Here is a 230,686-nt window from a genome sequence, read left to right on the forward strand (position 1 = left end):
AAAAGGGTGGTCAAGCTTCCAAGTGATGACTTTGTCTTCTTGTTCATTATAGAATGTTATAGTAGAATCAAGAATATTTAAGCTAATAATAAGAGCGTTTTCTGTTTTAATAGCAGGTTGTTGCTCTGAAGAACAACCAACAAATAAACATAATATGATGATAATTAAAATCGTTTTTTTCATGCATTAACACGCACCTTTTCGGCATTCTCCTCTAACCAATCATTATAACCAAAGATTGTGAAAAAAGTTTGAAAACCTTGCTTGTTTATTTTAGATTTCACATTTTAAACACAAGTTGTTGTTATATTATGAAGAGAATCAGAAGGAGGGCAACGATATGAAAAAATGGCTTACGTTGACGATTACATGTTTAGCATTTTTTGTAATGGTCGCTTGTGGAAATAATGAACAAGAAGAAACAAAATCTGAATCGACAATACAAATGATTGAAACGGAGATCAACTTTCCGGAAAAAATCAATGTAAATGAAGAGGTAACAATATCAGCTACAGTGACTCAAGGAGAAGAAGCAATTGAGGATGCAGATGATGTGATTTTTGAAATTTGGCTTGGAGAAGAAAAAGCAAACTCTAATAAAGTGGAGGCAACTCACCAAGGTAAAGGGGTCTATTCTATTGACTACACCTTTACAGAAGCAGGTGAATATAACGTTCAAGCTCATACACAAGCGCGAGAAATGCATGTCATGCCAACAGAAGTCGTTCAAGTGGGAGAAATGGGAATGGGCAATAGTGGGGTCGCGAAGGGTGAACATGATCATCTTGGAGCAACAATGATCCATTTTATGGCGCCTGATTCTATTCAAGCAGATGAAGAAACTGAAATTATGGCTCATATAGAAAAAGATGGACAACCGATTGAGGAAGCAAATGTTCAGTTTGAAATCAGTCAATCTGGAAGTGACGACACGAAATTAGTAGAAGCAGAAGAAATAGAACCAGGGAAATATAGTGCACCTTATATATTTGATAAAGGAATGCATATGGTCAAGATTACCGTTAAAACAGACGATCTTGATGAAACAACAGAAGAAATGGTGATGGTGGAATAATATTAACCAAACCATTTATAAGGTAAATGTAAGGGATGTATGAAAAGTAATTTTTTAGACAAAATCATGATAAAAGAAAAACCCAAAAATGCTGTTATATCGACATTTTTGGGTTTTTAATTCATCCTCATTTACTATGAACATGGACTTTCTGTACAGTCCCTTACTAATGAAGGGTTTTATTTGTTTGAGCGTTTGGCATTTGTGGAGTTCCTTGGGCTTTTTGGAAACCATTCACCATGTATTGCATGTCTTTTTGTGAAAGCTGTGGCACTTGATAGTAACGGTTTTTATTTTGGTAAAGGAAAATCTCGTAAGCCATCTCAATATAGTTTGGAACAAGGGCTGCTAGCACGCGGCGAACAACAGGGTTCGTCGTTTCAACAGAAGTCATAGCTAATAGTGAAGAATTTGCTTTAATGAGCCCAAGCATATGACCGGATATGCCTCCATCCTTCACATCGGATAAAGATTGATTTGGCTTTTTAGGCTGAGTTGGCTGAACTCCATAGACGACGTCATTGCTTTCTTTCATCATATACGTAGATGTTTTTTGGTTTGGTTCTTGTCCAGTTTGAAAACATTCAACAATAATGTTGTATTGGTCTGTGATGTATTGATATTGTCTGTCTAAAATATCTAACAAAACAGAATCTGTTACGTATTGACGGAAGATCATATACGAATCAAGAATGTTGACAATTCCAGCTAGCATTTCATGTAAGTCATACACTTCATGTCCGCCATGATTCATTACATGCTGTTGATTTGGAATCGACGTTTGATTTCCTTGAGTTTGATTGGTTGCTTGTTTATTCATGTTCATCAAGATCAAGTTCCCTCCACCAAATGAATTGTGAAGTATTCCTTCACATTCAATTAGTTTGTCTTTATTCTTACTATCCATGTAGAGAACTTTTTGTTATTTATTTGCAGATATAATGAAACGGTGTTGCCTCACTTCAATATATCCAGTGGATTGGATTCTTTGATCAATCATGTTTAATTCATCCATATAATCTATTGGATCAAAGTTGATAATCTGCCATGGGATCGCCTTTAAATAATAAAGAATGGCCCCAACATCATAAAAGCGTTGTTCTGGAAACTCCTCTTTACAAAAGGTAACCGATAATCCTGCATTTTTTAGATCTTTTACTGCATTAGACAAATTCCAATTCAGATACTCTCCATTGACGGGAACACCAAACAACTTGTTAAGATCGGCACAATCGGCCCCCCCTACTTGTTGAGTGATGAATGTACCGTTATTCGTTAAAATTCTCTTTACCTCATTTACATTATAAGACTCATGACGATTAATAACTAAATCAAAGGAACTAGAAGCAAAAGGTAGGTTATGATCTCCCTGAATTTCTTTCACTTTAACACCTAAAGGCTCCAGTCTTTGTTTGGCAATTTGAACATTAGGTTTATATTGCTCAGTAGCTGCAATCTTTTTTGGGAAAGGCTGTAGAGTACTTAGTAATTCGCCCCCACCCGTTCCCATGTCTAACATGGAATTAGATCTTTGCATATAAGGAAGCACACTACTCCCATATGACCAAGACAGCATTTCTTCTTGCATTCTTCCACTATTTAAAAGACAAGAAAAGTCCCAACCAGAAAAATCTAAATTTGATAAGCGTACATATTCTTTAACATCCATTATTTGTCCTCCTCATTTTTTAATTTGAATTTTTTTAAAACGAAAGGAGGACCTCTAGCGTAAGGTTGTTATGTTTCATGCTCCATTATAAATTCACTCTTTCTCTTTTGCTTTTTAGTTAAGATTGGTTGTTTAAATTTGATATAATGATGATGAACTCTTTTTATGGAGTATATCATATAATTTTACAAAGGTGTGAAATAATTGGGGAAGTTTATTTCTTGGTTACTAATTATCACGGGTGGGGTTTTATTAGCATTTGGTGGATGGAAAATATACGACACTAATCAACAGACGACCCATTCTTTAGCAGAAGCGAAAGAAATTGTTGGTAATCAATTAGAAACAACAGATGAAGAAAAAAAGGTGGAAGCTGAAAAATTCACTCCTGGTGTAGGAGATGTCATTGGTGTTTTAGAATTACCAACGATTGATGCTGAATTGCCCATTGTTGAAGGGACAGACCCAGATGATTTAGAGAAAGGGGTCGGACATTATAAAGGGAGCTATTATCCAGATGAAACGGGACAGATCGTCTTATCAGGTCATCGTGATACCGTGTTTCGTAAGGCGGGGGATTTAAAAATAGGCGATCAAATTAAGGTTCAAATGCCTTACGGTGAATATACGTATGAAATCTTGGATACAAAAATTGTCGATAAAGATGATACTAGCATCATTACACTCCAAAGTGAAAAGGAAGAGTTACTAATAACAACTTGTTATCCGTTTAGTTATGTAGGAGATGCTCCGGAAAGATATATTATTTATGCCGAAAAAATAGAGGGCTAAATTCTAGTCCTCTATTCTTTTTAAATCATCAGGTACAGGAGTATTTATAATTAATTTTTGCTTTGTAATCGGGTGAACGAATTCAATTTTATAAGCGTGAAGAGCTTGTCTACTTATTCGTTCTGTTCCTCCTCCATATAAAGTATCGCCCATGATAGGATAACCAATATGACTTAAATGAACGCGAATTTGATGTGTTCTTCCAGTGTCAAGCTGTAAGTTTACTATTGAAAAATGCCTCTTATCATTGTACTTGTATAGCTCATAATGAGTAACGGCTTTTTGCCCATTTTTAGATACGCGTTGTCTGTTGGAAGAATAACGATCTTTTCCGATCGGTTCGTTAATAGTCCCTTTAATTGGCGAAATCTTTCCATTTACATAAGCTGTATACGTCCGTTTAATTTTTCTTTCCGTTAACATTTGGTCCAAAAGCTGATGACAGTATGCGTGTTTAGCGAAAAGGATGGCTCCTGATGTGTTTTCATCTAAACGGTGGATATGACGGACTTTTCTCTTTAACCCCTTATGTTGGTAATAAAAAGAAACTGCATTGGCTAACGTATCCTTTTCGTCAGGATGATTTGGATGTGTTTTTATATAAGCGGGTTTATTAATAATGATAAGGTGTTCATCTTCAAATAACACATCAATCTTTTTATCGTAAGGCTCTAATTCACTTTCTTCTTCTTCTATTATTTCGATGGATACCTTGTCTCCTTTTTTTAGGGGCTTTCCCCAATTTGGGAGAGAACCATTTAAAAACACTTTCTTCTCAATACGCCATTGATAGGCCAGTTTTTTTGAAACTTTTAATTTCTTCTTGAGAGCGTCTTGTACAAGTAAACCTTCCCAGTCTTCGGGAGTGAAAAACTCCATTCGATCAGTATTTTTTATCAAATTGATCACCATAATTTCTTCAATTTTCTTTAACTCATGAATCTATTCTATTATATGAAACACTTACCTGTAAAATTTGAATAAAACGTATGCTATTGTATGAATGAATGAGAAAAAAGGGTGGTTATAAAAATGAAAATAGTTGTTTCTTCTACTGAAGAACAAGAGAAGTATATGGATGAATTAGTCGGTAAAATGTATAAAGAAGTGTTTCCAAAATTTTTTTCAGAAGAAAAGATTGAACAGTTCAAAAACATGGAAATATTGATTCCAACCGATCAAGATCGATATCATAATAGTACATTGCAAGATTGTTTTCATATTATTTCTTCGTTACAAGCGTTGTTGGCTATTATTGAAGATAATAACCCATTACAATATAAAGAGAAGTTTGACCAGAACGTGAAAAAGTTACAAGAGTACGGTTATCAATTTCCGTTATCCATTAACGAAATAGTCTCTATAAATGAAGGTTCGATAAAAACATCTTGTCATTAAAAATGGTGAGGACTTCTTTGCTTGAGAAGTCCTTTCTATTGTTATAATAGATAGAGAAAGTATTTGGTGAAAAGGCGCAATCGATTGCATATAGGGGAGGGCTATTTATGAAATCAAACTGGTGGAAAGACGCTGTCGTTTATCAAATTTATCCACGAAGCTTTAACGATTCAAATGGAGATGGGATTGGTGATCTTCAAGGAATTATCGAGAAACTGAATTACATAAAGAAACTCGGTGTAGACATTATTTGGCTATCTCCTGTTTATGAATCTCCGAATGATGACAATGGTTATGATATTAGTGATTATCGGAAGATTATGAATGAATTTGGTACTATGCGAGATTGGGAAGAGATGCTAGCTGAAATTCATAAAAGAGACATGAAACTAATGATGGATCTTGTCGTCAATCATACGTCAGATGAGCATCACTGGTTTCAAGAAGCAAGAAAAAGTAAAGACAATCCTTACCGAGACTATTATATTTGGAGGCCAGGGAAAGAGGGGAGAGAACCGAACAATTGGGAATCGGTTTTTGGTGGATCAGTTTGGCAATATGATTCGCTAACAAGTGAATACTATTTACATATCTTCTCGAGAAAACAACCTGATTTGAATTGGGAAAACGAAAAGGTTAGACAAGAGGTTTATGAAATGATGAAGTTTTGGTTAGATAAAGGTGTCAATGGGTTTAGAATGGATGTCATCAATTTTATTTCAAAAATTGAAGGATTACCAGATGCACCGAATCCAGAAAACAAACAGTATGTTTCTGGAGAGAAGTTTTTTATCAATGGACCGAAAATTCACGATTATTTACAAGAGTTACACAAAGAAGTATTAGCTAACTATGAAGTTGTAACAGTAGGAGAAATGCCCGGTGCGACAGTTGAAGATGCTTTGCTTTATACAGCAGAGGACCGAAAGGAAGTCGATATGATCTTTACTTTCGAACATATGGATTTAGATAAACAGAAAGATGGAAGTAAATGGGATATCAAACCATTAAAGCTTACTGATCTAAAAGAAAATTTATCAAAATGGCAAAAGGGGTTGCAAAATAAAGGTTGGAACAGTCTATATTGGAATAACCATGACCAACCAAGGGTTGTTTCTCGGTTTGGTAATGACAAGGAATACCGCATGGAATCGGCGAAGATGCTTGCCACTTGCCTTCATATGATGAAGGGTACACCTTATATTTATCAAGGTGAAGAAATCGGCATGACGAATGTGGCGTTTCATTCGATTGATGAGTACAAAGATATTGAGACCTTGAATATGTATAACGAAGCTGTACGAATAAATCATCCTCAACAAGTCATGGAATCTATTTATGCCAAAGGAAGAGATAATGCAAGAACGCCTATGCAATGGGATGATAGCAAAAATGCAGGCTTTACGACAGGTGAGCCTTGGTTGAAAGTAAATCCTAACTATAAAGAAGTAAACGTCGAAACAGCTTTAAAGGATCCCAATTCAATCTTTTATTATTATCAAAAATTAATTTCACTTCGAAAAGAACATGAGATTATCGTTCATGGTGATTTTAGCCTTTTATATGAATATGATGAACAAATTTTTTCTTATACAAGAACCTATCAAAATGAAATGCTTATCGTGATGGCAAATTTTTCGGATGGGGAAACCTTATTTGAATTACCGAATACGATCATTTATGAAACAAAACAACTTCTTATTCATAACTATGATGTCCGTGAAGAAGAAAAAATAGAAGTTTGTATTTTAAGACCTTGGGAAGCTAGAGTGTATAAACTGATCAATTAAAAAATTTTTAGTAAAAATTCACTTTCTGAACAAACTAAAGTTGAAAGGAGAGTGAATAGCGATGAGTAACATTCGAGAAATTATGTCCAGTAACGTCGCTTGTGTTTCTTCCCAGCAATCCTTGCAAGAAGCTGCCGAATTAATGATTCAATATAATGTAGGTTCTGTCCCTGTTGTGGATAACGGGAAATTATGTGGAATCATAACAGATCGAGACATTACCACAAGGGCAACAGCAAAAGGGAAGCTTGGGAATACACCGGTAAGTGAAATTATGTCAACCAATTTAGTGTCAGGGAATCCAAATATGAGCACTGAAGAGGCTTCGCAATTAATGGCTCAAAACCAAATTCGTAGGTTGCCAGTTGTTGAAAATGATCAAATAGTCGGGATGGTCGCACTAGGAGATTTAGCAACTTCACAATATTCTAACGAGGCGGCTGGACAAGCATTATCGAACATATCGCAAAATAATTATACAACACAGTAAACATAATATAGGGCGTTCAATAAGTTGTTTTTGACTTTTGAGCGTCCTTTAATTATTAAAAATGGTGTTGTTTATTAATAAAAAAGCTTTCCAATAGTATTAGGAAATTATAAAATAATATGATAAGACTACTATATTTATTCATTGACTTTGCCCTTATTTGGTTTATTTTTCTTGTTTAGCTAGTGCTTTCATCCACTTTTATGGTGGGTTGCGGTTTTTTAAGAAATTTCAAGGAGGAACTATTTTGAGTTTTGATGGACAAACGGTTTTACCTGCAATTCGTACAATGAAGCAGTTCGATCATTTTCTTAGAGGCCCATTAAAATATGGTGTATTGCTCGATAGTCATTTAGGACACCTTAAAGGAATTGTTGCAGCCAGTAAAAAGGGTGATAAGCAATTACTTATTCATCTAGATTTAATTAACGGGTTAAAACATGATGAGCATGGCTGCAGAATTTATTTGTCAAGAGATTAAACCAGCAGGGGTGATTTCGACTAGATCCAGTGTTGTTAGTAAAGTAAAACAAAAAGGGCTTATCTCTGTTCAACGGCTGTTTTTATTAGATGCAATGGCACTAGAAAAGAGTAAAGAAGTTATTCAAAAACATAAGCCAGATTTTATCGAATTACTCCCTGGACTCGTTCCTTCTATGATTCAAGAGGTGAAAAAAGATACAGGGACACCTATTTTAACAGGGGGATTAATTCGTACGGAACAAGATGTAAATAATGCGCTTGAAGCAGGGGCTACAGCTATAACGACTTCAAGGGAAGAACTGTGGAATTTAGCTAAAATAAACAAAAGAGGTTGACAGATTGGATAATAGGATGATATTCTCTTAATAAGTTAATAAATGTGGCGGAGATGAGGAGAACCACGGCAGTCGATTCCTAAAACAGGTATCGTTCTTGTTGTGGTTCTTTTTGATTTTCTAATAAAGCGCTTTCATCAATGCTGTGTTTTGACAACTATAGGAGGGGATTATATGACACCATTTTTAGGGGAATTAGTAGGAACAATGCTTTTAATAATTTTTGGAGCTGGGGTTGTTGCAGGTGTAAGCTTAAAAAAATCTCTAGCTGAAGGATCTGGATGGATTGTAATTACATTTGGATGGGGATTTGCAGTTGCCTTTGCTGTATATGCAGTTGGAAGCATTAGTGGGGCTCACATTAATCCTGCTGTAACAATCGGTTTAGCAGTGAGTGGAAGTTTTCCGTGGGCAGATGTCCCATCTTATATTTTAGCGCAAATGATCGGCGCATTTCTAGGGGCTGCTTGTATTTATCTTCATTATTATCCTCATTGGAAGGAAACGGATGATCCAGGTGCTAAGTTAGGTGTATTTTCAACTGGACCTGCGATTCCAAACTTATTTGGGAACTTTTTTAGTGAAGTCTTTGGAACATTTATATTAGTGGTAAGTTTATTATATATAGGGGCAAATGAATTTACAGAAGGACTTAACCCGTTAATTGTCGGATTTTTGATTGTCGCGATTGGTTTGTCTTTAGGGGGGACAACAGGTTATGCAATCAATCCTGCGAGGGATCTAGGACCTAGAATTGCTCACTTTTTCTTACCGATTCCTGGTAAGGGTGCTTCCAATTGGTCATATGCATGGATTCCAGTCATCGCTCCAATCATTGGTGGTGGATATGCCGCATATTTCTATAAGTTTATTTTCTTAGGAGAAGGACAAAGTCAATTTTTTATTGTAAGCGCTATTTTAATAGCCTTATTGATTGGTATATTTGCAGTTTCAAAACAAACTCATGCTAAAATGACACAGAAACAAGTTGCTTAAAGTTTAGACGACAGCAACTATAAAAAATAACTCGGGGGTATGAAAAATGGAAAAATACATCTTATCTTTAGACCAAGGAACAACTAGTTCAAGAGCAATATTATTTAATAAAGCTGGAGAGATTGTTCATACATCTCAAAAGGAATTCACGCAAATATTTCCTAACCCAGGTTGGGTAGAACACAATGCGAATGAAATATGGGGATCTGTATTAGCTGTAATTGCAGGTGTGTTATCAGAATCGGGAGTAAAGCCTGAGCAAATAGCTGGCATTGGTATTACAAACCAAAGAGAAACGACGGTTGTTTGGGACAAGAACACAAGTGAACCTGTATACAATGCAGTTGTGTGGCAATCAAGACAGACTGCGGATATTTGTCACGAGCTGAAAGAAAAAGGATATGAAAAAATTGTTAGAGATAAAACAGGTTTACTTATTGATGCCTATTTCTCTGGAACGAAAGTAAAATGGATTTTAGACAATGTTGAAGGGGCAAGGGAAAAAGCTGAGAATGGAGATCTATTATTCGGCACAATTGATACGTGGCTTATTTGGAAGCTTTCAGGTGGTAAAGCTCATGTTACGGATTACTCCAATGCTTCTAGAACATTAATGTACAACATTTATGACTTGCAATGGGATGAAGAGCTTCTAGAAATGCTTGATGTACCAGCTTCTATGCTACCAGAAGTAAAACCATCTTCTGAAATCTATGCTCATACGATTGACTATCACTTCTTTGGAAAAGAAATACCAATTGCTGGGGTAGCGGGTGATCAGCAAGCGGCTCTGTTTGGTAATGCTTGTTATGAAAAAGGAATGGCTAAAAACACGTATGGTACAGGTTGTTTCATGTTGATGAATACCGGTGAAGAAGCAATTAAATCAGAGCACGGTTTATTAACGACCATTGCTTGGGGAATTGATGGAAAAGTTGAGTATGCCTTAGAAGGAAGTATCTTCGTTGCTGGCTCTGCTATCCAATGGCTAAGAGATGGAATGCGTATGTTGAAAGATGCGAAAGAAAGTGAAACGTATGCTGAAAGAGTTGAATCTACTGATGGGGTTTATGTAGTTCCAGCGTTTGTAGGTCTTGGAACACCTTATTGGGATAGTGAAGTTAGAGGATCAGTATTTGGTTTGACACGTGGAACGACAAAAGAACATTTTGTCCGTGCGACGCTTGAGTCATTAGCTTATCAAACGAAAGACGTTCTTGGTGCAATGGAGGCAGATTCCAATATTTCCTTAAAAACATTGCGTGTCGATGGTGGAGCCGTTAAAAATAATGTCCTCATGCAATTCCAAAGCGATATTTTAGGCACAGATGTTGAACGCCCTGTGGTTAATGAAACAACGGCTCTAGGTGCCGCTTATTTAGCTGGTAGCTGTTGGTTATTGGGAAAATAGAGAGGAAATCTCACAGCAATGGAATCTTGATAAGTCATTCCAACCTAAAATGGCTGAAGAGAAAAAAGAAGAGCTTTATAGCGGTTGGAAAAAAGCTGTAGAAGCAACGATGGTGTTTAAATAAGCTAATCACTTTCTTTAATCAAAGTATTATGATATAATATAATTAAGTTAATAATAATGGTTGGAGATTAGGAGAGACCATGAATTGAAGGAAGTAGCATTCCTTTGATTTGTGGTCTCTTTTTTCATGGTTTAAGGTAAAATTACCCAACTGCAAGAAATGAAATGGGGGGATGAAAAATGGCACGCGAGTTTTCAAGTTTAAAACGTGATGAATATAAAAAGGAAATGAGCTCTAAAACCTATGATGTGTTAGTCATTGGTGGAGGTATTACAGGTTGTGGGATTGCACTAGATGCAACAACGAGGGGAATGGATGTCGCTTTAGTTGAGATGCAGGATTTCGGAGCAGGTACCTCTAGTCGTTCAACGAAACTGGTTCATGGGGGCTTACGCTATTTGAAACAATTTGAAGTGAAAATGGTAGCTGAAGTTGGAAAAGAAAGAGCAATCGTTTATGAAAATGGTCCTCACGTAACAACGCCTGAATGGATGCTACTTCCTTTTCATAAGGGAGGGACTTTTGGAAAGTTTTCAACGTCCATCGGACTTCGTCTTTATGACTTTTTAGCTTCTGTTAAAAAAGATGAAAGAAGAACGATGCATTCTAGAGAAGAAACACTTGCAATGGAGCCTTTAGTTAAACAAGAGGACCTTAAAGGCGGCGGTTATTACGTCGAATATCGAACAGATGATGCTCGTTTAACAATTGAAGTGATGAAGGAAGCTCATAAATTCGGCGCAGATGCGCTTAACTATGCTCAAGTAGAGAAACTTATTTATAAAGACGGTAAAGTGGTCGGTGCAACAGTATTAGACCGCTTAACAAATAAAACGTTTGATATTTATGCGAAGAAAATTATTAACGCAACAGGTCCATGGGTAGATACATTACGAGAAAAAGATAACTCGAAAAAAGGAAAACAGCTTCATCTAACAAAAGGGATTCATTTAGTATTTGACCAATCTGTTTTTCCATTGAAACAAGCAATCTATTTTGACACTCCTGATGGAAGAATGGTGTTTGCTATTCCGCGTGAAGGTAAGGCATACGTTGGAACAACAGATACCGTTTATAAAGGTGATATCGCCAATCCTAAAATGACAATAGAAGACCGTGATTACGTGTTGAATGCGATTAAATATATGTTCCCTTCAGTAAAAGTAACAGCGGACGATGTTGAATCAAGTTGGGCAGGACTTAGACCTCTTATTCATGAAGAAGGTAAAGATCCTTCTGAAATTTCACGCAAAGATGAAATATGGACTTCTGAATCAGGTTTAATCACGATTGCTGGGGGAAAATTAACAGGATACCGTAAAATGTCTGAACAAGTCGTCGACAAAGTCGTGGACGTCTTTAAAAGAGAAGGAGAAAAAGATTACGGAAAAACGAAAACGAAGCACATGCCAATTTCTGGTGGGCATGTTAATGGATCTAAAAATCTCCCTCAATATGTTTTAGACAAAACAGAAGCAGGGATGAAAATAGGTTTGAATAAAGAGGAAGCACAAAAATTAGCCAATCATTACGGTTCTAATGTAGATAAAGTGTTTGAACTCGTATTGGAGTTGAAAGAGCAAGAAGAGAAATATCAACTTCCGGTTTCTATTTTGGCACAGGTTGAATATGGGATTAGATATGAACATGTTGCTATCCCTATTGATTTCTTTATTAGAAGAACTGGAGCCCTATTTTTCGATATTCATTGGGTGCATAAATGGAAAGATCGAGTATTAAAATATATGTCTGATCGCTTAAACTGGACATCTGCCCAATTTGAGATGTATAAGAGTGAGTTGGAACAAGCATTGCATGATGCAGTGACACCGGTTTCCAAGGCTAAAGATCTGGGAGCATAGAAAAAAGTGTTGTAATTTCTAGTGGTTACATTCTCGTTGAGTGTAACCACTTTTTCTTATTCGGTTTTAATAGGGAGTCAATATTTTCGATCAACTTGATTTTTAGATGCATATAATTTACTATTTATAGAATAATAGAAAAATATTCAATAGTAATGATTACATAAAAATAGATCTCTCTGTTTGACAGAAACAAACAGAGAGATAGATGCTCTCTATAAAATCACTTCATATATATATCTACTAACTCATAACATCTCTCTTTTGTTAATTTAGCCTTCGTGTTTAACAGTTGAAATGTTTCCAACGATCCTCCTTGATAAACTGAAGCCTCTTCTTCTGCGATTGCATCCCTTTCATTTATCCAATTTAATTGCTCTTCTCTTAGCTTTCTAAATTCATTATTTGTCAACTGACCTTTTAGCACACCATAAATCTCGTTTAATGCATCGTCCCACATTTGATGTATGTCCGCTTGTAATTCATTCATTTCGGTTTGTGTTTCACTTTTTTGAAGTTTAGATTCTAGTACCCTTACACTGTTTTCGACCTCATCTAGCTTGTCATTATATATTTTTTTTGTACTTTCAATCTGTTCATTGCTTTCTTCAGATTGATTACTAGTCTGTTTATTTTCGTCTTCAACTTTATCATTATTATTAGAAGAACTGGATGTCTCATCTTGTCCTTCTCTGTCCTTCTTTTGTTCTTGGCTACTATTTTCTGCTTCTTCTACACTAGTATTATGGTCAGTAGCATCGTTTTTCGCTTGTTCACTAGATTCATCGTTACTGCAACTCACTAAAAAGAAAATGGAAATAAAGAGTATTAAGCAATTTTTCAAGATTTTCAGCTCCTCAAATTTTTATATGTTCTTTACGTTATGCTTTTGATTACAAATTGTTCGTAGTAGTTTTCTGAAAATGAAAAAAGATCACACTAGGTCAATTTTTTGACGTAGTATAATCTTTTGAAGTTCTGTTCTCACTTGTTTCTAGTCTTTAGAAACAAAGCTTGCAATTATTCGCAGTATATCTAAGAACAAATTAATAAAATCAATATATAAGTTTAATACGGCTGCTGGAACATCCTTTTCATCCACTAGGTGATTTTTCATCATCGAAACATCATAAAGCACATAACCAGAGAAAAGAAGGACACCTACCCATGCCATAGCAAGATGAAAGGTTTCAGATTTAATAAAGAAAACGCCAATAATGCTCAATACAATTAAAGAAATTAAACCGATGAATAACATTCCACCTAAAAATGAGAAATCTCTCTTCGTTGTATAGGCGTATATAAATAACGACCCAAAGACAAATGCCGTAACACCGAAAGCGGTAAGAACAACATTAGCTCCTACAGTGGATAAATAATAACCAACCGTAGGGTAAATGGATAGACCCATAAGGAATGTGAAAATAAATAAGAAAGGCAGAGGGATTCGAAAACCAAACGGTCCAGCACTTTTCCTTTTAATAATGGCCGTAATAATTAAGATAACGATAATGATAACACCAATCCCACTGGCTAGTGCAGCTGGTACATAAAGCATACCTATCACCATACCAAGGAAACTTACTAATAATGTCATGAAAAAAGTAGGGAGTACTTTTTGTGTAATTAAATTTTGTTCGTGCAACTGAAAGGCCCTCCAATGATTAAGTTAAAATAATGTTACATGTGTCTATCATACATGACAAAGACATCTCTTTGCTATGTAATTTGTTGTATAGCATCTATATTATTACAAAAACAACTGTCAGAGAAAATCAAATTTCTTTTAAAGGTGCCGCTCCAAAAGAGACACTAAATCTCTTACACCAGATTGAAACAGATTGATATTTGGTTAAGTCTATATCATCAGGAATTTGATAATTTTGATTCCCTTTATTCCCTTTTAATTTTCCTAGATTGATGAAATTGTCATCTTTAATTTGATCGTCACTTGTAACATCCTCAGTTGCGACTAAGTATACAAAAACATCAGGTCCATCAGAAGTACTAAAGTCCGTTAAACGTAAGATTTTTTCCCCACTCGCTAATTGATGTATAGTAGCCGTACCTTCTGCTTTTTTTGATCCGTCGTGAAATTCACCACTATAAAGCTGTTCATCTTCTTTTTCTTGTTGATGATCTTCCTCATTTTTTTCTGTTTGATTACGATCAGTGGACTCATTGCTTTCTTCTTCTTGAGCAGTCTCGCTAATCGGAAACTCTTCATCCACTTCTCGATCTAAAAAAGCTCGTTCCGGTCTAAATATAGCCCATGCAGCAAGTAACATGATGATTAAAGCGGTGGATAAATAAAACAGAGACTTCTTTTTCATACTAAACCACTCCCCATTTCCTTTTCTTTATAATACAATACTGAACAGCGTTCTTTCATTAAAAAATGTTCAACGGTAACTTTTTCTACATCAAAAGTCGTAGAAGAAAATCATGCCATTGTTGAACGATATATATGTTTATTCTTGATATACTATGATTAATGAGGTTGTTCAAAAAGATCTATGATGAACACATCTCCGATATGGAGGTTGAACTTAGTTTCCACTGGACTGCAAGGGGACAGAGGTGAATTATGGAAAAAGATGAAAAAAGAGTGGAAGAGCTTTTAATGTTAAAAACAATAGCTGAAACATTAAACATGGGAAACGACCTAGAATCAATGCTTGATGAAGTTATGAAGAAGCTGTTACAAGTAACAGGATTAACGACAGGATGGATCTTTTTAATTAATGATAAAGGAAACTACGAGTTAAAAGCGGAACAATCCTTACCTGAAGGGTTATGTTATGAAAATAAAAAGCCGATGTGTGAAGGTGATTGTTGGTGTTTAGAACGTTATCGTGATGGGCGATTGAATCGAGCGACGAACATTATCAATTGTAAACGAATTGATGATGCCATTGAATATGGTTGGGGGGATACTGAAAATTTCACCCATCATGCCACCGTTCCTTTAAAGGCAGGAGACGAAAGTGTAGGGCTTTTAAATATAGGCTCACCTTTTAAAACCCATTTTACTGAAGAAGAGCTCTTTTTATTAGAAAATGTTGCGTTTCAAATTGGAGCAGCTATAAAGAGAGTTCAGTTATCTGAAAATGAGCAAAAGCTAGCGTTACTTGCAGAAAGGAATCGCTTAGCACAAGACTTGCATGATTCGGTTAACCAGCTGCTATTTTCCTTATCACTAACCGCACGTACAACGAAAGAACTAACTTCTGAGCCCCGTGTACTTGACATGTTATCTATGATGCAAGAATTATCACAAGAAGCATTAATGGAGATGAAAGCGTTAATATGGCAACTTCGACCTAATGGATTAGAAAAAGGGATTGGCTATGCCCTTACTCGTTATTGTGATGTCATAGGATTGAAATTATTCAAGCAAATTCAAGGTGTTGGACGATTGCCTCATGAAGTGGAAGAAACGTTATGGAGAATTGGTCAAGAGGCATTAAATAATTGTAAAAAACATGCTCAAATTGATGAAGTTGAATTATCGATTAAAAAGAAATTGAATCAAGTTGACATGATGATTAAGGATCAAGGAATTGGCTTCATGTATGATTCAGCTCCAAATCTTCCTTCTGTAGGACTTGCAAGTATGAAGGAACGAGCGGAAAAGCTTAGTGGAACCTTCCAATTAGAAAGTCAAAACAATAGAGGAACCACAATTACGGTTTCGATTCCAATTAGGTAGGTGGTTATATGATTAAGGTATTGATTGTGGATGACCATCATATGGTTCGAAAAGGACTTACGATGTTTTTAAGCACACAAAAAGACATAGACATTGTTGGTGAAGCTGTTAATGGTGAAGAAGCAATTGAGAAAGCAATGAATTTACAACCTGATGTGATCCTAATGGATCTAATTATGCCAATAATTAATGGAGCAGAGGCGACGAAGGTCATTAAAGAGAAAATCAGCGAGGTCCATATCATTATGCTAACGAGTTTTGCTGATGAAGATCATGTCATTCCTGCTTTAGAAGCGGGGGCATCTGGGTATCAGTTAAAGGATATAGAGCCAGACGAGCTTGTTCTAACGATTCGAAACGTTATGAATGGAAATCATCAGCTTCATCCTAAAGTAACCAGTCATGTGATGACACATTTATCAGGGAATCGAAACAAACAAGAATCTTTATTACAAACGCTAACCAATCGTGAGACAGAAGTATTAAAAGAAATCGCTAGGGGAAAGTCCAATAAAGAAATTGCTCACACTTTGTATATAACAGAAAAAACCGTCAAAACACATGTGTCAAATATTTTAGCAAAGCTTGAGCTTTCTGATCGTACACAGGCTGCCTTATTAGCTGTTAAAGAAAAATTAGTATGAATATAAATTTTGAAAGGAATGATAAGAATGAAATTAGTAGTAATTAGTGGAACACCTCGTAAACATGGGAGAACAAGAATTGCCTCGCAATATATTGCGAAAGAGCATGATATGGATTTGATTGATTTAAGTGAATTTGGTCTTCCTTTATATACTGGGGAGCAAGATCAATCGGACAACACACAAGTGAAAGAATGGAAAGAAACCATTTTAAATGCGGATGGCGTGGTGATTTTATCCCCAGAATATCATAGTGGGATGAGTGGAGTGTTAAAAAATGCGATAGATTTTTTAAGTAATGAACAATTTTCTCATAAGCCTATTGCTTTACTAGCTGTTGCTGGGGGAGGAAAAGGAGGAATGAACGCCCTAAATAATATGAGGACGGTCATGAGAGGCGTTTATGCAAACGTCATTCCGAAGCAGCTTATATTAGACCCGAGCGATTTTGACTATGATAATGACTCCGTTACAGAAGACTCTAAAACCTTAATAAATTCTTTAGTAGAAGAATTTTTAGTCTATGTAAAATCATTTTCTCAACTAAGGAAGCAACTTTAACATGATTAAGGGGTTATATGAAGCACATCTTCCGGTTTCTGACCTAGAAAAATCAATCCAGTTTTATAAAAGTCTTGATTTGGAATTAGCCTCAATCTTTTAAATCATAAAATAGATCAAATAAAGTGTTTTTATTACACCTTTATGTATTGGGGAGGAAGTCCAATAATAGGACTTCCTTATTATGTGATATAAACATAATCATCCGATTCTTCATTTAATTTTAGTTCTAGAACATTGAGCGCATTGTCTACGTATTGAAGAAGCCCATTTAATTTGCCCTCAACATTTGTATAGTTGGAATCAAAATTATAGGCGTGTAAAAAGTGTTCAATTCTTTTTGCTAATAGATCGTCATCTGTCCTGACCATTAATATCAATAAATTTTCCCATTGCGAGCGATGTGTATAGTACAAAGCTCTGTCATAATCAGTACTTTTCATCTTTCATTCCTCCCTTATCAAAGGGTATGATTAGTGTGTGGATTTAGTGATTGTTTAACCTCTGCAAATGGTGGAATGAAAGGTATTTGACCATGAGAGAGGACGTCTTATCATCATCGTTAGCCTAAGGACGCAACTGAACTTAGATCATGGACTTACAAAAACCTCAGCTTTTGTATTCAGCGTTCTTCTTCCCCTAATTTTATATCACGCACTATGAAAGAACCTCCCTTATTAATTTTTCACTTGTTATAATATCCGCTAGTGTATAACGGGATAAAACCGTTAAATAGGCTTGTAATGCTTCATTCAAAATATGTTTTAATCCGCAAACGGAAGTGATTTTACATGAATTGTTTTGTTCGTCAAAACATTCCACCATCAAGAAATCTTCTTCTGTTTGCTTTACTACTTCTCCTATATTTATTTCTTTTGGATTTTTCGCGAGTTTAATTCCACCATTTCTTCCTCGAATGGTTTCAATATATCCAAGCTTTCCTAATTGGTAAGTAACTTTCATTAAGTGGTTTTTTGAGATGGAGTAGCTATCTGCTATTTCTTTAATTTGACTTAAACGACCAGGTTCTACAGTCGCCAAATAGATCAATACACGTAAAGAATAATCCGTATAATTCGTTAGTCGCATTTTTAATTCTCCTTCGATTTGATGCAATGGTTAAAAGGTGAGAATGGAATAGTGAAGATGATTTATAGTAGTTTGCGTTTTTCTTCATTATACGTGTCTATTTCGTGAAGGAAAAGTGACAATAATTTTAAAGATGTATTTTAAATATTGTTTTTAGTGAAGGTCACGAGTATATTAAAGATGTATATAAAATATATCTTTAATGAATCGAGAAAAGGAGTGTTGGAAATGCTAGATAAAAAAACAATAGATATTATTAAATCAACTGCACCAGTTCTTAAAGAAAGAGGGACAGAAATTACCTCTCATATGTATCAAAGGATGTTTAAAAATTACCCAGAGTTATTAAATATTTTTAATCATGCTAATCAAATGAAAGGAAGGCAACAAACAGCGCTAGCCAATGCGTTATTTGAAGCGGGTACCCATATAGAAAACTTAGAAGAAATCATACCTCTTGTTGAACAAATTGCTCATAAACATCGTAGTCTAGGGGTAAAAGCAGAACAATATCCTGTTGTCGGTGAGAATTTAATTGCTGCTATGAGGGAAGTTCTTAAAGAAGAACCAGAAGAAATATTTGAAGCTTGGGGAAAAGCTTATCAAGTGATCGCAGACGCTTTTATTAATGTTGAAAAGACGTTTTATGAAAAGGCTGAAAAACAGGAAAATGGTTGGCGCGATTTTGAAGAGTTTGTTATTTGTAAAAAAGAGAAAAAGAAAGTATGTCAATTACCTCTTTTTACTTAAAAAGAAAAGATGGAAAGCCACTACCGAAATTTATAGCTGGACAGTATATTACCGTCAAGTTAAAGGCTCAAGGGGAAGATTATTGGCTTAATCGACAGTATAGTTTATCAAGTAAATATGAATCAAGTATGTATCGCATCTCAGTAAAACGTGAAAAAGAATCAGAAAAGCCGATGGGGAAAGTTTCAAACTATCTACATGATGAAATGGAGGAAGGGGATACTTTATTAGTGTCACCTCCAGCAGGAGAGTTTGTACTCAATGAAAATCAATCTAAACCAATTGTATTTTTAAGCGGGGGTGTAGGAGTAACACCGATGATGAGCATGCTTCATACAATTGTAGAAAAGGAAGAAGACGTCCCTGTCACTTTTATACATGCAACAAGGTCCGTAGAGGATCATGCCTTTAAGGAAGAATTAGATACTCTCAAGCAACAAAATACGCAATTGAAGACATGGATTGCTTATGAAAAAGGAAATCAAGGAGACGTTGAAGGCTATATAACAAAAGACATGTTAGCTGATTTAGTCGATCAAAATTCGATTGTTTATTTATGTGGTCCTGTTTCCTTTATGAAAATAATGATTGATTACTTACAATCGCTTGGGCTAAGTTCGGAACAAATTAAATACGAGTTTTTCGGTCCTTCCTTACAATTGCAAAAATAAGACTTTTTATTGTACAAAATTAACTTTCATCCAATATAATAAAAGGAGAGTGATAGTAAGGGAGGCTGGTTTGATGTCAAAACTATATGAGATCGAAGTAGAAAAACCAAATGGTGAAACGGTCGCTATGTCCGATTATAAAGGAAACGTTTTGTTAATCGTCAATACCGCATCGAAATGCGGATTCGCACCGCAGTTTGCTGAGCTCCAAAAACTTTACGAAAAATATAAAGAAAATAATTTTACCGTCTTAGGGTTTCCAAGCGATCAGTTTCTTAATCAGGAATTTGATTCAACAGAAGAAACGATGGAATTTTGTCAGATGAATTATGGAGTGAACTTCCCAATGTTCAAGAAGATGGACGTAAAAGGAAAAGATAAGCACTTATTGTTTGAATATTTAACGGAGAATTCAAAAGGGCTTTTATCTAAAGAGATTAAATGGAATTTTACGAAATTTTTAGTGAATGAATCAGGAGAAGTTATTGGCAGGTATGCTCCTAAAACAAACCCGAAAGACATAGAGAAGGATATTCAGGCACAGTTAGCATAAGAAAAATTTTTGAGAGTGACCCCTTAAGGTTCACTCTCTTTTTTACAGAGTAAGAAAGTATATAAATAGGTCATTATTTAGCTTGCGGTTTTAATTCTTGTCTAGCTCCATTGCCCAGCAACTCGTAAGTTTTTCGACGCACAGGAAGTGCTAGCATCATCGTTGTCCACAGGACGTGGACGTCTTTAGATGATGTTCCATTTGTCTATGATAAGTCAACATCGAAGCCTACGGCTTTTCGTGTTTCCTTTATCTCATACGGAGTGCTCAAGCCCCTTCGTTGCTAAACGGGCGCTTGCGCTTTTCTTACATGATTTAAGTGTTTCTCTCATACATTTGTGATAACCATGTTAGGAGGGGAAATCAATGAATGAAGAGGATGCACAAGCATTGGAATACGCCATTGATGAAATAACCGAAATAGCGAAAGGTTTTGGACTCGATTTTTATCCGATGAGGTATGAAGTTTGTCCAGCTGATATTATTTATACTTTTGGAGCTTATGGAATGCCTACAAGATTTTCACATTGGAGTTTTGGGAAGCAATTTTTTAAAATGAAGCTTCATTATGATCTTGGATTAAGCAAAATTTATGAGCTTGTTATTAATTCCAATCCTTGTTATGCTTTCTTACTCGATACAAATTCTTTTGTTCAAAATAAATTAATTGTCTCACACGTATTAGCGCATTGTGACTTCTTTAAAAATAATGTTCGTTTTTCAAATACAAAGAGAGATATGGTAGAAAGTATGGCAGCAACTGCGCAAAGAATCAGTCAATATGAGCATGAACATGGAAAAAAAGAGGTGGAAAATTTTCTGGATGCCGTCTTGTCTATTCAAGAGCATATTGATCCTTCTTTAGTGAGGCCGAAGCTTAACTGGTCATTAGATGATATCGAGGAAGAAGAGGAAGAAGGAAAAAGAAGTGAATACGATGATTTATGGGGGCTAGATGAAAAAACGAAACCAAAGGAAAAGAAGAAGAAAAGAAAAAAACTCCCACCAAGATCTGAAAAAGACCTCCTCTTGTTTATTGAACAATATAGCCGTGAATTAGACGATTGGCAACGTGATATTTTAACCATGTTAAGAGAGGAAATGCTCTACTTCTGGCCACAACTCGAAACTAAAATCATGAACGAAGGCTGGGCAAGTTATTGGCACCAACGAATCATGAGGGAGCTTGATTTAACAACGGATGAGGCAATTGAGTATGCGAAACTCAATGCCGGAGTTGTTCAGCCAGGCACAACGCAAATCAACCCTTATTATTTAGGAATCAAAATATTTGAAGATATCGAAGAACGATATAACGATCCAACCGAAGAAATGAAAAAGCGAGGCGTTGAGCCAAATTCAGGTCGAGAGAAAATGTTTGAAGTACGTGAAATTGAGTCCGACATTTCGTTTATTCGTAACTATTTAACAAAAGACCTAGTCTTTCGCGAAGATATGTATTTATTTCAAAAACAAGGAAGGGACTATAAAATTGTTGATAAAGAATGGGAAAATGTTAGAGACCAACTTATCAACATGCGTGTCAATGGCGGATTTCCTTATTTAACGGTTGAAGATGGAGATTACATGAAGAAAAATGAGCTCTACTTAAAACATTGGTATGAAGAGATAGAACTGGATATTAAGTACCTTGAGAAGGTTCTACCCTATATCTATCAGCTATGGGGGAGAAACGTTCATCTAGAAACGATTATCGAGGGAAAAGACCTGTTATATACGTACGATGGAGACAGTATTACGAAAAAGTATTTATAAGGATTGTTACTAAAGTAAAGGGAAACCGATTTATATAAGGTTTCTCTTTACTTTTTTACAGAGTAAGAAAGTATATAAATAGGTCCTTATTTGGATGGTGCTTTTATTTTTGTCTAGCTCCAGCGCCCAGCGACTGGTGATGCTTTCGAAGCACACGACGTGCTAGCATCATCGTTGCCCACAGGACGTGGGCGCCTTTAGATGATCTTCCATTTCTCTACGATAAGTCAACAGAGACGCCTCCAGGAGGGAGGTGGATCTACGTTGCCACAGGACGTGGCTGAACTTAGTAGATCCTCCGCTTTCAGGCTTTTAGTGTTTCCTTTATCTCATGCGGCGATGAACAGGAGGTTCTAGCGTCAACGTTAGTTCGCGCGTCGTGACTGTACTTAGTTGACGTTCCTTTGCACCTGCGTCGCTAGACGGACGCTTGCGCTTTTCTTAAAAAGTTTTAATATTTAACAATAGTGGAGATACCAAATTCGGATAAATAATTCTTATGACTCAACTCTTCCACCCATTTTTTAGGATTTAACCGATAAGTTCCATCTTAAGGAAGTTTAATCGCATGTGTTTTTTGACATATTTAACAATAAAGGGTATAATTTTAGAAATTTTATATTATTAAGCGTTGATGAGAAGAGTAGTTAAGGATCGAATGTTTACAGAAAGCTCCCACTTGCTGAAAAGGAGTAATATTCGTCTTAATGAATAAAGCCTCGGAGCTTCTTACCAAGCTAATGAATATTAGGGATAGTAAGACGGATTCTTCCGATATAAAGATAGGGTATGAATGTACCTGAAGAGGTTGGTATGGCGACATATCGATAAACTGAGGTGGTACCACGACGATATTATAACTCTCGTCCTCAAGAATTATTTCTTGGAGGTGAGAGTTTTTTTGTTGGAAAAGTTTTATTTGAAATTAACTCTAGGAGGAAGATAAAAGATGAATCCATTACTATTAGATGTACCATTGCAGATAGAAACAGAGAGACTTATTCTCAGAGCACCAAACCAAACTGGGGACGGGAAAATTGTAAACGAAGCAATTAATGATTCGTTTGAGGAATTAAAAGCTTGGCTACCGTTTGCTCAAGAACTTCCTACTGTTGAAGAAACGGAGATTAACTTGAGAAATGCTCATATAAATTTCCTAAAAAGAGAAAGTTTTCGTTACCTAATCTTTCATAAATCTACCCACGATTTCATTGGAACCACTAGCTACCAGGGGATAGACTGGAACATTCCGAAATGCGAAATTGGCTACTGGATTAATTCAAAATTTAGTGGCTATGGGTATATGACAGAATCAGTAAAGGAGTTAACGAACTTTGGACTAAATTTCATTAGATTTAAAAGAATTGAAATTCGATGTGAATCAACAAATCAAAGAAGTCGTGCCATTCCTGAAAAACTTAATTTTCAACTTGAAGGAATATTTAGAAACGATGATTTATCGGCTGACGGCAACAAGTTAACGGATACTTGTATATATTCGGTCATTAGTAGTTGACACTCCACACGTCTAAAGGCGTGAGATTCATGCTACCAAAGGCGAAGTCCATTTCTGGTATCGCTGACGTGCAAGAATGCGGTGTGCCATTACCACTCTAAAGTAGAAAGATGTTTCAACTGGTTGTTGAATTTTAATATATGTTTGTGTTTTACTTACTCAATGTTTTAAGTTAAGGAGGATGGAGAAATGTGGGAGACGCTTCCAAAATGGTTTTGGGTAATATATTACTTGTTTTTATTAACAACATTGGGGACAGCTTTTTTTACTCTTGGAATTAGAAAAATAAAAAGCTTGTCGTTTATATTGAGTGGTTTGTCTGTAATTGCTATTTTATTCACGTTAATAATTCCAATTATAAGTTTGATAGCTAGTATAGGGAGAAAAGAAGGAATGAATGAATTTGAACATTTAGTAAGTCAATTACAACAAGGGGCTGCCTGGTCTATTTTTGTAACGATTGGGTACTTGTTTTTATTATTCTGGTGGCTAATATTCTTATTTAACATTATGGGAGGCAATATTTTTGCTCTAAAGAAAAACAATAAAGTAGGTTGATCTTTTAAAAATAATTTGGATGACTAACAATGAAAGGAACGTTTTTATACTTCAAATAGAAAGTTCAGCTTAAAGTTATTTAGGAAAGAGTGATAGAATGAATTGTTATCAAAAATTGTCATAGGTAATTCTTTTTGGACTCCCGTGTTTCTTTTTAATGCTTACATTTATTACTGGAGAATGAGGCCGGTTTAACGGGTTACTTAACTTCCAAAAAATATAGAAATCAAGGGGAGGGAAAAATGAAGAAGAAAATCAAATAGAGATAGCTCGCCACTTATTAAATTTGTAAATATAAACTAATTGTTTAAGCATGTGGTCAAATGAATGAAATCAATTTTTTAGTGAATAGAAAATGTTAATTAGAGTGAGTGTAAAGATATCTTTACACTCACTCTAATTTTTTGGTAATATAAAGTGTAAAGATACCTTTACTTTATTTGGAGGTTTAATTAATGGCAGTTGTCAATCATATTCGAGAAATCCGTAAAAGAAAGGGTATCTCTCAAATTAAAATGGCTGAGGACTTACAAGTCACTCGTCAAACAATAAATGCAATTGAAAAAAACAAGTATAATCCTAGTCTAGAGTTGGCACTGAAAATAATTGCCTATTTCGATATGCCAATTGATGAAATCTTTATTTTGGAGGAGGACGACAAATGAGAGAAGAAAACAGAAAAAATATCAGTAAAACTATAGAAAAATGGACACCTTTCTTTATCATAGCTTGTACTTTTTTAGGGTCTATTCTTGGTTCATTTCTTGTTTACTTTGTTGAAGGATATTTTCCGTATGAAGTAGTTGTAAGTGGTTTAGTAGCAATCACTATTTTGACAGTTATACAAGTGATTAAGCAGCAAAGAAAAAAAGATAATTTACCTGAAACAGATGAACGAGTCACCTACAATATATTTCGTTTTTTTGCATTCACTTCACATATGTTTCTTGCTATTTTATTAATTGCTTTAGCCGTTTTTACGCTAATTGGAAACGAGTCAATATCTATGCTTTATTTATGGATTTTTTTCTTCTCCTATATCTGGATTGCAGGCATTGGTGCTCTAATCATTAAAAGAAGGTAATCAAATTTAAATTTACAAATGAGTTCGTTTATACATGGTGTCGTTTTTCCGCTATTAGTCATTGTTTTCTGTACAAAGTTGAGATTTCCTAACTTTAAACAACCAGTATTTAGCATCAGGAATATTATGTCTTGTAATCGGATTTTTTGATAAGAGTAGGTTCTTCTATGTTGAGATCTTAAAGGGAAGATTATAAGTAGTTTAATGAATCGTTGATCAATCATAGCAATTGAGTTTACATGGAATTGATGAAATACTTTAGTCTCATCGCTGAGAAACTATACAATTGTTCGATTAAATCAAAATAATAAGGTATCTTCAATTGTACTTGAAAATTATCTGTTACATCGGATTTGAAATGGACGGTGTATCGGATATTTTTTCTTCCTCAATCATTAAGATATTTTTTATTTTCTTCCTTGTTTATTTTTTGATAAGTAGTACCCTATGCTGGTATGCTTTGTCTTCCAGTTAATGAAATGTAGTGATATCATTCCTACCAATATGCCTTCATAGAAGATTCCTGTGTTAAAACCGTTATTATCAGCGAATTGTTTTAACCATAAGGGAATAATAGTTTCACTGTAATCATTTTTAGATTTTATGTTATTAACCATCCAAGCCACTCTTTAATATAGTCTCTATTAGAGGTTGTTCAAAAAGTCCTACGATGGCCTGGATGGCCTAGCATCATCGTTTGCCACAGGACATGGCTGTTCTTAGATGATGTTCCGGAATAGTCGGTTAAATAACTTTGTTGGTTTGCTTTTCTGCTCCTCATGTACTAAGTACGTACACTGCGAGTGCTCAAAGCTACACCGCCTCGTTCTTCAGAATCCTTTTTTCCCTCCTTTTTGAACACGTACTATTAGCATCAACTAAGGAAAAGACTTCCTCGGCGTGATGTGGTTGTAATAACCCGATACTGATTTGCTCATTTACTTTAAATGTGAACACAAAATCTTCCTCCACTCATTTTGATATATACATATTATACTATAAAAAGTAAATAAATCCTGGTATTCTTTAGATAGATAAAATTTTCTGAATAGAGTTTTTAAAATAAGAGACAACTTATTTGAAATTTCTAGTTCAGCAATTTTCTCGCTTTGTAAAAAGTGATGGTAAGCTAATAAAAGATCAATGAATTTTAGGAGGAGTTAGTATGATATGGTTAGCATTAGGAATTGTAATAGCAGGATATTTAATTGGGGATGGATTAAAAAATTTCAATAATCCAGACTCAAAAAGTATTTTAGAATCATTAGATGAAAATGATGACCACGAACTAATCAAAGAGAGTGATGTTCACCATTTTATTGGAATTACTAAAGAAGATGCAAGACATTTGATTTCCGAGCACCCTAGTATTCCACATATTGTAATTAATGATAAGGTGTACTATCAAAAAGCCAAACTGCGTGAATGGTTAATGAAAATAGGTGATTGACAAAATATTGAGACAATAATGTGTTTTTTTACTATTGAGGGACATGTTAAACAGGCAGTGTTACTCTGTCCGTTTACATTCCAATGATTTCCAATCTGACTTAACTATCAATCTATTGGTTCTTTGACAAACCTAACCTACAATATTTGAAGGTAGAATGATAATGGATATGATTACACAATTAGAGAAAGGGAAGTACAAGTAAAAAGGTGTTTGATTATAAAATTTTTAATGACCATCCTAATCAAGGTTTACAGTCTAAAATATGTTATAATTCTGATCGGCTTTGAGGGTAGTAGTTCATTATCCCCTTGAGAAAGGGGGGGATTATATGGCAATATTTGAAACCCTGATGGCTAAAATCGCTTTTGGATCACTCATTGTAGCAATATTGTCTTTTGAAAACAAAAAATAACCACCCTCAAGCAAGGATCCAAACTTTAAGTGGTGGTTATTTTCTAATAGACAAAATCAGAACTATAGTCCTTACAGCGTCTATTGTATATTGACTTAAAGGATTTTTGATCGTTAAATAATTCTCATAATAGAGAGCGAAAATCTTCTATCCATCATGAAATCATTATAAGTTGATCCACATTATTTTCATTTTCCCCTTTCTACATCTCCACATTAATTACTTTATCAATACAAGGCATTTATCACAATATAATTAGCTTTATTTGCTCTTTTGTTTCAAATCTAACCCATTTAACGATATTTAGTTTTATTTCTATAAAAATCTATTCTACAGGTACTTCTATAAATTTAGTTGATTTTAATAAGTTTGAGTTATTATCGTTAGTAAATTCTACCTTTACTAAATATTCAGTTCCATATGTTGCCTGATATTCGCCAGTCCCTTCAAAATGAACGGTCTCTTTTTCATTGTCTAAACTTAAACTATTCGGGAAGGAATAGCCATAGTTAAGGCTATTTTCAAACATTTCATAGATATTTTTTATTTTAAGTTCTGTTCCTTTCTTGTCATAAGTCACTTTACCTGAAAAGTCAGCCTCTAACATTAATCGACCATTGGCTTTAATTGTTTTTAAATAAACACTTACTTTAGCTGTTGTATTGGCAGGTATTGTAATCGATTGTTCAGGTGCAGTATAAGATACAGATGTAGATTCTTTATTCGTTGATGTTTCACTGAAGGAAATTTCTGTTGTAATGGATGAACTAAATTTAAGAATCTCCGCAGGTTCAAAAGATGCACTGATAGAAGTAGATGTCTTTATACCATTCGTGATAGAAGTCGCTAAACTTTCAGTGATGGACTTAGTAAAGGATTGACTGTTCATCGTTTGGCTTGTATTTGTTGAGTTTTCTAAGGTTGCGTTCCCTATATAGATTGTTTCACCATCACCAATAGTAGGTTCGTCAATTTCTGTTACCAAAACATTTGATACAGTTAATGAGCTGGAATCAAGCCCATTTACATCTAATTCTAACCCTATTTTATTCCATGGTGAACTTTGTGATAATGAAAGGCTGGCCGCAGTAATAATTTCGTTATCTAGGTCAACATAGGTTGAAGTTGAATTATTATCGGTCTTCAGTAAGTTATAGTCCGAACTTAATTTTTTAGGAGATAGTATATTGTTTTGATTACTTTGCTGTTCTTGGTTATTGCAACTGCATAAAGCCATTAAGATTAAACATGAGATGACTATTTTTCTTTTTTTCATGGATGAATGGCCTCCCTTAAGAGGATAAGTTTTATTGAAAAGAAATTGTTTATTATTCTTTATAAAAGGTTTCAAGATCATCCATGTATATTTTGGGAGTGGTCTTTACATGATTAAGTATAAAGAAGTGCTCAAAACAACAATTCCCCTCCAGTTGTTCAAGCTAGAGGGGAGGAAGTGATTAAATGACAATTCTATTCAATACAAAACCGATTGACGATATTATGATATGCTGCTTTAGTTATATTGTGACGACCATAAAGAAAAATCTACTTTCACCTATTTCTCGTTCTCTCTACATGTGCTGTTCTTTGTATGCGGTATTTCATGTTCTCTTTCAATTTGAATGGTCACATGGTCAATGTGAAACTGTTCCTTAATCAAGGCTGTTGCTTCTTTTAATATTTGGGAAGAATCTTTTTCTTGATTAATGACAAGGTGACAAGTTAAAACTGGAAATGATGATGAAATCGACCATATGTGCAAGTCATGAATATCGATAACGCCATCTATTATTCTTAACTGTTGCTTCACTTCTTGATCGTTATATTGCTTCGGTTTTCCCTCCATCAAGATATGGAAAGAATCTTTTGTTACACGGACACCGCTAATAAGAACGAGAACAGAAACGATAATACTTGCGATGGGATCAGCCGTATACCAGCCAAAGAAGATAATGAACAGTCCTGCGATAATGGCACCTACGGACCCTAATAAATCACTTAAAACATGTAAAAAGGCACTTTTAATATTTAAGTTATCATTGTCTCCTCTCATTAAAATGAAGGCGGCTGCAATATTGACGATTAACCCGATTGATGCGATGAACAGCATTTTTCCACTAACCTCTTGTGGTGTAATAAAGCGCTGAATGGCTTCAAATGAAATATAAACAGCAATTAAAATTAAAGTTAATCCGTTAATAAAAGCGGCAATAATCTCAAAACGTTTGTATCCATATGTCTTTGTGGATGAATTCTTTCTTTCACCCATCTTTAATGCCACTAGACTTAAACCTAATGCACCGGCATCACTTAACATATGTCCCGCATCCGATAAAAGGGCTAAACTATTGGTTAACAAACCACCAATGACTTCGATTACCATATAGGTGGATATAAGGATGAAGCTTAGAAACAGTGCGCGTTTATTTGCATTATGGTGTGAATGATGTTGATGATCGTGAGAGTGTGCCATAGAGAACATCTCCTTTAATATATGATTATATATTCATATATTAATACTTATGTAGTTAAATTTCAAGTAGTAAAAGAAGAAATATCCATAAAAATAGGGTAACCATGAATAATAATGATTACCCTTTCGTTTAAAAATATTTTAGTTGAGGTTTTATCCAATTATTAGCTAAATGGTCGCTTGCGATCTTCTTAAAAGGTAGGAATGTATAAACTTTGTTCTTTATAAGAAGGTGCTTAGATCGTTGTCTAGCTCCATCGCCAAGCAACTCGTAAGTTTGTTGACGCACAGGAAGTGTTAGCATCATCGTTGCCCACAGGACGTGTGCGCCTTTAGATGATGTTCCATTTCTCTATGAGAAGTCAACGTCGTTTCGTGTTTCCTTATCTCATACGGCGGTGAACAGGAGGTTTTAGCATTAACGTTAGTCACAGGACGTGACTGCTCTTAGTTGACGTTCCTTTTCACCTCCGTCGCTAACGTGCCTATGCGCTTTTCTTATAAATCATCAAATCCATTGTCAGCATGATTAACTTTTGTATACTGGCGGGATTTTTGTTCAAAGAAATCAGATTTTCCTAGGTCAACCTCTTCGTATGCCTTGATCCACTTTAATGGATTCGTCCGATACCCTTCAAATGGTCTTTCAAACCCTAGTTGATTACTTCTGACATTGGCATAAAACTTAATATAGTCCTCTAGATCCTGTAAATAAAGGCCTTCAACTTCATTTCCTATTATGGTTCGTGCCCCATTCAATTTCTAGCCTCAGCTGCCTCTTTAAAGGTTTCTATCACAAAGCGATTTAATTCAGGTGTGTCGTATTGGGGATATTGTGCTAGAACTTCCTTAAATATTTTCACAAACAAATCGACGTGGATTTGTTCATCACGATTAATATAGTTAATCATTGTACTAGATGCCACCATTTTTTGATTTCTAGCTAAGTTATAAAAGAAGGCGAACCCTGAATAAAAGAATAACCCTTCTAAGATGACGTCATAAACGATTGATTTTAGTAAGTTTTCTATTGTCGCTTCTTCAGCAAATGCTTTGTAACCATTTGTGATAAAGTCGTTTCTTTTTTGTAAAGTAGGCTCATGGCGCCAATAATCAAACACTTCATCTTGTGTTTTTTTTGAGACAATGCTCGATAAGACATAGGAGTAAGAATGATTATGAATGACTTCCTGTTGAGCTAAAATAATCATTAAAGCATTAATACTCGAATCCGTAATATATTCTGCCACGCGTCCTGCATAATCCGTTTGGATGCTGTCTAATAAAGCGAGCAAACCAATGATTTTTAAAAAGGCGTCTTGTTCTTTCTCTGTTAGCTCATTGAATTGTTTTATGTCATGAGACATATTGATTTCAAATGGCGTCCAAAAATTAGCCAACATTTTTTTGTATTTTGGATAGGCCCATGAGTAGGCCACATCGTCCCAGTTTAAAACGTTGGAACACTCTCCATTAATAATGGCTGTTGAACGGTTAGGAGCCTGTTTATCCATGATGGCTCTCGTTATTAATGTCATCGTTTTCCCCTCCATTAACTAGCACATGAATCGCATTCTTCAATTAAATTTGAAGTCGAACGTACATAATAGGTTGTTTTTAAGTCTTGCTTCCATGCTTCTAAGTGTAAATCTAACAATTCTTTTGCTTTGATTGTGTTTAAAACGTAAAAGTTAAATGAAATAGATTGATCAATATGCTTTTGTCTTGCTGCATTTTGTTTAATACTCCACTGTTGGTCTATAAAATAAGCAGATTTATAGTACCAAGTTGTTTCATGATTTAAATCTGGAGCAGTGACAGGAATTTTATAATCTTTCTTTTCTTCTGAGTAAACCTTTTGGAAAATAGGATCAATGCTTGCCGTACTGCCCGCAATGATTGATGTTGAAGCATTCGGTGCAACGGCCATCAAATACCCATTGCGGATTCCTGTTTGTTTGATCGTATCCTGTAACCGTGTCCACTCTTCGGATTGATAATTTCTTTTAGTAAAGTAGTCGCCCGTTTGCCAATCAGATCCTGAAAAAGAAGGATAAGCACCTTTTTCTCTCGCAAGCTCACTACTTGCTTGAATTGTTAAGTAAGAAATTTTCTCATATAAATCATTGGCATACTCAACAGCATCGTCACTCTCCCACTTAATTGCTTGTAAGGAGAGAAGATGGTGCCAACCAAATGTTCCTAAACCGATTGCTCGATAGTTTTGGTTAGTGATTTTTGCCTGCAAAACAGGAATAGAGTTTAGGTCAATCACGTTATCAAGCATGCGAACTTGAATCGGAATTAACCGTTCTAACACATTTCCTGTTACAGCTCTTGCAAGATTGATACTTGACAAGTTGCACACCACAAAATCCCCAGGTGTTTTGACTGTAATGATTTTGCCATCTTCTGTATATTGTTCTTCGACAAGAGTAGCGCTTTGATTTTGAGTTATTTCTGTACATAAATTACTGCAATAAATCATTCCTTGATGACTATTTGGATTTTTTCGGTTCACTTCATCTCGATAAAACATGTAGGGGGTTCCTGCTTCAAGCTGACTAATCATGATTCGTTTCATAATATCAATAGCTGGAACCTTCTCTTTAGCTAAAAGAGGCTGATTGACACATTGCCAATATTTTTCTCGGAAACGACCACTTCCTTTTGACTCATCGAAATAGTCTTCTAAGCTAAACCCCATCACTTTACGGACTTCATGTGGGTCAAATAAATACCAATCGCCTCGCTCTTGCACAAGCTCCATAAATAAATCAGGAAGACACACTCCAGTGAATAAGTCATGTGTTCTTAATCTTTCATCTCCATTATTTAGCTTAGCGTCTAAAAAGGAGAAGATGTCTTTATGCCAAACGTCTAAATAAACGGCAATAGCTCCTTTTCTTTGTCCTAACTGGTCGACACTTACGGCTGTGTTATTGAGCTGCTTCATCCAAGGGATGATTCCAGAGGATACTCCTTTGAATCCTTTAATATCACTGCCTCGACTTCTAATTTTCCCTAAATAAACGCCGATCCCACCACCAGATTTAGATAGGTTTGCAATATCTGTGTTACTATCAAAGATACTTTGTAAACTATCATCAACTGTATCTATGAAGCAGCTAGAAAGCTGTCCATACGATTTACCTGCGTTTGTTAATGTAGGAGTAGCCACTGTCATATAAAGATTACTTAATGCCCAATAAGCTTCTTTTACTAGCTCAAGACGCTTGTCTTTCTTTTCTTCTTGCATGAGAGTTAAGGCAATAATTAAAAAGCGCTCTTGAGGAAGCTCGTAAATTCGTTTATCATAGTCTTTTGATAAATACCGATCTGCTAATGTACGAAGTCCTATGTATGTGAAGAGGTTATCTTTTTCTGAATCTATGTAATTTGATGCGATTTCTAGTTCTTTTTCTGTATATGACTGCAGTAGATTGAGACTATAGATCCCTTCGTTTGTTAAGTGTTTAATTAATTGAACAAAATTTTCATAAGGCTCTTCATTTTTCCTGTTATTTTTAGCGTGATAATATAATTGCTCTTTATAAATGGATGCACAAACATAAGTCCATTCCGGTTCATTTTCGTTAATTCTAGCTAAACCTTCTAATATTAAGAGGTTCATTAGTTTATCGATAGTTTTGATTTCTTGGTAGTTTATCGTTTGTTCAACTCTTTCTTTAAATCCTTCAAAAGAAAGAGTAGAAAACTGATTTTGAAGGTTTTCTATGTAGTCTGATAATAATAATAAATCTACTCCGTATTCTGTGATGATCGTGTGAAGTTCCGTATTTTTATTGACCGTTAGCATCCAAGGTCCCCCTCTTATTGGTTTAATAGGCAAAAAAATAAACTCAATCACTTGAGTATATCTTCCGATGTATAAATACAACTATATATTGTGTTGTTTTTTTATATTTAAACTATATATAGTATTTATTCTATATCTATCATAATGAAATTAAAGGGTAATTTCAACATAAATATTTTTTTAAAAAAGAAGGACTTTGCTTAACCCCTTGTCGTTATTTACATCGACAATTGTGAAATTTTTTTGTGGTCAGTTCTTTAAAAATAATACTATTGACAAAAGAAGAGATTGAGAAAAAGGTTTTAGATGTATTCATTGACTTTTAGTCCTAAAAAAGGAACAACAATAATGATTGTAGAATATGTGAGGAGAGAAATGGAGTTGAGACCAATGCTAGATTTAAATAATACATTATTAAGTGCGTTAGGAATAGAAATGATTACGATAGAAAAAGATTATGTGAAAGCGACAATGCCTGTAGATGAACGAACGGTACAACCTTTTGGTATCCTTCATGGCGGAGCATCGGTTGCGTTAGCAGAGTCGGTTGCAAGCATCGGTGCATTTGCAAATATTGACCCTGAAAAGCAAATTTGCGTAGGATTAGAGATTAACGCCAATCATATTAAGTCAGCAAGAGAAGGCTTTGTGACCGCGATTGGAAAACCAATTCATAGCGGAAAAACAACAATGGTATGGGAAATTAAGATTCATGATGAAAAGGAAAATTTAATCTGTATTTCTCGCTGTACCATTGCCATCGTTGATAAGAAAGGGTAATAAAAAAGGAAGATACGGTTGAGTATCTTCCTTTTTTACAGAGTAAGAAAGTATAAAAATCTGTCCTTATTCGGATGGTGCTTTCATCGTTGTCTAGCTCCAGCGCCCAGTAACTCGTAAGTTTTTCGACGCCCAGGAAGTGCTAGCATCATCGTTGTCCACAGGACGTGGACGTCTTTAGATGATGTTCCATTTCTCTATGATAAGTCAACATCGAAGCCTGCGGCTATTCGTGTTTCCTTTATCTCATACGGAGTACTCAAGCCCCTTCGTTGCTAAACGGGCGCATGCGCCTTTCTTATAATCAGTTCACTTTTTTTGATAACAGTACAAATAGTAATGTGATAAGAGGCGAGATGTAAAGAAAGATAGCGTATGGTAAATAATCTACTACGCTCACTCCTAGAGTTGAAGAAAGAAACGCACCACTCACGCCCCAAGGAATAAGGGGATTGATCAGTGTTCCTGCATCTTCTAAAGAACGTGATAAATCTTTCCTTGATAGTTTTAAATCGTCATATAGCTTTTCAAACGACTGTCCAGGAATTAAGATCGACAAGTATTGTTCTCCTGTAACAAGGTTAATTCCCAATGATGATAACATAGTTGAAGTAATCGCTCTACTTCTCGTCTTTATCCCTTTCTTCATTCCATTTAACAGGGCATCAATAATGCCTACCTTTTGCAATAAACCTCCTAAGGCAAAAGCGATTAAGATTAAAGAAATTGACCACATCATCGGTTGGAGTCCGCCTTTGTTTAACATAGAATTCACTTGTTCAAATTCAAAACTAAAGGAAGGTCCACTTTGGATTGCTGCAAACCATTCGGTCAATGTAGTATCTTGAATGAAAAGAGCGATAACCATCGAAAGTAGAATTCCAGCTACGAACGTAGGAATTACCGGGTATCGATAAATGGCGAGACCAATGACTAACAGAGGAGGTAAGATTGTGATCCAATGAATAGTCATTCCTTCTAGTAAGGTTTGTTTCATTGTTGAAATGGTTTCACTAGTACCAATATCAACAGAGTGAAAGGTTGATAAAATATAAAAGAATATAAAGGTTATGACAATAGCTGGAATGGTTGTTTTTAGCATATGTTTTATATGATCAAAAATATTGACTGAAGCAACGGCTGATGCAAAATTCGTTGTATCAGACATGGGTGACATCTTGTCTCCAAAAACACTCCGCATATAATTGCACCGGCTGCATACTCTAATGGGATTCCTGCGATTTGCATAGTACCAATTAATGCTACACCTACTGTACTGACAGTTGTAAACGTACTACCAATCAAAGTAGAGATAAGTAAACAACATAATAGAGAGCTAACGAGTAAGTATTCTGGTCGAATAATCGTTAAAGCCCACACAGTTATTGTTGGGATGGTTCCGCTCATCATCCATGCGGCAATTAACATCCCGATTAAAGCAAAGATGATAACGGGTTTCGCACTTCCATGTAAACCTTTTAAAATTCCTTCCTCTAAATCATTCCACTTAATCCCCTTTATTCTCGAAAGAAAAGCAATCAATACAATTGAAATTAATAAGGGAATATGAGGATGAGCCTCTAAATAGAATAAACTAACAAAAATAATGATAAATAGGGCAATAATAGCGGCAATGGATTGAGAAAATGTCCATTCTTTTTTTAACATAATCATTCTCCTTTCTTACTTAAACGCTTTTTAGCTTTTATGCACAAAAGCATAAAAATATTCTACTCGTCTTTATATAGGCCTGTCAATAAAATTCTATGAAACTATTTTCTTTTTTAATCGTATATAATTAAAGAAATGGGAAATCCATTTGAAAGGAACGATTACATTGGCGAAACTGAATTATGTTTTATTAATAGCAGCGATTATTTTCCAAGTCATTGGCTATGTTACGATCGGCTTTCATGTATTCTTTGGATTTGGCATGCTAGGTATTTCGTTTTTATTGTTTTTGTTCTTATTTATATTAATGATTGTTGAAAGACTAAAGGAAAAAGAGGAGGACGATGAAAATGATTATCGTGACTACTGATTTTGTAACTGGAAAAGAAATAAAAGAGGTTAAAGGGTTTGTTCGAGGGAGTACGGTTCAATCAAAGAACGTAGGTAGAGACATAATGGCTAGTTTAAAAACCATTGTTGGTGGAGAGATTAAAGAATATACAGCCATGTTGGAAGAGGCACGTCAAAAGGCAATCGGTCGTATGGTTGAAGATGCGAAAGAAAAGGGTGCGAATGCCATTATTTGTATGAGATTAGAGACATCTGCGGTTATGACAAATGCCTCTGAAATCATCGCATATGGAACAGCTGTTTATGTCGAGTAAAGAAAGGGAGGGTCAAACATGATCTGGCTTCTATTTTTAGTTCCAATAGGCATCCTTTTTATCATAGCTCTTTTTATTGATTACAGGAACAAAGGGGAAAAGCAGGACATGGAAAGATTTTCAAACGTTGAAGGGAAACAACCGATAGAAGTTTCTCATGAACATGATCAACAGCAACCCTTTTTGTGAGATAAAGAGAAGAATAATGGAAAAAGTAATTGACAAATAAAAGGGTTGGGTGTAGTATTACAAGGTATTAAACAGAATTTTTTGGAAGGAGTGACGAAAATGATTTTACTAGCTGGAAAACAAAACAATCAAAATCAAATATATTTTCGTGACCGCTCCTTAATTACGGTATAATTTCTTTTATAGTCAAATAATTATAGGCATAGGTCACACATTTTAACAGGTGATGTATGTCTTTTTCTATTTAGTAGAGCATTCCATAACAGCTGTGGTGTGCTCTTTTTTGTTAGTTGATTAAAGGGAAATTCCCCTTTTTCAAAATAAAGAGTAAAAAATAAAGGAGAGAATATGGATGCTTAAAAACAATGAAATCAAAGAAATTCCGAATCAGGATTTTGAAAACGGCTAGTGAGATAAAAACAAAATAGAAAGGTTGGATTCATTTGTTTTCAGTTTTAGGGAAATTAATGTGGTTTTTTAAAGATGAATGGAAACGGTATACGATAGCTATTTCATTATTATTAGTTACGAATATCTTGGAGGTGTTGCCTCCTAAATTGTTAGGGAACGTCATTGATGATATTGCCATTGGTCAAATGACGCTATCTTCCTTAATTCAAGCTGTTGTGGCTTTGTTATCGATCACAATTGTGACGTATATTATGGTTTATTTTTGGATGTATCAACTTTTCGGAGGTTCTCATTCAATCGAAAAGATCTTACGTTCTAAATTGATGGGTCAGTTTTTAAAAATGACGCCTTCGTTTTTCGAGAAAAATCGAACAGGCGATTTAATGGCTAGAGCCACAAACGATTTAAAGGCAATCAGTTTAACCGTTGGTTTTGGTATTTTAACGTTTGTGGATTCAAGTATGTATATGTTAACGATTTTGTTAACGATGGCTATTTGGATAAATTGGAAATTAACTTTGGTAGCTATTTTGCCCTTACCTTTTATGGCAATTCTTATTAGTGTTTACGGTAAAAGGATACATGAACGCTTTACAAGTGCACAAGATGCGTTTGGCGAATTGAATGACCAAGTGCTGGAATCTGTATCAGGTGTAAGAGTTGTCCGTGCTTATGTGCAAGAGAAAGCGGATATTAAACGTTTTGCAGATAAAACAGAAGAGGTTTATCAAAAGAATGTATCCGTTGCGAAAATCGATGCGTTATTCGAGCCCACGATTAAATTGCTTGTTGGATTAAGCTATTTGTTAGGTCTAGGGTTTGGCGCGTATTTAGTCTTTCATAACGAGCTCACTTTAGGCGAACTTATTGCGTTTAATATTTATTTAGGTATGTTTATTTGGCCGATGTTTGCGATAGGTGAGCTGATAAATGTGATGCAAAGAGGAAATGCCTCACTTGATCGAGTGATGCAAACGTTAGATTATCAGCCTGATGTAAAAGATGGAGAGGAAATAGTCCAGGTAGAAAAAATAACGGATATTACGTTTAAAGATGTGACGTTCCAGTATCCTTTATCCAACCTTGCTAATATTAAACATATTGATTTATCCATTAAACAAGGGCAAACAGTTGGAATTGTCGGAAAAACAGGTAGTGGAAAAACAACAATTATTAAACAGTTGTTGAGGCAATATCCAAAAGGGGAAGGGCAAATATTGATTTCGGGAGTACCGATTGAAAAGATCAGCTTAGAAACATTACAGTCCCGGATTGGTTATGTTCCTCAAGATCACGTCTTGTTTTCTAGATCGATTCGAGAAAATATTTTGCTAGGTAAAGTTGAGGCGACAGAAGAAGAATTATCAAGAGCAATTCGGTTAGCTTATTTTGAAAATGATCTTAATAACCTTCCACAAGGGTTAGATACTCTTGTTGGAGAAAAAGGGGTTGCATTATCGGGTGGACAAAAGCAACGTGTGTCCATTGCTAGAGCTTTACTTATCGATCCGGAAGTCTTAATTTTAGATGATTCATTGTCTGCAGTGGATGCTAAAACAGAGACAGCCATTATTGAAAATATTCGTACAGAACGAGCGGGTAAGACGACATTGATTGTTACTCATCGACTTTCTGCTGTTGAACATGCCGATTGGATTATTGTGATGGAAGATGGAGCGATCGTTCAAGAAGGAATACATGAAGACTTGAAAGGTCGTAAAGGATGGTATAAAGAACAATGTGATCGTCAAAAAATGGAGGATCAGAATGAAGGGAGGGTCCTTGTATGATTAAGAATAACCGCTTATTGCAATATGCTTTACATTATAAAAAGACCCTTTTTCTTGCCCTTTTTATGCTAGTCATAGCGGTAAGCGCTGAGTTGACAGGTCCATTTATCGCGAAGACCATTATTGATGATCATATATTAGGAATTGAAAAAAGCTGGTATCAGACTGAAGAAAGAGAGGATGCCGTTCTTTATGAAAACGAATGGTATGTAAGAGAGGATCGTCTTCTTGAGGATGAAAAGAATCGTGCTGATGAAGTAAGGATCCTCCAAGTCGATCGAACGTATTACTTTATTCCAGAGTCAATTTCATTTGATGGCGACCGAAGTTATTCATCAGGAGAGTTGACCATTAAAAATGGTGATCAAGAACAGACGTATCAAGCAGAAAAACTTTCCGTTGATCAGTTATTAACCTTTTATGAGCCTGAAGTAGATGGATTAATTCAATTAATGGTTCTTTATTTTGTTTTATTAGTCATCGCTTCTTTTTTACATTACGGTCAAGGTTATTATTTACAAGTGACTTCCAATCGAATTATCCAAAGAATGCGCGGCGACGTTTTTAGTCATATTCAAACGTTGCCGATCTCGTATTTTGATAATTTGCCTGCTGGTAAAATCGTTTCGAGAATCACCAATGATACAGAAGCGATACGAGAATTATATGTGAAAGTATTAGCGACCTTTGTTAGTAGTATTATTTATATGACTGGAATATACGTCGGGCTCTTTCTACTAAATGTACAATTAGCGCTGATTTGTTTAGGGTTAGTTCCTATTTTATTTATATGGTTTCGTGTTTATCGCAAATTTGCTACGGATTACAATCAACGAATTCGTTCGCTTGTAAGTGATATTAATGCGATGATTAATGAGTCCATTCAAGGGATGCCCATTATTCGCGCCTTCAACCGTCAAAAGGTGGCGACTAAAGAATTTGAACAAGTAAATGAAGAGCATTTTACTTATCAAAATAAAATGCTAAATTTAAATTCTCTATTGTCACATAATCTTGTTGGCTTCTTTCGAAATGTTGCGTTTGTGACCTTGATTTGGTTTTTTGGACGTCAATATTTATCAGGAATTGAGATGATTTCAATTGGGGTCATTTATGCGTTTGTTGATTATTTGTCTCGTTTATTTCAACCAATTGCTGGTATGGTAAACCAACTAGCGCAACTTGAGCAGGCACGAGTAGCATCCCAGCGGGTGTTTGAATTGTTGGATAAAGAGGGAATCCCTCTCAATACGAAAGAGGTTCCAAAGTACAAAGGGGACGTCCGTTTTGAACATGTGTCCTTTGCTTATAAAGAAGATGAGTATGTGTTAAAAGATATCGATTTTGAAGCGAAAAAAGGGGAAACCATCGCCTTAGTTGGCCATACCGGTTCAGGAAAAAGCTCAATTATCAACCTTTTATTTCGTTTTTACGATATCATAGAAGGTGATATTAAAATTGATGGAAAGAGTATTAAAGAACTCTCTCGCCAACAGCTTCGTTCAAATATGGGGATTGTTTTACAAGATCCGTTTTTATTCACAGGAACCATCGCGTCAAATGTGAGTTTAGATAAAGAAGAAATCACCCGAGAAACCGTTGAAAAAGCCTTAAAAGATGTTGGTGCAGACAAAATTCTGAAAGATTTACCAAACGGTATGGATGAACCTGTCGTCGAAAAAGGCAGCACGTTATCATCTGGTCAAAGGCAGCTTATCTCTTTTGCTCGTGCTTTAGCCTTTGATCCAACGATTTTAATTCTCGATGAAGCGACAGCCAACATAGATTCTGAAACGGAAGCCTTAATCCAAGAGGCTTTAGAAGTAGTGAAGAAAGGAAGAACGACATTCGTGATTGCCCATCGCCTTTCAACGATTAAAGAAGCCGATCAAATTTTAGTGTTAGATCAAGGACGAATTGTTGAAAGAGGGAACCATGAGCAGTTGTTGGCTTTAAAAGGGAAGTATTATCAGATGTATCAATTACAACTAAATAGAAGTGCATAGAATGAAAGTATATAGCCTAGGATAAATCATTGTCCTAGGTTATTTTTATATGAATATTTATGGATAATAGGCACAATGAAAAAATATTGCAATAAAATGTCGAACAATATTTATTGAAAATTTAAAAAACACCTTTGACTTAATTTTTTCTAGTTGGTATTATTTCTCTATAGGTAGGTTCGTTAAATAGAACAATAGTGTACATTATATAGTTTATTAGGAGGTTTTGATGAGTGCAATTATAGGACTTTATGATCTAGCTAAAAACCCTGTTTCGGATGAACTTATTGATAAGATGATTAACCCTTTAAGAAAGTTTCCACTAGATGACATAGGTGTTACGAAAAGTGAATATTTATTTTTTGGAAACTGGGCTCAATGGATCACACCAGAACAAAGAAATGAGCCCATGCCATTCTATGACTCTGAAAGGAAGCTTCTAATTACCGCAGATGCAATTATAGATAATCGAGTAGAGCTTTTCGAAAGACTTCAAATACCTATAAGCTATCAATCGAGCATACCTGATAGTCAATTAATTCTTCTTGCCTATGAAAAATGGGGAGAAGATTCCCCAAAATATCTACTAGGTGATTTCGCTTATATGATATGGGACGAAAAAGCTGAAAAAATGTTTGGTGCAAGAGATTTTTCAGGCGGTAGAACATTCTATTATGCAAATGTTAAAGGCATATTTAGCTTCTCTACAATTATAAACCCTATTTTATCATTACCGCATATTGAGAATGACCTAAATGAACAATGGCTAGCTCAGTTTCTTGTTATTGCTGGGATGGTAGATGTAGCAGACACAACTTTAACTCCTTACAAATATATCAACCAACTTCCCCCATTTCATTCTATTACAGTAACTCGAGAGAAAACAACGGTTAAAGCCTATGGATTGTTGAACCACTCAAATAAATTAAAGTATAAAACTTCCAAAGAATATATTGAACATTTCCAACATACTTTTCAATTAGCGATAGATTCTCGACTTCGAACATTTAAAAAAGTAGGATCTCAACTCAGTGGGGGATTAGATTCTGGTGCTATAGTAGGATTTGCGGGTAAAAAGTTAAAGAATGAGAGTAAACCCCTTCATACACTAAGTTATGTACCTCTAAGTAGTTTTAAGGATTATACTGCCAAAGATTTTTTAGCCGATGAATCCCCGTTTATGAAGAAAACGGTTCATTTTGTAAAGAATATAAACGATTATTATTATGATTTTGAAGGAAGAGACTCATTTTCGGAAATCGATTCTTTTTTAGAAATTTTAGAAATGCCCTATAAATTTTTTGAAAATTCTTTCTGGCTGAAAGGAATGTTCGAAAAGGCTAAAGAGCATGAAATCGGAATCTTATTAAATGGAGGTAGAGGAAACTTATCAATCTCCTGGGGATCAGCCCTTCATTATTACGCCAAGTTATTGAAAAATTTAAGATGGATCCAACTAGCCAAAGAGTTACATATGTATAGTCTAAATGCAGGTGGGCCTAGATTTAGATTACTACCATATTTAATTAATCTAAATGTGCCATTTTTATTTAAGGAAAAAGAAAGTTATGAAAAGCCATGTTTAATTAATGAAAATTTAGCTTTAAAAACTTCTGTTTTTGAAAAACTTGCAACATTTGGTATAGGTAAAGAGGGTTGGTTTTCATCCAATAATATTTATTTACAAAGGTATCAACATTTTAATGATTTGTTTCATTGGAATGCTAGCAATACTTTAGCTACTAAATTGTCATTAGTTTATGGATTATGGAAGAGGGATCCAACGAATGATTTAAGAGTCATTAAATTTTGTCTTTCTGTACCAGAAGACCAATATGTTGGAGATGGGTTGGATCGAAAATTAATTCGTGAAGCAACTAAAGGTTATTTACCAGATGAAGTTCGTCTTAATCAAAAAGTTCGAGGTGTTCAAGGTGTTGATTGGATAGATCGGATAGGTGAAAAATGGAGTTTAATTACAAAAGAAATGAACCAATTACTAGAAGATGAACAGCTTTTTCATTATATTGATAAAACGGTATTGGAAAATATCATCAAAGTTGTAAGAGATCAAGGATTTGATCCAAAAAGAGCAGGAGATGGTAACTACAAGTCCTTAATGCATGCCATTATTATTCAACGTTTCCTTCAACAATACACTTAAAGGTTATTTCTTGTTTTTTACAGAGTAAGAAAGTATATAAATAGGTCCTTATTTGGATGGTGCTTTTATTTTTGTCTAGCTCCAGCGCCCAGCGACTGGTGAAGCTTTCGACGCACAGGAAGTGCTAGCATCAACGTTGCCCACAGGACGTGGGCGTCTTTAGTTGATGTTCCATGTCTCTACGATAAGTCAACATCGAAGCCTACGGCTTTTCGTGTTTCCTTTATCTCATGCGGCGATGAACAGGAGGTTCTAGCGTCAACGTTAGTCACAGGACGTGACTGTACTTAGTTGACGTTCCTTTGCACCTGCGTCGCTAGACGGGCGCTTGCGCTTTTCTTATTAAAAAATAAATATTTTGAAAGGAGGTGGAATAATTGAAGAAAACTTGGCATGCTCCTAAATTAGAAATTCTTAGTGTGGAAAAAACGATGGCTTCTACTACAGATGGTCCTCTTACAGATGAAGCGTATGTTCCTGGACAAAATGCGCCTGAGAAATGCTATAAAAGGTTTACTAGCTAACTATCTTTTCTATGTATTTATTAAAGAGAGCGATAATTCTATATTCTTGGACTTTTTTGCAGTAGTGTTGTAAAGAAGAAACGAGTAACAGGTGAATTTTCTTGGCTCGTTTCTTCTATCTATAATATTTGAATTTATGAAACTCTTGAGATTTTTTATAGATAGAATTATTCAAAAATTCATAAGCATCAACGTTAGTTTATGCAAAGTTGATGTCCCTTGTTATTTTGTGACGAGTATATCTTTGCTCCTCTTGGTTTTTATTCCTGTTCTTTAAATATGTTTTTATAGAAATTAGGGTGATTGTTAATGGGAAACTTAATAAAAAAACAGTATCAATATAGAGCATTTGGAATGAACATTAACAGTGAAATGTGTTTCCCTGAATTAATTTCATCGTTCCATGAAAATCAAGAAAAAGATATTAGCATTGTTAAGGATCCTAATTTGGTAGAACAAGACGATGTTAAATGCAATCCTTTTTACCATGCTGTAGAAAATAGGACAGTCTCTTTCTATGTTCCAGAAATAGCCTATTTTCAAGTTAGTAATGGTAGAGAGATTAGATGGAAACCATATAGTGAGACCAATAATGATGTGGTTAAACTATTCTTGTTAGGAACCTGTATGGGGATTATTTTAATGCATCATAAAATCATTCCTCTTCATGGTAGTGCAGTTGAAATCAATGGCGAAGTTCTCGCTGTAGTAGGAGATCAAGGAGCTGGAAAATCTACTACAGTTGCACAATTAATAAAAATGGGTTGCAAAATCGTAAGTGATGATATTATCCCAGTAAAAATAATCGGGAACAAACCTTATATTACTCCAACATATCCACAACAAAAACTATGGGAGGACAGCCTCATATATATTGGAAGGGAAGTTGAAGAGTTTCAACCTATTTATGGGAGAGAAAGAAAATATAATGTTCCGGTGAGAGAACACTTTATAAAAGATACTCTTCCATTGAAAATGATTTTTGAGTTAACGAAAGATGAAGTGAATGATATTGAGACACAAACTATATCTCCATTACCAAGTTTAAATATACTATTTAAACATACTTACAGAAATTTTTTAATTAAGAGACTTAATCTAATGGAATACCACTTTCACGTAAGTTCATTGATTTTTAATAATGTAAAAATGTACAGAATCATTCGTCCTGAAAATGAATCCACAAGAACAGAGATTGCAAAACAAATAATTCAAAACTGGGAATGGAGGGCTAACAATGAGTGATCCTTCTAAAATTAGTATTGATGATTACGTATCACAAATAGAAGGAAATTTAGTAAGTGATATGGATGGAGAGAAGGTAATGTTGAACATTGATAATGGGAAATATTATAATATGGGGACTGTAGGTGGATATATTTGGATTCTTATGGATAACCCTATAATGGTGACAAAAATAATAGCTCAGTTGATAGAGGAATATAATGTGGAGAGAGAAGAATGCGAGAAAGAGGTTTTAGCTTTTTTAAATCATTTGTTAAAAGAATCACTAATTTATAAATCTAAACAAGCAAGTATTCAAGTGTAATAAAAATGAAACGATGTTTTCGATTGTTGTCTCTCTTCATTTTTTCTAAGAAAGAAGCAAAGTATCTTTGGTTCGAAACGATCTGTTGTTTGGCATATGCAAGGGTACTTAAAAATATCCCTTTTTCTAGAGTTGTTTGTAAATATGAGATGAAGAATCAAGAAAGTTCACATAATCAAGATTATGACTACAGAATAGTTAGACAGGTTTCCCAATCTATTCATACCATAAGTAAGTATTGTTTTTGGGAGACAGAATGTCTAGTAAAAGCTTTGGCTGCTATGAACATGCTGAAAAGAAGAAAGATAGAAAGTACATTATATTTAGGAACGGGGAAGGAGATGTCAGGTAAACTAATTGCTCACGCATGGTTGAGAAGTGGACAGTACTATGTCACAGGAATAGAAGAGAAGGAGAATTTCACTGTAGTAAAAACGCTTAGTTATATAGTTGACGCAGAAAAAAGCAGAGGAGATCATAAATGTTCAATCTAGACAGATTTAGTTTTAGTCCTTCTAATGAACTTGAATTAATACTTTTTATGGTTAATAAACAGATATTCTCGAGTGAAGATATATCAAAAGATATTGATTGGGATCATTTTATAGAATTAACACTTCATCACCGTCTGTATCCTGTACTTTATAAAGTAGTTAAGCAGAAAAAAGAATATTTTCCAAATAGTGTATATGACGCTTTAGGAGAAGTATTTTTAGAGAATACAATGTTAATGTTAAAGTATTCTGCAGAACTTCACCGAATGAATGAGGTTTTTATAAAAAAACAAATCCCCCTTTTAGTATTAAAAGGTCCATACTTAGGGACGGATTTATATGGAGAACTCTCTTTAAGAACGTGTAATGACTTAGACATACTTGTCCCAATGGCTAGATTATCAGAAGTAGAAAATACTTTAAATAACATGGGATATATAAAAGAAGAGTATATAGAAACGGTATTAAACGATTGGAAATGGAGACACCATCACTTTGTTTATATTCATCCTGAAAAATTAGTGAAAGTTGAAGTTCATTGGCGACTTCATCCTGGTCCAGGAAAGGAACCATCTTTCCAGCAACTTTGGGAAAGGAAGAGAGAAGTCATAGTTTCGAACTATTCATTTAAATGTCTAAGTAAAGAAGACTTATTTGTTTTTTTAGTCGTTCATGGTGCGAGACATGGATGGTCAAGATTAAGGTGGCTGTTAGATATTCACCAGCTAACTCATGGTAATTTGAGATGGAATAAGGTTCAGATAATTTTAAAAAAGTATCAATATCAACATTTAGCAGGACAAGCACTTCTATTATCACATTCCATTTTTAACACTCCTATGCTAAAAGAGTTTGAACCTTGGATTAAAATGAACAAGGCACAACTACTGGAAAATAAAACATATTTCTACATTGAAAGAGTGGTTAATTTACATTCTGAACCTCTACCTCCTGAAATCTCTAACTATCATAAACATTATGTTTTTAAACTAAAAACGACACGTCAACAGTTATTATATATCTTTAGTTGTTTATTCCCTTTTCCAAGAGATGTAAAAACGTTCCCTTTGCCAAAACAGCTCCATATATTGTACTTTTTACTTCGTCCTTTTTTAGTGGTGTTTAGAAAAGCGAAAGAAAAAGTATCCGTGTAGGAGAGAAGGTATGAAAAATATTCTCTACTTTATTAAAAAAATTTATCAATTTACAGGTAATATTCTTATATTCAATATTATATTTTTATTTATTATTAGTTTATTTGAAGGAATGGGAATGTTTTTGTTAATCCCATTAATTAGTAGTTTAGATATTGTTGAGTTTAGTGGAAGCAATGAACCTTTACTCAATTGGTTTAAAAATTTATTTAGCTTTATTCATGAAGATTATAGGTTAGGATTTATTTTATTCGTATTTCTTCTAATTATGATTGGACAAGGGTATTTTCAACGTAGTCAAATGGTTTTAGGGATAAAAATTCAACAAGCTTTCTTAAGACATTTAAAAGAAAGCTTATATAAACATATATGGGAATCAAACTGGGCATTTTTCATAAAGAAAAGAAAATCAGAACTTATTCATGTGATGACAGCTGAAATAAATAGAGTAAGTACAGGTGTTAGTACTTTTTTTCAATTGATCTCTACATTTATTTTTACATTAGTTCAATTTTCTATTTCTTTTTGGTTATCATGGCAATTGACTAGTGCCGTTTTAATATTAGGATTCATACTCTTGTTCAGTTCTAGAGTTTTTATTAAACAATCGTCTTCATTAGGAAAAGAAACAATTGAATTACATCAAGAGATCCTCTCCGGAGTAATGGATCAATTGAATGGAATAAAAGAAGTAAAGAGTAATAGGATAGAAAATGACTGTTTGGATTGGTTCCAAACCACAAACGAAAAAGTAGAGAATAACATAGTGAAAATGGCAAAAGTAAATGCAACATCTCAATTGCTTTATAAAATTCTGTTAGCTTTTCTGGTATCTGTATTTCTATATGTATCTATTAATATGTATCAATCTAATTTAGCTGAACTTATCTTAATTATGATTATCTTTTCAAGGTTGTGGCCGAGATTCAGTGGAATACAATCAAAACTTGAGCAACTTGCTTCAGTTTCTCCATCATTTAGAGTGTTAATTAACATTCAAAACGAATGTGAGAGACATAAAGAACTAACCTTTATGGAAGAAAATAATCAACAAAATCCAATTGAAATTAATGAAGAGTTATCTTGTAAACAAGTTTCCTTTCGATATGAAAAAGGTTCAAAATATGCTGTCAAAGATGTCTCTATTACAATTCCTGTACACAGTATGACCGCGATTGTGGGACCGTCTGGTGCCGGGAAAAGTACATTGATTGATATTTTGATGGGGCTTAACAATCCAGAGTCAGGAGAGGTATTAATTGATGGGGTGCCGTTATCTACTGATGAAAAAGTTATTTTAAGAGATAAAATATCTTATGTTCCACAAGAACCGTTTTTATTTAGTGGCAGTATTAGGGAAAATCTAGTTATGATGAGAAAAGGTGCAACGGATGAGGAGCTATGGAATGCACTTCACTTTTCAGCTGCAGATACATTTGTTAAGGATTTACCTGAAGGATTAGATACAATGCTAGGTGATCGTGGAATTCGTTTGTCGGGAGGAGAACGCCAACGAATTGTTCTTGCAAGGGCTATTTTAAGATCGCCATCAATCTTAATTTTAGATGAGGCTACAAGTTCTTTAGATACAGAAAATGAGAGGAAAATAAAGAATTCTCTTGATCAATTACGAGGAAAAATGACTGTTATCGTCATTGCTCACCGCTTATCAACTATAGAAAACGCTGATCAAGTAGTTGTATTAGAAGATGGACAAGTAACTCAAAAAGGAAGATACAATCAATTAGCCAAAAAAGAGAAAGGAACGTTTCAAAGGTTAATTGCAAGTCAAGTAAATTAAATTTAAAGTAAATATTATGAATATTATCAAAAATATGTTGATTAGGTTGCTTTAAAGGGATAAAATAATAATAAAATATTGATTAATCAAATCTATATCCTTTAAAAACGATGTTTCATAATGAACTTTGATAAAGATGGTGAAAAAATGAATGAATCTCGATCTTCGAATGAGAAAGGTCTACCAGTGGTTAAAGATATTAATTTAATCGAATTATGCAAACTAATCTTTAATAAATGGTGGATTATGCTAATTATCACTTTTACGGCATCGATTTTAGGTTATTTTTATAATCAATATAACTATACACCTTTATATTCTGCATCCTCCAGATTAATTATTGGAGCAACAGAAGAACAAATGAAAACAATCACAGTGTTAATAACAGATCCAGTTATCATGGAAAAAGTTAGTAGGGAATTAGACCTTAATGTATCACCTGAGTCGTTGGCAAATCAAGTCTCCGTAGAAGTCATAAGTAATTCTCAAGTAGTTAAAATATACAGTACACAACTAGATTACAATTCAGCAGTTGATATTGCGAATACAACAGCCAAAGTCTTCATTGAAGAAATCCCAGGACTAATGGGTTTTAGTGATATACGTTTGTTAGGTTTAGCTGAGTATTCGGATTATCCAGTTCCAGTGAATCAGAGAGGTTCTCAACTAATTATATTAGGTTTTGCAATGGGCTTGATGATCAGTATTGGATTTATATTACTTTTAGATGCATTAAAAGATGTGTTTAGATCTAAAAATGCAGTTGAAGAAATTTTGGAAATTCCAGTTATAGGTGAAATTCCTAAGTTTAATAGAAAAAACTTAAAAAAGAATGTCAGAAAACCCGAGAACCAGTACGAAGGAGAATTATATGATTCGAATGTTAAAACGAAAATCAAATAAACATAAAACAAAAAATATTATTACACAATCAATTCCGGAGTCATTAGTATCGGAACAATTTAGAAAGTTGAGAACTAATTTTTATTTTATGGTTAAGGATTTTCAAAACCCTACATTACTATTCACTTCTTCAAAACAAAAGGAGGGAAAATCTAGTACTCTTGCTAATTTAGCTTACTCACTTGTTAATGATCGCGAGAAGGTGGTGATTATTGATGCGAATTTAAGAAACCCATCCCAACATCTCTTTTTTAAACTCCCTAATACTGTTGGATTAAGTTCAATCTTGTCTAGTAAAAGAACGTTAGAAGAGACTGTTTCCTACACGGGGATTAGTAATCTATATGTATTGACAAGTGGACCCAGTTTATTAAATCCTGCTGAACTATTAGGTTTAGATTCAATGAATTACTTAATTGAAGAGGCAAAAAGTAAGTTTGATTATGTTCTAATTGATTCTCCTTCAATCTTGGAAGCTACAGATAGTAACATACTTGCTAGCTTATGTGATGGTGTTATCCTTGTCATACATTCAAAAGCTAATCAACATGAAGTCTTGGAATCGAAAAGAATATTAACCTTCGGTCATGCACGTTTTTTAGGAGCAATAATGAATGAAATGTAGTTTTTTGTCCTTTCTTGTTCTTTATTAAGAACAATTTATCAAAAAATTATTGAACATAAATAACTATGTTTTTAAATAAAAGTTGGTAATGTCTTCTATACCGTTATCAGTGAAGGCACTCGGTGATGCTGTGGGTTCATTAATTGTACCTTAGACGCCTGTCGTCAATAGTGTTACGTGAGGTGGGGTTAAATGCCCCTAAAATAATATGCTTCTTCCCTACTTTTTAAACACGCACTTAAATTGTGATGTATGTGCTCAACTCGAAACATCTGAAACCAATTGATCTTCTTCCTTACAGAGCTTGTTCTTTAACTTGTAACAGGGGGAGAATAATGAGCGAGAATGTGAACTCATTCCCTTGTCCGTCTTTAAATATCCTAAATGATCACTCTAAATGGCGAAAAGCCAATAAAATATGAGTAAAAAGGAGTTAACTCCATGACATACCTTCCTATTCATAATACTCCAAAAAATAATTCTTCAACATTTCTCTTTATTAATATTTCATTCCTTTTGATATTAAGAAGGAGGGGAGCCTATAAGTAATGACTTACCGTCAAAGATTTTCATTGTTTATAGTTATTGATACTTTAATAGTACTAACAGCTATTTTTATTAGCAGAGTACTGGTTGATGGAACTTTACAAGTGTTTTCTGCACCTTTCATGTTATTCTCAGCAATTATCTTGACTTGTCATCATTTTTTTTCATTAGTGTTTAATTTATATAAAAAATATTGGATGTACGCAAGTATTGGAGAATTGTTCACTATATTAAAAGTAGTGACAATGACCATTTTAGTATCGTTTATTTTTCAAGTGTTCATTTTTGAGGAAACCTTTTATCGTTTAATGTTCGTTACATGGTTACTCCATTTGTTATTCATAGGGGGATCAAGGTTTTGCTGGAGGGTTTATAAAGATACATTTAACGAAAATGTGGAAAGTAGGAAACGTACGTTAATTGTTGGTGCTGGAGAAGCAGGAACGATGGTTGCAAGACAGTTGAAAAATAATCATGAAACAGAATTAGTACCAATTGGATTTGTAGATGACAGTGAAAAAAAGAGTAAGCTTGAAATTTTCGGTATACCAGTCTTAGGTAAGATTAATCAGATTTCAAGTATCGTTTATTCTCACGAAATAGATCATATTATAATTGCGATTCCTTCATTAAGAAGAAAAGAATTGCAGAAGATATTTTTGGAATGTTCTAAAACAAATGCTAACACAAATAATTCCAATGCTAGAAGATATTATGACCGGTAAGGTATCGGTAAATCAGTTTAGGGATGTTAAGGAAGAAGATTTATTAGGAAGAGAACCAGTGGAACTGGATCTTATTAGTATTTCAAATGAAATTGAAAATAAAGTTGTGCTAGTAACAGGAGCTGGAGGTTCTATAGGTTCGGAAATTTGTAAACAACTTTGTAAATTCAAGCCTAGTAAACTTATTTTATTAGGTCATGGAGAGAACAGTATTTATGATATCCATATTAAATTGCAGAATATAAGTGAGAATAGTGGTATTGAATTAGTGACTGAAATAGCTGAAATTCAAGACGAAATGAGAATGATGAGTGTCATGGAAGAATATAAACCAGACGTGGTCTATCATGCTGCCGCCCATAAACATGTCCCTCTTATGGAACAAAATCCATTTTCAGCTGTGAATAACAATATGGTGGGTACATTTAATGTAGCAAAAGCATCGAGTTTAAATAAAGTGAACACGTTTGTAATGATTTCTACTGATAAGGCAGTAAATCCGACCAATGTGATGGGATCTTCGAAAAGGTTAGCAGAAATGATTATTCAAAATATGAATAAAGAAAGTGAAACTAAATTTGTTGCTGTTAGGTTTGGAAATGTCCTTGGAAGCAGAGGAAGTGTGATTCCATTTTTTAAAAAACAAATTTCAAATGGCGGGCCAGTAACAGTTACTCATCCAGATATGGAACGCTACTTTATGACTATTCCAGAAGCATCTCGTCTTGTTATTCAAGCAGGTGCACTTGCTAAGGGTGGAGAGATCTATGTTCTTGATATGGGGGAGCCAGTTAAGATAGTTGATTTGGCAGAAAGTTTAATAAAACTATCTGGTCATACAATTGATGATATAGGAATTAAATTCACTGGCATTAGACCTGGAGAGAAATTATTTGAAGAATTACTTTGTAAAGATGAAATTCATGAAGAACAAATATATGAAAAAATATTTGTTGGGAAAACATCGGATTTATATGTGGATGAAATTAATGATCTTATGAATAATTATCACAAATTAGAAAAAGGGGCTTTAAAAAAGAGATTGTTATTTTTGGCTAATCATAAAATAGAGAAAGATACAATGCTAGTCCATTCGTAGATATAGGGGATGATAATCTTGACGAAAAAAATATTACTATGTGCAACTGTTGATTATCACTTCAAAGCTTTTCATATTCCATTAATAGAGTGGTTAAAAAAGAACGGATGGGAAATTCATGTCGCTGCAAATGGGGAAATAAGATTACCGTATGTCGACTATAGATATAGCCTCCCCTTTGTTAGAAATCCCATTCACTTATCAAATGCTAGAGTGTATAGGAGACTTAAAGAAATAATAGACAAAAATGAATACAATATTATACATTGTCATACCCCTGTAGGTGGATTATTAGCAAGGCTAGCTGCACGCAAATCTCGCCTCCAAAAAACGAGGGTTCTTTATACTGCTCATGGATTTCATTTTTGCAAGGGAGCTCCTCTGAAGAATTGGTTTTTATACTATCCGATTGAAAAGATTTTATCTACATGGACAGATGGCTTAATAACAATAAACAATGAGGATTATCAGTTTGCTAAATCGCACCGATTTCCAGCCAATAAGATTTTCCATGTACACGGTGTAGGTATAGATTTAAATAAGTTTAGCCCTATTTCAATAGATCAAAAGAAAGAGTATCGGAAAGCGTATGGATATAGTTTAAATGATTTTCTTATTTTCTATGGAGCTGAGTTTAATAAAAATAAAAACCAGCAGTTAATAATTAGAGCTTTAAATGAAATAAAGGAAATCGTACCGAATGTGAAACTTTTACTAGCAGGTGAAGGGAAACTTCAAAATGAATGTAAAGAGTTATCAAAAAAATTAAAGGTTGCTCATTTGGTTGATTTTTTAGGGTTTCGTAAAGATATTAATAAACTTCTTCAAATAAGTGATTGCACTGTAGCTTCAAGTAATAGAGAAGGTCTCCCTGTAAATGTTATGGAAGGCATGGCTACAGGTCTTCCGGTTATAGCTAAAGCAAATAGAGGTCATAACGAACTCGTTATCAATGATCAAAATGGCTGGGTGATTAACAACAAGGAAGAATTAGCGAATAAGTTGATAACCCTCATTCAAGATGAACAATTAGCTAAATTGTTAGGTAATAAAAGCCGGGAGCGAATTGAACAATTATATAGTATTGAGCATGTATTGAAGGAACAACAGCAAATTTATCATATATTCCAAACAGGTTTGGAGGAACAAGTATGGAGCGTCCAATAAGAGTTCTTCATGTTGTAGTGAATATGAATCGTGGAGGAGCAGAGACTCTTTTGATGAATTTGTACAGGAAAATTGATCATACAAAAATTCAATTTGATTTTCTGACCTGTAAGGAAGGGATTTTTGATGATGAAATAAAACAATTAGGAGGGATTGTTTATCGTATTCCTTATGTAACGGACGTAGGTCACTTTCTTTATATGAATGAACTTAAGTCATTTTTTAATATTCACGATGACTACAAAATTGTTCATGCCCATATGGATAAAATGAGTGGATTAGTTCTTAAAGTTGCTGCTAAAGCAGGGATTCCTCACAGAATTGCTCATAGTCATAATACTAAAAGTGAAGGTAATATCATCCATAAAGGATATAAATGGATTATTGGCCGTAACATTCCTTCCTATTCGACGAAATTTGTGGCTTGTTCCAAGGTGGCTGGTCAGTGGTTATTTAATAAGAAAAGTAGTAACATCCTTCTTTTAAGAAATGGAGTAAATAGTGAAGAATTTTATTTTTCAAAAGAAAAAAGGAATAAAATTAGGGATCTACTGAACATTTCTAAAGAACAATTTGTTGTAGGGCATATTGGTAGATTTAATATGCAAAAAAATCATCAATTCATATTGGATATATTTTCAGAAGTATTGAAAGAAATACCGAATGCTAAATTATTGTTAATTGGAGATGGTCCATTAAAGGATAAAATTAAATCAAGAGCGGTTGATTTAGATATCAATAATAGTATTATGTTTTTAGGAATTCGAGATGATGTAAATGAATTAATTTCTGCATTTGATTGTCTTTTATTTCCTTCTATTCATGAAGGACTTCCAGTGACTCTAATTGAAGCTCAAGCATCAGGTATACATTGTTTAGTATCAAATGTCATTACGAATGAAGTAGATATTGGTGCAGGCTTAATCTCGTATGAAAGTTTGAAATCATCACCAAAAGTATGGGCGAAAAAATTAATGAACCTTTCTGCGAGCGATGTAAATTGTGAGTTTTTTATTAAAGAAAATGGTTTTAATATTTCAGACACAGCTCAAAAGCTACAGGACATGTATATGCATATGGGGAAAAATTTCGCTTAGACTTTTTAGGAATATAATAGAAAGAAAGTGTTTCACAATTAAGAAAGACACTAAAAATTAGGAGAGAGAAACTTTGGAGCCAATGTTAACCATATTTACGCCTACGTTTAATCGGGCATATACACTTCAAAAGTGTTATGAAAGTCTAAAATACCAAACAAATAAAAATTTCATATGGCTAATAATTGACGATGGGTCGACTGATAATACTGAGAATTTGGTTGGGGAATGGATAAAAGAAGGAGAAATTTTAATCCAATATTATTACCAAGAGAATCAAGGAATGCATGGAGCTCATAATACTGCTTATGAATTAATTGATACTGAATTAAATGTTTGTATTGACTCAGATGATTATATGCCGTTAGATGCAGTAGAAAAAATAATTTCTTGCTGGAAAGAGAATAAAAGCGATCGTATAGCTGGTATTGTTGGCTTAGATGCAAAACCAACTGGGGAGATTATAGGTACGAAGCTTCCTGAAGAGTTAGAGTATTCTAAATTAATAGATTTATACAAAAAGTACAAGGTTAAAGGAGATAAAAAAATTGTCTATAGGACAGATCTTGTGAAAAATACACCAGATTATCCTATATTCCCAAATGAAAAATACTGTCCATTAATATACAAATACATTTTAATTGACCAAATCTGTCCGTTACTTTTGTTAAATGAAGTTTTGTGCCATGTTGAATATTTAGAGGATGGATCAAGTAAGAATATCATTCATCAGTATAAAAAAAATCCAAAAGGATTTTCTTTTTATCGAGTCATTGCAATGAAATATTCACCAACATTTAGGACTCAATTTAGAGAAGCGATACATTATGTATCAAGTAACTTTATGACTAGAAATCCACTTTTTATTAAGGAATCACCTAAGAAATTCACTACATTTTTGGCTATAATACCTGGTGCATTGCTCTATCTATATATTTCAAATACAAAAAAAGATACAGTAATGAAAAACTAGTTTCCTTTTTGAAAGTAGGTTTTAAAAAATGACAGTTCTATGGATTAATCTTGCCATAGTTTTTTTGTTTGCTTTTTTTTCTAGGGTATTCGCTATATCTTATGCGAATATACCTATTTTAATTGTTAAACCTCAAAAACTATTAATCATTGGAGCAGGGATATCATTAATTTTAGTATCTGGATTGAGATTAAATATTGGTGATACATTTTTTTATCGCCATGCTTATGAGTTGAAAGAAATGACTTGGGAAATGATTTTAAGTAATAAAGACATCGGTTTTGGAATACTTCAGATGGTATTACAACAATTCTCTATGGATGCTCAGTTGCTCATCTTTGTTACGGCTTTTATAACTAATGTGTTAATTATTATTGTCTTATATAAATATTCTAGAATGATAGAATTGAGTCTCTATACGTATATTACTGGAGGTCTTTTTCTTGTTTCTATGAATGGAATCAGACAATTTTTAGCTGCGGCTATTGCTTTTGCAGCTACAAAATATTTGATTGATGGTCATTTCTTTAAGTATACCTTGGTTATTTTATTTGCTTCTTTGTTTCATCAAAGTGTTCTTATTTTTATTCCAATTTATTTTATTTCTAGATTTAAAGCATGGTCACAAGCCACTATTGTATTGTTTATGGTTTCATTATTAATTGTCATAGGGTATGAACAATTTTCATCGTTGTTCTTTGATGCAATTGAAAATACGGAATATGGACATTATGAAAACTTTGTTGAAGGTGGAGCTAATATAATCCGTGTCCTTGTGTTTGGAGTCCCTCTTGTTGTTTGTTTTTTAGGTAGAGAAAAACTTGGGAGTATATTCCCTGAAAGTAATTATTTTGTAAACATGTCGTTAATAGGTCTTATTTTTATGATCATTGCTACACAAAATTGGATTTTTGCTCGATTCTCGATCTATTTTGGTTTATATCAAATTGTCTTAATTTCATGGATCGTCAAGCTGTTTAATAAAAAAGAAGAAAAACTTGTTTATTTCTTAATATTAGTTTGCTATTTAGGGTTCTTTTATTACGAACATGTCTTAAGTTTAAACATTTATTATGTAAGCGATTATTTTAAATAGGAAAGGGTTTTACTAATGTATGGATTAAAGAAATTATCTTCTACCGAATTGGTAAGGATTCTGCAATCTTCAAAAGTAATAGTAGAAAGAGAGGAGGGAAAACAACTTAAAGAGATTTTGAAAATGATAGAGGATTTAATAGAAAAAAGTTCTGTAAACGGAGAGGAATTACTTTGAAAAGAATATTCGATATTGTTGTATCTAGTTTATTACTTATTTTTTTATCGCCGATATTTTTATTTATCACAGTATTGATTATATTTCACTTAGGTAGCCCGGTCATTTTTAAGCAGTCACGTGTCGGTAAAAATGAACAAGTTTTTACCTTATTCAAATTTAGATCTATGACTGATTACCGAAATGACAGAGGTGAACTTTTGAGCGACGAAGAGAGATTGCCTTCTTTTGGGAAATGGTTAAGAAAATCAAGTCTTGATGAGATTCCTCAACTAATTAATGTTTTAAAGGGGGATGTTAGTTTAGTAGGTCCTAGACCTTTATTAGTTGAGTATTTACCTCTATATACAAAGGAACAGCACAGAAGACATGAAGTAAGACCTGGGATTACAGGATGGGCACAAATAAATGGTCGAAACAATATAACATGGGAAGAAAAATTTTCATTAGATGTGTGGTATGTGGAACATCATTCTTTATTGTTAGATTTAAAAATTATTTTTAAGACGGTTTCGAAGATTGTAAAAAAAGAAGGTATTAGTCAAGAAGGCAAGGTCACTGTAGAAAAGTTTAAAGGATTGAGGTGATCTATTTGTGTATAGGGATTATTGGAGAAGGTGGACATAGTAAAGTAATTATGGATGTAATTGATTCTTCTTCTGAAAAGAAGATTACAGCTATCTTAGATGACAAGTATTCTGATTTAATAGAAATCGAAAATATATTAAAAGGTCCAATTTCCTCTGTAAGTGAAGTAATTAACCTATATCCAAATATCAAATTTATGATCGCAATTGGAGATAATAATGTGCGAAAAGCTATGGTTAGAAGATTAGGGTTATCTAGCTACCATTATATTTCTTTCGTTCACAATCGTGCATATATGAGTAAGAAGACACACATAGGTTATGGAAGCATTATCATGCCGAATGCAACTGTTAATTCAGGATCAGAGATTGGTAATCATTGCATTATTAATTCAGGTGCTATTGTTGAACATGATAGTTATATCTCTGATTATGCTCATATATGTCCAAATGCAACCTTAACTGGAAATACGGTGATTGGTGAGGGTGTTCAAGTAGGTGCAGGAACAACTATTATCCCTGCAATGAAAATAGGAGAATGGAGTATCGTTGGAGCAGGATCAACTGTTATTCATGACATTCCTGCATTTTGTAAGGCAGTTGGTACCCCAGCTAATATTATTGGGAGAACATTTGTGAGAGGAGTGGAAGTGAGTGAGTAGCCAAAATAAGATCTTTTTGTCTCCTCCACACATGACCGGTAAAGAATTTTCTTATATCAAACAAGCCTTTGATACAAACTGGATTGCTCCATTGGGAGAAAATGTGGATAAGTTTGAACATCAAATAGCCTCTTTTGTTGGATCTAAAGGAGCTGTCGCACTGAGTTCAGGAACAGCGGCCATTCATTTAGCATTAGCTGTACTAGGGATTAAAAAAGACGATAAGGTATTTTGTTCCACATTAACGTTTATTGCTAGCGCAAACCCTATTTTGTATCAGCAAGCTATTCCAGTTTTTATTGACTCAGAGCCTGAGACATGGAATATGTGCCCTGAAATGTTACTAAAAGCTTTTAAAGTAGCAGAAAAAGAAGGTGAATTGCCAAAGGCAGTTATAGTAGTCAATCTTTACGGTCAAAGTGCAAAAATGGATGAGATTCTTGCAATATGTAATCATTATGGGGTACCAGTCATTGAAGATGCAGCTGAATCTTTAGGGTCTTCCTATAAAGGAAAGGCAAGTGGAACATTTGGGAAATTAGGGGTTTATTCGTTTAATGGTAATAAGATTATCACAACTTCAAGTGGGGGAATGCTTGTTTCAGATGATAAAGAGCTAATAAATAAAGCGCAATTTCTAGCTACTCAGGCAAAAGACAAAGCTTCACACTATCAACATTCTACATTAGGTTTTAACTACAGAATGAGTAATATACTAGCTGGAGTAGGTAGGGCACAAATGGAAGTGTTAAAGGAAAGAGTTTTTTTAAAAAGAAGTGTGTTTAAAAAATACTTTAATGAGTTAAGCACTTTACCTGGATTAGAATTTATGCCAGAACTTGAAGGAACAGTTTCTAATCGTTGGTTAACAACGATGATTATTAATCGTAACAAATCACTTGTTTCAAGTCGAGAAATCATTCAGAAATTAGTAGAGAATAATATAGAAGCAAGACCAGTATGGAAACCTCTCCACCTACAGCCACTATTTAAAGGAAGAAAAGTGTATTTACGTGATGATCGTTTTTCAGAGAATGTGTTTGAAAATGGAGTTTGCTTACCATCTGGTATCAATATGGATAGTTCAGAACAGGATCGAGTTATCAATTTAATAAAAAAGTCAATGTCAGTAGTAATGAGTTAAAGGATGGACATTATGAACAAAAAAATACCGAAAATCATACATTATTGTTGGTTTGGAAGAAAGGAAAAACCCCCCTTAATTAGACACTGTATGCAAACATGGAAACAGCATTTACCGGATTATGTATTTATGGAGTGGACAGAGGAAACATTTGATGTTGGGTGTAATCAATATGTTAGAGAAGCATATAAAGTTGGTAAATATGCTTTTGTAAGTGATTATGTTAGAGTTCATGCTCTATACCACCATGGAGGTATTTATTTAGATACAGATGTCGAAATATTTAAATCTTTTGATGATTTGCTAGTGGAAGAGAGCATTTGGGGATTTGAGCAAGAAAACTTTATTGCGACAAGTACGATTGGGGCTAAGAAAGGTCATCATTTTATTAAACAGTTCCTAGATTTTTATGAAGGAGAACAATTTATTAAAGAACATCAAACGTTTAATGAAGTGACCAATGTTAAGACAGTAACATCAATGCTTGAACAACAAGGATTGGTGAGAGATGGTCACTATCAAAAGATATCAAACATTGGAACTTTTTATCCTCAAACTTATTTTTCACCATATGATTATATTAACTGCCAGTCGTTACGTACGGATGAGACTTATGCTATGCATCATTTTTATAAAAGCTGGCTTCCTTTTCATGTTAGAGTAAAAGCAAGGATCAAGCGGACAATATCAACTTTAATTGGTGGGGACAATTTGGCGAAAATTCGTGAGCTCGTGAGTGCGAAAAATAAATAAACAGAATTGGTTGTTTTAAAGAGGGAGAATCATAATGAAAAAGATATACTCGTACATTGTAAAAGAGATTAAAGTTCGAGGTTTTTATATCACTGTTCTGATGTTGTTCGAGCAGTTTAGGGCATATATAAGAGGTTATAAGTATAAAATTTTTTATAGAAACAATATCCAATCGACCTTTTTCTTTCTTCAATCCAACACCACAATTGATATTTTTAATAAGGCAGCAAGAATAAAGATTGGAAAGTTTGTCTTTATTAGAAAAAATACCAGTATTCGTATGGATTATGATGGTGAATTAATACTAGGTGAAAATGTATTTATCAATGATAATTGCACCATCAATTGTGTGAGCAAAATATCAATAGGAAAACAGACAAAAATAGCCTCAAATGTGTGTATTAATGATCATGATCACAATTATAAAAGTCCGAATAATCAGCATTTGTTAAAAGGTGAAGTTTTTATTGGAGAGAATGTTTGGATTGGTTCTAATGTTGTGATTTTAAGAGATACGATAATAGAGAATAATTGTGTCATTGCAGCAGGTAGTGTAGTCAAAGGATTAGTTCCAGAAGGATCTCTGTTTTTCAATAAACGTGAATCAGAAACAAAACCTTACTACAAAGAACGAGGGATTGGATGAAAAAAAAGATACTATTTACTCTGTATGATTTAGAAATTGGCGGAATTGAACGAAGTTTCATTAATATGTTAAATTCGTTTGATTATCAAAAGTATGAAATTGATATTTTATTATTTAATCATAAAGGAGAATTGTTAGAGGCTATACCTGAAAAGGCAAACCTTATTACTCAAAAAAAAGAGTTAACGGTTTTTAGGAAACCTCTAAAACAGTGTTTGAAGGAAGGGCATATTATAGCATCCTTGTGTAGAATGATTGCTAAAGTAGTTGCTAATCGACAAGCAAAAAAAAGAAGACTAATCGAAGGGGGAGGATATATTCAAATGCAATTAGCATTGAAGTATTCTCTGTTTTTTTTATCAAAGTTAGAAAAAAAATACGATATAGCGATAAGTTATGCTTGGCCCCATGATTATGTAGCAACAAAAGTAAGTGCAGAAAAAAAAATCGCTTGGATTCACACTGATTATTCCAATTTAGAAATTAATAATAAGCAAGATTATAGGATCTGGAGTCGATTTAATCATATTATCTCTATTTCAGAAAAATGTACAACCTCATTTTTATCTACTTATCCTAGTTTAAAAGGTCGAATAACAGAGATTGAAAATATCAATTCTCCCGCATTGATAAAAAAAATGGCACATCAATTTGAATCTAAGGAGTTAAATAGAGAGAGTTTTAACATAGTGTCAGTAGGTAGATTAAGTTATGCAAAAGGTTATGATATGGCTATCGAAGCAATGAAACAATTGAAGCTGAGGGGATTCTCCAACATTAAATGGTATGTTGTAGGATATGGAACAGAAGAAAAAAATCTGAAGGAACAAATAAATGAAGCTCAGTTACACAATGAATTCATTTTGCTTGGAAAAAAAACAAACCCTTATCCATATATTCATGCTTGTGATGTATATATACAACCTTCACGTTACGAAGGGAAAGCTGTAACGGTAACAGAAGCAAAAATTTTATCCAAACCAATTGTTATAACCGATTACCCTACAGCAAAAAGTCAGTTGGTTTCAGGGGAAGAAGGGATAATCTGTCCTTTATCAATTGAAGGGATTGCGGATGAAATTGAGAAGTTATATAAAGACGATGTAAGAAGAGAACAATATTCTCTCAACTTATCTAAAAAAGATTTTTCGAATCTCCAAGAATTAGAGAAGCTATACTTTTTATTTGGAGAAAAGATAGATGGATCAGTTAATGGTCTAATGAGGGGAAAGGAACAAATTGATGAAAGTGAGCGTCGTTATTCCAGTTTACAACAGTGAGGGATATTTGGAAAAATGTATTAAATCACTTCTCTCTCAAACTATGAAAGATTGTGAATTTATTTTTGTTAATGATGGATCAAAAGATAATAGTAGGAGGATATTAGAGAGTTATTGTGATAAAGATCCCCGAATTAAACTGTTTAATCAAAGAAACAGTGGAGTAAGCGAGGCGAGAAATAGAGGACTAAAAATCGCTAGAGGAGAATATATTGGATTTGTTGATTCAGATGATTATGTGAAAGAAGATTTTATAGAAACATTGTATTCTCATGCCAAGAAAATGGATTGTGAACTGATTGTTTCCAACTATGAAACTGAGCGTGATGGGAAGAGAACAATCACGACAATAAACAATCATAAAAATAAGGTCATGATAGGTGACATGATAGGACAATATATGATGCCAGAGATGGTGAAGACAGATAAATTTAATTCTGTTTGTAACAAGCTTTTTAAAAGACAGGTTATAACCGAACATCATATTAGGTTTCCAAAACAGATGGCATTGGGCGAAGATGCTATGTTTAATATGTTGGTACTCTCTCAAATTAATATTCTCTCTTTTATTGATTATTCAGGATATATATATACGGAGAGAGAAGGAAGTGCAACCAGAAATGTACTTGTCCATGATTATTTTCAAAATGCAATTGAAAAGTTTAGAGAACCACTTCCTGATAAATTCGTTCAATTATTAGGAGAGGATGAAATCCATAAGATGAAATCATATAAACTTATCAAGGCTGTAATGACGAATATATATATTTATGCAACAAGCCAATTATCATTCCGTGAAAAATATCAATACCTTCAAAAAATGATCAAACACCCTACCGTCAAATTAGCACTAGAAGGATACGAAAAATATAACGAAACTTTAGGGAGATATGAACAGTTTCTGTTACAAATGATACGAAAAAAATCCATTCTTGGTTTATTTTTAGCTACTAATTATAGTCAGATTAGAAATAGGAGGAATTGTTTATGAACGTTCTTATGTTTGGTCATTATGGAAGTTTAAATCGTGGTTGTGAAGCAATCGTTCGCTCTTCAGCTTCAATCATTAAGGAGAGAGTGGATGGAGCAAAAGTATTTCTATCGTCTGGTCGTCCAGAAACGGACAAGATGATAACTGTTCTAGATAAAATATATGATGGATCTGAAAAAGAAATTCATAAATTTTCACTAGACTGGCTAGTAAGTGCTCTTCAATACAAGATAAACAAAAAAGATTCTTATGCTTTGGGGAAAATATATGCAAACACAATTAAGCAAGTAGAGGATGCAGATGTCTGTTTATCAATAGGAGGAGACAACTATTGTTACGGAGAGCAGCCAGGATGGTATGAGATCAATAAAAGAGTAAAGGGAAAAGATAAAAAACTCGTTTTATGGGGATGCTCCATCGGTGAAGAGGACATGTCTTCCCGAAAGCTAGATGATCTAAAGCAATTTGACTTGATTCTTGCTAGAGAAACGTTCACTTATAACATGCTGATTGAAAAGGGGTTGAAAAATGTAGAGCTATGTGCAGATGCAGCATTTACATTAGAAAAGGAGGAGCTTCCACTACCTGATAGTTGGCAGACAGGAAATACGATTGGAATAAACTTAAGTCCTTTAGTTCAAAAAAGAAACCCTCAATCTAAGGAGGTTGTTAAGGGTTTAATAGAGCATATATTAAAAAATACGAGCATGACCATCGCTCTTACCCCACATGTTATTGAACATGAAAACAATGACTACGAGCTTTTAGGTGAATATTTTTATCAATTTAAGGATTCGAAAAGAGTGTTGCTTTTACCAGATCATTTAAATGCCATGCAATATAAAGGATACATAAGTCGAATGAGGTTTTTTATTGGAGCAAGGACCCATGCTACCATAGCGGCATATTCAAGTTATGTTCCAACCATGGTGTTAGGATATAGTGTGAAATCAAGAGGAATTTCTCATGACATATTTGGAGAAACCAAACTTGTATTAAATATCCATGACAACTTTAATGAAAGTACTATTATTAAAGGTTTTCAGGAGCTCATGAGAGATGAGGAAGTAATAAAGAAAAAATTAAAAGAATCAATCCCAAAAATGAAGGGGTTATCTTACCAAGCAGTAGATTATCTACATGGAGTTTATAAACATGACTAAAAAAGAGCTGTTGTTTATTATTCCTAGCTTAGATGTTGGAGGGGGAGAGAAGAGTTTAGTGAATCTATTAAATCAACTAGACTATTCCATGTATAATGTAGATTTGTTTCTTTTTAATCAACAAGGATTATTCATGAGTTATTTACCAAAGGAAGTGAATATAATCTTCCCTGGAAGGGCCTTTAAAGCTTTTAACAAACCATTATATCAAGCACTTCCAAGTTTAATTAACCATAACTATCATTCTCTTACAGTTCCCCGCCTGCAATTTTGGATCAATAATCGAATAAAACGGGATAAGAATATCAATGAACAAAAAGGGTGGAAATACTATTCTCAATCGATTCAACCATTAGAGAAAGAATATGATGTGTCCATCGGCTTTTTAGAAAAAACTTCGATATATCTTTGTGTAGATAAGGTGAAAGCCAAAAAGAAAATTGGGTTTATCCATAACGATTATGAAAAGCTTGGTATGGATCCTAAAATTGACAATCATTATTTCGCTTATCTCGATCATATTGTTACGGTTTCTACAGAATGTTTAACTGTCTTAAATAAATATTTCCCTGACCATAAGAGAAAAATTTCACTTATGAAAAATATAGTTTCCCCAAACTTAATTCATCGAATGTCAAAAGAAAATAATCAAGTGAATCAAGATGATTTAACTATTGTGTCTGTCGGAAGACTTTCGAAGCAAAAAGGATTCGATATGGCCATTAAATCTTGCAAACTATTAGTAGATAAGGGGTATAAGATTCGCTGGCTTATTATTGGTGAAGGTGAAGAGCGAAAGAAACTGACCTCATTAATTTTAAAGTATCAACTAGAAGATATTTTTTTGTTAGTAGGAGTGAAAAGTAATCCTTATCCCTATATAAGGATGGCAGATATTTATGTTCAACCTTCTAGATTTGAAGGGAAACCTATTGCAGTAGATGAAGCAAAAATTTTACACAAACCGATTGTTGTTACCAACTTTAGTACATCTAGAGATCAAATTGAACATAATCAAAATGGACTCATAGCAGAGATGAATGTTCAATCAATTTCAGCTACAATTGAGCAATTAATTAATTCTAAAAAATTGAGGAAAAAGTTGACAGAAAATCTCAAAAAAGAGAAGCTAGGAACTGAAGAAGAGGTTTTCACATTCTATAAAATGATCCATGGTTAGCTTAAGTAGTTGGAAAGAAGTGATTAGATGAAAAAAAAGTTACTATTTGTTATGAACAATATGCAATGTGGGGGAGCAGAGAGAGCATTACTTTCATTACTTGAATCAATAGATGAGAGTCAATTTGAAATAGATTTATATTTATTGAGAAATGAAGGGGATTTTCTTAGAAAGATCCCTTCCTATGTAAATGTGTTAGGAGGATCAAACGATTATAAATATTTTAATATGTCTTTTGCAAATTCAATGAAACATATAGTCTTCTTAAAAAAATATAAAGCTTTTATCGCTAGAGTAATGTTAGGTTTTTATTCTAAAACGCACCATAATTCTGCATTAGTTGAACAAAAAGTATGGAAGTTTTTATCTAAGATTTTTGAACCTTTAGAAAATGAATATGATGTAGCCATAGGTTTTTTGGAGAAAAACCCTATTTACTTTTGTGTTGATCACGTTAACGCGCGCAAAAAAATTGGTTGGATTCACACAGACTACAACCAACTTGGATTAGATGTAGAGACGGATGAAAAGTATTATTCTAAGCTGAGTTATTTAATTTCAGTTTCTGATGAGTTGGTGAACATTTTAAAATCAAATTTTCCATCAATGAAGAGTAATATAAAATGTATTGAAAACATTGTATCAACAAATATAATTAAAAAATTATCTCAAGAACCAGTTACGATAGAACGAAACAGTCAACAGTCGATTATCATTGTTTCAGTTGGTAGGATTGTTCAAGAGAAAGGAATCGATCTATCATTCAAAGCTATTCATCAATTGATAGATAAAGGGTATGACATCCAGTGGATTGTTATTGGTGATGGGGTAATGAGAGAAGAAATAGAAAAGCAAATTGAGTTAAACCATTTATCAAAGAGAATGAAATTTTTAGGTGTCAAGGATAATCCGTATCCATATATGGCTCAAGCCGATATTTTTCTGCAGACTTCAAGATATGAAGGAAAATCTATTTCGATTATGGAAGCAAAAATACTTGGAACTCCTATATTAATTACTAATTTTGATACTGCCAACGATCATATTCAGCATGATGAAGATGGGTATATTGCAAATATGGATGAAACATCAATTGTAAATGGACTAGAATACTTAATAAAAAATGAAAAGGTACGAGAGAAATATATTGCGAATTTAATGGAACAAAACTATGGGACAGAAGATGAAGTTGAAAAATTATATGAATTGGTTGGAGAATGACTAAAAAAGAAAGGAAACAAAAAATGCTCTTACTATTGTTGCTCTTGTTCTTTTTATTGATAGTAATTATTGATCTTTTTCCTATTGTAAAGACTTTTTTACAAAGGATCCATATCGGGAGATATTCTAGCCTAGATACTTGGAGTCAAGCGGTGATGTTAAGGTCTTTAAAGTGGGTAAATGATACCCCTAAGGTTACAATAACGGATAATAATCGATTGATTATTTTAGATATATTGAAGAAAAATTACTCAAGTCATACTATTCAACATTGGCAGCATGGTGCACTATTATTGGGTTTAGGAGAATATATAAAAATTCATGGTAATAAGGAACAGAAGATTAATAAAAAAGTAGAAAAATTCTTAACTAAATCCTTCAGCTCTACAGGAGAGTGGAGGGATAAACCAGAAAATATCGATTCTGCTATATTAGCATATGCCATCATGAAATTTCCAGGTATAGATATGGACAAGTATAAGCCTGCCTGGGACTATATTTGCAAGTTGATTGATAATCATGTTGGTGAGGAAGGAACAGTTAAGTATAGAAATGTAATGGAACAGTATCGTTACGTCGATACCATTGGATTTATATGTCCTTTTTTAATTTTTTATGGGAATAAATATGATAAGCCTTATTATATAGAGTTAGCAATAAAACAAATTGTTGAGTTTGAGAATAATGGATTTTCTAAAAAATCTAACTTACCGTTCCATGCATATAACATAAATGGAAGCCTACCTTTAGGTTTGAATGGTTGGGGGAGAGGAGTAGCTTGGTATCTGTTAGGTTTGATGGATAGTTGGTTAGAACTTCCTAAACATCATCCTCAAAAAGAGAAATTACAATCGTTATTAAAGTCAATAGCAAAAGCCATTATGAATTACCAACAACCAAATGGAAGTTGGAATTGGTCAATGACTAGAGATGAAACTAGGTCAGATTCATCAACGACTGCTGTATGTAGTTGGTTTTTGGCAAGAGTTTATCAATTAATAGAAGAAGACAGAAAGATGTTGGCTTCCAGTGAAAAAGCAATACAATTCCTTCAAACTGTTACTAGGAGAAATGGTTCGGTTGATTTTTCACAGGGTGACACAAAAGATATCGGAGTATACTCCATAAATTTTGGTGTGCTCCCATTTACGCAAGGATACTGTCTTAGAGCTATGTATTGTAAAGATCATATTTTAGATGGTAAAAGAGTGTTCAATGATAACAAAACGAACATTAGTTAAAAACAAATTAATTAGATAAATATTAAATGAACGGGAAAGGACGTCCGGTCGATACAAACTCGATGATCGGATCGTCCTTTTTTGATTTTAATTATTTAAAGGAGGAGCTCAAATGGCTATTTTAGTCACTGGTGGTTCAGGCTATATTGGCAGTCATACTTGTGTGGAACTGCTAAATGGAGGATATGAGGTTGTTGTCATTGATAATTTATCAAATAGTAAAAGAGAATCATTAAATCGTATATGTAAGATAACTGGTAAACAAATTTCTTTCTATCAAGTTGATCTTTTAGATTATAAAGGTTTAGTGAATGTGTTCAGTAAACACGATGTTGAGATTGTAATCCATTTTGCCGGTCTAAAAGCTGTTAATGAATCTGTAAATGCTCCACTAGAATACTTCTATAATAATGTTTCTGGAACAATTACTTTATTAGAAGTAATGAAAAAATTTTCAGTACATCACTTAATATTTAGTTCATCTGCCACAGTTTATGGAAACCCAAAGACTGTACCAATCAACGAAACGTTCCCAACTCAGACAGTAAATCCATATGGACGTACAAAACTAATGATTGAACATATTCTTCAAGATCTTTTTGTTTCTGATTCTTCATGGAGTATCGCTATCTTACGCTATTTCAATCCGATTGGCGCACATGAAAGTGGAATGATCGGGGAGGATCCTAATGGGATTCCTAACAACTTATTACCATATATCTCACAAGTAGCAATTAATAAAAGGAATTACTTGGAAGTATTTGGGGATGATTATCCAACCATCGATGGTACGGGAGTTAGAGACTATATTCATGTTGTTGATTTAGCAAAGGGGCATGTAGCAGCTATGAATAAAGTTTGCTCAATGAAGAAGGGTGTCGATATTTTCAATTTAGGAACGGGCAATGGATATAGCGTATTACAAATGGTAAAAGCCTTTGAAGAAGTATCCGGAAAGACAATCCCTTATAAAATTGTAAAAAAGGAGACACGGTGATGTCCCGATTTGTTTTGCGGATCCATCAAAAGCAAAGAATGAACTGGAATGGACCGCAGAAAAAGGAATAATAGAAATGTGTGAAGATACATGGCGTTGGCAAAAGCAAAATCCTTATGGATATGTAAGTGATGAATTGACAACTCAAGCGTTGGCTAGACGATAGAGTCGATGAGAACTAAATTTACAATTTTGAATATTGCGACAGGTCTTGGCCATCAAGTGATTATTACGGCACTGAGCTTTATTTCAAGAACCGTATTTATTTATACTTTAGGTATCGAGTACTTAGGAGTTAATGGATTATTTACAAATATATTAGCTCTTCTTTCTTTAGCTGAATCAGGTATTGGTGCTAGTATTATGTACAGTTTATACAAGCCTGTTGCTGAAAATGATCATGAAGCTGTAAAAAAACTAATGCGTTTGTATCGAAGAGCTTATTATGTTATTGCCATGGTTGTGCTTATCTTAGGAATTAGCTTAATTCCTTTTATTGATAATATAGTGGGACAAACGAATGTAGAAAACGTTGTCTTTATTTATATCCTTTTTCTATGTAATACGGTATTACCTTATTTTTTTATGTATAAAATTTCTTTACTCAATGCCAATCAAAAGACGTATATTACGACTTCAATTTATGCTATTACTTCAATCATTCTAGCTATATTAAGAATAGGTATTTTATACTTTACGGAGAATTATTACTTATATCTTGTTATTGAACTGATCTTAAACTTGGTCTCTGCAATGGTATTGTCTAGAATAGTGACTCGCTCTTATCCTTTTATAAAGGAAAAAGTTTCAGGTAGGTTAGAACCACATATAAAAAAAAATATCGTAACGAATGTAAAAGCCATTGTTCTTCAAAACATAGGAGTGTATTTAATAATTGGTACGGATAACATCATTATCTCTACATTTGTTAGTATAGCTGCAGTAGGTTTATATTCAAACTATCAATTAATTATGGAAATATGTAGGACATTTATGAACCAAATTACTACTAACATGTACCATAGTGTAGGGAATTTAGTATCGACAGAAGCTAAAGAAAGAGTGTACTTAATATACAAAGTCATCCATCTAATTAATTTATGGTTATACTCCGCTTTATTTGTACTATTGTATATAAATTTGGATAATTTTATAATAATTTGGTTAGGAGAAGACTTTTTGTTAGGAAGTATTGTGGTTATTCTTTTACTTATTTCTTTTTGGGAAAGAGGTATGCGTAATGCTGTTACAACTATTAAAACCACGTCAGGAATTTTTAAAGAGGATAAGTATGCACCGTTAATTCAAGCTTCAATTAATTTACCTATTTCAATTTTATTAGTACAAGAATTAGGGCTTGAAGGTGTTTTTTTAGGGACGTTCATTAGCTCTTTACTAGTCCCTTTCTGGAACACTCCTTATTTAGTATATAAAAAAGTATTCAACTTATCTGTTTTAAGTTATTTTTATCAATATCTAGTCGGAATCTTCATGTTATGTATGTCATTACTAGTTACAATTATTGTATGTTGGCTTTTTTCTTTCGATGGGGTTATTGGTTTGTTTGTTAATTCTATCTTAAGTCTAGCTATAACGACTAGTTGTTTGTTTATAATAAAACGTAAAACTGAAGAATTTCAATATATTTTAAAAATGGTTAAAAAATATTCTAATATGATTCCTTTAAATAAGCCAAAAAAAGTTCTTTCTAAATATCGTTAGAAAAAAGGACCCCATAAAGGGTCCTATAGCCATGAATATGAAATTGTTATTGCTGTGGATAGCTTCCACCCATAGTTTGTTGAGCCATTGTCACTAAACGTTTGGTAATTTCTCCACCAACAGATCCGTTTGCACGTGAAGTGGTTTCAGGTCCAAGGTTTACACCAAATTCAGAAGCAATTTCATATTTCATTTGGTCAATTGCTTGTTGAGCTCCAGGTACAACTAATTGGTTTGAGAGCTATATCTTGTTGATTGTTCCATTGTATTCAAAACACTCCTCTAAATTTATATTTATATAATGGTTGGGTTAGCTGGATTTGCACCAGCGATGAATGAGATTTATTTGTTTTGTACTAAAGGAATTTAGTACATCATCAAATGTTCATTCAATGCCTGCTTGGCTTAACCCAGTGGTGTTTTGTACATTCATATTTTGGTTTAATTCAGAGCTTTTATGCAGGATATTATCTGGCAATTACCACATCAATTGTTTTAATTTTCATGAAGTTTTGCAAAGGTCGTTATGCATTTCAATACGCCGACTCCGCACAAAGAAATGCTACTGAAAGTAAAGGGCTTTAAAACACAAATTCCTACTACGCATATGCTTCCGTAAGTAAGCTGGTTATAGAAAATAAAAATGTTCAATACTTTCATTTTAAATAGGTAAAACTAAAGAGAAACAAAAATTGTTCAAAAATTAAAAGGAAACACAATACTGAAAGCTCTATTTTTATTATGTTGAACGACAGCTTTTTTATAAAGAAGGTGAGTAGTAAATAATGAGAGGTTGTCCTGTTTGCAATGGGTTAACGGAAATAGATCAGTTTTGTGAAACGTGTGGAGAATCTATGGTAGATAAGGGAAAGTTAACCGATTATTTAGATGACTATAGTGCCTATATGGAGATTGATTCAATGAAACTTTTTGATGGAGACCAATTATCACTTGAAAAGCATCGGTGTATCCATATGGTAAGTTGTCCAACTTGTAAAAACGATTACCTTATAGCTATTAAAGATGGATCTTTGTAAAAAAAGGTATTTGTTAGGAAGGTCGATGTTCATAAGTAAATGAAGGCAAAGCAAAACCCAAAAATGTTGTTTTAAAGCATTTTTGGGTTTTACTTTCATCAAGGTTTTTTAATAATATACAATTGAGTTAATTTATTCATTTTTTTCAGAGTAAGAAAGTATAAAAATCTGTCCTTATTTGGATGATGCTTTTATTTTTGTCTAGCTCCAGCGCCCAGCGACTGGTGATGCTTTCGAAGCACACGACGTGCTAGCATCATCGTTGCCCACAGGACGTGGGCGCCTTTAGATGATGTTCCATTTCTCTACGATAAGTCAACGGAGACGCCTCCAGGAGGGAGGTGGATCTACGTTTGCCACAGGACGTGGCGGTAGTTAGTAGATCCTCTACTTTCTGGCTTTTCGTGTTTCCTTTATCTCATGCGGCGATGAACAGGAGGTTCTAGCGTCAACGTTAGTCACAGGACGTGACTGTACTTAGTTGACGTTCCTTTGCACCTGCGTCGCTAGACGGGCGCTTGCGCTTTTCTTATCGAATACGTAATTCTGTCTCATTATCGAAGAAATGAGCTTTATTCATATCTATTGCTAATTTCACATTATATCCAGGGTTGTATTGAGATCGAGCATCTACTCTCGCAACCAATTGTTGATTGTCAAGTTTTGTATAAATCATCGTTTCTGCTCCCATTAATTCTGCTACCTCAATCGTTGATTCAAAAGTAGAACCTTCAGCTGCATCTAAAAAGACAGGCTCATCATGAATATCTTCAGGTCTTATGCCAAATGTAATGTCTTTGTTAATATAGTCTTTTAATATTTTCATTTTTCCTTCAGGAATTTCTAGTTTTAAGTCCCCTAGCTGGAAATATCCATCTTTTAATGTTCCTTTAAAGAAGTTCATCGCAGGTGATCCAATGAAACCACCTACAAAAATGTTATCCGGGTTTTCATATACATCTTTTGGAGTACCAACTTGTTGAATAATTCCATCTTTCAAAATGACTAAACGAGTGGCCATTGTCATCGCTTCTGTTTGGTCATGTGTAACATAAATTGTTGTGGTTTGTAATCTATCATGTAGCTTTGAGATTTCTGCACGCATTTGTACACGTAGCTTTGCATCTAAATTCGATAAAGGCTCATCCATTAAGAATACTTTTGGATCACGAACGATCGCACGACCTAAAGCAACACGTTGACGTTGACCTCCAGATAATGCCTTCGGTTTACGGTCTAAATATTCTTCTAATCCTAAAATTTTCGCCGCATTTTTGACACGCTTTTCAATGTCAGCTTTATCAAATTTGCGTAATTTTAGTCCAAATGCCATATTATCAAATACATTCATATGTGGATATAAAGCATAGTTTTGGAATACCATTGCGATGTCACGGTCTTTAGGTGCAACATCATTCATACGTTTTCCGTCGATAGAAAAATCACCTTTTGTAATTTCTTCGAGCCCAGCAATCATTCGAAGTGTTGTAGATTTTCCACAACCTGAGGGGCCAACAAATACGATAAATTCTTTATCCTCAATGTGAAGGTTAAAATCTTCAACCGCTGTTACGTTATTGTCGTAAACTTTATAAATATGATCTAATTTAATCTCTGCCATGATTATAATCCTCCTCTAAATGATGAAAACGTTTCCTTATGGTTATCATAGCGAAAGAGATATAAGAGTGTAAATGGTGAACATGCACTAATAAACCGGTTTCGTTTTTGTGCATGTTGCACTTTAAACTTAATTTCCCATCGCTTTTATGAGCCAATAAACAAATGAAACTTGTGAAAAATCCTTTAATTGAATCCCGGTGTTTGTAGAAAACTTGTCCAGCCGATATTGTAAACTATTCCGATGAATATACATTTCTTTTGCCGTTAGTGAAAGATTTAAATGATTTTCAATTAATACTTTTAACGTTTTTCGTAATTCAACGTCAGACAAACTATCCAGAAGTTTATCAGATGATAGGTCCTGAATAACTTGATGGTTACTTTTTAACAAATAATCGAATTGTAATTGATAGACTGTTTTTAAAACATGGCTGGGTAAAGAAGAGCGAGTTTCATTAATTAACCTCATTTCTCTATGTATTTTTTTAACACCGCTGTTGTTTATGTGATGAAGTTGACCAATAAATAGTTGGATATTTATTAAAAGATCCGTGGTAAAACTATTGATCCATTGCTCCCAATCGTTTTCTGAAATCGTTAAATGTTCTGATGTATAAACAATGAGTCCTGATTGGTAGTCGAACCAACAAATAATGGGCTCCTCAATAAGACCAGAGATGGCTTCTTCGAAGTCTTTCTGACTATCTAAAGGGTTTTGTAAAAAAAAATAGATACACCTCATGGAAGTTTTATCTTTTATAGTTGGAATCTCACCATTATTAAATAGAAATTCATACCATGAATAGGTATTTGTCTTTTGGTTTAAGGGTGGACTATAGTGATTATAGAACAAAGATAAGATTTCGAATTCTTTCTTAGTAAGAACATTTTTATTAATTCCAAATATTTCTCCTTCATCTGTAATGAAGTATTGAAACTGGGGGTTATCAGAATATTTAGTTGAGAAATTCTCCTTATATATTTCAGATAATTTTTTAAACATGAGATGCTTCTCCTTGTCATTTGAATAGTAAAAAGAGGCTAAAAAGCCTCTCTATATACAGAATACATTAAAGGTGTTCTAAATGAAATAATTCGGCTTATTCAATCAACCTGTATTGTTTACTCTTAATTTGATAGAAACTAGTTTAAAAAATTGTAATTTTGGGTAAGTTCTTCTTGATTAAGTGCACGATTGTAATAAGCAATGTGTAAGATAGATGATCTACCTTCAGTTCCTATAATAAAAGGAATTGTATTGTCTATAGGTAATACGGAGTGAATATTAGTAGTAATATTACGAACATCTCCAACGAGGATGTTATTTACATATAATTCAATTCTCTGTGTCGTATTATTTCTAATTGCAACGACATGATAAGTTGTTTCAATGTCTTCATATTGCTCGCTGATAATCGTAGGAATATGATGAAATTGCTTAGAGTCAATGTCATAACCGTTTAAGGTAAAGAAAAATTTATAGTCCCCTGACCTATATAATTGCACTTTTCGATTTTCTATATTTGTTCCCCAAATTTTAAAAATATCTGTCCATCGATTAGATATGAAAGTAACTGCAATCGTAAATTCTTCATTTTTGGAGAAATAGCTATTAGGATTTTCTATAACTGAATGATTTACGGGGGTTTCTAGATAGGAGAGGAGTCCATTTGTTACATAAAGACCTGTAAACACAGGGTCAGTTGATTCCATGACCATGACACCTTGAGAGCGATTGCCGACAATGTTTTTGGAGATTATCTTAAAAGAATAGCTTGTTCCACTACTTAAGTCAGAAGCGATAAAGTAAGGAGATGCTACTTCGGAATGCAATGCATCATCTAGATATACTTCAAAAGTGATATTTGGATCAGGGTTCTGCCATGTTAAGCAGATCTTATTGTGATTTTTATATGAAACCGTTAAATTGCTAATCTCTTCTGGGGTTATTTGATCATCTAATGTGCTAACCGTGATTGATACTCCTATTGACTCGTTGCCTACTCGATCTATTGCAGTTACAGTAAACTCGTAAGACGTTAAAGGAGAAAGGTTATTAATCGTATAAGAAAGGTCGCTTGTTTCATCTATAAGAAGTGTCTCCTGATAAACTCTATATTTTATCGTATCTTCTGATATACTAGCTGACCATGATAATTCAACTTTATCGCTAGATACTTCTTTTGCAACTAAACTTGTAACATCTGCAGGCGGTTGACGATCAATGGAAATAACGGCTTTTTTCTTCACACTTTGATTACCTTTTTCGTCAATTCCAAAATATCTTACTGTCGTTGTAGAAGTTATGATAAAAGATGCTGTGAAAACAACACTATCTTCCGTTGGTTCACTTCCATCAAGGGTGTAGTAAATGATTGTTTCGTCTTTATTGGAGGTGAAGGTGATCGTTTGATTGTCTGGATAATAACCGTCGATAGGTGAGATGAATACTTGAGGAGGTGTTAAATCCGGTAGTAGCTGAGTTATGTCTTTATTTTCATCAAATACGGTAGTTTCTCTAGTAAATGAACTATCAACATGATTAAAGATATTGTTACTAAAGATTAGACTATTAGCAGTGTCTAGCCAATATGAGCTTATTATTGTATTTTCAAGATAGTTGTTTAAGAAGAGTGTAGTATTGCGACCTATTGTTTTGAATATTTCACTATCAATAAAATAACAATCCGTTACAGTAACATCTCCGCTAAGAAATTTTATCCCTCTAAATGTACTATTAGAAACCGTTGTTTTAATTTCTACAGGGAATAAATGAGAATTAAAGCTGATTTCATTTTCTATATTGGAAAGAAATTGGCTGCTTATAATGTGACATCCGGTAATATGACCACTTGAATTAATAGTATTAAGTCCATTCACGATAATTGGACGCCCAGAATAACCATTTGGTACTCTTATAGAACAATTATCATTTTTCACAGTAATATTTTCTAAAACCCCCCCATTCATCAACAGATTGAATCCAATGGATGTGCTGTCCATAGTTGGAGAGTCTCTGGATACAGTGATATTTTGTAAATAAGCTGTGGAGTAGTCCGTTCTTGCAATTATAAATCCATATATCCCTTCATTAGTAAGTTGTATAGGGTCACCATATAACGATTCGGATACTTGAAAGCTAGAACTATCAATGTTTACTGTGTAATATACTTTAGACTTATCTATACCGTTTGGTACTTTTCCTCTCCAGTCTTCAAACACGATTTTAGCTCCATTCCCCATTCCATGTTCGAATGAATAGCTGAATCGACTAGCTGAAATGGAAACATCGGGCTGTCCAAAGTAACCATAAGAAGCGTTGCCATAAAAGTACCCATTTCTTATTTGTACATTGCTTATTTGTGCTCCGTAAGTGCTAGCGAGTTTTATAGAAGAGTTTTCTAAGATTGCCCCATTAATGAAATTATCTCCTTTTACCTCAAATAAGCAGTTTTCTCTAAACGTATTATTCTCATATTTGACATGAGCATAACGCTCCCATGATGTAATTCCACCGATATTGTAACCTTTAAAAAGATTGTTCTCTATTGTGACGAATGTCCCATCCACATTTACAAAGTGTCCTCTTTCATTATGGTGAATGTAGTTGTTCCAAATGTGAATTCGAAAATTAGCCTCAACTCCTTCAGTATTATAGTAAATACTTTTTATTGGTAAATTACTCTCACCTATTAACGATTCTATATCTATTCCAAATGCAGGAGGAATAAAGTCAGGTGTAACTCCGTCATCATCTTTTCCAATGTGATGGATTTTATTTTCCCAAACATACACATCATTATGACCTGTTATTGATAATCCTTGTCTGCGATTTCTATGGATATCATTATCATGAATGAGGACGTGACTACCTATATGGTCTTGAACTTCTTGTAAATCGTAATCTTCTGGATCTACTTTGTAATCGTAAGATGTCCCATTAAGAACCCCATCTCCCATTGCGTTACACAATTCTATATGATCCACTTCTAGATAATGTCCTCCGTAAATGCCAATACAATGACCACTTTCGTGGGTATAGTAAGAATTACTTACTTCGATTTTGAAGGTTTCTAGTTCTTCGTCTGTCATGGGGGTGTTATGAATGTCAATAGTAATAATCATTTTGTTACATTCATTAATTTTTCCGAACCAGCCACGACCATTAGGATTAGCGGGAGAAAATTGTACGTTTTCTCTAAATCCAATTAATGTTTCTGTTGATATCAAATCGTTGTATTGGAAAAAATTATAATAGTCAATTCCTTGCCTGTTTGGATTATCTAATCTAAAATTTGTTAATAGCCCAGGATGATCATATCTGTCAATGATAGGTGTTCTTATATAATTTGGATTGCTGTTTAAACTTCCATCTTGATTTACACCTCCTCGTTCAAATGTAAGGAGCATTGTTCTCATATGAGTCTTTCGATCACCGATAAGTTTACCACCTGTAATTCTTGATCTAGTCACACGAAAAAAGCGAATAATATCATAGGAAGGAGAAGTATTACCTTGGAGTTCAATCACTGCATTAGGATGTAGTTCAAGTGTAAAATCATTTGGCATATCAATAACACACAATGCGTGATTGTCAGAGTAGTCTTTTCGATTATAGGGAACAACATTATGACTAGCTAAATAATACCCCTCTGGTAAGAGTGCATGATTAAATCCATTTAGACTTGCCCACTGAACAGCATCATTTAATCCTTTTCCAGTTTCATTTGGCATTGTTTTGTCATTTTTAATGTTCCAACGATCTAATTCAATGGTATAAGAATTGATATAGTTCCTTCTTGTTAAAAGTAACTCTTCGTTTAATTTCAATTAATAACCTCCTTGTGAATCACACTTCAATTTATATTTAGAAGAAATCTAACTACCTTATTTTATGTTGATTATTAGGAGTTGATTGGACAGTTTCATTATATAAATTGAATTTTTAGAGGTTTTTAGAGGTTATGGATATTTTGCATATAATGGTTATACTAAACAAGGGATATATTAGAAATATAAAATCATTAAATGATATGCTTCATTTATTGAAAATTATTTTAATAAAAGGTATTTTAATCCTTATTTGACATTTTTGACAACTTATTCAATAATTCCTGATTGAATTTTTCTTGTCTTTCAATATGATTGATAACCTTTCTTACAAACTCGTCATCTGTTCGATGCATGTAACCATTCTTGCTTAATATCTCTTTTTCATCTTTCGAAAAGAGCATATAAGCAGCGTTATTGTAACTCATGTTTTGGACTTTGACGAGTTTTTTAAACGTGTTTAATAGTTCCATATCGCTACTATAAAACATGCGTTTACCCTGTTCTGTGCGAGAAAAACGATAACCTTTTTCTTCGATGGCTAAACACCATTTTCTAAGCGTGCTCTCTCCAATCTCAAGCGTTATGCTAGCCTCTTTCGATGACAGGGGCTTTTCAGACATTTTCAACACTCCTTGTTTAGTTTACTAATACATTAAACATTTAAAACCATGATTCCTTTAAAAACATTGTTTTTTTGAGCTTACTTAAATTGTTTACAGGTTCTTTTGCATTTCATTAAAAGGGGATAGGAGAAGTATTCATGTGAAAAAAATTTCGCCAATCTTTTTGTTTCACAAAAAAAGAACGAGTAACAGTTTAGAGACATTGATTGCCTCACAACTGAACTCATTCCGTTGTTCGTTTACAGTCTTTTTTAAATAATGAATCTAAAAGTGCGTGTTTAAAAAGTAGGGAAAAAAGGACGCTGAATAGAAAAGCTGAAACCCTTTGTTCACGCCCGACAAGCATAAGGCGGGGAGAAAAGAAAGATGTTCTTTATCTTTTGTTCTCACTGACTTATGACCTCGAGGGTGTAAGGGTTGAAGCTAGACAAGAACGAGGCGGCCTGCTTAATGAACACAGGCTAAGTACAGCCACGTCCTGTGGCAACGCCTGCGCTAGCCCGTCCTGGGCGTCGAAGCACTCACAGTGTACGTACAGTATGGTTCACGGGCTAAGAACGTCCCCATCCTAGGGACAACACCCGTGCTAGCCAATGCTGGCGTCGGAGTGTCGGAAAAGCAAACCAACAACGTTATTCAACCGACATTTTTTTTAGGACTTTTTAAACAACCTCTAAAAAAGAATAGAATCACGAAGTAGGAGGAGATTCTTGTTCATTTATATCTCTAGCTTCTTCAATATTTGTTTGGTCGTATTTCATATGCACACTCCCCCCCACCTAAGCCTTCATTAATCATTCGATCCACATCTAAAAAGGCTTTTTCCTTCCCTTCATACTTTAGTTCGTCTCGTTTGTTGTTCTCCGTCATGATAAAACCTCCTTTATTCCTTATCTTGAGGAATAAGGAGGTTACTCATACACGTGAAATAACATTAATTCATGAATATGAGATTTAATTTGTTCTTCAAAATGAGTGGGTGGGTGATACTGACCCCATTCGATTTGACCATTTTTGTGGTAGATTGCGTCGTAATGAGTACCTTCAAAAAAAGAAGGAAACTTTCCATCCTGGTAAAGACGTTTTTTGAATGAGTGGGTGATATTGAAAATGACTGATCATAAAAGTCAATCCTCCATTCAAATACATAGTATCTTCATTATAACATTTGGAATTGTTTACAGGTAGGAAAGAAATAGCTCAGCTAGAGCATTGATTCTTGCTTTTTCAATCGGTTTTTCATCAAACTTCATTGGTTTTGAATTGATTTCAAATAAAACAAATTGATCTTCTTCTGTTATGCCTAAATCAAGGGAAAACTCACCGACCTTGCCTAATTGTGATGATAAGCAGTGACCAATCTCATTCACGAGATCATGTAATTGGTCTACGTCCACTTTAAACGGTAAATTTTCAAACGATTGAATTCTCCCCTCCTTTCATAACATGAGTAGTAATGGATCGATTGGTAGATTGTCTAAATCCAATTCCGGTTAATTTATACTGGTTGTTAGAAGATAAATGAACGAGAGTACGCAAATCAAGTTTTTCTTCTTTATGTTTTTTGCAAGGAACCGTTTCTTGACAGATAAAGGATTGTTGCTTAATAAGGTTGGAAATGTACCGATTTAATTGTTGGAAAGAAAGCGTTTGTGTTTGGCCAAGACTGTCAATAAGAAGGAAGGAAGTTCTTTCCTTTATGATGCTAAAGATATGGTCTCCTTGAGATCCATCTACTGGTTTCACATAGATGGATCGATATTTATCCAAAAAAGAAAAGAGTGAACTTTCATGATCAAGAAAAATCGTATCAGGTAAAATTTTTTCGATGTTTTTTTGTTTACGTAACATTTGATCAATTTTCCACTTATTAAAAAAACAAGGATTGATAATAGGGACATCCTTGTTTTTTAAAAGTGTATAGTTTTGGTGATGATACGTTTCTTGTTCTTCTTCTCTGCTCGGGATTCGGTTATAAATGACGATAGGATTGACAAAAAAATATGTAGTCCATTTGTTTTCAGTCGGATCATAGTATAGTCCATAAATTCCATTTACCGTAACGTCATCTATACAAAAAAGGAAACTTGGTGTTACATAGGTTGATAATTTTTTTTGTAGTTGTTTAAACAACCGAATGTTTCCTCGGTACTTTGTTTGATTTTCGTTTTTTGATGTAAGGATGGCAATTGATTTTTTATCGATTAACCTCATATAAACCATCCTTTGAAGGAGTGAACGACTTTTTTAATAAATAAATGGAAAATTTCGCGAACCCGTACCTTGTTTGTTTTTCTTCATGTTTTAAGGAAGGATGGGTGAAAATCGATCTTCCTGGCCGTGAGTTCGCTTCAAAAAGCCATATCTTTCCGAGTTGATCAATGCCAAAATCAAAACCAATTTCCCCAACGGTTCCTTCGAAGGAGTGCTCGATCCCTTGACTTATTTGTAGAGCCGCCTCGTTAAGGAGATAGCGAATTTGTTTTGAGTTAGATGGGAATATTTCTTCTAACGTATAGATTTCTCCTCCGTTATTAATATGTGTTGTGACACTTCCTTTTCCAGATACTTTAGCAGCGATAGCGGTCACTTCCCAAACTCCGTCTTCATTTCGGTTCGTATGAACACGAAAATCGACTGTTCGCTGATTGATTCGAATGAGCTTAATTCCTTGCTGAACAAGAAATTGATCCATATCTTTATTTTTAAAAAGAGAGTGTTGTATTTTCGATAATTTTTCTGATTTAATTAGACGATTTTGTTTATGATGATCTCTAAAACGACAATAATAGGCCTGTTCTTGTTCGGAGTACATAAGTTGGTATACACTCAACCCTAGACTCCCATTTATAGGCTTAATATAGACGATGGAATACTGCTTTACAAGCTGATCAATCAGTTCAAAAGTTGGTTGTAAATAGGTTTCTGGAAGAAAAATCGCCGTTTCATTTTCTTGTTTAAGAATTTCATGTATTTCCCATTTATTAAAGAATGCATTGTTAAACCAAGGAGTGTTAAATTCATTGATTAGCCGTTCTTTTACTTGTAAGATCGGTCCGTGTTTTTCGAGCTTGCGGTTTGGAAGTCGATCATAGATGACGTTAGGCAAAGGAAGAGTTGCTTTTTCCCAGCCAATATGTGAAAAAAACCACCCCTCGACTGTCTTGTCATCCCAATTTATTTGGTGCATTCCAAAGACAAAACAGACAATTCCAAGTTCATAAGCACTTGTGATATATTTTGCAAACACCATGGACCTCTCACCTATAGGCCTTAACATAGACTGAGTAAAACCAGCTGTGAAGATGCCAATTAATGGGCCGATGATTAAATGATGGTGATGAGCATGAATCATCACTTTCTCAACTGATATAGGGAGATTGAGTTTTTCAGTAAGATGACGAGGAAGTAAAATGGTATTTACATGGTTTTCTTGATGAACGAACGTACATGGGATTTTATTGTGTCCAAAAGAAATGGAGGACAGATTTTGATTGATTGCTTTTGGAAGTAAAATGGTATCATCGTGACTGTCAGTATGAATGAGATTAACAATCATAACGCTAACACCTCCTTGTTTTTGTTCAAGTGAAGACAATATCGTAATGGGGCTTCGTATATTTTCTTTGGATCTAAACAGGAAAAAATCGCTGTTTTATGACCAGGTTTTGAGTTTATATCTAATAAAAAAACATTTCCCTCTTTTGTTACGCCAAAATCAAGCCCCAATTCGAAAAGTAATCCATATTCTTTCTCTAGCATAGTGGGAAGAGTAGATGAAATATAATCGATTTGACATTCGATTTGAGATTGCAGAACTTTGGATTTTTTTGATATCCACTCAAAATAGTTTGTTAGCTTTCCATTGGCTGCTAAATTTGATAAGTATGACCCTTGAATGCCTTCTCTAATGGCCCTTCCTCTTTCTGTCCAACGCCCATCTTCATTTTTTTGCAGAAGAAGACGAATATCAAATGGAACAAAATTCTCATCTCTTATAGGTAAAGTGGGCTGAATAATGTAATCTTCTTTATCAAAGATCGTCGTTAAATATTTGTTTAAGCTTCTTTTTGTTTCCATTCTTTTTGAGAAAAGACCTTTACTTGTTGGGTGGTGAATTAGAAAAAATTTTTCTTTCTTTTCAATGATATATATTCCTCTACCAGCTGCTCCATGTATAGGTTTTAATATATAGGAAGAAGGAACGTCTAATAATGGTGAAATGACTTCTAAAGTGGCGAATGTTGTATCGGGTAAGTAGGGATGAAAGAGATTGGTTTTTAACAAGTATTCATGAACTTTCCATTTGTTAGGCAACCCGTGATTGATAAAAGTGGCGGAACATTTCTTTTTGAATTGGTTTACTAAGGGAAGTAAATAACGTGTTTGGTTCGTATAAAATGCTCGGTCATAAACAAAGTGAGGGCATGGGAATGATTTCGCTCTCCACTCGTTGTTTATAAAATAATGACCAATTACTTCGTTGTTTTTCCAGTCTATATCAGTCGGAACCATACAAATGACGGTAATGTCGAAGGCTTGAGAACAGAGAGCTACTTCCTCATTAAATGCTCTATTTTGCTCTTTTCGTGATTGCATGATGCCTAAAATCATGATTACCTCTCCTTAAATGAGCTGAATAGAAAACAAGTATCAATGATAGCCTTAGCTGAAGGTCTTATTCTGGATTGATGATTGGCCATTTCGGTTAGTTTCGAAGGCTTTGTATTCACTTCGATCACCCATGGTTTCCCATCTTCATCAATAGCTAAATCTACTCCTAATTCAGCATAAATTCCTTCTGCATTTTGCGAAATCGCATAAACAATCTCACTTGCTACTTCATGAAGTAGCTTCCTAATATGGTACGCTTTTTTTTCATCAAACAAGGTGTTAAGTAAGGTTGAGGTTTTATATAATTGACCACCTTGAGCAAGATTCGAAACAATTTGATTTTCAGCGGAAACTCTAGCGATGGAAGAGGTAATTGTCCACTTATGCAGCTGTCTTTGATGACATAAAATTCGAAAATCCACCGGTCGATTATGGTATTGAATGAGCTTGATGGCCTTCTGAATAATATAAGGTTCTTTTTTTTACAGTAGGATATATTTTTTCATACATTTCATTTTGATTGATTGGTTCTTGTGAATCGTCTTGATTCACTTGAATGAACTGACCGTTCTCTGTTTTCTTTATCACCATTATTTTTTTTCCTTGGCTTCCATAGATCGGCTTCAAATATACTTTTTCAAAGTCATTGACATAGATGTCCCATTGTTGTTGTGACAAAATTCTTTCTGTTTGAGGAAGATATGGGAGTAAGTGAGTTTGATTTAAGAGTAATTCATGCACTTCCCATTTATTTAAAAACCGTTCGTTAAAAATAGGTGTTTGCCCGTAATGTAATTTTTGTAGCAATTTTCTAAACTTGACTGATTGCTCCATTCTTCTTGAATGAATACGATTGTGAACGATGGAAGGATAGGGGACAGGTGTTAATGTCCATTTCTCATTGTCGAAAATATAGCCTTCTATTCTTTTTTCTTCTGTTGCCAGAGAGCTCATCGATGTAACATAAAATAGAGCCCCTCTTTTTAAACACTCCTCATGCATTTCAATACAAAAATCATGAATGTTGCCAAAGTGGACCCTTTGAGTACTAGAGGAAACAACTTCTGTCACAATGGCAATAACAGGACCCATTTCAATGACATTTATTTTTTCATCATAACGAAGGTGAATATCAATAGGATGAAATGGGAGAGAAAATAAGTTGATGAGGTCGTTTGAGATATAGATACAACTATCTGTTTCATTTATACATACGATAGAAACAAGTATAGTATGACCACCTATCTTCATACGGCAATTGTTTTTATTGCCTAGGCTGATCAAAGAAGCTAAAGGTGTACTAATAGCAACAGTTGAGGTATTCCTCTCGCTTTTTAGTTTTCGAAGAGATGTTTTTGTAATGATCATGATCCACCCTCGTTTGCTCATTGTATAGGTTCGTTTTATAATAGAGGTTAGCTTTTATTACAATCTAACATATGTAATTTCATTATAATTCGTGCAAAGTAGGGAGTAGACTATGGAAATTGCTTTTTTAATCTTATTCATGGTTATTATCGGATCCGTTATTGGCGGTGTCACAAATTCTTTAGCGATCAAAATGCTTTTTCGTCCATATAAGGCTCTATATATTTTTGGAAAGCGGGTTCCTTTTACACCGGGTTTAATCCCGAAAAGAAGGGATGAACTAGCCGTTCAATTAGGACGAATGGTTGTTGATCATTTATTAACCTATGATGTGTTTATGAAAAGGTTTCAAAGTGAGTTATTTAAAGAAAAATTAACCTTACTCGTTGAAAAAAAGATCGCTGAATGGTTAACGAGTGATCAGTCTATTTATCAATTGGCTGAAAAAATGTCGATTGAACAATTAGATGATAAACTTGAAAATCAAATGGTCCATTTTGTGCAAAAAAAAATCAATGGTTGGCTACATGAAGATAACCGCATAAAAGATCTTCTTCCTTCTCAAATCGATCGTGACTATTATATTGGCAAGGTTGTTGAGATGATCATTGAAAAAGGTATGACCTATTTTCAGTCATCTGAAGGAGAAGAGAAACTTGGACAGCTAGTGGATGACTTTTTTGCTGACAAAGGTAAAATTGCTGCTATGGTTCAAATGTTTATCGGGAATAGCAACTTAGTCGACCGCATTCAGCCGGAAATCATTAAATTTCTAAATAGCCAAGGAACGAAGGACATGTTACAGTCCTTTCTTTATAAAGAATGGGAGCGAGTGCAAGAGCAGCCTCTTGGGGAATTAGTCCCTAATTTATCTCCGATAAGAAAGGAAGTAACGGAATTTGTCGTTCGTAAGATTGATCTGAAAGAAATCCTTTATCGTCCGGTTCGCGATTTAACAAGTTCTTTTTATGAGGAAGCCGTTGAAAAAGGCACAGTAACGGTGATTCGAACTATAAATCAGATGATCATTCATCAAGCAGAGAAACTCATCCAAGGGTTAAAGATTGATCAAATGGTGACGGAACAAGTAGAAGCTTTTGAATTGGAAGAGCTAGAAGAAATGGTATTATCGATTGCAAAAAAAAGAACTAAAAATGATTACATACCTCGGTGCCTTATTAGGAGGCCTCATAGGTTTCGTTCAAGCGATGATCGTTTCCTTTATTTGAGGAATACAAATAAGAATACCTTCATAAGGATGAAAGATATAGTATAGTCTGTTATAGTGGTATGGTGTGTTTTAATAATGGTTTAGGAGGCCTTGAAATGGCGATGAATTTATATGATGTAGCTTATGATTTAGAAAAGACGTTACGTGAAAGTGATGATTACAAAGAATTGAAGAAACTTTATGATGAAGTAAACGCGGATGAGTCTGCTAATCGTATGTTTGAAAACTTCCGTCAGCTACAGATGAACCTGCAACAAAAACAAATGAGTGGCGAAGAAATTTCAGAAGAAGAAGTGCAGCAAGCAGAGAAGTCTGTACAATTAGTACAGCAACATGATTTAATTATGAAATTAATGCAAGCAGAGCAAAAAATGAGCCAAACGATTCAAGAGCTTAATAAGATTATTATGAAGCCTTTAGAAGATCTTTATGGGTCGTTAGAACAATAAATTATTCGTAAAAAAAGTTCACAACCAATGGGTTGTGGACTTTTTTTATCTTTGAAGCTTGTTTACTTGTGGATTTTAAATGAGTGATTATCTATATTTGGCCTTTAATGAATATTCATTGTTTCAAAACATAGATTTAATGTGTAATGACTTTAAAGGAGGAGATTCAAATTTCTGAAAAACGAAGTCATGATCAAAAAGGTATTCTGTCAAAAACATCAAATGAAGCAAATGAATTCGTTCATAAGACTGCAGATACGGCAAACGAAATATCCAAGTCTATAGTGGGTAAAGATGGTTTAATAGGAAAAGCGACAGATGCTACAACTAATACAATAAAGAATGCATCGAGCTTTGGAAATGATGTTGTGAATAACACATCAGAAAGATCTAAGAAAGCAGTAAAAGATGCCAAAGATAAGCTGTTTCGAACCAGCGAAAAAAATAGGAAGTAAAAAATGTACATGATAGGAAGTTTAATGCTGAGACAAAGCGCTTTTTAACCCGTTTAGAAAAATGAAAAAACCTATTTATGGGGATTTATCCCGTGAATAGGTTTTTTTGCACTTCTCGTTCAGTTAATTTTGCTCTTTTAAACTTGTTCAATAAAGTAAGTGTACAAACAATTGAAATGAAGCCAAACAAAAGGTTCATATTTTCTAACCCGATGACATCGAGAAAGAAACCTGTTGATAGTAAAACAACTTGGAAAACAATTCGATCAACCATGTTTTTAAATGAGAAAAACCGACCATGAAAGTGTTTTGGAATTTCTTTTTGAAAAATGGTATACGCAGTTGGGAATAAGCTTCCTGCTGCAAAACCAAATAAACTAAACGCGAGAATCGAAATAAAAGAACTAGACGAAAAATAGAGAAGTAAGTGTGCAAGAGCCACGACAAACGAAAAAGAAAAGATAATCGTATAGTTTGATAGTTTTCGGTTAATGTATTTAACAAGAAAGGATCCTAACATTAAGGCAACCCCTTCAGATGTATAAAACCACGCTTTAATACCAGGGTTATTTTGTAGTTCGCTAATGTTAATGACAATGAGATTAAATCCCCCCTATAAATAGGAAAGGAACCATCGATAAAATAAAAATGACTGCTATGACAGGCATGTCTTTTATCACGGTTAAAACCTCTGTAAAGCCTTTTTTCTCTTTCTTCTCTCGCTCGTCTTCTTTCTGCTCCTCTTTGTTTTCTTCTATATTTAAAAAGAAGGTTAATGTAAATAAAATTAAATAGGCAATGAGTGATAAAAAATAAATTTGGTAAAGGGACAAGATTACTAATAGAACACCTGCTAAAGCTGTTCCGACAATTCTAGAGAGTGTCGAAACATTCATATAAATTCCGTTGATCTTCAGTAAATCTTTCTCCTCTACAACTAATGGGATAGCCGATTGAAGTGCTGGAAAGTAAAAGGCTGCACTAATTTGAATAAGGATAAGAAAAATAATCATCCACCATATCGATTCGGTGTATAAGGCGACGAACATAAACGTGACACTAATCGTTCGGATAAATCCGGATACAAGCATAATGGATTTCTTATTGATTTGATCTGTTAATCTTCCTGCTAAAGGACCCACCGCAATTCCAGCAAGTAACCCTACTGCTAGAATGACAGACTTTAAGAAGTCAGAAGGGACATGTGCTTGTAAAAACTCAAGGTTGCCAATAATCCCAAGCCACAATCCAAGCCCCGCAATCAATTCCCCACTTAACAAGATGAGTATATTTTTATTTCTTAACATGTATTTGTTCCTTTCTGATAGAGGTTGTTCAAAAAGACCTATGATGGCCTAGAATCATCGTTAGTCACAAATCCTGACTGAACTTTGCCCGCTTTCATAATCAGTTGTCGCTAAACGGGGGCATTGCACCTTTCTAATGTTTCGTTTATCTAAATAATGATTCAATCTATTTTACTTTATATTCTTGAAAAGAGGCAACAGGATAATGGACTTGGATAATATTCCTATTGAGAGGTAGGTGAATTAAAAATCATGTTTTCAAGGTAATATAACGAATCAGTTCAATTTGTGGGTGTTCTAATCGATTTATAGGATATTTTAGGATGATAGTCCTAAAAATTCTATGGGAAAAATAAATAGTCTGTCTGATTCTTTCAATTTTATTCCATGATATAGTGAATGTTGATGATTTTTAATGATGTTAGAGGAATGTAATGCTATTGGAGTGATCTTTAAAAATATTATTGTTACATTATTAAATTCCCAAAGTGAGGTGAACACATTGGAGGAAGATAAAAGATTAATCAACAATTTGAAAAGTGATAGAACTGTCCTTCAAAACAAAATTCAAAATAACCTTGAAAAAATACAGCGTCTGAAGATGGCGAAGACAAGAATTACTCATGACCAAGAAGATTTTTGGTCAAAGAAAACACTTATTTCAGAGCCCGATCTTTCATCAGAATGGGTTGGAAAACACGCCAATGAATTGATGGACTTTCGGGCAGATATGGAACAATCTTATAGGTCTATAAATACAGAACAGGTAGAGGAGATTATAACAGATATCGAAAACAAAATAGATGAATTAGCAAGTATGAATGAGGGATATTCCAATAGCATTTCATCGATTAACTATCGACTCAGTCTATTTTAAAAGTAAATTAGGGGGTGGATCTTTATGGCGGATATTAACATAAAACAAAGTGATGTTGAAGCAGCATTTAATGAACTCAAATCAAGAACTGGCGAGTTAAATACAACAGATTCAGGCGTGACTTTCGATCAATCCAAACTAGATTTTATTAACAAAATAGAGAGTATGGAGTCTACTTATTATCAACTAATCAATCAATACAAAACATTCTTATTAAGGGTTGAAGAGGCGGCTACGTCGAGTATCTCGGATTTTATCGAATATGAAAAAAGCTTAGGAGGAAAAATGATTAAATGAAGGTTTTAAACGTTTCAGAAGTGACAAATGGAATCGATAAAATCATAAGTAAAAAGCAAGAAGAAAGAGAAGATCTTCAATCCATAAGTGATGCAATTAATAAAGTGGTTAACTTAGATAATTCTCTAACGGGGAAAGGCGGAGAAGCCATTAAAGAGAACTTCATTCTAGTTCATGTTCCCATTCTAATCTCCTTTGAGACATTTATTGATTCTTATATTGAAAATCTCCAGCAAATTAAAAGCCTTGTAGAATCTTATGAATCAGGAAATGGATTCATCAGGGAAGATTTTATTGAGCAAGATGTTAGTAACGGTATAAATAAAGTGGAACAAATGACGCATGACTTCGTGGATGATATTAATAAACATTTGAATACAGTTAATGATTTAATGCATACAACATCAATTAACCTCTACCAATTTAATCAAACGGTTAGTGACTCTAAACAGCAAATGGAAAAAACGTTAGAAGGTTTGAGAGAGTTAGATGCAAATAGCGAAGAAAGTCTAAAGATTGCGGAAGACGATCTACAAAAAGTGCACGAATCGACTAGTAAAGTTGTCAACATATCAAGGAAGGGTGCTTTATTAAGCCAAACCGAGTTGCAAAGGCTTTTCAAAAAATATTGATGAAAAAATGATCGGAAAAATATTGGAAGAATATGACCTAATAACTTTACTTCGAAACACGACTATTAGCTTTGGTGCTGCCTTGATGAATTCTGGTAAACTACTGAAGGTGGGAGACCTTAGCTTCAAGATGTTTAAAGAAGATGGCAAAATTTATATTAAAATTAAGAATAAAAATAACGAAATTCTTACCCTGAGAGAGTACGAGAAATATCGGAAACAACTACAACAAAACTTAGGTGGAAAGTGGAAATGGGATCGCAATTTTGTTGCTCAATTAATGGAAAAAGGGGTTCCACTTTATGATGAAAATGTACTAAAAAGGTTTCGAAATAGTAGTAGTAAATTTATTAACAGTCAATTTGATGATCTTACTAAATATGTCCAGCGTTTGGACGAGTCATTTTTAAAAGTTGCAGGGACAACTTTTAAGGAAGAAATGAAAATATGGGAAAGTTTTAAGGGGTGGAAGGGTGGCTCAAAATTAACTAAATTAGGGAAAAGTACAGGTATAGCTGGTATAGGTCTGACGTTCTATGATAATGCGACAGGCACACTTTATAATGAGAAGACAGGTCAATGGGAATTTAATGATGGTGAAAAGATGAAAAAATTCGCAGTTGATACATCTGTTGATTTAGTTGCTGGCGCAGGGGCAATGGCTTTAGGAGCTGCAGCAGGATCATTTTTTCTTCCTCCACTGGGTACAGCAGTCGGTGCTGTTGCTGGTGCAGGCATCTACGCAGTAATAAATTTAAAAATATCTTGGACTGAGCCACCAAAAAGTGTGGTCGATGTAACAAAGGATGTCGCCAACGAGACTGTAGATACAGTAAGGGAAGTGGCTAGTAAGACTGTAGATGCAGTAGGAAATTTGACTTGTAGTATAGGAAACAAACTAGATAAAGTATTTTGGTAGTTTAGGAGGATTTTATGTTAAAACAATGTCAAGAAGAAGATTTTTATCAACTTAAATCAGTTGCAAGAAGCCGGTTAAATCCAATAAGAGCTTCATCATTTTTGTGGGTTGTTTCTTTTTTTAGTGGCGTGATGACTAGTGTAATAGCTTTTGCAGTGTATGGAGCTGATTATCCTATATCTAATTTTTGGAATAATTTCGCTAATATTTCTATTATAGTTCTCGCTTTGCAATTTAGTATTGCTCTTTTTTATTCTAAACAGACCATCTCGTTTAGGTTTCAAAATACACAATCAATTTTCGTAAGTTTATTTGCTATTAAAATGTCACTAGATATGTATTTAGCTATCACAGTCTTCAGCCAAAATGATTTTATACCAAATTATTTCATACCTACTGCAATAGTACTGTGTATTGGTGGGTTAATCTTAATGGTTATTTCCACAATTCGAGGAATTAAAAGAGTGCAACAAGGGCAGTTTCGTCAAGGTGGAAAAGGATTATATAACCTTAGTGAATCGAAAACCTATGTAAGTTTGCCCATTATTTTTGGAGTGACCATGATGGGGGGAGCGATTGCGAGAACCTTATCTGATTCTGCTAGTTTATTAGCGCAGTCTGCATCAGTTTATTTTACTCTCTTATTAGCTGTTATTCTACAATATACAATCGCATTCGCGATCCCAGAATTTTTTCTAGTTACTTATGGTAAATTCAGATTTGAATCTTTTTATGTTCCGATGCCAAAACCTGAATTGAAAGATACACCTAGAGAAGTAATAATGGCTAAAAATCCCGCACAACGCGGAAAAGCAAGTAAGAAAGGTAATCAAAAAAAAGCAAAGAAAAAGAAGAAATGAAGATAAAAAGAGTGCGTCCCAGTTTTCACAATGTCATTAGCATTTCTTTAAGGTGTAAAATGGGTTAATAGTATATTTTTTACTTTTAATTGTACTGTTTGTGAAATGAAAGGTTCGCGAATCAGAAAGAAAAATAGTAGGAGATTTACTCCTAATAACAAAAGAAACTAGATAAAGTATTTTATTCGTTCAGGAGTAGTTTATGTTAAAGCGGTATAGCCAAGAAGATTTTTACTTACTTGAAGATGTAGCATTTGATCGGATGCATCCAACAAGTGCTCCTATGTTTTTATGGGGAGCCTTTGCTTTTGGTAGTTTAATCAATGGTATTTTTATCTATGGTGTTTATGGTGCTGATAATCCATTGAATTCTAAATGGTCGATTTTTGCCACTGTTTGTATTGTTAGTCTCGTAATACAATTTATTTTTACTCTTCTGTTTTCCAAGGAGTCTATTTCTTATAAATTCCAAAAATCTCAATCTTTATTTAATAGTGTTGTTGCAGTTAAAATGTCATTAGATACTTATGTTTTTTTAATTGTTTTCAGTGAAGCTGAATATTTTCCAGATCATATCTTTCTATATACTTTGTTTTTATGCATAGGTGGAATACTCTATATGGTTATTTCCACAATGCGAGGAATTAAAAGAGTGCAACAAGGACATTTTCGTGAAGGTGGAAAAGGATTATATAACTTTAGTGAATCAAAAACCTATGTTAGTTTGCCCATTATTTTTGGAGCGACCATGATGGGGGGAGCAATTGCGAGAACATTATCTGATTCTGCTAGTTTATTAGCACAGGCTGGAGTTGTTTATTTTTTTCTCTTTTCAGCAGTTGTTCTACAATACACAATAGCATTCGCGATCCCAGAGTTTTTTCTAGTTACTTATGGTAAATTTAGGTTTGAATCGTTTCATGTTCCGAGACCAAAACCTGCATTGAAAGATACACCTAGAGAAGTAATAATGGCTAAAAATCCCTCACAACGCGGAAAAGCAAGTAAGAAAGGTAATCCAAAAAAAGCAAGGAGAAAAAAGAAATGAAGATAAAAAGAGCCCCGCTCGTTTTTCATAATGTGATTAGTACGACATCTAGGTGTAAAACGGATGAATGGTATCTTGTAGCAAGAGAATTTCGAAATGCAATCATTAAAAATGAACTTTATAGTACGGGTCCAGTTATTTATCAAGTCTCCAACTTAGATGTATCACAAAATGAAGCGGATTATACATTTTTCACTCCAATCAATATGGAGATTGAACTAGAATCGAATGACAAATATCAATTTTATAAAGAATGGTCTTTTGAGGATGGCTTAGCTTTTAGACATGCCGATATGGATGAGGACATAGAAGCTTCCTATGACCTTATCAAACTTGCAGCAGAGAATTATCATTTCACATTAGCTGAACCATTCTATCATATTTATTTAGATGTTTATGGAGAAGGAATCATTGATATTTATGCTCCGATTATAAAGGGGGAATGACGATGATTAACCCGACTGATTCTATTCGTTTTACTAATGTTGTTTCAAAAAAGTACCGTTTTCACTATAAAAAAGTGGATGATATTATAAAGCAATTTTTAGAAGAAATGGTTCAGCTTCAAATTCACATTAAAGGACCGTTATTTTATTCGATTAACAATGTGCCAATGGATGAAATGGTCAATGCAGAGTTTTTTATGCCCATTGAAGAAGATGATATCGATCAGAAGAACGGAATGCATTTACATAGTTATTTTGCAGTAGAAGATATGCTTTCGATTTGTCTTTATGATCAATTTGAGAAAACAACTGAAGTAGCCTATTCTATGTTGTTAGCCTATATGGAACAACATCAATTAAATCAAGCGACTCCATTTTTTCACGTGATTTCTGGTGATGAAACGTTACCCTATGTCTTTATTAAAGTAGGGGCATCACAATTAGCCTAAACTTAGGTTCCTAATAAGGATATATGCTCAATTTGTGCAATCGAAGATTGCTATAGAAAACAATCACTCTAATCACCTATCTTTACCTAATTACCATATATGACAATTTGACTAATAAAGTATATTAAATTAGTTATATAGTATGATTTTTCCTGAAACAATTGCATTTAAAGGTAATTCTGTATTAGTATATTACTGGAAGTGATTCAAAATATAATCACATAAAATAGTTGGTGTTTACAAACACCTTCATATTTAACATTAGGTATTCATAATTCAAAATAGATGATTACCATATTACTATTATAAAAGGAGATGGATTGAATGTCAGGTGTTATTAAGGTTACCCCGCAAGAATTAGAAGCAATGTCAACACGTTATCAAGATGAAAGTAATAGTGTAGGTGAGCAAATTTCACGTCTGAATTCTATGATTTCTGAGCTTCAAGATATGTGGGAAGGGGAAGCAAGTCGAGCATTTGCTCATCAATATGAAGAATTAAGACCTTCAATCGAACAAATGCAAGAACTGCTTGCTGACGTATCTAGACAATTATCTAGTACGGGTAAAGCTCTTGAAGATGCAGATGCTCAAATCGCTAGCCAAATTCGCGGTTAATTTTTTACGATCTAACTTTAAAGAAAAAGAAGGAGCGCCTATTCCGATTAGGCGCTCCTTCCTCATGAGGTGATTCATGTGTACATAGAAATAACCGTTGATTTGAATCAATATGAGAAAGATAAAAAGGTAGACCTTCGGTTATCGAACTACCACACGGTTAAAAAGCTTGTTGATTTTGTATGGCAGTCTCAAAAGCTATCTGCACAACCTAGAGATGGTTATTGGGTTCGCATAACTAATAAAAACCAAGTAGTTCCGGGAAATATAAAGTTGGCGGATGCAGGGATTTTGTCTGGGGACCGCATCGAGATTTTATGACTTATTGATCAAAAGTAATAGATTCATTTATTCCATTGAAACTGCTTTGAACTTGTACCAAAAAGGAGAGCCATAGAATGTCAGAAAAGAATGGATCATATTTGCAGGAGAAACTGGAAGCAGTTGTTCGTAAAGAGGATAAAAATATTGTCTTTACGTTTCAAAAAGAAAAATTAAAACTTGACGAAGTGAGTGAAATTTCTTTTTTAAAGGGAATCAATTCCGACATTCAAAAAGAAATTAAGATGGAAGAAGACGAATTGGTGATGATCTATACAATGCCAGATTCATTTTCTGTTCAATTGAAGGCAAATGAAAAAGAACGATTGCTTTGTGCGTATCAGCTTATCCAAAAAGTAAAAAGTCACACATTAAAAAGATTGCATCTAGTTGTTTGTCCAGAGAACATTGTCTTTAGCCAAGGGTTAACACCTTACTTTTTGCATTTTGGTGTGATGGAAAGCCTTCCTCCATATGAAACGGATGAGGCTCTTTTATTAAAAGAAACAAAGGCAACGGTTGCCGCTATTATTGATCAACAATATACATTTGATCAATATTTTAGTTATCATGAAACGTTAAAACTATCTACTAAGACTAAGTCTATTATGAAAGCAACTTCAATGGATCAAATGGAGGATTTAGTCACTAAGTATATTAAGGAAGAAAAACAACGAGAATCCCAGTTTTTAAGTGTTAGTAAAAAGAAATGGAAAACGAACCGGTATATTTTATTAGGTATTTCAATCTGTTTAATCCCAGCTCTTATTTATTCAATATTTTCATTAATCTTTATCAACCCAAAACATGATAGAGTGGTTGCTGCCCAAGAGAATTTTCTTTTGGACAAGTATAGTGATGTGGTAACAGAGATCCAGTCTTATGATGTAGATGACATTCCCACAGTTACTCAATATCAATTAGCGTTGTCTTACATTATGAATGAATCGTTAACAGAATCACAAAGGGACAATGTTCTAAATACGATTTCTCTTCAGTCAGATCCTCGTTACTATCATTACTGGATTTATATCGGAAGAGGACAAGCGGAAGAAGCTTTAGAAGAAGCGAGGTTTTTAGAGGATCGTGACTTAATCCTTTTCGGTCTATTGAAATATAGTGAACAAGTAAAATCGGATGATAGTCTTGAAAGTGAAGAAAGACAACAAGAGTTAGATTCGATTGAAAGAGAAATTGAAGAGTATGAAGAAGAAATGAAAGCGTTAGAAGAAGAAAAAAAAGCGGAGGAAGAAAGTCAATCTCAAGATAGTCAAGGCCAGGATCAATCAGAACAACAACCGGCTACAACAGAATCCTCAGAAAATCAGGATAACAAAGAATCAGAAACTTCTGAGGAAGATCAGGTAGAAGAGAAAGAAAAACAAGAAGATAAACAAACAACGGATACAGATGAATAACCTTATTTTAAGAAATAAGAAGAAGTGGTGATCCAATGCAAACCTTATGGGTTTTCTATGATAATCAGTACCAATACTTAAAGGTGAAAAAAGATAAACATAAACAATTGACCATTGGGACTCAGTTTCTCAATTCAATTACGATCCCCACATTATCGAAAGCGTTTAGTCCCCTAACCCTTCATTTAGAGGAAGATTTTTTTACTCTTCAACAAGAAGGCAAAGAGGAGAGAACCATTTCTGTTAATCAACAGGAAACGCTAACTGATGGTGATCAAACATTGACAATAGTTTTAACTTCTTACCCGGAAGAAAAGCATTATTACTATATTGGTAATCAAGAAGAAATTTTTGTGTCAAATAAAGAGGAAGAAGCAACGTTTTATAAAGAGCATCATGGTTTCCAAAAAGGGACGTTTTATTTAACAAAGAACAGTCAAAAAAAATGGCAAGTAAATGTTTCTGAGTCTACTCATGTCTATTTGAACGGGCAACAACTAAACAGAAACAAAAGATTGAATATTGGCGATGTGCTGTTCTTTGATTTTATGATTTTTACGCTTGTGGAGGAAGACTTAATTGAGGTGGTTTGTAAGGATTCTTTTCAAACAAGTTTAATTGAAGCGCAACCTCCGTCATCTGAAATGAAAAAGAAATACCCTAACTATAGGCGGACACCAAGAATGGTCTATGATCTTCCAGAAGATAAAGTTCAGCTTTCATTTCCAAGTCAAGAATCATCGGATTCAGGAAGAAGCTTATGGATGATTATTTTGCCGCCTCTCATGATGTTAATTGTTATGACTATTGTGGCCCTCGTAATCCCACGAGGTATTTACATTATTATATCCATTGTCATGTTTATGACGACATTAGTGACGTCAACGGTACAATATTTTAAAGATAAGAGTAAGCAGAAGAAGGAAAAAGAAAAAAGAAAAAGAGTTTATACGCAATACTTGGAGAGTAAAAGAGAAGAACTTCAAGAATTGGCAAACAAACAGACGCATGTACTTCAGTTTCATTTTCCATCTTTTGAAAGAATGAAGTATCTCACATCCCAAGTCACGGATAGACTATGGGAGCGAACGATTGAAAGTCCAGATTTTCTTCAATTTCGTTTAGGAATTGGAACAGTTCCATCAAGTTACACGATCTCAAGTAGTTCTTCCGATATGTCGAACAGGGAGATGGATGAACTTTTAGAAGAATCACAAAAGCTTCAATCCGTGTATTCAACGATTGAAAATTTACCAGTCACTGCAGACCTCCATAAAGGTGCGATTGGACTGATTGGGAAAGAATCAGTTTATAAAACGGAAATCCATCAATTAATTGGTCAATTAGCGTTCTTTCATAGTTATCATGATGTACGCTTTGTGTTTATTTTTGATGAGAAGGAGTATCAAGAGTGGGAATGGATGAAGTGGCTTCCACATTTTCAACTTCCGCAGTCTTTTGCGAAAGGATTTATATATAACGAAAAGACGCGTGATCAAATTCTTTCTTCAATCTATGAAGTTCTTCGTGAAAGAGATCTTGAAGAGGATGCGGAAGATGTTCGTTTTATGCCCCATTTTGTATTTATTGTAACGAATTATCAGCTCATATCTGAGCATGTCATCTTGGAGTATTTAGAGGGAGAGTATACCCATTTAGGAATGTCTGTTATCTTTGCTGCAGAAGCAAAAGAGAGCTTAGCAGATAATATTCATACTCTTATTCGATACATTAACAAGCAGCAAGGGGACATTTTAATTCAAGATAAAAAAGCGGTGAAAATGCCTTTTGATTTGGACGGCCATCATCTAAATGGGAATGAAGATTTTGCTAGATTGTTAAGGACGTTGAACCATCAAAGAGGAATGAGCAACTCTATTCCATCTAGTGTTTCCTTTTTAGAAATGCTCAAGGTGAGTGATGTTAACGATGTACCGATTGAAAACAACTGGTTATCAAACGAATCGTCCAAAACTCTTGCCGTTCCAGTTGGATTAAAGGGAAAAGAAGATATTGTAGACTTAAATTTACATGAAAAAGCACATGGACCTCATGGATTGTTAGCGGGTACAACAGGTTCTGGTAAAAGTGAATTTCTACAGTCGTATATTTTATCCCTTGCTGTTCATTTTCATCCGCATGAGGTGGCCTTCTTGTTAATCGACTATAAAGGTGGAGGAATGGCGCAACCGTTTAAAAATATTCCTCATTTATTAGGGACGATTACCAATATCGAGGGAAGTAAAAACTTTACCACGAGAGCGCTTGCATCGATCAAGAGTGAACTGAAAAAAAGGCAGCGATTATTTGACCGTTTCGAAGTCAATCACATTAATGATTATACAAAGCAATACAAGCAAGGGAAGGCTGAAGAGCCTCTACCCCATTTGTTCTTGATTTCGGATGAGTTTGCAGAATTAAAAAGTGAGGAACCAGAATTTATTAAAGAGCTTGTGAGTGCGGCTCGAATCGGCCGTAGTTTAGGGGTACATCTTATATTAGCTACCCAAAAACCGGGTGGAGTCATTGATAATCAAATCTGGAGTAATGCTCGCTTTCGTGTGGCGCTAAAAGTACAAAATGTGGAAGATAGCCGCGAAATATTAAAGAATGGAGACAGCTGCTTCCATTACAGTCACCGGTAGAGGTTATTTGCAAGTTGGGAATAACGAAGTATATGACTTATTTCAATCTGCATGGAGCGGAGCACCTTATTCCGATGAAACATTTGAAACAGAAGATGAAGTTGCGATTGTAACAGATCTAGGATTAATTCCCTTATCTGAAGTTTCTTCAGAACAAAGTCATCAGAAAGAATCCGTGACAGAAATTGATGCGATTGTGGATCGAATAGAAGAAGTGCAACAAGAAATGAACATAAAGAAACTTTCTAGTCCTTGGTTGCCTCCATTAGAGAATCGTATTTATCGACAACAGTTTACTCAAGGAGAAAACAATAAAGTCATCTATTCTATGATCGATGAGCCAGAAAAACAAAGCCAATCTGCTTTTGCCTATGAATTAGTTGAAGATGGGAACGTTGGGATATTTGGATCGTCAGGGTATGGAAAAACACAAACGATCATTACGCTACTGATGGGAATGGCCTCACAGCTATCACCTGAGGAAGTGAATTATTATTTATTAGACTTTGGAAATGGCGGGTTGTTACCTTTGAAGGAACTGCCGCATACTGCAGACTACTTCTTGATGGATGAAGGAAGGAAGATTGAGAAGTTTATAGGAATTTTAGAAGATGAGTTAGCTCGAAGAAAACGTCTTTTCCAAGCTGAGCAAGTTAGTTCTATTAAAATGTATAACACGATGAGTAAAGAAAAATTGCCGATTATTTATATCACAGTTGACAATTTCGATATAGTCAAAGATGAAATGCAAGACCTTGAAACGCAAATTAATCAATTTGCTAGGGATGGACAATCATTAGGTGTGTATATGTTTGTGACAGCTACAAGAGTAAACTCGGTAAGACAAGCCTTAATGAATAACTTAAAAACAAAAATCGTTCATTATTTAATGGATAGTACAGAGGCCTTCAATATTCTTGGGCGTCTACCTTTTTCACTTGAACCAATTCCAGGTCGAGCAGCCATTAAAAAAGATACAGCCTATTTCTCTCAAGTTCTTCTTCCTACTGAAGGAAAAGATGATTATGAACAGCTGAATCTTTTAAAAGAAGAAATTGAGACTTTGAAACTATCATATGCACAATGCATACAGCCTGAACCAGTACCAATGCTGCCAACGGAATTAACAACGAGCAACTTTAGTCAATTTATTGGCTTAGCTGAAGAAAGAGATTTAATTCCGATTGGTTTAAGCGAAGAGACTGTTAAGCCTGTTTATGTCAACTTTCAAAAAACAAAACATTGCTTAGTGCTAGGGCAAGCACAAAAAGGAAAAACGAATGTATTAAAGGTTTTAGCATACGAAGCTTTATCAAGAGGTAGTGATCAAATTGCCGTCTTCGATTCGATTGATCGCGGACTGACTGATTTGATGAATGAAGATCGTATCGTTTATATGGAAAATAAAGAACAGATTACAGAATGGCTCGACAAGGTAGAAGAAATGTTTAAGCTAAGGGAAGAACAGTATAGTGAATCTGTTCAACAAAGAAAAGCGTTACCGAAGTTCGCTCCTATTATGTTATTAGTGGATGGTTATACGAGGTTTTCGCAAACGTTAGATGCAAGTTTACAAGATCGCTTATCGCGTTATATGAAAAACTACTCGCATTTAGGGTTCCATGTGATTGTATCGGGAAGCAACAACGAACTAACGAAAGGCTATGATGCGTTTACAGCTGAAATAAAACAAATTCGTCAAGCAATTGTCTTGATGAAGAAGTCAGAGCAAACGTTATATACACTCTCTTATGATCGAAAAGAACCAGATATTCAACCGGGTTATGGATACTATGTTGAAAATGGAAAAGAGACGAAAATTCAAATACCACTTATGGTAATGGAAAGGAAAGTACACGCATGAAAAAAAAGGTTAGTATACTCGTACTGATCCTATCAGTGATGTTGATTATTGCTACTCCAGTTCTGTTTTTTCAATGGATTGGTGGAAATCCATTTCAAACAGAAGAAAAGGCAACTCAAACGATCGCCGTCGTAAATGAAGATGCGGGTGCAGAGGTAGAAGGTGACACACTTAAATTTGGAGAACAAGTCCCTTCAATTCTACAAGACTCCTCTTCCTTTGAATGGACCGTAGTTGGTCGAAGTGCAGCCGAAAATGGATTGTTAAATGCTAAATATGACGCAGTTGTTTACATTCCATCCGATTTTTCTAATAAAGTTATGTCATATGATGAGGAAAGACCAGAGAAATCAAATTTAAATTACCAAGTTCAGTCTCAACTGAATGCGGTCAATAAGGAAAAGGCTCTGTTAGAAATTGAAAGATCGACTAAAAGATTAAACAAACAAATGTCTTCGTTATTTTGGAATTATGTCTCTACTGATATGGAGAACATAAAAGAGGAATTTGATGAAATTTTACAAAAAGAAGTTGATTTTCAAAAGGTTATGCTTGAGTTTTATAAGCCAACCTCTAAAGACTTAGCGGGACAGCTTGAGCAACAAACATCTATGTTAACGAATTTACAAAGTTCCATACAAGATATTGAAGGAAGAGTACCTGAACAAGAAAGTACCATTGAAAATTTTGAAAGAAATCTAAATAACTTCATACAATTCGTAGACCAATATCAAGAGTATCAAGAAAACCAAAATCAGCTTCTCGCGGAAGTGCAAAGCGAATCTATCGAGATGATAAATGATTCAATGGATAATCAACGTCCTCGGTATATGGTTATGAGAAATTCATTTTTGGACCAAAGCAATCAGTTTGATAGAGATATGATCGATTTATATAACAGCTTGAAAAGTAATGAAGAAGCTTTTGTATATTTAAAAGAAATTCGAAATGAGCAATTAGCTAGACAATTAGGGGAAATCCCCTCCTTTCAAGGAAGAATGTTAGATTTTTATCAACAATTACAGGACACGACGGTTTTGAATGACCTAGAAGGTAGTATAGTAGACTTAAATGAAACGTTAACAAAAGAAGAGACTGACTCTGGAGAGGGAGACGGTTCCGGAGATGGAGAAGGAGACGGCTCAGGAGATGATGAAGGAGACGGCTCAGGAGATGATGAAGGAGACGGCTCAGGTGATGGAGAAGGAGACGGCTCAGGAGATGATGAAGGAGACGGTTCTGGAGATGATGAAGGAGACGGTTCCGGAGATGATGAAGGAGACGGCTCAGGAGATGATGAAGGAGAAGGTTCCGGAGATGGAGAAGGAGACGGCTCAGGAGATGGAAGTGATGAACCGAAATATTCTTGGCACAATTTAAATGATGAAATAAAGGCAATAGAAGAGGAAATACAAACTAAAATTGAGGAAATGATAAAAAACCTAGACGAAATAACAGAACCAACAAAAGAGGATATTGAAAAGGTAGTTTCTGATTTAGGGACTATTAATGAAAAAGTTGGTAAAGTTCTGGATGACCTTAAGAATAAGAACAAAACTGAAAATCCTTTGGAAGAAGAAGTGGAAGAGCTTAAGCAACAGATCATTGAACTCGAAAATGAAAAAATAGAGTTGGAAAATACAATTTCTGATTTAAATGGTGATATTAAAGACCTGGAGGATGAAAAACAGGAATTAGCAGAAGAAATCAATACACTTAATGATCAAGTGGACAGTTTAAACACCGAAGTTAGTGAATTAAAAGAAGAAATTGAAAGTTTAAAAAAGGAAAATGAAGAACTAAAGAAACAATTAGAAATGTATAGTAATAATTTATCAGATGTTATTGGTAAAGTGGAAGAAAAGGAACAATCTATTCTAACTTCCCAAGCACTTTCTGAATCGAGAAAAGAGTTGCTTACTAGTACTTTTGAAAAAGAAATTAAAAATTACGAATTAATAGATGTTCTTCAATATTATGCTTATTTAGACCGTTATGAAGCAAGGCTAGATAGCATGTTGGTCGATAATGGCTTAAAAGATACGGTTATACAAGATGAAGAATTAAACAAGGAAATTAACACGATTTTAAAAGTGACTTTAAGAGAAGAAGAAAATTGGGATAAAGTGTCCACTCGCATGCCAACGAATATAGATGCATTTAGTGCTCTTCAAGATTCGTATACATTGTTTGTAGCTGATTTTGACCAGGTAATTGAGGAGGAACAAACAAAATTAATGGAAAGCTTAAAATCCATTAATCAAGAGGCATCAGATGTATTAAGTCGCATCCAGCAGCCTGAACAACCAGCTCCTACTCCTGCAACAAACGGAGCAGGACCGGAATTAGAGAGTACACAATCACAAATTGGTAGTGAGTTGAGTACGATCCATTCCTTCTTGGATTCTGTCAGCGATAGCCAAAATAATGTGGTAACGTATTCAACTGAATTAAAATCGAAAGTAACCAACGTTCAAACGGATGCTGATGTCCTGAATAATAAGTGGGCAACGAATGTATCCTCAACAAAACTCATCCGTGACGACGTATACAGCATTTTAGGTAACGCTTCAGTGGATGGACAGTCAAATGATTATGTTTATGATTTCTTAACAAGCCCATTAAATGTAGAGGGGGATGTACCGGAAGAGAAGCAATCTGCTAATCTACCGCCGGTTGTCATTCTGTTTATTATTCTACTATCCAGCTTGTTAATTGGTTACACCAGCTTCTATTTTCAGAATGCACCCCTATGGATGCAAGGTGTCATCTTCTTATTATTAAATTTAATCGTCGGTTTCTTTATTAGTCTTTATGGACTTGATATTTATCCGTTAGAAGAATCACGATCCATAGAGTGGACTATTTTTACGATCATGCTATTATTGGCTGGATCAGGAATTGTTCGTGTAGCATTTGTAACGAATCGCTTAGTGGGATGGTTTGTCTCAGTCGGTATTATTGCGCTTTTTGTTACACCATTATTAGCATTGACTACGCCTAATTTTACTTTTGAGGATCCGATGTCCAAAGTGTATGTATCAATTCAATACGGTTCTGAATCGTTATTTTCGAAAGCTGCTATCGTATTGACGATGATCATTATTGCTTTAGGTGTCTTGCAAATGGTTTTAGATAGACGAAGCAATAATCCAGTTGATGAAGGTACAGAAGAGTATGAGGGGTAAATGGATTGTGGCATTGGCAGTCGTATGTAGCTGTATGATGTTCACGACTCCATGTCAGGCAAGTAACAGTATTAATGACCTATCTCCTAATGAATATAAGCAAAATAAAAAGAAAAAAGATATGAACTTAATGAATGATCAAAAGAATATCATTGAAAAAGGAGATATTCCTGAAGAACAAAAGAATTTGACCTTTGATGGGAATAAGAATAACCACAACGAGGCGATTAAAGGGAAACTTTTTCAACAACAATCAATGGATACAAATACGATAAAAGCTAAAGCAGATCATTTACAACTCTTTAGTCAACCTGAATCATCAAAGTTAGACGAATTGGAAGAAACAGGGGATACTTCTTCTTCTGTGTCGATTCTCATTACCATTTTTGTTACCGTTTGTTTGTTGTTGTTAATTCTTGTTTTAGTCATTTGGAATCGAACTAATAATCAGCAAAAAGCCAGTATGACTTAAGGATCTTTATGGATGTCGTCTAAATAGAGGCGGCATCTTTTTTTAAAAATTTAAAATAGGCGGCATAAAAGTTATTTGCAAATGTGAGTATTTGACTCTCCAAATATATTAAAATAATTGATTGTGCTGTTTTGCACAAAATGAGAAGTTTATCAGTGGTATTATTATTAGGATCTTTTTTTTATTATACAATCATTCTAATATTTTCTTGCATATTTTTAGCTAGATTGAGATAATAATTGTAAGGGTTTACATTGCCGTGAGAGGTGATTATGATGACAAATGATACGTTAGTAGGAAGTTTTCAGTTGATGAAATCAATTAATCGGTCGGTTGTTTTAAACACTATTCGAACTCAACAAGCGATTTCACGAGCTGAAATTTCGAAGATGACCAAGTTAACGCCACCTACTATCACAAATATTGTAAACGAATTAATTGATAGTAAGATCGTAATAGAAAAAGAGGCTGGTATATCAAGTGGGGGGAAGAAAACCGATCTTACTTCAAATCAATTCAGAGCAATCATATATTATAGGGATAGACATAGGGGCGAAACATATTCGTTTTGCTTTAGGAAATTTAAGTGGGAAAATTATTTGTTATCAAACGATTAAAGTTCCGCTTAACATAAGTGAAGATGACTTAATTCAATCGTTAATTAAACAAGTGTATGTCATCATGGATGAATCAGCAATCCTTAAGGAAAAAGTCGTAGGGATTGGGATCGGTGTAAATGGAAACGTAGAAAATGAAAGTGGAATGATTACTTATTCTTCAAAGTTTGAACTTCATAAAGCGTATTTAAAACAGGAAATTGAAAACGAATTTCATATCAAAGTAAAAGTAGAAAATAGTGCAAGGGCTATGGCCTTAGGTGAGCAATGGTTCGGAGTTGGAAAAGGTTTCTCCAATTTATTATGTATAAATGTGGGATATGATGTTTGTGCCGGGTTAATTATTAACAACCAGTTAGTAAAAGGGAAACATAATCTTGCAGGTAACATTGGACACATGGTCATAGATCTAAATGGTCCTGTTTGTAGCTGTGGTCAAGTCGGTTGTTTAAAGGCTTTTATTTGCCACGATGCGCTAAAAAGAATGGTGCTAACTGAAGTATATGCTGGAAGAAATACCTCCCTAATTGAATGTATGAAAGGGGATATGGAAAAAATTTCAGGTAAAATCATTCAAAAAGCAGCTAAAAAAGGAGACTCTCTCAGTATTGAATTGTTAAAAAACATAGGTCAATCCCTTGGTGTGGCTTGTACAAATATGATTAATATCTTTAATCCAGATATCATCATTATTGGTGGTGGAATTGGTAAAGCTGATGAATTTTATATGGACGAACTAAAAAAAGTCGTGCGTCAGCGCCTAGTAACTACAGAAGGAAAAGAAACAGAAATTGTTGCATCTAAATTAGGAGATAAGGCAACAGTGATTGGAGCAATTACGTTAATCATAACTGAGTTATATGAAATGAATTCAACACCATAATATGAGCGCAGTTATATTTACCTCCTTATAGACATAATCTGATAATAGCTTGCAACTAGATTGAAGGAGGTATAGAAATGCTCTATCGACTTCTCGCATTAAATATTGACGGAACGTTATTAAAAAACAATGGAAGACTTCAATCCTCTACTAAAGAGGCAATCTACTATGTTCAACAGAAGGATGTTATACTCACATTAGTAACAAATAGACATTTTCAATCAGCGAAAAAAATAGCTAAAGCACTTAAAATAGAAGCACCAATTATTACTCATAGTGGAGCTTTTATCGCGAAGAATATGGATGCTCCTCATTTTGTAAAGAAAATACCTGAAGAGACAACATTTAACCTTGTCCAAATTTTAGAAACGTTTGAATGTAACATAAGAATCATACATGAGCGCTATTCAATAGGTAACCGAAAAAAAATTGGTTCTCAGCTGATTTCAAGAATGTTGCTTAATAGTGGCGATCCACTATTCTATCCTGTTCAATTTGTTGAGTCTTTGAGTGATGTGTTAATGGATGAGCCAGTTGAAGCACCGTCTATTCAGCTTTTGTTTGAAAGTGAAAAGGAAATATCAGAAGTTGTTCAGACGATACGAGATGCCTTCCCGCAACTTGAACTTGCTCCAATGGGGGGTAATAAACTCTCGGTTACTTCAAATGGAGTATCTAAATTATCAGGATTGCAATGGGTGTGCAATTATTATGATATACCGACTGAGCAATCTGTTGTAATCGCAAATGATATTGATGATATTGAAATGCTTGAGCACGTAGGTTTAGGTGTAGCTGTAGGGAATGCGTCTTATGAGGTGAAAAAGGCTGCAGACTGGATCACTCGATCAAATGATGAGCTTGGAGTGGATTACATGGTTAAAGAGCATTTTAGAAAGCAACATAGACCTAAATTTTTACAAAAAATCAAAAGAGGATAAAACAATATTGTTTCTGAAAACGCCTGCTGCTACTTTAGTAGGCGTTTTTACGTGCGTGAAAAGGCCTGAAATATAAAAAAGTTCACAAAATGTTCGAAATGAAAAGGGTTTCATTCATGAATAAAGAATAATAAGTAAACATGTGGTTGTCTAAATCGACTTTCTAGTTTTTAAAGCAGTTATATTTGCCTACTATTCTAATAGGATTCTTCCAACTATAGCAAAACCACAACAAAATAAAGGGGGGATGTAGATGAATGCCATTCAATTATTTCTGGCCGAATTAGCTCGACTGAAAGAGAGAAAAGTAATTTTGTCATTAGTATTAGTGATGCTAGTTCCACTCGTTTATGTTGTTATTCTTCTCTCTCCTAAATGGTCACCTTATGACTATGCTTCCAATTTACCGGTAGCAGTAGTCAATGAAGATGAAGGAACCATTTTAAATGGAGAAGAAATGAATGTAGGAGAGCAACTGGTTGACAATTTAAAAGAAGGTAAGGATCTTGGCTGGAATTTTGTTAGTAAACAAAAAGCAGAAAAAGGTCTCGCTAATCAAGATTATTATTTAATAGTCGAAATTCCGAAAGATTTTTCTGAAAGCGTTACCACAGTTTCGGATAAAGATCCAAAACAGGCCAAAATATTCTACACTCAAAATGAGGGGTTAAACTTTACGGCATCGAAAGTAACAGAGAGTGCAGCAAACTCAATTCAAAAGGAACTCTCTACTCTCATTACTGGAACGTATGTAACACAGGTCTTTACTCAGTTGAGTGACATTTCTGTAGGATTCGATAAAGCAGCAGACGGCGCTTCACAAGTAAACGAAGGTTTAACGAAAGCAAAACAAGAAGGAACAGAAAAAATATTAAACGGATTAAATGAGAAATCAAACAAAATAACTGAATTAGCTGAAGGCTCTCAAAAACTTGATGCCGGACTAGGAACGTATCTTTTTAAATTGAAAGAAAACCAACCTAAAATTGGTAAATTGGCAGATGGATCAAAAATATTAAATGAAAAACTAAGGCTTTATTTGAACGGGCTAAAAGACAGTCAACCGAAGATAGAGGAATTGTCGGATGGCTCAAAAACGTTAGAAAAAGGGCTAGGGCAATATTTGAATGGACTAAAGAAGAATCAGACAGGAATTAATGCATTGACAGAAGGAGCAAATAAGGTTGAAGAAGGACTAGGGTTATATGCTAAAGGGTTAACTGAAAGTCAATCGAAGATAAAGGAATTATCGGATGGCTCAAAAACGTTAGATGAAAACCTAGGATTGTATGTAAAAGGTCTAGAAGATAGCCAACCGAAAATAAAGGAATTGTCGGATGGCTCAAAAATGCTAGATGAAAACCTAGGATTGTATGTAAAAGGGTTAAAAGACAGTCAACCGAAGATAAAGGAATTGTCGGATGGCTCAAAAATGCTAGATGAAAACCTAGGATTGTATGTAAAAGGGTTAAAAGACAGTCAACCGAAGATAAAGGAATTGTCGGATGGCTCAAAAATGTTAGATGAAAACTTAGGATTGTATGTAAAAGGGTTACAAGATAGTCAACCGAAAATTAAAGAGTTAGCAAATGGAGCAGAAAAATTAGATAATGGGATAGAATCATATTTAACCTCTTTACAAGAAAAACAACCTAAAATAGATGAGTTAGCAAATGGAGCCAATAATATACATGATAAAATGGATGTGTTGCAAAAAAGTCTGGACAAACAAACATCAGATGTGGAAGCACTTGCAAATGGAGCGTTTCGTCTTGAAGAGGGAGTAATCCAATTAGGAGATGCTGTTGAATCGGAATTACTTCCAAAAAGTCATGATCTCAAAAATGGTGCATCTTTATTAAATCAAAAAATAACAGAGTTAGACCAAATAATCATAATATTAAACCAAAAAATATCTGAATATTCAGGTCTTGGAGCAGATGAAAGAGACGAAGCTGATCTTCAAGAGATTAAAAATATCAGTGCATCAGTAACTAATAACATGAGTAAAATACAAGAAGCATCCCTGTCTGTATCGCAAGGTTCGGAAGCACTTGTCAAAGGAATAGATAAAGAATCTGGTGGGCAATCACTTCAAGCAAACATTGATCATTTAAGTCATGGAGCGTCTGATTTAAACAATGGAATGAGCAAATTTAATCAAGCTTGGCCTGTTTTGGTAGATAATGTATCAAAGTTAAAAGATGGGGCATCAGCAATTGCAAATGGTACAACTTCTGTGAAAGACGGATGGGGAATGTCTATTGATGTAGTTTCTCAGCTGAAAAATGGGACATCTAAAATTAGTTCAGGTAACGCAGATGTTAAAGAGAGCTGGGAAGAATCTTTAATTCCCAACGCATCGTTATTAAAAAATGGTTCAGCTAAAATAAGTTTAGGCAACCAAGATGTTAAAAAGAGCTGGGAAAAAACTTTAATTCCCAACGCGTCGTTATTAAAAAATGGTTCAGCCAAAGTAAGTTCAGGTACCGCAGATGTTAAAAAGAGCTGGGAAGAAACTTTAATTCCTAATGCGTCACTGCTAAAGCAAGGAACAGCTAAAATAAGTTCGGGCAACGCAGATGTTAATGAAAAATGGGAAAATAGTCTAATTAGCAATGCAATAAAGTTAAAAAACGGATCAGCTAAAATAAGCTCAGGGAATGAAACAGTCAATTCAGGATGGCAAACGTCTATTGAGGTAGTATCACAGTTGAAAAAAGGTTCAGCTCTTGTAAGTTCAGGGAACTCAGGTGTCAAGGAAAGCTGGGAAAAAACCTTGATTCCCAACGCGTCGTTATTAAAGAAAGGTTCAGCTAAAATAAGTTCAGGTAACGCGGGTGTTAAAGAAAGCTGGGAAAAAGGGTTAATTAGCAATGCAACCAAACTAACAAACGGTTCAGGGGTGATAAGCTCAGGAAACAAAGATGTTAAAGAAGGATGGCAAACATCTATAGATGGAGTAACTGAACTAAAAAATGGTTCAGCTAAAATAAGTTCAGGCAACGGAGAAGTTGAAACTGGATGGACGGATTTAACAGAAGGTGTTACAGAAGTAGATAATGGATTGTTAAAGCTAACAAATGGTAGTAGAGAGCTTGCCGATAGTCTAGTAAGTGGGGCCGAACAAACAGGAGATATCAATACTTCTGATGACAATGTCACAATGTTTGCCTCACCAGTTCAGACGGAGGGAAGTAAGGTGAACGAATATCAGTATTATCGAGATTCAACAGCTCCATATATTCTATCACTTGCACTATTTGTCAGTATTTTAATCATGTCTATGATTGTCGAGTTTAGAAATCCAGTTGGTGAACCAAGTTCTACTATTTCCTGGTTTATCGCCAAGTATATGAAACTAGCTCTTTTTTCATTAGCACAGGCACTGTTAATCAGTTTGTTCGCATTGCTTGTTCTCAAACTACAAGTTGGAAACGCTCTTTTGTTTATTTTGTTCTCTATGTTTGTTGCTATTACTTTCTTGTCAATCATTATGTTCTTTGTTGCTTTAGCAGGTAACTTTGGACGCTTTATTGTATTATCCTTAATTGTGTTACAAGTACCAACTACGGGGGCAAACCTACCAATTGATATGTTGCCACCATATTTAAGAACAATTAGTGTGTTAATGCCTATGACATACTCAAATGCAGGGTATAAATCAATCATTACGCTAAATGATTCGAGTTATTCGTTTGCAAATTCAGCAGTATTATTTGTCTTTTTAGTGATCTTCACCTGCTTAACCTTAACGATCTTCTACTTCAGGAGTCAAAGAGGAATGGCTTTAGATCAAGTGGAAAAATAATTGAAGTTAGCTCTCAGTCTATGATTGAGGGCTTTTTTGTTATTGATATACTCTGAAATATTGACGAAATCATTTATAGCATCAATAATAGTGAAAGAATAAAAAATGACAAAGGTGAAAAAATGAAAATCAATATACAAGGAATAAATGACACATATTATCATCGTTCAATTATTAATATTAGTAAGCTGTTTTTTGAGGATCCAACAATTGATTTTTCTGATAAACAAATAAAGGAATCTTTAAATCTTACTTTTACCTTTCACAATAATACAGTTAATGGTACATTGGAAAGTAATGGTGAATATTTAAATATAAGGAAAAAAATCTTATCTTTTGAAGATCGAAAGCAAGTTAACAAAGGAATAACCTATGTATTGTTGTCCCTTTTGAAAAAATGGACGGGATTAGAGCAACCATGGGGTATACTGACGGGAATCCGTCCGACGAAACTCTTTCATAAGATGTATCGTGAACAAGGTGAAAAGTCTCACGAAGTGTTAAGAGGAGAGTATTTACTTTCAGAAGAAAAAATAAATATAATGCAAAAGATTGTTAACCGACAATTAGAAGTTATTCCCGACTTATATGAACTTTCAAATGAAGTCAGTATCTATATTGGAATTCCTTTTTGTCCAACCAAATGTGCCTATTGTACATTTCCCGCTTATGCCATTCAAGGTAAGCAAGGTAAAGTGGACACGTTTTTAGAAGGATTGCATTATGAAGTCAAGGAAATTGGAAGATGGTTAAAGGAAAAAAACGTAAATATTACCACGGTCTATTTTGGAGGAGGGACCCCTACAAGTATTTCAGCAGAACAAATGGATCTGCTTTATGAAGAGGTGTATCGCTCTTTTCCAGATATGGATAAAGTTAGAGAAGTGACTGTAGAGGCAGGGAGGCCAGATACGATCACCCCAGAAAAACTTGAAGTACTTAAAAAATGGAACATTGATCGCATTAGTATTAACCCGCAATCTTATACGCAAGAAACTTTAAAAGCGATTGGTAGGCACCACACAGTAGAAGAAACCATCGAGAAATTTTATTTATCCCGATCTATGGGAATGAACAATATCAATATGGATTTAATCATTGGACTTCCTGGGGAAGGCATAGGGGAGTTTGAGCATACATTAAAGAAAACAAAAGAATTAATGCCAGAATCATTAACCGTTCATACGTTATCCTTTAAACGAGCAAGTGAGATGACTAAAAATAAACAAAAATATAAAGTGGCCAAGCGAAGCGAAATTGAATCCATGATGAAAAGAGCTGAAGAGTGGACAGAGAAAAATAATTATCACCCTTACTACTTATATCGACAAAAAAACATTTTAGGTAATTTAGAAAATGTCGGTTATGCCTTACCAGGTCAGGAAAGCCTGTACAATATTTTGATTATGGAAGAAAAGCAAACTATTATCGGTTTAGGGTGCGGGGCATCAAGTAAGTGGGTTCATCCACAGACGGAAAAAATAAGTCAATTCTTCAATCCAAAAGATCCAAAGTCGTATAATGAAAGTTATCAGCATTATACTAATAAAAAGATTGAAGTGTTAAATGATCTATATAAAGGAAAATGATGATCAGTGGGGCTAATGCTGTTGTTTTTTTAAAACGACATTAGCAAATTTAACTCGTAGGCAGTTCATTATGCCTACGAGAAACCTCTATACTTTAGTTGGGATTTTGGCATTCTTTTCTATAAATTTTGTTTAACTGTTGAACAATGTCATGAATAGAAAGGACTCATAAATTAATATGCGATCCGGATGAAACTGTTCATGATGGTCACGACATTCATTGGATAAGTGGTGCCAAAATAATTGATCTAACTCATCAATCGACTTAATGTGTGCTTTATCCATGGCATGGCAATGATCTCTTAAACTATTAGAAATATATTTACTTGCTATTAAAATGATTTCTTTATTTTCCTTATTACATTCAATGTCATGAATAAACTGAATGTTTCCAAGGTGAAATATAAGTTGCTGCAAGTTTAAAAGTCGTTTCTGAATATAGTGATATTGCTTCATTTCTTTTTTAGAATGACGGTGAAGCTTCCAATCCACTTTTTGATAGGATAGTAGTTTGGTGGTCATTTCAATATCTTTTGTCAATTGTTCAAATAAAGGATCAACCGTGCTATGCCTGCCATTCATCATATCTGCTACTCTTTTATCTAAATACTCTCCAGATTTCTCATACAATTGATCCATTTTTTTCATAATAACCGGTGTATAGTCAGGTGGAAGTATCAAGAAATTAATAGCCGTTGATACGATTAATCCAATGGTAGTTGTCATTAAGCGAAGAAAGAAACTAGCCAAATATCCAGATGAAGTAATAGGGATCATGGCTACTGCGGTAATTGTGGCAACTAATGTTCCTTCTTCTAATTTTAATTTTTGACAGGTGAAAATGGTTAATACAGCTGCAATTCCATACGAAATAGGGACATTACCAAATAGATAAGTTAACGTCATCGAATAAGCAGGCCCAATTGCGGAAGCTGGAAAACGAATGAGTCCTTTTCGAAAAGAATCCGTTGCAGTTGGCTCAATCGTCACAATAGCTGTAATAACGGCAAAAATCGAGGGAAGCTCGAAATAATGACAAATCCAAGCTGTTATAAAAACTGCAATCCCTGTTTTTATAATTCGTCCTCCAAAAAATTTTCCTTTTATCCACTTCATAAATAAAACTCCTAAATGATCATTTGGTTACAAAATACGCGAAAGTGCTAAATACGTTTATATTATTATTATAATGAATGATATAGTAATTGGACAAAAAAATTCGTATTAGTGGTTGTTTCCTGTCATTTTCTTGAGGTTTACAACAACTTAAAGATGAATGAGGAAGGAATTTTCATTTCTATAGAGAATAGTTTGTAATGAGAATATAAGAAGGGATGGGATAATGTGGAAAACACAATGGAAGCAGTTCAACTTGAAACAAAGGGGAAAACAGCAATAATTACACTAAATAGACCAGATTCGCTAAATTCAATAAATGATGTAATGATGAAACAATTAGTTGAAGCATTAGATAAGGTTGATGAAGGGGATTATAACCTTTTATTTTTAAAAGGGAATGGAAAAGCATTTTCATCAGGTGGAGACATAAAATTGATGCTTCAAAATGATAGTCCGGAAGGTTTCCAAACCTTTATGAAAATGATTGGTGACATGGTCGTTAAGTTGTATGATATGAAAGCGATTACAATCAGTGTGATTCATGGGGCAAGGCTGCAGCAGGATTAGGATTAAGTTTAGCTTTGGCATGCGACTATGTATATGCTAAAATGGATTCGAAAATAGCTATGAACTTCATCGGTATTGGCCTAATTCCTGATGGTGGTGGTCATTATTTTATGAAGAAACGATTAGGTGAAGTAAAAGCGAAGCAATTGATCTGGGAAGGTAAATCGTTAAGTGCAGAAGAAGCAACTAGCATCGGGTTAATAGATGAATCTTTTGATATAAATGAAGTAGAAAAAATAGAAGAGATTGCAGCTGTTTTAAGTCGCAAACCGTTAAAGGCGATGAAAACAACGAAAGAGCTTTATCGAAAAGTTGAAGGTGACTCGTTAGAAAACGTTATCATGCTAGAAACAAAACTTCAAGGCGAGATGAGACGTACTTATGATCATCAAGAAGGTATTCGTGCTTTTGTAGAAAAAAGACGTCCCAACTTTAAAGGGGAATAAAGGAAGCCATAAGTAGTGATAACCCATCACTACTTATGGCTTTTTAGTTAACAGAGTAAGAAAGCATATAAATAGGTTCTTATTTGGATGGTGCTTTTATTTTTGTCTAGCTCCAGCGCCTAGCTAGGAGACGCCTCCAGGAGGGAGGTGGATCTACGTTGCCACAGGACGTGGCTGTTTTTAGTAGATCTTCTGTAATCGTCACGTAGAACAAAAGATAAAGAACATCTTTCTTTTCTCCACGCCTTATGCTTGTCGTGGCTGAGCAAGGCGCTTGCGCTTTTCTTAATTAAACGACATAATACCATTTCAGCTTATGAAGGATTAATGCAAGTATGGTCCAAATCAATAAAATAAAAGCTGCATAGCCTAGTTGAGGATAAGCAGTAAAAGATGCGATCCAATTATATAGAAAGTGTGAAAGTGATTGTTCGTTTTGTCCTATAGGTATTTTAATATGATATAGAATAGAATTAAGGATAAAACTCCCGAAATAAATTAAAAAAACTATTTCTTCCAAAACCCTCTAAAAAAAAGTTAATAGGGTTTAACAAGCTAGTTTGTTTACTTATTTGAAAATGGTCATAGATTAAATATAGGAACGATAATGATAGACAAGTAGCTCCAGCAGTTAATAAGGAAAATGAGGGTGTCCAAATTTTTTTATTAAATGGCAGAAACTCCTTCCAAATGAACGCGAATATTACAATGATTGATCCATAAATGAATAACTGTTTCCAAACAGTGCCCGTTTTTCTATTCAATAATATTCTCCCCATTGCGAATCCAATTAAAGAATTTGATAAAGCTGATAAACTTACTAAAAGGCCTTCTGGATCATAGCCAGGTTTTCCTTGGTGATATAAATGGTTCTCACCAAAGATAAAACTGTCAATGGGTTGTGATGGGTTGCATGTTGGTTGTGGAAGGCTTTCGGAACATCCTTCGCTAAAAGAAATCACAAATCCTCCATATAAAGACGTGATGAATAAAGCAATTATCATTATTTTTAATGGAGATTGTGTAATTCTTGTAATTATAGCGGTTAATACTCCTATAATAGCGAATAGCTGAAGAACTCCTGTAAAGCGTAATGTCGCAAAATCCAAATTCCATGAGATGATCATTGTAAATATAAGTCCATAAAGAATGAATAAAAATGTCCTTTTAGATAATTTAAGCCAATTAACTCCTTTTTTATAGCCTATGGCCATACTTGTTCCTATCATCGTTATGAATGCTGGTAAGATAAAGTCTATTAAGGTTATCCCATACCAATCAGCATGGTGAGCAAAATGATATTCATAGTCTCCTTTAGGAATGGCAGTTAAAAACACACATAAAATGATTACCACTCCTCTTAAAATATCAAGTGAGTAAATTCTTGATTTTGCGATTTCTTTATTTACAGTTTGCTGCATATTTGTTTCCCTTCTATTTTTTTCTTTAGATGTTATTATACTATAAAAATCATACTCGAAAAAATAGGATAAGAGATGAAGATCCATTGAAATAAAAGACTTTATATTTCATAACCATTTCATTTTGGTCATATTATGTAACATAAATGAAATATTTTATATGTTTATGAAACAATACAGCAAAGTTAATCGTCTAATATATAAAGACATTAACAAATGAGGTGATCTTATGAAAAAGGTATTGGTATTATCGTCTGTTCTTTTTCTATCTACAACATCCGTTGCTTATGGGGTTTATGACCAAATACATCAAGAAAATAACTATTCTAATCGTATTGAAGAAATCCAAAAGTCAACACAACCGGAAAAACTAGTTTCTTTGTCATCGAAAGAGTTTTCAAGAGTTGAACAAAAAGATCAAAAAATGACTATAACAAGTCAAGAAAAAGAAACACAAGAACAAGATCAAAATGTCGGTGAAGCTGAGGTTCAAGTAACGGAGGAAGAAAAAGAAATTATAGAACAAGGTCAAAATACTACTGCAGGTGAGGTTCAAAGAGAGGAAAAAGAAAAACAAACGGATAAAGAAGAAAGTGACAAAGCTTTGATTGAACCAACTATCGATGACTTTTATGAATTAGTAACGACCTATAAAGGTGTTTATAAATCTATTTTGACTAATATAAATGAAAATGAACAACATGAAGATCTTTATAATCGTTTAGAAGGTTATCAAAGTTTTAACGATCTTTATGTGGAATTTGAATCGGTAGCAACACAAACGGCTGTTAATAACCTTCTATGGGGCTTCATTGAAACAGAAGAGGGTGTGTTCGTCCTTCCAGCTTGTGGCCCAATGTTGCCAGATGTTGATCTACAAAGTGACTATGAATTAACCAAAATATCTGATAGTGAGTTTATGTTAAAGCAATTCATCAATTATGAGGAGAGTATGTATACTCCTGGAACGTGGACGATCACAATGACAAGACAAGGAGATGATTTTATATTAAAAGATTATCATTTCGAATAGAAATAAAGGTCAACAAAAAGATGGAATCCATTTTGAATTTGGTGTATCAAATTCAAAATGGATTCCATTTGTTCATTTTTTAATCGGTTCACCTGAAACAACATGCCAATGAAGGTGTTTAGAGTCTTGCGCGTTTCTTCTTACCTATGAAATAAGATCATTTTTCCTTTTGATGTGGTGCAACGGTGGGTATGTTCAGAAAAACCTTTCTCTTGTAAAAGATCTTCACCTTTTAATTTGGCTATTTTTTCATCCTCTGCTTGAAACGTTTCATCTAATAACTTCTCACCATCTTTTGAAAATACAGTTAAATAGTATGTCTCCACTGTTTATTCCCCCAGTTGTGTAAAATTATGTTACAATCCATGTAGGACTCTTTCACCACTTATATTCTACTGAAATAGTAAAAAATCCTCTATTAAATTTATAGAAAAATCAAATTAGAATGAAACTATATGATATATAAAACGTAGTATGAAAGTGAAATAAAAAAAAGGGGTGGGGTAAATTGACTTTAAAAATAACAGAAGTGACAAAAAAGTTTGGTAATTTTACAGCTGTTGACAATCTATCGCTAAAAATTCCAGAAGGTCAAATATTCGGATTTTTAGGGGCGAATGGAGCAGGAAAAACAACGACCTTTAGGATGGTCATTAGTTTATTAAAACCAACGTATGGGAAAATAGAATGGAATGGTAGGAAAATTAATGAGCAACTTGTTAATCAGATAGGGTATTTACCAGAAGAGAGGGGGTTGTACCCAAAGTTAAAAGTGATTGACCAAATCGTTTATTTAGGACGATTAAAGGGAATGAAAAAAAGAGAGATCGAAAAGCATCTTGAGGAATGGCTAAAGCGATTTAAAATTTCAGAATATAAACATAAACGAGTAGAAGAACTCTCTAAAGGTAATCAACAAAAAATTCAGTTTATTGCTGCAGTTATTCATCAGCCTAAAATATTGATATTAGATGAACCTTTTAGTGGCTTAGATCCCGTAAATGTAGAGTTACTTAAGAAAGCAGTAATTGATTTAAAAGAAAAAGGAACGACGATTGTTTTTTCTAGTCATCGCATGGAGCATGTAGAAGAATTGTGTGAATATTTATGTATTATGCAAAAAGGTTCTCCTATTGTTCATGGAAATTTAAAGAAAATAAAAAATGACTATGGAAAAAAGACTGTTTTTGTGCAAGGGGAATTTGATTATCATTTTTTAAAGGAGTTCCCTGGTGTTACACGATATAAGGAATCAGGAACTGGAATTGAGTTATTAGTAGAAAATCAAGCACTGTCTCAATCCATTTTATCAGAGGTTCATAAGAAAGGATTTGTTCACACGTTTAAACTGAAGGAGCCTTCATTAAACGATATTTTTATTGATAAGGTAGGTGCTTCTTATGAATAAATTTTGGATTATGTTGGGACATACATATATAAATAAAATAAGAAGTAAATCAATGATTATTTCGACCCTCATTATGCTAGTTTTTATTTTTGGAATCGTAAACATTGATAAAATTATTGAAATATTTGATAAAGAAGAGGTAAGTAAAGTTGTTGTGTTAGATTCAACTGGAGATCTTTACAAGGAATTGACAGATCAAATTCAGGATGATTCAATCGAACTAATATTAGCTGAAAACGAAAAAACAGAAATTGAAGAACAGATTTTAGCTGGTGAGATAGAAGGAATGGTAGAGGTTAATCTGCAAAATGGGCTACCAACTGCAACTTACTACTCAGAATCAATAACTAATGAAGAAGTGTTTAATACGATTGACCAAGCCCTAAATCAAGTGAAGGTGAAATTAGCAACGAACCAATTAGGAATTGGTGAAGATGAAGTATCCAGTATATTTGCTCCAGTTCCTTTTAAAAAAGTGGCTTTAGGAGAAAATGCTAAAACAGAAGCAGAGGTCGGGCAAGCCATAGCGATTGTCTATTTTATCTTATTTTTAATTTATATTTTTGTGGTTCAATATGCGGCAATCATTGCAACTGAGGTCGCGACTGAAAAATCTTCGCGGGTGATGGAAATTCTCGTATCGAGTGCTTCGCCAATACAACAAATGTTCGCAAAAATTTTAGGGATAGGACTTGTTAGTATTACACAACTCCTAGTCTTAATGACAGCAGGAATACTATCTGCTAGAAATCTTGTATCACAAGTAAGTGATCAATTTTCCTTATCGGATTTGCCCTTCGATATTTTTATTTATGGAATGATCTTCTTTATTCTAGGTTTTTTATTGTATGCAACATTGGCCGCCTTTCTTGGAGCCCTTGTTAGTCGAACAGAAGATGTTCAACAAGTCATCTCACCCATGATGTTTTTAATAGTTGCCGCATTTATCATTGCCATGACAGGAATTCAAAATCCAGAATCAACGTTTATTTCTGTTTTATCATTTATTCCATTCTTTTCACCGATGCTGATGTTTTTAAGAGTAGGGATGTTGAGTATTCCTTTATGGGAAATTGCTCTTTCGATCGGACTTCTAGTTGGAACTATAATCATATTAGCTATCTATGGTGCAAAGATATACAAAGGAGGAGTGTTAATGTATCGCTCTACAGGAGTATGGAAAGGAATAAAAGAGGCTATGACGATTTCAAAGGAGTCATAAAAGAGGTTTTTGTTGACAAAAAAATATATTTGTGCTATAATTTACAGATAATTATATTCGTTATATAATAAGAGTCTCCTGGCCAGGGACTCTTATTTTTTATGAAAGTGAAGGGATGTGCTTATGTGAAAGCAGGTCAGTCTAGTATCACTTCATTGATTACAGCATATGCAAGAGCCTATCATAGTCAATTTGATCACCCAATTATATTCGATGATTTTATAGCTAAAGACTTAGTGCTTGAAAAAGAAACAAAGAATATTAGAGATAACCTTGTTCAAAACGCTCAGTTTTTTAATAAAGATTTAGAAGGTGAAAAGGAAGAGGAAATTTTACAGTGGATTATTCACGTTCAATTGGCACCAATTACGCTATCAAGATCGGCTTTCTGTGAAAATATATTATTTAATGAGGTGAAGGGCGGGGTAAATCAATACTTAATCCTCGGAGCAGGATTCGATACGTTTTGCTTTAGGTATCCTGAATTTAAAAAAGCTCTTAATGTATTTGAAATTGATTATCCAGCCACACAGCAATTTAAAAAGGAAAGACTTAGCCACCTTGATTTAGAATCACCAAGCAATCTTCACTTTATACCAATGGATTTTACGAAGGGATTTTCACTTCAACAACTTAAAAAAAATGGGTTATATCAAACAAAAACGTTTAGTAGTCTATTAGGTGTTTCCTATTATTTAACGAAAAATGAGTTTGTAACATTGTTCGAAGAGATTTTTGAATATGTACCTTCTGGAAGCTCGATTGTCTTTGATTATGCAGATGAAACCTTACTTGAAGAGAAAGGACTTTTTAATCGAGTGGAAAACATGGTGAAGATGGCTGAAGTTAGTGGTGAGCCAATGAAATCATGTTTTTCACGTAATGAAATAGAAGAGGTATTGGGGAATTTAGATTTATTGATTTATGAACATTTGACACCCCAAAAAATTAATGATCGTTATTTTCAAAATCGATCTGATCGTCTGTCAGCTTTTAAGCCTATCCACTATCTTCATGCTGTGAAGAGATAAAAAGATTTACTGATGAGACAACCTTTCATAAATATGGGAGGTTGTTTTTTATTACAGAGTAAGAAAGCATGAAAAACTGTCCTTATTTGGATAGTGCGTTCATTGTTTCCTAGCTCCAGCGCCCAGCGACTGATAAGGTTTTCGACGCACAGGAAGTGCTAGCATCATCGTCAGCCACTCGAGGTCATAAGTCAAACATTTTGTGAAGGTAAAGAACACCTTCACGTTATGTTCGCCTTATGCTGGTCGTGTCTATTCAAAGCGCTTCCGCTTTTCTATTGTCTAGCTTCTGCGCCCAGCGACTCGTAAGTTTTCACCCTCCTCCTTACGATAAGTCAACATCGAAGCCTGCGGCTATTCGTGTTTCCTTTATCTCATGCGGAGATTTCAAGCCCCCACGTCGCAAAACGAGCGCTTCCGCTTTTCTATTTAGAACGTGCATTCGGTTTTTTTAACTGTTAAAATAGAGTAGAAATAAAAATGTAGAAAACTGAAAAGGTGAGCGAGTTGGAAACGATTAAATTTCTTCATGCGGCAGATTTACATATTGATAGTCCTTTCACAGGAATGTCACACTTACCTCCGTTCTTGGTTGATTTACTAAAAAAAAAGTACATTTGAAGCTTATCAAAACTTGATTGAGCATGCGATACGACACAAAGTTGATTTTGTTTTACTTGTTGGTGATTTATATGATGAAGAAAATCGTAGTCTTAAGGCGCAGGCTTGCCATTAGACAAGGGTTTGAACGCTTAAAGGATGAAAATATTCCAGTCTATATCGTTCACGGGAATCATGATTTTACTGGAGGAAGATGGAGTAGAATCGAATGGCCGGAAAACGTCCATGTATTTTCAGATCGAAAAGTAGAAGCGAAAGATGTGTATAAAGACGAACAGTTAGTTGCGACCCTTTATGGATATAGTTATCCGAAAAAAGCAGTGTATGAGCCTATCGTTGACTCTTATATAAAGCAATCTAATGCTCCATTTCACATTGGATTACTTCATGGAAGTGATGGAAGCCAAGGCCATCATCCATATTGTCCATTTACGGTAAAGCAATTGTTACATAAAGAATTTGATTATTGGGCTCTCGGTCATATTCATAAACGACAATTTCTTCACAAAACGGAGCCTTTTATTACTTACCCGGGAAATATTCAAGGGAGACATCGCAAAGAAACAGGAAATAAAGGGGTCTATGTTGTCGAAATGTCTAAACTTGAAACAACCCTCCATTTTTATCAAACGAGCCTCATTCACTTTGAAAAAGAAGAAATACACGTTGAATCTATGCAAACAATTGATGATCTTATCACCAAAATAGATCTTGTTAAACAACGTTTAAAAGACCATAATCATAATACCATAATAGAGATCGACTTAAGAGGTAAAGCGGCTTTTTATTACGAAATGATGGAACAGGGAGAACTTGATGATGTCGTTGAATATATTAATGCACCTGAACGAGATCAAGAATCTGTTGTATGGTTGTCGAAGATCCACTTACATATTACCCCTCCTGACGATGAGGACAATCAGGGCGGTTTTTATTCAGATATAAAAAAAATGACAAGTGACGACCAAGTATTGAAAAAAGCGCTTCAAAGTTACGAAAAACATCCTTTCTTTAGAAAACTAGACTTACATTTCTCAGAAGAAGAAAAACAAGAAATTGTTGAAGATGCCTCAAGGCGACTACAATATTTCCTGAATAGGGGGTGAGCCTTTGAAAATTAAACACATTCATATTTATGGATTTGGTCAGTTTGAAGATCGAAAGTTTACTTTTCAAGATCAACCATTCCAAGTGATTTATGGTGAAAATGAAGCTGGAAAGACAACCATCATTTCTTTTATTAAAGCGGTCTTATTTGGTTTTCCTTCTAAACAAACGAATTTACAAAGGTACATTCCGAAAAAAGGGAATAAGTACGGAGGAACAGTTAAGGTTGAAACTCAATCTTATGAAACTATTTTGATTGAGCGCATTCAAGGAAAATTAGTGGAGGGAGATGTAACCCTTTACTACGAAGATGGTCAAAGAGGTGGGAAAGAAGAATTAGCAAATTTAATAGGAAACATGACGCAGTCCATGTACGATGCCTTATTTGGATTTCACCTTGAAGGTGTACAAAATGTTCATCGTTTATCAAAGAAGGAAATTGGTCGGTATTTGCTTTATGCCAGTATTACAGAATCGGACCGAATATGGGAGCTAGAAAGTCAGTTAGAAAAGTTAATGGATGACATTTATAAACCTTACGGTAGAAAGCCCCCTTTAAATGAAAAATTAGTGGAGCTAGAAAAGCTAGAAAAAGAACGCTTACGAATAGTGAAGGAAGAAGAGAAATATCAGTTTATATGGTTAGAGAAGAATCGTTTAAAAGAAGAACTGGATACTGTTAAGCAATCAATCGTTGAAAAAACAGTCGAAAAAGATAGACTAGTGAAGTATCAAGAGTCTTTTCCTTTATTATCCGAATATCAATTGACTTTAACTAAACAAAAGCAATTACCTGATATCGAAATAAACAGCAAAGAATTAGATATAGTAAGTTCACACAAAGAAGATCTGGGAATCATCGAGGAAAAATTAGACTATTTTAAACGGGAACAAAAACTTTTAGATAGCCAAAGAAGGAATTTAAATCTTGATAATAAGTATTTGAATAAGGAGGAAGAATGGAATTATATAGCCAATCATGCATCTTCTTTTCTAGATAAAAAGCAGCAGTTAAACGATTTAATAGCTGAAAGAAAAGTAAAAGAACAACAATTAAAAGAACAATATTATTCTATTATGGGTACAACAGATTTGGATGAGACTGTTTTGTCCATCCCTACTTTTTTTAATAAAGAGAAAGTAAAAAAGCTGAGTACACAAGGAGAACAATTGTCTGAGCGAAAAAAATGGTTAGACGAACAGTTTGAACATGCATCTGCCAAGCTTCAAGAATGTGAAGATCATATGGACCAAATTGAACAGCAACGACTTTCCGAAAAAGAGCTGAACGATCTTCATCATAATTTAAAAGAGCTAGAAGATCAAATGGATACACGTAGTATACATAATCAAAAACATCAAACGCTTATCTCGAGTGTTCTTTTTCTCCTTTTAGGGACCGTGCTTATCATTTCTTCCATTCTAAATAATCAATTTCTTTATGTGGCAATTGGTGTATGTGTGTGTTTACTGTCGGTTTTTATGTTGGGGAAAAAACCCAATAAAGAAATAGGTAGTGGAAAAAAGGTGATAACAGAAGAGCGACTGAATGAGTTAAGAGAAAAAAAGCATCGCCATCATCACTATACACAACAGTTAGAGTTGGAAAAAAGGCAACAAACGAATGTAGAGAAAGAGTTAGATAGTATTATCGCTCAATTTGAAAAATGGGAAGAAAGCTTTTATAATCATCGAACTCAAATCGAAAATTTACTAGAAGAATGGAATATAACACAACCGCTAGAGACTGAAAAAATAGTAGATTTTTATGAAGAAATAGAAGAGGTTCAAATATTATATAAAAATGTGCAGTCTTTAAAGTCACAAGAGAAACCTTTAAAAGATTCTTTACAACAATATCAACAAATGTATAAAGAAATTTCAGGGCAACAACTGTGCGAAGAAGTTGATTTGCGTAAAAGTTTGTCGGAGAGAAAAGAAGTTCAGGAGCAACAGAAAAGGAAGGAGTATTTACTGGAGCAGCTAGAGAATTTTACGAATCAAACTCGCTTCTATGAAGAAAAAAAGAGCGAGCTTGAAAAGAAAATAAATAGTCGATTACAAGGGCTAGGCAGCTCTTCTATTGAAGAATTTGTTGAACTTGCGAAACGCAGTCAACAACGCAAAGAATTGACTGAAAAGCTGTTTTGGCTAAAAGAGCAATTAGATTTAAGAGGTTTAAATGGACAAGAAGAACTAAAAGAAGAAGATAGTCTAAATAAAAGAATAACAAAAATAGGGTTGGAATTAAATCATCTACAAGCAAAAATGGAAGAATTACAAGAACGTTATTCTCAAACAATGTTTGAATTAAAAGAGATGGAGAAATCAGAAACAAGATCAGATATGACAATGAAAGTTCAGCAGGCTAGAGCAGAAGTGAAAGAGTTAGCGAAGGAATGGGCAACCTATTCAACAGCCAAGGAACTAATACAACAAACATTAAATGAATATCGAACAAAAAAAATTCCAGAGCTGATACAAACGATTACCCAATTTTTTATTCAAGTCACTAGTGGTGTTTATACGGAAGTTTTACTTCCAGAAGATCAAGATTCATTCATGATAAAGAGTCATGATGGACAACTTTATTATGCGTATGAACTAAGTCAAGCAACAGCAGAACAGCTTTATGTGGCCACGAAACTGGCACTTATTCAGTCTTTTAGTCAAACGATTAACTTGCCCATTGTAATGGATGATCTTTTGGTCAATTATGATTGCTTAAGGAGGCGAAAAATTTTCCGTATTTTAAAAATGATGAGTGAAGATCATCAAATATTATTTTTTACTTGTCATCAATATGATCAAGAGGTAATTCAATTATCAAGTCTATGTGCAGAAGAAGCGTAACGAACGATTTAAGGCGAGCTATGTTATACTGAAAGAATAAATAGACAGGGGGAAGAGTGATGACCGTTAAAGGTGTTAGGCAGTTTGAAGTAGGAGAACAAGTAAACCTTCCTTTACTAGTGAAATCTCAATCAAAAGGCATTGCTAGCAATGGAAAGCCATATTTAACATTAATGCTACAAGATAAATCTGGTGAGATTGAGGCGAAGCTATGGGATGCTTCTTCTTCTGATGAAGAAATGTATAAGCCGAAGAGCATTGTTATTGTCTTTGGTGATATTCATCATTATAAAGGACGATATCAATTAAAAATACGTACAATCCGAGTGGCAAACACTTCTGATCATATTTCTGTTGGTGATTTAGTCGAAACAGCACCATTAGCCAAAGATGAAATGATGGAGACGATTACTCAAGCTATTTTTGATATGAAAAATTCAACGATACAACGAATGACCCGTCATTTACTGAAAAAACATCAATCTGCTTTTATGGAATTCCCAGCTGCAACGAAAAACCATCATGAATTTGTTTCGGGATTAGCGTACCATGTGGTTTCCATGCTTAATTTAGCTAAATCAATATGTGACTTATATCCTTCGTTAAATCGTGATTTATTATATTCGGGAGTGATTTTGCACGACTTAGGAAAAGTTATTGAACTTTCAGGGCCAATTGCGACTTCGTATACGATTGAAGGAAATTTGTTGGGCCACATCTCTATTATGGTGAATGAAATTAAAGAGGCAGCAAAAGAGCTAGAACTGGAAAATGAGGAAGAAGTGATGGTTCTACAGCATATTGTCTTATCTCATCATGGTAAAGCAGAATGGGGCAGTCCTAAGCCACCTATGGTAAAGGAAGCAGAAATTCTTCACTATATTGATAACATTGATGCAAAAATGAATATGTTTGATAAAGAGTTAGAGCATGTTAAACCCGGTGAGTTCTCCGACCGTGTATTCGCTTTAGATAACCGCTCTTTTTATAAACCTAATTTTTAATTGTTAAAGTTCTTTTTTCGTCATTTCTCTCATAAGCTTTACGTATAGAGCTTGTCTTAAAAGGAGGAGAAATGATTTGCTTACTCTGCCTTGGTGGGTATATTTCTGTATTGTTGGAATTCTTTTTAGCGGATATATGGCATTTACTAATTTTAAAAAAGAGCAAGAAATAGATGAAGCCTTTATCGAAAAAGAAGGAGAAATCTACATCGAACGCATGGAAAAAGAACGTGAACAAAGAAAGAAAAAAGCACAAACAAAAGGAGCGTAAAATTAGTTTTACACTCCTTTGTTGTACTTTAAACGATATTGCTCTTATTCTTCACTGCTTTCATCTTCGGTTGATTCTTCATCAGAGGAACCTTCTTCAGTTGTACCTTCTTCAGTTGTACCTTCTTCAGTTGTACCTTCTTCAGTTGTACCTTCTTCAGTTGTACCCTCTTCAGTTGACTCTTCTTCTTTTTTAAACGTGTCTTCTAAGTCCTCATCGAGTACTTTAATGTCTGCATCTTCAACAAGCTTGTCTATTGCAGCTTGTAGTTCAGCTTGGTTGGTTTGCATTTTTTCTTGGAGTAACTTATCTTTCAACTCATCTTTCATTTCATCAAAAGATTTTTTCTCTTCTGTTACAGTTATAAAATGTGTTCCAAATTCTGATTTTACTGGTCCACTAATTTCGCCTTCTTTTAACTTGGTAGTTGCTTCTTCAAATTCTTTAACCATATCTCCTTTAGAGAACCATCCAAGATCTCCACCATTTTGAGCGGATCCATCTTGAGAATATTGAGCCGCAAGCTCAGAAAAGTCTTCACCTGCATCTAATTTTTCTTGAACTTCAGCAACCATTTCTTCATCAGTTACTAAAATGTGACTTGCTTTCGCTACTAAGTTATCATAGTATTCTTGTAACTCTTCATCACTAAGGTCAAATGTATCAACGGCTAACTTTTGAATAAGTAAATTCATTTTAGCTGACTCTCTGATCATTTCTTCACCATTTTGCTGAACAGCCATTTGATATTGAGCACCATAAAGTTCTTCTAATTCAGTTAATTCAGCATCAATTTCTTTATCCGTTACTTCATATTTATCACTAAGAACTTTTTCTTGGACAAGTGATGTTAAAACATCTTCTCCAACGTTCGCTTTCATTTTTTCATAAAGATCTTCTTTCGTAATGTTTCCTACTTTTGTTTCAACAACGTCTTCGCTGTTTGAGCATGCTCCTAACGCTAATATGCTAGTCGCTGTGAATGCTGCGATAATCATCTTTTTCATTTTATACATCTCCTATTACTCAAAAATTTTCTGTTAATATGAAAGCCAATTAAATACTATTAAACATTTTGACATGAATCAAGTTTATTTGCAACAACAGGCTTAAAATAGAATGAAAATCACACAATATCACACATTTTTAAAACGGTTTTATTTAGTGAAATAGTCACGAATAATGGTCCTATAATGATTGGTTAATTTTTACCGGTGTATAATTTTAAGTTTCCAATATCAATCTTGCTGAACGTGCGCCATGAGCTTTTCTAAAAGAGTAAAATGCAATGATCCTTCACTTTCTTCAAAAAAAACTGCTTACTTCTCGATTATTCCTCAAAATGCAACGTAGTCACAATTTCCCTGGTTTCTTTAAGCCCTTCAATTACTAGGAAAAGGAGACTTTTTTGTTTGTGTGTAACGAAAAATGATCGCTCTCTTTATTTTTATCATTTAAAAACTGGTGGGCATATAGGCTCACCAGTGTAAAAATAGTATGTACTTGCATTATGAATAAAGAATTTCTATGTACGATGAAACTAATAAGATGGTAATTAAAATATTGATTGTCCTGAAAACATTTGGTTGGCGTTCTTCAGGAATCTCTCGGACGATACATAGAGAATTTGTTAAGTGATTTATATAATACAAGATAAAAATGGCAAACAGGATAAAGTAAAAATATATCATGAGATCCCCCCTTTCATATACTATACATTATCAAAAAAAGCTAAAAAAAGATAGCTTGAATATAAAGTTAAATTCCCAGTAATATCAAAAAACAATATACTTTAAGAAGTTTATGCAGCTAACTAATCTTATATTTAACAAGACATGTTTATAAATGAAAAAGAGCTTGATTCATATCAAGCTCTTTGTGTTTTTATAGAAGGCAATAATCCCTTCCGTCTCTAAATGGGCGCTCTGAGCTTTTCTTATTGTCTCACCAGTATGTCGTACCCATCCTCAACTTCCTCAATCATACAAAATCTCGGTGCTCTAATCATTTGGTTAATACAAACAAAATCAGGAACACAACAACCGATATGAAAGGCTAGGGCAATGCTAAAGTAATGAAAATAATTTGGGAACAAAATGATGCAAGCCATAAACAAAATAGATATCACAATAAATGGAGTCATTAAAGAAATAAGTAACAATCTTTTCGTAACAGCTCGGCATGCTTTTGTTCGAAAAATAGGAATAAACATATTAGACCATTTAACTTGAATATTTACCTTTTGGAATCGAAGCCATAAAGGTAAAATATGAAGTAATTTGTGTATAGGTACTAGTACAATAAAAAATAATACTAAATAAATAAAGTTATCCTCTCTTAAATGAATGCCCTGAAAAATTAGATTAAGAGGAAGATAAACTGCGATAAAGCTAAAAAACATAACGATTAAAGATAAAAAATATATTTTATAAAGTCCAATATCTTTAGATAAGTTTATTGTTTTCCAACAGTTCATTATTATCACCTACTATATATGAATATCTCATTCAGTGCCGCCAATTTACATACATACTTTACGATGTTCGTTCCAAAAAATCAATACCTATTTTTAAAAATAATATTGGATGAATTTTTGGAATATGTGAAGATTGCCCCCCCTTCTTTAGGTTATATAGACAATATTGTAAAAAGCTTTTCTTTATTTACTGTTTTAGATAAAATATGAGTTAGCTAGAAAAAAAGTCCGGTTAAGTGGTGTTGCTTCAAAAATGGTCCAAATGCCTTGGAAGGAGTGACGCTTCATATTAAAATAATAAGATAATGAGGAAAGCTGTGATATGAATGAATCAATTAGAGGAAAGAATTCAAACGCTTGAATACTATCAACAACTCTTTTTACAGATGATTGAAGGAGGGGCGTATCCATTCTATCATTTAGTTATTAAAAAGAATGTAACAAAAAGTGAAGTAGAACAACTATTCAGCCTTTGTGAAGATTTGGAGGAAGAGTTAGGGAAGCAAAGAGCGCAAGGCTACGTCGTATTCACGAGTCTCCTTACGCTTTTTGAAAAACAGTTACCCACAGCATTACCAGTGGATGAAACTATGAATTCTTTAAAGGATCAAGGGTTGTTTGTTGACTTAATGACTGAGCTTATGAAATGGAAACATCAGTGATGGATGGTTGCTCATTTAAGTCAGAAGATTTATATAACTTCCCATTTTCCTCCACGAATTCTTTTTCTATATTATCAAAAGTTCTTTCAAATATATCCATGAAGTCTTCTCCATAAATGCTTCGAATGATACTCATCACCTCGATGATTTCTGGAAATTTACCATAAATATTTTTAAGAGGGACAGCACCTTTAAAGACAGAGTTTCGACTTGGTTCATATACTTCCAATATTTCTAGCAACAACTTTTCTCCAGTTTCTGTTAATTCAATATAGGTGTTGCGTTTATCATTTTCTTTCTTAGAGAATACAAGATAACCCCTTTCTTCGAGTTTTTTTGAGAAGTTAAAAGCAGTTGAAACATGCATTACTCCAAATTTAGCTATTTCAGAAATGGTAGCTCCTTTTAAGTGATATGCGATCCATAGGATATGATGTTCATTGATGTTTAAATCATACGGTTTAATCCAGTTTTGCCAATCTTTTTCAATTGATTTCCATAACGCTTTACTAAGTTGAGCAACCCGCTGACTAAATATTAATGCTTCTTTAACTGAGTATTCATCCATCGTTCTTTTCATCCCATCACCTACTTTAAAATACTATTGGTTCTAATACTATCTATTATGCCAATAAAATAAAGATTAATAAAGTGTTAATTGACAAAATTTTATAAAAATTTTTATGAAGAGATAATGAAAGCCTTCTTAAAACAAAAACAGTTCATTTTTTCTAACAATGAACTGTTTTTAAATAATAAAAAGTAATTATCTTTTAATGAATTTTTCTAATGACTGGAGGTCTTTTTCAATTTTTTTAAGGTTTATTTCAATGGATTGTTTATTTGGTTTAATATCTTTTTGCCATGAGGCAACCGATTTTTGTATATCTTCAGATACTTCTTGTAGGATGATTTTACTTTCTTTAGATACCGTTTTTAATTGGTTTGAAATGTTTCTTATGTCACCGTTTAATTGATTTGTTATTTCATTTATTTTTAAAGATTTTTCTTTTACCGCTTCTCGTGTGTCTTTTCCAGATTTAGATGTTGATAACAAAACGGATACGCCACTAACGATTGTTCCTAAAAACAATCCATATAAAAAATTTTTCTTAGACATAGTAAGCAGCTAGATAAAATGATGTATCTAGCGGGTTTCATCTCCTTTGCATTTTGATTAAAAGTAGTTCTCCTATTGTCAATAAAGTGTCCATGCTGTTCATACGATATAGGAATCGTGCATAAATATATTTCATGGGAGGAGTGGGGATGAAATGATACTTATCATCATTTTATTTACGATTAGTTTTTTACTGTTTTTTGGAGCTATTTATTATATCAACTTATCGCAAGCATCGGTTTCTTATCCACCAAAACGAGTATTGTATCAAAAAGCATCTATATTCGGTATCGGTGGTGTGTTGTTTCTAGTGATTAGCCTGTTATTTCTTCTTTAAATCCTATTCGTACCTTTTTTGAAAGTTGTGCATAAACTGACTAAGCTGTTGTACGCTATTTAATGAAACAGCATTATAAATAGAGGCACGACAACCGCCAATGGAACGATGTCCGTTAAGACCAATAAATTGATGCTCTTTTGCTTCTTTCAAGAACAAATTCGTTAAATGTTCATCTTTTAAAGTAAAGGTCACATTCATTTTGGATCTACTGTCTTTTAGGGCGTGTGCTGTATAAAAACCTTGACTGTTATCAATCGTATCATAAAGGAGTTTTGCTTTTTGGTTATTTATTGTTTCAACTTGCTGAATTCCTCCATTTTGTTTAATCCATTCCAGAACTAACGAAAGCATATAAATAGAAAAAGTTGGTGGCGTGTTATATAAGGAATTCTTGTTTGCATGTGTTTTGTATTGAAATATGGCTGGAATTGAACGGTTACATTGCTCAATCAGTGATTTTTTCATAATGACAACTGTGACTCCGGCAGGCCCTAAGTTTTTTTGTGCCCCGGCGTAAATGAAGTCAAATTGCTCTATTTTTATTTCTCGACTCATAATATCACTTGACATATCAGCAAACAGGGGGACTTTATAATTAGGGAACTGATTCCATTGAGTTCCGTAAATCGTATTATTGGAAGTTAAGTGAAGGTAGGCAGCATCTTCAAGTTGTTTTACTTTTTTATCTTCTATAGTTGGAATATAGCGATATAGGTCTTCTTTAGATGAAAGAAACTCTACAGCTTGGCCAATTTTTTTGGCCTCTTTTAACGCTTTTTCAGACCATGAGCCTGTCATAACGTAATAAGCTTTTTGATTACTTGATAAGAAATTCATAGGAATGAGAGCAAATTGCTGACTTGCTCCTCCTTGAAGAAAAAGGATTTCGTAATCATTTGGAATAGATAGAAGCTCTAATAATAATTGTTTAGTTTCGTTGTGGATCAAATCATATTCTTTGCTACGGTGACTCATCTCCATGATGGACATACCTGTTTGTTGAAAGTTAAGAAGTTCTTCTTTTGCTTGTTGAATAACTGATTCTGGTAATGCGGCTGGTCCAGCATTAAAGTTATGTACTCTTTCCATCTAAAAGGCCTCCTACGTTAATAACAGAATATTTAAACTACATTGTAACCTATTAAGGATGTTTGTGAGAAGTATGGTTTTTTAAAATTTTTGACGATTTTAGATAAATTCACATGGGCGTTATGTAGGAGGACCAGCTTGAGTTGAAAACTAATGTTTCATTTTTTGTGCACATGTTGTGCAAGCAGGGGAGTTCTCTATATTAGTTGACGCTCCTCACACTTGCTCATAGCAATCCATTATAAAATTATAGACCTTGTTGAATTTTAGTTGCAATCTCTTGAAGATCTGCAGGTGTATATTTGTCAGCATGTGATTTCCAAACAGCGCCAAACCCATCTCCTTTTCCATATCGGGGAAGAATGTGCATGTGAAAATGGAAGACAGTCTGTCCAGCCGATTCACCATTATTATTTAGGATGTTTAATCCAATGGCATTAAATTGGTTTTTAATGCTGCTCGCTATCTTAGGGACAACTTCAAAAATTTGTTTAGCATCTTCATTTGATAATTCAAACAAATCTTTTTTATGTTTTTTAGGCACAACAAGTGTATGTCCTTTAGATACTTGACTGATGTCTAAAAAGGCAATAACATGCTCATTTTCAAATACTTTAGCACTTGGAATTTCCCCATTTACAATTTTACAAAAGATACAATCTTCCATAATTTCCTCCACCTCAACTTTAATTTAGTATAAATTTTTCTTTGTTTACGATTGCTAGAGAGGTCGTTGCCATAGTGATGAAGAATGCCTTTGTTCTTTATGACGAAACCGGCGCTTGCGCCTTTCTTATCAAGAATATATTACCATAAAAAAGAGATGAGATAAAATTAAAAGGGACAAGTTCTGATGAGAACTTGTCCCTTTGAAGAGGATGCTTATTATTATTAAAGAAGAGAACGATGGACACTCTTCTTATCTGTTCGTTACAAAACTTTCGTTAGAACGATTAGATGCTTATATTACAGCTAAGTTGTCCTTGACAAACACCTCATTTGCATGTTAGTGACCTTGACAAGACACAATCCTGTTCAATGCGACCATCCCCTTGTTAATAAGTGGACATCCTTCATCGGTACATCATGTTTCAACTTTACTGATTTTTTACATCAAGTTGTTTAAATAATAAGTGTTACCCCTCTTCATAAATTATCATGCCCCGCTCTCTAAATAATATGTAAAATGATTTATTTTTTTCTCAAAGGAAGAAAAGTGCAGGACAGTTTGTTAAAATAAAAAGAAAAATCCGTAGAGAGGGTAGAAAAGAACTCATGACATTATTAAAAGTAAATGATATTACAGGTGGTTATACGAGGAATCCTGTTTTAAAAGGAATCTCCTTTGAAATAAATGCAAATGAAATTGTAGGTTTAATTGGTTTAAACGGTGCTGGAAAAAGTACAACGATCAAGCATATTATTGGTTTAATGAAACCTCATAAAGGGACGATTTCGATTAATGATCGAACTTTTTCTGAAGACTCAACTTTTTATCGAAGTCAATTTAGTTTTATTCCTGAGACGCCTATATTGTATGAAGAACTCACCTTACATGAACACCTTCGCTTAACAGCAATGGCATATGGCATTGAAGAAAAAGAATTCGAGAAAAGGCTTTCTCCTTTGTTGAAGGAATTTCGTATGGAAAAACGATTGAAATGGTTCCCAGCACATTTTTCAAAAGGAATGAAGCAAAAAGTAATGATTATGTGTGCTTTTCTAGTGGAACCATCACTTTATATAATAGACGAGCCTTTTGTAGGGTTAGATCCACTGGCTATTAATTCTTTGCTTGAGAAGATGGATAAAGCAAAGCAAGAGGGCGCGGGAATCTTAATGTCGACTCATATTTTAGCAACAGCAGAACGATATTGTGACAAGTTTATTATTCTTCATGAAGGGGAGATCCGCGCAACTGGAACGTTAGCTGAATTACAAGAAAAATTCAAAATGCCTGGTGCAACTTTAGATGATATTTATATTCAGTTGACAAAGGAGCAAGAAAATGAATAGTGTTGAAGAAATTTGGAAAAAGCGTCTATTAAAGCATTATGAAGAAATGCAGAAATACTTGAAGTATATGTTGAATGATCATTTGTTGATTGTTCTCGTTATTTTGGCAGGTGCAGCAGCTATAGGGTATTCCAATTGGCTGACTGACATTCCAGAAGGGTTTCCAACGATTTGGGTGATTATTTTTTCCTTTACACTTCTGTTAACATTTGTTGGTAATCGAACATTGTTGGAAGAGCCAGACCAAATTTTTCTGCTTCCGTTAGAGGAAAAAATGTCTTCATATTTTCGTTCAGCTTTAGTTTTTAGTTTTGTCACACAAATGGGGTGGATGTTACTAGTCGCCGTTATTTTAGCCCCATTATATAGCACGGGTACTTCCTATAATGGAAACGATTATCTGTTCTTACTCCTTCAATTAGTCCTAATAAGAGCTTGGAACCATTATATGATTTGGATGTTTATTCATTACATAGATGGAGGACCTAAGTGGATTGATTCTGCTTTAAGGATCGCCGTTAATTTTGTCGCCGTGTTCCTTATTGTTCAGCAATCATGGTTGTTAGCAATTGTTGTTTACATCGTGATGATCGGTTTGCTTTTGTTTTTTAGAAAAATGACTATCTCCAAACCTATTCGATGGAACTATCTTATCGAAGAGGAGCAGAAGAAACAGCAACGCTTTTACCGTCTTGCGAATTTATTTACTGATGTGCCGCATGTGAAAAATGAAGTGAAGCGCAGAAAAATCTTTGACTTTGTTTTAAGGATGATTCCATTTCAAAACAAAGAAACCTTTCGCTTTTTATATACAGCATCTTTCTTGCGATCAGGAGATTATATAGGACTTTGGTTTAGATTAACGGTTATTGGAGGTCTCTTTTTGATTTTCATGGACTTGCCTATATGGGGAATTGCGCTTTTAATTGTTGCTATTATTTATTTAACAGGCGTTCAATTGTCAGTGTTGTATAAAAAATATGATTTTTTAATCTTACCGGATCTTTATCCTATCCTTAAAGAAGAGAAGCGTGCAAATTTCTCTCGCTTGCTATTTGTATTATTGGTCATTCAAGGATCCATTTTATCCATTGTTTCTTTGGTAAGTGTTATGTCTATTTTTAGTCTCCTTGTATTTTTGGCGCAAGGGTTGTTTGCTTATTTTCTTGTGTATCAATATATTTTAAAGCGTTATTTAAAAGAAATTTAAAGGGTGAATAATAGGTGGATCAAAAAATGATTGATGAAACTATTCTTTGGCGGGAGAAGCAGATTCAAAAAGAAACGATGTTTATGCGTGCTTCCAAACAAATGCAGAGAAAGGTAAATTCATATATCCCAGAGAAAGCACATGAGGCGATTACGGTTAGTCTTAAATCGTTAATTGAGGCAACATTAGAGGGGTCAAGATTTATAAACAAACTTACGCCTATGGAGGAAAAGTTTACTTTTGAAGAAAAAGAGCTTGCTTTTGAAGCACTAGTTAAATCATACCAGCGTACAGCAACAATCGAGGGAGTTACTACTGGAGCAGGGGGATTGCTTTTAGGATTAGCCGATCTCCCTTTGTTTTTATCGATCAAGATGAAGATGTTATTTGATTCTGCCCAAATTTATGGATTAAATGTAAAAGCGTATGAAGAGCGTGTCTATTTGTTAACTGTTTTTCAATTTGCCTTTTCTAGCCATCCTTATAGGAAGGAATTAATTAATCGTATGGAGAACTGGGATGAGTATAAGAGGAAGGTAAATGAGGTCAATTGGCGAACGTTACAACAAGAATATCGCGATTTTATTGATTTAGCGAAAATGCTTCAAATCATGCCAATCATTGGGGCGGCGGTTGGAGGTGTCGCGAATCATCGTATTACAAAACATTTGGGGGAGTATACGAAATATAGCTACAGACTTCGATTTCTTGATTTGTGAGGATAGGGGGAGACGTTGAAAAAGAAGAAAGCTATTTGGTTCATTTTGATCCTTTCGTTATGTCTATTTATAAGTGGTTCTTGGGTATTTTTCAATTATGTAGAGTCAGAAAAATTAGATCGTTTTCCTGTTCCTAAAAATTTGAATGTGATTGATAGTGGTGAAGACTTTGAATCATATGAGCTAAAGAGAGAAGCTGTTATTTGCGGAATGCCAACTTCTTATCGCTTTTATATCAAAGTAAGCGGTTGGGAAAAAGTATCACAAATGGGTACGTTATCGACCTATCAAAAAGGAAATGAAAAGGTCGATGTCATTTGTCAACATGACCATATTTCTATTTTTAAGGAGAGTATGAAAGAGATGGCTGAATAGTTTTGTAAAAAAAAGCATGGCGAAAATTAATCACTATTTCAACCATGCAAATGGGTTTATTCCTCTTCTATTAAGTGGAATTTTGTAACGTATGACGGGCGCGGGAAAATGGATTGTTGGTCAATTCCATCAGATGTGCCTCTTTTTTTATGAGCGTGATTATAAGCTTTGGAGGATTGCCAGTTTTCAAAAGCTTCTTCTGACTCCCATAACGTTAAAATTACGTAAGTGTCACTGTTGATAGGGCGTAAAACTCTGATAGCAACAAAACCAGGTTCTTTTTCAATTAATCTGGCCCGATCTTTAAAGCGTTTTTCGAACAAAGGTTTCCCTTCAATCGTGACAGGAATATTGTTTAATACAGCAAACCTTCCCTTTTCTTCGATGATTCCTGAAGAGTCAATGACTTCATAGCGTTTAGGTTCATTAAAAATCGACGCTTGTTCACTTTCATACATAATCATCGCCGTATGTTCATTTTCCATAAGCTGCATTGGAAGGTTTGGATGATCCCTTTTTACTTTTTCTAAATAGTCTGCCGTTCCATAAGTTATGTAGTAGTTCACTCTCATCACCTCTATCATAAAGTATAGCATTTATCCAGCTTTGTTCAATTATTATGATTATTATGGTGATTAGTTTAACCAATGTATTAACTTGTACCCAAACGGTACTGATATAGGTGAACGTGTTAAATTTTATAAAAAGACATTTGCCTTACAGGAAGCATTACATGGTTTAGAAAATAACGATAATAAAGCGTTTTTGAATGGAATAAACCACTATCGATGATATCTACAAGTAAACAGATTCAAATGAGTTTTGTAGAGCTTCAAGAGTGTACTAACTTATTAAATATGATAGAATATGGCATGGTCTATTTATGGAAAATTAAGCAAAAAAGTAGACTTATATTTTAGGAGAATGCGAGGGTTTTAACATATGAGAAAAGGGAAAAAAGTATTGAAGGTCATCGGACTGATTTTATTCTCACTTTTCTTCTTTTTAGCAGGAGTGTCCCATTTTACCGAAGCACAAGGATTTTCGAGAATGCTTCCTGAGTTCGTTCCTCTAAGAGAAGAGATTGTTTATATTACAGGAATGATTGAATTCATCTTGGCTGTCCTTTTGCTAATTCCAAAGACTCGTCAAAAGACAGGAATCGTCACGGCTATTTATTTAGTTTTAATTTTTCCGGCGAATATATACGCAGCTATTAAAGGAGTTCCTGCTCCTAGACAAGAAGAGACTAATCAAGTGTTGCTTTGGGTCAGACTATTGTTTCAGCCACTTATGATATGGTGGGTATTAGTTGTAAGTAAGATCGAAAAAAGAGATCGGGTATTTTAAACACCTGGTCTTTTTTGTTTTGAAATGTTAACCCCCCTTTTTTACAAGATCAGAAAGTATAAATTTTGTCCTTTATAAGAGAGTGCTTTCATCGTTGTCTAACTCCATCGCCCAGCAACTCGTTTAGTCATACGAGGTGACTGTTCTTAGTTGACGTTCCAATTGTTGTGCGTCGCTAAACAGGCGCTTGCGCTTTTCTTACAAATAACGCTTCTATTTCTCTTTTATTGTTGCTCTTTGAATCAAGGTTTTCAAAAAAGGAGATAATAATACACAACCTATACCACCATATGTAAGCACAAGTCCGAATGTCTGCAATGGAGTAGCTCGAAAGTTTGTCATTAACATATCTAGGGAGATTGCAACAGCAGGATCTAAAAATAGTAAAGCAGAAGTAACGGAGGAAGATAAGTGACGTATGCTTGCGAAAAATAGTAAATAAACGATGCCTGTGTGAACAATCCCCATAATGAAAACGGCAATCCAATTAGTCAAACTCAGATGAAGGAACTTGTCATAATGAACAAATGGAGATAGTAATAACATCCCAATTGATATTTGAATAAAAGAAGTAGCATATGCACTAAGAGATGAGATGCTTTTTCCAATTAGAGTGAGTATTGCATAAAAAAGAGCGGCTAATAGTGCCCAAAGAAATCCCGATGAAAGAAAGCTAGATAAAGAATGATCATATCCCATGATCATAATGGTTCCGGTAAAGCATAAAAAAATGGAGAGAACAGAAAGCCTGGTTAGTTTTTCTCGAAAAAAGAAACTTCCTAACAATAAAACAACAACAGGAGCTAAATAATAGATGGACACCGTTAATGTGACAGGCAAGTTTTCAAAGGCAAGAAACAAGAAAATCCAATTCAATACTAGTATGACACCACCAATTAACACTTTGATTCCTTCGTTAAAACTCCACTTTTCATTTCTAGGACCTCCTTTTACCACCCATAAACAACCTAAGAAAAATGCACCAAATACACAACGTATGAAAACAAGCTCTAGGGGCTGTAATTCGGTTTCAGCTGCAACAAAGCCAATGGAACCAAAGATTGACATGACTGTAGCCAACCCAATAATGGAATACCATTTAATCCTATTATTCATTATTCCCCCTCCTTTTCCTAAAACACTCATAATAAATCCTTATTTTACTAATAATAAGAAGAACTGTCTATAGATTATTTAAATAGTGAAAAATACGACGAAAACTGGCATACTGTAGGTTACATAAACTAGCATGAAGGAGCGAAATTATGAAGAAAAAAATACTGTTTAGTTTAATCCTCTTGTTTATATCCTTCAGCTTATCTTTATTCGTTTATTTGGTTGTCATCCTTCTCGGTGATTACGTTGTTGATGAAAAAGAGCTTGTATTCAATCAATCGACTACCATTGTTGACTTAGAAGGAAAAGAAGTGACGAAGTTATTTATTGAAAATAGAGAGTTAGTTGAAATTGATGATATTCCCCCTCACGTTCAACAAGCCTTTATCGCTACAGAAGATCAACGTTTTTATGAACATCATGGGTTAGATTTATCTGCAATTGGTCGTGCACTCGTTAAAGATATGATCGCTTGGGATAAAGTTGAAGGTGGGAGTACCATTACACAACAACTTGCGAAAAATGTCTTTCTTACTAATGAAAAATCATTTTTACGAAAAACTAAAGAAGCCATCATTGCAATAAATTTAGAGGATAATTATAGTAAAGACAAGCTACTTGAGATGTATTTAAATAAGATCTATTTTGGTCATGGAGCATATGGAATTCAAGCAGCTGCTCATTATTTTTTTCAAAAAGATGTGGAGGAACTATCGCTAGAAGAAGGAGCTTTACTAGCAAGTTTACCAAAGGCCCCCTCTAACTACTCACCCATTGATGAACCTAAAAACAGTAAACAACGAAGAAATCTAGTTTTATCATTGATGGAGGATCAGGGGCATATAACAGCAGAGGAAGCGGTTAAAGCTCAAAGAAAAAGTTTGTCTATAAATATAGGTGATCATAACAATCAGCAGTTTTTGCAATCTTATATAGATATGGTTATTCAAGAAGCGGAAGAAAAGTATTCTCTTTCAAGTGAAGAGCTTTATAAAGGAGGCTATACGATTGTCGTACCATTGAACTTGGACGTACAAAAAAACGTCTTTTCAATTATTTGAGAATCAAGATTATTTTCCAGCGACGGACGATCAAGTTCAAGGAGCATTTGTGCTACTAGACAATCAAACAGGAGGAGTTATTTCAGCGATAGGAGGACGTAATTATATTCGAAATGGATTTAACCGTATTGATATGAATCGACAACCTGGTTCACTTTTTAAACCTCTCGCAGTATATGCTCCTGCTATAGAAGAGAATACCTTTACACCATATTCATTATTAAAAGATGAAGAGAGGTCATATGAGTCTTATAGTCCGAAAAACTATGATGGTATATACGAAGGAGAGGTCAGCCTTTATAATGCTCTCGTTGAAAGTAAAAATGCTCCAGCCGTTTGGGCTTTAAATGAATTAGGAATAGATAAGAGTGTAGAGTATATCGAGAAGAATGGAATAAAAATTCAAGACAATCAAGGGTTAGCCATCGCATTAGGAGGACTAACTAAAGGTGCATCTCCCCTTCATTTAGCTAATGCTTATCGCACATTCGCTCAGCTTGGTCAATATAGCGAGCCCTATTTTATCGAGAAGATAGTAAATGAAGACCAGGAGATAATTGCTGAAGTGAAAAAGGAGAACCAATTAGTATACTCACCGCAAACGGCTTGGAATATGACAAGAATGCTAGAGGATGTTGTGAAAAGAGGGACAGGTCGTGAGGGTGATTACCCAGGTTCACTCGCTGGAAAGACAGGTACAACCTCCTATCCTGCTGTTGAAGGTGCTTCTCGAGATGCTTGGTTTGTTGGGTATACACCAGAAGTAACGGGGACGGTATGGATGGGATACGATCAAACGACAAAAGAGCATTACCTAAAAGGTGGTAGTTCTTATCCGACCATACTATTTAAAGATATTTTAACCATGTCAAACCTTGAAGTAACGCCTGTCTTTAAAGTCCCTAACGAAGTTAACGATTTGGAAGAACCCATTCGAATCGATTCATTGGAACAAGTGACGGCAAAATATAGGTTTACCCCCTTAAAATTATTTGCGGTTGAAATACACTGGGAAAGTCAAGCTGATCAAAGAATACAATATAGGATTTATAAAAAAGAAGGGGATGAAGAAAAATTGGTTGAGACGGTTATTGGTGATAATAAGATAGACATTCCTTATATAAATATACTTTCTGATTCTCTTTATAAGGTTGTTCCTTTTAACTCGCAAACAGGTCAAGAAGAGGGTGGTTCAAAATATATCAAACCTAGCTGGTAGCAGTTAGAAACAATTTAAGAGTGAGGATAGTGTAAAACGATCTTTTCACTTTATACTAATAGGAATAAAATTGTTATATAAACCAATCACTTTCAGTTCTTTATCATTTAAACTGGTTGTATAAACTTTCAAAAAAAAGTAGTCTTCTACGAATGTGTTGTCAGCGATAATTTTTTCCCCTAGAAGTTGTAAACCAACCTCTTTTAGGGGATTTTCTTCAGCTTCTCTCTCAGAAATAAGTTCTAATGCCCATTCATCATACTCATAATCGGCTGGCTTAGTTAAGTACATAGTCGAGCCTAGAAATATTAGTGAAGTGAATAGAATAAGGAAACCTTTCTTTTTAAGATGTTTAATATTCAAGTATTTCATAGATAAATCCTCCTTGATATGAAAATGAGTCTATTAAATTTTAAAATTCGATTATGAACTGATTGTGAACAGAGTGAGTTATTTAAGTGCAAAATAATCAACTTATTTCATTTGATAATTGGATAAAAAATGCAGGTTGATAAGACAATAAGATAGAGTAGGTTTCCACCTAGTATAAAATATCAAGGAGGGAAAAAATGAAATTAAAAAGTCTTTTCATTTTTTTACTGATACTTAGTTACTTATCACCGTCTTCAATTAATGCAAATGAGATCCCTAAAATAACAAATGAGAATTTTCTTGATGAAATAGATGTCTCATCTGAAGAAACGTTGGCTTATTTAATTGGATTGAAGGCCTATATTTATGGTTATCCAATAGTGGAATATGAACGGACAAAACAAGAGCTAATCAAGACTAGAGCTTCTATTAATGAATTTTATTATTCAGAGAAACTAGATACTCCATCTTATGCAGACATTGTTTCACCAAATGCGGATACATTATATTCATCGGCATGGTTAGATTTGTCACAAACACCAATCATCTTAACGATTCCTGAAAACAAAGAAGATCGTTTTTACACCGTGCAAATGTTAGATAGTTATACGAATACATTTAAAAATGTACCAGGGGTAGGAGGGAGTAATGAAGAAAAGCAATATGTAATTGTAGGACCTAATTGGAGCGGAGAAGTGCCAGAAGATATAGAGGTTCTTAAAGCACCTACAAATTCTATTTGGCTTTTAGGTCGTACAGAAGTAGGAGAAGACGTGCAAAAAGCGATTGAATTAGAAACAGGTGTGAAAATTAAAAAGCTGATTCCCTTCGCGGGCAATCAACCAATTATTGAGGTACCTAGTGATGTTTTTACTTCATTATCGTTTTTTGATGTTATGGTCCAATCTATGCAACAAAATCCTCCGCCGACGTCTGAAGAATCTCTTCTTAACCAATTTGCAAAGGTAGGTATAGATGTAAACAAAGGTTTTGATGAAGCAAACTTAAGCGATGAAGTCAAAAGCGGTTTGGAACGTGCAATAAATGATGCACCGAAAATTATTCAAAACAGCTTTCCTCTCAATTTAAAAACGACAAACAATTGGGGCTATGCGAAAGTCATTGGTTCTTATGGGGAGGATTACTTAGCAAGAGCCTACATAACGTATTCAGGCTTTGAAGCAAATGTAAAAGAGATACAAACGTATTTAAGGTCTTATACGGATCAATCAGCTGAAAAATATGATGGGAAAAATGTGTATAGGATTCATTTTGAAAAAGAGGAACTTCCCGATGTTGAGGCATTTTGGTCGATCACGATGTATAATCAAGACATGTATTTAGTAGAAAATGAAATGAATCGTTATTCCATTGGATCAAATACAGAAGGGTTAAAGTATAATGAAGACGGTTCTTTGGACATTTATATGAGTCATGAACCTCCTGAAGGGAAAGAGTCAAACTGGCTACCAGCTCCTTTAGATGAATTCAATCTGATCACCCGTCTTTTTGAACCGACAGAAGAGACATTAAAAAAACTGTACTTACCAGCAGTGAAGAAAGTAAATGATTAATTTACTGGGTAACCATTTCAATAGGAAATGGCTACCTATATTCTAGTTTTCATATTGTCTCGCTCCGAAACACAGGTTTCTAGGGTGGAGATGGATCTACTCGTAATTAGGAGATCTTCCACTGCATTTTAATATCGTTGCCCACAGGACGTCGATGAACAGGAGGTTCTAGTATCAACGTTACCACAGGACGTCGATGAACAGGAGGTTCTAGCATCAACGTTACCACAGGACGTGGCTGTATTTAGTTGATGATCCTTTTTTAGGTTGATGATCCTTTTTTAGATTTATAATCCTTTTTTCGGATGATACTCCTATCTTAGTCGTCGTCGCTAACCGGGCACATCTGCTTTTCTCATTGTGATTGTATTCACATTTTGTCTAATTTTTGACACATTTCGTCACTGGGTATACAACAATCTATGAAAACGTTATAGTTTATAAGGGGAAAATGCACACATTTAATATTATTATAAAAAGAGCGATCCATTTTTGGGCTAGAGAAAGGTAGTGGAAGGCTATGTTTAATGACACTTTTATAAAGGCGTGTAAGGGAGAAAAGACCGATCATATTCCAGTCTGGTATATGAGACAAGCGGGTAGGTCTCAAAAGGAATATCGAAAAATTAAAGAAAAATATGGGTTATTTGAAATTACTCATCAGCCTGAACTGTGCGCATATGTGACACGTTTACCGGTTGAACAATATAATGTAGATGCCGCTGTTTTATACAAAGATATCATGACTCCTCTTCCAGCCATAGGTGTGGATGTAGAGATAAAATCGGGGATTGGACCTGTTATTGATCAGCCCATCGAATCGATTCATGATGTTGAAAAACTTGGAGAAATTAATCCTGTTGAAGATATACCTTATATACTAGACACCATTAAACTGTTGACAACAGAACAGCTATCCGTTCCATTAATTGGTTTCTCTGGAGCTCCCTTTACATTAGCAAGCTATATGATAGAAGGTGGTCCTTCGAAAAATTATCACAAAACGAAAGCATTCATGTATTCTCAGCCAAAAGCATGGTTTCTTTTGATGGACAAGCTAGGAGACATGGTTGTTGAATATGTAAAATCACAAATTCATGCAGGTGCTGGGGCGATTCAAATTTTTGATTCATGGGTAGGAGCCCTAGGTGTTGAAGATTATCGAATGTACTGCAAGCCTATTATGAATCGAATCTTCTCCCAATTGAAAAATGAAAAAGTTCCTTTTATTATGCACGGAGTGGGTGCAAGCCACTTAGCAAAAGATTGGAATGACCTTCCTCTAGATGTAGTTGGACTTGATTGGAGAATGTCTATTAAAGAGGCGAGACAAAAAGGCATTGATAAAACGGTGCAAGGAAATTTAGATCCATCCGTATTATTAGCACCATGGGAATATATAGAAGAGAAAACGAAGAAGATTTTAGATGAAGGAAAAGAAAATGGTTCCATGATTTTTAATTTAGGACATGGTGTATTTCCAGAAGTTAACCCAGAAACGTTAAAGCGCCTCACTGCTTTTGTTCAAGAATATTCCAAAGTAAATGATTAATTCTATTTGAGCATGAAATTATATTTATTATTTTTTTATAATAAGACTAAATAGTTGTCTATTTAGACATTTAAATGGCAAAATAGAATGGGGATTAATTATTTATTTTATGTATAAATAACATCATTTGAAGAGGTGGACATTTTGGTGAGAAAAAAGATGGGTTTACTTGTGATGGCTTATGGAACACCATACAATGAGGAAGATATCGAACGTTATTACACGCATATACGTCGTGGACGAAAACCTGAGGCACACCATCTTGAAGATTTAAAAGAACGATATCAAGCAATCGGAGGAATCTCTCCGCTTGCACAAATTACATTAGATCAAGCAAAAGGACTGGAAGAATATTTAAATGAGCAACAAGACCAAATAGAATTCAAAATGTATTTAGGTTTAAAACATATTGAACCTTTTGTAGAAGATGCTGTGGAGCAAATGCATAAGGATGGTATTGAAGAAGCTGTAAGTATCGTTTTAGCTCCTCACTTTTCAACCTTTAGCGTCAAATCATATAATGGTCGTGCCAAAAAAGCGGCTGAGGAATTAGGAGGCCCTTCCATTACATGTATCGAAAGCTGGTATAGAGAACCAAAGTTTATCCAATATTGGGCGGATAAAGTAAAGGATACGTTCTCATCAATGTCAAAAGAGGAAAGAGAAAAAGCCGTTCTTATTGTTTCTGCTCATAGCCTTCCTGAAAAGATTATTGCAAATGGAGACCCTTATCCTGACCAGCTCCAAGAAACAGCCGATTTGATTGCTCAATCAGCGGGTGTAAAGAATTATGAGATTGGATGGCAAAGCGAAGGGAATACACCGGACCCATGGTTAGGTCCTGATGTACAAGATTTAACCCGCGATTTGTATGAACAAAAAGGCTATCGCTCGTTTGTCTATACTCCAGTTGGGTTCGTAGCAGATCACTTAGAAGTGTTGTATGATAACGACTATGAATGTAAAGTTGTAACGGATGAGTTAGGTGCTGCATACTACAGACCTGAAATGCCAAATGCGAAGCGAGAGTTTATTGATTGCTTAGCGGATATCGTATTAAAGCATCTTGATATGAAATCATAGGTTAAAGAAGGCGATATAAATGACTGAACAAGTAGTAATCATAGGCGGTGGAATCACGGGATTATCCGCTGCTTTTTATCTTCAAAAACAAATAAGAGAAAAGCAGTTGCCACTAAAAATTACCTTAATCGAAGGAAATGATCGATTAGGAGGAAAAATTGAAACGGAAAAACGAGATGGTTTTGTCATTGAACGAGGTCCAGATTCTTTTTTAGAAAGAAAAACAAGTGCTGGACAATTAGCCAAAGATGTTGGCCTAGGAAATGAGCTTGTCAATAATGCAACCGGTCAATCATATGTCCTCGTGAAGGATAAACTTCATCCAATTCCAGAAGGTTCTGTGATGGGAATACCAACAAATATCGGACCTTTTGTTACTTCTGGTCTTTTTTCTTTTCCTGGAAAGATGAGAGCTGCGGCAGATTTTGTTTTACCTGCCCATGAAGTAAACGGGGATCAATCTTTAGGGAAGTTCTTTAGAAGAAGATTTGGAAATGAAATCGTTGAAAATTTGATAGAACCTCTTTTATCAGGAATATATGCAGGGGATATTGATGACCTTAGCTTGATGGCTACATTCCCACAGTTTTATCAGTTAGAACAAAAGCACCGTAGTTTAGTTTTAGGTTTGAAAAAAATGCAAACGATGAAGAAAAATGATAAGCATAGCCCGAAAAAAGGGATCTTCCAAACGTTAAAATCGGGTCTTTCTAGTCTAGTTGAAGAAATTGAAAAGCAACTGACGGATGTTACGATTCAGAAAAATACCACGGTGAAAACGATTCAAAAGCAAGGGAATCAATCCATTATTACTTTAAGTGATGGTGGATCAATAATAGCTGACCATATTATTTCTACAGTGCCACATTATTTATTGACGAATATGATTGATTCGATTTCATCGATTTCTTATTTTGATAAGATGCCGGCAACCTCTGTCGCAACGGTAGCGATGGCTTTTCCGAAAGATCGAATTCAAGGATTAATGAACGGGACAGGATTTGTTATTGCTCGTAATGCAAAGTATTCTATTACAGCTAACACATGGACTCATAAAAAATGGCCGCATACAACTCCAGAAGGAAAAGTATTACTGAGAGCCTACGTAGGCAAGCCTGGAGCAGAAGGGATCGTTGACAAATCAGATGAAGAAATTGTCAATGAAGTTTTAGATAATTTAGGTCGCATCATAAAATTAACAGGAGAGCCCGACTTTTCAATCGTGACAAGATTAAAAGAGTCAATGCCACAATATTTAGTCGGTCATAAAGAAAACCTTGAAAAAATTGAATTAGAAATGAGCAAGCAGTATCCAGAAATCATTTTAGCAGGAGCTTCTTTTAAAGGTTTAGGCATACCAGATTGTATTGACCAAGGAAAAGAAGCAGTTGAAAAAGTCGTGAATCGAGTCCTTCAGCCTGTGTAATAGGAGAAACAAAAAAGTTTAGAGTTATGTTCTCTAAGCTTTTTTGTTTATTAAGAAATAGTTCATATTGTTTTGAACATTACCTTCTCAAATTTAAGAAATGGAAAAATAGTTTACAAAAAATAGATAAACTTTGCTAAAATAAAATGAAAACGATTTCAAATGGAGATGGGATAATGGCGACAATTGAGGATGTTGCAAAACTAGCAGGGTTATCAAGAACAACGGTATCCAGAGTTATTAACAATCACCCTTATGTTTCACAAACGAAAAGACAACAAGTGTTGCATGCAATGAAAGAGTTAGGGTATGTGCCGAATTCATCCGCGCGGAGCCTTCGAAATCAACGAACGGGAATCATCGCAGTACTCATACCGAGAGTGACAAATTTATTTTTTAGTAAGTTTATAGAGACGCTAGAGATTACGATTTCAAAGTCTGACTATCAATTAATAGTATGCCAAACGCAATATTCTAAGGAAAAAGAATTGACCTATTTAGACCTGCTTAAAACAAGGCAAATTGATGGTGTTATCATGGCATCCTTAGAGAATGATTGGAAGGAAGTCCATCCATATCTTCAATATGGACCCATCATCCTTGTGAATGAATATGAAGAAAAAGCCGATGTTCCTACTATATCTTTAAACCAAAAGCGAGGAGCTTACGAAGCAACAGAACATTTAATCAAACTAGGTCATAAAAGAATCGCTTATTGCTGTGGCCAACATAAAAGTAATGTGGCAAAGGAAAGAGAAAAGGGTTTTAAACAAGCCTTAATCGATTATCAGCTAATAATTGATGAAGAACTTACTTATAGAAAAGCAGATGATATTGAGAGCGGAAGAGAAATTATTAAGAGTATCATTCATTTACAAAAACCACCTACAGCCATTTTTACTGGCTCAGATGAGGTTGCTGCGGGAATCATAGCCGAAGCAAAAAGGGTTGGATGGTCCATTCCAGAAAATTTAGCTGTCGTTGGTTTTGATAATCAACCGATTGCTGAATTGTTGCAACCGCCAATTACAACCGTTCATCAACCTGTTCAGGAAATGGCAGAAAAAGCAGCACTTGTTTTATTCAACAAGATACATAACAAAGTTTCAACAGAAATCCTCTCTCTTCCTTTAAAACTAATCATTAGAGCTTCTACAGTTGGAGAGGAGAGTGAGGTGAAAGAAATGGTGTCTCGTTAATAGAGGCACTGCTTTTTTAGATTTCGAAAGTACCTGAGTAATAGCTAGTGCTTGTTATAAACCTACTATAAGTGCGTGTTCAAAAAAAAAGGGGGAAAAAGAGTCAAGAAGAACGAGGTGGTGTACTTAAGGAACATAGGCTAAAATCAACCACTTCGCGCGAGTTAACCCCTGTGCTAGCATATCGTGTGCGCCTGAGGAGCGGAAAAGAAAGCCAACAAAATTATTCGACGGACAACTACGGAACATCATCTAAGTTCAGCCACGTCCTGTGGCAAACGATGATGTTAGACCATCCAGGCCATCGTATGAATTTTTGAATAACCTCTATAATAGATAACCATATTCAATCATGGTTTTATAGGAGAGTAAAGATGAAAAAATTTTTTGGACAATGGTATATTGAAAAGGGTATTAGGAGTCAGGTATTAGACATTAAACCAAATGGGGATGTGATTATTTGCAGGTGGGCTGAAAGGCGGGGGAATAAACAGACCTTTTTTATTCAATCAACCGGAACTGGTATAGAATGCACAGATTATTTAATTGTTGCACGTCCAATTAATGATCATCTTAAATCCTCTACTTCTAAAGGTGGGGTCTGTATTTATTCTCTTTATAAAGGGGAATTGTTCATTTTTGCTAGCATCATGGGCTACACAAGACATGCTTTCAAAAGGTTGTGGATATCTTTTCAGAGAAAAAGGGTACAAAGGATTTGAAGGAACTTATCATGCAAGATATTATCATCAAAAGAAGAGTATTCATCTAAAGGTAAAGATAAAAAGGTTGATGAAATATTTCACATTACAATGGTTAAAAAATGATGTAATTGTCAATGAAGGTATAGGGAGAGAATTGGGAGGAAAACTTATTATAGCATGGGGAGAACCTACTATACCATTGGAATTGAATAGCTTATCTCTGAAGGAAACGAACGGTGAAATAATTCTACAACGAGATTACATTTCCTCACTCAATAATAACCTTACCAGTAAATATTTATACAAAAAAAGATATTGATAGTGTGTGTTTAAAAAGATAGAAAAAAAGGACGCTGAATAGAAAAGCTGAATCCCTTTGCTCACATCCTGGCCATCGTAGGACTTTTTAAATAGTCATATTAATTATTTTAAGAAAAAATGATTGAGATGAGGTGTAATGAAATATTTAACAGATCGAAGCATTGGATTTCACATTATAGAAGGAATTCATATAGCTTTATAGAATCTTAACATTTGAGGAGGTTTCCAAAATGTTTTTTTTCTTTTTATAATCCTAATTTAGTAATTGATAATTTATATGAAAATTACTAAATTAAAAGGATGTATTACTATGACAAAATTACAAAAAGAATACCATAATATTGCGGAATTGGCCATTGAAAAGTATGACTTAAGAATAAAAGACTTATCCTATTTTACAGAAGAAACTAATATATTCTTTAAATTAACTGACTATTACGATAATCAATATCTCCTAAAAATATTTCAGGAAGAATCAAGTACATTAGAAGATAATTTAGTTGAAGTATTTTTTATAAGTATGATTAATAAGGATAATAATGTATCAATCCCTAACATCATTAAAGGAATTAATGGAGATTATATTCAACTTATTGATTCTAAATTTTTCTCTAATACAAAAAGAGTAATCCTATACAGTTGGTTAGAGGGAGAAGACTTAGATGAAAACGAGAACGAAACCCGTTTTATGCAATTAGGTGAAGTTACAGCATTAATGCATAATACAACGATGGGATTGACATTACCAGAATCTATGATTCCAAGAGTTTGGGATAAAGTTTTTTACTATAAGGGTGAACAACCAGTATATAAAAATCAACAATATCAGAAGCACATATCCATGGATAACATTGAATTACTAGATAAATTCATCCCCTATCTTGATGAGAAATTAGCTATGTATTATAAGGAAGGTAAAAACAACCTTCAATTAATACATGCAGACCTCAATCCGTGGAATATTATGGTCGACAAAGGTGATATGCATGTCATTGATTTTGAAGACTCGATGTTAGCCTTACCAATCCATGATATTGCAAATATGTTGTTCTATTACCGATATGATGACCGTTTTGAATATGAGAATGTTAAACAATTGTACTTCCGTGGATACGAAAGAGTACGACCATTACCGAAATTTAATGAGTTCGATCTGGACTTATTAATGACGGCTAGAAGGGTTAATTTTATAAACTATGTTCTTTTAGTTGAGGATGATCCACGTTCCTACATTGAAAAAAATATTGGAAGAATTCATGACTTTTTAAATAAATATCAGGTTGAACTGTGAAGAGTTAAGTTAGGATTTATGCCTGTTTGGGTTAATTATACTTAAACAGGCTTTTTTTGTGGACGTTTGCTTATGGGGATGATTACAAGGTTTGATAAAGGAATTAAGTTCCTATGATGAGGGATTAGAAATAACGAAAAACTAGTGGAAAATCATTCATAATTGTTTATAGATCAAACCCCTCACAAATTCCTAATGGAAAAGGTGAGGGGTTATTTTTACAATTATTATACTGTGGTTAAGGGATAGACTCTGCTTTTATTTAACACAAAGACATTCGTTACAAGTGTTTCCATAGCATTCATGTTGTTCATTGATTTCCTTGCCACAAGATGAGCATTTTTTACGAGGTAATTTATTTAAAAATTCAGTCATTTTAACTAACATTCGAAATCGCCTCCTGATTTATTGTAACTTTATTGTATTATAACAGATTTATAAAGTCAACGTCTGTTTTAATACAATTTTCACCATCCTCTAAAAATAGACATTGGTTCTTTTCAAGTGCTTTCGATTTTTATCTCGATTGGGTATAGTAAAGAAGGGATGAAATTCATTAAAGGTGTTGATTTGATGAAAGTAACTGTCATTGGCTTTTGGGGTGGATATCCTAATAAAGGAGAGGCCTCATCAGGCTATTTAATTGAGTCTGCCAATTTTAAATTATTAGTTGATTGTGGAAGTGCTGTTTTATCTCAGCTTCAAAAATATATCGCAATAGTGGAAATAGATGCCGTTATTTTATCTCATTATCACCACGATCATATCGCTGATATTGGACCGCTTCAATATGCTAGGTTGATTCAACAGAGTGAGGTGAATAAAATATTACCCATTTACGGACATCCTTTTAATCAAGAAAAATTTCAATGTCTTTCTTATAAAGATGTTACGTGTGGGACCGCCTATCAACCGAATCGTCTATTAACGGTTGGACCATTTTCGATTTCATTTTTGCAAACGGATCACCCTGTTGATTGTTATGCGATGAGAATTTCTGATGGAAATGCTACAATTGTTTATACAGCGGATTCAAGCTTTAAAGAAGACTTTATTCCTTTTGCAAAAGAAGCGGACTTGTTGTTATCAGAATGTAATTTGTATGCGGATCAAAATGGTGCGCCGATTGGGCATATGACAAGTACAGAAGCAGCCAACATTGCTCAAAAAGCAAAAGTGAAAGAGTTATGGCTCACCCACTTACCTCATAGCGGGGATCTTAACCAGCTAATAGAAGAAGCGAAAACGGTTTACGACGGAGCGGTTTCATTAGCTGAAGAAGGGAAAACAACACAGATAAACTGAGGAGGAACTGTCGTCATGTATTTCATAGATAATCAAGGAATAACAGATCCTAAAATAAACTTAGCTATAGAAGAATATTGTCTCTCAAATCTAAATAAAGACAATACATATTTACTGTTTTATATAAATGAACCGAGTATTATTATTGGAAAGAATCAAAATGCCGTTGAAGAGATCAATACAAAATATGTGGATGAAAAAGGAATTAACGTCGTTCGTCGTCTTTCAGGTGGAGGAGCAGTGTACCATGACTTTGGAAACTTGAATTTTAGTTTCATTACGAAAGACGATGGAAATAGCTTTTACAATTATAAGAAATTTACCGATCCAATTGTTTCAGCACTAAACAAATTAGGTGTCTCAGCACAGCTAAGTGGCCGGAACGATATCCTTGTAAATGAGAGAAAGATTTCTGGAAATGCACAGTTCACAACGAAAGGTCGAATGTTTTCTCATGGAACACTTCTGTTAAATTCTGACATTGAACAAGTAGTTTCAGCATTAAATGTGAAAAAGGATAAAATTCAATCAAAAGGGATCAAATCTATTCGTAGCAGAGTAGCTAATATTGCTGAGTTTTTAAAGGAAGATCTAGCGATGGAAGAGTTTAAAGAGCTTCTTTTGAAATCGATTTTTAACGTGCAAAATGTAGAAGAAGTTCCATGCTATCAATTAACGGAATCAGATTGGAAGGGGATAGAGGAAATTTCAAAAAAACGTTACGGTAATTGGGATTGGAATTTTGGAAAATCACCAAAGTTTAATTTGCAACACTCTCATCGTTTTCCTATCGGACAAATTGATGTACGTTTGAATGTCATTAAAGGAGTCATTGATGATATTAAAATTTACGGGGACTTCTTTGGGATTGGTGATGTGGCTGAGGTTGAACAATTGCTGCAAGGAATAAAGTATGAACGTGAATCGATTGTGGCTGCTTTGTCTAATATGGATGTTAACCATTATTTTGGTAATCTATCAAAAGAAGAATTTATTGATTTAGTTTATTAAAAAAGCGCAAGCGCCCGTTTAGCAACGAATGATGAGGAACGTCAACTAAGTACAGTCACTTCCTGTGACTAACGCCTGCGCTAGCATATCGTGTGCGTCGGAGTTGCTGGGCAATGGAGCTAGACAAAAATAAAAGCACCATCCGAATAAGGACAGATTTTTATTCTTTCTTACTCAGTAAAAAAGGAGGCTATCCCTCCTTTTTTTCAACAAATTTTTTAATAACACTTGAGGGAATTTTTTTCATTTACTATAATATATTCAGAACTTTTTTTAAATTAAACTCAACTTAATGATTAGAGTGCATGTTCAAAAGAAAAAAATATTTGAACACACTTGATAAAGGGGTAAAATTAAGTAGAGAAAGAAAAGTGAATGACCAATCATTCAACAAGGGGTGGGAGAATTGAATTTACCGAAGAAGTTAGCCGAAACTGCTGCAATTCATCAAGAGAAACCTGCTTATTTATTTATGGACAAAGAAACGAGTTATGCTGAGTTAAATGCTTCTGTTTCAATGTTCGCTTCAAGCTTGGAAAAAATGGGTGTTCAAAAAGGGGACCACATCGCTTTGATTGTGGGAAATACACCACATTATGTGATCGGTTTATATGGCGCTCTTCGATTAGGAGCGACAGTCATACCGGTAAATCCGATTTATACACCAGATGAAATGGGCTACATTTTAAACAACGGTGATGTAAAACTTGTCATTACACTTGATAAGCTGTTACCTTTATTTGAAAAAATGGAGAAAGCTCTTCCGAAAGTTGAAACAATCGTCTATTGTGAAACAGGCGAAACGGTGAATGAAGATGCTTACCCACAAATTAAAACAAAAATGAAACCGTTTACAAAATGTCTTGGTATGGGAGACCCTCGTTACCAAGGACCTGAGTTAAATGAAGAAGACGTTGCGATGATTCTTTATACTTCAGGTACGACTGGTAAACCAAAAGGAGCCATGCTTACTCATCGCAACATTTATGCGAATGCAAGTGATGTTGCTCAATATTTAAAATATGATAAGAGTGATAAAGTAATAGCTGCTTTACCAATGTTCCATGTATTTTGCTTAACGGTTGCCTTGAATGGTCCTTTAATAAGTGGGGCAACAGTTGTTATTGTACCGAAATTTAGTCCTGCGGAAATTTTCAGATTAGTAGAAACATATAAAGTAACGGTATTTTCAGGGGTTCCGACGATGTATAATTTCCTTCTTCAATATGAAAATGGAAAACCAGAAGCTTTCGAATCGCTAAGGGTGTGTATTTCTGGTGGAGCTTCTATGCCAGTCGCTCTTTTAAAAGGTTTTGAACAGAAATTTAACGTCATGGTTTCTGAAGGTTATGGTCTATCAGAAGCGTCTCCTGTTACAGCATTTAATCCTTTAGATCGTCCTAGAAAGCCTGGTTCAATCGGAACAGATGTAATGGGCATTAAAAATAAAGTCGTCAATGAACTTGGCGATGAAGTAGCTCCTGGAGAAGTGGGCGAACTTGTCGTGCAAGGTCCTAACGTAATGAAAGGGTATTATAAAATGCCTGAAGAAACAGAGCATACGATCCGTGAAGGATGGCTTTATACAGGCGATTTAGCGAAAATGGATGAAGAAGGTTATTTTTACATTGTTGACCGTAAAAAAGATTTAATTTTAGTTGGTGGGTATAATGTTTACCCTCGTGAGGTAGAAGAAGTATTATACGATCATAAAGATGTCATTGAGTGTGCCGTGTTTGGCGTGCCTGATCCTGAACGTGGAGAAGCGGTAAGAGCGTTTGTTGTGTCAAAAAACCCCGAATTGAAAGAAGAAGATTTACAAATCTTTTTGGGTGAACATTTGGCCAAATATAAATTACCGAGTAGTATAGAATTTTTAGAAGAACTTCCTAAAAATACGACAGGGAAGATTTTACGTAGAGCGCTAAAACAAAAAGTGTTACAGGAAAGTTAATGATGTCAACGATTCTTTGTGAGAAAAAGAACCATGTTGCTACGATTACAATCAACCGTCCGGAGAGTTTAAACTGTTTCAATTATGAAACCATTATCGAGTTAGATCGCGTAATCGATGAAATTCGGATGAATTCAGAAGTTCGTGTAGTGGTTGTTACAGGTGCTGGTGAAAAAGCATTCAGCACAGGTGCTGATTTAAAAGAACGAAAAAATTTATCAGATGAACAAGTCATTAGAAATTTAAACAAAATGGGGGAGCTATTCACGAAAATTGATGAGCTTCCTCAGCCGACCATTGCACTTATAAATGGTTATGCCTTTGGCGGTGGACTTGAATTAGCGTTGGCATGTGATTTTCGAATTGTTCACTCAGATGTGCAGTTAGGGTTAACAGAAACGAGTTTAGCTATTATTCCAGGTGCTGGAGGTACGCTGCGTTTACCGAGATTAATTGGTGAAGCGAAGGCACTGGAGCTGATTTTAACTGCTAAGAGATTAACAGGTGAAGAGGCTTTTAACTATGGAGTAGTGACAAAAGTCGTTCCAAAAGAAAAACTACAGACCGCTTGTGATGAGCTAATTAATCAACTACTAGCGAACGGTCCCATTGCCCTCAAACAGGCTAAGTTTTCCATTAAAAATGGAATGAAAGTAGATTTGCAAACGGGATTGAAGATTGAGAGAAAAGCTTATGAAATCACAATACCAACCGAAGATCGAAAAGAAGCATTAAGAGCCTTTCAAGAAAAACGAAAACCTAAATTTTAACCGAAACCCTACGGCTCGACCGTAGGGTTTTAACGTATAAAAAAGGAGAGATAGAATTGGATTTAGGTGAACCTATAGCCGTTGGAAATACCGCAAAACTATACTTGTATAAAGGTGTGGTTGTTAAAGTTTTGAATGACTATTTACCCGAAACAGAAGCATTATATGAAGCAAATAAACAAAGATTTGCTTATTCATCTGGGTTGCCTGTTCCTAAAATAATGGAGGTAACCAATGTAAATGGAAAACAAGTAATAATTATGGAGTACATCCAAGGGGAAAGCCTAGGTGAACTTTCATTGTTGTCTAGCATCATCGTTAGTTAACAGGACGTGGTTACTTTAGATGATGTTCCTACATTTGTTGTCGTTCCTAAACGGTCACTTGCGCTTTTCTTTTACCCTCTTTTAAAACAAATAGTTCTAACTTTTAATAAATGATCTACAATAATACTATAGGCTTGTATACAAGGAGGGTTACGCTTGAGAAGAGGCTTAACTTTATCAGTTATTATCTACTTTATATATGGGTTATTTTTTTATTGGTATTTATTTATGAGTAACGATATTGCTATACCAGAAGCTTATAAAGGGACGGCAGCTGATCCTGAAACGTTTATGAATGCAAGGGAACTTATGCTCACTGAAGAGTATTCTAACATTAAAAACTTCCTGTACTTTGTATTAATTCCCTTTGAATGGTTTATCTTTTTTGTTTTTTTAATTGTAGGGGGATCAAAGTGGCTACAAAAAGCTTCAACGACAGCCACAAGTGTTTCATTTATTCAAACGGGTCTTTACTTCTTTTGGTTATCGCTGTTAGTTAATGTTATTTCCTTTCCCGTTGAATGGCTGAGTTATCAAATATCTTTATCCTATAATATATCGACACAAGCAACCGGAGACTGGATCAATGACCAAATCATCGATTTTTTTGTGAATTTCCTGTTAATGTGGATCATGATGGCTGTTCTTTATACACTCATTCGTAAATTTAAAAAACGTTGGTGGCTTTATGCGTGGCTCTTATCGGTTCCGTTTTCCTTGTTTTTAATGTTCATTCAGCCTGTCATACTGGACCCTCTTTATAACGAATTTTATCCTCTTCAAGATAAAGAGTTAGAAAAAAAAATCTTGTCTTATGCAGAGCAAGCGAATATCCCAGCCGATCACGTCTATGAAGTAGATATGTCCGAGAAAACAAACGCATTAAATGCTTATGTGACAGGAATAGGTGATAATTCAAGAATTGTCTTGTGGGATACCACCTTAGAGCAGTTAACTGAAGATGAAATTTTGTTCATCATGGCCCATGAGATTGGTCACTATGTTATGCATCATATTTATATCGGAATAGCTGGCTATTTGGTTCTCTCCTTTGTAGGGTTATATTTAATTTATCGCCTAATGAATTTAATTGTTGACAGATGGGGCTCGTATTTCAAGGTTACCGAAGTGAGCGACTTGTCATCTCTTCCCTTGTTTCTATTGCTCTTGGGGATGCTTAGTTTTATATCATCTCCTGCCGAAAACTATGTCTCCCGTTTTCAAGAAAAGAGTGCGGATATGTACGCAATTGAAATGACAGACAATCCTGAAGCTGCGGTTATGTCTTTTCAAGAATTATCGAGGGCAGGATTAAGTGAAGTACACCCTCCAGCGCTTGTAAAGTTTTTTAAGTATAGTCATCCAACCTTGTTAGAAAGGATTAATTATATTGGTGAAACAGAAGAGGAGTAATTGTGACTGATAAATAAAATGATACAATTATCACAATTTGATTTGGTACGCTTTTTTTCAGTTAGAAACGTGCGTTTTACATGGAGAAGCAGGCATAATAGCCTTCCATATTATTGAAAGGACTGGAACTATGCTAGGACCGTATTATTAAAGAATTGTGTCCGTAAAGGCTTCAAGTCAAACGACATGGAATGAGAACTAATTACCAATCAAAATAGCGAAACCTGTACAACTTTAAATATCGCTCACAGTAATGGGTAAACTACTCTAGGTTATTGACCTTTGAGTAGTTTTTTTCTGTTTCTAAAGTCCTTGTTTTAAAAGAGTATTGAAATTTTTCTAGTAATTTATGAAAAAAGTTTCTCTAAGTACTTCCATTTCCGAATAATCTGTTATATATTAATAGTGTAGAAAAAAATCTGTACTATAACAAATAGCAAAGGATGTGACAACGACGGGATGGAGACTTATACGTCATCAGGCTTAAAAGTGATCGGAAAACTCAATGATCGCTATGATGAAATATTGACAGACGATGCTTTGAATTTTGTTGCTAAACTCGAGTCTCATTTTGGTGAAAGACGGAAACAGCTTCTTGAAATGAGAGTAGAACGTCAAAAAAAATTAGATGCTGGTGAAATGCCAACATTTTTAGAAGAAACTAAACATATTCGTGAAGGGGACTGGACGGTAGCTTCTTTACCGAAAGATTTACTCGATCGTCGAGTAGAGATAACAGGTCCTGTTGATCGAAAAATGATTATAAACGCTCTCAATTCTGGAGCGAAAATGTTTATGGCTGATTTTGAAGATGCTACATCACCTTCTTGGGGCAACATTATTGATGGGCAAATCAATTTAAAAGATGCCAATAAAAGAGAAATCGACTTCACAGCCGAAAATGGAAAAGACTATAAGCTCAATGAAGAAATTGCTACCTTAATTATTAGACCCCGTGGTTTACATCTAGAAGAGAAACATATTGTACTAGGAGATGAACCGATTTCTGGTAGTTTGATGGACTTTGGACTATATTTCTACCATAATGCGAAAACATTATTAGCGAATGGAAGCGGTCCATACTTCTACCTTCCGAAACTTGAAAGTCATTTAGAGGCACGCTGGTGGAATGATGTATTCGTTTTTGCTCAAAATTATTTAGGTATTCCACAAAGTACAATTAAAGCAACAGTTTTAATTGAAACGATTTTAGCTGCATTCGAAATGGATGAAATCTTATACGAATTAAAAGAGCATTCAGCTGGATTGAATTGTGGAAGATGGGACTATATCTTCAGTTATATTAAAAAGTTTCGTAATCATAAAGAAGTGATCTTACCAGATCGTGCTGAGGTAACAATGACGGTTCCGTTTATGAGAGCCTATTCATTATTAGCCATTAAAACGTGTCATAAGCGGAATGTGCATGCTATGGGGGGAATGGCAGCACAAATACCCGTTAAAAATGATCAGCAAAAAAAATGAAATAGCCTTTGCCAAAGTACTGGCAGATAAAGAAAGAGAAGCAACAGACGGTCATGATGGAACGTGGGTTGCCCATCCAGGTTTAGTTCCAGTAGCATTAGAAGCCTTTGATAAGGCGCTTGGAGATAAGCCGAACCAGATTGATAAAAAACTAGAGGATATTACGATTACAGCAAAACAGCTGGTTGAAATTTCTGAAGGGAATATTACAGAACAAGGGGTAAGAACGAATATTGATGTCGGTATTCGCTATATCGCTTCATGGCTTAGCGGAAGAGGAGCTGCTCCGATTCACAATTTAATGGAAGATGCAGCAACGGCTGAAATTTCTCGTGCTCAAGTATGGCAATGGATTCGCCATCCAAAAGGGGTATTGGTAGATGGAAGAGATATTACCATTGAACTATACGAACAGTATCTAGGTGAGGAATTACAAAAAATTAAGCAAGAATTTGGAGAGCAAGCTTTTAAAGAGGCTCGTTTTGAGGAAGCGAGTAAGCTATTTGATCAGCTCGTTAAAAATGATCAATTTGATGAGTTCTTAACGTTACCGGGGTATCAAAAACTATCATAAATAAATTGGGGGAAATACGAATGTCAAACAAAGAAAGAATTCAAAAGTTAGAAGAAAGCTGGAAAAATGATGAGCGTTGGAGTGGAATTACACGTCCATATTCTGCAGAAGACGTGATTAAGTTACGAGGCTCAATCGATATCGAGCATACTTTAGCAAAACGTGGTTCAGAGAAGCTTTGGGCTAATCTTCATAAAGAAGATTTTATTAACGCTTTAGGTGCGCTTACAGGAAATCAAGCTGTTCAACAAGCAAAAGCAGGTTTAAAAGCAGTTTATTTAAGCGGATGGCAAGTGGCTGCTGATGCAAACCTTTCTGGGAATATGTATCCAGACCAAAGTTTATACCCAGCTAACAGTGTTCCGCATGTAGTGAAGCGTATTAATCAAGCGTTGCAACGTGCCGATCAAATTCAACATATGGAAGGTGGAGACGAAGTCGATTACTTCCTTCCAATCGTAGCTGATGCAGAAGCAGGTTTTGGAGGTCAATTAAACGTATTTGAACTAATGAAAGGCATGATCGAATCCGGAGCTTCTGGTGTTCACTTCGAAGATCAGCTTTCTTCTGAGAAAAAATGTGGACATTTAGGTGGGAAGGTTTTACTTCCAACTCAAACCGCAATTCGTAATTTGATCTCTGCACGTCTAGCTGCGGATGTAATGGGTACTCCTACCGTATTAGTAGCTCGTACGGATGCAGATGCCGCTGATTTAATTACAAGTGATTTTGATGATCGTGATAAAGAATTCATTACAGGAGAACGTACACCTGAAGGATTCTATCGTACAAAAGCAGGTATTGACCAAGCAATCGCTCGTGGATTAGCTTATGCTCCATATGCGGATTTAATTTGGTGTGAAACGTCTGAACCAAACTTAGAACAAGCACAAAAGTTTGCTGATGCAATCCATGCGAAATTCCCTGGTAAATTACTAGCTTATAACTGCTCTCCATCATTTAACTGGAAGAAGAAATTAGATGAAGAGACAATTGGCAAGTTCCAAAGAGAAATTGCGAAGATGGGGTATAAGTTCCAATTCGTAACATTAGCTGGATTCCATGCTCTAAATTACAGCATGTTTGAATTAGCAAGAAAATATAAAACAGAAGGAATGGCTGCATATTCTGAGCTGCAACAAGCTGAGTTTTCAAGAGAGCAATTTGGATATACAGCAACTCGCCATCAACGTGAAGTAGGAACAGGCTATTTTGATCAAGTTTCACAAGTGGTTACTGGAGGAACTTCTTCAACGACAGCCCTATCTGGATCAACTGAAGAAGAGCAATTTTCTAAAGTTTAATTAGAAAGATCGACACATCGAAAGTGAGAGCTATTAGAAAAAGGGTGTGTAGCAACATTGCACGCCTTTTTTTCTATTTTCCAGTGAGGTCTCGACTAACTCCACCGTATTTAGACGGTATAAGCTTTTAGCCTTCCTTATTCGTGTACATACTTAATGTGGTGAGGTGAAAAGGATGAACGTGTATAAAAATAATCAGCAGGTCGTTTTTAATATCCAGTACCATGTGATATGGGTTACGAAAAACCATCATAAATTCTTACAAGATTCAATTGCAGTCAGAACACGAGAACTAATTAGACTAGGTTGTGAAGCAAGAGGGATAGCCGTATTACAAGGAAGTCTAGGAAAAGACCATGTTCACTTATTAATCTCATGTACATCTAACATGGTACCAAGTAAAATTGTGCAATACCTGAAGGAACAATTATCAAGCTTACTTCAAGAACAATTTCCTCAATTGAAAAAACAATACTGGGGTCAGCAATTATGGGAAAAAGGTTACTTTTGTGCATCAGTAGGAGATATCGATGAAGAAACAATAAGGAATTATATAGTTAACCAGTTTAATGAAGGAAAGGATGAATGATGTACTTTCGTCGTCCACATTTATTTCTAAATGTAGTAGGTGCGGACCTCATATACCCTAGCCGCAGCCTTTAGGACGAACTTCTATAAACCCTTACAATGTTTAAACAATCTATGTACCTTCAGAGAATAATTTGTAACCTTATGGAGGGGACCGTAGCCCCCACGATTAAACACAAAGAACCGAAAAGTGACAGTTTAAGTGGATCGAGTTATAGAGGGGGCAATTTACAATTGGCAATAGGGGGTTAAAAATTATATGCGGTAAGTTCTTTATACTGCTTTGATAACACCAGAAACTCTTGATGATCCCTTGAATCAAGGGCACAGTCAATTTTCTTCTCAAGCGCTAACTTATGATGCTTATATAGAGCTTCATCCCAGAGCATTTCAATATACATATCTAACACTTTGTCAATTGCACCATTTTCCTTTGACTGATAGGTTTTCATGAGTTCTGTATACGATTTTTTCTCTTTCATGAACATCACCTCTAACCTTTTTTTTAGTATATGGAGTTTAACAAAGAAAATCAACTTAATTTTTTAAATTTTTAGAAAATAATTTAAATGTCTACTCTTGACATAGGATTCAAACTGAAAACGATGCTTTAAGTGGAAAAAAATAAATAATAATCCAAAAAAGTATAGATTTTATTAGTGAGATATGGTATTTTTTGATTAGGTCTTTATACCTAATAAATAATGAGGTGATGAAAATATGGTAAATAACTTTACATGGCTTGATCAATATCAAGCGAACCGGTATTCGATGGCAATTCTTCCATTCAACTGTGATAAAGGATTGTTTACACGTATCATCGAATTTGAAAAAGATATTTATGTTAAAAAGAGTCCCAAACAAGTAGTTGATGATAGTTGTAAATATTTTGGCTCTAGTTATGAAGGAAGACGAATTGGGACAAAAGAACTAATGAGAATTACTCATAAACCTCCTATAATGGTTGATGCGGGAACAAACATCTTCCTCTTTCCTACGACATCTTCTCACCGCTCTCAATGTGCATGGCTCTCCCATCATTATATCCTCTGTTATGAAACAGGTGATTACAATCAAACCCTGATTACGTTTAAAAATAAACAGCAGCTTTTATTAGAAATGTCGTTATCCTCCTTTGAAAATCAACTATTTAGAACGGCTCAATTAAAAAGTATTATAGCATCTAGGATAGAAGAGGAGCAGCAACGAATGAATATGATTCTGTTCCCAAAAGATAAAAATGCAGCGATTATATATGAAGAATTATTAAAAGAATGGAAAAGGAAATAGCACTTAAAAGGTGAATAATACGAGTGGAACTTTTAGCGGGAGGGGACATGAAATGTTAAACATAGTACCAATTGGGTTTGTCGAAAATGAGAGAACCAAACTGGAGGATGATCATTGGGAAAGGGTTGATTCAAAAATTTTTCTGACAAGTAGTTTTGGGGAAGATTCATTAAAGGGGATTGAGGACTTTTCCCATCTTGAAATTCTTTTTTATTTTCATTTAGTTGATGAGAGTAGCATTGTGACAGGAGCCAGGCACCCGAGAAATAATAAACATCTTCCTTTGGTCGGTATTTTTTCTCAACGTGGGAAGAGCAGGCCGAACCGTATAGGAAGTACAATTGTCGAACTTATCAAGCAAGAAGGATCAACACTATACGTTAAAGGCTTAGATGCTATTGATGGTACACCAGTGTTAGATATCAAACCTGTTATGGAGGAATTTCTTCCTAAAGGAGTCATTACCCAACCAGAATGGTCGAAAGAAGTCATGAAAAGCTATTGGTGAGGTAAATAAGCTCTTTATCTTTTGAGTAAAGAGCTGTCTTCTTCATCATATGATTTCCAAAGTGAAAGTCCTAATGCTCCTCCAAGTGGAGAGCCTAAATTATAAAGCGTCATATCTCTGTTTAATAACCAGTTGAATAACCAAATAAAAAAACTAAAGACTGCAAAGTATTTTGAAAATTGATAAAGCCATTTGAAAAAATACCCTTTTTTGATAATTTTTCTAAAAGATATAATGATTGTGACGATACAATAGATTAGAAACAATAAAACATAGCTGATAAGAAAAGGGAAAACGGCAGGGTGATCAATCTCTGTATAAATAATGAACGCAGTGATTATCGCACCTATCCCTAACCCACTCCAAAGAAGGATTTTAAACCATTTTCGAATGTTCATATGTATGACTCTTTTCAATAAAATTTGATAAGAATATTTTACTCTATTTTTCTTGAAAATGGATTTTTTAGAAATTTTAAAAAATGATCAAAGAAATAGTAATTTTCTGAAACATATATGTTATAATATAAAAAATCCTTTATTTGGTTCTTGCTGATAGGGCTATTCTTAGAATGGGGAGTGAAGGAATGAAACTTGAAGAAATTAAAGATTGTATTTTAAAAGATTCTCAACTCAAAGTGCGAAGCTATCAAGATATCGCAGATGAAATAGGGGTCACAAAAAACACAGTGGCAAATACCATCAAGTTCATCGACACAGGTCAGCCACAAACTTCATTAGATGCCATCCTAGGCTATCATAAACTTTACGCAAAAAAAGACGATCCAGAATGGACCACCATTGAAAACTACGCTCTAAAAGACGGGCTAAAATCTAGCCACCTAAAAGACATTTTAGATTATTGCTATGAAAACGACTATTTTGATACAATGAAGAAGGTAGTAGCAATCGGTATGGAAAAACCTCATGAAATGTCCAAGGTGACGAGGTTATATGAGTTGTTGATGCAAATTAGAACTAGAGAAATTACCTTTATGGAAGCATACGCTGAATCTAAGGCAATTAATTGGGGACATCCTCATGTAGAAATCTTAAAGGAATATATTGAGATTATTTACTTGTACAATAGTTACGAATATAATAAAACAGAGGATCGATGTAATAGTCTATTAGGAAAATTAAAAGAAATAGATAAAACTGAATTGCCAAGTCCAAGGTTTATTGATCGTGTAAAAGTTTATAATTTAAATGCCCTGTTAAAAGTAAAAAAATATGCCCTTGTTAGGGAAATGGGTGAAAATTTATTAACAAATGCAATTGGAGATCGTTTTAGGGCTTTGGCTCATACCTATATAGCAAAGTCATACTTTTATGAGAGCTGTGATCTGAGCGAACTTCATTTTAACAAGGCGTCAGAGATATATGAAAAATTAGGTTTGAGGTCGGATTTTATAGTAATCCAAAGAAATATTGAATTACTTAAATTACTTTATAATAAACTAGAAGAGGAAGATGTGACCTCTGGATTTGAACCACATTTAGTGAATCTTAAAAGTTTGAATTTTAGATTTGAGGAAGCAGAGCACTTATTAGATAGTATTGATATATCTAATTATGAAACTTACGATCTATTAATTGCAAGAGGATTGATAGAGTATGGATTATATGGTAAAGATGGGTACTTATGTTTAGCGGTTAAGGAATTTGAAAAATACGGAGATCTTCACATGGCTACGTTGCCTGTGAAATTAAAAGAAAAAATAGAGTCCTCAAGAAAGGAGATTTTAACTTGAAAAAATTTATCTTAAGTATTTTAGCTACCACTGTATTTTTTACTTTTTCAAGTGTTTCAAACGGACAAATAATTACTGAAGAAAAGACGTCACCTATCAGTTTGTATAGCAGTTATGAACCAGAAGCATAATCCTTATGTAAAAAAGCACCATTTTTCTTGATCTTTATGGTGCTTTTTTATTTTGAAAACTTTGAAAGTGGTTAACGAAAATACTAGCCCTACCTAAATATTACTTATATGCTGCGTGCCTTTATTGAGAAACTTTACCACAATTAAATGAAAATCCGATGAAAATCCGGGACTTATACTGATTGCTTAAGGAATAGTAACCTCATAACATCAATGTCTATGCTAGATAACAAGTCTTTCAAACATAACAATCCTTATCGAATTTAAGATCTAGTTTTGGTCAGATGAAAGTTCTTGTAGGTGTTATTTTCTGGAATCCTCCTTCGGTTGTGAGACAAACTCCTCAAAAAACCTATGTAGATTTAGATTAGTATAATAGTATTGTTTCCTTCCTTCTTCTTGTTTTCTGGTATCAAATAGATATTCTTTTTTAACTTCTTAATTTTCTATTTGTCCATTTGCACAATTTCTTCACCTGTTTGATTTATACAATTTTAAATATTAGTTCTCCAAATAAGTATCTTTTCATATTTATAAATTATTTCCTTTTCTCCCCTTGTTTTATCAAACTCCAGTAACTAAAGCTTCGTAAGTTTTCCAATCTATAAGGTGTTCAACTATTACCTTTGGCTATAGGACATGCGATAAACCTGCCTCTAGGATAGAGTTAATTCTATGTTGTTACACAACGGCTTACTTAGCTGATTATTCTTATTAATTCTGTCGCTAGACAAGCGCATATGCTTGTCTAATTTTAGACCGCACTTAAGCTCACCCTTTTATATTAGTTCCATTCACCCAATGATATTCAGTATGAAAATACTATTCTCCTCATTATCACACATGCTTAATCAACCTTTTATCATGACTTCTACAAAAATAATAGGTCATTTCTGCCTATGTAGATTTAGAGGTTGCTATTTTATACTAATGAATATGGGAAAATATGTGTATCACCTACTATTCACCCTTTAAAAGGAGGAAAGGCTCATGGGATATTCAGATTTGCTCCACTCTTTTTCGAACCAAATTAATGGACAGTCAAAGAGTATTGAGGAAGATATTTCAAGATTGGAGAAGGCGAAGAAGAAACTTCAAGAGGAACAAAGTTTAGCTTTCAATGAAATCAAACAAATTGAGCGTCCTGAGCTTGCCTCTCAATGGACGGGCGACCATTCTAATGACCTTTGACGATGAAAGAACAGCCGCTTATGAAGAAATGAAACGAATTGTCAATCACAAAATTGATGATTATGGCTGGAAAATCGATTCAAAAATTAATCAATTAACCCTTCAAAAGGGTGCACTTGGCTTTGCGAGTACGCTGACCGATCAAATTGGCGACTTATTAGAGGTAGGTGAAGACGCCTTTGATGCTATTGAAGATAAATTTGCTCAAATTCGAAAGGTGTTATTTTAATGACAAACATTAAATTAGACTATGGAACGGTCATCAAACAGTTAGAGGAGATCGAGGGGATGGTTCAGAGGCTAGAAGGTTCTCTTTCTTGTTATTCCGTTGGAGTCAATCAACTTCCATTTATCGAACAATGGGATGAACGAGAAGACTCCATAAACCAACTTGTCCGTCAGTATAAAGAAGAAGTTTTAAAAAGTATCGACGACACAAAAGCCAATGTTCAATTAATCAAAGATCAAGACGAAGCTATTCTTAAAAATTAGTGTTTTTGTTCAAAAAAGAAAGGGAATGAATAATGGAAAACCTAATCTATGAACGAGATTCTCTTGTTTCTGCTTCACAGGCAAGGATGCATGAATATGAAAATTTAAAAGAACAGTTTGAAGAAGTAAAAAAGGCCATGTTAAGTCTAGTAGAAATGGATGCGTTTCAAGGAAGAGGAGCAAACGCCATTAAAGGATTTTACCAAGCACAAAGCGAAGTGATTAACGCTTGGCTTGGTTTAATTGATAGGCAAATCGCCTTTTTAAAGGGAATTGATGGCGATACAGAAGAGGCAGGTTTAGGCGGTGAAACGACCATCTATGTTCCTTTTCTTGAAGATGAATTATCCAAATCAATCAAACAATCAAAACAGATGGTTCACCAGCAACAAGATGATATCAGCGCTATCCTATCAAGTGTTTCCGATTTGGTGGACATTGATGTGTATTCGACTGACCGATTTGAAGAAGCCATGGAAAACGCCGACAAAGAGCGAAAAGAGACCATTGAGGCTGTTGAACAACTCAATCAAAACTTGTTGAATGAATATCAACAATCAGAAATAAACCAAGGCTTCGTCGTCCAGCTCTATAGCGCACTCATTGATGCTACGACAAAAGGGGGCAACGTCTCCCCCATCCACTTTAACCTAAAGGCATTTAAGGAAAGCGATGTGTATCAATTAAGAGACGACGTACAAAAAGCGACAGACGAATACGTAACGTTAAAAGATCAACAAGCGGAATACAGACAACTACAAGCAGCGGTCGAAGCAGAGAAAAATAAACCTTTGTATTTAAAAATGGTAGATGGATTTAAGAACTTTACAGGTGAACTGACGGGCTATTATGATTATAAGAGAGCAACAGAAGGCGTCGATCCCATCACAGGGCGAGAGTTATCAACGGCAGAACGAGTAAAGGCAGGCGGAATGGCTCTAGCTGGTTTTATTCCGATCGCAGGTTGGGGAGGTCGTCTCGGTAAAGGTGGATTAGGTGCTTTAAAAACGTTTAAAGGCGTCAGTGCCGCCACACATGCCTTAGATGCGTATAAAGGAGCCAAGTCGTTTGATGTCCTTTATAAAACCGAAATGGGCATTTACGGGCTAGTGACCGCCAATGGCTTCGGAGAATATTTAACGGGTCAAGATATGTTCGGCAACCCTTTAACAGATGCCCAAAGACAAGATAGTTTACATGGTGCCTTACTAGGCTTAACCATTGGTACAGCCGCTCATTCATTGAATAGGCAGGCTTCAGGTCAAACATTATTCCCTTACAGCAAGGCCTATGTAGGACAAAAAGTTACCCAATCCCAACAAGCCTTATCGAAGTTAAGATCAAATATTGGTCAGTTGAGAGTTCCGGTTGGCGTTGAAGCCCAGCAATTTGCCACAAGTACAGGTAGAGTCACGAACCTTAATCTAAGCACGAAGACGTTGAGTGACGTGAAGCAGCAGGTTATGATGAAGGCTGAGGGAGTTGGGGGTAAGTATAAGGGTAAAGTAAGTAATAGAGTTAGTGAAACTAATTTAAGAAATATTGATCATTTTATAAATGGCAATAAGAAATTTGATGAAGTTATTGAAGACTATGCAATAGTATATAAAGAGCATATTGCTTTAAACAAACCTTGGTCTTGGGATGATACTATTCCTGGTGGGGATAGTTTGTCTCCTGTCCAAAAAAGAAAGGTAAAAGAATTGGCTATAGAAAAAGGACATATTCCTGATATAAAGGTTACAAAAACAGTTGGTATGAGGTATGGATTTGCTGATTTTGAAAGTGCAGGTATTGTAGAAGAAACTGTTCATCTACCAGAGAGATTTTGGAAATTATCAGATAAAGAACAATTTAAATGGTTAGACGAACAAATAGGTGGTACTAGAAGAGGAAGGACCTGGCATCATACGGAGATTCCTGGTAAAATGGAGCTAGTCCCCTTTGGTATTCATAATATTACACCTCATAATGGTGGAAGGACAAAAGGTATGTGGGCCGACGCTCCAAGATAATAATATTGAGGAGGTACAGAAATGGAATTTAAGGATGGATCAATAATCTATCCCTTGCCGGACGATACTTTGCTTTCTGAAAAGGAAGGCAAGTGGAGAATAAAATTACCAGAAGCATATAAAGAATTTATAAAAAAATATAATGGTGGTACTCCTATAAAAGATAGTTTTAAGTGTAATAACCATATTTATGCGATTGATAGATTTTTATGTATTTTAAAAGTAACTGGGGAAAGAGATGATGAGTATTACGATATAGGAGTAGTTAGAACACAATTAGACGAAAGAATTGTTTTTGATGAAAATTTAGTAGGTACTGAACTGCTACCAATAGCTGTTTTGTTTGCTGGTGATTTTGTGTGTTTAGATTATAGAACAAATAAAGAGCAACCAAGAGTTGTCGTCTGGAATCATGAGGAATCAGGAGATTTAGATCCAGTTACATATGATGTATCTAATTCATTTAGTGATTTTATATCTATGGTTGAATAATAACTCAAAAATATTTGATTAGGACAATTTTTAAGTGACCTATTTTATTAATGAGATATTTTTGAAAATATCTAGACGATGTTGAAAATAAGATGCCTAATTATAAGAAAATGATAGAATACCCCCTCGGTAAATGTAATCACCTGAAGGATGTTCTATCATTTTCTGCATTTTTTGTTTGATATGTTTGCGTTTACTCCAAATCGTATCCCGATGATACCCCATCTGAGCTCCGACTTCTTCGTAAGTCATTCCCTTGTAATTATAAAGAGCGAGAAGAGTTCTTTCGAATATATTTAATTGATTAAAGGGGTAGGATGTTGTTTTTCCTAAAATCTAGTTAAGACCAATTTCTTCTTCGTTAAGGAAGTTTAAATGGTACCCTATTAGGCTTAACCATTGGTACAGCCGCTCATTCATTGAATAGGCAGGCTTCAGGTCAAACATTATTCCCATACAGCAAGGCCTATGTAGGACAAAAAGTCACTCAATCCCAACAAGCGTTATCGAAGTTAAGATCAAATATTGGTCAGTTGAGAGTTCCGGTTGGCGTTGAAGCCCAGCAACTCGCCACAAGTGCAGGTAGAGTCACGAACTTTAACCTTAATACGAAGACGCTGAGTAATGTGAAGCAGCAGGTTATGATGAAGGCTGAGGGTGGTACAGTTAAAAGGTATGTGGAGAACGGAAAACAGTTTTCTAATGTTAGAAAAAATAAGTTAAAACCAGATATTAGGTATAAAACTGGAGAGTATGATTACTTTTATGAAACTGATAGTCTAGGCAGAATCACAAAGTTTGAAACAGAGAATTTACAACTAACTGAGAGAAAAGACAGATTGTCACACAGCAGAAATACTCCAGGTAAAGTTAAAGGTCAAGATCATGCAGGACATTTGGCAGCTGATAGATTTGGAGGTTCACCTAAAATTGACAATTTAGTCTCACAATTATCTGATGTTAATTTAAAACAATATAAGAAAATTGAACAAGAATGGGCTGTTGCTTTGAAAGAAATACCCCCAAAAGAAGTAACAATTAATTTAGAAGTAATATACTCCGGGAATAATGTGAGGCCGGAAAAATTCTTAGTAAAATACACAATTGATGGTGAGTCGTTCTCTGAAGTCCTTTTAAACTAATCTAAGGAGTCAAAACTAGATGAATACTTTTGAAGATAGATTTAGTAAATTGCAAGCTGATATGATATCCATATGTATGGAGTATATTGAAGAGAGGGCGGATAAAATATATGTATACGCTTCATGTGAGGAAAGCATTATTTCGAGTAAATTTTTTTATTTAATTAATAATAAGTATGTGAAGCCTCATAAAGTGAATGATGTATTGGCGAATGAGGATGAAAGATATAATGTATCTTCGGAACGCCAGTTTATGGTATTAGATATCTTAAATGAAGATATTGAAAAAATTAAAGAATTATGTTTGGATTATGAAAAAGACATGCCTACTGAAATGAAGTTAATATATGATGTTAAGAGTGGCAAATACAAAGCTGAATACAAGTATGATTTAGTTTATACTAATCATGAAACTAAAACGGCTCGTCAGATTGCTGATGAATGGTTTGAAGAGGTAAAAAAAAATAACCTTTAATGAAACCTAAAAAACTAATAAATAAAATTCTAAGATACAAACAGAATAGCTTACTCTTCTTATTGTGTAATTGTCCGGTATTAATTTATCTAAACAATCACTGTGAATGACGAAGAGCCAAAATATTCTTAAACATGAAAAGAGAAAAGACAGATAAACAAATTGACACTTGATTGTCTTTTTAGACGTCAAGTGTTTTTACTTTTATAGTTTACTTGTCAATTGTTTGCTTGAATTTCAAATATAAATGTAAGATATTTAATACACAAATCATTCAAGGTCCATATTCAAGGTCCATTATAAAACCGAAATGTGAATTTACGGGTTGGTGACCACCAATAACTTCGGTGAATATTTAACCAGTCAAGATATGTTCGGCAACCCTTTAACAGATGCCCAAAGACAAGATAGTTTACATGGTGACCTATTAGGCTTAACCATTGGTAAGGTCGCTCATTCAGTAAATAGGTAGGACTCAGGTCAAACACTATTCCCAGACAGCAATGCCTATGTTGGACAAAAAGTCACCTAATTCCAGCAAGCGTTATCCAAATTAAGATCAAATTTTAGTCAGGTGAAGGTTCTTTCTGGTTTTATTGCCAAGAAAATTACTTCAATTGCAAGATAAAAATCCTCCAAGATCATATTCAAATTCAAATCAGTAAAATAGTTATTTCCCTTTACTTCTGTTGTAGAAAAATGAATGGATTCCTCCTTTCCTTCAAATAGCATTACCCAGTAAAGGTAGCCTTCTTGTTTTTCTTGATTGTCTTCTGGTATAAATTGAACGGTTTTTATTTTTGTTACCTTTAACACATCTCCGTCATACAATTCTTCAAATGTTGTTGGTTTTAATCCGCATGCTGAAAGTAAAAGAAATATAACGACTAGTACTTTTTTCATTTACAAACACCTTCTAATTTACATTGTCTACATTATTTTATTACAAATATATTTCATTTATAGTATTTTAGTCTATTTAAGTGTATAATATTAGAAAAATATTGTGATATATTACTTGATACCAGAAGGTGGTTATATGTCATTTACTGCTCACATAAGAAATGATGATCAGTGTATTCAAACTATTGAAGACCATCTCCAAGCAGTAAAAGAACTAGCGGGATTATTTGGTTCTAAAATAGGTTTTAGCAGTACAGCTGCTCTTACTGGGTTACTCCATGACATGGGGAAACTCTGTAATGAATTCAATGATTATATTTATTTAGCGGTTCATGATCCAGAGAATGCTCCTCCTAGAGGTAGTGTTGACCATGCTACAGCGGGTGCAAAGTTTATTTATGAAACTGTACAAAAAGATAAAGGAAATCAATTGCTAGCTGAAATTGTGAGTAATGTTGTCATGTCCCATCACTCAAGTTTACACGATTTTCTTTCACCAAAATTAGAGTCACCCGTGTTAAAGAGGTTGGCCAAGGATGACTTGCCGCAATATCCACGTGTCTGCAATGAATTCGAGCGATTACAATTTCATATCCAAACAGAAGAATTAGTAAAACACTCCTTAGAAGAACTTCGCCCTTTCCTTCAAGATTCTGCACCAGAGAAAATACTTATTTCATTAACGTTGCTTACAAAGTATCTATTTAGCTGCCTAATTGATGCGGATCGAATAAATACAAGAAATTTTGAATTAAAGGAACCTCACTACAAGAAACCAGATCATTCATTACTTTTTAAACATTACCATTCTACTCTACTAAACTATTTACAAGGAAAAGGTACTTCCAAAAGCAAAATTAATCATTTACGTGCTAAGATGTCTATGCAATGTGAGGAGGCAGCTTATATGCCTTCAGGAATCTACACATTATCCATTCCCACAGGGGGAGGAAAAACTCTATCAAGTCTTCGTTATGCATTAAAACATGCGATTGAACACAATAAAGATCGCATTATTTATATTATTCCTTATACAACGATAATTGAACAGAACGCTGAAGAAGTAAGAAATATCCTTAATGATGATGAACATATTTTAGAACACCATTCAAACGTTATAGAGGACATTAACGAAGAAAAAATTAATTATATGCAAGAAAAGGCACCTAAACTCGCAAAAGATAATTGGGATTCACCAATTATTTTCACTACTATGGTCAGATTTTTGGATACATTTTTTTCAGGTGGAACGAGAGACATTAGAAGACTACATAACCTTGCAAATTCCATTATTATCTTTGATGAAGTGCAATCTGTACCGATAGAATGTGTTTCTTTGTTCAATGAATCACTTAATTTCTTAAAAAAACATTGTCATACAGCTATTCTTTTATGTACAGCTACTCAACCAGCACTTGATTTTGTTGAAAGAAAACTAGATTGTATTGATGGTGAATTAATAAAAAATATTAAAGACGTGACCTTAGCCTTTAAAAGGGTGGATTTAATAGATAAAACAACGAAAAAAGGCTGGGATACAGAAGGTTTAGCAGATTTTATTGAAGAGAAAATGGAACATGAAGAGAGTATTTTATGTATTTTAAATACAAAAAAAGTCGTTAGGTTGTTGTTTGATTCATTATCAGAAAGAAATTTAGACGCTGATATTTACCATTTAAGTACAACCATGTGTGCAGCTCATAGAAAAGAGATTTTAGAGAAAGTAAAAAGAAAGTTAGATGCTAAGGAAAGGGTGATTTGTTTAAGCACGCAATTAATAGAGGCGGGAGTTGATATTAGTTTCGGTTCTGTTATTCGTTCTTTATCTGGATTAGATTCGATTGCTCAAGCAGCTGGAAGGTGTAATCGCCATAAGGAAAAAGAAGTAGGGAACGTCTATATTATTAATCATAGAGAGGAAAATCTGGATAACTTGAAAACAATCAAAGTAGGTAAAAAAATCACCTACAAAATGTTATTTGATAGGAAAGGGGATTTAAGTGATGTACTATCGTCCCAAACAATTGAACATTATTTTCAGCTTTTTTACAATGAATTAGAAGATGAGTTAGATTATTATATTCCTTCTTTAAAAAATAACATGATGTCCATGTTAGATAGAAACAAACAATATTATCAAGAATATTTTCATAAAACAGGAAAATCTCTCCCTCTTATACAAAAGAGTGCAATTGGAACAGCGGCGAACCACTTTCAAGTGATTCAATCAGCAGCACACACCGTAATTGTTCCTTACGGAGAGGGGAATGAAATTATCGCTGACTTAAATGAAAATCTATCAATTGAAAAGTTGTCAACAACATTGAAAAAAGCGCAACAATATTCGATTGGGGTTTATGAACATGAACTGAACAAATTGTCGATTAGCCATGGTATTGAATATTTACATGATGGAAGATTTATTGAGTTAAAAGAGAAATTTTATGATGAAAGATATGGTTTGAATGTTGAAGGTGATGCAGAAATGAGATTTTTAGATTTATAGTTATTAATTTACAGGAGGTGAGAGTATGAGGAATTCAATACAGTTTGAAGTTCACGGTAAATATGCGCTTTTTACCGATCCAGTTACAAAAATAGGAGGTGAAAAGTCCTCTTATATGGTTCCTACTTATCAAGCATTGAAAGGGATCGTTGAATCCATATATTGGAAACCAACCATTGTCTGGATTGTTGATGAAGTGCGTGTATTAAACCCTATCCAAATGGAGTCAAAAGGAATCCGGCCAATTAAGTATTTTAGTGATGAAAATGACTTAGCTTACTATTCCTATTTAAGGGATGTAAAATACGAAATAAGTGCTCATTTTGAATTTAACTATCATCGTGAGGATCTAGCATTTGATCGAAACGAACATAAACATCATAACATAGCTAAAAGAAGTGTGAAAGTCGGAGGAAGGAGAGACGTTTTTTTAGGAACGAGGGAGTGTCAAGGGTATGTAGAACCAATCACACCAGGAACTAAAGGTTTTTATGATGATTATCAAGGTGAGATTCATTTAGGGACTATGGTTCATGGTATCAATTATCCTGATGAGACAGGAAAGGACAAAATGGAAACAAGACTGTGGAACCCAGTAATGAAACAAGGAGTAATAAAGTTTATTCGCCCAGAGGATTGTACCATGGTCCGAGAGATTAAAGAGGCATCTCCAAAGCCTTTTTCTGAAAATGATATTACGTCCGTGGAACAATTATATGAAGAATGGAACTAGGGAGGGAAGGAATTGAGCTGGTTACAAAACCTTTATGAGACATATGAAAATAACTTTGACATGGTAGGAAGGTTTGAAAAAAATTCTGAGGGTGAAGAGTTTACACTACTTCCTTTATATCACACAAATTTAATAGCACATATTGAGATTGTAGTTAATGAACAAGGTGAATTTGTTTGGGCTGATGTTGTTAAGAAAGAAGACTCTTACACTGTTAGCCCATGTACAGAAGATTCTCAAAGCAGGACAAGAAAGGCAACACCACATCCTCTTCATGACGGAATCAAATATGTGGCAGGGGATTTTGTAGATTATGGGGGAGAAGAAAAGTTTAAGGAGGCTAATGAATTATATTTAAACAACTTTAAAGAAATGATCCTACATCCCAACTGCCATCCGAAAATAAAGAGCATATACCAATATATTAAAAAGAAAACAATTATTAAGGATTTATATGAACATGGAAAAATAAAGATAGATGATAATAATCAGTTAATTAAAAAATGGTCAAAAAATGGTGATAAACCTGAATTATATAAAGTAGCTTCTGATATCTCAAAAGCAGTTGTCCGTTTTGATGTTCACCTTGAAGGTGAGATGACTGATAAGGTTTGGAAGGATAAAGATGTGTTCGATTCATATATTGAATACTATTCCTCTCGTTTAGATGGTGAAGATTTATGTTATGTTACTCTAATTGAGTAAAAATCAATACAAAAATTACCAACAAAAATGAAATGACAAGTACCCTAGGCAACTAAAAGCTCTTTTTTAATCTTTTCAAGTTCTTCTCCTTGAGTTGCTTGATCATATACAAACCTAATGATGCTACCAAACTTTTGATTCCTGATTTCATGGAGAGCTTCGCAAAATTTTGTGCCTTTTAAAAGGCTTGCGAAAATATAGGTGAAGTTTAAAATTGTCCAATATCTCAAGATCGCTTTTTCACTGCGAATCTGATATCCATCAAAACCTAACGATCCTTTTATTTGTTTAAAATACGTTTCAATTGACCATCGTTTGGAGTAGTAGTCTAAGATTTTCTTTGTGGATAGCTGTATATCTGTACATAGGAAGCTGCGTACGTTTTTAGGCTCCATTGGTTCGCCTTCTTTGAAGCAAAGCAATACAACACCAAGCTCTAAATCATTCAGTTTTCCTTCGTAACGATAGACTCGATAGGTTTCATCACCAACGGTCACAAGGTCGGTTTCTTCCATTGAAATATCGGGAACAAACTGTTTGATTTGTTTTCGCTCGCCTTTTGGAAAAAAGATGCGATTGCTTCTAAGAGCTCCTATCGTATGAATTCCTTTCCCTAGTCCAGCTTCAATGATACGTTTAGAGGTATACCAACTATCACAAAGGATATAGGTTGATACAGTTCGCTTTACATAAGAGTCAATCATATCAACGGCCATTTGAATTTTACTCTTTTCTTTCGATTGGTTATATAGGGCGAAATCATAGGGATACGCTAAATCCCCGCTTTGCATCATCATTCCAACGACTTGATGTCCGTAAACAGGTTTTCCTTCTTTGTGACAAAAATGGTACTGACAAGATTCAATAGGAGACTGAGCCTGTGACGAAGGTTTGGTCTTTTGTCCGATGGTGTCATCAAAGAGAAGGAATACAGGTTCCTTTTGTTTTCTTGCGTTTTTGTGAATGGTTTGGGCGGTTTTTTGTTTTGTAATTTGATTTAAATAGGTTTCGTCCCAAGCACCTTTATTTAAAAAATAGCTTAATGTTGTACGATGTTTTTTACAAAAGCTTAGCGCATGAATTTGCGATATCTTTCCTGTGAAACCGAAACTCAGCATCCCATCAATCATAGAAACAAGATGGTTCATAGACGGCTTGGAAAAATAAAGTGGTAAACGCCATTCCTCTAAAATATTGTGGATTTTTTCTTGATGTGATAATCTAGTCATTGGACATGAACACTCCTTGGTTAGGGTTATGGTGTTGGAACTTTAATTTTAACCCAAGTTAGTGGTCATGTCTTTTTCTATTTAATTTAATGGAATTTTTTTGATCTGAATTTGCTCATTTAAAGTTATGTTACGGGAAAACAATTACCTAGAGTAGAAAAACACCCGAAAAATATTTATGGAGAAAATGCAAACGCTAAATTAATTTCTTCTAATAAAACGAATGAGTTTATATACAAAGGTCGATTTCTTGAAGCCAACCAGGCAGCTGTTATTAGTTTTGAGTTTTCCCAAAAGGTCCATAACGCTCTCAAGTGGTTAATTGATAAGCAAGGGAAATCAGTTCACGGGCGAATATTTCTCGTATGGGGTAATGATGAGAAGAGTATTCCCAATCCACAAGATGATTTTCTATCATTATTAGAGGAAATGCAGATAGAACGACCAGAAGAAGATGAATCTTATGATCAAACTCATCAAGGCTATGCAAAGAAGTTTTCTCAAGCTTTAGCTGGTTACAAGAAAGATTTATCCTACCATTCAAAAGTTCACATTCTTATTTTAGATGCAGCGACAACTGGAAGGATGGCAGTTGTTTACTATCGAGATTTATTTAGAGAACATTATTTGAATAATATTGAAGATTGGCAGCAGACTTGTAGTTGGATATATAAGGATAATGAAACAAAATCATTTTTCGTAGGTGTACCTTCTTTAGAAGATATTTCAACAGCTGCCTATGGAACACGAGCGAAAAAACAGCTGATAAAGGGGACAGTCGAAAGATTATTCCCTTGTGTCATTGATAGAAGGAAAATCCCCATAGATATTGTTAAGTCTACTTATAATCGTGTTATTACTTTATCTGCAGGTATTAATAAAGAAAACAAAAATGAATGGGAGAAAACATTAAGTATAGCTTGTGCTTTAATCAAGAAAAACAATTCAGAGGAGGGCTATGAAGTGAGTATTGATTCACAGAATACAAACAGAGACTATTTATTTGGTAGACTATTAGCCATTGCTGACAAATTAGAAAGACGTGCTCTATCAGTATCAGGTGACAATCGTTCAAAGGAACGTTCAACAAATGCGATGCGTTATATGAATGCTTTTTCTAAACATCCTGCCAGAACGTGGAGTATTATTCAGACCAATCTTCAGCCTTATCAAAATAAATTAGGTAGGAAAGCAATAGACCTAAACAAACTGATAGATGAGGTAGCTTCTACAATCAATATTGAAGAATTTAACGATAGAAGTTTATCTCCAGTATTTTTGCTAGGTTTTTATAGTCAAAGACATGAGTTATATCAAAAGAAATCAGAAAGTGATCAAATAAAAAACTAGGAGATGATCAATGTGGAAGTATTAAATAATAAAATTGATTTTGCTGTAGTGGTATCTGTCAAAAATGCTAACCCCAACGGGGACCCTCTAAATGGAAATCGTCCAAGACAAAACTATGAAGGTTATGGGGAAATCTCGGACGTTTGTTTAAAAAGAAAGATTCGAAATCGATTACAAGACATGGAGGAGTCCATTTTTGTTCAATCGGATGAAAGGAAAACTGATCAATTTAAAAGTTTAAAAGATCGTGCTGATAGTGTTGAGGAGTTAAAGAAGGCGAAGAAAGGTAAAGATAAAGACATTGAAAAGTTTATGAAAGTTGCTTGTAAACAATGGATAGATGTACGGAGTTTTGGGCAAATCTATAATTTTGAAAAAGGACAATCAGTTGGTATCCGTGGACCTGTATCAATTCATTCTGCTTATAGTATTCATCCAATTGACATAACTTCTATGCAAATTACAAAAAGTGTTAATAATGAAGCTTCTGAAAACAAGGATTCTTCTACATTTGGTGAAAAACACCGTGTAGACTTTGGAGTTTATGTTTTTTATGGAAGTGTTAATACTCAGCTAGCAGAGAAAACGGATTTTACTAGAAGAGATGCAGACAAGATAAAGGAGTCTCTTCAAACTTTGTTTGAGAACGATAGTTCATCCGCACGTCCAGATGGGAGCATGGAGGTTCACAAGCTTTATTGGTGGGAACATAATTCTAAATTTGGACAATATTCATCAGCAAAAGTTCACCGCTCTCTTAAATGGGAATTGAAAAGAGAGCAGCCAAAATCAATAGAAGATGTTTATTTTTATATTGATGACTTAGAAGGATTAAAAGTAGATGAGTACGAAGGGAATTGATGAAGAACAATTTCTGTTACTCTCTGGTATTCAACATTTCGAATTTTGCAAGAGGCAGTGGGCACTAATTCATATCGAACAGCAATGGGAAGAAAATGTGAGGACAGTGGAAGGGAAGCACGTCCATGAACGTGCTGATCAACCCTTTCTTAAAGAAAAGAGAAAGAATAAATTAGTGATAAGGGCACTTCCTATTAAATCAAGAGAACTTGGCGTATCAGGTGTTTGTGATGTTGTCGAATTTATTGAGAATGAGAATGGAGTTTCAATCCAAGGTTCAAAAGAACATTATCAACCTGTACCTGTTGAATATAAAAGAGGAAAAGTCAAAAAAAGTGATATCGATATCCTTCAATTAGTAACTCAAGCCATGTGTCTAGAAGAAATGCTCGTTTGCAATGTTCCAAAAGGATACTTATATTATCATGAAATTAAGAGAAGGAAAGAAGTTGAAATATCTGAAGGCTTGAAGGGGAGAGTCAAGGATGTTTTCCAAGAAATGCATAAATATTATGAAGCTAGGTATACACCTAAAGTAAAGACTGGACCCTTTTGTAAAAATTGTTCTTTGCAACATATTTGTCTTCCTAAACTCATGAATAAAGAATCTGTCAATCAATATATAGAAAGGAACATGAACGAATGAAGAAATTATTAAATACTTTGTTCGTTACAAAACCAGAAGTTTATTTATCATTAAGTGGAGAAAATGTTGTGGTAGTTAAAGATGACGAAAAATTAGCCCGTTTTCCTCTTCATAACTTAGAATCTATCTATGCATTTGGCTATACAGGAGCAAGCCCTGCTTTAATGGGGAAATGTGCAAAAGACAACATTCCAATTGTCTTTTTAAGCAAAAATGGAAAGTTTTTAGCGAGAGTTGTAGGGGAAAGTAGAGGGAATGTAGTATTAAGAAAAAAACAATACAGAGTATCTGATAATGAAGAACTTTCTGTGGCAATTGCAAAAAATTTCATATTGGGGAAAGTATTTAACTGTAAATGGGTAATTGAAAGAGTAAAACGAGATCATCCTTTACGTGTAGATGTTGAAGAATTTAAAGAGATATCCCAGTCGTTAACAAAATTATTGAAATTCATTCGGAATACAGAGGACTTAGAGACGTTACGGGGATATGAAGGACAAGCAGCTATCCTTTACAACAAAGTATTTGATCAAATGATTATGCAACAAAAAGAGGATTTTTTCTTTCATCAAAGAAATCGAAGACCTCCATTGGATAATGTCAATGCTATGCTTTCTTTTGCCTATACTCTACTTGCTAATGATGCTGCTTCAGCATTAGAAGCAGTTGGTCTAGATTCATATGTAGGATTCATGCATCAAGATAGACCAGGAAGACCGTCATTAGCACTGGATTTAATGGAGGAGTTAAGGAGTGTTTTTTGCGGATCGATTCGTACTTTCTCTTATTAATAAAAGGATAATAGATAGTAAGGGTTTTATTCAGAAAGAGAGTGGAGCAGTCATCATGGAAGATGATGCTCGGAAAAAGTTTCTCCAAGTATGGCAGGAAAAGAAACAAGAAAAGATTACCCATCCATTTTTAGAAGAGAAGATTTCTTGGGGACTCGTGCTCCATGCTCAAGCACTGCTTTTAGCAAGACATTTAAGAGGAGATATAGAAGAGTACCCACCATTTTTGTGGAAGTAGGTGGAAGGTGTTGTTAGTGTTAATAACTTATGATGTAAGTACAACAGATGCTAAGGGTAGAAAACGGTTGAGAAAAGTAGCTAAGCTATGTCAAGATCATGGACAAAGAGTTCAAAACTCCGTTTTTGAATGTGTTCTTAATAGTGCCGAGTTTGCAGAATTAAAACATAATTTGGAGAAGACGATTGATAAGTCAGAAGATAGTTTGCGTTTTTATCGATTAGGAAATAATTACAAGTCAAAGATTGACCATATAGGCGCAAAGGAGTCGTTTTTTATAGAAGATCCACTAATTCTATAGCTAAGTGCGAGTGTATAGTGATCATAAAATCGTAGGTTGTTTCGCACGGTCTCTACAGGATTTGTTACAAGAATTGTTATTATATTTAATGAATTTGTAATATAATAGTAATAGAAAGAGTGATAATTGTGGTGAAAGCACTACTTTATAGCACTTTTTCGCTGTCGCACTCTTTATGGGTGCGTGGATTGAAATAGTACACAGGCGATTATGATTATCTAACAATGCCAGTCGCACTCTTTATGGGTGCGTGGATTGAAATAAAAGTTTGGAATGTCATGCTATCAAACATGAATTGTCGCACTCTTTATGGGTGCGTGGATTGAAATATACGATACACTGTAATCCCCAACATCTTCGTAGTGACGTCGCACTCTTTATGGGTGCGTGGATTGAAATAAGAAAACGCGACGATCTCGCAGAAAGTATTAGGTCGCACTCTTTATGGGTGCGTGGATTGAAATTCCCGTTTTAGGGGTTCTCAACAAAAATGACGTTGGTCGCACTCTTTATGGGTGCGTGGATTGAAATTTTAGCAGTTTCTCCGTCCGATCCATTAACAGCGTCGCACTCTTTATGGGTGCGTGGATTGAAATAAGACAAATCACTTTATATTGGGGTTTTGCAATGGGGTCGCACTCTTTATGGGTGCGTGGATTGAAATTTTATCAATACTAGTAGATCCTGTTCCTGGTGCTTGTCGCACTCTTTATGGGTGCGTGGATTGAAATTCGTATCTCTTCATCTTTTCATCCATCACCTTTGTCGCACTCTTTATGGGTGCGTGGATTGAAATCCCACAGACAACGAGACAAATCAAAGACACCTAGGTCGCACTCTTTATGGGTGCGTGGATTGAAATGTAAAGGTGATACGTTTTGGGACCTGTCAAAAGAGTCGCACTCTTTATGGGTGCGTGGATTGAAATAGTAGGGTCAAAGTTTAATATTAAAGTCGTTAACAGGTCGCACTCTTTATGGGTGCGTGGATTGAAATATGGATTCCACCATTGATATTAAAAAGCTTCGTGAGTCGCACTCTTTATGGGTGCGTGGATTGAAATAACGCTCCAATGGAATTAAGAGAAGAGATCACGGTCGCACTCTTTATGGGTGCGTGGATTGAAATGCTCTGGGGCATCGCAAAAGATCACAACACATCTGTCGCACTCTTTATGGGTGCGTGGATTGAAATTATGATATCAAGCTGTTAGAAAAGATGTTTAAGGGTCGCACTCTTTATGGGTGCGTGGATTGAAATTAGAAGTAGAGTAGGTGTTTATAATGGAAGCCGAAGTCGCACTCTTTATGGGTGCGTGGATTGAAATTGTTACCAAAGATATTATTGCCGACCTTGCCATTGTCGCACTCTTTATGGGTGCGTGGATTGAAATGCATATGACAAATTGTAAAATCATGTCCAACATGGTCGCACTCTTTATGGGTGCGTGGATTGAAATATATAATGGCGCATTACGTGTTTAAAGAATCCTGCACGTCGCACTCTTTATGGGTGCGTGGATTGAAATAAAACTAAAGAGCGTCACTTGTTACAAGCGAAAATGTCGCACTCTTTATGGGTGCGTGGATTGAAATAAAAGTTAAATGATGAGTTGATCCTACAACTTAGAGTCGCACTCTTTATGGGTGCGTGGATTGAAATAACAAATCTAACATCATTTTTCATTTCACACTCCTGTCGCACTCTTTATGGGTGCGTGGATTGAAATTAATCGTGTTGACTGACAATAAAGATGTTTAATTAGTCGCACTCTTTATGGGTGCGTGGATTGAAAATTACTGGCAAGTTTCATCATTTTCAGTAGTAACGTCGCACTCTTTATGAGTGCGTGGATTGAAATAACCTCCATAAATAATATCCAAAATTTCTCTAGTAGATATTATCATTTTAACCTAAAATTCATTTCTACAAATAAACATTTTTAGTTATATGTTAGTATATACCTAGAGATGAGGTGATAAAAAGTGAATAGAAAAATAGACGATCTTAAAGAACGAATTAGTAAGTTGGAAAATGAACTTTCCGAAGTTAAACAAGAACTGAATTACATAAACGAAGGTAATGCAATTGAAGATCAAGCCACAAAAGCAATGCAACAAGAAAAGAGGAGTGACTCAAAAACAAACAATTCAGGTTCCTTCTGAAAATCAAATTAAATCAAAGGATGGAAAGCAATCACAACCTAACATGGATCAAATTGTTGCAAAGTGGTTACCACGAGTATTTATTTTTGTATTTATTTTAGGAATTATATGGGCATTTATAGCTGCAGCAGAAAGAGGCTGGATTAATCCGATTGTTAGGGTCTTTTTTTGGGTTTGCTTTATCTGGTGTACTCTACTGGTTAGGTCATAAACAGTACTCACGTGCTAAGGATGCGTTAGGAATTGTTTTGCTAGGTGGGAGTATTATTGTCTATGTAGCGTCTATTTTTGCAGGTAATATTTTATATGGTTTTATTCCATATTCAATTACGGTCATTCTTTTGATTTTTGCAATGGTTGCGGGCGTATGGATGTCGAGAAAGTATCAATCTGAAAGCTTGCTGGCCATTATCGGTGTTGGGGCATACTTATATCCGTTTATATTTGCAGGAGACAAAGGGAATGAATATATCTTTTATCTGTATGAGACGGTTGTATTTACAGGGTTAATTTTGGAATCAGTTAGAAAGCAATTTAAAATTACCTGGAACATCGCTAATTATGCTTACGTTTTTGCGTTAATGTTTTTTGCTATCTTTGGGAGTGGTGAGAATTCAATTCTTACGGTTTTGACTTTAGTAGTCCAGCAAGTGATCATTATTGCTCTTACTTTTAGAAAAAACAACACAGTAGTTAATAAAGAAATGTATATTCCTGCTATATCTACTGGAGCTTTCTTATTATATGTGATTGGTCAAGATGTTTTTAATACGCAGACCTCTATGTTGTATATTTTTTATGGATTAATGGCTCTATCTTATGTTTTACTTAGCGTTATAAAAAACAACAAACACCAAGAATTAAAAAACATTTTCTTCGTATTCTCAATGTTTTACCTATTTTTATTGTTAGAAGATGTATTTTTTGAAAAAAATGTTAAATTGATAGTATTTACTTTACAATCGATGGTTGTATATTATGTATCACAAAAAAGAAACAGTATCATTGGAACTGTGGCAAGTTTGATTATTCTTATTCCCGTAATCGTTGAACTATTTAATATTCCAGGAAACGCTTTAACATTTGTATCGATAACTACTTGGTTGTTAGTTGTATCATATTTTTTTTCTCATTTATATTTTTAAAGAGCAATCATCTGTTATGAAACAGAATTCTATTGAGCATGTCTTTCCTTATCCCATATCGCTATTAATTTTAGTGTTTTTTACAAAGATTTCTCAATTAACTACAGGAACTTTTGACCCAATGTTTTCTAGTACTGGTGTATCTATTGCTTGGATGATCTTTGTGTTGGTCATATATGGAGCTTATAGTTATTTCAAAGATAAACATTGGAATTATATTGGACTCTCATTTTTAATCATTACGTTAAGCAAAATTACCTTATTTGATTTATATATGGTTGATATTGTTTGGAGAGCAATTTTGTTTATTGCACTTGGGGTCATTGGTTTATTGATTTCGAGGATCTTTTATAAAAATACAAGCGGCTAAAAAAATGTGTTTTATTAAATAAAATTTTAAAATAAATCTAGCATTTTCCTGAAAATTGATTATACTTATAGAGGCTGTTTAAAAGTCTGCAGATTTAAGATGCTATTATTCCTATATTTTTCGCCTTTTAGGTCTTGGGTCTTTTAAGCACCTACATTGATGACAACTAAGAAAGGAAGAAACAAGAATGCTAGATAAAAAGTTAATTCATCAAAAAGAGGATGCTTATTTTATATTAAGCGTTATTTTTTCTGTTATGGCCTATATAGGGATAGCTTTCACTATTATTGGTATTCCTATTTTGTTAGCTGTAGTGGCAATCCTCTTTTTTATGCAAGGTGTATTTATCGGTCAAATTAGAGGAAATGGTGTTAAATTGAGTCATAAGCAGTTTCCAGATTTTTATAAAAAACTCGAAAAACTAAGTCAAGATATGGAGCTTAAAAAAACGCCAGATGTTTATGTAGTCGAATCATCCGGGATGTTGAATGCTTTTGCAACTAGGTTTTTTGGACGTAATATGGTTATCTTATATTCAGAAATATTCGAGCTTTTAAAAGAAGGGCACGAGGAAGAATTAACGTTCGTATTGGCTCACGAATTAGCCCATATTAAACGCAATCATATGTTGAAAAGCTTATTACTATTGCCTTCTAGCTTCATGCCATTCTTAACAGAAGCTTATTCAAGAGGCTGTGAATATACGTGTGATCGTATGGCTGCAAAGTATATCGAGAGTCCAAATGCAGCTGCGAATGCTTTAACCGTTTTAGCCATTGGGAAAGATTTGTTTACTCATGTGGACAGAGACGATTACATTAATCAATTATAAGAAGAAAAGAGTTTTTTCATTTGGTTAAGTGAAAAGCTATCGACTCATCCAGTCCTGCCGAAACGAATAGCTGAAATTGAGTCCTTCTTCGGACAACGAGAACAGGTGAAGTTTGAAGTTCCTGCGGGCAAGATTGTTCTAGGCTTGTTTTTAACAACAGTATTATATGTAGGATTAATTGTTGGATTCATATTTAGTAGTGAGATGTTTAATGATTTTTTTGATGAAACGACGCAGTTAGAAGACGCTTTTTACGATGATGATTTTGAAAAAACAAAAGATTTGTTAATGGAAGGCGAAGATCCTTCGAAAATATTATTTTATGGGCAGACCATTATTCACAAGGCCATAGCTAAAGATAAAAAGAATTATTATAACGAGTATATGGAATATATAGAAGATCCTAATATTGTGAATGATTCTGATGAGTCGTTACTCACTTATGCATGTATGCATGCAAGTATTGATATAATAGAGGACTTAGTTAATAGAGGAGCAAATATTAATTACTCAGATGATTGGGGATATACTCCATTACTAAATGCTATTGCGAGCGAAAGAGAAGTAGAAATCATTCAATTTTTATTAGAAAACGGTGCCAATCCAAATTTTACTCAAGAAGATGGTTTAACTGCATTACAGTTAGCTGAAGAAAATGGATATGATGATATTGTCGAAGCAATAAAATCTCATATGGATCAGGAATAAGGCTGTGGAACTATCCTTCACAGCTTTTTTCTCAGAGTAAGTAAGTATAAAAATCTGTCCTTATTTAGACGGTGCTTCAATTTTTGTCTAGCTCCAGCGCCCAGCGGCGGGTAGCGCTTTCGACGCACAGGAGGTGCTAGCATCATCGTTGCCCACAGGACGTGCGATGAACAGGAAGTTTTAGCATCAACGTTAGCCACAGGACGTGGCTGAACTTAGTTGATGATCCTTTGTGTAGTTGATGTTCCATTCTCTACGATAAGTCAACGGAGACGCCTCAAGGAGGGAGGTGGATCTACGTTTTCCACAGGACGTGGCGGTAGTTAGTAGATCCTCTACTTTCTGGCTTTTCGTGTTTCCTTTATCTCATGCGGCGATGCCCAGGACGGGCTAGCGTCAACGTTAGTCACAGGATATGACTGTTCTTAGTTGACGTTCCTTTCCTTTGCGTTGCTATACGGTCGCTTGCGCTTTTCTTAATAGTACGAAATGTTTGAAAGGGAGGATTGTATCAATATATAATATACAATATGTTTAAATGTTTAAACGTAAAAACATTAAAGGGTGTGATAACTTGAGTTCAAAAGAGGCTTTGTTTAGTCCTTTATCCTTACCTTGTGGAGCAACGATTAAAAATCGTTTTTTTAAAGCGGCGATGAGTGAATCTTTAGCAAATTCTAATTATGCACCTTCTGACATGCACACGACTCTTTATAAAAGATGGGCAGAAGGTGGGGCAGGTTTAATTCTTACTGGGAACGTTATGATTGATCCATCTGCTTTAGGAGAACCGAGAAACGTAGTTGTTGAAGATGAGAAAAATTTTGAAATGCTCAAAAAATGGGCTGTAGCAGGAAGAAAGGACGGGGCGCACATTTGGATGCAAATTAACCATCCAGGAAAGCAAACACCGAAATTCTTAACAAAGGAACCTGTCGCGCCAAGCAACGTACCTTTGAAAGGTGATGTGGAAAAATTTTTTGCTCCTCCTAGAGAGCTATTATCAAAAGAGATTAAAGAGATAATAGGAAGGTTTGCAGAAACAGCCAGAATAGCCAAGAAAGCTGGATTTACAGGTGTAGAAATACATGCAGCACACGGTTATTTAATTAATCAATTTTTATCCCCATACCATAATAAGCGACATGATGAGTGGGGAGGAAGTTTACAAAACAGGATGCGTTTTCTTGTTGATGTGTATAAGGAAATGAGAAAACAAGTAGGTGAGACGTTTCCAATAGGGGTAAAGTTAAATTCAGCAGATTTCCAAAAGGGCGGCTTTACTCAACATGAATCGTTAGAAGTGATCAAGAAATTAGATGAATTAGGTGTGGATCTCCTTGAAATATCCGGTGGCAATTATGAAAATCAAAATATGATTGATTTGCAAAAAGAGAGTACAAGAAAAAGAGAAGCCTATTTTATTGAATTTGCAGAAAAGGTGAAAGAACAAGTGGATATTCCTTTAGTGGTAACCGGTGGGTTTAAAACAGAAGAGGGTATGGCAGAAGCGTTATCAAGTGGAGCAGCAAATATGATTGGGATTGCAAGACAGATGGTCATTCAACCAGATTTACCTAATCAAATAAAGCAAGATCGATTCAAACCGTATTATTTGGATAAAGTGAAAACTCCATTGAAGATCTTTGATCAATCAGGGTTTAGTGAGTTATATTGGTATGAATATCAGATGAAAAGACTTGGTATGGGAAAAGAGCCTAAGCTCAAGCTAAGTGGCACAAGACTTTTGACTAGTACGTTGCTAAGTCAAGGACTACACACGTTTAAAAAGAGAAGAAGTAGTTAGAAACTATCGAATTCAGAAGAGAAAGAATGAACCATTGAATAGTTTATATAGGAAGAGAGATAGAGAAGTATGATTTGACCTTGAATGAGGTCTTTTTTTGTTCTGTGAAAAATATACTTCAATAAAACATAAAAAGGAGTGTAAAACATGACCTATCGCAATCCTATCAATATCGCATACAACTTTAAAAAGTTATTTTTAAGTGAAAATAATCCAGAATCCGTTCTTTTTAAATCTCTAGACTCCTCCCAACCTGTATCAATTTACGTAGAGTCTCTGACGGAAGATTGTGAGATTGATATTGAGATTAAAGGGAAAGAACGCCTGTTTTCAACGACACTTGTTGGATTGGATGCGACTGTTTTAGCCGGAAATCAAGTTTGCACAATTATTGCGAGATGTGTAAGTTGTCCGAATGAATGTGAATTAGAATATGGGCTGTCTATAGGAGACCCGAATACAAGAATTGAGTAGGATAAAGTATAAAAAAGCTGGTTCTCTTTAGAGAGCCAGCTTTTTGAAATTCAATCAGTCGTTTACTTCTATTATTGAAGTAATTGTAGTACGCCTTGTGGCATTTGGTTCGCTTGAGCAAGCATTGCTTGAGAAGCTTGAGCAAGGATTGAGTTTTTCGTTTGCTCCATCATTTCTTTTGCCATGTCTACGTCACGAATACGAGACTCAGCAGCTGTTAAGTTTTCGCTAGACGTATCAAGGTTCGTGATTGTATGTTCTAAACGGTTTTGTGTAGCACCTAACTTAGATCGCTCAGCTGATACTGAGTTAATTGCATTGTTAATTACAGTGATTGCATTAGAAGCATTTTCAGCTGTACTTACGTCAAGAGCTGCCTCGTTAGTAGTACTATTAGTTCCATCAGTAACTGTGTTAGTACCTGTGAAGCTAGCAGTTCCAGCAGTTCCAGTTAATCCTAAAGCTGCAGCTCTCATATCAGAAATTTCTAATGTTAAGCTTTGGTTTTGATTAGCCCCAATTTGGAATTGGAGGCCAGCACCAGCACCAGCGCCTCCTGTAATTACTCCAGAAACTGCATCAGTTGTAGTTCCATCATTAGCTGTACCACCTACTGTAACAGTTTCAGTAAATCCGTCTGTAGCTAATGCTTTATTTATTTCTGTTTCTAAAGCTGCAGCAGTTACTTTTGTACCACCAGCATCAGTAAAATCACCATCAATAGTTATTGTTTTAGCGTCTGTGTCAATTGTTGCTGCAGGTGTAGTCGCATCAGCTACTTTACCTGTTACAATAGTATATCCTTCAAGACCTGCACCTTCAGAAAAGTCAAATGTAAGTCCACCAACTGAAACTTGACCCGCACTTGTTCCAGAAAAACCATCTTCTTTTTCACCATTCAACAACTTTTGAGTATTAAACTCTGTCGTATTACCAATACGGTTAATCTCAGATGTTAGTTCGTTAATTTCTTTTTGAATTTCGTCACGGTCGTTAGTTGTATATGTGTCGTTTGATGCTTGTGTAGCAAGCTCGCGCATCCGTTGTAAGATTTCAGTTGTTTCGCTTAATGCACCTTCAGCCGTTTGGATTAACGAAATACCGTCTTGAGCGTTACGAGAAGCTTGGTCTAATCCGCGGATTTGTCCACGCATTTTTTCAGAAATAGCAAGACCTGTTGCGTCATCGCCAGCGCGGTTAATACGTAATCCAGAAGAAAGCTTTTCCATTGATTTTCCTTGTGCTTCATTTGCACCAGACAATTGTCTGTATGTGTTTAGTGCTGCTATGTTGTGGTTAATTCTCATTTTCTTTTCCCTCCATGAGTAAGATTTCAGTGTTTGTACATAAAATAAGCAAACACTTAAATATTATAGGCACATCCGTTTGCCTAATAGAAATACGTCAAATAGACGCTCAAAACTTATATCGGTTAAAATATAAAAAGTTTAATAGGAAATGAGATTTTTTATCGTTTGTCTTTTCATTTTCGTCGTGCAAACCGCTTATAAATAAACGAGATTATAGCAGTAACCATACAGCAGCAAGTGAAATATAAAAGGGAACAGAAAAGGCTTGATGCAAGGAGTTTAATAGATAGTTAAAGGTGTATAATTCTGGGGTATTTCTATTTTAGTTGTCATGAAAAAAAGTTTCTGTAATAAGGTTGATCCTGATAGCGAAAAGAGTAAAGTATCCCTACATCAAAATACTAAAAATTTTAGATAAAAAACCGATAATAAAAAAGTGGATGCCTCTTATTTTTGAAGATACTTTCTCATTATTAGGGCGACTTCCTCACGAATGGTTTGATGATTGAGCGAAAATTGTTTTTCGCTTTGGCGGTTATAGCATTTATATAAGGTAAAAGATTTCTCTCTCTTTTTTTGGACAACCTTGATTCCTTGCCTAGAAAGCTTTTTATTAACTTTTTGTAAATCTTGTTGACAACTTTCTATGGCTTGATTAATGATCATTACATACGTTTCTTTTAAAGGAAGGTTACTAAGTTGAAGAATTTCACGGTCTTGGTGAAAGACTTTTACAGCCATAGATAAAAAAAGATAGTTTTTCACACTTTCACTATCCATGACATACTCCCCCCCTTAAAGAACGTTTGTTCTGTTTTAATCATAATTTAAATAAAGGTTACAATCAACCATAAAAATAGCTTTAGTTTCAAGTTTGTCCGAAAAAGGTTAAAATAAAAGGAACAATATATGATTGATAAGATTAGTAATAGTGATTATTTACATAACTATGTGCCTTTATTAAAAAGGGGAATAGCCATGGACATCAATTCAATTTTTGACTTTATTACGATAGAAAATATTGAAAAAATTCTCCAAGAATATCGGGCTCTGGGGCCCTTGGCTGGAATTTTAATTACAATGCTAGAAGCTTTCTTGCCTATTTTGCCGCTTTTTTTGTTTATTGTAGCTAACGTCAACTCATTTGGGCTATGGGGTGGGTTTCTAGTTTCATGGTTAGGGGGATGTATAGGAGCGATTATTGTTTTTTTACTCGTCCGTAAATTTGGACAAGAGCGTTTTTTTCAATTTATACAAAAACATCGATCCATTAAGAAAATGATGAATTGGGTGGAACAGCATGGATTTGGCCCATTGTTTATTATGTTATGCTTTCCTTTTACTCCTGCGGCAGCCGTTAATATAGTAGCGGGCTTATCAAAAATCAGTATATGGCAGTTTATGTTAGCCGTATGTTCAGGTAAACTTGTTATGTTTTTTATGGTGAGCTTTATTGGGTATGATTTTTTTTCTCTAATTGAAAACCCTATAAAAACAGTTATTGCTGTAGTGGCAATTATTTTACTTTGGTTGATTGGAAAGCAAATTGAGCGACGGTTAAATCAATCACTTTCAGTTAATAAAGGAGAATAACAATAAACCTACAAACGGCCGATTATAAAGCATCTAAGAAGAGGAGGCGAAAACAATGTCACGAAAATTTTATATCATCTTGTTCGTAACTGTTAGTGTCATTTTGTTTGTTTTTCTCATACAATCCTCTTACGCTCAATATGAAGTAGAAGGAATTTCGATGGAGCCTACTGTTCATCAAGGTCATTATGTAGTTACAAACCAATGGGCTTATTTATTGACCGATATTGAAAGGTTTGACATTGTTGTCTTTTCCCCTTCAGATAATGAAGAAGAAGTGTTAGTGAAACGAGTGGTTGCCTTACCAGGGGAGAAATTAAAATATGAAGATGATCAGTTGTATATCAATGGTGAGCCTGTAGATGAGCCCTTTTTGAAAGCGAATCAGAAAAAACAGCCGTTCGGCCTACTAACTGGAGATTTCGAGTTACAGCAGTTAGAGAATACTTATGGAATGGAAGAGATTCCTGAAGGGTACGTTTTTGTCATGGGGGATAACCGCCTATATAGCCGAGATAGTCGTCATTTTGGGTTAATTGAGATAGATGAGATTATTGGTAAGGTCAAGCCATAAAAAGTTGTCTAATCAGTCGTTTCTTTCGGCTTAAGGACAGCTTTTTATTTTTGAGAGTGGGAAAGATCTAAAAGTCGAAAATATCTATAAGAAAAAGAGATTTTTAACCTATAAAAACGACTTTTGCAAAAAAACACCACCTATAAGAACTTTTCGTGTTGACGATATTAGTATAAAATAGAACTAATGTTTGTTAGTGGTGTGCAAAAAGTACCTGAAAACGAGAGGGGGAGAACAATGAGTGTTCGATTTTTAATTGGAAGAAGTGGTTCCGGAAAAACAGCCACAGTGATGAATGAGATTAAAGATAAATTATTGAAAGATCCAACAACTGAACGTCCTATTATTTATCTTGTTCCCGATCAAATGTCTTTTGCTGTCGGTTATCAGTTTGTAAAAGATAAACAATTAAAGGGGATTGCGAGGGCACAAGTTTTTAGTTTTTCTCGATTAGCTTGGCGTGTCCTTCAACAAGAGGGAGGAATGACAAGAAATCATATTTCCAGCACAGGAATCCATATGATCCTCCGAAAAATTATTGAACAGCATAAGAGTGAATTGAAAATTTTTGCGAAAGCGAGTGAAAAAAAGGGGTTTGTTGAGCAAATTGAAAAATTGTTAACAGAATTTAAACGTTATTGTGTGACCCCTGAAATGTTAAAAGAGTCTTCTCAAATTGAAGGTAATAACGTCCTTTCTGATAAATTACATGATTTAACCTTGCTTTATGGCGAGCTTGAGAAGAAAATGGCCTATCAATACATCGATGGTGAAGACTATTTAAGATTATTGGCAGAGAAAATAGAGGAATCAAGCTACCTTCAACACGCTGATATTTATGTGGACGGTTTTCATAGCTTCACTCCACAAGAGTATATCGTTTTGGACAAACTTATCAAAACGGCTCAGTCAGTGACATTTTCATTAACAATTGATAAACCTTTTCAAGATCATGCGCCTCATGAATTACACTTGTTTCGAATGACCGGTTTAACGTACCAGCAACTGAAAAAGATAGCCAATGAAGCAAATCAAGAGGTTGAACATAAGAAGCTATCAGGACAAGCACCTCGTTTTCATCATCAAACCTCGCTCCGTCACTTAGAAGAGCATTTTTATACAAGACCGACGATTTTGTATGAAGAGGAGCCAGCAGTTACGATAGGACAAGCCTTGAATAGGAGAGCAGAAGTTGAGGGGATTGCAAGGCAAATAAAAAAGCTTGTTCGGGAAGAAAACTATCGCTATCATGATATCGCTATTTTTATTCGCAACAGTAATGATTATGGTGATGTAATGGAGCAAGTATTTACTGATTATGATTTACCTTATTTTATTGATGAAAAAAGACCGATGCTTCATCACCCGCTGATTGAATTCATTCGTTCCACTTTAGAATCCATAATTGGAAACTGGCGTTATGAAGCGGTTTTTCGCACGGTAAAAACAGAGCTTCTTTATCCTCTGGATGCTAACAGAGAACAAATGAGAGAAGAGATGGACCAGCTGGAGAACTATGTACTTGCATACGGTATTCAAGGATCAAAGAAATGGTTACAACAATGGTCTTACCGTCGTTACCACTCTTTAGAGGATGATTACACGAAAACAGATGACGACATAAAAATGGAAGCAATGCTTAATAACAGAAAAAAAATCATCACAGCACCTCTTAAAAAATTGCAGGGTCAACTTAAAGAAGCCAAAACAGGACATCAATATGTAGAAGCACTATATTCCTTTTTGGAAGATCTCAAAGTTCCTCAAAAAATAGAAAGATTAAAAGATGAAGCGGAGCAAAAAGGGGACTTAGTAGAGGCTAGAGAGCATAATCAAGCGTGGGATGCCGTTGTTTCTTTGTTGGAGGAATTTTATGATTTGTTGTCAGATCAAAGGTTAACGCCTAAGCTTTTTATGGAGCTTTTAGAAACAGGTTTTGAAGAAATGAAATTCTCTCTTGTCCCACCAGCACTTGATCAAGTATTAGTCGTCAATTTTGATCGCTCTCGTGTTTTAAATATTAAGCAGTCGTTCATTATTGGTGCCAACGATGGCGTTTTACCTGCAACTCCTTCAGATGATGGAGTCTTATCTGAGGATGATAGAGAATTACTTTATCATTATGGAATTAAGTTGGCGCCTACTCCTAGAGAGCAACTATTGGATGAAAATTTTCTTATTTATATGGCGCTGGCAAGTGCTTCTGACCACGTAACTGTATCCTTTTCGCTAGCGGATGAAGAAGGAAAGTCCTTGCAGCCTTCGATGATTATTAATCGATTAGAGGATTTATTTCCTACGATGGAGCGAACGTATTACTTAAATGAGCCAGAAGAACAACAGCAACGGGACCACTTGCACTATATGGTGAATTATCAAACAACCCTTTCGTTTTTATCTACTCAATTACAAGCGTGGAAAAACCAATATCCGATCGAGGCAGTTTGGTGGGATGCTTATCGAGAACTGGTCTCAGGAAGAGAATGGAACTTAAAAACGAAGAGAGTGGTTTCAAGTCTGTTTTATCGAAATGAAGCAAAACCGCTTCAGGAAAATGTATCTCAAAGTTTATATGGACAGCATATTAAAGGCAGCGTTTCAAGGATGGAGAAGTTTAATCACTGTCAATATGCACACTTTGCTTCCTACGGATTGAAACTAAAAGAGCGTAAATATTATCGTTTAGAAGCTCCAGATATAGGGGAAATGTTTCATGCTGCTTTAAAGCATATTTCTGAACAAATTCAACAAGCGAATCTTCAGTGGAGTGAATTGACAAAACAGCAATGTGAAAAGCTTTCGTATGAAGCGGTTGAAAAATTAGCTCCGAAGCTGCAAAAAGAAATTTTATTGAGCTCGAGTCGGTTTTTTTATATGAAAAAGAAGTTTCATAAAATTATTACGCAAGCGTCAAGTGTGTTAAGTGAGCATGCGAAGGTAAGTGGATTTTCACCTGTTGGTCTTGAGGTTGGGTTTAGTAAAAATGATCAGCTTCCACCGTTAACATTCTCTCTTGCCAATGGATGTACGATGGAAGTTGTCGGGAGAATTGACCGTGTGGACCAAGCCAAAGGTTCAAATGGGATATTACTAAGAATTATTGATTATAAGTCGAGTGAAAAAGCGTTAGATTTAACTGAAGTGTATTATGGTCTATCCCTACAAATGCTTACGTATTTGGATGTCGTTATTCGTCATTCCAAAAGCTGGTTAGGGGTTGAAGCGACACCTGCTGGAGTGTTATATTTTCACGTCCATAATCCAATATTACAAGTAACGACTGATATTGATAGTGAAGAAATTGAAGAGGAATTAGTAAGGAAGTTTAAGATGAAAGGATTGCTATTGGCTGATAAAGAAGCGGTCCGGCTAATGGATCAGCAGTTAGAAACAGGCATATCTTCCATAGTTCCTGTTTCTATTTTAAAAAGTGGTCAGTTTGGGAAAAGTGGATCGATCGCAAATGAAGAACACTTTGACTTATTAAGGCAATACGTACGTAATCAATTCGAGAAAACAGGGAACGAGATTATTGGAGGAGAAATAGCGATTAATCCATATCAATTAAAAAACCAAGTACCGTGCACGTTTTGTTCTTACCGTTCAGTCTGTCAGTTTGATCAATCACTTGAAGGCAATCGTTACAGGGAAATGAAAAAATAAAGATGATGAAGTTTTCAGTCGATTAAGAGAGGAGGGGCATAATGAAAATAATTGAAAAACCAGCTGGTGTAAAATGGACGGATGAACAGTGGAAAGCCATTACGGCATCAGGAGTGGATATTTTAGTTGCCGCAGCAGCAGGATCTGGAAAGACGGCCGTTTTAGTTGAACGAATCATTCAAAAAATCATGACAAATCAAGACCCAGTGGATGTAGATCGGTTATTAATTGTCACTTTTACAAATGCCGCTGCTGCAGAAATGCGCAACAGAATTGGTGAAGCGTTAAATGTGGCCTTAAAAAAAAGACCATCATCTCTACATTTAAGGAGGCAATTAACGCTCCTTAACCGTGCGCAAATTTCTACCCTTCACTCCTTTTGTTTAAATGTAGTAAGAAAGTATTTTTATACGATTGATCTTGATCCAAGCTTTCGCCTTGTTGATCCAACTGAAGGAGAGCTGCTCATTGATGAAGTGATGGAAGAGCTTTTAGAAGAGCAATATAGTCAGGAAGGCAATGACGGTTTCTTTGATGTAGTGGAGCGTTATACAGGTGACCGATCAGATCAAGACTTGCAGTCTTTACTTCGTCGCCTTTATTTATTTTCACGGTCTCACCCCTCTCCTGATCAATGGCTAGATCGGATGGTGGAGTATTATGAAGTTGAAGAAGGTACTAAGATTGAAGAGTTACCGTACTTTGACTATTTAAAAAAAAGATATTTCTATTCAAATAGATGGCTGGATCAATCAACTTCAGCTAGCATTACAAATAACGAAAGAGCCTGGAGGACCTTATCCCCGATCGGAAAATTTACTAGATGATTTGGCCCGGCTTGAGAAAGTGAAAGAGAAACAATCAAAATGGAATGAGCTTGTTCAAGAAATGCAAGCGGTGAAATTTGCTAGAGCGAAGTCTTGTAAAGGTGATGAGTTCGATGAGAGCTTACTAGAACAAGTAAAAACCTTACGTGATGGAGTGAAAAAACAAATTACGAAGTTGCAAGAAGAGCTGTTTAGTAGACCGCAAGAAGCGTATGTGAAAGATTTTCTTAAAATGAAGCCGGTCATTTCAACGTTAGCAAACTTAGTGAAGCAGTTTTCACGTATGTATGAAGAAAAGAAAAAAAGAAAAAGGTCTCGCTGATTTTAACGATTTAGAGCATTATTGTTTAGCTATTTTGAAAGATAATCCTGAAATAGCTTCCATTTATAAGCGTCATTTTCAAGAAGTTTTGGTTGATGAATACCAAGATACGAACCACGTTCAAGAAGAAATTATTCAACTCGTATCCAAAGGTAATAATTTATTTATGGTTGGAGATGTGAAACAATCGATTTATCGTTTCCGCCTAGCAGAGCCAAGTTTATTTATTGAAAAATATCGCACCTTTACGGACGAAGGAGAGGACACTGGTTTAAAAATAGATTTAGCTAAAAATTTTCGCAGCCGGACAGAAGTGATTGATGGAACGAACTATCTCTTCAAACAAATGATGAATCGAACGGTTGGAGAAGTGGATTACGATGAAGATTCAAAGTTAAAACTTGGAGCCTCTTATCCTGAACATAGTCAAATGTCTACTCAATTTGTCATGATTGAACGGAAAGTTGAGAGGCAGGAGTTAGAGGATCAAGAGGAATTAGAAGCTGTACAAGTAGAGGCGCAATACATGGCAAAAACGATAAAGAAAATGATAGAAGAAAAGTTTCCTATTTATGATTCCTCTATAGAGCGCGAGAGGCCGACTACGTTTAGAGATATGGTCATTTTGCTCAGGTCTATGCCATGGGCTTCGCAAATTATTGAGGAATTTAAAAGTCAAGGGATTCCTGTATATGCGAACCTTTCAACAGGTTATTTTGAAGCAACTGAAGTGACCATAATGATGTCATTATTAAAAGTAATAGATAACCCTTATCAAGACATCCCTCTTGCATCTGTCTTACGGTCACCGATTGTTGGTTTAACCGATAACGAGCTTGCCGAAATAAGAATTGCCAATAAACGCTCATCCTACTATGAGGCCTTAAAAGCTTATTTAGAGATAAGGGAAGACAGTGAACAATTTCAAAAGGTGAAGTATTTTTATGAACATCTCAAATTTTGGCGGGATCTTGCGAAGAAAAAATCAGTGGCTGAGTTGATTTGGCAGCTTTATCGAGATACACAGCTTTTTGATTATGTAGGTGGACTAGCAGGAGGAAAGCAACGTCAAGCCAATTTGAGGGCATTATACGATCGGGCTCGTCAATATGAACAAACGTCCTTTCGCGGTCTGTTTCGTTTTCTTCGCTTTATCGAACGGATGCAAGATCGAGGAGATGATTTAGGAGCAGCGAGAGCGTTAGGGGAACAGGAAGACGTTGTTCGAATCATGACGATTCATAAAAGTAAAGGACTAGAGTTTCCTATTGTTTTTGTAGCTGGACTTGGTCGTAAATTTAATATGATGGATTTAAACAATAAATATTTACTGGATAAAGAACTTGGTTTAGCTTCTAAGTTTATTGACCCTGAAAAGAGAATTAGCTATCCAACGTTACCACTTTTTGCGATCAAGAAAAAAATGAAAAATGAGTTGCTTTCAGAAGAGCTGCGCGTTTTATACGTTGCTTTAACAAGAGCGAAGGAAAAGCTATTTTTAATTGGAACGGTAAAGGATATTGAAAAAGAGAAGCAAAAATGGCAGCATCAACTTTTTCACCCAAACAATCTACTTCCAGACTATGATCGCATGATGGCAAAAAGGTTTATTGATTGGATTGGACCAGCCATTATACGTCATCAGACAGCGGAGAAGCTTATATCAGAACGAAAAATGATCAACCAAGAACTTTATGAAGATCCGTCAAAATGGACGGTTGAACTTGTAAATGGAGTGGATTTGCTAGAAGTAGAGGAGAAATTGGAAACACCTCGTCAAGCAATAGAAGAAGCATTAAAGAATGGAGAGCCTGTTTCAATTGAAAGTGACTTTAAGGACCAAGTTCAATTTCAATTAAACTGGCAATATCCTTATGCAAAAGCGACAAAAATGTCATCCAACCAGTCTGTTTCAGAAATAAAACGACGTCAACAGCTAACTGATGAGTATGCTTCAACATCGTCTATTGTAAGAACTGGTGCTACTCTCTATAAACGTCCTAAATTTATGCAGAAAAAAACCTATACGAGTGCCGAGAAAGGAACCATAATGCATATGGTCATGCGCATCTTCCATTAAGTATTGAGTTAAAGGAGTCATCGATTCGCTCCTTTGTCATGGGCTTAGTTCAAAAGGAATTATTGCTGCCTGAAGATGAAGAGGTAATTGATTACCCTGCTATTTTAGAGTTTCTAAAGAGTTCACTTGGACAAAGAATGAGAAATGCCCAAAGGGTAGATCGAGAAGTTCCATTTAGTTTTGGGATTGACAGCAAAGAATTGGATGGCGAACTCGAAAATGAAACGGTGCTTGTCCAAGGAGTAATTGATTGTTTATTTGACGATGATCAAGGACTCATTTTAGTGGATTATAAAACAGATGCTATTAAAGAAAGGTTTACTGGAGGGTTTGATGAAGCAAGGCCAATTTTAATGAACCGTTATCAAAAACAAGTCCAGCTATATTGTCAAGCGATGGAAGGAATATTGAAAAGAAAGATAGCTGAAAAATATTTATATTTTTTTGATGGGGGATATATCCTTCAAGTTGATTAGGAACTAGTAAAGAATTGCATCTAAGTGGTTGTTATTAGCTTAGGTGCCTTTGCTTTATGGGAGGAGAAATGATATGCGTGTTTTACATACCGCAGATTGGCATTTAGGAAAAACGTTAGAAGGAAGAAGTCGATTGAATGAGCAAGAACAATTTATCGATGAGTTAGTGACAATTGTTAAAGAAGAAAAGGTGGATGTCGTGCTCATGGCAGGAGATGCCTTTGATACAGTTAATCCACCGGCAAGGGCTGAACAGCTTTTTTACGAAAGCTTATCTAGATTAGCAGATGGGGGGAAACGTTCGGTTGCGGTAATTGCAGGAAATCATGATAACCCGGAAAGATTGATCGCCGCCTCCCCTCTCATTCATCAACAAAACATTCATCTTATTGGTTTTCCTTGCTTGGATGTAGTCAATATAGCTGTTCCTAAAAAGAATCAAATGATGAAACTTGCGGCCCTTGCTTATCCATCTGAAGCAAGGTTACAAGATGTCTTATCGGAAGATCATGAAGAAATATTAATGAGAGATAACTATGATCAAAAAGTAAGAGAAATCTTTCAAATGATGGAACAATCCTTTTCTGATGATACCGTCAATTTTGCAATGAGCCATATTTATGTTCAAGGAGGTAGCTCATCCGATTCAGAGCGTCCCATTGAAGTGGGGGGAGCGTATACTGTAGCAGCTACGAGTTTACCAAAAACAGCCCAATATACGGCACTTGGACATTTACACAGGCCGCAACAAATAAAAAGAAGTCATACAATGTCACGATACAGTGGTTCTCCTTTAGCATACAGTTTTTCTGAAGCAGGCTATGCAAAGTCGGTTTCTATTATTGATATTGATCCAAAAGGGACCCCGGATTTAAAAGAAGTTCCTTTATCGAGTGGAAAACCGTTAGTCATATGGAAACCGCAAAATGGACTCAAGGAAGCTTTTCAATGGATCGAGGAAGGAAAAGACCAACAGGCATGGGTAGATTTAGAATTGCATTTAACAGAATCATTAGCGTTAGAGGACATTCAACGACTCAGAAAAAATCACCCGGGCATTATTCATATCCGTCCGATTTTTACAGAGGAAAAAGAAATCCATAACCAAAAAAGAGTTTCCGACCTCCCAATTGATCAAGTGTTCGCCCGTTTTTATAAAAAACAAACAGGCGGGGCAGAACCATCGCAAGAGTTAATAAATTTGTTTATTGAGCTTATTGATTCAGATGAATATGAAGGTGAAAAAAATGAAGCCTATTAAGTTAACGATAGCAGGATTGCATAGCTTCAAGGAAAAACAAACCATTGATTTCGATCAGTTATGTAGCGGAGGCGTGTTCGGGATTTTTGGGCCAACAGGTAGTGGGAAATCTTCTATATTAGACGCTATGACATTGGCCTTATATGGAAAAGTTGAACGTGCCCCTAATAATACACAAGGAATTATCAATCATGGGGAAGATCAGCTTTCTGTTTCCTTCTCTTTTCAATTACAAAACGGTGATGTGACGAAGAGCTATAAAATTGAACGGTTGTTTAAACGGACTGATGAGGTAAAAGTAAAATCAAGTATGTGTCGCTTAATCGAGGAAGGGTATGAACAAGTTGTTCTTGCTGATAAAACGAATGAAGTTAATCAAAAGGTCCAACAATTATTAGGATTGACGATCGATGACTTTACGAGAGCGGTTGTTTTGCCACAAGGAAAGTTCGCAGAGTTTCTTTCTTTAAAGGGAACAGAAAGAAGACAAATGCTGCAACGCATCTTCAATTTAGAAAAATATGGCGATCTTCTCAATAAAAAAATTAAACATCGATTATCCTCTGATAAAGCTTTCTATAACGAACTCAATGCAGAAAAATCTGGATTAGGTGATGCTTCAACAGAGGCCTTGACGGAAGCAAGAAAAAAGTTGGCTCTAGTGGAAGAAGAATTAAAAAAGCGCATGATCGAGCAAAATCAGCTTGAAAAAGAAGTTGAAGAGGCAAAGGAGATTTGGAGCTTACAAATAGAACACGATCAAGTGCAGGAAAAGAAGAACCAGTTGTTACAGAATCAAGATCAAATCCTTCTTTTAAAAAACCAATTTCAAAATGCACTTGAAGCAAAACAATTGGAGCCTTATGCGCAAAGTGTTGATCAATTAGAAAAAGAATTAGCGCAAGTGAAACAGCATCATCACGATCTTGCAGAGCAAGTGGAGAAAATGAAAATAGAGTACGAGGAGAAGCAGCGATTATTTGAACAGGCTAGAAAATATAAAGCTGAGAGTGAGCCGAAGCTTTTGTTAAAAAAAGAAAGGCTCCATCAATGGGTGAAGCTTGAAAAAGAGGTAATGAATGAAGAGAAAGGCTACCTGCAGCTTCTCAAAAAAGAAAAATCGGTAAAAGAGCAATATACTCAGTTAGATCAATCTGAACAATCAGTGGGACAGACGCTAGATAAAGCCTTAGAAAAACAACAAATGCTTAAGCAGGAACTTCAATCAAAAGCCGTATCGAATAAGGAAAGACAACTTGTCCAAGCAGCTTATCACATAAAACAACAAATATCACAGCTTGCGCAAAAAGAAGAGGAATGGAAACAAGCTTTACAGAAAAAGCAAAAGGAAATGTCTCAGCATAAAGAACAACTAGAAAAGATGAATAACAATATTCGTTATCATCATGAAAAGATGACAGAAGGTTTTAATCGATTGAGTGATTTATATAGTTATTTTGAAGATCTGAAACGGGATATTGAATCACGATTGGAACGTTTAAAGGAGCAGAAAGAGCAGAAGAAACAATGGATTGAGACTCTTCATAAGAAACACGCAGCGTATCAAATTCGTCACCAACTTCAAGAAGGAAATCCTTGTCCTGTTTGTGGCTCTTTAGAGCATCCTAGTCCAGTAGAAGATATGGAGCTTGATAATCAAAAAGAGGAACGTGAACTTCATCAATTAGAGAAGTGGGAACAAAATTTACAAGATCTTTCTGTCGTGATTGAGATGGAGAGATCTAAATTACAAGAGCAATCGGATTCTTTAATTGAAGAATTTTCACTTCGGTTGTCTAATCCGAAAGAAAATTCAAATGAAAATAATAATATCTTAGACGATAAACAATTAAAAGCCGAAGTAACCAGTTTAAAACAAGATGCTCTCCAATTAAAACAGCAACTTCAAACGCATGTTCAAGAAATGCGTTCCATCTCGCAAAAACCTGGGCACATAAAGGAAGTGCTCGATAGTTTCCAAAAAGAGATGAATGATTATCAAAAAAAATTAGAAGAAATTGAAAAGCTAATAGTAATGGAGAAGCAATCATGGGTTGAGCTTAATCCATCTTTTGCATTTCATGAAGTAGAAAACATGATCAAGCATCATTCAGAGCGTGATCAGCAGATGGAGAAGATTCAAGAAAGAATTGAGACGAGCGTTCAATTTATCGAGGATAAACAAAATCAACTAAAACAATATGGTAAACAAAAACTAACTGTAGCGAAACAGCTATCTGAAATCAAGGCTACCCTCCAGTATTACCAAAAAAGTATTCAAGATAAAAAAGCTCAATTACCCGAGATAGCTCAATCTGAATCCTTTACAAAGCAACTTGAAAAAATCGATGTTGAGCTTGAAAAGCTAACGAAGGAGGAGCAAGGATGTTACTTGGTCTGGCAGGATAGTTCTGATCAACTCAAAAAAACAGAAAATCAATATGTATCGATCAAGGATAAAAATAAGGACTTAAAAAATCGTTTACTAGAGGCGAACCGAGCGTGGGAAGACCGTCAAAAGGATTCTCGCTTTGATACACTTACTGAAGTATTCGAGTCTGTCTTATCAAACGATGAGTTGAAAACAATAGAGAAACAAATGAATGAATATGAGCAACAAATGAATGAATTAAATTCTCATTTATTTAGATTAAATGAACGTTTAAATGGGCGTAATTTAACACAAGAAGAATGGGAAAGACTTCAGCAGCGGGCGATTCTTTTCAGAAAGAAATTAGATGAAGCGGTTGAAGAAAAAGGAGCGGCTTTGAGGTCGGTAGATGATTTACTGAAGAAACATGAGCGTTATCAAGAGATCGAAAGTAAGCTCATCGAATTACAAGAAACGATTACAAAATATGAACAACTACAAAAAGTTTTTAAAGGAAATAGTTTTGTTGAATATGTAGCGGAAGAGCAGTTGATGCAAGTTAGCCGAGATGCAACTGAACATCTTAGAATGTTAACCAGAGGTCGATATGCGATAGAAGTTGATTCGCAAGGAGGCTTTTTAATGAGGGACGATGCCAACGGTGGGGTTAAAAGACCCGTCTCTTCTTTATCAGGAGGAGAAACGTTTTTAACTTCATTAGCACTTGCTTTGAGTTTATCGGCGAATATTCAATTACGTGGGGAATACCCATTGCAATTTTTCTTCTTGGATGAAGGCTTTGGCACGCTAGATGCTGATTTGTTAGACACGGTTGTTTCTGCACTTGAGAAACTTCAATCAAAAAATTTATCTGTTGGCGTTATTAGTCACGTGCAAGAATTAAGATCGAGACTCCCACGAAAATTGATGGTCAACCCAGCAGACCCGACAGGAACAGGTTCCACAGTGCAACTTGAAATAATGTAATTTAAAAGTGATGACAACACGAAAGCTTGTCATCACTTGTTTTAGAATTGCGAGTTTATTTTATAGGATTGTTATAGTTGCTAAACGGAAGTTTGCTCCTTTCTTATGCATTAGCCGTTTGGTTTTGATCGAATATATCTGGATCAAATTGATTCGTGATACTTATGCAGTCGTTCGTAATATGAAAATCACCAACTTGACTCCCACCGCTTCCAGAACAAATCTTTGTTGCTGAATCGGGTGATAAATAAAAAGAGTCACCAAAATTCACGGCTCCTCCAGAGATGGAATTAATTTTAGCTGGTCCGACGATTGTAGGCATGTAAGACAATCCTTTGCATTTGCTTTTTTTAAAAAGGCTTCGAACCGAGGGAAATTATTTGTTTACCTGCTGGTTTTGATCGAATAAATCAGGGTCAATGTCGAAGATGAGATCAATGCCGTTATTGACGACTAGAAAATCCCCTGAATTTAAGTTTCCACATCCTGATGAAAACTTCTGGCTTTTCAAAGGAGATTCATAAAAATTATCACCCACATGTAAAACCCCTGTTCCTGTTACATCATTTACTTTCACTGGACCTTTCACTATTACCGCCACTTTCAATCACCCTTTATATTTTAATAATAAATCAGACAGCAAGTCTTTGAACCTTAAAAAGAATGTTAAGCGTTTGCTGTCTGATTTTGATCTGCAACATCTGGATCAATGCAGTTTGTAATACTAATTCCATTGTTCGTAATATGGAAGTCACCTGTATTACCTCCTCCTGAACCAGAGCATGCTTTTGTTGTTGATTTAGGGGATAAATAAAATGAGTCACCAAAATTGACAACTCCCCCAGAAATGGAGTTTATTTTGATAGGACCTACAATGGCTGGCATAAAGAACATCCTTTTTGATTCGATTCCTACTTGTATGTTATGCAAATATCCTATCTTTTGTTCGCCCTTGTATTGTTACAAAGGCGTTGTGGAGTAAATTTTAAACAGTCGATTCAGTTCGACGTATGCTAGATGTAGATGGAAAAGATGCATCCGATTTTCTTAATAGTTGACGAATATTTTTAACTCTTGATTCTGCTTTGATGGAGTTGGCAGAACCTACTTGAACAACAGAAGAAGATGAAATAGCTGTCACTTTCACCCCATCTACTTTAATAACTAGGGCAGAGTTATAGTAAGCCCCTGCAAAATCTTCATCAAAAGAGGGGAGTGGAATAAACTCTCTGTAGATTGGAAATTTATTTAAATCTGCTTCTTTTGAAAAGAAGATTTCCGCCTCTCTTTGAATCGCAAATACGTTCACTTTTAAATCCATTTGATTGGTATCCCCGACATGGAAAATTGAACTGATCCCAATAGAGTTTATATAAGCAACGTTCACCTTCGATAAACGATTAAGTATGTTCATACTAAAGGAGCCACTGGTTCAAACGGACCAATAATAAGTGATTCAGGTGGAGTATCGAAAATAGAGGACAGGGCTATTGTATTTGTATCGCCAATGAGAAAGACAGATGAACTGGCTACCCCAGTAACATCGACTGAACCAACATGGATTTCTTTATTAACGACAGTAAAAATCATCATTTTTCTCCTTTCATTTCGTTTGGTAAATGTTGAATAAACTGATTTATGGAGTTTTCAATATCATATTTCACACGCTTTGACATCTCTTCAATTTGTTCATCCATATTTGCTTGATCATGAAGTCTTAAATGTTGTAAGTAGTAATTAATTCTTGAAGAAATTTGTTTTCTTATGTCTTCAATAACTAAGTGACGGTTTGTATCATCTAATTGACATTGGTTTCTTTTTTCAATTTTTTTTACGGTATTAATACCGTCTTTTTGTAAGTAATCATACACATTTTTTGTAACAGCTTTATTAATTTTTTCTCTCATTTCACCAAAGGGGTCTTGGGGTTGCATTTGATTTTGACCTTGTTGAACGTCAAATTGTTCAATTTGATTAGATGGGTCTGTTGGATTCAGCCCAATGTTTAACGTTCCTTCTAACGTTTCCACTTTTAATTGATCAAACTTATATTCTAGTCGTTCAATTGTTGTTGGTGGCTTATCTTTTAATTCTGATACTTGTTTTTTTAACTCCTCAATGGATTTTTCTAAAAGAGAGATTCGTTGATCTTGGTATTGAATGTAGGAGTGTAGTTGTTGAATGTAACCCCCCGTAATTATTTTGATAGCTACTCACTGTAACCACCTCGCTATGACAATATAGTATGCTACGGTGTGTTAAAAGTGCGTGTTCAAAAAGTTAAAAACGGGAAGGGGAAAGAATTTTAGGAACTTTTATTCTTTATTGGAGTTTCATCAAAAGTTTTATGCGCCACTTGGAGCTGCAAGGGGAACGAATGATTCTTCTGTTAAAGCTTCTTCTTCTTCCATTAATGCTTCAGCTTCAGGTGCAGGAACCGTGTAGCATCCTGTATTATAAAGGTTTGATACAGGTTTTATAATCCCCGCACTACCAATTTGTAAAACAGAGGAATTTGTGACAGCACCGATTCTTAAATATTGAATTTGAATACATTGATTAATATAGAAATTCAATTGTATATTCCCCCCTTTATAGATTTCCAATTTGCGGCTGATCGATAAAGTCACTATCATATGTGTTTGTGACACTATTTTGGTTATAAATTTGAAGACCATCTCCTGTATTAAAGGAACCAGCACCAGCAAAAGTTTTTACTTCACTAAAGGGTGAGATATTAATGACATCTCCCACATGAACAATACTACTTGTTCCAACATTATTTACCTTAAAAGCACCAACAATAGCGGGCATATTCAGCATCCTCATTTATTGAGAAAGTTTGTTAAAGTACACCAGGAGGCAAAAAACGTGTTCGATTAGAGGTGAGCCTTCTGCTCCAAGTACCTATAATATAATATGGCAGTAGCCCAAAAATGTGAGGGAAAGATCATCAGAAAAAAAGAGAGTGTTATTTTCCTGAAATGGATTGTTTTATTTGCCTGATGAGTAATCGATCCAGCTCTTGGCTGCATTGAATGGTTTCTCTTGCATTGATTCCATATTTCTTTGCGATTTCAATTAACCTTTGTCGTTTAGCTTCTATTTCATGGTTTTTCAATTTTGTTCCAACTTTCTTTTAGTTTTCAAGGTTTTTGAACTTTATAGCAAATGATAAAGAAAGGGAAAAGGTGTAAAAATAGAAAACTATGTTATATACCGACTGTATATGGTTAAATCGAAATAAAAACGTCCCTTTCTATGCTATGTCTTCTGAGTATATTTATCAAAGAGGTCAGAGGACATTGTGAAAATAAAAGTCACAAACCAAAGTTTAACAAAAGAAGGATAATGATGACAAGCGGACCTTTTTCCTATTTTATTGGACTAAAGCAAAAACGTCAACCATATCTTTTTCATTTTGCTATTACTCGTACTTATGATAGGTAGTTTAAAGGAAATAGTAAATTTTTATAGAATTGAACATATAACGGTTACGTGATAGGGGGACGGATAAGTGAAATTAGTAAAAGGGAAGATTCATGATAAAACATTTATAGGTATTTTAATCAATAAAGAAACCCAAGTGTTAGATATTCAGCGCGCGGAAGAAGAACTGTATGAAAATAAATCAGGTCCAATACTCATGGTGGATGGAATAGAAAAGAATGACAAATGGATAGAACACCTTGAGCAAATCATCCATTGGTCTGAAAAGGAAAGAGAAACGGTTACGTTTATTTATGATTTAAAGGATGTCATTCTATTAGCTCCTATTGAGAGGCCGAAAAAAAATATTATATGTGTAGGTAAAAATTATCAAAGGCATGCACAGGAAATGGGTAGCTTAACGCCAGAACATTTGGTTGTTTTTTCAAAATCTCCAACAGCTATAATAGGACCAGGGGAAAATATATGTTTACATTCACATATTACAAAACAAGTGGATTATGAAGGAGAATTGGCAGTAGTCATAGGGAAAAAAGGGAGAGCTATTAAAGAAGAGGATGCTATGGATTACGTCTTTGGATATACGATCTTAAATGATATAACGGCGAGAGATTTACAAGCGAATCATCAGCAATTTCTACTTTCCAAAAGTTTAGACACGTTTTGTCCAATAGGTCCTTATATTGTTCATAAATCTGCAATAATGGATCCAAATAGATTATCATTAAAAACGTATGTTAATGGAGAATTGAGGCAAAGTGCTTATGTATCAGAAATGATGTTTAACATCCCACAAATGATTTCTATAATTTCAAGAGGAATGACATTAGAGGTAGGTGATATTATAGCAACGGGAACCCCTGCTGGAGTTGGGAAAGGATTCAACCCACCTAAATATTTGTCAGAGGGAGATAAGGTAGAAATTGAAGTGGAAGGGATAGGTGTTTTGAGTAATTCACTTTCAAGTTAATAGTTAGACATTAATAAAAAGATCTTTTAACCTAAGAAAAAAAGGCCTGTCGCCTTTTAGCGACAGGTTACCTTTATACTGATAATACTTTATTCACTCGTTCAATAGCCCAGTCAAGGTCTTCTTCCGATATGATTAAAGGAGGAGCAAAACGAATAACAGTTTCATGCGTTTCTTTACATAATAAACCTTCTTTTTTAAGTTGTTCGCAATAAGGGCGTGCTGATTCTGTAAGTTCAACCCCGATAAAGAGTCCTTTACCTCTAACTTCTTTTATAATAGGGTTATTTATTTTTCTAAGTTGTTCTTGAAAATAGTTACCTAGACGTAAGGAACGATCTGCAAGATTTTCGCTTAATAATACATCGAGAGCAGCGATAGAAACTGCACAAGCAAGTGGATTTCCACCAAACGTGGATCCGTGTGATCCAGGAGTGAATACCCCCTAAAACATCTTCATTAGCAGCAACACAAGAAATTGGGAATACGCCTCCTCCTAATGCTTTTCCTAAAATATACATGTCAGGAATTATGTTTTCCCAGTCGCAAGCAAATAACTTCCCAGAACGTCCTAGGCCAGCTTGAATTTCATCTGCAACATAAAGAACATTGTTCTCCTTACAAACGTCATAAGCTTCTTTTAAAAAGCCTTCATAAGGGATGTTAATTCCTGCTTCGCCTTGGATAGGCTCGAAAATAAAGGCAGCTGTATTCTCCGTTATAGCTTGTTTTAAAGCTTCGATATCGCCAAAAGGAATGACTTTTATTCCTGGTAGCATAGGGCCGAAACCTTCTTTGTATTCGTCACTAGATGACATGGAAACGGCTGTAATTGTACGGCCATGGAAGTTATCTTCGCATACAATGATTTCTGCTTTGTTATCCGCCACACCTTTTACTTCGTAAGCCCAACGTCTTACTGTCTTAACAGCGGTTTCAACTGCTTCTGCACCCGTATTCATAGGTAAGATCATGTCTTTGTTCGTAAGTTTTGATACTTTTTCATACCAAGGACCTAATTGATCGTTATGAAAAGCGCGCGAGGTCAATGTAATTTTATCGGCTTGATCTTTTAAGGCCTGAATAATTTTTGGGTGGCGATGTCCTTGGTTTACTGCGGAGTATGCACTCAGCATATCCATATATTTATTACCCTCAGGGTCTTTTACCCAAACGCCTTCTGCTTCTGATATAACAATTGGTAAGGGATGATAGTTTCTTGCTCCAAATTTTTCAGTCATTTCAATAATCGTTGATGTATTTGTCATAAATAAATCCCTCCATTTAAAATTTGCTCTTATTTTCGAGAAACATATATTATTAAAATAGCTTACATAGTAAAACAACTCAAGTCTTAGTTTCGTAAGAATTCTTGTTGTTGTTTATCTAATGCTATGTAATATGTAGGTTTTGAAGAATGAGACTCGAAATTTTGAACATCTATTGTCTGACAAAGTAAATCAGTACTTTCCTTACAAATTTCATGATATCATATAGCGGAGAGTATTAGCACCTGTATCTCTATGCGGTTGCTTGCGCTTTTATTATTGTCTAGTCTAACTCCAGCGCCCAGCGATTGGTGTTGCTTTCCGACGAACACGATGTGCTAGTGCGGGCTTTGTCACAGGACGTGGCAGTAGTTAGCCTGTGTATCTAGTTCATGCGTCGATATACGGATGCTAGGGCTTTTCTAATTTTGTAAGTAAAGGGGGGAGAGTTTTTTTGACACATTTACACATAACAACTTGGGTGTTAGCGCTTATTTTATTCTTTCTTGCTGCTTTCATGAGTGGAAAGGCAGCGAAAATCATCCATATGATTTTACGTGTGGATTACTTATTAGTAATTGCTTCTGGGCTTGAGCTAGTGTTTCGTCATCCCATTTTTAAATTTGGACAAACTGGAGAATATATTGTGAAGATTATTCTCGGAATAGTTGTAGTGGGGCTGATGGAAATGATCTTAGTCCGTAAGAAAAAAGGACAAACCTTTAACAGGTTTATGGATTGGTTTTATCATTTCTACCATACTAGTTATTGTTTTAGGGTTCTTTAGATTACCGTTAGGAATTGCATAATAAAGAAAAGGTTTGGATGATGCTCCAAACCTTTTAATTTTACGCTAGCGCTGTTAACCAAATTCGTTCTCCTGTACTTAATGTCATCTCAAACAAGTCCTTCTTTATCATACCCCTTTGAACATAATGATGAACGGTACAAATAGACATACTATTGTCGAAAACATAAGTAGAGATACCGCTGAAATCTTCTCCTTCTCTTCTGTAAATTAATTGATTATGAGCATAAATACAATCATAGATGGAGTAATTAATCTTATTTAAAGACTGTATCCATTGAACGAGGGAATGAAGGCTGATCTCCTCTACACATTCCTTTAAAGCAAAGGGAAGTGAACGCTCTAGCCGGATAGATTTTCCTTCTTCCAATAAGTCATGTTTATTATTAAAAGTGAGCATGTTCCAGTCGTTTTCTTCCCATATTTCTACTTGATTGTTCATATATTCATCAAGAGGGATAAAGTCGTCAGTATCATCTACAACATACCAATCAGAATAGCACTTTTTTAATGTTCCTGAAATAAAGAATCGTTCTTGTCGAGAAAGTATTTGTTGTTTTTTTGTGGAAAACATCATTCTCACCTCCACTTCAATACAGTATTTGATGATTACGAACTATACCTTAACGATATAAAAGTCTTTGCATATGATAAGAAAATAATACCTTCTTTTTTTACAAAGTAAGAAAGCATAAAAATCTGTTCTTATATGCTTTTTGTTTTCATCGTTTTCTAGCTTCAGCAGTTAGTTCGTGCTCTTAATTCATGCATCGCTAGAGGAGTGCATGCGCTTTTATTGATATTCAATGGAAAGTCGTTAAAATTTCTAATTTTTTATCTTGACAAGATGTTAACAATTGCAAAGGAGATGTTGATACGTGTGTGGGATCACTGGTTTGGTTGATTTTAATCAAGCATTAACAGCGAATACGAAAATAATTGAAAAGATGACAAATACTCTGTCTAAAAGAGGACCAGACGAAACGAATGTTTGGAAAGATACACACGTTCAATTCGGTCATAAGCGGTTAATTGTGGTTGATCCAGAATATGGAAAACAACCGATGACTCGAGAAAAAAATGAGCATTTTTACACTATTTGCTATAATGGTGAATTATATAATACAGAAGATATTCGCTATGAACTAAAAAAACGTGGATATTCTTTTCAAGGTCATTCAGATACTGAAGTCCTACTACTATCGTATATAGAATGGCAGCAAGAATGTGTGGACTTTTTGAACGGAATTTTTGCTTTTTCTATTTGGGATCATCAAAAAGAGATGATGTTTATGGCTCGTGACCGAGTTGGCGTTAAACCATTATTTTATAGTGAGAAAAATGGAATTTTATTATTCGGTTCTGAACTTAAGTCAATCCTTGCTCACCCTTCTCAATCAGCTACATTGAATGAGGAAGGATTAGGAGAAGTGTTAGGCTTAGGGCCTTCTCGTTCACCGGGTTCAGGTGTTTTCGAAGGAATAGATGAACTTCGCCCAGGTCACGCTTTGACGTATTGTAAGCAAGGTTTAAAAAAATGGAGATACTGGAATGTTGTTAGCCGATCTCATACTCATAATCTTGAGGAAACGGCCGGAAAGGTAAGAGAACTTTTTGAAGATACAGTGATCCGTCAGCTAGTATCTGATGTACCCGTATGTACGTTTTTATCGGGTGGGGTTGATTCTAGTGCTATATCAGCCATCACAGCTAATCATTTTAAAAAAATGAGCAAAAGTTTAACGACCTATTCGATTGATTACCAAGATAATCAACTTTATTTTAAGGAGAACGAATTCCAGCCAAACAACGATGAACCTTGGATAGACTTAATGAGTGATCGCTTTCAAACCTTGCATCAAAAAAGCATAATATCACAAGAACAACTTTTTGAACATTTACAAGAAGCTGTTATTGTAAGGGATTTACCTGGTATGGCAGATGTAGATAGCTCGCTTCTTTGGTTTTGTAAACAAATTAAAAAAGACTTTGTTGTTAGTTTATCTGGTGAATGTGCGGATGAAATATTTGGCGGTTATCCTTGGTTTCACAACCCTGACAGTATACATTCAGATGGATTCCCGTGGATGAGGTCAACAGAAGAGAGGATCACTCTGTTGCAAGATAAGTGGCAGAAACGGTTAAAACTAGATGAGTATGTTAAATATAGATTTCAAGAAACATTAAATGAAACACCTGCTTTAGAAGGAGAAAACCACCTAGAGGCCAAGCGTCGTCAACTTTTTTATTTAAATATGGTTTGGTTTATGACGACTTTACTTGATCGAAAGGATCGTATGAGTATGGGAGCGAGCTTAGAAGTTCGAGTGCCATTTGCGGACCATCGATTAATTGAGTATGTATGGAATATTCCATGGGAAATGAAGATGTATAATGGGAGAGAGAAAGGGATTTTAAGAAAGGCATTAGAAGGGATCTTACCTGAAGAAATATTATATCGGAAGAAAAGTCCTTATCCGAAAACCCATCATCCTCAATATACTCAATTAGTGAAAGAGTGGCTTCAACAAGCTTTGAATAGGAAAGGTACGATTTTAACAGAGTTATTTCATAAAGAAAAAATCCAAGGCTTAATTGATACAGAGGGTTCATCATTTAAGGTGCCTTGGTTTGGACAATTAATGACAGGACCGCAATTGTTAGCCTACTTGGCGCAATTAGATTATTGGTTTGAGCATTATTCCATTGATTTGAATATTAAATGAGTGAAAGAAAAAAGGAAGTAAAGAAAAACAAGACGTTTTTCTTTACTTCCTTAACTATTTACAGAGTAAGAATGTATAAACTTTGTCCTTTATAAGAGAGTGCTTTTATTTTTGTCTAGCTCCAGCGCCCAGCGACGGGTAGCGCTTTCGACGCACAGGAAGTGCTAGCGTCAACGTTAGTTCGCGCGTCGTGACTGTACTTAGTTGACGTACCTTTTCACCTGCGTCCTATACGGGCGCTTGCGCTTTTCTTATAAACGCGATTTTTGAATGCTTTACGATTCCTTTGCCTTAGGTGAGGAATGATTGAGGTTATTTAGTCGCTCTACTAACCCGTTGCCTATTCCTACAGAAGTCTGGGCATTATCTGATAAAAATGTATCTCTTAATTCGTAAGCGGAAGAGCCGTGTTCAGCAAAATCAAGTCCTTGTATTTCTTCTTCACGTGAAACTCTAATGGAGGAGAATCGAGTTAAAATCAATAAGAAAATAGAAGTGGTTCCTAAAGTCCAAGCGATAACAGCGAGTATTCCAATTAACTGTATTCCTAACTGTTCAAACCCATTTCCATAAAACAATCCACTTGATGTACTAAATAGTCCTACCGCAAGGGTTCCCCAAATACCACAGACTCCGTGTACCGCGATTGCGCCGACTGGATCATCTAGCTTAATTGTTCGATCGATAAATTGTACAGCTTCAGTCAAAATGACTCCAGCAATTAGTCCGATAATGATTGCTCCTGCCAAGGAAACTTCAGCACAACCAGCGGTAATCCCAACAAGTCCACCAAGTGCGCCGTTAAGAGTTAAAGAAGCATCAATTCTTTTATAACGGAATTGAGTGTATAAGGCTGTGCTGACGACACCTGCAGAACCAGCAAGTAGAGTGGTTGCAATAATATGAGGAACTGATTCTGGATCGGCAGCTAATGAACTCCCTCCATTGAAGCCAAACCAACCAAACCATAAAATCAAAACACCTAAGGCACCTAAGGGAATATTATGACCAGGAATAACGTTTACTTTATCACCAGAGTATTTACCAATTCGTGCTCCTAGAAAAGAAACGGCAGCAACTGCGCCTAAAGCTCCTGTTAAGTGAACGACAGTAGAACCTGCAAAATCAGAAAAACCTAGCTGAGAAAGCCAACCATCTTCCGTCCATATCCAATGACCGACAACTGGATAAATAAAACCAGTCATGACGATGGTTAGAAGCATGTAGCTTCCAAGTTTCATTCGTTCGGCAACTGCCCCTGAAATAATGGTTGCACATGTTGCGGCGAAGACAGCCTGAAAAACATAAAACCAAATATTATCACTTTGTCCTGATAACATAAATCCGTCCGTTCCGATAAAACCTCCTCCAGAAGAGCCGAACATGAGTGCATAACCGACGATAAAATAGAGGATTGACCCTAAGGAAATGGTAAGAAAGTTTTTCATTAAAATATTCAGGGCATTTTTAGATCTTGTAAATCCAGATTCCACCATAGCGAATCCTGCGTGCATAAAAAAGACTAGTAGTGCGGCAATCATTACCCAAGTAATATCTATTGAATTTTGTACGGATTCTGCACTAGGGGTTTCTGCAAATGCGACAGATGATAAGAAAAAGCTGGCAGTTAGCATCGATAAAACTTTTTTCTTCAATGAAATTCATCCTCCTGTTTTATTAAATATAAATCTATAAGATCGCTTCGTTTCCCGTTTCACCAGTTCGAATCCGAATAACATTTTCGATTGGTAAAATGAAAATCTTTCCGTCTCCAACGGTATTTGTAGAACATGTCGATTGGATGATTTTGCAAATTTCATCAACGTGTTCTTCTTCCACCACCATTTCTACTTTGACTTTAGGTAATAGTCTAATTTCATATGCTGTTCCTCTAAAGACACCTTGTTTTCCTCCTTGTTGTCCACATCCAGCTACTTCTGAAACTGTTAACCCATTAATCCCGACTTCCTCTAATTTGGAGCGTAAATTAGGAAATTGTTCTGGACGTATAATAGCCTCCACTTTTTTCAATAGGTTCTCCTCCTTGTAAGGTTTTATCACATCAATATGTTATATTAAATATCATATAGGAAAGAGTAGTTGATTTCAAGAAAATTTTTAGAAAATTCTATCGGTTAATAGTAGGGTGGAATTTTTTAAGGTAACGAATTTTTGAAAAAATTAGGTAAAAAAGTGTGTTCAAAAGGTAGGGGAAAAAGGATTGAAGAAAAATAAGAACGAGGCGGTCTATAGGCTAAGTTCAGCCACGTCTTGTGGCTAACGATGGTGCTTAGGTCATCGTAGGACTTTTTGAACAACCTCTAAAATAAAAAAAGAATATCCCTGTATGCAACAGAGATATTAAGATAAGATAAAATATGATAGGAAACCTGACAATGAAATAAGGAGATCATTATTTTATTAAGAATAATATTGCAAACTTATTTGCTTTTAATTCAAGATCAATTTTAGTACTTTCTGCTGCGAACTCTGAATTAGTCCATAAGTTTTTTATTGTTTTATTTTCTAAATCAAAAGGGAGGGTTATGTTAAGAGTTTGATCCGAGTTGTTTATTATAATTAGGATACGCTCTTTTTCGTTTTCTTTCGTATAAATGACATGATTGGTTTGATCATTTGCTTCAATAACCTTTAATTCTCCCTCATTTGCGAGTAGTGGATATTGTTTTCTAAGGTGAAGAAGTTTCTGAACATGCTTAAACATGTCTAAGTCTTGTTTCTCTTTATCCCATTCCATGCATTTTCGGCAACCAGGGTCTTGTTCACCTGTCATTCCTATTTCATCACCATAATAAATACATGGAGTGCCAGTAAAGGTTAATTGAAAAGTGAACAATAGTTTCAATTTGTCCCTTTTTTCTTTTGCGATCGTTAACACTCTAGGTGTATCGTGGCTTCCCAGTAAGTTAAACATGACTTCATTCACATTTTTTGGATACATATGAGATACTTTTTCAATCATATGGACAAAGTCGGTTGCTTTGACATCTTCTTTAGCAAAGAATCGAAGAGCGCCATTGGTAAAAGGGTAATTCATCACAGAATCAAACTGGTCCCCTTGTAACCAAGGCATGGAATCATGCCATATTTCTCCTAAAATATAGACATCTTCTTTCACGCTTCTTACCTCTTTTCGAAAGTCACGCCAAAATTGATGATCAATTTCATTGGCTACGTCGAGTCTCCAACCATCAATATTGAATTCTTCTACCCAATAACGACCTACTTTTAGTAAATAATCTTTTACTTGAGGATTTTCAGTGTTTAATTTTGGCATGGATTCCACGAAACCGAAGGTATCATAGGTAGGGATAGGGTCTGCTTTCAAAGGAAATTCACGAATATGAAACCAATCTTTATATTTGGAATTCACTCCACTTTTTTTGACGTCTTGAAAAGCAGGAAAGTAATACCCGCTATGGTTAAACACAGCATCTAACATAACTTTTATTCCTTTGTTATGGCACGTTTCAACTAACTTTCGAAATGTTTCTTTGTTGCCGAATTGGGGGTCTATTTCCATATAGTCAATGGTGTCATATTTATGATTAGAATACGCCTTAAATATAGGACACATATAGATCCCTGTTATGCCAAGGTCGACTAAATAATCAATGTGATTGATGATTCCTTCAAAATCTCCGCCAAAAAAATTCGTTGTAGTAGGCTCTTCTTGTCCCCAAGCGACAGTACCTTCGGGGTCATTGTTTTCATTACCATTTGCAAAACGATCTGGAAATATTTGGTACCAAACGGTGTTTTTTACCCATGAAGGGGCTTTAAATAAATCGATCCAATTCATAAAAGGAAAGCAAAAGAAATAAGCTGTATCATCTGTAGGGATGTGATCAAAAAAACCTTTTTCAGTATATATAAGTGTTTCGTTATCTTTTCTTAATTGAAAACCGTAACGAAGCCTTCTATATTCAGGTTTTATTGCGACAAACCAATAGTCAAATAAATCATCACTTCCGCTTTTCGTCATTTCGGATAGGGAATACTGCCACTCTTTGTTTTTAAAATCGTAGGAGTCTCCATGAATTGCATGAACCTGATCAACATCATTTTTCTTTGTGCGAATCCTTAAGTGTAAGGTTTTCTCATCATAAGCATAAGCAAATTCATTTTTTGATCGATGGAAGATTGCTTCTTTAAACATTGTTATCTCTCCTTAATAACTACATGCAAAGCAAACGTTTGCACCAAAATTAAATTAGTTCATATCAAGAGTATGTGAAAGCGCTTAGAAAGTCAATTCTATTAATCTTATTTAGTTTATAAAAAGTACTTGTCAAAATAAAATAGGCGGGTATAATGAAAGTAGGATTGCGCAATCGCTTTCATAAATTTGTGCAAACGGTTGTACAAACCTAGAATATGATCACCTTTTTCTCTCTCTATGGGAAACGGAAGATCAAAATATTTTAATAGACATACTTAACTCAGGAGGGGTCAATAATGAAAAAGTTTTTCTCCATTTTTTTATCGGTATTTTTACTTTTCGGTGTGTTAGCTGCTTGTGGGCCAGACTCAAGTGAAAGTTCAGGTTCAAGTAACGAAGAAAATGAAAGCGCTACAAATGAAGAATCAGAAAAACCAGAGAAGTTAGTTGTTTGGGAAGATAAAGACAAAGGGGTAGCACTAGAACCTGCAATTGAGTCTTTCGAAAAAGAACATGGTATTGAAGTAGAATTTAAAGAGTTAAATATGTCTGAAAAAATGAAAGAGCAATTTATTTTAGATGGTCCCGCAGGAACAGGTCCAGACGTACTTACACTTCCACATGATCAAATAGGAGCACTTGCTGTTCAAGGTCATTTAGCGCAATTAAAGGTTGAAGACAGTGTACTAGATACATTCACTGAATCAGCGGTTAGCTCTCAATATTATGATGGAAAGCTATATGGATTACCAAAAGCTACAGAAACAACAGTCCTTTTTTACAATAAAGATTTAATGTCCGAGGATCAAGTTCCAGCAACAATGGATGAGCTTTATACATTCTCTAAAGATTTCACTAAAGACGAAAAATATGGTTTCTTAGCCTTGTATGATAATTTCTATTTCGCATACTCCATTATAGGTGGTATGGGCGGATATGTATTCGCTGAAGAAAATGGTACATTAAACCCACAAGAGCTTGGATTAAACAATGAGGGTGCTGTTGAGGCAGTGAAATTTATGGAAAAATGGCACGAAGAAGGGTTATTTCCAAATGGGATTATTGGGGAAAATGGTGGATCAACAATGACAGGTTTGTTTAATGAAGGTAAAGCAGCATCCATTCATACAGGTCCTTGGGATGTGCAAAGTATGAAAGATGCAGGTGTGAATTTTGGGGCAATCACCTTACCTACTTTAGAAAACGGTGAACATCCGAAAACATTCATGGGTGTAAAAGGCTGGCATGTTTCCGCTCATTCTGATAACCAAGAATGGGCAACGAAGCTAGTTGAATGGTTAACAAACTATGAGAATGCAAAACAACGTTTTGAGTTAACAAATGAAATTCCACCTGTAAAAGATTTAATGGAAGATCCAATTATTCAAGAGGATGAAGTAGCTAAAGCAGTAGCTGAGCAATCTAAATACTCTGAGCCAATGCCAAACATCCCTCAAATGGGAGAAGTGTGGAAGCCGATTGGCGATAGTTTACAAACCGTTTTAACAGGTAAATCTGAACCGAAAGAAGCTTTAGATTCCGCTGTTGAACAAATTGAACAAGGGATTCAAACAAATCATGGTCAATAATTATATTTGAGAAGGGATCAGCTTTGCTGATTCCTTCCTATAAAATTGAACTAGTTTTTATGTATACTTAATTCTTTAGGTGTTTATAAAAACTTGAGTTCAACTATGATCAAAAGCATACATTCAAAATAATAGGAGGTTTATAGTTTTATAGAAATTATTTATAATTCAGTTCTAGGCTGTCTATATTTTTCTCATCGTACTTTTCTTTTTGCGCTTTTCCTAATGAAAGGGGAATTATCATGAATAATCAAACGAACCATAGCAAAATAGGATTAGCCCTTTCTATAATTCCTGGTTTGGGACAATTGTACCATCGGCAATTTGTAAAAGGTGGTTTCTTTCTCATATTAGCTGCATCCTTCTTATTCGCTTTTTGGGATTTAATAGACATCGGTTTGTGGGGAATTGTTACGTTAGGGACCGATGTTAGTAGGGACAATTCTGTTTTCTTATTAGTATATGGAATTATTGCGATTATGGTTTTACTTATGGGGATTGGTTTTTATCTTTTCAACTTACGTGATGCCTATAAAAATGGGAAAAAAAGAGATGAAGGATTACCTTTAAATACAGTAAAAGAGCAGTATCATCAACTTATAGATCAAGGATTCCCTTATTTAATGGTCACACCTGGATTCATTTTGATTCTTTTTGTTGTCATATTGCCAATTGTATTCGTCTTTTTAATTGGCTTCACAAACTATGATTTATACCATTCTCCACCTGCTAATTTAGTGGATTGGGTTGGTTTCGATAACTTTAAGCAAATATTCACGATTGACATCTGGCGTGACACATTCTTTTCCGTATTAGCTTGGACGATCGTCTGGACGTTTTCAGCAACGACATTACAGATTGCTTTAGGAATCTTTTTAGCCGTCTTGGTCAACCAAAAAGAGGTGAAAGGAAAAGCCATTATAAGAACGGTTTTTATTTTACCTTGGGCAGTTCCAGCATTCGTTTCAATTTTAGTTTTTGCAGGAATGTTTAATGATACATTTGGGGTAATTAATACGACAATATTAGGGGCTATTGGGATGGATCCCATACCTTGGATGACAGAACCGATGTATACAAGACTTGCTCTTATATTGATACAAGGTTGGCTAGGGTTTCCATTTATCTTTGTCATGGTAACAGGGGTGCTTCAGTCTATTCCAAATGAGCTTTATGAAGCAGCGGTGGTAGACGGAGCAACTGCCTTCCAAAAGTTCCGTAAGATTACTTTGCCACTAGTCCTTTATGCGACTGCACCGATCATGATTACGCAGTTTACATTTAACTTTAATAACTTTAATATTATTTATTTGTTTAATGCTGGAGGACCTGCTGTTGCCAACCAAAACGCAGGTGGTACAGATATTTTGATTTCATGGATTTATCGATTAACGATGACGTCATCACAATATTCAAAAGCAGCCGTTATTACGATGCTTCTTTCTTTGATCGTCATTTCAGTTGCACTATGGCAATTCAAGCGAACGAAATCATTCCAAGAAGAGGATATGATGTAAAATGAGTTTAAAACAAAAGAAATATATGCGATTAACGTTGACATACTCAGTCATTTTGGCGATGTTCGTAATTATTTTATATCCGATCTTTTGGATTATTGGTTCATCTTTTAATCCTGGAGATAGCTTGTCTGCATCAAAAATGATACCAGACAATGCAACACTTACACATTATAAAGAACTTTTTGATTTAGACAAAAGTAATTATTTATACTGGTACTGGAATTCAATGAAAGTAAGCTTGTTAACAATGGTTTTATCGACGATGACCGTTTGTATAACGGCCTATTCTTTCTCCCGTTATCGTTTTTATGGACGTAAAAACAGTTTAATGGTTTTGCTTCTACTACAAATGATTCCTAACTTTGCAGCCTTAATTGCGATATATGTACTAGCACTAATTACAAACTTAATTGATACTCATCTCGGTTTAGTCCTTTTATATGTGGCAGGTTCCATTCCAGTCAATACGTATTTAATGAAGGGGTATTTAGATACAATTCCAAAGGATCTTGATGAATCGGCAAAGATTGATGGTGCTGGTCATTTTCGCATCTTTTTTTTCAAATTGTTATGCCTTTAGCCAAACCGATGATTGCCGTTATTTCTTTGTACTCATTTATCATTCCATTTGGTGACTTTATTTTAGCTAAAATTTTACTTCGCTCAGAGAATATGTACACGTTACCAGTGGGCCTTTATGATATGATTGCAAAAGAATTTGGAGGAGAATTTACAATGTTTGCTGCAGGATCAGTATTAATTGCTTTGCCAATTGCGATCCTTTTCTTATCTATGCAAAAATATTTTGTGTCAGGATTGACGGCAGGTGGAACAAAAGGGTAATCTTAATAGCATATCAGTGTGAAAATATCCGTAAATATGGGGATAATTCCGGATTTACGGATATTGAGATTTATATAATTTGATGCTATTTTTGGGGGATTATAGATGCTGAAACGCTTACTAACAATGACTCTTTTCATTCCTTTTTTTAATTACGCAATCGGTAACGGCAGATGAGGTAAATCAATCACAAGAAGAAATGTTCTACTATATAACGGTTGATCGTTTTAATAATGGTGATATGGCTAATGATGAAGGTGTAAATGTGGAAGATCCTACATCGTTTCATGGAGGAGATTTAAAAGGTATTATTGATAAGCTAGATTATATTAGTGATATGGGCTTTACAAGTATTGTCTTATCTCCGATTTATGATACTGATCAATATAATGGCCAATCAATTAACAATTTTCAAAAGATAGATGTTCGTTTTGGGACCTTAGATGAGCTTCAAATGTTAGTTCAAGAGGCTCATGATCGAGATTTAAAAGTGGTACTTACTTTTGTATCCGATCATACAAGTTCTGAACATCCTTGGTTAGAGGATGAAGAAAAAGAAAATTGGTTTCTTTCTGAAGGGGAAGGCAGCTTACCTTCTTTGAATCTTGAAAACAAGCAACTAAACAATTATTTAATTGCGACAGCAAAATGGTGGATAGAAGAGACAAATATAGATGGCTTCTATCTCGACTCATATGAAAAGACACCTAGTGATTATGTGAAAAAGCTTATTAATGAAGTGCAGTCGATAAAGGATCCTTTCTTATTCATTGCCGATTCTAAAAGTGAAACGAGAGTTGAAGGGATTTATGCTTCTGGAAATGCTAAGTTTCATGAGGAAGTATCTGAAGCTTTTAAGAAAACAGATCAACAGCTATATGATTTTTCAGACATTTTTAGTGAAGAAAGTTCGTTAAGCTCTATTCATTATTTAGATCGCTATGATACCGTACGTTTTACAAGAAAAGCAGTTGATGGAAATTATCATCCCGGCACTCGATTAATGCTTGCATTAACGTATATGTATACAACCCCTGGTATACCAATGGTGTATTATGGAACGGAAGTCGCGCTAGATGGGGGAGATCCACCAGACAATCAACGGTTAATGAATTTTTTTGGTGATGATGAGGTGATTACTCATATCGAAAAACTATCAAACATTCGTTCAAGTCTTCCTGCATTATCAGAGGGTGAATTTGAGTTATTATATAATGAGAATGGCATGACGATTTTTAAACGAACCTTAAAAGATGAAACCGTGTTCATTGCAATTAATAATACATCTAAAGACCAAGTTGTTGACTTATCAAGTGATGTTATTGAAGAAGAGAAGCAATTACAAGGGCTGTTAGAGGATGACATTATTAAAGTGAATAATGGTAAGCTTCCGGTTTCATTAGAGAGAGAAACGGCTGAAATATATGAGGTTGTTGATGAAGTGGGAATTAATATATCATTTATTTTAGTAATAATTAGTGTTCCAGTGTTATTTATTTTATTTCTATTTGTGGTAAAAAGAAGATCTTTGAAAAATGAGGAATAAAAAATGATTAACGAAAAGTGGATGTCTATAAAGAAAAGAGCCCTTTATATAGGGAGTGATAGATGATGGTGACAATAAAAGATGTAGCAAAAGTTGCAAAAGTAGCACCTTCAACAGTTTCAAGAGTCATAGCAAATAACCCACGAATTAGTGATAAAACGAAAGAGCGCGTTCGAAGTGCAATGAAAGAATTAGGTTATCACCCTAATTATATTGCTCGTAGTTTAGCTAATCAATCAACGCAATCAATTGGAGTAGTGATGGCTAATTCTACTGAAAAAGCCCTTTCAAAACCCGTTTTTTCCAGAGGTTATTCGTGGTATAAGTAAAGGGGTTCATAATAAACAATATGCGCTTCATATGTCCACCGGAGAGTCTGAAGAAGAAACTTTTGATAATGTCGTTCAAATGGTGGAAGGAAAACAAGTAGATGGAATTATTTTGCTTTATTCAAAAGTAGAAGATAAAATAACGAAGTATTTACAAGATAAAGCTTTTCCTTTTGTGATGATTGGTAAACCGTTTGAAGACGTAGATTTGATCACACATGTTGATAATGATAATTATCGAGCTTCAAGAGAGGTCACAGAGTACTTGCTCGAGCTTGGTCATAAACAATTAGCCTTCATTGGTGGAGATCTTAGTTTTGTCGTTACAATTGATCGTTTGTTAGGGTATGAAAAAGCGATTCGAAATGCTGGGATTGAATACCGTGATGAATATGTTATTCAAGAACAATTTTTAAAAGAAGGAGGACAGGAAGCCGTTAAAAGGCTGTTTAAACTTCCGGAACCACCTACAGCGTTAATGGTTGCCGATGATCTAATGGCATTAGGTGTGCTTAACATGCTAGATGATATGGGCATGCTTGTACCAGAAGATGTTTCGGTGGTATCATTTAATAACTTAATGGTTTCTGAAATTTCTCGCCCTCCGTTAACGACCGTAGATATAAATATTTATATGTTAGGATATGAGGCTGCGAAATCGATTTTCGCCATAATTGAAAACCCTCTTGAACCTATGAAGAGGGTGTCGGTTCCACATCATATTATTAAACGAGAATCATGTAAAGAAATATAGTTGGAGTCGCAAATCATTAAAAATTTGAGTTAGCAAAGGATGAACAACAACGATGAAAATACTACGAGCGTTTTTTGCAGCTGTTGCCGTATATTACGTCATTTCTTTTGTTTATTTGTTAATTGCTGAGCAAAGATTGGCTATTTGGTATTCGTTATATTCTTTGGCATTAGCTTATTGTTCTTTTTTAGTGCATAAGAAAATAAAAGCAAGAGAAGATAACGGATAAACTAATGCAGTTTATGAAGTATGTAAACCATAGTACCTGAAGCTATGGTTTTTTGTTATCTCTAATTTTTATCAATGGATTCTTATTTTCTTCTTCGTAATAGTTAATATCTTAATAAATAAACCGATATCAAACAAGAATACTAGCATGAGAAGAGGTGTACATAACGTGAGAAAAATGGTAAGTATAGTAACTTGTCTTTTGTTACTTACGGGATTAACAGGGTGTAAATCGAATGAGTCTGTTGATTTTTATGATAACAAAATTCGCATAGGAATTATGTTGTCAGATGTTGGTCTTGGTGATCAGTCATTTAGTGATTCAGCCTTTAAAGGTTTACAAAGGGCACGTGATGAGTTAGGAATTATTTTTGATTATCGTGAATTGAGTGAGACAAAAACGTATGAAAAAGGCTTAGAAGAGCTTGTTAAACAAGGAAACGATATGATCATTGGATTAGGATATATGGTGAAAGAGGATTTAGAAAAGGTGGCGAAGAAGAACCCAAAACAAACGTTTGTTTTAATAGATGACACATCCGATTTAGAAAATGTGACTTCCATTACGTTTAAAGAAGATGAGGGGAGTTATTTAGCAGGTGCAGTTGCAGCCATGATTACGAACTCAAATGTTATTGGTTTTATTGGGGGGAATGGATATTCCGCTTATTCAAAAATATTATCAAGGATTTAGTGAAGGAGCCAAACAAATAAACCCTGAAATTGATATTTTAAAAACATATGCCGATGACTTCGGAAATGATCAATTGGGGGCGGAATTAGCGGAGTCTATCATTCAAAAAGAGGCTGATGTTTTGTTTTCTCCTGCAGGATTTACTGGTGTTGGTGTAATTCAGAAGGCACAAGAAAAAAATATTTATTCCATTGGTGTAGATTCAGATCAATATTATTTGGCCGAAAAATCCGTTGTAACTTCCGTATTGAAGAAAGTGGACTCAGTTGTTTATGACCTAGTAGCTCAACGTGTTCAAAAAGGGGAGATTCCAAAAGAGAACCTACAATATGGAATTGCCGAGAACGGTGTTGATTTAGCTCCTTTAAGAATCGTTAACCTAAACGGAGAAAATCAGAAAAAAATGGCTGAATTAAGAGCAAATTTTGGAGATGAAAAGTAGGTGTAGGTCATGAGCATTCATAAAAAATTATTAACAGGGACCCTATCCCTCGTTTTCTTAACTGTTTTTATGATTGGTTTTATCATAGTAAACATGGTATCAATCAATGCTTCAACACGTGACGTCGTTCCGATTTTAATTGACGTTCACGAGCTGGAATCAGATATGGAGAAAGTTCAACAAGCCTTAAATAATTTTAGTCATTTACCTTCTGATTCTCAAAAAACTGAAATTAGTGGTATGTTAGTTCAAATGGAAGAAACCGTTATACAATTATTTGATGATCTTCCTGCTAACATAGAAGAAGAAAGAACGGAGCGACTTCAAGAGAAATATACCATGTGGATTGGTGATGTAAATGTCGCTTTAAACAATAAAGACCAGTCAGAGGCGAAGAGGTTAGCCTCAAGAATGGATGGGATTTTGAATGATGTATACCAACTGAAAATGTTAGTGAATGATTATTATGAAAACCACCAAAATAATATTGAAAACCAGCTTTCATTTGTAATTATAGCCTCCGTTATTGGTTCAGTTTTATTTATTATGATTAGTGCTATTTTAAGCTTTCGTATTATACGTACTATTACGAACCCACTTAAACTTCTTTCTAAACAAGCGAAAGAATTAGCGCAAGGTAAATTGCATATAAAGAAAATTCCTTATAAGGCAAAAGATGAAATAGGATTACTAATCGATTCTTTCGATGACATGGTTAAGCAACTAAAGTATTTACTTTTATCTATAAAGGATGCTAGCCAAGAGGTGAATGCTTTTTCAACAAATTTAGATGAAGAGAATGCATCATTAAAAGAAATAAGCAATCAAGTAGCTGTATCAACAGATGAACTTTCCGCAGGTGCTCAATCTATTTCAGAAGAACTACAAGATGCTGTCACTCTTATTGAATATATGGACAAAGATTTTTCAGAAAATGTTCAGCGTGTCTCATCTGTTGTTTCTTATGGAGAAGAGGCTGTAAAAACAATTCAGGTTGGGCAAAAGACCATTACAGAGCAAAAAATGTTAATGGAGAAAACGCGAGAAGCTACTCAGTTGATTGAGACTGAAACCAATACGTTTGTCAACTATACTTCTAATATTGAAAATATGGCGAAAATCGTGTCAGATATTGCTAAGCAAACGAATTTATTACTCTTAATGCAGCGATTGAAGCAGCAAGAGCAGGTGAGGCAGGTAGAGGTTTTGCTGTAGTTGCTGAAGAAGTGAAGAAGCTCGCAAATCAATCGACTAGCGCAACTGAAGAAATATTTGAGACTGTTGAACAAATAAAAAGAGGGATCAAGAAAATCTCCTATTCTGTTGATCACGGTGTGACATTGTCAAAAGAACAAGAGCAATCGATGATTACCACAACTAGTGCATTTGATAATATAGGTGAAAAAGTGAATGGAATTTCAAGTCAATTAGTAGTTTTACAAGAAGGAGTTCAAGACTCAAAAATTAAAGGAGAAAAGATTTTGCAAAATGTTGAAAGTATTAGTGCTGTAGTAGAGCAAACCGCAGCAGGAAGTCAAGAAATATCAGCGTCTACTTCTGAACAGTTATCTGCTTTTGAAAAACTAGCTGAGCGAGTGTCAGAGTTAAGGAAGATGAGTGAGCAATTAGATCATACTCTGGTGAAGTTCAATATTGAATCATTTGATGATAACTAAAAAACGGGGAATCCCCGTTTTTTAGTTTAAATGCGTGTTATTTGTCGTGGCTGTTCAAAGCGCTTCCGCTTTTCTTATAAATGATCCGTTTTTTTCGAGTATTGGTGTTTTCCTTTTTGACGATTTTTTTCTTTCATCATGTTTTTTTCGTGTTTTTGTGCTTGATTGTCTTGTGCTTTTTTTTCGTTATCGCTAGTATGTGGCAATGTTAAGCCTCCAATCTCATTAATTCAAAGTTTTCCTCTAACAATTTAAAAAGAGAACTTAACTAATAGGCTACCCACAAAAATCACCTTTCATGTAAAATTGAATCATCACTTAAAAAGAAAATAGCTATAGTCCCTGGTCCTGAATGTGCGCCAATAGCCGCTCCAATCGTATTAATTAAAATATCTTTAGGTTTGAATTGTTCCTTTACCATCTCTGCTAAAGTATGGGCACCTTCCTCATCATCACCATGACTGATGGCTATTGTCTGATTTGTTAAATTAACGCCTCTTTGTTCCATCAATTCGAGAATGCGACGAAAAACTTTTTTACGTCCACGTATTTTTTCTAATGGGATTAACTTCCCATCCTCTACGTCAAGAAGTGGTTTAATATTTAGTAGTCCTCCAACAAAGGCAGATGAACGACTTACACGACCACCACGTGCCAAATATTCTAAATCGTCAACTGTAAATAGGTGCTCTATGTGTTGGCATAACGTTTCTATGTTCGCTTTAATTTGGTTTAATGGTAAGCCTTTGTCTGAAAGAAGTTTGGCATGTTTAACAGCAAGTCCATATCCTAACGATGCGCATTTTGAATCGATAATATCGATTTGTGTATCAGGATAATCCTCTTTTAATTGTTCGACAACCATCTTTGCGGTTTGATATGTACCAGATAGCTCTGAAGAAAAAGCAACATATAAGGCAGGTTGATCTTTTTTAATACAGTCAATAAAAGTTTCTTGAATACTTTGAAGAGAGGCTTGAGATGTTTTGACGTTTTTTCCCTGTCTCATCGCTTCATAAACTTTGATTGGCTCAATTGTTTTAGAATCAAGATAATCGTTACCGTCTAGTTCTACCTTTAGCGGGATAAAGGAAATAGAAGGTTGCTGGAAAAATTCTTTTGGTAAATCGCTGGCACTATCAGCAATTATGTGTACAGTCATAAATATACCTTCTTTCATGTTTAACTATTGGTTTTTAGTTTAATAGGAATTAGGAAATAATACAATCTAAAAAGGATCGAGTGAGAGACGATGAAATTATTTAAACCTGTTATACTAAAGATAACATTTATCAGTATTGTAAATAACACTTTATTAATCATTTTTTGAAAAGAGGGATGAAATGAAGCTCAAAATGTCTATTTTAGCTGTTTTTTTGTTGATATTAACAAGTTGTGGTCAAGATCAATTAAACAATAAGGAAGTTGCATCGGAGGTGTCTGAAGAAAAAATGCTTTGGATTGTTGAAATTGAACCTGGTAGTAATGAAGTAACATTTCAAATGAAGTTAACAAATAATACTTCTGCAGAACAAATTGTAAAGTTTAATTCTGGGCAATCATATGATATCGTTGTTCGAGATTCTACTGGAAAAGAAGTTTATCGATATTCAAAAGGAAGGATGTTTACACAGGCCCTGCGAGAAATCACCATAGCATCAGGAGATACTAAAACGTGGGAAAGTACGTGGGATTATAAAAAAGATGGCACTCGTGTTGAAGAAGGGACATATCAAGTAACGACAGAACTCAAAGGTGTTGTTAGTGAAGGCGGTAAATTAATAGTAACAGGGGAATTTGTTGTTCCTTCAGAATAACACTCCACAAGTGTTATAGGGACACAATACGTTTTCTGTTTCAAAAAGTTTTTTCATTATTTGAAATTTGTAATATAAACAAAAGGCAAAACGAGAGTTATTTACGATCATAAAACTCTCGTTGTTGCCGCACCTTTGACTATTACTAGAACAACCTAAATTAATTCTTAACTCTAGTTCGTCTAAGGCTTTTTGAAAAGTAGCAAGTTGGGCTCGTTCAGCATTATTACTGTTTGCATAAGCAGAAGAGAGTGCATTTTTTGCTTTAGAAATAGCTTCGTTTAAATCTTCGTCTCTTCTACCTTCAGAGGCAGCATGTGCATGTTCCAGTGCACTCCGTGCTTGTTGAAACAATAAATTAGCCATTACTAAAAACCACCTAATGAAAACTTATCCACTTCTTCTGATTTTCGTTCTTCAGAATCTGAATAAGTCATTTGGTAAGGAAAACGTTCATCATGTTTATTAATACTATCTTTACTCTGCTGGATGAACCGTTTTGATTTATTGCTTTTAGCCATATGAACCCGCCCCCTTAATAATAATAGTGACGCCTAAACGCCACTATTATTATTTCTTATTTAATTAAAGATTATGTGGTTTTTGGCATCATATTTATAGGTCGAGCTCTTTTCTCAAAAAGTGTGCAACTCCGTCCTCTTCATTTGATTTTGTAATGACGTTTCCAACGGCTTTCAATCGATCAATGGCGTTTTCCATTGTTACGCCAGTTCCAGCAAAGTCAATCATGTCTAGATCATTGTCTTCATCGCCAAAAGCGATGATGTGTTCTTTTGGTATGTTGTAATGTGAAGATATTTTTTTAAGACCCTCTGCTTTATTAATACCTGCTCGAATGATTTCAATCACATGCCATGGAGCTGTCCATCTTCGGTGATCAACCACTTCTGCATGGACTTCAGATAAATAATAACGAATTCTTTCAACATTTTTTTCTGGTGAATGAATTAAAATACTGGTCACATTATTTGGTAAATTGTGTCTAAGGTCTCCAACTTCAATTGTTGGATTGCCAAAACTAAAAATATCCATTAATTTTTCATCATGATAATGAAAATAAAGGTCATCTAGTATTTCTGCTAAAACATTATGCACTTTATATTGTTCTGCGACATCAAGTATTTCCTTCACTACATCTAAATGCATAGGTGTATGGTGAATTCCCCATGAATCGTTTTTAGGATGATGAACAAATGCTCCATTAAAATTGACAATAGGGGTGTTTAAACCCAATTCATGATAATACATGACACTAGAACGAAAGGGTCTTCCAGTGGCGATACATACAATATGTCCGTCTTGCTTTGCCCGTTCAATTATTTGTTTTGTATAAGGTGAAATGGTTTTATCATCTTTTAATAATGTTCCATCTAAATCAAGAGCGATTAACCTTTTGAATTTTTTATCCATAAATTCTCCTCGTGAAAGATTATTTAAGTGCGTGTTCAAAAAGTAGGGGAAAAAGGGCCGAGTAGAACGAGGCGACGAAGCTATGAGCACCACAGTGTACGTTCTCTGTACATGAGGAGTGGAATAGCGAGACAACAAAGTTATTCGACAGCAATTTTTCATGACTTTTTGAACAACCTCTTTAACATTAAGAAGTTTTAACTATTGACTATTTGTAGTATTAGTGTATCTTTTTCCACTCTTTGTTGTCTACATGTTAAAATTAATTTTATGAAATAATAATAGTGCGTGTTCAAAAAGTCCTATGTTGAACATACCTCCACGTTGGAGTTGGACCTACGTTGTCTATCCGTAATTAGTAGATCATTTGATTATCACTAGCCACAGTAAACGGTTGTATTTAGATGATGTAATTAAAAGGGGTTATCTTGTTTTGTTCAGTACCTTTAATCCCCTAGTTTT

Annotated in this window: 199 protein-coding genes, 28 pseudogenes, 1 CRISPR repeat array and 1 other annotated feature (1 of these 229 running past the window's edge); of the genes and pseudogenes, 159 read left to right on the plus strand and 68 right to left on the minus strand. The window is 34.8% G+C overall.

Going from position 1 to position 230,686, the window contains the following annotated elements:
• Positions 1–183, minus strand: partial view of a YncE family protein gene (locus LC087_RS00335; protein ID WP_226539438.1) — the 5' portion only. The gene continues 768 nt to the left of window position 1, outside the view; 183 of the gene's 951 nt are visible here — the first part of the coding sequence; the start codon lies at positions 181–183; the stop codon falls past the left edge of the window.
• Between the two features lie 157 nt (positions 184–340).
• Between LC087_RS00335 and LC087_RS00340 the strand changes: the two genes are divergently transcribed.
• Entirely contained in the window at positions 341–1,075 is a 735-nt protein-coding gene (locus LC087_RS00340) for a FixH family protein (protein ID WP_226539437.1), read from the plus strand.
• Between the two features lie 166 nt (positions 1,076–1,241).
• Here LC087_RS00340 and LC087_RS00345 read toward each other — a convergent pair whose 3' ends face one another.
• Together LC087_RS00345 and LC087_RS00350 are read right to left on the minus strand one after the other, a co-directional pair.
• A complete protein-coding gene (locus LC087_RS00345; protein WP_371932673.1) occupies positions 1,242–1,895 on the minus strand; it encodes a spore coat protein in 654 nt (217 codons plus the stop codon).
• A gap of 102 nt (positions 1,896–1,997) precedes the next feature.
• Complete coding sequence (locus LC087_RS00350; protein ID WP_226539436.1) at positions 1,998–2,744, minus strand: class I SAM-dependent methyltransferase; 747 nt, start codon at positions 2,742–2,744, stop codon at positions 1,998–2,000.
• 204 nt (positions 2,745–2,948) lie between these two features.
• Between LC087_RS00350 and LC087_RS00355 the strand changes: the two genes are divergently transcribed.
• Positions 2,949–3,536 (plus strand): class D sortase, encoded by a 588-nt coding sequence (locus LC087_RS00355; protein WP_226539435.1) that lies wholly within the window; start codon positions 2,949–2,951, stop codon positions 3,534–3,536.
• 3 nt (positions 3,537–3,539) lie between these two features.
• On the opposite strand, the gene LC087_RS00360 is transcribed toward LC087_RS00355, so the two are convergent.
• Positions 3,540–4,445, minus strand: coding sequence for an RluA family pseudouridine synthase (locus LC087_RS00360; protein ID WP_226539434.1), 906 nt, complete (start codon positions 4,443–4,445; stop codon positions 3,540–3,542).
• 123 nt (positions 4,446–4,568) lie between these two features.
• Between LC087_RS00360 and LC087_RS00365 the strand changes: the two genes are divergently transcribed.
• The 7 genes and pseudogenes from LC087_RS00365 (at position 4,569) to LC087_RS00395 (ending at position 12,425) form a co-directional block, all read left to right on the plus strand.
• Positions 4,569–4,934, plus strand: coding sequence for a DUF5365 family protein (locus tag LC087_RS00365; protein WP_226539433.1), 366 nt, complete (start codon positions 4,569–4,571; stop codon positions 4,932–4,934).
• Positions 4,935–5,041: 107 nt separating this feature from the next.
• Complete coding sequence (locus LC087_RS00370) at positions 5,042–6,724, plus strand: glycoside hydrolase family 13 protein (protein ID WP_226539432.1); 1,683 nt, start codon at positions 5,042–5,044, stop codon at positions 6,722–6,724.
• A 61-nt stretch (positions 6,725–6,785) separates the two neighbouring features.
• Positions 6,786–7,214 carry a CBS domain-containing protein gene (locus LC087_RS00375; RefSeq protein ID WP_226539431.1) on the plus strand — a complete coding sequence of 143 codons (429 nt, stop codon included), beginning with the start codon at positions 6,786–6,788 and terminating at the stop codon, positions 7,212–7,214.
• A 247-nt stretch (positions 7,215–7,461) separates the two neighbouring features.
• Positions 7,462–8,032 (plus strand): annotated as a pseudogene (locus LC087_RS00380) (glycerol-3-phosphate responsive antiterminator).
• Positions 8,033–8,206: 174 nt separating this feature from the next.
• Complete coding sequence (locus LC087_RS00385) at positions 8,207–9,028, plus strand: MIP/aquaporin family protein (RefSeq protein ID WP_226539430.1); 822 nt, start codon at positions 8,207–8,209, stop codon at positions 9,026–9,028.
• Positions 9,029–9,074: 46 nt separating this feature from the next.
• Positions 9,075–10,563 (plus strand): annotated as a pseudogene (glpK, locus tag LC087_RS00390) (glycerol kinase GlpK).
• Positions 10,564–10,742: 179 nt separating this feature from the next.
• The gene (locus tag LC087_RS00395; protein ID WP_226539428.1) at positions 10,743–12,425 is read left to right on the plus strand and encodes a glycerol-3-phosphate dehydrogenase/oxidase; all 1,683 of its coding nucleotides are present in this window, start codon (positions 10,743–10,745) and stop codon (positions 12,423–12,425) included.
• Positions 12,426–12,648: 223 nt separating this feature from the next.
• On the opposite strand, the gene LC087_RS00400 is transcribed toward LC087_RS00395, so the two are convergent.
• From LC087_RS00400 to LC087_RS00410, 3 genes are all read right to left on the minus strand, one after another.
• Complete coding sequence (locus LC087_RS00400; protein WP_226539427.1) at positions 12,649–13,269, minus strand: lysozyme inhibitor LprI family protein; 621 nt, start codon at positions 13,267–13,269, stop codon at positions 12,649–12,651.
• A 150-nt stretch (positions 13,270–13,419) separates the two neighbouring features.
• Positions 13,420–14,070: a Bax inhibitor-1/YccA family protein gene (locus tag LC087_RS00405; protein WP_226539426.1), complete on the minus strand. Its 651-nt coding sequence runs from the start codon at positions 14,068–14,070 to the stop codon at positions 13,420–13,422.
• A gap of 130 nt (positions 14,071–14,200) precedes the next feature.
• Complete coding sequence (locus LC087_RS00410) at positions 14,201–14,758, minus strand: DM13 domain-containing protein (RefSeq protein WP_226539425.1); 558 nt, start codon at positions 14,756–14,758, stop codon at positions 14,201–14,203.
• A 254-nt stretch (positions 14,759–15,012) separates the two neighbouring features.
• Here LC087_RS00410 and LC087_RS00415 point away from each other — a divergent pair, with 254 nt between their 5' ends.
• The 4 genes and pseudogenes from LC087_RS00415 to LC087_RS00430 all read left to right on the plus strand — a co-directional run.
• A complete protein-coding gene (locus LC087_RS00415) occupies positions 15,013–16,137 on the plus strand; it encodes a GAF domain-containing sensor histidine kinase (RefSeq protein WP_226539424.1) in 1,125 nt (374 codons plus the stop codon).
• A gap of 8 nt (positions 16,138–16,145) precedes the next feature.
• Entirely contained in the window at positions 16,146–16,781 is a 636-nt protein-coding gene (locus tag LC087_RS00420) for a response regulator (protein WP_226539423.1), read from the plus strand.
• A 27-nt stretch (positions 16,782–16,808) separates the two neighbouring features.
• On the plus strand, positions 16,809–17,342 hold the full coding sequence (locus tag LC087_RS00425; protein ID WP_226539422.1) for an NADPH-dependent FMN reductase: 534 nt from the start codon (positions 16,809–16,811) through the stop codon (positions 17,340–17,342).
• Position 17,343: 1 nt separating this feature from the next.
• A pseudogene (locus LC087_RS00430) lies at positions 17,344–17,433 on the plus strand (VOC family protein); the annotation flags it as partial.
• A gap of 91 nt (positions 17,434–17,524) precedes the next feature.
• Here LC087_RS00430 and LC087_RS00435 read toward each other — a convergent pair.
• Positions 17,525–17,785 carry a YhdB family protein gene (locus LC087_RS00435; protein ID WP_226539421.1) on the minus strand — a complete coding sequence of 87 codons (261 nt, stop codon included), beginning with the start codon at positions 17,783–17,785 and terminating at the stop codon, positions 17,525–17,527.
• 214 nt (positions 17,786–17,999) lie between these two features.
• Positions 18,000–18,431 (minus strand): RrF2 family transcriptional regulator, encoded by a 432-nt coding sequence (locus tag LC087_RS00440; RefSeq protein WP_226539420.1) that lies wholly within the window; start codon positions 18,429–18,431, stop codon positions 18,000–18,002.
• Between the two features lie 228 nt (positions 18,432–18,659).
• Here LC087_RS00440 and hmpA point away from each other — a divergent pair.
• The 8 genes and pseudogenes from hmpA (at position 18,660) to LC087_RS00480 (ending at position 26,789) form a co-directional block, all read left to right on the plus strand.
• A pseudogene (gene hmpA, locus LC087_RS00445) lies at positions 18,660–19,852 on the plus strand (NO-inducible flavohemoprotein).
• A 73-nt stretch (positions 19,853–19,925) separates the two neighbouring features.
• On the plus strand, positions 19,926–20,405 hold the full coding sequence (locus LC087_RS00450) for a glutathione peroxidase (RefSeq protein WP_226539418.1): 480 nt from the start codon (positions 19,926–19,928) through the stop codon (positions 20,403–20,405).
• A 366-nt stretch (positions 20,406–20,771) separates the two neighbouring features.
• Positions 20,772–22,181 carry a SpoVR family protein gene (locus LC087_RS00455; RefSeq protein ID WP_226539417.1) on the plus strand — a complete coding sequence of 470 codons (1,410 nt, stop codon included), beginning with the start codon at positions 20,772–20,774 and terminating at the stop codon, positions 22,179–22,181.
• A gap of 622 nt (positions 22,182–22,803) precedes the next feature.
• Positions 22,804–23,055: a binding site (T-box leader), on the plus strand.
• Between the two features lie 75 nt (positions 23,056–23,130).
• Complete coding sequence (locus LC087_RS00460) at positions 23,131–23,697, plus strand: GNAT family N-acetyltransferase (RefSeq protein ID WP_226539416.1); 567 nt, start codon at positions 23,131–23,133, stop codon at positions 23,695–23,697.
• A gap of 189 nt (positions 23,698–23,886) precedes the next feature.
• The gene (locus tag LC087_RS00465) at positions 23,887–24,255 is read left to right on the plus strand and encodes a hypothetical protein (RefSeq protein WP_226539415.1); all 369 of its coding nucleotides are present in this window, start codon (positions 23,887–23,889) and stop codon (positions 24,253–24,255) included.
• Between the two features lie 455 nt (positions 24,256–24,710).
• Positions 24,711–24,920, plus strand: coding sequence for a helix-turn-helix transcriptional regulator (locus LC087_RS00470; RefSeq protein ID WP_226539414.1), 210 nt, complete (start codon positions 24,711–24,713; stop codon positions 24,918–24,920).
• The gene (locus LC087_RS00475; protein WP_226539413.1) at positions 24,917–25,339 is read left to right on the plus strand and encodes a hypothetical protein; all 423 of its coding nucleotides are present in this window, start codon (positions 24,917–24,919) and stop codon (positions 25,337–25,339) included. Before LC087_RS00470 ends, LC087_RS00475 begins: the two co-directional genes overlap by 4 nt.
• A gap of 1,165 nt (positions 25,340–26,504) precedes the next feature.
• The gene (locus tag LC087_RS00480) at positions 26,505–26,789 is read left to right on the plus strand and encodes a DNA-binding protein (protein WP_226539412.1); all 285 of its coding nucleotides are present in this window, start codon (positions 26,505–26,507) and stop codon (positions 26,787–26,789) included.
• A gap of 740 nt (positions 26,790–27,529) precedes the next feature.
• Here LC087_RS00480 and LC087_RS00485 read toward each other — a convergent pair.
• The 4 genes and pseudogenes from LC087_RS00485 to LC087_RS00500 all read right to left on the minus strand — a co-directional run bounded on the left by LC087_RS00485 (position 27,530) and on the right by LC087_RS00500 (position 33,497).
• Positions 27,530–28,480 (minus strand): ETX/MTX2 family pore-forming toxin, encoded by a 951-nt coding sequence (locus LC087_RS00485; RefSeq protein ID WP_226539411.1) that lies wholly within the window; start codon positions 28,478–28,480, stop codon positions 27,530–27,532.
• Positions 28,481–28,759: 279 nt separating this feature from the next.
• Entirely contained in the window at positions 28,760–29,677 is a 918-nt protein-coding gene (locus LC087_RS00490; protein WP_226539410.1) for a cation diffusion facilitator family transporter, read from the minus strand.
• Positions 29,678–30,175: 498 nt separating this feature from the next.
• Positions 30,176–31,215 (minus strand): annotated as a pseudogene (locus LC087_RS00495) (ribonucleotide-diphosphate reductase subunit beta).
• A 14-nt stretch (positions 31,216–31,229) separates the two neighbouring features.
• Positions 31,230–33,497: a ribonucleoside-diphosphate reductase subunit alpha gene (locus LC087_RS00500; RefSeq protein ID WP_226539408.1), complete on the minus strand. Its 2,268-nt coding sequence runs from the start codon at positions 33,495–33,497 to the stop codon at positions 31,230–31,232.
• A 390-nt stretch (positions 33,498–33,887) separates the two neighbouring features.
• Here LC087_RS00500 and LC087_RS00505 point away from each other — a divergent pair, with 390 nt between their 5' ends.
• Entirely contained in the window at positions 33,888–34,277 is a 390-nt protein-coding gene (locus tag LC087_RS00505) for a hotdog fold thioesterase (RefSeq protein WP_226539503.1), read from the plus strand.
• Between the two features lie 304 nt (positions 34,278–34,581).
• On the opposite strand, the pseudogene nhaC reads toward LC087_RS00505, so the two are convergent.
• Positions 34,582–35,951, minus strand: a pseudogene (nhaC, locus tag LC087_RS19500) (Na+/H+ antiporter NhaC).
• A 163-nt stretch (positions 35,952–36,114) separates the two neighbouring features.
• On the opposite strand from nhaC, the gene LC087_RS00520 reads away from it, so the two are divergent.
• The 33 genes and pseudogenes from LC087_RS00520 to LC087_RS00680 all read left to right on the plus strand — a co-directional run bounded on the left by LC087_RS00520 (position 36,115) and on the right by LC087_RS00680 (position 70,690).
• Positions 36,115–36,318 carry a hypothetical protein gene (locus tag LC087_RS00520; RefSeq protein ID WP_306019802.1) on the plus strand — a complete coding sequence of 68 codons (204 nt, stop codon included), beginning with the start codon at positions 36,115–36,117 and terminating at the stop codon, positions 36,316–36,318.
• Positions 36,299–36,613 carry a YbjQ family protein gene (locus LC087_RS00525; protein WP_226539405.1) on the plus strand — a complete coding sequence of 105 codons (315 nt, stop codon included), beginning with the start codon at positions 36,299–36,301 and terminating at the stop codon, positions 36,611–36,613. Before LC087_RS00520 ends, LC087_RS00525 begins: the two co-directional genes overlap by 20 nt.
• 18 nt (positions 36,614–36,631) lie before the next feature.
• Positions 36,632–36,802: a hypothetical protein gene (locus tag LC087_RS00530; protein WP_226539404.1), complete on the plus strand. Its 171-nt coding sequence runs from the start codon at positions 36,632–36,634 to the stop codon at positions 36,800–36,802.
• A gap of 443 nt (positions 36,803–37,245) precedes the next feature.
• Entirely contained in the window at positions 37,246–39,003 is a 1,758-nt protein-coding gene (locus LC087_RS00535) for an ABC transporter ATP-binding protein (protein ID WP_226539403.1), read from the plus strand.
• Entirely contained in the window at positions 39,000–41,009 is a 2,010-nt protein-coding gene (locus LC087_RS00540; protein ID WP_226539402.1) for an ABC transporter ATP-binding protein, read from the plus strand. Before LC087_RS00535 ends, LC087_RS00540 begins: the two co-directional genes overlap by 4 nt.
• Before the next feature lie 229 nt (positions 41,010–41,238).
• On the plus strand, positions 41,239–43,173 hold the full coding sequence (locus LC087_RS00545; RefSeq protein ID WP_226539401.1) for an asparagine synthase-related protein: 1,935 nt from the start codon (positions 41,239–41,241) through the stop codon (positions 43,171–43,173).
• A 377-nt stretch (positions 43,174–43,550) separates the two neighbouring features.
• Positions 43,551–43,697 (plus strand): paeninodin family lasso peptide, encoded by a 147-nt coding sequence (locus LC087_RS00550; protein WP_226539400.1) that lies wholly within the window; start codon positions 43,551–43,553, stop codon positions 43,695–43,697.
• Between the two features lie 309 nt (positions 43,698–44,006).
• Positions 44,007–44,942 carry a phosphoenolpyruvate carboxykinase (ATP) gene (locus LC087_RS00555; protein WP_306019803.1) on the plus strand — a complete coding sequence of 312 codons (936 nt, stop codon included), beginning with the start codon at positions 44,007–44,009 and terminating at the stop codon, positions 44,940–44,942.
• Positions 44,935–45,246: a lasso peptide biosynthesis PqqD family chaperone gene (locus LC087_RS00560; protein ID WP_226539398.1), complete on the plus strand. Its 312-nt coding sequence runs from the start codon at positions 44,935–44,937 to the stop codon at positions 45,244–45,246. The genes LC087_RS00555 and LC087_RS00560 overlap by 8 nt, the downstream gene beginning before the upstream one ends.
• 5 nt (positions 45,247–45,251) lie before the next feature.
• The gene (locus tag LC087_RS00565; protein ID WP_226539397.1) at positions 45,252–45,740 is read left to right on the plus strand and encodes a lasso peptide biosynthesis B2 protein; all 489 of its coding nucleotides are present in this window, start codon (positions 45,252–45,254) and stop codon (positions 45,738–45,740) included.
• The gene (locus LC087_RS00570; protein WP_226539396.1) at positions 45,728–46,894 is read left to right on the plus strand and encodes a nucleotidyltransferase domain-containing protein; all 1,167 of its coding nucleotides are present in this window, start codon (positions 45,728–45,730) and stop codon (positions 46,892–46,894) included. The genes LC087_RS00565 and LC087_RS00570 overlap by 13 nt, the downstream gene beginning before the upstream one ends.
• A gap of 10 nt (positions 46,895–46,904) precedes the next feature.
• Complete coding sequence (locus LC087_RS00575) at positions 46,905–48,695, plus strand: ABC transporter ATP-binding protein (protein WP_226539395.1); 1,791 nt, start codon at positions 46,905–46,907, stop codon at positions 48,693–48,695.
• 120 nt (positions 48,696–48,815) lie between these two features.
• Positions 48,816–49,598, plus strand: coding sequence for a YveK family protein (locus LC087_RS00580; protein WP_226539394.1), 783 nt, complete (start codon positions 48,816–48,818; stop codon positions 49,596–49,598).
• Positions 49,567–50,223 (plus strand): CpsD/CapB family tyrosine-protein kinase, encoded by a 657-nt coding sequence (locus tag LC087_RS00585; protein ID WP_226539393.1) that lies wholly within the window; start codon positions 49,567–49,569, stop codon positions 50,221–50,223. The genes LC087_RS00580 and LC087_RS00585 overlap by 32 nt, the downstream gene beginning before the upstream one ends.
• Positions 50,224–50,771: 548 nt before the next feature.
• Positions 50,772–52,593: pseudogene (locus LC087_RS00590) on the plus strand (polysaccharide biosynthesis protein).
• Between the two features lie 15 nt (positions 52,594–52,608).
• Positions 52,609–53,760, plus strand: coding sequence for a glycosyltransferase family 4 protein (locus tag LC087_RS00595; protein ID WP_226539501.1), 1,152 nt, complete (start codon positions 52,609–52,611; stop codon positions 53,758–53,760).
• Positions 53,745–54,857, plus strand: a complete 1,113-nt coding sequence (locus LC087_RS00600) for a glycosyltransferase family 1 protein (RefSeq protein ID WP_226539391.1) — start codon at positions 53,745–53,747, stop codon at positions 54,855–54,857. Before LC087_RS00595 ends, LC087_RS00600 begins: the two co-directional genes overlap by 16 nt.
• 73 nt (positions 54,858–54,930) lie before the next feature.
• The gene (locus LC087_RS00605; RefSeq protein ID WP_226539390.1) at positions 54,931–55,830 is read left to right on the plus strand and encodes a glycosyltransferase family 2 protein; all 900 of its coding nucleotides are present in this window, start codon (positions 54,931–54,933) and stop codon (positions 55,828–55,830) included.
• A 28-nt stretch (positions 55,831–55,858) separates the two neighbouring features.
• Entirely contained in the window at positions 55,859–56,926 is a 1,068-nt protein-coding gene (locus tag LC087_RS00610; protein ID WP_226539389.1) for an EpsG family protein, read from the plus strand.
• A gap of 15 nt (positions 56,927–56,941) precedes the next feature.
• Positions 56,942–57,103, plus strand: a complete 162-nt coding sequence (locus LC087_RS00615) for a hypothetical protein (RefSeq protein ID WP_226539388.1) — start codon at positions 56,942–56,944, stop codon at positions 57,101–57,103.
• Entirely contained in the window at positions 57,094–57,690 is a 597-nt protein-coding gene (locus LC087_RS00620; protein ID WP_226539500.1) for a sugar transferase, read from the plus strand. Before LC087_RS00615 ends, LC087_RS00620 begins: the two co-directional genes overlap by 10 nt.
• A gap of 5 nt (positions 57,691–57,695) precedes the next feature.
• On the plus strand, positions 57,696–58,352 hold the full coding sequence (locus LC087_RS00625) for an acetyltransferase (RefSeq protein WP_226539387.1): 657 nt from the start codon (positions 57,696–57,698) through the stop codon (positions 58,350–58,352).
• Positions 58,345–59,496 (plus strand): aminotransferase class I/II-fold pyridoxal phosphate-dependent enzyme, encoded by a 1,152-nt coding sequence (locus LC087_RS00630; RefSeq protein WP_306019804.1) that lies wholly within the window; start codon positions 58,345–58,347, stop codon positions 59,494–59,496. The genes LC087_RS00625 and LC087_RS00630 overlap by 8 nt, the downstream gene beginning before the upstream one ends.
• 3 nt (positions 59,497–59,499) lie before the next feature.
• Entirely contained in the window at positions 59,500–60,249 is a 750-nt protein-coding gene (locus LC087_RS00635; protein WP_226539386.1) for a glycosyltransferase family 32 protein, read from the plus strand.
• A gap of 34 nt (positions 60,250–60,283) precedes the next feature.
• Positions 60,284–60,895, plus strand: coding sequence for an acyltransferase (locus LC087_RS00640; protein ID WP_226539385.1), 612 nt, complete (start codon positions 60,284–60,286; stop codon positions 60,893–60,895).
• On the plus strand, positions 60,892–62,175 hold the full coding sequence (locus tag LC087_RS00645; RefSeq protein WP_226539384.1) for a glycosyltransferase: 1,284 nt from the start codon (positions 60,892–60,894) through the stop codon (positions 62,173–62,175). Before LC087_RS00640 ends, LC087_RS00645 begins: the two co-directional genes overlap by 4 nt.
• 7 nt (positions 62,176–62,182) lie before the next feature.
• Complete coding sequence (locus LC087_RS00650; RefSeq protein ID WP_306019805.1) at positions 62,183–63,166, plus strand: glycosyltransferase family 2 protein; 984 nt, start codon at positions 62,183–62,185, stop codon at positions 63,164–63,166.
• On the plus strand, positions 63,163–64,329 hold the full coding sequence (locus LC087_RS00655) for a polysaccharide pyruvyl transferase family protein (protein WP_226539383.1): 1,167 nt from the start codon (positions 63,163–63,165) through the stop codon (positions 64,327–64,329). Before LC087_RS00650 ends, LC087_RS00655 begins: the two co-directional genes overlap by 4 nt.
• Positions 64,322–65,509 (plus strand): glycosyltransferase, encoded by a 1,188-nt coding sequence (locus tag LC087_RS00660; protein ID WP_226539382.1) that lies wholly within the window; start codon positions 64,322–64,324, stop codon positions 65,507–65,509. The genes LC087_RS00655 and LC087_RS00660 overlap by 8 nt, the downstream gene beginning before the upstream one ends.
• Before the next feature lie 27 nt (positions 65,510–65,536).
• A complete protein-coding gene (locus LC087_RS00665) occupies positions 65,537–66,730 on the plus strand; it encodes a glycosyltransferase (RefSeq protein ID WP_306019806.1) in 1,194 nt (397 codons plus the stop codon).
• Between the two features lie 155 nt (positions 66,731–66,885).
• Positions 66,886–67,971, plus strand: a complete 1,086-nt coding sequence (locus LC087_RS00670; RefSeq protein ID WP_226539380.1) for a glycoside hydrolase family 88 protein — start codon at positions 66,886–66,888, stop codon at positions 67,969–67,971.
• 112 nt (positions 67,972–68,083) lie between these two features.
• Positions 68,084–69,134: pseudogene (gene galE / locus LC087_RS00675) on the plus strand (UDP-glucose 4-epimerase GalE).
• A gap of 5 nt (positions 69,135–69,139) precedes the next feature.
• On the plus strand, positions 69,140–70,690 hold the full coding sequence (locus tag LC087_RS00680) for a lipopolysaccharide biosynthesis protein (protein ID WP_226539378.1): 1,551 nt from the start codon (positions 69,140–69,142) through the stop codon (positions 70,688–70,690).
• Positions 70,691–70,736: 46 nt separating this feature from the next.
• Here the strand turns inward: LC087_RS00680 and LC087_RS00685 are convergent.
• Positions 70,737–70,928: pseudogene (locus tag LC087_RS00685) on the minus strand (small, acid-soluble spore protein, alpha/beta type); the annotation flags it as partial.
• 547 nt (positions 70,929–71,475) lie between these two features.
• Between LC087_RS00685 and LC087_RS00690 the strand changes: the two are divergent.
• On the plus strand, positions 71,476–71,727 hold the full coding sequence (locus tag LC087_RS00690; protein ID WP_226539377.1) for a hypothetical protein: 252 nt from the start codon (positions 71,476–71,478) through the stop codon (positions 71,725–71,727).
• Between the two features lie 529 nt (positions 71,728–72,256).
• Here the strand turns inward: LC087_RS00690 and LC087_RS00695 are convergent.
• The 12 genes and pseudogenes from LC087_RS00695 to LC087_RS00750 all read right to left on the minus strand — a co-directional run bounded on the left by LC087_RS00695 (position 72,257) and on the right by LC087_RS00750 (position 84,788).
• Positions 72,257–73,348: an ABC transporter ATP-binding protein gene (locus tag LC087_RS00695; protein WP_226539376.1), complete on the minus strand. Its 1,092-nt coding sequence runs from the start codon at positions 73,346–73,348 to the stop codon at positions 72,257–72,259.
• Positions 73,349–73,477: 129 nt separating this feature from the next.
• On the minus strand, positions 73,478–74,353 hold the full coding sequence (locus LC087_RS00700; RefSeq protein WP_226539375.1) for a helix-turn-helix domain-containing protein: 876 nt from the start codon (positions 74,351–74,353) through the stop codon (positions 73,478–73,480).
• Between the two features lie 140 nt (positions 74,354–74,493).
• Complete coding sequence (locus LC087_RS00705; protein ID WP_226539374.1) at positions 74,494–78,180, minus strand: chitobiase/beta-hexosaminidase C-terminal domain-containing protein; 3,687 nt, start codon at positions 78,178–78,180, stop codon at positions 74,494–74,496.
• A 242-nt stretch (positions 78,181–78,422) separates the two neighbouring features.
• A complete protein-coding gene (locus LC087_RS00710; protein ID WP_306019807.1) occupies positions 78,423–78,809 on the minus strand; it encodes a MerR family transcriptional regulator in 387 nt (128 codons plus the stop codon).
• Positions 78,810–79,541: 732 nt separating this feature from the next.
• Positions 79,542–79,676: a hypothetical protein gene (locus LC087_RS00715; RefSeq protein ID WP_371932635.1), complete on the minus strand. Its 135-nt coding sequence runs from the start codon at positions 79,674–79,676 to the stop codon at positions 79,542–79,544.
• Positions 79,677–79,717: 41 nt separating this feature from the next.
• Positions 79,718–79,928: pseudogene (locus LC087_RS00720) on the minus strand (DUF5342 family protein).
• A gap of 56 nt (positions 79,929–79,984) precedes the next feature.
• Positions 79,985–80,203: a YheC/YheD family protein gene (locus tag LC087_RS00725; RefSeq protein WP_306019808.1), complete on the minus strand. Its 219-nt coding sequence runs from the start codon at positions 80,201–80,203 to the stop codon at positions 79,985–79,987.
• A gap of 16 nt (positions 80,204–80,219) precedes the next feature.
• On the minus strand, positions 80,220–81,020 hold the full coding sequence (locus LC087_RS00730; protein ID WP_306019809.1) for a YheC/YheD family protein: 801 nt from the start codon (positions 81,018–81,020) through the stop codon (positions 80,220–80,222).
• Complete coding sequence (locus LC087_RS00735; protein ID WP_226539369.1) at positions 81,004–82,365, minus strand: YheC/YheD family endospore coat-associated protein; 1,362 nt, start codon at positions 82,363–82,365, stop codon at positions 81,004–81,006. The genes LC087_RS00730 and LC087_RS00735 overlap by 17 nt, the downstream gene beginning before the upstream one ends.
• Positions 82,362–83,420 carry a YheC/YheD family endospore coat-associated protein gene (locus tag LC087_RS00740; RefSeq protein WP_226539368.1) on the minus strand — a complete coding sequence of 353 codons (1,059 nt, stop codon included), beginning with the start codon at positions 83,418–83,420 and terminating at the stop codon, positions 82,362–82,364. Before LC087_RS00740 ends, LC087_RS00735 begins: the two co-directional genes overlap by 4 nt.
• Before the next feature lie 2 nt (positions 83,421–83,422).
• Positions 83,423–83,842 (minus strand): YheC/YheD family protein, encoded by a 420-nt coding sequence (locus LC087_RS00745; protein WP_306019810.1) that lies wholly within the window; start codon positions 83,840–83,842, stop codon positions 83,423–83,425.
• 7 nt (positions 83,843–83,849) lie between these two features.
• Positions 83,850–84,788 carry a YheC/YheD family protein gene (locus tag LC087_RS00750; RefSeq protein WP_306019811.1) on the minus strand — a complete coding sequence of 313 codons (939 nt, stop codon included), beginning with the start codon at positions 84,786–84,788 and terminating at the stop codon, positions 83,850–83,852.
• A 112-nt stretch (positions 84,789–84,900) separates the two neighbouring features.
• On the opposite strand from LC087_RS00750, the gene LC087_RS00755 reads away from it, so the two are divergent.
• The 3 genes from LC087_RS00755 (at position 84,901) to LC087_RS00765 (ending at position 86,923) form a co-directional block, all read left to right on the plus strand.
• Positions 84,901–86,064 carry a DUF445 family protein gene (locus LC087_RS00755; RefSeq protein ID WP_306019812.1) on the plus strand — a complete coding sequence of 388 codons (1,164 nt, stop codon included), beginning with the start codon at positions 84,901–84,903 and terminating at the stop codon, positions 86,062–86,064.
• Positions 86,065–86,114: 50 nt separating this feature from the next.
• The gene (locus tag LC087_RS00760; protein ID WP_226539365.1) at positions 86,115–86,468 is read left to right on the plus strand and encodes a YlbF/YmcA family competence regulator; all 354 of its coding nucleotides are present in this window, start codon (positions 86,115–86,117) and stop codon (positions 86,466–86,468) included.
• Positions 86,469–86,614: 146 nt separating this feature from the next.
• Positions 86,615–86,923: a hypothetical protein gene (locus LC087_RS00765; RefSeq protein WP_226539364.1), complete on the plus strand. Its 309-nt coding sequence runs from the start codon at positions 86,615–86,617 to the stop codon at positions 86,921–86,923.
• An 85-nt stretch (positions 86,924–87,008) separates the two neighbouring features.
• On the opposite strand, the gene LC087_RS00770 is transcribed toward LC087_RS00765, so the two are convergent.
• Complete coding sequence (locus LC087_RS00770) at positions 87,009–87,521, minus strand: MFS transporter (protein ID WP_306020723.1); 513 nt, start codon at positions 87,519–87,521, stop codon at positions 87,009–87,011.
• 4 nt (positions 87,522–87,525) lie between these two features.
• A complete protein-coding gene (locus LC087_RS00775) occupies positions 87,526–88,230 on the minus strand; it encodes an MFS transporter (RefSeq protein WP_306019813.1) in 705 nt (234 codons plus the stop codon).
• 502 nt (positions 88,231–88,732) lie between these two features.
• Between LC087_RS00775 and LC087_RS00780 the strand changes: the two genes are divergently transcribed.
• From LC087_RS00780 to LC087_RS00865, 19 genes and pseudogenes are all read left to right on the plus strand, one after another.
• On the plus strand, positions 88,733–89,107 hold the full coding sequence (locus tag LC087_RS00780) for a YwqH-like family protein (RefSeq protein ID WP_306019814.1): 375 nt from the start codon (positions 88,733–88,735) through the stop codon (positions 89,105–89,107).
• Between the two features lie 24 nt (positions 89,108–89,131).
• The gene (locus LC087_RS00785; RefSeq protein WP_226539362.1) at positions 89,132–89,404 is read left to right on the plus strand and encodes a DUF5344 family protein; all 273 of its coding nucleotides are present in this window, start codon (positions 89,132–89,134) and stop codon (positions 89,402–89,404) included.
• On the plus strand, positions 89,401–90,036 hold the full coding sequence (locus tag LC087_RS00790; protein ID WP_306019815.1) for an LXG domain-containing protein: 636 nt from the start codon (positions 89,401–89,403) through the stop codon (positions 90,034–90,036). The genes LC087_RS00785 and LC087_RS00790 overlap by 4 nt, the downstream gene beginning before the upstream one ends.
• A gap of 85 nt (positions 90,037–90,121) precedes the next feature.
• The gene (locus LC087_RS00795; RefSeq protein WP_306019816.1) at positions 90,122–90,955 is read left to right on the plus strand and encodes a hypothetical protein; all 834 of its coding nucleotides are present in this window, start codon (positions 90,122–90,124) and stop codon (positions 90,953–90,955) included.
• 14 nt (positions 90,956–90,969) lie between these two features.
• Positions 90,970–91,815, plus strand: coding sequence for a hypothetical protein (locus LC087_RS00800; RefSeq protein WP_226539360.1), 846 nt, complete (start codon positions 90,970–90,972; stop codon positions 91,813–91,815).
• A gap of 202 nt (positions 91,816–92,017) precedes the next feature.
• On the plus strand, positions 92,018–92,863 hold the full coding sequence (locus LC087_RS00805) for a hypothetical protein (RefSeq protein ID WP_226539359.1): 846 nt from the start codon (positions 92,018–92,020) through the stop codon (positions 92,861–92,863).
• On the plus strand, positions 92,860–93,309 hold the full coding sequence (locus LC087_RS00810; protein WP_306019817.1) for a DUF5085 family protein: 450 nt from the start codon (positions 92,860–92,862) through the stop codon (positions 93,307–93,309). Before LC087_RS00805 ends, LC087_RS00810 begins: the two co-directional genes overlap by 4 nt.
• A 2-nt stretch (positions 93,310–93,311) precedes the next feature.
• Positions 93,312–93,758, plus strand: a complete 447-nt coding sequence (locus LC087_RS00815; protein WP_226539357.1) for a DUF5085 family protein — start codon at positions 93,312–93,314, stop codon at positions 93,756–93,758.
• A 324-nt stretch (positions 93,759–94,082) separates the two neighbouring features.
• Entirely contained in the window at positions 94,083–94,376 is a 294-nt protein-coding gene (locus LC087_RS00820; protein WP_226539356.1) for a WXG100 family type VII secretion target, read from the plus strand.
• Positions 94,377–94,454: 78 nt separating this feature from the next.
• Positions 94,455–94,697: an ESX secretion system protein YukD gene (locus LC087_RS00825; RefSeq protein ID WP_226539355.1), complete on the plus strand. Its 243-nt coding sequence runs from the start codon at positions 94,455–94,457 to the stop codon at positions 94,695–94,697.
• A gap of 77 nt (positions 94,698–94,774) precedes the next feature.
• Positions 94,775–96,115: a type VII secretion protein EssB gene (gene essB / locus LC087_RS00830; RefSeq protein WP_306019818.1), complete on the plus strand. Its 1,341-nt coding sequence runs from the start codon at positions 94,775–94,777 to the stop codon at positions 96,113–96,115.
• A 35-nt stretch (positions 96,116–96,150) separates the two neighbouring features.
• A pseudogene (essC, locus tag LC087_RS00835) lies at positions 96,151–100,624 on the plus strand (type VII secretion protein EssC).
• Positions 100,621–103,812: a type VII secretion protein EsaA gene (esaA, locus tag LC087_RS00840; RefSeq protein WP_226539352.1), complete on the plus strand. Its 3,192-nt coding sequence runs from the start codon at positions 100,621–100,623 to the stop codon at positions 103,810–103,812. The pseudogene essC and the gene esaA overlap by 4 nt, the downstream one beginning before the upstream one ends.
• Positions 103,802–104,284, plus strand: a complete 483-nt coding sequence (essA, locus tag LC087_RS00845; RefSeq protein WP_226539351.1) for a type VII secretion protein EssA — start codon at positions 103,802–103,804, stop codon at positions 104,282–104,284. Before esaA ends, essA begins: the two co-directional genes overlap by 11 nt.
• 311 nt (positions 104,285–104,595) lie before the next feature.
• Positions 104,596–104,727 (plus strand): annotated as a pseudogene (locus LC087_RS19505) (MarR family transcriptional regulator); the annotation flags it as partial.
• Positions 104,728–104,764: 37 nt separating this feature from the next.
• The gene (locus LC087_RS00850; protein ID WP_306019819.1) at positions 104,765–105,784 is read left to right on the plus strand and encodes an ROK family protein; all 1,020 of its coding nucleotides are present in this window, start codon (positions 104,765–104,767) and stop codon (positions 105,782–105,784) included.
• 77 nt (positions 105,785–105,861) lie between these two features.
• Entirely contained in the window at positions 105,862–106,725 is an 864-nt protein-coding gene (locus tag LC087_RS00855; RefSeq protein WP_226539349.1) for a Cof-type HAD-IIB family hydrolase, read from the plus strand.
• 253 nt (positions 106,726–106,978) lie between these two features.
• Positions 106,979–110,536 (plus strand): YhgE/Pip domain-containing protein, encoded by a 3,558-nt coding sequence (locus tag LC087_RS00860; RefSeq protein ID WP_226539348.1) that lies wholly within the window; start codon positions 106,979–106,981, stop codon positions 110,534–110,536.
• Positions 110,537–110,658: 122 nt separating this feature from the next.
• Positions 110,659–112,125, plus strand: coding sequence for a coproporphyrinogen III oxidase (locus LC087_RS00865; protein WP_226539347.1), 1,467 nt, complete (start codon positions 110,659–110,661; stop codon positions 112,123–112,125).
• Between the two features lie 132 nt (positions 112,126–112,257).
• Here the strand turns inward: LC087_RS00865 and LC087_RS00870 are convergent, their stop codons facing one another.
• A complete protein-coding gene (locus LC087_RS00870; protein WP_306019820.1) occupies positions 112,258–113,241 on the minus strand; it encodes an FUSC family protein in 984 nt (327 codons plus the stop codon).
• A gap of 228 nt (positions 113,242–113,469) precedes the next feature.
• Here LC087_RS00870 and LC087_RS19510 point away from each other — a divergent pair, with 228 nt between their 5' ends.
• On the plus strand, positions 113,470–113,811 hold the full coding sequence (locus LC087_RS19510; RefSeq protein WP_371932636.1) for an enoyl-CoA hydratase-related protein: 342 nt from the start codon (positions 113,470–113,472) through the stop codon (positions 113,809–113,811).
• A 14-nt stretch (positions 113,812–113,825) separates the two neighbouring features.
• Positions 113,826–114,257, plus strand: a complete 432-nt coding sequence (locus LC087_RS19515) for an enoyl-CoA hydratase-related protein (RefSeq protein WP_371932637.1) — start codon at positions 113,826–113,828, stop codon at positions 114,255–114,257.
• Between the two features lie 473 nt (positions 114,258–114,730).
• Here the strand turns inward: LC087_RS19515 and LC087_RS00880 are convergent, their stop codons facing one another.
• On the minus strand, positions 114,731–115,678 hold the full coding sequence (locus tag LC087_RS00880; RefSeq protein ID WP_306019821.1) for a heparan-alpha-glucosaminide N-acetyltransferase domain-containing protein: 948 nt from the start codon (positions 115,676–115,678) through the stop codon (positions 114,731–114,733).
• Positions 115,679–115,907: 229 nt separating this feature from the next.
• Here LC087_RS00880 and LC087_RS00885 point away from each other — a divergent pair, with 229 nt between their 5' ends.
• Positions 115,908–116,711, plus strand: coding sequence for a hypothetical protein (locus LC087_RS00885; protein WP_226539344.1), 804 nt, complete (start codon positions 115,908–115,910; stop codon positions 116,709–116,711).
• Positions 116,712–116,851: 140 nt separating this feature from the next.
• On the opposite strand, the gene LC087_RS00890 is transcribed toward LC087_RS00885, so the two are convergent.
• Complete coding sequence (locus LC087_RS00890) at positions 116,852–117,037, minus strand: YhzD family protein (protein WP_226539343.1); 186 nt, start codon at positions 117,035–117,037, stop codon at positions 116,852–116,854.
• A gap of 182 nt (positions 117,038–117,219) precedes the next feature.
• Here LC087_RS00890 and LC087_RS00895 point away from each other — a divergent pair, with 182 nt between their 5' ends.
• From LC087_RS00895 to LC087_RS00925, 7 genes are all read left to right on the plus strand, one after another.
• On the plus strand, positions 117,220–118,119 hold the full coding sequence (locus LC087_RS00895) for an ABC transporter ATP-binding protein (RefSeq protein ID WP_226539342.1): 900 nt from the start codon (positions 117,220–117,222) through the stop codon (positions 118,117–118,119).
• The gene (locus LC087_RS00900) at positions 118,112–119,341 is read left to right on the plus strand and encodes an ABC transporter permease (RefSeq protein ID WP_226539341.1); all 1,230 of its coding nucleotides are present in this window, start codon (positions 118,112–118,114) and stop codon (positions 119,339–119,341) included. The genes LC087_RS00895 and LC087_RS00900 overlap by 8 nt, the downstream gene beginning before the upstream one ends.
• 125 nt (positions 119,342–119,466) lie before the next feature.
• Positions 119,467–120,372 (plus strand): class I SAM-dependent methyltransferase, encoded by a 906-nt coding sequence (locus LC087_RS00905; protein ID WP_226539340.1) that lies wholly within the window; start codon positions 119,467–119,469, stop codon positions 120,370–120,372.
• A gap of 695 nt (positions 120,373–121,067) precedes the next feature.
• Entirely contained in the window at positions 121,068–122,099 is a 1,032-nt protein-coding gene (locus tag LC087_RS00910) for a metallophosphoesterase family protein (protein ID WP_306019822.1), read from the plus strand.
• 4 nt (positions 122,100–122,103) lie between these two features.
• Positions 122,104–124,953: an ATP-binding protein gene (locus LC087_RS00915; protein WP_226539338.1), complete on the plus strand. Its 2,850-nt coding sequence runs from the start codon at positions 122,104–122,106 to the stop codon at positions 124,951–124,953.
• A 59-nt stretch (positions 124,954–125,012) separates the two neighbouring features.
• A complete protein-coding gene (yhaM, locus tag LC087_RS00920; protein ID WP_226539337.1) occupies positions 125,013–125,957 on the plus strand; it encodes a 3'-5' exoribonuclease YhaM in 945 nt (314 codons plus the stop codon).
• 76 nt (positions 125,958–126,033) lie between these two features.
• Entirely contained in the window at positions 126,034–126,228 is a 195-nt protein-coding gene (locus LC087_RS00925) for a sporulation YhaL family protein (RefSeq protein WP_226539336.1), read from the plus strand.
• Positions 126,229–126,413: 185 nt separating this feature from the next.
• Here the strand turns inward: LC087_RS00925 and LC087_RS00930 are convergent.
• The 3 genes and pseudogenes from LC087_RS00930 to LC087_RS00940 form a co-directional block, all read right to left on the minus strand.
• A pseudogene (locus tag LC087_RS00930) lies at positions 126,414–127,235 on the minus strand (peptidylprolyl isomerase); the annotation flags it as partial.
• Between the two features lie 501 nt (positions 127,236–127,736).
• Positions 127,737–127,919 carry a hypothetical protein gene (locus tag LC087_RS00935; RefSeq protein WP_264189838.1) on the minus strand — a complete coding sequence of 61 codons (183 nt, stop codon included), beginning with the start codon at positions 127,917–127,919 and terminating at the stop codon, positions 127,737–127,739.
• 245 nt (positions 127,920–128,164) lie between these two features.
• Positions 128,165–128,704 carry a DUF3267 domain-containing protein gene (locus LC087_RS00940; protein WP_226539335.1) on the minus strand — a complete coding sequence of 180 codons (540 nt, stop codon included), beginning with the start codon at positions 128,702–128,704 and terminating at the stop codon, positions 128,165–128,167.
• A 326-nt stretch (positions 128,705–129,030) separates the two neighbouring features.
• Between LC087_RS00940 and LC087_RS00945 the strand changes: the two genes are divergently transcribed.
• On the plus strand, positions 129,031–129,366 hold the full coding sequence (locus LC087_RS00945; RefSeq protein WP_226539334.1) for a DUF1878 family protein: 336 nt from the start codon (positions 129,031–129,033) through the stop codon (positions 129,364–129,366).
• Here LC087_RS00945 and LC087_RS00950 read toward each other — a convergent pair.
• The gene (locus LC087_RS00950) at positions 129,344–129,946 is read right to left on the minus strand and encodes an HTH-type transcriptional regulator Hpr (RefSeq protein ID WP_226539333.1); all 603 of its coding nucleotides are present in this window, start codon (positions 129,944–129,946) and stop codon (positions 129,344–129,346) included. The genes LC087_RS00945 and LC087_RS00950 overlap by 23 nt on opposite strands.
• 186 nt (positions 129,947–130,132) lie before the next feature.
• Positions 130,133–130,486 carry a YtxH domain-containing protein gene (locus tag LC087_RS00955; RefSeq protein ID WP_226539332.1) on the minus strand — a complete coding sequence of 118 codons (354 nt, stop codon included), beginning with the start codon at positions 130,484–130,486 and terminating at the stop codon, positions 130,133–130,135.
• A 154-nt stretch (positions 130,487–130,640) separates the two neighbouring features.
• Here LC087_RS00955 and LC087_RS00960 point away from each other — a divergent pair, with 154 nt between their 5' ends.
• Entirely contained in the window at positions 130,641–130,823 is a 183-nt protein-coding gene (locus tag LC087_RS00960; protein ID WP_226539331.1) for a membrane protein YhzF, read from the plus strand.
• A 3-nt stretch (positions 130,824–130,826) separates the two neighbouring features.
• Here LC087_RS00960 and serC read toward each other — a convergent pair whose 3' ends face one another.
• Together serC and LC087_RS00970 are read right to left on the minus strand one after the other, a co-directional pair.
• Positions 130,827–131,915: a phosphoserine transaminase gene (gene serC / locus LC087_RS00965; protein WP_226539330.1), complete on the minus strand. Its 1,089-nt coding sequence runs from the start codon at positions 131,913–131,915 to the stop codon at positions 130,827–130,829.
• A 247-nt stretch (positions 131,916–132,162) separates the two neighbouring features.
• Positions 132,163–132,582 (minus strand): HIT family protein, encoded by a 420-nt coding sequence (locus LC087_RS00970; RefSeq protein WP_226539329.1) that lies wholly within the window; start codon positions 132,580–132,582, stop codon positions 132,163–132,165.
• A 608-nt stretch (positions 132,583–133,190) separates the two neighbouring features.
• Here LC087_RS00970 and LC087_RS00975 point away from each other — a divergent pair.
• Genes LC087_RS00975 through LC087_RS00990 form a run of 4 tightly spaced genes read left to right on the plus strand, consistent with a single transcriptional unit; the run spans position 133,191 to position 136,235 of the window.
• Positions 133,191–133,931 (plus strand): ABC transporter ATP-binding protein, encoded by a 741-nt coding sequence (locus LC087_RS00975; protein ID WP_226539328.1) that lies wholly within the window; start codon positions 133,191–133,193, stop codon positions 133,929–133,931.
• A complete protein-coding gene (locus LC087_RS00980; protein ID WP_226539327.1) occupies positions 133,924–135,141 on the plus strand; it encodes an ABC transporter permease in 1,218 nt (405 codons plus the stop codon). The genes LC087_RS00975 and LC087_RS00980 overlap by 8 nt, the downstream gene beginning before the upstream one ends.
• Positions 135,142–135,167: 26 nt before the next feature.
• Entirely contained in the window at positions 135,168–135,860 is a 693-nt protein-coding gene (locus LC087_RS00985; RefSeq protein ID WP_226539326.1) for an EcsC family protein, read from the plus strand.
• A 15-nt stretch (positions 135,861–135,875) separates the two neighbouring features.
• The gene (locus LC087_RS00990; RefSeq protein ID WP_226539325.1) at positions 135,876–136,235 is read left to right on the plus strand and encodes a hypothetical protein; all 360 of its coding nucleotides are present in this window, start codon (positions 135,876–135,878) and stop codon (positions 136,233–136,235) included.
• A 56-nt stretch (positions 136,236–136,291) separates the two neighbouring features.
• Here the strand turns inward: LC087_RS00990 and LC087_RS00995 are convergent, their stop codons facing one another.
• Positions 136,292–136,801: an antibiotic biosynthesis monooxygenase family protein gene (locus LC087_RS00995; protein WP_226539324.1), complete on the minus strand. Its 510-nt coding sequence runs from the start codon at positions 136,799–136,801 to the stop codon at positions 136,292–136,294.
• A 376-nt stretch (positions 136,802–137,177) separates the two neighbouring features.
• On the opposite strand from LC087_RS00995, the gene LC087_RS01005 reads away from it, so the two are divergent.
• Positions 137,178–137,585 (plus strand): DoxX family protein, encoded by a 408-nt coding sequence (locus LC087_RS01005; RefSeq protein ID WP_226539323.1) that lies wholly within the window; start codon positions 137,178–137,180, stop codon positions 137,583–137,585.
• A 213-nt stretch (positions 137,586–137,798) separates the two neighbouring features.
• Here the strand turns inward: LC087_RS01005 and LC087_RS01010 are convergent, their stop codons facing one another.
• A complete protein-coding gene (locus LC087_RS01010) occupies positions 137,799–138,701 on the minus strand; it encodes a DMT family transporter (RefSeq protein WP_226539322.1) in 903 nt (300 codons plus the stop codon).
• 149 nt (positions 138,702–138,850) lie between these two features.
• Between LC087_RS01010 and LC087_RS01015 the strand changes: the two are divergent.
• Positions 138,851–140,981 (plus strand): annotated as a pseudogene (locus LC087_RS01015) (transglycosylase domain-containing protein).
• A gap of 45 nt (positions 140,982–141,026) precedes the next feature.
• Here the strand turns inward: LC087_RS01015 and LC087_RS01020 are convergent.
• Positions 141,027–141,353, minus strand: a complete 327-nt coding sequence (locus tag LC087_RS01020) for a DUF4359 domain-containing protein (protein ID WP_226539320.1) — start codon at positions 141,351–141,353, stop codon at positions 141,027–141,029.
• A 197-nt stretch (positions 141,354–141,550) separates the two neighbouring features.
• On the opposite strand from LC087_RS01020, the gene LC087_RS01025 reads away from it, so the two are divergent.
• The 7 genes from LC087_RS01025 to LC087_RS01055 all read left to right on the plus strand — a co-directional run bounded on the left by LC087_RS01025 (position 141,551) and on the right by LC087_RS01055 (position 150,503).
• The gene (locus LC087_RS01025; RefSeq protein WP_306019823.1) at positions 141,551–142,927 is read left to right on the plus strand and encodes a DUF1254 domain-containing protein; all 1,377 of its coding nucleotides are present in this window, start codon (positions 141,551–141,553) and stop codon (positions 142,925–142,927) included.
• A gap of 520 nt (positions 142,928–143,447) precedes the next feature.
• On the plus strand, positions 143,448–144,479 hold the full coding sequence (hemE, locus tag LC087_RS01030; protein WP_226539318.1) for a uroporphyrinogen decarboxylase: 1,032 nt from the start codon (positions 143,448–143,450) through the stop codon (positions 144,477–144,479).
• A gap of 144 nt (positions 144,480–144,623) precedes the next feature.
• Positions 144,624–145,562, plus strand: coding sequence for a ferrochelatase (gene hemH, locus LC087_RS01035; RefSeq protein WP_226539317.1), 939 nt, complete (start codon positions 144,624–144,626; stop codon positions 145,560–145,562).
• A gap of 19 nt (positions 145,563–145,581) precedes the next feature.
• Positions 145,582–146,988 carry a protoporphyrinogen oxidase gene (gene hemY, locus LC087_RS01040; protein WP_226539316.1) on the plus strand — a complete coding sequence of 469 codons (1,407 nt, stop codon included), beginning with the start codon at positions 145,582–145,584 and terminating at the stop codon, positions 146,986–146,988.
• A gap of 176 nt (positions 146,989–147,164) precedes the next feature.
• Positions 147,165–148,187 carry a LacI family DNA-binding transcriptional regulator gene (locus LC087_RS01045; RefSeq protein ID WP_226539315.1) on the plus strand — a complete coding sequence of 341 codons (1,023 nt, stop codon included), beginning with the start codon at positions 147,165–147,167 and terminating at the stop codon, positions 148,185–148,187.
• Positions 148,188–148,561: 374 nt separating this feature from the next.
• Positions 148,562–148,909, plus strand: a complete 348-nt coding sequence (locus tag LC087_RS01050) for a hypothetical protein (protein WP_306019824.1) — start codon at positions 148,562–148,564, stop codon at positions 148,907–148,909.
• A gap of 613 nt (positions 148,910–149,522) precedes the next feature.
• Positions 149,523–150,503, plus strand: a complete 981-nt coding sequence (locus LC087_RS01055; RefSeq protein ID WP_226539313.1) for a phosphotransferase enzyme family protein — start codon at positions 149,523–149,525, stop codon at positions 150,501–150,503.
• Positions 150,504–150,761: 258 nt separating this feature from the next.
• Here LC087_RS01055 and yhfH read toward each other — a convergent pair whose 3' ends face one another.
• Positions 150,762–150,890, minus strand: coding sequence for a protein YhfH (yhfH, locus tag LC087_RS01060; RefSeq protein WP_226539312.1), 129 nt, complete (start codon positions 150,888–150,890; stop codon positions 150,762–150,764).
• Positions 150,891–151,076: 186 nt separating this feature from the next.
• On the opposite strand from yhfH, the gene LC087_RS01065 reads away from it, so the two are divergent.
• The 9 genes and pseudogenes from LC087_RS01065 (at position 151,077) to tnpA (ending at position 161,234) form a co-directional block, all read left to right on the plus strand.
• Positions 151,077–151,808, plus strand: coding sequence for an MBL fold metallo-hydrolase (locus tag LC087_RS01065; RefSeq protein ID WP_226539492.1), 732 nt, complete (start codon positions 151,077–151,079; stop codon positions 151,806–151,808).
• 15 nt (positions 151,809–151,823) lie between these two features.
• A complete protein-coding gene (locus LC087_RS01070) occupies positions 151,824–152,819 on the plus strand; it encodes a lipoate--protein ligase (RefSeq protein WP_226539311.1) in 996 nt (331 codons plus the stop codon).
• Between the two features lie 406 nt (positions 152,820–153,225).
• Positions 153,226–154,773 (plus strand): fatty acid--CoA ligase family protein, encoded by a 1,548-nt coding sequence (locus LC087_RS01075; RefSeq protein WP_226539310.1) that lies wholly within the window; start codon positions 153,226–153,228, stop codon positions 154,771–154,773.
• Between the two features lie 2 nt (positions 154,774–154,775).
• A complete protein-coding gene (locus LC087_RS01080) occupies positions 154,776–155,543 on the plus strand; it encodes an enoyl-CoA hydratase-related protein (RefSeq protein ID WP_306019825.1) in 768 nt (255 codons plus the stop codon).
• A gap of 56 nt (positions 155,544–155,599) precedes the next feature.
• Positions 155,600–155,845, plus strand: a pseudogene (locus tag LC087_RS01085) (aminoglycoside phosphotransferase family protein); the annotation flags it as partial.
• Positions 155,846–156,025: 180 nt separating this feature from the next.
• Complete coding sequence (locus LC087_RS01090) at positions 156,026–157,282, plus strand: M48 family metallopeptidase (RefSeq protein WP_226539308.1); 1,257 nt, start codon at positions 156,026–156,028, stop codon at positions 157,280–157,282.
• 459 nt (positions 157,283–157,741) lie between these two features.
• Positions 157,742–159,341, plus strand: a pseudogene (gene aceB / locus LC087_RS01095) (malate synthase A).
• Positions 159,342–159,361: 20 nt separating this feature from the next.
• The gene (aceA, locus tag LC087_RS01100; protein WP_226539306.1) at positions 159,362–160,645 is read left to right on the plus strand and encodes an isocitrate lyase; all 1,284 of its coding nucleotides are present in this window, start codon (positions 159,362–159,364) and stop codon (positions 160,643–160,645) included.
• Positions 160,646–160,820: 175 nt separating this feature from the next.
• Positions 160,821–161,234 (plus strand): IS200/IS605 family transposase, encoded by a 414-nt coding sequence (gene tnpA / locus LC087_RS01105; protein WP_226539305.1) that lies wholly within the window; start codon positions 160,821–160,823, stop codon positions 161,232–161,234.
• Between the two features lie 247 nt (positions 161,235–161,481).
• On the opposite strand, the gene LC087_RS01110 is transcribed toward tnpA, so the two are convergent.
• The gene (locus LC087_RS01110; protein WP_226539304.1) at positions 161,482–161,715 is read right to left on the minus strand and encodes an IDEAL domain-containing protein; all 234 of its coding nucleotides are present in this window, start codon (positions 161,713–161,715) and stop codon (positions 161,482–161,484) included.
• Positions 161,716–161,953: 238 nt separating this feature from the next.
• Between LC087_RS01110 and LC087_RS01115 the strand changes: the two genes are divergently transcribed.
• Positions 161,954–162,523, plus strand: coding sequence for a competence protein ComK (locus tag LC087_RS01115; protein WP_226539303.1), 570 nt, complete (start codon positions 161,954–161,956; stop codon positions 162,521–162,523).
• Positions 162,524–162,575: 52 nt separating this feature from the next.
• Complete coding sequence (locus LC087_RS01120) at positions 162,576–163,031, plus strand: SAM-dependent methyltransferase (protein ID WP_226539302.1); 456 nt, start codon at positions 162,576–162,578, stop codon at positions 163,029–163,031.
• Between the two features lie 14 nt (positions 163,032–163,045).
• Here the strand turns inward: LC087_RS01120 and LC087_RS01125 are convergent, their stop codons facing one another.
• Positions 163,046–163,429 (minus strand): hypothetical protein, encoded by a 384-nt coding sequence (locus LC087_RS01125; RefSeq protein ID WP_226539301.1) that lies wholly within the window; start codon positions 163,427–163,429, stop codon positions 163,046–163,048.
• A gap of 188 nt (positions 163,430–163,617) precedes the next feature.
• Here LC087_RS01125 and LC087_RS01130 point away from each other — a divergent pair, with 188 nt between their 5' ends.
• The 10 genes from LC087_RS01130 to LC087_RS01175 all read left to right on the plus strand — a co-directional run bounded on the left by LC087_RS01130 (position 163,618) and on the right by LC087_RS01175 (position 171,194).
• Positions 163,618–164,784 carry an AimR family lysis-lysogeny pheromone receptor gene (locus tag LC087_RS01130; protein ID WP_226539300.1) on the plus strand — a complete coding sequence of 389 codons (1,167 nt, stop codon included), beginning with the start codon at positions 163,618–163,620 and terminating at the stop codon, positions 164,782–164,784.
• On the plus strand, positions 164,781–164,915 hold the full coding sequence (locus tag LC087_RS01135) for a hypothetical protein (protein WP_264189835.1): 135 nt from the start codon (positions 164,781–164,783) through the stop codon (positions 164,913–164,915). Before LC087_RS01130 ends, LC087_RS01135 begins: the two co-directional genes overlap by 4 nt.
• A gap of 990 nt (positions 164,916–165,905) precedes the next feature.
• Positions 165,906–166,106 (plus strand): DUF5082 family protein, encoded by a 201-nt coding sequence (locus LC087_RS01140; protein ID WP_306019826.1) that lies wholly within the window; start codon positions 165,906–165,908, stop codon positions 166,104–166,106.
• Positions 166,096–166,335: a hypothetical protein gene (locus tag LC087_RS01145; protein WP_306019827.1), complete on the plus strand. Its 240-nt coding sequence runs from the start codon at positions 166,096–166,098 to the stop codon at positions 166,333–166,335. The genes LC087_RS01140 and LC087_RS01145 overlap by 11 nt, the downstream gene beginning before the upstream one ends.
• On the plus strand, positions 166,335–166,598 hold the full coding sequence (locus LC087_RS01150) for a YwqI/YxiC family protein (RefSeq protein WP_226539298.1): 264 nt from the start codon (positions 166,335–166,337) through the stop codon (positions 166,596–166,598). The genes LC087_RS01145 and LC087_RS01150 overlap by 1 nt, the downstream gene beginning before the upstream one ends.
• 32 nt (positions 166,599–166,630) lie before the next feature.
• Complete coding sequence (locus LC087_RS01155) at positions 166,631–168,613, plus strand: T7SS effector LXG polymorphic toxin (protein ID WP_226539297.1); 1,983 nt, start codon at positions 166,631–166,633, stop codon at positions 168,611–168,613.
• A 21-nt stretch (positions 168,614–168,634) separates the two neighbouring features.
• Complete coding sequence (locus LC087_RS01160; protein WP_226539296.1) at positions 168,635–169,105, plus strand: SMI1/KNR4 family protein; 471 nt, start codon at positions 168,635–168,637, stop codon at positions 169,103–169,105.
• Between the two features lie 419 nt (positions 169,106–169,524).
• On the plus strand, positions 169,525–170,247 hold the full coding sequence (locus LC087_RS01165; protein ID WP_226539295.1) for a DNA/RNA non-specific endonuclease: 723 nt from the start codon (positions 169,525–169,527) through the stop codon (positions 170,245–170,247).
• A gap of 19 nt (positions 170,248–170,266) precedes the next feature.
• Positions 170,267–170,722, plus strand: a complete 456-nt coding sequence (locus tag LC087_RS01170; protein ID WP_226539294.1) for an antitoxin YezG family protein — start codon at positions 170,267–170,269, stop codon at positions 170,720–170,722.
• A 328-nt stretch (positions 170,723–171,050) separates the two neighbouring features.
• The gene (locus LC087_RS01175; protein ID WP_226539293.1) at positions 171,051–171,194 is read left to right on the plus strand and encodes a hypothetical protein; all 144 of its coding nucleotides are present in this window, start codon (positions 171,051–171,053) and stop codon (positions 171,192–171,194) included.
• 98 nt (positions 171,195–171,292) lie between these two features.
• On the opposite strand, the gene LC087_RS01180 is transcribed toward LC087_RS01175, so the two are convergent.
• On the minus strand, positions 171,293–171,625 hold the full coding sequence (locus LC087_RS01180; RefSeq protein WP_226539292.1) for a hypothetical protein: 333 nt from the start codon (positions 171,623–171,625) through the stop codon (positions 171,293–171,295).
• Positions 171,626–171,761: 136 nt separating this feature from the next.
• Here LC087_RS01180 and cas3 point away from each other — a divergent pair, with 136 nt between their 5' ends.
• The 3 genes from cas3 to LC087_RS01195 are packed head-to-tail and all read left to right on the plus strand — an operon-like array spanning position 171,762 to position 175,569.
• Complete coding sequence (cas3, locus tag LC087_RS01185) at positions 171,762–174,131, plus strand: CRISPR-associated helicase Cas3' (protein WP_226539291.1); 2,370 nt, start codon at positions 171,762–171,764, stop codon at positions 174,129–174,131.
• Between the two features lie 25 nt (positions 174,132–174,156).
• Positions 174,157–174,864, plus strand: a complete 708-nt coding sequence (gene cas5c, locus LC087_RS01190; RefSeq protein ID WP_226539290.1) for a type I-C CRISPR-associated protein Cas5c — start codon at positions 174,157–174,159, stop codon at positions 174,862–174,864.
• Between the two features lie 12 nt (positions 174,865–174,876).
• Positions 174,877–175,569, plus strand: coding sequence for a type I-C CRISPR-associated protein Cas8c/Csd1 (locus tag LC087_RS01195; RefSeq protein ID WP_226539289.1), 693 nt, complete (start codon positions 174,877–174,879; stop codon positions 175,567–175,569).
• A 44-nt stretch (positions 175,570–175,613) separates the two neighbouring features.
• Here LC087_RS01195 and LC087_RS01200 read toward each other — a convergent pair whose 3' ends face one another.
• Positions 175,614–176,798: an IS701 family transposase gene (locus LC087_RS01200; RefSeq protein WP_306019828.1), complete on the minus strand. Its 1,185-nt coding sequence runs from the start codon at positions 176,796–176,798 to the stop codon at positions 175,614–175,616.
• Between the two features lie 138 nt (positions 176,799–176,936).
• Between LC087_RS01200 and cas8c the strand changes: the two are divergent.
• The 13 genes and pseudogenes from cas8c to LC087_RS01265 all read left to right on the plus strand — a co-directional run.
• Positions 176,937–178,148: pseudogene (gene cas8c, locus LC087_RS01205) on the plus strand (type I-C CRISPR-associated protein Cas8c/Csd1); the annotation flags it as partial.
• A 12-nt stretch (positions 178,149–178,160) separates the two neighbouring features.
• Positions 178,161–179,009 carry a type I-C CRISPR-associated protein Cas7/Csd2 gene (gene cas7c / locus LC087_RS01210; RefSeq protein WP_226538688.1) on the plus strand — a complete coding sequence of 283 codons (849 nt, stop codon included), beginning with the start codon at positions 178,161–178,163 and terminating at the stop codon, positions 179,007–179,009.
• Positions 178,990–179,655 (plus strand): CRISPR-associated protein Cas4, encoded by a 666-nt coding sequence (cas4, locus tag LC087_RS01215; protein WP_226538689.1) that lies wholly within the window; start codon positions 178,990–178,992, stop codon positions 179,653–179,655. Before cas7c ends, cas4 begins: the two co-directional genes overlap by 20 nt.
• Positions 179,652–180,684 (plus strand): annotated as a pseudogene (cas1c, locus tag LC087_RS01220) (type I-C CRISPR-associated endonuclease Cas1c). Before cas4 ends, cas1c begins: the two are co-directional and overlap by 4 nt.
• A gap of 10 nt (positions 180,685–180,694) precedes the next feature.
• Complete coding sequence (gene cas2, locus LC087_RS01225; protein ID WP_226538691.1) at positions 180,695–180,985, plus strand: CRISPR-associated endonuclease Cas2; 291 nt, start codon at positions 180,695–180,697, stop codon at positions 180,983–180,985.
• A 163-nt stretch (positions 180,986–181,148) separates the two neighbouring features.
• Positions 181,149–182,846: direct repeats of the CRISPR family, unit length 32 nt; unit sequence GTCGCACTCTTTATGGGTGCGTGGATTGAAAT.
• Between the two features lie 124 nt (positions 182,847–182,970).
• Positions 182,971–183,150 carry a hypothetical protein gene (locus tag LC087_RS01230; RefSeq protein ID WP_306019829.1) on the plus strand — a complete coding sequence of 60 codons (180 nt, stop codon included), beginning with the start codon at positions 182,971–182,973 and terminating at the stop codon, positions 183,148–183,150.
• Positions 183,116–183,361 carry a hypothetical protein gene (locus LC087_RS01235; RefSeq protein WP_306019830.1) on the plus strand — a complete coding sequence of 82 codons (246 nt, stop codon included), beginning with the start codon at positions 183,116–183,118 and terminating at the stop codon, positions 183,359–183,361. Before LC087_RS01230 ends, LC087_RS01235 begins: the two co-directional genes overlap by 35 nt.
• On the plus strand, positions 183,303–184,295 hold the full coding sequence (locus LC087_RS01240) for a DUF2339 domain-containing protein (RefSeq protein WP_306019831.1): 993 nt from the start codon (positions 183,303–183,305) through the stop codon (positions 184,293–184,295). The genes LC087_RS01235 and LC087_RS01240 overlap by 59 nt, the downstream gene beginning before the upstream one ends.
• 16 nt (positions 184,296–184,311) lie before the next feature.
• On the plus strand, positions 184,312–184,665 hold the full coding sequence (locus tag LC087_RS01245; protein WP_306019832.1) for a DUF2339 domain-containing protein: 354 nt from the start codon (positions 184,312–184,314) through the stop codon (positions 184,663–184,665).
• A gap of 187 nt (positions 184,666–184,852) precedes the next feature.
• Positions 184,853–185,497 carry a M48 family metallopeptidase gene (locus LC087_RS01250; RefSeq protein ID WP_226538693.1) on the plus strand — a complete coding sequence of 215 codons (645 nt, stop codon included), beginning with the start codon at positions 184,853–184,855 and terminating at the stop codon, positions 185,495–185,497.
• A 105-nt stretch (positions 185,498–185,602) separates the two neighbouring features.
• Positions 185,603–186,205 (plus strand): ankyrin repeat domain-containing protein, encoded by a 603-nt coding sequence (locus tag LC087_RS01255; RefSeq protein WP_226538694.1) that lies wholly within the window; start codon positions 185,603–185,605, stop codon positions 186,203–186,205.
• A gap of 574 nt (positions 186,206–186,779) precedes the next feature.
• The gene (locus LC087_RS01260) at positions 186,780–188,012 is read left to right on the plus strand and encodes an NADH:flavin oxidoreductase/NADH oxidase family protein (protein ID WP_226538695.1); all 1,233 of its coding nucleotides are present in this window, start codon (positions 186,780–186,782) and stop codon (positions 188,010–188,012) included.
• Positions 188,013–188,159: 147 nt separating this feature from the next.
• Positions 188,160–188,486: a hypothetical protein gene (locus LC087_RS01265; protein ID WP_226538696.1), complete on the plus strand. Its 327-nt coding sequence runs from the start codon at positions 188,160–188,162 to the stop codon at positions 188,484–188,486.
• 71 nt (positions 188,487–188,557) lie between these two features.
• Here LC087_RS01265 and LC087_RS01270 read toward each other — a convergent pair whose 3' ends face one another.
• Both LC087_RS01270 and LC087_RS01275 read right to left on the minus strand, forming a co-directional pair.
• The gene (locus LC087_RS01270; RefSeq protein WP_306019833.1) at positions 188,558–189,793 is read right to left on the minus strand and encodes a flagellin N-terminal helical domain-containing protein; all 1,236 of its coding nucleotides are present in this window, start codon (positions 189,791–189,793) and stop codon (positions 188,558–188,560) included.
• Positions 189,794–190,243: 450 nt separating this feature from the next.
• Positions 190,244–190,576: a YhjD family protein gene (locus LC087_RS01275; RefSeq protein ID WP_226538698.1), complete on the minus strand. Its 333-nt coding sequence runs from the start codon at positions 190,574–190,576 to the stop codon at positions 190,244–190,246.
• Positions 190,577–190,774: 198 nt separating this feature from the next.
• On the opposite strand from LC087_RS01275, the gene LC087_RS01280 reads away from it, so the two are divergent.
• The 6 genes and pseudogenes from LC087_RS01280 to LC087_RS01305 all read left to right on the plus strand — a co-directional run bounded on the left by LC087_RS01280 (position 190,775) and on the right by LC087_RS01305 (position 203,950).
• The gene (locus LC087_RS01280) at positions 190,775–191,389 is read left to right on the plus strand and encodes a TVP38/TMEM64 family protein (RefSeq protein WP_226539051.1); all 615 of its coding nucleotides are present in this window, start codon (positions 190,775–190,777) and stop codon (positions 191,387–191,389) included.
• Between the two features lie 55 nt (positions 191,390–191,444).
• Entirely contained in the window at positions 191,445–191,963 is a 519-nt protein-coding gene (gene lepB / locus LC087_RS01285) for a signal peptidase I (RefSeq protein ID WP_226538699.1), read from the plus strand.
• Positions 191,964–192,200: 237 nt separating this feature from the next.
• Positions 192,201–195,681, plus strand: a pseudogene (gene addB, locus LC087_RS01290) (helicase-exonuclease AddAB subunit AddB).
• A pseudogene (gene addA / locus LC087_RS01295) lies at positions 195,668–199,331 on the plus strand (helicase-exonuclease AddAB subunit AddA). The pseudogenes addB and addA overlap by 14 nt, the downstream one beginning before the upstream one ends.
• A 73-nt stretch (positions 199,332–199,404) precedes the next feature.
• Positions 199,405–200,592, plus strand: a complete 1,188-nt coding sequence (locus LC087_RS01300; RefSeq protein WP_226538702.1) for an exonuclease SbcCD subunit D — start codon at positions 199,405–199,407, stop codon at positions 200,590–200,592.
• Positions 200,579–203,950, plus strand: coding sequence for an AAA family ATPase (locus LC087_RS01305; protein WP_226538703.1), 3,372 nt, complete (start codon positions 200,579–200,581; stop codon positions 203,948–203,950). Before LC087_RS01300 ends, LC087_RS01305 begins: the two co-directional genes overlap by 14 nt.
• A gap of 103 nt (positions 203,951–204,053) precedes the next feature.
• Here LC087_RS01305 and LC087_RS01310 read toward each other — a convergent pair whose 3' ends face one another.
• The 9 genes from LC087_RS01310 to LC087_RS01350 all read right to left on the minus strand — a co-directional run bounded on the left by LC087_RS01310 (position 204,054) and on the right by LC087_RS01350 (position 207,071).
• Positions 204,054–204,272, minus strand: a complete 219-nt coding sequence (locus LC087_RS01310) for a spore germination protein (protein WP_226538704.1) — start codon at positions 204,270–204,272, stop codon at positions 204,054–204,056.
• Positions 204,273–204,326: 54 nt separating this feature from the next.
• The gene (locus tag LC087_RS01315; protein ID WP_226538705.1) at positions 204,327–204,551 is read right to left on the minus strand and encodes a spore germination protein; all 225 of its coding nucleotides are present in this window, start codon (positions 204,549–204,551) and stop codon (positions 204,327–204,329) included.
• Positions 204,552–204,616: 65 nt separating this feature from the next.
• Positions 204,617–204,835, minus strand: coding sequence for a spore germination protein (locus LC087_RS01320; RefSeq protein ID WP_226538706.1), 219 nt, complete (start codon positions 204,833–204,835; stop codon positions 204,617–204,619).
• Positions 204,836–204,935: 100 nt separating this feature from the next.
• A complete protein-coding gene (locus tag LC087_RS01325) occupies positions 204,936–205,364 on the minus strand; it encodes a spore germination protein GerPE (RefSeq protein ID WP_306019834.1) in 429 nt (142 codons plus the stop codon).
• Entirely contained in the window at positions 205,361–205,540 is a 180-nt protein-coding gene (locus LC087_RS01330) for a spore gernimation protein GerPD (RefSeq protein ID WP_226538708.1), read from the minus strand. Before LC087_RS01330 ends, LC087_RS01325 begins: the two co-directional genes overlap by 4 nt.
• Positions 205,540–206,157, minus strand: coding sequence for a spore germination protein GerPC (gerPC, locus tag LC087_RS01335; protein WP_371932674.1), 618 nt, complete (start codon positions 206,155–206,157; stop codon positions 205,540–205,542). The genes LC087_RS01330 and gerPC overlap by 1 nt, the downstream gene beginning before the upstream one ends.
• Positions 206,158–206,295: 138 nt before the next feature.
• Positions 206,296–206,526, minus strand: coding sequence for a spore germination protein GerPB (locus LC087_RS01340; RefSeq protein ID WP_226538710.1), 231 nt, complete (start codon positions 206,524–206,526; stop codon positions 206,296–206,298).
• Positions 206,527–206,542: 16 nt separating this feature from the next.
• Complete coding sequence (locus LC087_RS01345) at positions 206,543–206,764, minus strand: spore germination protein (RefSeq protein WP_226538711.1); 222 nt, start codon at positions 206,762–206,764, stop codon at positions 206,543–206,545.
• A 157-nt stretch (positions 206,765–206,921) separates the two neighbouring features.
• Positions 206,922–207,071, minus strand: coding sequence for an aspartyl-phosphate phosphatase Spo0E family protein (locus LC087_RS01350; RefSeq protein ID WP_226538712.1), 150 nt, complete (start codon positions 207,069–207,071; stop codon positions 206,922–206,924).
• A gap of 396 nt (positions 207,072–207,467) precedes the next feature.
• Here LC087_RS01350 and LC087_RS01355 point away from each other — a divergent pair, with 396 nt between their 5' ends.
• The gene (locus LC087_RS01355) at positions 207,468–208,370 is read left to right on the plus strand and encodes a fumarylacetoacetate hydrolase family protein (RefSeq protein WP_226538713.1); all 903 of its coding nucleotides are present in this window, start codon (positions 207,468–207,470) and stop codon (positions 208,368–208,370) included.
• Between the two features lie 73 nt (positions 208,371–208,443).
• Here the strand turns inward: LC087_RS01355 and LC087_RS01360 are convergent.
• Positions 208,444–209,638, minus strand: a pseudogene (locus tag LC087_RS01360) (ornithine--oxo-acid transaminase).
• A gap of 454 nt (positions 209,639–210,092) precedes the next feature.
• On the opposite strand from LC087_RS01360, the pseudogene LC087_RS01365 reads away from it, so the two are divergent.
• A pseudogene (locus LC087_RS01365) lies at positions 210,093–210,447 on the plus strand (YisL family protein).
• A 39-nt stretch (positions 210,448–210,486) separates the two neighbouring features.
• On the opposite strand, the gene LC087_RS01370 reads toward LC087_RS01365, so the two are convergent.
• Positions 210,487–211,020, minus strand: coding sequence for a DUF2777 family protein (locus tag LC087_RS01370; protein WP_226538716.1), 534 nt, complete (start codon positions 211,018–211,020; stop codon positions 210,487–210,489).
• A gap of 304 nt (positions 211,021–211,324) precedes the next feature.
• Between LC087_RS01370 and asnB the strand changes: the two genes are divergently transcribed.
• Positions 211,325–213,172: an asparagine synthase (glutamine-hydrolyzing) gene (gene asnB, locus LC087_RS01375; RefSeq protein WP_226538717.1), complete on the plus strand. Its 1,848-nt coding sequence runs from the start codon at positions 211,325–211,327 to the stop codon at positions 213,170–213,172.
• Positions 213,173–213,447: 275 nt separating this feature from the next.
• Here asnB and LC087_RS01380 read toward each other — a convergent pair whose 3' ends face one another.
• The 3 genes from LC087_RS01380 to LC087_RS01390 all read right to left on the minus strand — a co-directional run bounded on the left by LC087_RS01380 (position 213,448) and on the right by LC087_RS01390 (position 217,352).
• Entirely contained in the window at positions 213,448–214,827 is a 1,380-nt protein-coding gene (locus LC087_RS01380) for an ammonium transporter (RefSeq protein ID WP_226538718.1), read from the minus strand.
• Between the two features lie 34 nt (positions 214,828–214,861).
• Entirely contained in the window at positions 214,862–215,203 is a 342-nt protein-coding gene (locus tag LC087_RS01385) for a P-II family nitrogen regulator (protein WP_226538719.1), read from the minus strand.
• Between the two features lie 382 nt (positions 215,204–215,585).
• Positions 215,586–217,352 (minus strand): alpha-glycosidase, encoded by a 1,767-nt coding sequence (locus LC087_RS01390; protein ID WP_226538720.1) that lies wholly within the window; start codon positions 217,350–217,352, stop codon positions 215,586–215,588.
• A 299-nt stretch (positions 217,353–217,651) separates the two neighbouring features.
• Between LC087_RS01390 and LC087_RS01395 the strand changes: the two genes are divergently transcribed.
• The 9 genes and pseudogenes from LC087_RS01395 to LC087_RS01435 all read left to right on the plus strand — a co-directional run.
• Positions 217,652–218,944, plus strand: coding sequence for a sugar ABC transporter substrate-binding protein (locus LC087_RS01395; protein WP_226538721.1), 1,293 nt, complete (start codon positions 217,652–217,654; stop codon positions 218,942–218,944).
• Between the two features lie 242 nt (positions 218,945–219,186).
• A complete protein-coding gene (locus tag LC087_RS01400) occupies positions 219,187–220,461 on the plus strand; it encodes a carbohydrate ABC transporter permease (RefSeq protein ID WP_226538722.1) in 1,275 nt (424 codons plus the stop codon).
• Between the two features lies 1 nt (position 220,462).
• Positions 220,463–221,307: pseudogene (locus tag LC087_RS01405) on the plus strand (sugar ABC transporter permease).
• A gap of 199 nt (positions 221,308–221,506) precedes the next feature.
• Positions 221,507–222,853 (plus strand): alpha-amylase family glycosyl hydrolase, encoded by a 1,347-nt coding sequence (locus LC087_RS01410; protein WP_306019835.1) that lies wholly within the window; start codon positions 221,507–221,509, stop codon positions 222,851–222,853.
• 62 nt (positions 222,854–222,915) lie between these two features.
• Positions 222,916–223,936, plus strand: a pseudogene (locus LC087_RS01415) (LacI family DNA-binding transcriptional regulator).
• A gap of 52 nt (positions 223,937–223,988) precedes the next feature.
• Complete coding sequence (locus LC087_RS01420; RefSeq protein ID WP_226538726.1) at positions 223,989–224,165, plus strand: hypothetical protein; 177 nt, start codon at positions 223,989–223,991, stop codon at positions 224,163–224,165.
• Positions 224,166–224,333: 168 nt separating this feature from the next.
• A pseudogene (locus LC087_RS01425) lies at positions 224,334–225,300 on the plus strand (BMP family lipoprotein).
• Between the two features lie 546 nt (positions 225,301–225,846).
• Positions 225,847–226,017, plus strand: a pseudogene (locus LC087_RS19520) (HAMP domain-containing protein); the annotation flags it as partial.
• A 414-nt stretch (positions 226,018–226,431) separates the two neighbouring features.
• Positions 226,432–226,976, plus strand: a pseudogene (locus LC087_RS01435) (methyl-accepting chemotaxis protein); the annotation flags it as partial.
• Positions 226,977–227,050: 74 nt separating this feature from the next.
• Here LC087_RS01435 and LC087_RS01440 read toward each other — a convergent pair.
• The gene (locus LC087_RS01440) at positions 227,051–227,182 is read right to left on the minus strand and encodes a DUF3941 domain-containing protein (protein ID WP_226538729.1); all 132 of its coding nucleotides are present in this window, start codon (positions 227,180–227,182) and stop codon (positions 227,051–227,053) included.
• A gap of 83 nt (positions 227,183–227,265) precedes the next feature.
• Positions 227,266–228,138: a DegV family protein gene (locus tag LC087_RS01445; protein WP_226538730.1), complete on the minus strand. Its 873-nt coding sequence runs from the start codon at positions 228,136–228,138 to the stop codon at positions 227,266–227,268.
• A 181-nt stretch (positions 228,139–228,319) separates the two neighbouring features.
• Between LC087_RS01445 and LC087_RS01450 the strand changes: the two genes are divergently transcribed.
• Positions 228,320–228,793 (plus strand): BsuPI-related putative proteinase inhibitor, encoded by a 474-nt coding sequence (locus LC087_RS01450; RefSeq protein WP_226538731.1) that lies wholly within the window; start codon positions 228,320–228,322, stop codon positions 228,791–228,793.
• A gap of 174 nt (positions 228,794–228,967) precedes the next feature.
• Here the strand turns inward: LC087_RS01450 and LC087_RS01455 are convergent.
• The 3 genes and pseudogenes from LC087_RS01455 to LC087_RS01465 all read right to left on the minus strand — a co-directional run.
• Positions 228,968–229,159, minus strand: a pseudogene (locus tag LC087_RS01455) (DUF3813 domain-containing protein); the annotation flags it as partial.
• A 2-nt stretch (positions 229,160–229,161) separates the two neighbouring features.
• On the minus strand, positions 229,162–229,314 hold the full coding sequence (locus LC087_RS01460; RefSeq protein ID WP_226538733.1) for a hypothetical protein: 153 nt from the start codon (positions 229,312–229,314) through the stop codon (positions 229,162–229,164).
• Between the two features lie 94 nt (positions 229,315–229,408).
• Entirely contained in the window at positions 229,409–230,224 is an 816-nt protein-coding gene (locus tag LC087_RS01465; RefSeq protein ID WP_226538734.1) for a Cof-type HAD-IIB family hydrolase, read from the minus strand.
• Positions 230,225–230,686 lie beyond the last annotated feature (462 nt).

Origin of the sequence: Bacillus carboniphilus, assembly GCF_020524035.2 — a bacterium.
Classification (GTDB): Bacteria; Bacillota; Bacilli; order Bacillales; family JAIVKR01; genus Bacillus_CC.

Bases quoted from the DNA above. Each gene is read 5' to 3' on its own strand.
- LC087_RS00340 (WP_226539437.1), top strand. From the start codon at position 341: ATGAAAAAATGGCTTACGTTGACGATTACATGTTTAGCATTTTTTGTA.
- LC087_RS00345 (WP_371932673.1), bottom strand. From the start codon at position 1,895: ATGAATAAACAAGCAACCAATCAAACTCAAGGAAATCAAACGTCGATT.
- LC087_RS00350 (WP_226539436.1), bottom strand. From the start codon at position 2,744: ATGGATGTTAAAGAATATGTACGCTTATCAAATTTAGATTTTTCTGGT.
- LC087_RS00365 (WP_226539433.1), top strand. From the start codon at position 4,569: ATGAAAATAGTTGTTTCTTCTACTGAAGAACAAGAGAAGTATATGGAT.
- LC087_RS00370 (WP_226539432.1), top strand. From the start codon at position 5,042: ATGAAATCAAACTGGTGGAAAGACGCTGTCGTTTATCAAATTTATCCA.
- LC087_RS00375 (WP_226539431.1), top strand. From the start codon at position 6,786: ATGAGTAACATTCGAGAAATTATGTCCAGTAACGTCGCTTGTGTTTCT.
- LC087_RS00385 (WP_226539430.1), top strand. From the start codon at position 8,207: ATGACACCATTTTTAGGGGAATTAGTAGGAACAATGCTTTTAATAATT.
- LC087_RS00395 (WP_226539428.1), top strand. From the start codon at position 10,743: ATGGCACGCGAGTTTTCAAGTTTAAAACGTGATGAATATAAAAAGGAA.
- LC087_RS00410 (WP_226539425.1), bottom strand. From the start codon at position 14,758: ATGAAAAAGAAGTCTCTGTTTTATTTATCCACCGCTTTAATCATCATG.
- LC087_RS00415 (WP_226539424.1), top strand. From the start codon at position 15,013: ATGGAAAAAGATGAAAAAAGAGTGGAAGAGCTTTTAATGTTAAAAACA.
- LC087_RS00420 (WP_226539423.1), top strand. From the start codon at position 16,146: ATGATTAAGGTATTGATTGTGGATGACCATCATATGGTTCGAAAAGGA.
- LC087_RS00425 (WP_226539422.1), top strand. From the start codon at position 16,809: ATGAAATTAGTAGTAATTAGTGGAACACCTCGTAAACATGGGAGAACA.
- LC087_RS00435 (WP_226539421.1), bottom strand. From the start codon at position 17,785: ATGAAAAGTACTGATTATGACAGAGCTTTGTACTATACACATCGCTCG.
- LC087_RS00440 (WP_226539420.1), bottom strand. From the start codon at position 18,431: ATGCGACTAACGAATTATACGGATTATTCTTTACGTGTATTGATCTAT.
- LC087_RS00450 (WP_226539418.1), top strand. From the start codon at position 19,926: ATGTCAAAACTATATGAGATCGAAGTAGAAAAACCAAATGGTGAAACG.
- LC087_RS00455 (WP_226539417.1), top strand. From the start codon at position 20,772: ATGAATGAAGAGGATGCACAAGCATTGGAATACGCCATTGATGAAATA.
- LC087_RS00460 (WP_226539416.1), top strand. From the start codon at position 23,131: ATGAATCCATTACTATTAGATGTACCATTGCAGATAGAAACAGAGAGA.
- LC087_RS00465 (WP_226539415.1), top strand. From the start codon at position 23,887: ATGTGGGAGACGCTTCCAAAATGGTTTTGGGTAATATATTACTTGTTT.
- LC087_RS00470 (WP_226539414.1), top strand. From the start codon at position 24,711: ATGGCAGTTGTCAATCATATTCGAGAAATCCGTAAAAGAAAGGGTATC.
- LC087_RS00475 (WP_226539413.1), top strand. From the start codon at position 24,917: ATGAGAGAAGAAAACAGAAAAAATATCAGTAAAACTATAGAAAAATGG.
- LC087_RS00480 (WP_226539412.1), top strand. From the start codon at position 26,505: ATGATATGGTTAGCATTAGGAATTGTAATAGCAGGATATTTAATTGGG.
- LC087_RS00485 (WP_226539411.1), bottom strand. From the start codon at position 28,480: ATGAAAAAAAGAAAAATAGTCATCTCATGTTTAATCTTAATGGCTTTA.
- LC087_RS00490 (WP_226539410.1), bottom strand. From the start codon at position 29,677: ATGGCACACTCTCACGATCATCAACATCATTCACACCATAATGCAAAT.
- LC087_RS00500 (WP_226539408.1), bottom strand. From the start codon at position 33,497: ATGCTAACGGTCAATAAAAATACGGAACTTCACACGATCATCACAGAA.
- LC087_RS00505 (WP_226539503.1), top strand. From the start codon at position 33,888: ATGCTAGATTTAAATAATACATTATTAAGTGCGTTAGGAATAGAAATG.
- LC087_RS00525 (WP_226539405.1), top strand. From the start codon at position 36,299: ATGATTATCGTGACTACTGATTTTGTAACTGGAAAAGAAATAAAAGAG.
- LC087_RS00530 (WP_226539404.1), top strand. From the start codon at position 36,632: ATGATCTGGCTTCTATTTTTAGTTCCAATAGGCATCCTTTTTATCATA.
- LC087_RS00540 (WP_226539402.1), top strand. From the start codon at position 39,000: ATGATTAAGAATAACCGCTTATTGCAATATGCTTTACATTATAAAAAG.
- LC087_RS00545 (WP_226539401.1), top strand. From the start codon at position 41,239: ATGAGTGCAATTATAGGACTTTATGATCTAGCTAAAAACCCTGTTTCG.
- LC087_RS00555 (WP_306019803.1), top strand. From the start codon at position 44,007: ATGGGAAACTTAATAAAAAAACAGTATCAATATAGAGCATTTGGAATG.
- LC087_RS00560 (WP_226539398.1), top strand. From the start codon at position 44,935: ATGAGTGATCCTTCTAAAATTAGTATTGATGATTACGTATCACAAATA.
- LC087_RS00565 (WP_226539397.1), top strand. From the start codon at position 45,252: ATGAAACGATGTTTTCGATTGTTGTCTCTCTTCATTTTTTCTAAGAAA.
- LC087_RS00570 (WP_226539396.1), top strand. From the start codon at position 45,728: ATGTTCAATCTAGACAGATTTAGTTTTAGTCCTTCTAATGAACTTGAA.
- LC087_RS00575 (WP_226539395.1), top strand. From the start codon at position 46,905: ATGAAAAATATTCTCTACTTTATTAAAAAAATTTATCAATTTACAGGT.
- LC087_RS00580 (WP_226539394.1), top strand. From the start codon at position 48,816: ATGAACTTTGATAAAGATGGTGAAAAAATGAATGAATCTCGATCTTCG.
- LC087_RS00585 (WP_226539393.1), top strand. From the start codon at position 49,567: ATGATTCGAATGTTAAAACGAAAATCAAATAAACATAAAACAAAAAAT.
- LC087_RS00600 (WP_226539391.1), top strand. From the start codon at position 53,745: ATGGAGCGTCCAATAAGAGTTCTTCATGTTGTAGTGAATATGAATCGT.
- LC087_RS00610 (WP_226539389.1), top strand. From the start codon at position 55,859: ATGACAGTTCTATGGATTAATCTTGCCATAGTTTTTTTGTTTGCTTTT.
- LC087_RS00615 (WP_226539388.1), top strand. From the start codon at position 56,942: ATGTATGGATTAAAGAAATTATCTTCTACCGAATTGGTAAGGATTCTG.
- LC087_RS00635 (WP_226539386.1), top strand. From the start codon at position 59,500: ATGGACATTATGAACAAAAAAATACCGAAAATCATACATTATTGTTGG.
- LC087_RS00640 (WP_226539385.1), top strand. From the start codon at position 60,284: ATGAAAAAGATATACTCGTACATTGTAAAAGAGATTAAAGTTCGAGGT.
- LC087_RS00645 (WP_226539384.1), top strand. From the start codon at position 60,892: ATGAAAAAAAAGATACTATTTACTCTGTATGATTTAGAAATTGGCGGA.
- LC087_RS00655 (WP_226539383.1), top strand. From the start codon at position 63,163: ATGAACGTTCTTATGTTTGGTCATTATGGAAGTTTAAATCGTGGTTGT.
- LC087_RS00660 (WP_226539382.1), top strand. From the start codon at position 64,322: ATGACTAAAAAAGAGCTGTTGTTTATTATTCCTAGCTTAGATGTTGGA.
- LC087_RS00665 (WP_306019806.1), top strand. From the start codon at position 65,537: ATGAAAAAAAAGTTACTATTTGTTATGAACAATATGCAATGTGGGGGA.
- LC087_RS00670 (WP_226539380.1), top strand. From the start codon at position 66,886: ATGTTAAGGTCTTTAAAGTGGGTAAATGATACCCCTAAGGTTACAATA.
- LC087_RS00680 (WP_226539378.1), top strand. From the start codon at position 69,140: ATGAGAACTAAATTTACAATTTTGAATATTGCGACAGGTCTTGGCCAT.
- LC087_RS00690 (WP_226539377.1), top strand. From the start codon at position 71,476: ATGAGAGGTTGTCCTGTTTGCAATGGGTTAACGGAAATAGATCAGTTT.
- LC087_RS00695 (WP_226539376.1), bottom strand. From the start codon at position 73,348: ATGGCAGAGATTAAATTAGATCATATTTATAAAGTTTACGACAATAAC.
- LC087_RS00700 (WP_226539375.1), bottom strand. From the start codon at position 74,353: ATGTTTAAAAAATTATCTGAAATATATAAGGAGAATTTCTCAACTAAA.
- LC087_RS00715 (WP_371932635.1), bottom strand. From the start codon at position 79,676: ATGACGGAGAACAACAAACGAGACGAACTAAAGTATGAAGGGAAGGAA.
- LC087_RS00730 (WP_306019809.1), bottom strand. From the start codon at position 81,020: ATGAGGTTAATCGATAAAAAATCAATTGCCATCCTTACATCAAAAAAC.
- LC087_RS00735 (WP_226539369.1), bottom strand. From the start codon at position 82,365: ATGATTGTTAATCTCATTCATACTGACAGTCACGATGATACCATTTTA.
- LC087_RS00740 (WP_226539368.1), bottom strand. From the start codon at position 83,420: ATGATTTTAGGCATCATGCAATCACGAAAAGAGCAAAATAGAGCATTT.
- LC087_RS00750 (WP_306019811.1), bottom strand. From the start codon at position 84,788: ATGATCATTACAAAAACATCTCTTCGAAAACTAAAAAGCGAGAGGAAT.
- LC087_RS00755 (WP_306019812.1), top strand. From the start codon at position 84,901: ATGGAAATTGCTTTTTTAATCTTATTCATGGTTATTATCGGATCCGTT.
- LC087_RS00760 (WP_226539365.1), top strand. From the start codon at position 86,115: ATGGCGATGAATTTATATGATGTAGCTTATGATTTAGAAAAGACGTTA.
- LC087_RS00765 (WP_226539364.1), top strand. From the start codon at position 86,615: ATGACTTTAAAGGAGGAGATTCAAATTTCTGAAAAACGAAGTCATGAT.
- LC087_RS00775 (WP_306019813.1), bottom strand. From the start codon at position 88,230: ATGTTAAGAAATAAAAATATACTCATCTTGTTAAGTGGGGAATTGATT.
- LC087_RS00785 (WP_226539362.1), top strand. From the start codon at position 89,132: ATGGCGGATATTAACATAAAACAAAGTGATGTTGAAGCAGCATTTAAT.
- LC087_RS00790 (WP_306019815.1), top strand. From the start codon at position 89,401: ATGAAGGTTTTAAACGTTTCAGAAGTGACAAATGGAATCGATAAAATC.
- LC087_RS00795 (WP_306019816.1), top strand. From the start codon at position 90,122: ATGAATTCTGGTAAACTACTGAAGGTGGGAGACCTTAGCTTCAAGATG.
- LC087_RS00800 (WP_226539360.1), top strand. From the start codon at position 90,970: ATGTTAAAACAATGTCAAGAAGAAGATTTTTATCAACTTAAATCAGTT.
- LC087_RS00805 (WP_226539359.1), top strand. From the start codon at position 92,018: ATGTTAAAGCGGTATAGCCAAGAAGATTTTTACTTACTTGAAGATGTA.
- LC087_RS00810 (WP_306019817.1), top strand. From the start codon at position 92,860: ATGAAGATAAAAAGAGCCCCGCTCGTTTTTCATAATGTGATTAGTACG.
- LC087_RS00815 (WP_226539357.1), top strand. From the start codon at position 93,312: ATGATTAACCCGACTGATTCTATTCGTTTTACTAATGTTGTTTCAAAA.
- LC087_RS00820 (WP_226539356.1), top strand. From the start codon at position 94,083: ATGTCAGGTGTTATTAAGGTTACCCCGCAAGAATTAGAAGCAATGTCA.
- essB (WP_306019818.1), top strand. From the start codon at position 94,775: ATGTCAGAAAAGAATGGATCATATTTGCAGGAGAAACTGGAAGCAGTT.
- esaA (WP_226539352.1), top strand. From the start codon at position 100,621: ATGAAAAAAAAGGTTAGTATACTCGTACTGATCCTATCAGTGATGTTG.
- essA (WP_226539351.1), top strand. From the start codon at position 103,802: ATGAGGGGTAAATGGATTGTGGCATTGGCAGTCGTATGTAGCTGTATG.
- LC087_RS00855 (WP_226539349.1), top strand. From the start codon at position 105,862: ATGCTCTATCGACTTCTCGCATTAAATATTGACGGAACGTTATTAAAA.
- LC087_RS00860 (WP_226539348.1), top strand. From the start codon at position 106,979: ATGAATGCCATTCAATTATTTCTGGCCGAATTAGCTCGACTGAAAGAG.
- LC087_RS00865 (WP_226539347.1), top strand. From the start codon at position 110,659: ATGAAAATCAATATACAAGGAATAAATGACACATATTATCATCGTTCA.
- LC087_RS00870 (WP_306019820.1), bottom strand. From the start codon at position 113,241: ATGAAGTGGATAAAAGGAAAATTTTTTGGAGGACGAATTATAAAAACA.
- LC087_RS00880 (WP_306019821.1), bottom strand. From the start codon at position 115,678: ATGCAGCAAACTGTAAATAAAGAAATCGCAAAATCAAGAATTTACTCA.
- LC087_RS00885 (WP_226539344.1), top strand. From the start codon at position 115,908: ATGAAAAAGGTATTGGTATTATCGTCTGTTCTTTTTCTATCTACAACA.
- LC087_RS00900 (WP_226539341.1), top strand. From the start codon at position 118,112: ATGAATAAATTTTGGATTATGTTGGGACATACATATATAAATAAAATA.
- LC087_RS00910 (WP_306019822.1), top strand. From the start codon at position 121,068: ATGAAGAAAATCGTAGTCTTAAGGCGCAGGCTTGCCATTAGACAAGGG.
- yhaM (WP_226539337.1), top strand. From the start codon at position 125,013: ATGACCGTTAAAGGTGTTAGGCAGTTTGAAGTAGGAGAACAAGTAAAC.
- LC087_RS00935 (WP_264189838.1), bottom strand. From the start codon at position 127,919: ATGATATATTTTTACTTTATCCTGTTTGCCATTTTTATCTTGTATTAT.
- LC087_RS00940 (WP_226539335.1), bottom strand. From the start codon at position 128,704: ATGAACTGTTGGAAAACAATAAACTTATCTAAAGATATTGGACTTTAT.
- LC087_RS00945 (WP_226539334.1), top strand. From the start codon at position 129,031: ATGAATCAATTAGAGGAAAGAATTCAAACGCTTGAATACTATCAACAA.
- LC087_RS00950 (WP_226539333.1), bottom strand. From the start codon at position 129,946: ATGAAAAGAACGATGGATGAATACTCAGTTAAAGAAGCATTAATATTT.
- LC087_RS00955 (WP_226539332.1), bottom strand. From the start codon at position 130,486: ATGTCTAAGAAAAATTTTTTATATGGATTGTTTTTAGGAACAATCGTT.
- LC087_RS00960 (WP_226539331.1), top strand. From the start codon at position 130,641: ATGATACTTATCATCATTTTATTTACGATTAGTTTTTTACTGTTTTTT.
- serC (WP_226539330.1), bottom strand. From the start codon at position 131,915: ATGGAAAGAGTACATAACTTTAATGCTGGACCAGCCGCATTACCAGAA.
- LC087_RS00970 (WP_226539329.1), bottom strand. From the start codon at position 132,582: ATGGAAGATTGTATCTTTTGTAAAATTGTAAATGGGGAAATTCCAAGT.
- LC087_RS00975 (WP_226539328.1), top strand. From the start codon at position 133,191: ATGACATTATTAAAAGTAAATGATATTACAGGTGGTTATACGAGGAAT.
- LC087_RS00980 (WP_226539327.1), top strand. From the start codon at position 133,924: ATGAATAGTGTTGAAGAAATTTGGAAAAAGCGTCTATTAAAGCATTAT.
- LC087_RS00985 (WP_226539326.1), top strand. From the start codon at position 135,168: ATGATTGATGAAACTATTCTTTGGCGGGAGAAGCAGATTCAAAAAGAA.
- LC087_RS01005 (WP_226539323.1), top strand. From the start codon at position 137,178: ATGAGAAAAGGGAAAAAAGTATTGAAGGTCATCGGACTGATTTTATTC.
- LC087_RS01010 (WP_226539322.1), bottom strand. From the start codon at position 138,701: ATGAATAATAGGATTAAATGGTATTCCATTATTGGGTTGGCTACAGTC.
- LC087_RS01020 (WP_226539320.1), bottom strand. From the start codon at position 141,353: ATGAAATACTTGAATATTAAACATCTTAAAAAGAAAGGTTTCCTTATT.
- LC087_RS01025 (WP_306019823.1), top strand. From the start codon at position 141,551: ATGAAATTAAAAAGTCTTTTCATTTTTTTACTGATACTTAGTTACTTA.
- hemE (WP_226539318.1), top strand. From the start codon at position 143,448: ATGTTTAATGACACTTTTATAAAGGCGTGTAAGGGAGAAAAGACCGAT.
- hemY (WP_226539316.1), top strand. From the start codon at position 145,582: ATGACTGAACAAGTAGTAATCATAGGCGGTGGAATCACGGGATTATCC.
- LC087_RS01045 (WP_226539315.1), top strand. From the start codon at position 147,165: ATGGCGACAATTGAGGATGTTGCAAAACTAGCAGGGTTATCAAGAACA.
- LC087_RS01050 (WP_306019824.1), top strand. From the start codon at position 148,562: ATGAAAAAATTTTTTGGACAATGGTATATTGAAAAGGGTATTAGGAGT.
- LC087_RS01055 (WP_226539313.1), top strand. From the start codon at position 149,523: ATGACAAAATTACAAAAAGAATACCATAATATTGCGGAATTGGCCATT.
- yhfH (WP_226539312.1), bottom strand. From the start codon at position 150,890: ATGTTAGTTAAAATGACTGAATTTTTAAATAAATTACCTCGTAAAAAA.
- LC087_RS01065 (WP_226539492.1), top strand. From the start codon at position 151,077: ATGAAAGTAACTGTCATTGGCTTTTGGGGTGGATATCCTAATAAAGGA.
- LC087_RS01070 (WP_226539311.1), top strand. From the start codon at position 151,824: ATGTATTTCATAGATAATCAAGGAATAACAGATCCTAAAATAAACTTA.
- LC087_RS01080 (WP_306019825.1), top strand. From the start codon at position 154,776: ATGTCAACGATTCTTTGTGAGAAAAAGAACCATGTTGCTACGATTACA.
- aceA (WP_226539306.1), top strand. From the start codon at position 159,362: ATGTCAAACAAAGAAAGAATTCAAAAGTTAGAAGAAAGCTGGAAAAAT.
- tnpA (WP_226539305.1), top strand. From the start codon at position 160,821: ATGAACGTGTATAAAAATAATCAGCAGGTCGTTTTTAATATCCAGTAC.
- LC087_RS01110 (WP_226539304.1), bottom strand. From the start codon at position 161,715: ATGAAAGAGAAAAAATCGTATACAGAACTCATGAAAACCTATCAGTCA.
- LC087_RS01115 (WP_226539303.1), top strand. From the start codon at position 161,954: ATGGTAAATAACTTTACATGGCTTGATCAATATCAAGCGAACCGGTAT.
- LC087_RS01120 (WP_226539302.1), top strand. From the start codon at position 162,576: ATGTTAAACATAGTACCAATTGGGTTTGTCGAAAATGAGAGAACCAAA.
- LC087_RS01125 (WP_226539301.1), bottom strand. From the start codon at position 163,429: ATGAACATTCGAAAATGGTTTAAAATCCTTCTTTGGAGTGGGTTAGGG.
- LC087_RS01130 (WP_226539300.1), top strand. From the start codon at position 163,618: ATGAAACTTGAAGAAATTAAAGATTGTATTTTAAAAGATTCTCAACTC.
- LC087_RS01140 (WP_306019826.1), top strand. From the start codon at position 165,906: ATGGGATATTCAGATTTGCTCCACTCTTTTTCGAACCAAATTAATGGA.
- LC087_RS01145 (WP_306019827.1), top strand. From the start codon at position 166,096: ATGACCTTTGACGATGAAAGAACAGCCGCTTATGAAGAAATGAAACGA.
- LC087_RS01150 (WP_226539298.1), top strand. From the start codon at position 166,335: ATGACAAACATTAAATTAGACTATGGAACGGTCATCAAACAGTTAGAG.
- LC087_RS01155 (WP_226539297.1), top strand. From the start codon at position 166,631: ATGGAAAACCTAATCTATGAACGAGATTCTCTTGTTTCTGCTTCACAG.
- LC087_RS01160 (WP_226539296.1), top strand. From the start codon at position 168,635: ATGGAATTTAAGGATGGATCAATAATCTATCCCTTGCCGGACGATACT.
- LC087_RS01170 (WP_226539294.1), top strand. From the start codon at position 170,267: ATGAATACTTTTGAAGATAGATTTAGTAAATTGCAAGCTGATATGATA.
- LC087_RS01180 (WP_226539292.1), bottom strand. From the start codon at position 171,625: ATGAAAAAAGTACTAGTCGTTATATTTCTTTTACTTTCAGCATGCGGA.
- cas3 (WP_226539291.1), top strand. From the start codon at position 171,762: ATGTCATTTACTGCTCACATAAGAAATGATGATCAGTGTATTCAAACT.
- cas5c (WP_226539290.1), top strand. From the start codon at position 174,157: ATGAGGAATTCAATACAGTTTGAAGTTCACGGTAAATATGCGCTTTTT.
- LC087_RS01200 (WP_306019828.1), bottom strand. From the start codon at position 176,798: ATGACTAGATTATCACATCAAGAAAAAATCCACAATATTTTAGAGGAA.
- cas4 (WP_226538689.1), top strand. From the start codon at position 178,990: ATGAGTACGAAGGGAATTGATGAAGAACAATTTCTGTTACTCTCTGGT.
- LC087_RS01245 (WP_306019832.1), top strand. From the start codon at position 184,312: ATGAAACAGAATTCTATTGAGCATGTCTTTCCTTATCCCATATCGCTA.
- LC087_RS01250 (WP_226538693.1), top strand. From the start codon at position 184,853: ATGCTAGATAAAAAGTTAATTCATCAAAAAGAGGATGCTTATTTTATA.
- LC087_RS01265 (WP_226538696.1), top strand. From the start codon at position 188,160: ATGACCTATCGCAATCCTATCAATATCGCATACAACTTTAAAAAGTTA.
- LC087_RS01270 (WP_306019833.1), bottom strand. From the start codon at position 189,793: ATGAGAATTAACCACAACATAGCAGCACTAAACACATACAGACAATTG.
- LC087_RS01275 (WP_226538698.1), bottom strand. From the start codon at position 190,576: ATGGATAGTGAAAGTGTGAAAAACTATCTTTTTTTATCTATGGCTGTA.
- LC087_RS01280 (WP_226539051.1), top strand. From the start codon at position 190,775: ATGGACATCAATTCAATTTTTGACTTTATTACGATAGAAAATATTGAA.
- lepB (WP_226538699.1), top strand. From the start codon at position 191,445: ATGTCACGAAAATTTTATATCATCTTGTTCGTAACTGTTAGTGTCATT.
- LC087_RS01300 (WP_226538702.1), top strand. From the start codon at position 199,405: ATGCGTGTTTTACATACCGCAGATTGGCATTTAGGAAAAACGTTAGAA.
- LC087_RS01305 (WP_226538703.1), top strand. From the start codon at position 200,579: ATGAAGCCTATTAAGTTAACGATAGCAGGATTGCATAGCTTCAAGGAA.
- LC087_RS01310 (WP_226538704.1), bottom strand. From the start codon at position 204,272: ATGCCTACAATCGTCGGACCAGCTAAAATTAATTCCATCTCTGGAGGA.
- LC087_RS01320 (WP_226538706.1), bottom strand. From the start codon at position 204,835: ATGCCAGCCATTGTAGGTCCTATCAAAATAAACTCCATTTCTGGGGGA.
- LC087_RS01325 (WP_306019834.1), bottom strand. From the start codon at position 205,364: ATGAACATACTTAATCGTTTATCGAAGGTGAACGTTGCTTATATAAAC.
- LC087_RS01330 (WP_226538708.1), bottom strand. From the start codon at position 205,540: ATGATTTTTACTGTCGTTAATAAAGAAATCCATGTTGGTTCAGTCGAT.
- LC087_RS01345 (WP_226538711.1), bottom strand. From the start codon at position 206,764: ATGCCCGCTATTGTTGGTGCTTTTAAGGTAAATAATGTTGGAACAAGT.
- LC087_RS01370 (WP_226538716.1), bottom strand. From the start codon at position 211,020: ATGTTTTCCACAAAAAAACAACAAATACTTTCTCGACAAGAACGATTC.
- LC087_RS01390 (WP_226538720.1), bottom strand. From the start codon at position 217,352: ATGTTTAAAGAAGCAATCTTCCATCGATCAAAAAATGAATTTGCTTAT.
- LC087_RS01395 (WP_226538721.1), top strand. From the start codon at position 217,652: ATGAAAAAGTTTTTCTCCATTTTTTTATCGGTATTTTTACTTTTCGGT.
- LC087_RS01400 (WP_226538722.1), top strand. From the start codon at position 219,187: ATGAATAATCAAACGAACCATAGCAAAATAGGATTAGCCCTTTCTATA.
- LC087_RS01410 (WP_306019835.1), top strand. From the start codon at position 221,507: ATGTTCTACTATATAACGGTTGATCGTTTTAATAATGGTGATATGGCT.
- LC087_RS01420 (WP_226538726.1), top strand. From the start codon at position 223,989: ATGAAAATACTACGAGCGTTTTTTGCAGCTGTTGCCGTATATTACGTC.
- LC087_RS01445 (WP_226538730.1), bottom strand. From the start codon at position 228,138: ATGACTGTACACATAATTGCTGATAGTGCCAGCGATTTACCAAAAGAA.
- LC087_RS01450 (WP_226538731.1), top strand. From the start codon at position 228,320: ATGAAGCTCAAAATGTCTATTTTAGCTGTTTTTTTGTTGATATTAACA.
- LC087_RS01460 (WP_226538733.1), bottom strand. From the start codon at position 229,314: ATGGCTAAAAGCAATAAATCAAAACGGTTCATCCAGCAGAGTAAAGAT.
- LC087_RS01465 (WP_226538734.1), bottom strand. From the start codon at position 230,224: ATGGATAAAAAATTCAAAAGGTTAATCGCTCTTGATTTAGATGGAACA.